The organism is Dysgonomonas termitidis (assembly GCF_054657735.1).
In genome coordinates, this window is the sequence record NZ_BAAHYD010000002.1 from 3,915,232 (window position 1) to 4,114,651 (window position 199,420).

A 199,420-nucleotide genomic window follows, 5' to 3' on the forward strand; every position below is an offset into this window, starting at 1 on the left:
AAGAGGATATTTGTAAGTAGCGCAGAACTGCTGTATATTAAAATCATATACCATACCCACCCCGAAACCTTCGGCCACCTGAAAAAAGTAAGCGAGCGAATCATATACCTGAGAGATAAATTCCCGTTCGGGAAACTCGTCCCTGATACGCTTTTTCAATTTAACACTATCATTCTTATGGTATAAGATGACTGCAAAAGCCTTTTCCCCATCGCGTCCCGCGCGCCCTGCTTCCTGAAAGTATTCTTCCACCGAATTGGGCAGGTCGGTATGCACTACCAGCCGCACATCGGGCTTATCTATTCCCATACCGAAGGCATTGGTACAAACAATAATGCGCTTTTCGTTATTCTTCCAGCGGCCCTGCTTCCGTGATTTATCCTCACTGCTCAGTCCGGCATGATAAAAATCGGCGGAAAAACCTTGTTGTATAAGGAAATCCGACATCTCCTTCGTCTTCTGACGGCTGCGCACATAGATGATGGTGGAACCCTTTATTTTCTCAAGCAAACGGATAATTTCCTCCGGCTTATTTTCCGTATTACGCACTATATAGGCCAGATTCTTACGCTCAAAGCTTTTCCTGAAGACATTCTTTTCACGGAAGTGCAATTGTTCCTGGATATCATCTATCACCTCCGGGGTAGCTGTCGCAGTGAGAGCCAGAACAGGCACATCGGGCAGATGTTCCCGAATGGCTGCTATCTTGAGATAGGACGGACGGAAATCATAGCCCCACTGGGATATGCAATGCGATTCGTCAACAACCAGCAGACAAACATTCATATCGCGAAGTTTACTCAGGAATAGTTGGGTAGCCAGTCGTTCGGGTGATACATAAAGGAATTTATAATCACCGAAGATGGCGTTTTCAAGCGTAGTGATAATCTCCTGCCGGGTCATCCCCGAATATACGGCCAATGATTTTATATTTCTCTGACGCAGGTTATCCACCTGATCTTTCATCAGAGCGATAAGCGGAGTGACAACAAGACAAAGACCTTCCATTGCCATCGCAGGCACCTGAAAGGTCAGTGATTTTCCTCCGCCTGTGGGCATCAGCCCCAGCGTATCTTTTCCCTGGCTGACGGAATGAATAATATCTTCCTGTAAAGGGCGAAACTCGCCGTAACCCCAATACTGTTTAAGTATTTTGTGATAGAGACCCATTCTTCGATGTGCCAATTAACTAATATGCCAATGTGCCAATATCGGATTGTTTTCAATTGGCATATTGGCACATTGGTCAATCAGTATATTAATTTTTCATCGGACGTACTTCTATCTTAATATCGGTACCATCCAAGGCTTTACCTATTTTCTCCTGATCGAATTCCGACATATGATACGGATAAAGCACTTTCGGCATCACCTTTTTAGCCGCATCCACAAACATGTCATCCGTCATTGTATATGGCAGGTTCTTAGGCATGAAAGCAATATCGATGGTACCTTTCAGTTTATCCATCTCCGGAATATTTTCGGTATCCCCGGCGACATATACTTTTTTATCGCCAAATGTAAAGATATAACCATTGCCCCGTCCTTTAGGATGGTATGCTTCTCCGTCAGGCTTCTTATTTACAGCATTATAAGCCGGAACGACATCGATAGCTATTCCGTTCCATTCGGTCTTATCTCCATTATTTACCACATTACCATATCCAAGTATTTCGTTGCATACCTTCGATACTATATAGTGCGTATCTACCTTTTTAACTGCGTTGATAGCTGCTGTATCGAGGTGATCGCCATGCTCGTGCGTCAGGATAATCAGATCGGCCTTAGGCAATCTCGAATAATCCGCGACTTGAGAATAAGGGTCTACCTGAATAACCTTTCCTGCAAATTCAAACATAACCGAACCATGACCTACCAGTGTTACTTTCAGCGGGCCTTTGCTCGTTTCGTAGCTGTCAGCTTTTATATACTCCGCCTGTTCCATACTCAACGTATCCGTAGCTTTATCTCCGGCATTTGCCGTACCGGCCTTGTTACCGCAGGCAACGAAGGAAAATAAAGCGATTGTTAATGATAATACTAAAGATCTCTTCATATTCTTGTCATTTAGTGTGAATCTGAAAGCTGCCCTGTATCTATATCCTTGACATAGAGCTGAATATTCGTCTTTCCGTTGTGCGTATTTTCCTCGAGTGTATAGCAGATATCAAACGGCCTGCCGCTTTTTACTATCTCACTATTGGAACTTTGCCGGAAAGCGATACCATTCACCGGAATTGTAGTCGTTTTATCTGTCATTTCCAGTTTCAGGTGTACATTATCTTTTCCCACGGGTTTACTCGTACCATAATCCTGTACATCCCATGTGACAAATATAGGATTCAGGTTCTCCGGCCCAAAAGGCGCGAAACCGGCCAAATCACTTATAAATTTCGGCGTAATCTCTTTGAATGAAAGTTCCGCATCTATACAAATCTGGGGACGCATCATTTCAGGCGCTATCATTTCAAGCGATAAAGCCTCGAAACGGCGCTGGAATTCAGCCAGATTCTCTTCTTTCAATGATAAACCCGCGGCATAAGTATGTCCTCCGAAATTTTCCAGAATATCTTTACAGGCTTCTATGGCCTTGTAAACATCAAAGCCCATTACCGAACGGGCAGACCCGGTGATCAGTCCCTGGGATTTGGTCAGCACCACCGCAGGGCGCAAATACTTCTCGGTAAGGCGCGACGCTACAATACCGATAACGCCTTTATGCCAGGTTTCATCATAGATCACCAGACTTTTCTTTTTCGACATATCTACCGTTCCGTCGATAAACTGTATCGCTTCGTCTGTTATCCGCTTATCCAGCTCGCGACGGTCGTCGTTATAATGGTCTATATTGGCGCTCTTCTCCCGTGCATCTTCTATCGTATTGGCCAGCAGCAGGTCCACGGCCTCTTTACCTTTCATCATCCGCCCCGAAGCATTGATACGGGGACCTATCTTGAAAATAATATCATTCACGGTAATACCCTTGTAGGTAAGCCCGCAAATCTCAATTATCCCTTTCAGACCCAGACTGGGATTGGAATTAATCTGCTTTAAACCGAAATATGTCAATACCCGGTTTTCACCTGTGATGGGAACAATATCCGAAGCTACACTGACAGCCACCAGATCGAGCAAATCTGTCAGTTCCGAAAAATCTATCTTATTATTCTGAGCCAATGCCTGCACCAACTTAAAACCTACCCCGCATCCTGAAAGATGCTCATACGGGTAAGTGGAATCCGTACGTTTGGCATCGATAACAGCAACCGCATCGGGAAGTATCTCATCCGGCATATGGTGGTCACCGATTATGAAGTCAATCCCTTTGCTTTTGGCATAGGCCACTTTTTCAATGGCTTTAATGCCACAATCGAGAGCGATAATGAGTTTTACGCCCGTCTCTTCGGCGTAGTCTATCCCTTGTTCCGATATCCCGTACCCTTCATCGTAACGGTCGGGGATATAATAATCGAGATTAGTTGTGAATTTCCGCAGAAATTTATACACAAGCGCGACGGCAGTCGTTCCGTCCACATCATAGTCACCGTATATCAATATACGCTGCTTTTGTCCCAACGCTTTTTCAATTCTCTTGATAGCTTTGTCCATATCGGGCAAAAGGAAAGGATCGTGTAAATCTTTCAGGTTTGGATGAAAGAATTTATATGCATCTTCGGAAGATGATATTCCTCTCTGGATCAAGAGCTGACAAAGAACAGGGCTAATGCCTAATTTCTTAGCAAGATCATCTCTCTGCTCTTTTTGCTGGGTTGTTAGGGCTTCGTAATTCCATTTGTAAATCATTTTATATCGTTTTTTCTTTCTTCTGTCTCAACGAGGCCAATTAACATATTTCAAACATACACAAATGTTAATATGCACTGAATATCAGCCACGTATAGCATCACCACAAGCAGTAAGGGTAGTTTGCTATCAATTTGTAAAGATAATATATATATGTGAAAACGCTGTTAGTGATTCTTATTTTTATTTTTTATTTTATTATAATAATCTATAAAGAAGATGGGCTTATAGTCCGGTTCTATTACTTTTATAATAGATTTCTGATAAATAAAAAAGTCCCGTTTCCAGGACCTTATATTTAATAACACTAAAATACAACTACTTTATATTACTCGCCTTCAAACCTTTAATGACAGCCGAAGTAAAGCCTGCATGCTCCATCTCATTCAATCCTTTTATAGTGATTCCTCCGGCAGTAGTCACTTTATCTATTTCCGCTTCGGGATGATTGCCATTTGCCTCGAGCAGATCGATTGCACCCCGGAGTGTTTGCAGAACGGCATCTTTAGCCTGATCCGGATATACTCCCATTTCAATACCTCCTTCCATAGCTGCCCTGATATACCTGAATGCAAAGGCTATACCGCACGAGGTAAGCGAGGTAATTGCCGGAATAAGTTTCTCTTCCACAAATTCAACCTTACCAAGTTGGGAAAAGATGCGGAATACTTGCTCGCGTTGTTCCTTATCCGCATTCTGTGAAGCAATGTATGTCATGCTCTGGCGCACGGCTATAGCGGTATTAGGCACAACACGGAATACAGGTTGATGCGGACTAGTCCATTCCTGTAGCTGGGCCAATGTAACAACGGCCGCAACAGATACAATCAACTGCTTAGGATTCTCCAATAAGGCCTTATGCGTCTTCAGCACTTCTTCTACCATCCACGGCTTAACAGCAATAATAAGAATATCTGCGGTAGACAGCGAGGAATAATCGGCCACTACTACATTAATGTCTTCACTTACTTCCCTCAACCGGGGAACATTCTTTCCTTTGTGGTCGATAACAGTTATATCCTGAGGTTGTGCACTTCCGTTTACAGCCAAACCGCAAGCGATGGCCCCACCCATATTTCCTGCTCCTAGAATAGTTATTTTCATATGATGATTCTGTTTTTAAAAGATGTATGGAAACCCGCATGGCAAAACTATCCTGTATTTTGGTGAATTACAATTCATGCTCGTTTTCATATTAATTACTGTTTTGATAAAAACAAAGGTAGCAATTTTTACATTTTTCCGAGTACTTTCTCCAAATACGCTTTCAATATACTTGCATGATTATATAGCGGTTCCCGGGAAGCATATAACAGCGTAACAATATTATGCGATTCTATTATTTTTATAAAATCCTTTACTTCATCCGACCCATCCAATTCTTTTTGATACATAGTCACAAAATCATTCCACCGGTTTTTTATGTCCTCATGAAACCATTTGCGTAAATTAGGAGACGGAGTGACTTCTTTTGCCCATAAGTCATATTTCAGATGGTCTTTCCTCATCCCTCTGGGCCACAGGCGATCAACCAATACACGAAAACCATCATCACCTTCAGGATCTTCATAAACCCTTTTCAATTTTATCTCTGTCATATGCTGTGAAGTTCTAATATTATAATTCATTAATTTTAGAACAACAGAATATCTTTTTTGTTTGGTCATGGCTATCCAGATGTAATTCCCGCGCTCAATTCATCTTATAATGTTTCTTTTTTTTCTAATAAATAAACGAATAGCAGATAATTATTACATTTTCCTTATTTTTGTGCAAACTTTAGTTTATGATAGAAAGACTTTTGAAGAAAAAAGATATATCGGCAATACTCAATGAGCCCACAGAAACAAAAGGTGGGCTTAAAAGAAGCCTTTCGGCAACAAACCTCGTTACTCTGGGGATTGGAGCAATCGTGGGAACCGGAATTTTCGTTATCACCGGACAAGCTGCCGCCATGTATGCCGGACCTGCACTGACGATCTCTTTCGTCATTTCGGCTCTCGGCTGCATTATGGCAGGACTGTGTTATGCCGAATTTGCTGCTATGATACCGGTATCGGGCGGTGTATATTCATACAGCTATACCACAATGGGTGAGATTCTGGCCTGGTGTAGGCTGGATATTGATTCTTGAATATCTTTTCGCCTGCTCGAGTGTCGCAGTCGGATGGTCGGGCTACATGCTGAGTTTACTCGACGGATGGGGTATAAATTTCCCTGATCGGATAGCCGGTGCCACATTCGACCATCTGAAAGACGGAAGCTGGGTATGGACTGGGCGCATCATCAATTTTCCCGCCGTCTTTATCGTATCCATAGTATCTGCGTTTCTGATCGGAGGCATCAAACAGTCGGCATTCGTTAACAATATCATCGTTGTCATCAAAGTTAGCGTAATCCTCTTATTCATCGGATTCGGCCTCTCATATATAGACACTGGCAACTGGACTCCATATATACCCGAAAATACCGGAGGTTATGGAAATTTCGGATGGACGGGTATTCTCAGAGGTGCAGCAGTGGTATTCTATGCTTATCTGGGATTCGACGCGCTCTCTACCGCAGCAGGAGAGGCTAAAAATCCACAGAAGGATATGCCAAAGGGTATTTTGTTCTCACTGCTTATATGCGCGCTGCTGTATATAGCTGTAACCACAGTATTGACAGGAATAGTCAATTATAAAGACTTGAATGTAGACGCACCGATAGCGCTTGCTATAGACCGTACCGGCGAAAGTTTAGCATGGTTAAGCCCCCTCATTAAACTGGGAGCGATTGCAGGGCTTAGTTCGGTAATTTTGGTAATGATGTTAGGACAATCACGTATATACTATTCTATTTCTAAAGACGGGTTATTGCCGAAGGTGTTTTCGAAAGTAAACGATAAACATGGAGTTCCCCACAACGCGACTATTTTTGCCAGCATTGTTACAGCGTTGATAGCCGGACTCTTTCCTCTCCATGTTCTCAGTGAACTTGTATCGATAGGTACCCTGATGGCCTTTACCATTGTCTGTATTTCCATTGTCATACTGCGCAAAACACAGCCCGACCTCAAGCGTCCGTTCAAAACACCTCTTGTACCATTTATTCCCTTGACCGGAGCTGCGATCTGTATCGTACAAATGCTATCTCTGCCATGGAGCACATGGGAACGGCTTATCGGCTGGACCTTGATAGGCTTCCTTATCTATTTTACATATGGGATAAAACATAGTAAACTGAATAGTATTAATAAGAAGTAGTAGATTTATTCTTTCATTCTTATACAACAATAAGAAATTAAATTACTGATTTACATAAAAATAAGTAAAAAGCCCAATTACATATAAATGAGAAAGCCCGGACATGTAATCTGTCCGGGCTTTTCTATTATTCAAAATGAAATCACTTTAATTCTTTGATCTTTACATTCTTAAACCATACTTCATCACCATGATCCTGCAAGAGGATATTACCTTCGGCAGCATTTCCAAAGTTAGGCCAATCACGGTATTTACTGTAATTAACCAAAGCCTTCCACATGTCATTATTACGTTCATACTCCAGAATTTTCACACCATTCAGCCAGTGCTCCACCTTATTATCCTTTACCACAACCACGGCTGTATTAAAGTCCTTCTTATTGAAAGGCTTATTCTCCGGAGCCGGAATTAGGTCGTAAAGAGAGCCCAGTTTGCGGTTTCCTCTTACACCCAGTTTAGCATCAGGATGCTTATCATCATCAAGAATCTGGAATTCGCAGCCGATGGCAGATCCTTCTCCTTTGTTCAGATCCGGATTCACAAAATATTTGACCCCGCTATTGGCACCTTCGGTAATTTTAAAATCAACGCTTAGTATGAAGTTTTTATATTTACGTGTAGTAACGATATCTCCACCGTTAGTGGATTCTCCACCTCCACTTTTCAATACTTTCAATATACCATTGTCTATTACCCAACCTTTTTGCGGGAAGTTACTGATCTTAGCTCCTCGCCAGCCGTTTGTGGTTTTTCCGTCCCACAAAAGTGCCCAGCCTTCTTTCGCTTCTTTAGGCGAAATTGTATTTACGATACAATTGACCTGAGGTGCGTCATTAGCATCCGAAGTCTTGTATTTTTCTACATCCGTAGTACAAATGCGGATGTCTTTCCAACTCACGGTTTTTCCTTCCTGAGCTTTATCTCCTATGGCATGAACCTGCAATGCAATGAATCCCTCGAGCGTCATATCATCCCAGATATTAGCGCAAGCTATACCGTTTACCCATGTACGGATAGAACTACCGATGGCCTCTATTCTCGCTTTATTCCATTGACCGTTCTTAAACGCTGTACGTGCCGACGGATTTACAGTCATCGGGTATAGCCAGTTGCGGCGCGCTTCATCATAAATACCTCCTGTCCACGCACGCGCGGCAGGATCTATTTCGAACTGGTAGCCGTGTACCCGTCCATTCTGATAATCTTTAAGGCTCAAACTACGAAATTGCACACCGGAATTCAACCCGTCATCCACTTTAAAATCGAATTCGAGGATAAAATCACCATAATTCTTTTCTGTAGCTAAAAAAGTATTGGGAGTATTCATCTTCGAGATACCGACAATAGTACCATCCACAACTTTATATTCGGCTTTCCCGTTGAGCTTTTTCCAACCTTTCAGATTTTTGCCGTTAAATAACGGTTCCCATTTTTCCTGTGCGGATATTGCTGCTGTAAACAAAAGAAGGATGGCTAATAATATATTCTTATTCATCTTGATTTAATATAGTTGACAAGTTACGAGTTACAAGTTGCTGACGTACAAACGGTGTGAAGCGACTCATAACCCATAACTTATAATTCATAATTTACAATTTATAAAAATCTTCCCAGCCTTTACGTGGAGGGATGCCGGTAAGCATCGCGTTGGCAAAGGCATTGTTTGTTATCTGCTTGGTACGGCTGTCGAAATGGAACTTCGTATTCAAACGCTGTGCCATCACCCCGAGAGAGAATACCTGACTCAGCGGACCATGTATTTCGAAAGGAGAACGGGTCTTCTCAACTCCAGTACAAGCCAGCAAGAAGTTAGCAAAATGGTTTGAAGGGCTTTTTGGAACTTCCGGAAGTTTCGACGCCATATCTTTAGCTTTCGATTCAGGGATAATAGAAAGCGTACTACCGTGAGATGCGCCTTTAAAGGTCAATTCTTTACTGTAAATAATCTTACCGGGATTAATCGTCGTTTTCTTTATTTCGCCCGCTCCGGAAGCCGGAATATTAGGGTCCAAAGCCGATTCCCCGTATCCCTCCGGTATTGGAGGAAGGTTATTCACCCCATCATACCACATAATGTCGCAAGGCGGCATTTCTCCTCTCGGACCAAATTTAAACTGAATCGTAGAGTCCGTAGGGAAGAAATAATCGTTATGTCCGGTCAGTTTTATAGGATTGATCTCGTAAGGTAATCCTAAATCGAGGAACTCATGTACCGTATCAAGAATATGTGCGCCCCAGTCTCCCAGTGCTCCCATACCGAAATCGTACCAGGAACGCCACTCTCCGTTATGATATTTATCACTGTATTCATGATATGGTACAGCACAGTGCCATGTCATCCAGTCCAATGTACTTGGAATAGGTTGCGCTTCGGGATATTTATATATATTCACGTCCCACCCATGCCATCTGCGCGGATTATTCATATGGGCAACTACGGAGGTTACATCTTTGATAATCCCTGCATCCTGCCAGGCTTTGAATTGGAAATAATTAGCCTCGGAGTGCCCCTGATTACCTACTTGTGTTACGACATTCGGGTATTTACGGGCTGCCTGCATCATTAATTCGGCCTCAAGGAATGTGCGTGCCATAGGTTTTTCGACATATACGTGCTTTCCATGCGCCATAGCCATCATCGTAACCGGAAAATGCGCGAAATCAGGTATAGCTATAGCAACAGCTTCAAACTCATTGCCTATTTTATCAAACATTACCCTGAAATCCTTAAACTGTTTGGCCTTCGGATATTTAGCTATTACTTTCTGGGTCTGTTTTGCTCCCATATCCACATCACAGAGAGCTACGACATTGACAAGTCCCGTTTTTTCGAAATCCCCAATAATCTGTTCGCCCCTGTTACCAATACCTATATAGGCAATATTAACCTTTCTGTTCGCCCCTACAACCCGGTTGTAGCTCTCGGCATTCATTGTACCAATGCCACCAACAGCCAGCCCGGCTGAGGCTACTGCGGCTCTTTTCAAAAAATTTCTGCGTGTTACCATGATTTAGTATTTTGAGTTTAAATTAGAGTTAAAATCGCATTATAATCTGAGTATATACACCTGTTATCCTGAGATATAGCAAAAAGCACCATATCCCTTATGTTTATTTCAGCTTGCACAGAATAAGCGTCATCCGGATGAATGGTATATACGAATTACTTAAATTAATAGGTTCTGTTGAAAAAACTTCAACAAAATAACTAATATATAACTTAATTTCAAAATATGTGTGCGAACACACACCGTCGTAAATAACATATAAAAAACTGAATAAAAGCGCATTAAATATAAAAGTTAATATCCCTGAATCAAAACATGTTTTAAAACATGTTTTATATTATTCAAAACGATTGTTTTACAAAAACAATGCATCTTTATAAAATAAAAAAATGGTTTTATTGATAACATGAAATAAATATAATCATTTTGATACGATATAGATAATTTATATTTCAAAAAGTATTATTTTTGGAAACAATATATACAATAAAATATGAAACATCAGTTATTCCGAAAAAAAGATATAACGTCCTTATTACAGGATTCTCTTCAGGAGAAAGGCGGATTGAAAAGAACCCTGACTACCGGACACCTTGTAGCTCTGGGCATAGGAGCAATTATCGGGACAGGTATTTTTGTCCTCACGGGAACAGCTGCCGCTAATTATGCAGGGCCAGCCCTTACCATATCTTTTATTATTTCTGCTTTGGGTTGCGCTATGGCCGGACTGTGCTACGCTGAATTTGCCTCAATGATTCCTGTTGCCGGCAGCGCATATTCGTACAGTTATTCTACATTGGGCGAATTCTTCGCGTGGTTTATAGGCTGGGATCTGATTTTGGAATATCTGTTCACAGCAGGAACTGTAGCTGTGGGCTGGTCAGGATATTTCGTCAGCTTCCTCGATGATTTCGGGGTACACATACCCCGGAATCTGCGAATGGCACCCTTCGATCACACGAGTACCGATGGATGGTTTGCGACGGGTAGCATAATTAACTTCCCTGCGATGTTCATTGTTGCCGTCATGTCGGTATTGCTCATAAGAGGCATAAGTCAGTCCGCTACATTAAACAATATCATAGTTGTGGTAAAGGTAGTAGTGATCCTGCTTTTCATTGGTTTCGGATTATCATATATAGATACCGGCAACTGGTCACCGTACATTCCTCAAAACACAGGCGAATTCGGACATTTCGGCTGGAGTGGTATTTTCCGCGGGGCGGCCGTCATATTTTTCGCATATATCGGATTCGATGCCGTATCTACGACTGCACAGGAAGCAAAGAATCCACAGAAGGATATGCCGAAGGGTATATTGATTTCCCTGCTCGTCTGTACAATCCTGTATATCACTGTAACTGCCGTTTTAACAGGAATAGCACATTACTCCGAACTAAGTGTCCCTGCTCCTATTGCATTGGCAATAGATAAGGCAGGCAATGACCTGCATTGGTTGCGGTTACCTGTAAAGATAGGCGCAATAGCCGGCTTAAGTTCCGTAATCCTGGTAATGATGCTTGCCCAGTCACGCATCTTCTATACAATATCCAGAGACGGGCTGTTGCCGAAATTCTTCTCTAAAGTACACACAAGATTCAATACACCTCATAATTCCACCATTGTAACAAGTGTAGCTGTAGGCCTTATTGCAGGTTTACTGCCAATCAATATACTGGGAGAATTAGTCTCTATCGGAACATTGATGGCGTTTACGCTTGTATGTATTTCCATTGTGATACTGCGCAAAACCCGTCCGGATGTTAACCGGCCTTTTAAAACGCCGTGGGTACCCTTAGTTCCGGTACTGGGAGCCTTGATCTGCCTGTCTCAAATGGTAGCATTGCCTTTGGATACATGGCTGAGGCTAATCGTATGGATGCTTCTAGGCTTTGTTATCTACTTTGCTTATGGAATAAAGCACAGTAAGCTGAATAAACCCAAAACTTAATCAAAACTTCAAATTGGCTGCCAGAACTAAATGACGAGTATATTGTTAAAAAAGGAGGCACCAATTATTTACCAGAAAGAAAATGAAGCTTACATACATCTACCATAGCGGATATGCTATTGAAGCAAAAGACTTTACAGTTATTATAGACTATTATAAAGACTCTGATGACAATCTCCGCGAAGGCATCGTACATAAGAAGCTCCTTAAAAATAAAGGCAGGCTTTATGTACTATCCACCCATTCACATGCCGACCATTTCAATTCCGATATACTGAAATGGAAAGCCCTGAAGAAAGACATCACGTACATCTTCTCGAAAGACATCCTGGACAGCCGGATGGCTGGCGAAGAAGACGCCATATACCTCGACAAATTGGACGTATATAAAGACCATAACATCATTATCCGCGCATTCGGCTCCACCGACTTAGGAGTGTCGTATCTCATTCATATTAAAGATAAGACCATATTCCATGCCGGAGACCTTAACAACTGGCACTGGAATGAAGAGTCTACCGAAGAAGAGATACGGGAAGCCGAAACCTTCTATCGGAATGAACTGGACCTGCTTGCCGCCAATGTAAAGCATATCGATATGGCGATGTTCCCTGTCGACCCACGCCTGGGTAAAGACTATATGAAAGGGGCGGAACAATTTATAGATGCAATACAAACAACCAGTATCGCCCCCATGCATTTTGGCGAAGCGTACGATAAGGCCTCAGCTTTTGCCCCTTATGCGGCAGCAAAGGGAAGTAAGGCCATCCGGTGGCAACAACGGGGCGAGAATATCGAATTCTGAACGAATAAAGCTAAGTATTCAGTTAGCAGTAAACAGTAAACAGTCAGCAGTTAACAACTCGTATCTCGTATCTTGTCTACTCGTAACTATATCAAAAAAGTTACAAAAGTTACACTTTTCCCACTATTTTTTATCTGTTCCTTTTTTCCCTCTCTGTAAGTTCCCCGAGGGGAAACAACGTTCGGCGGAGCCAATTTAGGGGGCTTCTTCAATACTTCAAAGAACTATCAGCTAACAGCTAAAGGCTATCGGCTTAATATATAGATAAACTTTTTCATAAAGATTTAATTTCGGGTTTGTCCTGTTTATAATCCGATAATATGTCATTAAATTCCATCTATTGCTTATTTTTGTAGCTCACCATCAAAACAAGACCATTATGGAAATGAAAGGAAGATTCGACCATTTCAACATCAATGTGACCGACCTCGACAAGAGCATAGCTTTCTACCATAAAGCGCTCGGGCTAAAAGAAATAAAGCGCAAGGAAGCCGGAGACGGTTCATTCATACTTGTATATCTGGGAGACGGCTTCAGCCCGTTCTCGCTCGAACTGACATGGCTTAGAGACCATCCTCAACCATACGAACTGGGAGACAACGAAAGCCACCTGTGCATCCGCGTAGAAGGGGATTACGACCAGGTGCGGGAATTCCACCGCGAAATGGGATGCGTCTGCTACGAAAATCATAATATGGGGCTGTACTTCATCAATGACCCTGATGATTACTGGATCGAAATATTGCCTGTTATCATCTGATGATCAGAGTCCCACGCTTTCCCTTAAGAAATCGATCGAATCGAATATATCCTCTTTAGTTGCGGTTCGGTTGATTTCTATTTTACCCACATCCGACAGGAAAGTGAAATTCACCGTGTCCGACTCGTTCTTCTTGTCGTGCTTCATATATTCGTATAGCTGCTCATAATGATCGCAGTCGAAAAAGAATCCCTCATAGTTATCCTTTATAAAGTAAACGGTCTTGTATAGCTTATCCTTAGGAAAACCGCAATATTTCTGCGATAAGTATAGTTCGCAAACAACCCCCCACGCTACGGCATAACCGTGCTGCGCAGGCCTGCCAACTTCATATGAAAGGCTTTCGAATGCATGGCCGATGGTATGTCCCAGATTCAGCGCCTTACGGATGCCTTTTTCGAAAGGATCTGCTTCAACAATACGCTCCTTTACGGCAACCGAATCGACAACTAATTGTTTCAGTTTATCATAATCTATTTCTTCGGTATCGAAAGACAAAGTTGCCTTCCACTCTTTATCACTGTCTATAAGCCCGTGCTTAACCATTTCGGCGTAACCAGACAGGAAATTCTGATGGTCGAGGCTACGGAAAAACACGGAGTCGATTAAAACCGTCTCGGCCGGGGCAAAAGCTCCTATTTCATTTTTCAATCCGTTGAAGTTGATTCCGGTCTTTCCTCCTACTGCCGCATCCACAGCTCCCAGCAGGGTGGTAGGTATATTAATGCACTTTATCCCGCGTTTGAAACTTGCCGCTGCGAATCCGCCTATATCGGTGAGCATACCTCCTCCCAGATTGATAAGCAGGGAGTGGCGTGTTGCTCCGTTCTCCGAAAGATACTTCCATATCGACGACAAGGACTCGATATTCTTATTATTGTCTCCTGCCTTTATTATTATCTTGCCTGCCCGCGTTACCTGCTCATTATCCTTCACCAGCGGATAGCATAATTTTTCCGTGTTTTCGTCTGTCAGGATAAACAGCTTATCAAAAGCCAGCTGGCTAAGGATATGTGATAAATCTTTATTGAGGTTGTTTGATTTTATAACTTTCTGCATTGTTTTTATATTGTTAAAAGGTAACAAAGGTTACACATTTTTCTGCTTTATTCTAATATTTCAATTTTAGGAATTGACTATATTTTCTATTTTTTGAAGCAACTCTTTACCTATATTTGAAATAATGAAATTCATTTCCTCTTCTGTGAGTAATTCATCATAAGAATACACTCGTCTATATTTCATATAATCAACCATATATGTATTCTCTAAAAAAGAAAAAATCACTTGTCCTGACTTAAATGATGTAGTCATATATGGTTTTATTAAATCTCTAAAGGCTGATTCAATAATAATAACATCACCAATCGCTATATATTTACCCTCTCCTTTTTTCTTATAAATATTATCTAAACATTTCAAAATATTATTACCACTGTATGTCCCATTGCTTATAGATATTGTATACGAAAAGGACATAAATAGATTATTATATTTCGATATTTTCTTATCGTAATTATTACAAAATATTTCGATGACATTTTTATAAATATATTCTAAAGATTCTTCTGACTTATTTAAAACCTTATCATCTTTTTTACCCAATCCCTTCTTCAACAGACTCAATTGCTTTTCCCAATCATCTTGATCCTCTATCTCTTCTCCCTTTGCAGCCTTTACTGATAAGTCCAAACTCCAGGCCGACTGCTGCATGATATAATTGACAAAAGCCCGCAAATCACCTGCATCCGCCTGTTGCAACGCACGCAAATATTCCTTTTTCTCAGCCGTTTTTATAATTATAGGAGGTAAATCATTCTTGTACAATACATAATTAACCAGTAGGCGGGCAACACGGCCATTACCATCATCGAAAGGATGAATACGGATATAACGGTAATGTAGTATAGCAGCCAACTCCACGGTGCTGAACTCTTTTTTATCCGCTTCTTCATTATACCATTTTACCAAATCGCCAATCAGCATTGGTGTTTCCTGTGGTGAAGCATATTCAAATATTTCGCCGTTCGACTGAATAACGCTATTCGGATATTTTTTATATTCGCCTACCTGTATTTCCCTCCGTGTAGACTGTCCGTCCTGTGTTACGGCATCTTTCCAGAAGTCGCGCACGAGGATGGTTTGGTTCAGATCTTTTATAAACTTCTCTGTTAGCGGCTTATCTTTCTCCGCAGCTTCCGATTTTATCATCATCAGGGCAACATCATGCGCTTTCATTTCTTCCAACTCACGTAATTCATGATTGCCTTTGGTCTGGTCGAATAGTAACAACAACTCAGTTTCCCCATAGGTAAGAGTATTGCCTTCAAGGTGGTTGGAATTGTAATTAAACTCCAATCGAAACTTTTTTTCAAGTTTTTTCTTACAATCTTCATTGAAAGGTTGTAAACTCCTGTATTCCGAAATAAGTCTCTCTAACTGGTTATTCATAATCTGACCTTATTTTGTGTCTTTTATATTTTTCTGAAAAAGGTAACAAATGTTACACATTTATATTCTTTCTCCCTATGTATTTAACAGTAGACTCTCTAAATCCCGTATTAAATTAATCTTCATTCACGATATACTGTTAAAAAGTAACAGATGTAACACATTTTCGATACTTTATCATCCTGTTACCTTTCTTATCCGGAAGTATTCTTCCATCCTGATATATAGATAAAATATCATATAAAATATGCATTCTCACCAAACTTATATCCCCTAAGTAATTCATCTGTTTTCATAGCCCTCTTACCTGGGAATTGTATTTCTGTAATACTGATGTATCCGTCGGGACAAGCAACATGAAGATATGACTTATTATCGGTCCGAACATTGCCTGCCGGAGATTGCCCCTCGCTTTTTACCTTTTCAGATACAAATATTTTTACCGTCTGCACTTCTTTTCCTTCCTCGTGCAGCTCCGTCCATGCGGCAGGATAAGGTGATAATCCCCGTATAAGGTTATATATTTCATCCACAGGCTTATTCCAATCTATCCGGCAAGTCTCTTTGAATATCTTCGGGGCTGCTTTCAGTTCCTTTCCGTCTACAAATAACTGCTCCTGTGCCACTGCATCCGCTTTATCTTCGAGTATCAGGTCTACGGTACGGCGAACAAGTTCCGCGCCAATATGCATCAATTCGTCATGAATCTTTCCGACATTGTCTTTTTCGCCTATTTCCAGTTTTTCGCTAAGGATTATTTTACCTGTATCTATTTCATGGGTGAGGAAGAAGGTAGTAACACCGGTTTCCTCTTCCCCGTTGATAATCGCCCAGTTGATAGGCGCGGCACCCCGGTATTGCGGAAGTAGCGAGCCATGCAGGTTGAAAGTGCCCAGACGCGGCATATCCCAGACTACTTCGGGTAGCATGCGGAAAGCAACCACAATTTGCAGATCGGCGTTCCATGCTTTCAGATCGTTCAGAAAAACTTCATCTTTCAGTTTTTCAGGCTGAAGCAAAGGTAAATTATGCTCAAGGGCATATTTCTTTACCGCCGAATATTGTATCTTGTGTCCCCTTCCTCCCGGCTTATCGGGCATAGTGATTACACCCACTACATTATATCCGTTTTCCACAAGCGCCCGCAGGCTCTCCACTGCAAAATCGGGAGTACCCATGAAAACGATTCGTAAGTCTTTCTTATTCATCTGTGATTTTGATTTCTTCACAACAAAAGTAGCTAAAAAACAAATCTCCCCCAAAGGTGCGAGAACACAAAGTTATCCTTTGCGCTTAGTATCTTAGCGGTAGTGATTTATATTTTTCTTTTGTCCTTGAGTCGCCGGATAGGATTAAATGTGAATTAATAGTTGAATCAATTAGTTCGATTCTTATCTACTACGCGTAATCAGAGATTGCTTGTGTTCCTTTTTTCCTAAGCAAAAAAAGGAACCAAAAATGCTTTGACGCCCGTTTTAAAGGCTGGCGCATATTTGAATTAAGGGCTTTGCCCTACTATCGCGTCAGCCCTTGCGCATTAGTTCCGCAGGCGGGGTACCCAATCCGTTGCAGACGGCGTAGAATCAAACGGGGCGGTAGCCCGTTTGTTCGATTCAGCCGGCAAACAGGTTTTGGCTCCCTCTCCCTTTGGAGAGGGCGGGGGGTGAGGTCGAATGGAGCGCTAGCTTTTTGGTTCGTTTTGGGCAATGCCAAAATGAACATTCAGACGGAACGAAGTGTAGTCAATAAAAAATTGAACGTTAAAACCCAACGACTGATTCGCATTACTAAATAAATAACTCCAATGCAAAGGGAATAGATTATTGTCTTCGCTTTTTTTATTACTTTTGCACCGTACAAGTCAAAAGAAAATATTTAATGTTGCATTTAAAATGATAACCAACATTCGTGATTATGCTTTGACTGGCAACAAACAGGTCCGAGACCTTGATATTATTAAGTAAAGTAATCGATGAGCGAACTGGAAAAAGAAATTCATAAAAGACGTACATTTGCCATTATCAGTCACCCTGATGCAGGAAAGACAACCCTTACCGAAAAATTATTATTATTCGGGGGTGCTATCCATGTAGCGGGTGCCGTAAAATCAAACAAAATAAAGAAAACCGCCACTTCGGACTGGATGGAGATAGAGAAACAACGTGGTATCTCCGTTGCTACCTCAGTTATGGGATTTGAATACGACGGTTATAAAATAAATATCCTGGATACCCCTGGCCACCAGGATTTTGCAGAAGACACTTATCGCACCCTTACTGCGGTTGACAGTGTTATTATTGTGGTAGACTCGGCTAAAGGAGTGGAAGCGCAGACCCGTAAACTTATGGAGGTCTGCCGTATGCGCCATACTCCCGTAATGATATTTGTCAACAAGATGGACAGGGAGGGACGAGACCCTTTCGAACTGCTAGATGAACTGGAGGAAGAACTGAAAATTGGCGTACGCCCCCTAAGCTGGCCAATAGATAGCGGACAACGATTCAAAGGTGTTTATAATATCTATCAGGAAAAATTAGACCTGTATACTCCCAGCAAGCAGACTGTAACCGAATCGATCGGATTCAAAGATATAAACAGTCCAGACCTGGAAAAGCATATCGGAGACCCCTTAGCTGCCAAACTAAGGGAAGACATAGAATTAATAGACGGTGTATATCCCGAACTGGATATAAATACATATCTGAAAGGTCAGATAGCCCCTGTGTTTTTCGGTTCGGCTTTAAATAATTTCGGGGTAAAAGAATTACTGGATTGCTTTGTAAAAATAGCACCGTCTCCCCGTCCTGTAGAAGCTATTGAGCGCGAGGTAAATCCGGAAGAAAATACTTTCACCGGATTCATATTCAAGATACATGCAAACATGGACCCAAATCACCGATCGTGTATTGCATTCGTCAAAATCTGCTCAGGTAAGTTTGAAAGAAATGTAAACTATAAGCATGTCCGGCTGAACAGGCAGCTGAAATTCTCCTCTCCCACGGCTTTTATGGCTCAGAAAAAAGAAACCGTGGATGAGGCATATGCAGGAGATATAATAGGGCTCCCCGATACAGGTAACTTCAAAATCGGCGACACACTCACTTCGGGTGAAGACCTTCATTTCAAAGGCTTGCCAAGTTTCTCTCCTGAAATGTTCAAATACATTGAGAATGCCGACCCGATGAAAGCAAAACAATTGCAGAAAGGCATCGATCAGCTGATGGACGAAGGGGTTGCACAACTATTTACCAATCAATTTAACGGAAGAAAGATCATAGGTACGGTCGGACAACTTCAATTCGAAGTAATTCAATACCGCCTGTTGCACGAATATGGAGCTCAATGTCGTTGGGATTCGATCAACTTATATAAAGCATGTTGGATAGAAAGTGAAAACAAACCGCAATTAGATGACTTTAAAAAACGCAAAGCGCAATTCATGGCTGTAGACAAAGAAGGACGGGATGTATTCCTGGCCGACTCTAACTATGTGCTGATGATGGCCCAGCAGGATTTTAAAGACATAAAGTTCCATTTCACGTCGGAATTTTAAGAATAAACAGGTCTGCAACCTCACTTTCTTTTATTTAAAAGATATGACAAAAATAAAAATGGTTATAAATGCAGAGTACAGACAATTAGAAGATTTTATAGAAGGTCTTCCTCTTGCGTTCCTGCAATCCGGGGAAGTTATTTATTCGGGTCGTAATATAATCAAGACTTTTGATGTAGAAGGGGTGAAACTGAACGTAAAGTCTTTCAAGAAGCCACTTTTTATAAATCAGATAGCATATTCGACTATCAGGCAATCAAAGGCAAAGCGCTCCTATTTGTATGCATTCATGTTAAAAAAGCGAGGATTCCACACACCAGACCCGGTATCTTATATGGAACTTAAACAATATAATTTGCTAAAATACAGTTTATATATATCAGTACATGAAGAGTTCGATGGTATGATGCGTGAATTGCAACACGGAGATATAAAAGGACGGGAAGAGTTATTAAGACAATTTGCTTTATATACAGCCCAATTACACGAAAAGCAGGTATTACATTTAGACTATTCTTCCGGAAATATCCTCTATAAGAAGAATGGAAATACTTATACATTCTATTTGGTGGACCTGAACAGGATGAAATTTGATAAACCAATAAATCTTGATGCCGCATGCTTCAATTTCAGACGCCTATGGGGAAGTGATGAAATGATAAGCTTCATTGTAAAAGAATACGCCAAAGCCCGAAACTTTAATGAAGCAACCTGCTTAAGGAAAACATTTGAATATCGTAAAAAATTTTGGGATACCTATACTAGGCAACACCCCGGAACAATACCATACCTTGGTTAAAAAAAATGCCTGATATTATGAGAATTGGATTCGACGCCAAGCGAGCGGTTTCTAACTTTACCGGATTAGGAAATTACAGTAGATTCGTAATTTCTAATCTGATGGAATATTACCCTGACAATATTTACAAGCTGTTCATACCTAAACTACATGATGAGAGTAAAATTAACGATACGCACCAAGATGAAACTGTTTATTCATTAAAGCATACTCATAAACCATTCTGGCGTACGATGGGCATTGTCAAAGATATTGAGAGAGAACATATAGATATATATCACGGGCTAAGCAATGAACTGCCATTCCGGATAAACAGAACCGGAGTTAAAAGTATTGTCACCATACACGATCTCATATTTCTGAGATACCCAGAGTTCTATTCGCTAGTCGACAGAACAATTTACAACGTAAAGGCCAAATACGCATGTAAAGTGGCTGAAAAGGTTGTCGCTGTCAGCGAATGCACGAAAAGAGATATTATTAAATTCTATGATATAGACCCTTCCAAAATAGAAGTTGTATATCAAGGCTGCTTTCCTGTCTTTAAAGAGCATGCCGACGATATGAAAAAGGAAGAAGTGAAAGTCAGATACAATCTTCCTTCCAACTTCATACTTTCTATTGGCAGCATAGAGGAACGTAAAAATATTTTATTGATTGTAAAAGCGCTAGAAGATGTGCCTGATATTCATTTTGTTGCTATAGGCAAACAGAAAGAGTACGCTCAAACGGTTCTGAATTATGCGGCGGAGCATGGACTATCAGACCGTGTGCATCTTATAAGCAACGTGCCTTTAACAGACCTTCCGGCGATATTGCAATCGGCCCGGATATTCATATATCCATCTCTATACGAAGGCTTTGGAATACCAATAATAGAAGCTCAAAGTTCGGGGGTACCTGTAATCGGTGCCATAGGATCGTGTCTGGAAGAGGCGGGCGGACCACATTCGGTATATATAGATCCCTGTAATAAAGACGAGTTGGCATATCAAATCAACAGGTTACTGAATGATGAGCCGGCTTGTAAAAAAATGATAGCGGACGGTCTGGAATATGTAAAAAGATTCTCGGATAAGAATTGTACAGCCTCATTGATGGAAGTTTACAAAAAGCTATATACCCAACCACAATAGAGCTGATAACCGGAATGAAAACACGAAAATCAAAAGTCGCCGTTGTAATTTCCCGAGATGGTAAAGAAATAAATAGCGGTGCGGAATTACATGCCCGTTATCTGGCTGAACACCTGAATGAAATATTTGATATAACTGTACTCACTCCCTGCGAGAACGATGACAACCACATAAATAGCTCCTATTACCTAAAGGAGAGGATTTAATTAACGATGTAAATATCTTCAGATTTGAATCTGAACCAAAAGACAGGACAAACGAGAATAAATGGTTTTATTATCTGAATAGGAATAGTTATTATAAAAAGGCCGGACTTACATTATCCAATTTCCTCACACTTACTGTAGTACAATAAGAATATTAAGCAGACGTTCAATAATTGGATTGAATTACAAGGCACTTACAGCCCTGCCTTAGTAAAGTATATAGAGGAGAATAAAGATCGATACGACGCCTTCATCTTTTTTCTGTATTACCAGTATACTACCTATTCCGGCATCGGAAGCGTCGCTGAAAAAAGTATTCTTATTCCGATTGCTCATGATGATGCAGCTCTTCACCTGAACAGTTTCAGCAAGACATTCTCGTCCCCGGCGTTCATTATGTACAACTCAGTATCAGAAAAAGACTGGGTGGAAGCGGCGCACCCTGTTTCCCAAAATGTAAGATCAGACATTGCCGGTGCCGGGTGTGACAAGCCTTATTTCGAGCCTTTAATTCCCGAAGAACGTCCTGATATCGATTCTCCTTATTTTGTTTACTTCGGACGGATACATGAAGATAAGGGATGTAAGACATTGATCGAATATTTCAAGCATTTCAAGCAGAAGTCAAGCAATAAAGTCAAGCTTGTTCTTATCGGAAAGAATTTCATGAATGAAGTCGACACATCAGATGATATTATATATACAGGCTTCATCAGCGATCAGAAAAAATCATTCTATCTTCAAAACAGCATAGGACTCATTATCCCATCTCCTTACGAGAGCCTTTCGATGGTCACTTTGGAAGCGATGATTGAAGGTAAACCCGTATTAGTTAATGGCTATTGTGATATGCTGAAAAAACACATTGAACTCAGCCATGCCGGCTATGCCTATTTCAATAAAGAAGAATTCTGTGATTCTTTGAACAAGCTATTTACCATGACCGAAAAAGAAAAGGCAATAATGTCTAAAAATGGTATTGCCTATATCGAAGCTAATTATAACTGGAAAGTGATAATAGACAAATATAAGTATGTAATTGAAAATATCACCAAGCCTTAAGCACTAGTCCTATAAATATTTGCTCAGTCCGTTTTTACAATAGATGATTTTTTGGGCTATCGCCTCCTCCAAAATTGCAATATTTACAGGTTCTTTGTCCCTGCTGCTGAACGAATGCTCAATATGGTATTCAACACCTCCGAATTTAATAAACTGGCGTTTTTTTCCCAGATTTATTAACCGGACAGCCACTTCGCTATCTTCGCGTCCCCACCCTGTCATATCTTCGTTATAACCGTTAACAGCATAGAGATCCTCACGCCAAAAGGCCATGTTACAACCTTTTACATAATAAGGATCATCCATCCTGTAACGAAACCGGTAATGATTTCTTAAAAATTTTATTCTCAACCCATTGAAATGATTACTTATACCACCGGAAAAGAGTGAAACATCTATTTTCTTTTCTGTCAGCATCTTGGCGCCCAACTCTTTTTCCACTCTCACCCGGCTCCCCGACACAAAACAATCTTTACGGCAAAAGCTAAGGTGATCTTTTACAAAATGTCTTTCCAATACTATATCCCCGTCAATCTGAATAATATAATCTCCCGAAGCCTTCGCTATCGCTTTATTCCTTATTGCAGCAAGCCGGAAACCGGTGTCCTCGTGCCAAACATGTATAAGCGGGCATGGAAATGTTCTGCGTACGCGGTTTATTAAATCAGTGGTATCCTGCTTCGACCCATCATCCGCGACAATAACTTCGTTGGGCAACACTACCTGATTGGCTATGCTCTTTAAACAGATAGCCAAAGCCTCCGGCCAATTATAAGTAGAGACTATTATCGTTGAAGTTGGATAATTTTTCATAGTTTCTTATTTTTTGCGATATCTAATCCCGAGAAATTAAATATCCGGTCCAATCTAAATATATAGATATAAAATCTCCTGGATTTAAGGAATTTATTCACATCTTTTATTGTAACCCTCTTTACTCCTTTATTTTTAAAATTAGGGAAACGATACATCTCTTTTAAGAAACAGCCTTTAACTATAATTTGCTGAACCCAATTCAGATCTAGCATTTCAATAACATCTGCAACAACATATTTCCCCTCTGTATACTTTAAACCCATAGAATCGGCCTTAGGCGTAACTTTGTTAAGATGCTGCCTGAAATTATTAAGAAATTCTTCATATCGCACAACATTCCCTTGTATACAAATCTTGTTCCAAAAAAACCAGTCACCACAATATCTAAAATCCATGAAATGCTTATCCACACAGCATAAAGCAGACTTTCTGAACAAAGCCATACTTGCATTATATATACTGTTTTTCACAGACATATAATTTTGTATAAAAAATTGTCCTTCAAACTTATGGACAATATTGCCATTCATCTTCCGCGACCATTGTATCGGCAAAACAACACCTTTTTCATCAACCAGCCGTGACAAACAAAAAGCAATTGTGCAACGTTCATCTTTATCTAAAAACAGCGTCATCTTCTCCAAGAAAGTCAAATCGGCATAGTCGTCACTCTCTGCAATCCATATATATTTTCCTCGAGCCAATTCAAAGCCTTTTTTCCATTGTTTAAAAGTTGAACCTGAATTTTTTTCATTTATTACAACATGGCTTACTTGGGGCAATGTTTCGTAAGCCCTGATTATCTCTAAACTATTATCTGTCGAACAATCGTCAAGAATAATTAATTCAAAATCCTGAAATGTCTGATTAACTATACTATCTATGCGTACCTTAAGATAAGATTCATGATTATAGTTTGGAAGGATTACGCTTACTTTCGGAATTTTATGTTCCATATTACAACCGGATTATTCAGACGGGAGAGAAAGTATTTTCTTATAAATATCCAATCGCACTCTAGCCAGTTGCGCAGCATCGGGGCGCACATCTAATTTCCGTTTTGCATTCCGGCGAAGTTCATTACAAAGAGTATTGCTCCCTGATAACCTCAGAACAGCATCAACAAAAGACTCACTTTCATCAGCAATAAGGCAGTCTTTACCATCTTCCAACCCGATACCTTCTACACCTATAGCAGTGCTGATAAATGGCGTCCCTTTATTTACAGCATCCATTATTTTTATACGAATGCCGCTTCCTATACGTAATGGGACGACCATAACCGCTCCCTCGAAGGCTAAAGATAAATTTTCGACAAATCCATCAAACATCAGATTTTCATATTTGGCAGAATATTCTTTTTTCAATTTTGAATTCCATTTACCAATTATATGAAATTCCATATCCGGCCGGGCTTTTCTTATATTTTCCCAACAGTTATTTAAAAACCAGTAAACCGCATCAAAATTAGGATAATGGTCGCTGCCTCCAAGAAACACCAGTTTGTTCTTAAAACAATATGATTCCGGCATCTCTGTTTTTTCTATATCGACAATAACGGGAGAAGATTCAATTAAGATATCTTTCCTCAATTCCGTTTTCAGCTTTTCTTTATCCTCATTAGTTAAGGTCACTACTGCATCATAAGCATTCAGGTTTGCAATTTCAAATTTCTTTATTGTGTTATATAAAAAATAATCCTTGGGAATACGGGTTTCCATCAGGTTCAGTTCCTGTAAGGCCCTTACAAAACGAAGTTCGTGATGGATGAAGACTTTCTTCAAATTCTCCGGTAAGATATTCACCAGATCTATCAATTCAAAGAAATCAATCTGAATCAAATCAAATTTATCGGAATGGACAACATTGTACACAAAATTTATAAAACCCTCATTTAGTTTCGATTTATTATTCAATATAGTGTATCTACGAAGCAATTCCGAAGACTTATACTTATTAAGCCTGCGATCAAGTTTTCGGGTCACAGATGCTTTCAGCTTTGACAAAAGCCTTACAGAAAAAGCCCCCCCATTTTCATTATCATATTCTTTATCCGAATGGTAAAAATAAAACCGTACATTATTCCATCTCGACATCAAAACCGCCATCGACTCGGCATCTTTCTCTGTAACAGGAACTATCAGGGAAATTTCCGCATAACTCCTTATCCTGTCAATCATTTGAAAAAAAACATTATTCCCTCCTGAATTAATCGGGTAAGGTATGGCCGGCATTGTCATCAACAATTTCATCATAACTCCTGCAATTATGGTTTTTTACCTTTCAATTTATTTATGAATTTACCCAAACGTATATAACGCCGATATTTTCGTTTTTCTTTTTCCAATTCAATTACATGGTCGAAAGTTGCACGTATGGTCTTAGGAATAAGTTCATCGATCACTTTATTCCGTTCTTCACACATCAGTCCGTAATATTTCGGATCGTTGCTGATTCCCGTCATATCGAATATTACAATATCCATATCGAGAAAAACAGATTTTTCGTCCCCAAGCATTGTTTGCATAAAGAATTTCCAGTCAGACACAATCTTATATTTTATATCATACAACCCGTATTTATCAAACAAGCTCCGCCTTATAAATGTGGCCTGATGCTGCATGGTATCTACATAGAGATCGAATAGGGTGACATCCCTGTTGCCATGATTACGCCATCTGAATATTCCCGTATCAGCAGCGCATATCTGTACTCCCCTTAATAAAGGGACAGAGTATTCTTTATTTTCGAAAATTTTCCTCAATACTTCATCGTCGGCATAGATGTCACCAGAATTAAGAAAATGGCAAAATTCCCCTTTAGCCCGGATAATACCCTTATTCATAGCCTCGTAAATACCTTTATCCGGCTCACTGACCCAACAAGTTATCTTATCGGAGTAAATTTCTAAAATTTGCTTGCTGCTATCGGTAGAGCCTCCGTCTATAACGATATATTCATAGTCGATATAGCTCTGCTTTATAACACTGCGTATGGTTTTCTCTAAACCTGTACCATTATTATAATTAATAGTAATGACTGATACCCTCATCTGCGATCTTCTTTCTGTCTTTGTTTTTCTTCTTCATTTTACTGAAGAATGACTTCTTTTTTACAATCTCCTGAATATATATAAATGAATAGTAATTTGGTATTTTTATTAACTCATTATATTTATTAAGCAAAAGGATTTCGGCATATTCTGAAAACAGATGTTTCAGGACAGGCAATTTATCCAGCGAAAATCTATTTTGTTTAGAAGTAATATGTATCGGATATACTGGTTTAAAATTACTAAAATGGAAAAACACCAATGGATATTTCTCATTAATATAATACTTTCCATCTCGCTCCGAAATTGTCCTTTCATGAAAATTCCAGTAAGCAAAGTTATATCCCGGATTCTTAGAAACCTGTACATCTTCATAAAAAACAGGCACATAGGTCATTGGTAACTGATCAACAAATATCCCCTTCTCTGTACGGTCAAAACACTGGGTAGCAAGTTTATTCGACCACCACTTTAACATTTTCATTGTCTCAGGTGTAGGACACACTGCCAAAAAGCCCAGATTATAAACACCATAGTTTAGGAAAATAGCTTCATCCGGCACTTTTCCGTCGTCAGCTATCGGACTAAGGATATGAGGTGTTAATAATATACTTTTTCCGGCCAGTTCTTCTTCAATCGATCCCAAATTATCAAAAACCTTTATATCCGGATCGAAATATATTACAATCTCTGCATCGGGATAATTATTAAGAAAATATTGAAAATAGTATGGCTTAACAGATGTGTTCAACTCAATAATATTATAATTATCCGTCATCCACTTGAAATTTGGTATTTCCAGCTTTTCTACTTCTAATATTTCGGCGGGAGCATAATAGTCATAATCAATCTGTTTACTCCGCCTATCACACAAGCCGATGAAGAATGTATATTCGGGACTATATTTCTTTAACGAATCTCCTAAAGCTTTTGCCTGAGACAGATAATTATTAGAACAAACTGTAAATGCGATCTTCATTTTTTGGATTAATTAGTAAACGACAAAAGTAAACTAAAAATTATTTTTACTCACTCATACCTTGCAATCCATTCAACCTTCTACCTGAAGATAATGGAACATTTTGTAAACACCTTCAAAGCATTTATTTACTGAAAGATATTTATTTTCAAAAGATAATTCTTTTAGATTTTCCGGCAATTTGGTAATTATTTCATCCTTTCCGTCCGGAACGAACACCAGTAATCCTGAGTAAAATTCAGTCCGTTCTATTTCCCTGTCGAAAGGGAAAAAGCTGATCTGCTTCATATCGTCACTTACCTCTACGATATGATTTCGAAGATAAATATCCGGATAAATAAATGTATAGTGAGAATAATAACGTTTCATGTATGTCTATCTCCCTTTTTTTGAAAAATCAAGATTTCTTTCTCTATTTACGGATTTCTGCTTACCTGATCTCCCTGACATATCCAGCTTATTTTTGCAGACCTGTAGCAGTAGCAATTTCCGGTTTATCTGCAGGTTTTGCCAAAGATGATGTAGCAGATACTTCTTCCGATACGGGCTTATTGTCAGTTATTGAATCTAAATAAGAAATATTATATAATATAACATCCGACGATATACCTTTTATTTTATTTTCTACATGCACATAACCGGATATATTCTTTAAAAGACTATCTGCCAATTGCGGCTTGGCAAATATATAACGTCTGTTCTCAGCTATTGGCACAATTGTCTTTACCAATGTATCTTTATACGTAAAGAAGACTGCGGCTTCTGCTTTTTGCAATGAGCTTACCCCTTGCACATCAAATCTTAATAAGAATTTGGGTAAATCGATTGTTTTTATCTTATTAGAGTCTATATCAAACGACATGGTAGGCGTTTGCTCATTCAGGAAAGAGAGGGGCGGTACCAGATAATTTGAATAATTACGTCCTAAAACATTCATCCGGACCGATGTCATCGCGTTACTTGCAGCTCTAAGGCGGGAAGCGACCGAGTCATTTATCGTATTATAAATTTCTATATTATCCGAATACCATAATAAAGAAGAATCAAGTTCTGCCTGTGTTATATTATGCTTCTGGAGTATTCCGTTCAATAAGGCATCTTTCTTCTCATCGGCACTGAAATCCGAACCACTCCTATATATGGCCTGCGCCAGTTGCATATCGAAAAGAACATCTGTCATTTTATCCTCATGCATCACATAACGGGGCCTTCTCCCGCACGAGCTGAGAAGTATCACTATAGCCAGAATGAAATAAAAGACTGTACGTTGTTGCATAATCAGGCTTTATCTTTTTTTCTCCAAAGATACCGATAATGTCTTGCGATAAAAAATAAGAAGGATAAAAATACCTACTGTAATAGCAGAATCCGCAATATTAAATATTGGGCTGAAAAATATAAAGTTCTCACCGCCCCATACCGGGAGCCATGATGGGAATGTGCCATTTATGAGCGGAAAGTAAAGCATATCTACCACATTACCGTGAAGCCAGCTGGAATAGCCTTCTCCCAGCGAAACAAACGAGGCAACATGTCCCTGATAGCTGGCAGAGAATATTTCTCCATAAAATATGCTGTCGATAATATTACCGAATGCCCCGGCCAGGATAAGGGCGATACAAGCTATGTAACCGCCTTTGTAACCTTGCTTAACCAATCTGTACAGATAATAACCTATAAAGAAAATGGCCACAATACGGAATAATGAGAGGAACAATTTACCTCCCAGTTTCCAGCCAAAAGCCATACCGGGATTCTCTACAAAATAAATCTTGAACCAACTGGAAATCTCAATAGACTCGTATAGAGACATATGAGTTTTTACCCAGATTTTGGACACCTGGTCTATTACAATAACCAATACAATAACCAATATTGCTATCAGTCCCCGGTTTTTATTATCCATACAATTAATATGCTAATTCCGTAAAGAAAACGAAGAAAAAACAGAAATATCGTTACATCTATTTTTTCTTCCCTTTCATCTACTACTTATTTGTTCTTATTATTTTACTCCGCTATTTTTAGCCTCAATGCTTAAAGTAGCATGAGGTACAGCACGTAAACGTTCTTTCGGTATCAGCTTGCCTGTTTCGCGGCAGATACCGTATGTTTTATTTTCGATACGGATAAGTGCCGACTGCAAGTTTTGGATAAACTTCATCTGGCGTTGGGCCAAACGTCCGGCTTCTTCCTTCGATAGCGTAGATGCTCCTTCTTCCAACACTTTAAATGTAGGAGAAGTATCAGTTACGTCATTTCCGTCGGCATTAGTTATAGCCGCTCTTAATTCATCGTATTCTTTCTTAGCTTTATTTAGCTTTTCGAGGATAATATCACGGAATTCGTTTAATTCCTCGTCTGTGTATCTTGTTTTTTCTGCCATAACTTTACGTTTTAAAAGTTAAACATCCTGTTTTTAATTTTATTAAAGATAATCCTTTTATCTGACTTTATCTACAGACACCTGTAAAATATAATCATCCATGTCTATTTCCTGGCCGTTTTTCACATCAGCAAGCTCTATGCTATCAGCAAGTACCTGCGACGCAATATACGCTTTATATTCTGACACCGTGCTCCTTATCTGCTCATTATCAGATATTATTATGTTTATCCGGTCTGTTATATCAAAACCGCTCGATTTACGAATATTTTGTATACGGTTTACCAATTCACGGGCAATACCCTCTTTTCGTAAATCCTCGGTTACGGTTACGTCCAACGCCACTGTCAACTTCCCTGCACCAGCGACCAGCCAGCCGGGTATATCTTCCGATATTATTTCTACATCAGCCAGTTCTATCGTTGCTGTCTGCCCTTCCACATCGAAAGTATAGCTGCCTTCTTTTTCAAACGCGGCAATTGCATCCTGCGGCATATTCTGTACCTCAACAGCCAGTTGCTTCATTATCTTACCATAACGAGGCCCCAGTTTCTTGAAATCCGGTCTTACTTTCTTCACAAAAATACCTTCCGAACCGCCAACATATTTAAGCTCTTTTACATTCACCTCATTCAATATAAGGTCGCGCACGGCTTCTATATCCTGTTCCTGTTTATCGTTGAGGATAGGTATCATTATCTGCATAAGCGGCTGGCGTACCTTCACACTTTCTTTGCGGCGAAGAGCCAATACTGCCGATGATATATCCTGCGCTATCTGCATACGTTCTTCCAAGGTTTTATCCACAACAGAAGCGTCATAAGCCGGATAATCCGACAAATGCACCGATGGCGCTTTTTCCTTTCCTGTCACTGATACCAGATCGCAGAACAGTTTATCCGAGTAAAACGGAGAAATAGGAGCCATCAGTTTTGAAACTGTTTCAAGACATGTATATAACGTCTGGTAAGCGGACAATTTATCTTTTGTCATTTCGCCACCCCAGAAACGTTTCCTGTTCAGACGAACATACCAGTTACTCAGGTTATCGTTCACAAAATCAGAGATCGCACGTCCGGCCTTTGTTGGCTCATATGTTTCGTAATACTCATCCACATCTTTTACAAGTGTGTTCAGCAGAGAAATTATCCAACGGTCTATCTCCGGTCTTTCGCTTACAGGTATCAGCTTTTCGCTAAAAGTGAAACCATCTACGTTGGCATATAATGCAAAGAACGAATAAGTATTATATAATGTTCCGAAAAATTTACGGCGTACTTCTTCTACCCCTTCTATATCGAACTTCAGGTTATCCCAAGGCGAAGCATTGGTTATCATATACCAGCGTAACGGATCGGAACCATATTTTTCGATTGTAGAGAACGGATCGACTCCGTTTCCACGGCTTTTAGACATTTTATTACCATTCTTATCCAGTACAAGCCCATTGGAAACAACATTATTGAATGATATGCTGTCCTTTACCATTGTAGATATGGCATGCAGTGTGAAGAACCATCCACGAGTCTGGTCAACCCCTTCTGCTATGAAGTCGGCAGGATAAACCTTCGAGAACTCCTCTTCACTTATATTCGGATAAAACACCTGTGCAAAGGGCATAGCGCCCGAATCGAACCATACGTCTATAAGATCAGCCTCACGTTTCATCGGTTTGCCTGACTCCGAAACCAATACTATATTATCCACATATGGACGGTGCAGGTCTATCTTCTCATAATTAGCCTTGTCCAGATTTCCTATTTCAAAACCCTTCCAGGGGATTTCTTTCATAAATCCTGCATCGACAGCCTTTTGCATTTCTGCATAAAGTTCCTTTATCGAGCCTATACATTTCTCCTCTTTGCCATCCTCTGTCCTCCATATAGGCAACGGCGTACCCCAATAACGGCTGCGGCTCAGATTCCAGTCCTGAAGATTTTCCAGCCACTTACCAAAACGGCCTGTACCCGTAGACTGAGGCTTCCAGTTGATAGTTTCATTCAGCTCCATTAAGCGTTCGCGACTGGCCGTAGTACGTATAAACCAGCTATCCAGCGGATAGTATAATACAGGTTTGTCCGTACGCCAGCAGTGCGGATAATTATGCACCTGGCGCTCTATCTTAAAGGCCTGATTAGCCAGCTTGAGCATTACACTAAGGTCTATATCGAGCGTATTGGCATCGGCAGGCAATGTATCGTCATATTCATTCTTCACATAACGACCCGCGTATTCTTTATATAAATCTACATTTACATTCGTTTTCAGATATTCAGGATCGATGTCTTCAAGACGGAAGTATTTACCTGTAAGGTCTACCATCGGTCGCTGGTTGCCATCTTTATCCAACAGCAACATGGCCGGTACGCCATTTTCTTTGGCAACCCTGGCGTCATCCGCACCAAAAGTAGGGGCTATGTGCACGATACCGGTACCATCATCTGTAGTTACAAAATCTCCGGTCAGTACACGGAATGCACCATTGCCCGGGTTCATCCACGGTATCAACTGCTCATACTCCATGCCTACAAGACCGGCCCCTTTCCACTCTCCCGCTATCTTATACGGTATCAGTTTATCTCCCTGCTTATAGTCTTCCAAAGCGATATCTCTTGCCTTCTCATTGAACATACTGAACATAAGCGATTTTGCAAGCACAGCAGTCATTTTATTGCCCGTATACGGATTGTAACTCTGAACAGCGACATAAGTGATATCCGGTCCTACTGCCAAAGCCGTATTCGAAGGCAATGTCCACGGAGTAGTAGTCCATGCGAGGAAATAAGCATCACCAAACTGAGACATCTCCGCTTTTGGCGACTTGATCTTAAACTGAGCTACACAAGTGGTATCCTTTACATCCCGGTATGCTCCGGGCTGGTTCAATTCATGTGTGCTGAGCCCTGTACCCGCAGCGGGAGAATAAGGCTGTATAGTATATCCTTTATAAAGGTATCCTTTCTTATATAATTCGTTCAGCAGGTACCAAAGCGTTTCTATATAACGGCTGTCGTATGTTACATAAGGGTCGTTCATATCTACCCAATATCCCATAATACGAGTCAGGTTTTCCCACTCTCCGGTGTATTTCATCACTTCCTTGCGGCAAGCGTTGTTATACTCTTCTACCGATATTTTTTTACCGATATCTTCTTTGGTTATCCCTAATTTCTTCTCTACAGAAAGTTCCACAGGTAAGCCATGCGTATCCCATCCGGCCTTACGGTTCACCAGAAAGCCTTTCATAGTCTTGTACCTGCAGAAAATATCTTTTACTGCACGTGCCATTACATGGTGAATACCGGGCATTCCGTTTGCCGATGGAGGTCCTTCGTAAAAAACAAACGACGGGGCCCCAGCGCGTACATCCAGACTTTGTTGGAATATGTTCTCCTTATCCCACTTTTCCAATATCTCTTTGTTGATATCGGACAAGTTAAACCGATTGTATTCTGAAAACTGCTTACTCATAGTGTGTATAAAACATACATTAAAAAAATTGAGGGCAAAGATAGTAAAAAGTTATGAGTTATAAATTATGTGTTATATGTTACAATATATAATTGTGATTTATTTAGAAAGAGAAGCCTGGTTCCCATAAATCAGGAACAAATTAGAAAGTAACATCTGCTCTAAAAAAATGAGTTTGTGGATAAACGGTTATGGGGATGGAAAACAGAAAAAGCCATAACAATGGGTTTTAACAGCATTTTAACTTCTGGTACCAGAAATAGAATATCAAGCCATACACACAATGTTTCATTCTGCTACTTAAATACCACTAAATGTTATCAATATTGGGTTATAAAAAATCAACAATATTTTAACATTTAAATTATAATACCTATCTTTGGCCAGTGGTTCAGAATATTATATAAACACAAATATGCAAGATTTTTTTAAAAACAGGGTGACTAAATTCTGGAAATCTTTTTCGGAAGAAGAATACCAAATTAGGGAAATGATGGATAACAAAGTTGAGGGAGAGACTCTCCTTAATTTTGTAGACAGTGTTTTACAAATTGCTTTCAATAAAGTTTATTTCGAAATGGGGATGAACAATGAGGGTAAATATGAACTTATATTAACGCCTGAAGGAGACCGCACCCGGCTGATGCTGTTACATTACTGGCTCCAACAAGCACCGCAACATCTACTAAAATACTGGAATTTTTATTCGACAAAGCCAGCTCATGGAGAACCGGGTGCCATAATAGAAATGTTCGATATTAGAATCGGAGAAGACGATATAACCGTCTATCCGGAGATAGACAGCGATAAAAGTAAAATAAACATCGAATTGTACAGCCCCAAACTTATGGAGCTGGATGAGAACAACCGTTATTCAATGTTCTTTATTTATCTCGACCAGTTTATAGGAGAACTCTATACGATGGAATATATCGGTTATATTCATTTTGTACAGGAAAAACAAAAGAAAAGGACTTCGGCTATCGCCGCCCTGAAATCATTTATAGACAGAGCCATTTCAGAATACGGCTGGCCAAAGTTCGATAATCCATGCGAAATATACAGCGGATACAGGATGGAACCGAACCAGGATGAAGGATGGAAATTGCGCGAAGATATATTTTCAGGTTATACATCATGCACACCCCTGTTAGACGACTATTATAACGGAGAAAATAAACGGTTTGACGAAGCTAAAGAAAACGGGGTCATTTTCGGTTTCCTTTTCTTCGAAAACATAAACATCCCCAGAGAAAATGTTGTTAATTTCAGAGGAGAAATAGAAGATAAAATTGCCGCAACAGTTATCCCATGTGGTATAGCTAACAGTCTGGGTGGCGCTACAGGCTTTCATTTTTCATATATTGACTTTATCATATACGATTATGAAACTTTCATCCCCATAGTAAAAGAGATAGTATTCAAACACAAGCTTGAAGGAGCCGGATTCTCCAACTTCACAATCGGTGCCGAACCCGTTATATTTAATGAATAAAAAAAGTATTCTGTCAACCAATAATTCAAAGCATTTTTACCGGATTAAATTATCGATACTTATAAAAGCACCAGGTTATTATTTCAGAACAATAAAAAATAAGAAAAGACAAAAAGCGTTGAGTTTGTTATCTTTTAGTTAAAATACGCCTTATCTGCTTAAATATTCAGACGTTTATTCGGGTTCAAAATTTTTTATTCTGCTTTTTAAAACAAAATCATTACTTTTGCGGTTCAATTAGAAAAAAATAACTTTCTGGATAGAAAATAATTTAATTCATTCTGATAATACAAGATAAGCCTTAATATATGCAAAAAAATTTAGTAATTGTTGAGTCTCCTGCCAAAGCCAAGACCATAGAAAAGTTTCTGGGCAAAGATTTTAAAGTGATGTCCAGTTACGGACACATCAGAGACCTGAAAAAGAAGGACTTGGGAATAGATTTGGAGAACGGCTATACACCACTGTATGAAGTTCCGAGTGACAAGAAAAAAGTGGTAGACGAGCTAAAAAAGGCTGCCAAAGAAGCCGATACTGTATGGCTGGCTTCCGATGAAGACCGGGAGGGAGAAGCCATATCCTGGCATCTGTTCAAAACATTGAAACTTGATGAGAAGAAAACAAAAAGAATCGCATTTCACGAAATAACAAAGGATGCGATACTCCATGCAATAGAAAATCCCCGCCAGATAGATATTAATCTTGTGGACGCACAACAAGCACGCCGGGTACTCGACCGTATTGTCGGTTTTGAATTATCGCCCGTGCTTTGGCGTAAAGTTAAACCTGCCCTATCTGCAGGACGGGTACAATCTGTAGCAGTAAGGCTCATCGTAGAACGTGAACGTGAGATCCAGGCGTTCCAGACCGAAGCGTCTTACCGTGTCACAGCTGTTTTCATTAAGAAAGAAAACGGTGTTGAAACTGAAATAAAGACAGAATTAAGCAAACGCCTGAAAACAAAGGAAGAAGCGCTTGACTTTCTTGAGAAACTAAAAGAAGCCAGTTTTAAAGTAGAAGACGTGGAAACAAAACCGATGAAAAAATCACCGGCAGCGCCGTTTACTACATCCACATTACAACAGGAAGCTTCCCGCAAACTGGGATTCCCGGTATCGCTGACCATGATGATAGCCCAGAAGCTATACGAATCGGGAAAGATCACCTATATGCGTACCGACTCGGTAAACCTATCGGGACTGGCTATCAATACTGCAAGAAATGAAATAGAATCCGTTTACGGAAAACAATACTCGAAAGTACGCCAGTTCTCTACCAAGAGCAAAGGAGCGCAAGAGGCCCATGAGGCCATTCGCCCGACATATATGTCAGAGCATACAGTATCCGGTACGGCTCAGGAAAAGAAACTATACGATCTTATTTGGAAACGTACCATCGCTTCTCAAATGGCAGACGCGGAATTAGAAAAGACGACTATAACAATAGGCATATCCAACAATAAAGAACTGAAGTTTACGGCTGTCGGTGAAGTTATCAAATTCGATGGATTCCTGCATGTATATCTTGAAGGAACAGACGATGAAAACATTGACAGCGAAAGTAGCCTGTTACCTCCGGTAAAACCACAAGAGGCAATGGATATGAAGGAAAGTATCGCTATGGAACGTTTCACACAACGTCCCAGCCGTTATAGTGAAGCTTCACTGGTCCGTAAATTGGAAGAACTGGGCATAGGTCGCCCATCTACCTACGCTCCGACTATTTCCACAATCCAGAACCGTGAATATGTAGAGAAATCAAATATAGAGGGTACAGAACGCCGGTACAATATACTGTCTCTGAAAAAAAATAAAATAACAGATTCCGAAAAAACCGAAATAACAGGAACCGATAAAGGAAAACTGATCCCAACCGATACAGGGATGGTGGTCAATGACTTCTTAACAGAATACTTCCCTGACATACTGGATTATAATTTTACTGCCAATGTGGAAAAAGAATTTGACCAGGTAGCCGAAGGAGAAGAAAACTGGACTAAGCTGATAGATAAGTTTTACAAGGTATTTCATCCGGTCGTGGAATCGGCAACCAATATGCAAACCGACCATAAAATAGGAGAACGCATACTGGGTATCGATCCTAAATCAGGCCGTCAGGTTTCTGTAAAGATCGGAAGATTCGGGCCTATGGCGCAGATTGGAGTTCAGGAAGATACGGACAAACCTCTTTTTGCAGGTCTGCAAAAGACTCAGTCAATTGCCACCATTACTCTTGAAGAAGCCTTGAAATTATTCGAACTACCCCGTTCAATAGGTGAGTTTGAAGGTAAAGATGTCAGTGTGGGCACAGGCCGCTTCGGACCGTATATTAAGCATGACGGCAAGTTTATATCGCTGCCTAAAGGATACGATCCTTTTAGCGTAGACATAAACATGGCTATTCCCCTCATTACCGACAAACGGCAAAAAGATGCAGAAAAGGTTATCAAAACATTTACCGAAGATGCCGATCTACAGATATTAAATGGTCGTTATGGCCCTTATATAGCATACAAGAAAAATAACTTCAAAATACCGAAAGGCACCGCGCCTGAAAGTCTCGATTTTGAAGCATCGATGAAGATAGTAAACTCTACAGAAGAAAAAGCAGCCAAGACTAAAGGAAAAGGGAAAAAGAAATAAGAGATTGCATCCTATTCAAATTGTTTGAATAATTTTGAATAATATTGTATTGAATGAATAAGATTTTAGAAAAGATATTCGGATACAGAGGATATAGAATTATAATACCCCTGATAGATTTGGCCGTTATTTACGGCTCATATATCTTAGCTTTTTATCTTTTCAAAGATACTCTTGATAATTTTACACTTAACTATAATGCTTTTAAAGCAAGTATTCCTTTTATCATTGTCAGTTATCTTATTCTAAGCCATATATTTGAGCTTGACAAGCCTAAGGACTTTACTTTTTTCGGGGTTGGCTACACGGTCGTTCTGGTTGTAGGTTCGCTCCTGTTTACAACAATGGCTATCAGCTTCTTTATCCGGGAATTTGCATTCCCCCGGAGTATCCTTCTAGCCGGAACCATCTTTCAGCTCGTAGTTATAACCTTCTGGCATTTATTCGCGAGCCGCATGTATTTCCGGGTAAACAAAGGGAAATCGGTGCTGGTTATCGGTTATGAAAAGTCTCAGGCTCTGGCTTACAAGCTACTGGAATCGAAAGGAATGTGGTCGCAGATCAAGCATGTTTGCTCCCCCACATATTCTAAAGTATATGAACTTATTGACGAATGCGACATTACGTTTATTACTGAAGACGTCGAAGAATCGTTGAAGCAGGAAATAATACTTTACTGTGTCGAAAACGATCATACGGTCTTATACCAGCCAAAAAATCTGGAAATACTCCAGTTTAATGCCAACTTCCTGCAAATAGACGATTCCCCCGTATTAGATGTAAGGGAATTCGGTCTTTCACAAGGAAGTGAAACAACCAAAAGAATCATCGATGTTCTTTTAGGGAGTATAGCACTCGTTATATTTTTCATTCCGTTTGTATTTGTTTATCTGTCCTTAAAAATAGGAGGTGGCTCAGCTTTTTATATACAGGAAAGAATAACCCGTGACAATAAGGTATTTAGAATATACAAATTCAGGACAATGGTTGAGAATGCCGAAGCCATTTCCGGCCCTGTACTAGCTCAGGATGTGGATAAACGCATCACCAGACTGGGACATATACTGAGAGCGACACGCCTGGATGAGATCCCTCAGATATTCAATATTCTCATTGGAGATATGAGTATTGTCGGGCCACGTCCCGAACGTCCATTTTTCGTTAAACAGTTTTGTGAAGAAATGCCAGAATACGGTTTACGCCACAGGGTAAAAGCCGGGCTGACAGGATTAGCGCAGGTACAAGGTAAATACAATACTTCGGTAAGGGATAAACTAAAATATGACCTGCTGTATATCAATGGCTATTCTCTGGCTCTGGATGTAAAGCTAATCATGCAGACATTGAATATACTACTCCGCAGTAACAGCACGGAAGGTGTTAAGAGTGTCGAAGAACTTGGTGACGAAATAGAGCGTCTTACCAGACGCTGAATAAATATTCTTATGACTGATTTTCAACAACTGATAATAAGCCGGCGCAGTACCCGTAAATTCACGGAAGAACCGATTAGCCCGGAACAGGTGGAGATAATAATGAAAGCCGCATTGATGTCCCCCGCCTCCAAGAGTGCTAATCCCTGGCAATTCCTTTTGGTGGAAGATAAGGAAATGCTGGATAAATTGTCGTACTGTAAAAAATCGGGCAGCAGGCTGATTGCCGGATGCGCCTTGGCTATTGTGGTGCTGGCCGACCCTCTTACCAGTGATGTCTGGATAGAGGATTCGTCCATAGCATCCATTATGATACAGCTACAGGCCGAAGATTTGGGCTTGGGCAGTTGCTGGATACAGGTCCGTGAACGATACACGATGAGTGATACCCCATCGGATGAATATATCAGAGAACTATTCGATATCCCGATGCAACTCCAGGTCTTATCTGTAATAGCAATAGGACACAAAGCCCAGGAACGACCGCCTTTCGATGAAGAAAAGCTGCAATGGGAAAAGATACATATCGGTAAATTTAATATAGACCAATTAGCCGAATAATATTATGGCAACAAGTTCGAATAAAGCGTCCAACGACCGTCTGTCTTACGGAATAACCATCCTCATTTTCGGGGTATTATTCTTATTGGACAAATTAGGGTTTCTCAGGCAGATACCTTACGGACAAAAACTTATCAGTGTCGGTGTATTCTTCCTTATAGGAGGAATCGTATTCCTGATAACACAACCCAAAAAGATCCTTGGCTGGATATTCCTCGGAATAGGTATCCTTCTTAATGCCGACTTGTTCTTCGGCTGGCTAAGTAATTATTCCAACCTGATAGTCCCATTAGGCCTTATTATTGCAGGAGTAGCAATGGTACTGACCGCAAAGAAGAACTGATGAAAGTTGTATTCATAGGTGCCGGAAATGTAGCTACCCATCTTGCTACAGAACTGTATAGAAAATCCTTTGATATTATACAGGTATATAGCCGCACTCTGGAGTCTGCATCTGCTTTAGCTGAGCGAGTAAATGCGATTCCTGTCTCCGATATAGCTTCGGTAATCAACGATGCCGACCTGTATATCTTTTCGGTGAAAGATTCGGTACTGGACAGTATGGCTTCTCAATTACCAAAAAACGATGGCATATGGATACATACCGCGGGAAGCGTACCTTTAGATATATTCAGCAAATACACAGGCAGCTATGGAGTAATCTACCCATTCCAGACATTCAGTAAAGACAGGATCGTAGACTGGCCTGATATTCCTGTTTTCATAGAAGCATCCGATGCCTGTACTCTGAATACATTGCAAGCTATTGCCAGTCAACTATCCGATAAAGTATCAGAACTATCGTCCGAAGACAGGAAATATATACACCTGACAGGGGTATTTGCCTGTAACTTCACGAATCATATGTACACTCTGTCCGAATTGTTCCTGAAAAAAATAAATCTTCCTTTTGACGTAGCTCTGCCTCTGATAGATGAAACCGCATCGAAGGTACATTCATTAACTCCCGGTGAAGCACAAACCGGCCCCGCTATCCGTTACGACAAGAATATCATTGATAAGCACATGGAAATGATCGAGGACAAGAAAATAAAGGAAATATATAGGCTAATAAGCGAAAACATTCACAGAATGAACTGACAGACAAACAATTGCTACCAGCCGAAAGCTTCCTCACTCATCCATTTACCATGTACTTTCATTACCTGCTCGATTATATCGCGGGCAACTCCATGCCCTCCTTTGAAATGTGAAATATACCGGGCTATACTTCTTATTTCATGTGCGGCATCTGCCGGGGCAACAGGTAATCCTACCGACTGCATTACATGATAATCTGGTATATCGTCTCCTGCATACATAATCTCTTCCGGCTTATAACCTGTCTTCTGTATATAGTCGTTAAAGTCATGTATTTTAATCTTCGACTTCATATAGATATATTTTATCCCCAGGCGCGAGAAACGCAGCCTTACAGCCTCCGTATCGCCTCCTGTAATGATCGCTACGCCATATCCATGTTTTACGGCAAGATTTATGGCATACCCGTCTTTTATGTTCACCATACGCATCGGCTCACCCTCAGGAGACAAGGGAATGGAATCGGGAGATAAAACCCCGTCTACATCAAATATAAATGCCTTGATCTTACTAAGGTCATAATTTACAGTACTCATATGTATATATTTTTAACTCTTAATTCGGAGCTCTGGAATACAGATATGCAGCTATCGCGATAAATACCAGATTGGGAATCCACACAGCAAGCCACGCAGGCATAGTCCCCGATACGGCAAATGACGAACTGACCGTCTGGAACATAATGTATGATACACTAAGCCCCAACCCGATACCGATATTAAGCCCCATACCACCTTTCACTTTACGGGCCGACAAAGAAGCCCCGATAATAGTGAGGATAAACGCGGAAAATACAGAAGCAAAACGTTTGTGAAATTCAATCTCGAACTGAGTGATACTCACCTCGCCCACCGTCGCAATACCTTTATCTTTTTGCCGCTGTATATATTTATATAACGCGGGAGTGGTCATTTGCTCGAAATCGTTTACAGATATCAGAAAATCGCTGGGCACAACATTCAAGGTCGTATCTATTTTATCCCCGTTGCTGATTATCTCTTTCATGCCTTCCAGTTCCCGTATCTTATAATTATACAGTTCCCAGTGATACGCGCTGTCGTATTTTATACGTTGGGCTGTCAGACGTGATTTAAGTTCCTTATCTTCAATTTTGTCGAGAGACAGGTTATATCCTTCCTTCGTCTTATTATCGAACCGCTCTATATATAAAATAACACCTTTATCCACCTGAAGCTGAATCCCTGAAGCGTATTCCACACTCTTATCCCTGACGTACTTGTTCTGAAACTTGATACGGGTTACATTGGCAGGAGGGATTATAAAACTACTGAGAACAAATGAAAAGACCGCAATTATTCCCGCCGATATCATATATGGCTTCATCAGCCGTTTAAAACTCATCCCATTCGATAACATGGCGATAATCTCGGAATTATCCGCCAGTTTGGATGTGAAAAATATAACGGCTATAAATACAAACAGGGCACTGAAGAGGTTCGTATAATAGGGCACAAAGTTGACGTAGTAATCAAATATTATCGCTGTCAACGGAGCCTTTTTATCCAGAAATTTATCCAGTTTCTCATTTATATCGAATACGACAGCAATGGATATAATAAGAACAATGGAGAATATATAAGTCCCCAGGAACTTCTTAATAATATATTTGTCGAGTATCGAAAGTATTTTCATTTTCAGCTACTTCGCCCTCCGGGCAGTTACAAGTTACAACCAGACAAGTTATTCTTAATTCTTTAAATTTTCCTGCTCACTTTTTCTACCATTTCTTTCTTCCATCCGGAGAAATCCCCTGCTATAATATGCTCACGGGCTTCTTTAACCAGTTGCAGATAGAAAGCCAGATTGTGTATAGAAGCTATCTGTAATCCTAATATTTCATTCGTAATAAACAGATGACGAAGATATGCTTTTGTATATAAAGTATCAACAAATGATGCCCCATTTTCTTCGATCGGAGAAAAATCGTTTGCCCACTTCCTGTTACGCATATTCATTATACCATTACGGGTAAACAGTTGCCCGTTGCGTCCGTTACGGGTAGGCATGATACAATCGAACATATCCACACCCCGCTCTATGGCTTCCAGAATATTGGCCGGCGTGCCTACTCCCATCAGGTAACGGGGTTTACCGGCCGGAAGTATTTCGTTTACCACCTCAATCATCTCATACATTTTTTCGGTAGGTTCACCTACAGCCAGTCCTCCGATCGCATTCCCGTCCGCACCTTTCGATGCTACATTCTCTGCGGCTCTGCGGCGTAAGTCAGGATAAACACACCCCTGCACAATAGGAAATAAGGCCTGCTTATACCCGTATTCGCATTCTGTGCCGTTAAACTGAGTAAAGCATCTATCGAGCCATCGTTCGGTCAAATCAAGGGATTTCTTTGCATATGTATAATCGGCATCTCCCGGCGTACATTCATCGAAAGCCATAATGATATCCGCGCCTATCACCCTCTGAATATCCATAACGGATTCCGGTGTAAAAAAGTGCTTCGAACCATCTATATGAGACCGGAATATAGCGCCTTCTTCGGTCAATTTCCTGTTTTCGGCTAAAGAAAACACCTGAAATCCTCCACTGTCGGTCAGTATCGGCTTGTCCCAGCTATTGAATTTATGCAAACCGCCCGCTTGTTTAAGTATTTCCAATCCCGGACGCAGATACAGATGATACGTATTCCCCAGAATTATCTGCGCTTCGATATCATTCTTCAGTTCGGTCATATGTACGGCTTTCACCGCTCCCTGAGTACCCACCGGCATAAAAACAGGGGTCTCTATCTGTCCGTGATCGGTTGTTATAAGTCCTGCTCTGGCTTTGGTTTGCCCGTCAGTATATTGAAGTTTAAAATCCATTTATTTTAGTTACAAGTTACAGAGTCTATACAGACCATGCAAACCGGACTTGCTTCATTTCCAAATTTGCTAATTTTCGAATTCTCAAATTGACATCAGATTTGAGTGGTCCTTGATTGTTCAGCATCATCTGCGTCCCCTTTTGCTACCAGGTCTTTTAGCTGAACCACAACAATCGATGTCTTATTTTTCTTTATCACCGTAAACTGATAATCCTCTGCTTCCAGTTTATCGTGCGTATTAGGAATACGGCCGAATTTATCGATGAGATATCCGGCAAGGGTATCGTACTGCTTATCTCTGTCTATCGGGTGCGGCAACTCATCGTTGATGTCGGATATGGCAGCCGTAGCTATTACCGAATAGATATTTTTTCCTGTTTGTTCTACAAACGGAATTTCGTTATCGTATTCATCCTGTATTTCACCGACAAGTTCCTCGAGTATATCCTCCATAGTGATAACGCCCTCTACTCCGCCATATTCGTTCAGTACCATCGCAATTTGCTGATGCTTTACCTGAAACTCTTTCAAAAGCTGGCCGATACGTTTTGTCTCGGGAGTAAATGAAACAGGGCGTATGATAGAACGGATATTCACATTCCCGCTGCTAATGCGCATCTTTTTCAATATATCTTTCAGATGGACTACCCCGATAGTGTTGTCTATATTATCCTCGTAACACGGAATACGGGAATATCCTTCCTCTATTACAAATTCCAATGTCTTTTCATCGTAATCGTTCACGTCTATAGATACCACCTGCGTACGCGGAACCATTATCTGGCGCGCGGTACGTTCCGAGAAATCAAATGCATTCTGGATAATATCAAATTCTGTACTGTCTACCTTCCCGCTTTCCTTTGCCTGATCTACCAGATAGCGCAACTCGTCGCTGCTATACACTTCCTGTTCCGAAACGGTATGCAGTCCAACCATCTTGAGTACAAGATTGGCAATGCCATTCAGTAACCAGATGAACGGACGGCAAATCCAATAGAAACCATGCAGAGGATATGCAACGGCAAGCGTTGTCTGTTCTGAACGCTGGATAGCCAATGATTTAGGAGCTAACTCTCCTAATACGATATGCAATATAGTGATTATAATAAATGCTGTAATCAGCGATACTGTAGACAACACAGACGGGGCAAGTTCAATATTGAACAGTCCGATTATTTCTTTGATTATCTTGGATACCACAGGCTCGCCTATCCAACCTAAAGCAAGGCTGGCAATGGTAATACCAAACTGGGTAGCAGCCAGATAGGAATCGAGATGTGTTACTATTTTTTTTGAAAGAGCGGCTGCACGACTGCCTGCCTGAGCTTTCAATTCAAGTTGAGAAGACCTAACTTTTACGATTGCGAATTCCGCCGCAACAAAAAAACCATTAAGAAATACGAATAAAAGAGTAATTAAAATCGATATGAAAATGTCCATATTCTAATATGAATGATAATAATGCAAAGATAATATAATTGTGTATTCGTTTAACAAAAAACAAATTAAACAACGATGAAAATATAAATAAATATTAAATAGAAGGCTTTACATTTATTGACTATATACCGTTAAAATGTAACGAAAGTAACAGAAAATCAATTATAAATCAAATCACTGGCTGAAATAAAATTCACAGGAATGAGGTATATGTAATTTTAACGTTCAATTCTTTTCAACTACGCGCAATCAAAGATTGCCTGTGTTCCTTTTGGGCAATGCCAAAAGGAAGGACAAGTCCGACAGGGCGTGGCAGCAATAAGTTAAAAGCTTTCGAAAACAAATAAGGAGGGGAATTATGCTGGAAAAGAATTGAACATTAAAATCCAACTACCTATTTGCATAATATATTATCAGGCTATAACTTATAATGACAGTCCTACTTACCAAAGTTACAAATAGGCGCGCGACCCTATTTCCCTTTATTGCTGTTAAATAAATCTTTTTTGAAAAACAGGACGCGTATAAGCCAAAGCACAAAAAAAGTAACACATACGATGGCGATAGTTGCCCCCGAACGCAAAATTATACTCAACGAAATAGGCTGGATATCCCACAGGGCCAATACGGTAAGGGTGGCTCCCGTAAGAATTATAACAGCAGATAATATACCGATAAAAATTTTCATAAATATTTACTGTTAAAAGGTTTATTCTTTCGCAAAGATAGAAAAGTATGGAATAGATATTTTTTATCTTTTCATAATTTTGATTAAAAAGCAAACAGATCACAGACCGGTATTTTAGTCTTCGGCAAAGTTATCTACAAGCACTTCCCTGTAAACATCCAGTATATTCGATTTGGAAATAAATCCGAGATAGACATCGTTTTCATCTACCACAGGCAGATTCCATGCCTTGGTTTCATCAAATTGTTTCATTATCCTTTCCATTGTCATACCCACTACAATAATTGCAGGCGGAGAAGTCATAACGCGCGAAATCCTGAAGCGGTTATATAGTTCGGGACGGAACATTATATTCCTTATATTGTCTATCAGCACGATACCCAAAAAACGATTTCGGTCGTCTACCACAGGAAACACATTACGTGACGAACTCGATATCACTTTTACCATCTCACCCAATGTCATATCCGGGTTTACAGTTTGAAAGTTAGTCTCTATCAACCGATTGATATTCATCAGAGTCAATACGGCTTTATCTTTATGGTGAGTAAGCAGCTCTCCCTTTTTGGCCAGACGCATCGAATAAATACTGTGAGGCTCGAATATCTTGATAAAAGCATAAGAACAGATCGATACTATCATTAGCGGTAAGAGCAGTTCATATCCACCGGTCAACTCTGCAATCAGGAATGTCCCTGTCAATGGCGCATGCATCACTCCGGCCATCACCCCGGCCATCCCCATCAAAGCAAAATTTTCTTCCGGCAATAAAGGCAGATACTGACTGAATTCAGAGTGGTTAGCCGCGTATGCAAATATAAATCCGGCAATACAACCGAGGAACAATGACGGAGCGAATATCCCCCCTGTACCTCCGGCACCATTTGTCGCGCTGGAAGCGAACACCTTCATCAATAGAACCCCGCCCAGGAAAAGAATTACTGTCCAGCGGAAATCTTTAAACTGGAAAAACAAACTATTGTCGAGCAACGTTCCATACTCCCTGCTGCCGTTGATCAATGCATTTATTGTATCATAACCTTCACCATAAAGCGGAGGCATCAGAAATATAAGAATACTCAGTACAGTTGCCCCGAGACCGTATTTTTGCCAATAGGTAAGTTTCCGGAATATATCCTCTATCCAGTTCATCGCACGGGTAAAATAGAGAGACACCACACCACAAAAAATACCGAGCAGGATAACCATAGGTATCCGCTCCAGAATAAATACATCGGTATATGCATAGCTGAACATAGCCTTGGTACCCATCGTCAGATACGACAGTGTAGCGGCGGTCACAGACGTTACCAAAAGCGGCAATACGGTAAAAGTAGTAAGGTCGAGCAATAAAACCTCGACTACAAACACCAGTCCGGCAATAGGAGCCTTGAAAATACCCGCGATGGCACCTGCTGCGCCGCAACCGATAAGCAGCATCAGATATTTTTGCTCCACCTTGAATACTCGTCCGAGATTGGACCCGATAGCCGACCCGGTCAGTACAATAGGAGCCTCCGCTCCTACCGATCCCCCGAATCCGATAGTAATGGAACTGGCTATAATAGATGTGTAAACATTATGAAGTTTGATAAAACTCTTGCGTTGCGAGATGGCATACAATATTTTTGTTACCCCGTGACTAATATCATCCCGTACAATATATTTTACGAAGAGCCCGGCGATAAGGATACCTACAGCAGGAGTTATCAGATATATGTAATTGGCTCCTTCGGTGAGAAACTGAGATGTAAGGAAGTGTTGTATCAGGTGTATCAGGCTTTTCAGAATATATGCCGCCAAAGCCGTAAATATCCCGATAAGGAAGCTTACGAATATGACCAATTGTTTTTCCTTGACATTCTTGGCTTTCCAGACAAGGAGGTTATTGTATATTTTATCAAACTTCATTTTTTAATTATTGAATCCCAAAAGTATAAAAAATAAGTCATACTAATAAATATTTATTCAAATCGATAGTGTTAAGAATCCACCTTTTCCTGCCTGTATTTAGCTGTATTCCTGCTTTTGGGATACTTACAGGATGTATCTCAAATAAGAATGACCGGATTTTTGCCTTTTATGCTCAAAATATACAGGCAATTGAATCACGCTGAATCTATATTTGCAACATAAACTAAATACACCATGAAACAAGACATTGCGATCACACCAAAGAAACGTATCAGTTCCATAGATGCCCTAAGGGGCTTCTCCCTGATGGGTATAATGCTGCTGCACAGTATGGAGCATTTCGACCTCACATATACACCTATACTTGATTCTCCATTCTGGCAATGGACAGATACAGCCGTAAACAGTATTATCCATTTTTTGTTTCAGGGAAAATCATACGCTATATTTTCCCTTTTGTTCGGTTTAAGCTTCTTTATGCAAATGGATTCACAGGCTGAGAAAGGTAATGACTTCCGTCTTAGATTCGCATGGAGGCTGGTAATATTATTTGCACTGGGTTATATCAACGGGTTGATATATATGGGCGAATTCTTCGTTATATACGCTACATTGGGACTGATACTCATCCCTCTATACAAAGTACCTGCAAAGTGGCTGGCAGGCATCGCGTTCCTCTTGTTTCTACAAATACCGCAGGTTATACAATTCATTTCTCTGATGAGTAATAATGTACCCAATACTCCCGATGCATTTAATATCCGCATGAACGGACTATTCGAAAAAAGTGCTGATATGTTTATCAATGGTTCTTTCCGGGATATGATAAAATTCAATGCAGTGGAAGGGCAAACAGCAAAGATGATGTGGTTTATAGATGTTTACCGCTATCTCCAACTTGCAGGGCTGTTTATTGTCGGTCTGCTGATTGGCCGTTACGGAATCCATAAGAGCGAAGAGAAAATGATAAAATATAGCAAAAAGGTACTACCCTATGCTTTCCTGTGGTTTGCATTCTTTTATGCTATAATATTGCTCCTGCCGCTTTTCGGAGTTAAAGATTATGCTCTGGCTGTAGGGAAAGGCCTGTTCACGACATATGCAAATCTGGGTATGATGACAATTTATATCTGCGGCTTTACTTTGCTCTACTATAAAACGGTTGCGGGTAAAAATGTATTAGAAAGATTGGCTCCTGTCGGACGTATGAGTGTTACCAATTACATGATGCAGTCTCTCTTGGGAGTCTTTATATTCTACGGTTTCGGGCTGAATATGGCCGTATCATGCAGTTTCCTTCAATGCGCTCTGGCCGGATTAGCAGTCTGTGCATTCCAGATATTTTATAGCAACTGGTGGATAAAACGTTTCTATTATGGTCCGGTAGAATGGATATGGAGAATTCTGACATGGCTTAAACCCGTACCTTTAAAGAGAAAAGGATAATTACTTGTCATTCTCAACGGAGTGAAGAATGCCGTCTTATTTGACAAGATTCTTCACTCCGTTCAGAAACAACGTTCGGCAGAGCGAAGCGGAGCCAATGACAAAAGGTATCAAAAAATGATACCTTTTCTGTATTTCATGAAAAACTTACTTCTTCACATAGTCCACAATCCAGTCACCGACTTCAGATGTAGAATGTTTTTCTCCGTCTTTAGAAGCTATATCCTCAGTAACAACACCCGCATCCATCGAAGCGGCCACAGCCTGACGGATAAGCGCGCCTTCTTCATGCAAATCGAAAGCATATTCAAACATCAGCGCCGCCGATAATATCGTTGCCAGCGGGTTAGCTATATTCTTACCTGCTGCCTGCGGATACGACCCGTGTATAGGCTCGAATACAGATGTATGGATACCGATGGACGCCGATGGCAGCATACCCAGCGAGCCTGTAATAACAGAAGCCTCGTCGGTAAGAATATCTCCGAAAAGGTTTTCGGTTACAAGTACATCGAAGCGTTTCGGCCATTGGATAATCTGCATAGCAGCATTGTCCACAAACATATATTCGGTTTCCACATCCGGATATTGTTTTTCTATCTCTTGCGCAACCTGTCTCCACAAGCGGGAAGTACAAAGCACATTCGCCTTGTCTACTACAGTCACCTTCTTGCGGCGCATACGGGCATATTTGTAAGAAAGGTGGAGAATGCGCTCTACCTCCTCACGCGTATATACACATGTATCGTATGCAGTATCCCCATCTTCGCTACGGCCTTGCGGACGTCCGAAATAAAGTCCTCCGGTAAGTTCGCGGATACACATAAAATCAGCTCCGTCTACTAAGTCGGCGCGCAACGGAGATTTGTGTATCAAAGACGGAAAAGTAGAAACCGGACGGATATTTGCATATAATCCCAGTTTCTTGCGCATAGCCAGTAGCCCTTGTTCGGGACGTACTTTGGCCGATGGGTTATTGTCATATTTAGGATCGCCTATAGCTCCGAAGAGTACGGCATCGGACGACATACACAACTCATGCGTTCCATCCGGATAAGGATTGCCAACCTGATCGATAGCGGTTGCACCCACTACCCCATATTCATAACTAAGCTCATGCCCGAATTTTTCACAAATGGCTTCTGTCACTCTCAAAGCCTGCCCGATAATTTCGGGTCCGATCCCGTCGCCGGGAAGTACTGCGATGTTTAATTTCATTAATATTCTTTTTTTATACTATTTGCCATATCAATAGCTTTCTTTATACAAATATCCATATTGTAATATTGCCATTCGCCAAATCGGCCAAGGGTATATATCCCAATTTTGTCTAAGTATTCCCTAATAATATTCATTGATGAGGAATAATTTTCATCAAAAACAATATAAGCCATATCTGAATTGTTATGATCCAGAGGCTCTATTAAAAAATCATCTGTCCTCCCTGATTGAATCATTTCTTCTACAAGATGCGATCCTATAACTTCAGATATTGCATACCCGTTGGACGGTCTGAAAACGAGCCAATATGAATATAACGATGAAATAAGTATTTGCTATCAGGGAGATATGTCCAAGTCTTATCTGTATCTTTAGTCTTCCATAAGACGTTTGATATTCCATTTACTTTTAATTTTTTAGCTGCTTCCTGAACATCTATAGGCACATTGGATATAGTTGCAATAAATCTATTTATTGGAGTCGTATTTATTATAATATCATATATCTTATCATTGTTAATATGCCACTTTTTTGAGATTTGATTATAGTTAACCGATTCGATTTCGTAGTTATAATGAATTATAATATCTTTTGCTAAAGCATCAATAAAAGTATTTTGATTATTCGATTTTGGATAATAAAATTCAAAGTGAGCCATATTATCCTCTGATTTGTTTATTAACCCTCTGAAAAACGATTCTTGATTTGGTACTGGCAATTTATCTTCAACCCAGGAATAGTCCATTTCTTCAGGCAACCTATTCCAAATTTTTTTGTTGTATGGTATAAAATATTCATAGGCCAACGTATCCCCAAATTTTTTCAAAAACCAATCTTTCAGATTATCATACGTTCCATTATCAATTGCTTTAAAAAAATCTACAGTTATTCTTTGTGCCAGATCTTTATCATTTTCAAATATCTGCCGTATTGAAAATTCAATGGGATAATCTATTTCATAATTATGAAATTTTATTCTGGATTTGCGCTTTATTCTATTCCATTCCGTAATCGGAAGGATATTGTCAAATACAAAATCTAAAACATCTTTATGTTTTGAATTGAAGCAATGACCGCCTATTGTGTGATAAGCAATACCGTTTACGTCCCTTGTTCGAGCAATTCCTCCATGTATACTCGCTTTTTCTAAGATTTCGACATCATATTGATTATTTAACAGCCTGGCAATGCTTAAGCCGCTTATTCCGGCTCCTAATATCCCGATTTTCATGATAAACTAAATTCTTTTATTATTTTCTGAAGTTCTATAATTCTTTTTGATGTATAATGTTTTTCCAAGACTTCGCCATAAAGCTTTAAATCGACAGGGGTTGCCAGATATTTATTCATTGTATCTTTGAATAATTGATAGTTATCGATATGGCGGGAAATTTTCCCCATTTCAAAAAATCTGCATTCTTCTGTATCAGGATATCTGGCTATTATATGGCATTGTTTTGAAATTAGTTCCAGAAACTTCGGTGTTACGGGATTAAATCCATTCGTACTCCTGCTATTATCCATGCCGGGGGTAGAGTAGAGCGCGATTTTCGATTTACCGAGTATCTCCATATAATCGGCTCTGCTATTGGCTTCTCCAATTTTACCTGTTTTTGTGGAGTAATATGCATAGTCTCCCTTATTGGAATTTTTTTGATAAACAAATTCAACATTCGGATTTTCCTTTAAATAGGTTTCTAAGAATTCCATTAAAATAGGATTTGTCCTTCCTAATGCTATAACATCATACTTTTTTTCAATATATTCAGAACTGATTTTATATCTGTCTGAAAGACTGAGAGGAATACATTTGACATTTAACAAACATTTTCTCTCTTTTAAAAAATTGTAGGCCTCAAAGCTGGAGACTAAAACTAAGGGACATTTTTTGAATTTGGTATAAAAATATGCTAATTTATCTTCATCTACGAAAAAATCAATTATATACGGAATCGAAATATTCCGTGCGCATGGATAAACAGGAAAATAATCAAATATATTCATAAGGAAAAAAAAAGCATTATCGGAAGATTTTCTTTTTCGTGAGTATAAGTTGTCTATTTTACATAATATATCATATAGCTTACCTTTCCCTTTGGGAATTTTAGAATACAAATTTTTGTCATCAAGAGACAATGGAATTTGCAAGTTATTGTATATATCTTCTTCCCATTCATACACAATATGCCATGAAGGATGATAAATGTATCTTCTTTTTGTAATAAGTCTCATAACATTTTTTTTTACAAAGATATATTTATTTCATTTACATATCCTCTATCATGTTCAACATCTTCTCTGTAGCTTTTACAGCCGCCTCTGTCTGGTCGGCGTCAAGTCCCCTGGTCTTGAAACTCTTCCCGTTAAACTCCCAGGTAATTACAGTTTGCACCAATGCGTCGGTGCGTCCTCCCGGCGGAATATATACCGCATAGTTAGTCAACGTAGGAGTCGGCTTATTCAGACGTGAATATATCTTCCACAATGCTTTTGAGAAGGCATGATACTGTCCGTCTCCGGGTGCAGTCCATTCATGCTCCTGTCCGTCGATTTCGATACGTACAGTAGCAGTCGGGCGCAAACCTTTGGTGAGAAGGAATGCAAAGGAAAGGATTTTTATCCGTTTTTCCTTCTCATTGTTCTTCAATACATCAGAAATAATGTATGGCAAGTCGTCCTGTGTTATGATTTCTTTCTTATCACCCAATTCGATAACACGGTTGGTTACCTTCATCATATCCTCCTCATCGAGCTCTATACCCAAAGCCTCAATATTTTTACGGATATTGGACTTACCTGACAGCTTACCCAATGCATACTCCCGTACACGTCCGAAGCGTTCCGGAAACAGGTCATTATAATAAAGGTTATTCTTATTGTCGCCATCGGCATGTATCCCGGCACATTGTGTAAACACATTATCCCCGACAATCGGCTGGTTAGCTGCGATATTTATTCCCGAATAACTTTCCACTACACGGCTTACCTTATTCAGTTTATCTTCTTTTATAGAAGTTTCCAGTTTCAACTGGTCATGGAATACGGCAATCACACTGGATAAAGATGCATTTCCCGCACGTTCACCCAGTCCGTTCATCGTCACATGCACACCTTTTACTCCCACTTCGGCCGCTACCATTGTATTAGCTACCGCAAGGTCATAATCGTTATGGGCATGAAAATCGAAATGCAGATTCGGATAACGGTTTATCATCCGGCGGCAACAACGCCATACACTATGGGGATTAAGAACACCCAAGGTATCGGGAAGCATAAACCGCCTGATAGGTAAATCTTTCATTCCGTCCATCATAAAGTACACATAATCTTCGGAATTCATTATCCCGTTCGACCAGTCTTCCAGATAAACATTTACGGTTATACCCATCTTCTCTGCAAGCTCGACTTCGTATCTGATATCCTCCAGATGTTGTTCCGGAGTCTTTCTCAATTGCTCGGTTACGTGTTTGTACGATCCCTTTGTCAAGAGATTGATAGTCCGGCAACCTGCGTCTTTAATCCAGTTGATAGACGCGCCCTTATCTATAAAGCCGAGTATTTCAATCTTATCGATATGCCCGGTTGCTTTTGCCCATAAAGCAATCTTCTTTACAGTTTCAAATTCTCCATTCGAAACCCGTGCTGAGGCTACTTCAATACGGTTAACCCCCAGATCGACAAGAAGCAAATGTGCTATACTCATCTTCTCCTGAGCCGAAAACGAGACGGTAGACGTCTGTTCCCCATCTCTCAGGGTAGTATCCATTATTTCTATCATAACTGTAATATGCCAATGTGAATAATGTGCCAATGTGCCAATGAATTTTGAAAATATTGGCACATCGGCATATTATTTAATTAGAACATTGATTGTTCCTCATATTCCTCTGTCATCTCTTTTTTAGAGAGCAGATAATCTATATCATCCAGTCCTTTCAGCAAACATTCCTTTTTATAAGGATTGATCTCAAAACTTTCCGATTTTCCGGTCGCATTATTTGTTATTGCCTGCTTCTCCAGATCAATAGTCAAAGTGGCTTTTGGATCAGTATTTACACTCGCGAATATTTCTGCCAGAAACTCAGGTGTAACCACTACGGGAAGTACACCATTATTCAATGAGTTATTCCTGAAAATATCGGCAAAAAAGCTCGATACTACTGCTCTGAAACCATATCCGGCGACTGCCCATGCAGCGTGTTCACGGCTGGAACCACTACCGAAGTTTTTTCCGGCAACAAGGATTTGCCCGCTATAAGTAGGATTGTTAAGTACGAAATCGGTTTTCGGACTTCCGTCTTTGTTATAACGCCAGTCTGCAAACAGATTATTTCCGAATCCCTCTTTGTCTGTCGCTTTCAGAAAGCGTGCAGGGATAATCTGGTCAGTGTCCACATTTTCGATAGGTAGTGGAACGTATGTCGATGTAAGTGTTTGAAATTTTTCCATTTTTTCTTTTATTCAAGTGAATGTTATACAAAGTTTTTTCCTCCTTGTCATTCTGAACGGAGTGAAGAATCTCTTTTAATTAACAAGAGATACTTCGTTACACTCAGTATGACAAAAAAGAGTAAAATCAGATTGAACGAGGATCTGTTATTTTACCAGTAATAGCAGCCGCTGCCGCTACTAATGGCCCTGCAAGGATAGTACGTGCACCCGGTCCCTGACGGCCTTCGAAGTTGCGGTTCGATGTAGATACGGCATATTTGCCTGCCGGAACTTTATCATCATTCATAGCAAGACACGCAGAACAGCCCGGTTGACGAAGGACAAAACCTGCATCTGTAAGTATTTTGTCCAGTCCTTCGGCTTTAATCTGGTCGGCAACTTTATGGCTGCCCGGTACAAGCCACGCGATAACATTGCCGGCTTTCTGCTTGCCTTTCACAAAATTGGCGAAAGTACGGAAATCTTCAATGCGTCCATTTGTACAGCTTCCGAGAAATACGTAATCGATAGACTTGCCTTCCACCTTCTCTCCCGGTTTGAATCCCATATAATCCATTGATTTCTGGAAAGAGATACGGCCGGCTTCATCGATCTCGTCAAGAGTAGGTATTGTACCGTCGATAGCCATTCCCATACCCGGATTTGTTCCGTAAGTGATCATCGGTTTAATATCGGCTGCGTCGTAAGTCAGTTCTTTATCAAATTTTGCACCTTCGTCAGTCTTCAATGTTTTCCAGTATGCCAACGCCTTGTCCCAATCCTCACCTTTCGGCGCAAATTCGCGACCTTCCACATAAGCAAAAGTTGTTTCGTCCGGAGCAACAAGACCGCCACGGGCTCCCATCTCTATACTCAGATTACAAAGGGTCATGCGTTCTTCCATCGACATATTGCGGATAGCTTCACCTGCATATTCAACAAAATAGCCTGTAGCGCCACCTGTTGTCAGTTTCGAAATCATGTAAAGAGCTAAGTCTTTTGCAGTAACGCCTTCGCCCAGTTTCCCATTGAATGTGATACGCATTGTTTTAGGACGAGTCTGCAATACACACTGTGAAGCCAATACCATTTCCACTTCGCTGGTTCCTATACCGAAGGCGATAGCACCGAAAGCGCCGTGAGTAGATGTGTGGCTATCTCCACAAACGATAGTCATACCCGGTTGAGTAAATCCGTTTTCAGGACCGATGATGTGTACAACTCCGTTTTTCTGGTGCCCCAAAGGATAATACATATCTATACCGAATTCCTTTGCATTTTTAGAAAGCGTATCCAACTGGTTCTTAGATACAGGATCTTTTACCGGTTTATCCTGATCAATAGTCGGCGTATTATGGTCGGCTGTTATAGTTGTTTTATCTGGACGAAACACAGACAATCCTCTTGCACGCAATCCATTGAAAGCCTGAGGACTTGTCACTTCGTGGCAGAAATGGCGGTCGATGTATAGCTGAGTAGGCCCGTTGTCTACAGAAGATACGACGTGCGCATCCCAGATTTTGTCGAATAAAGTTTTCATATTTTCTATTGAATCTATTATGTTGATTATTTTACGAACTTGTTTACTGCATTGATAAAGGCTTCTACAGAGGCTACCACAATATCTGTATTTGCCGAGAAACCGTAATAATTCTGTCCTTCATGCGATACCTGCATATGCACTTTGCCCGTGTCGTCACTACCTTTATTGATCGCCTGAATAAGGAATTCTTCTATCACCATCTGGCGTTTGATAATTTCTTTTACCGCTTTGATAGCTGCATCTACCGGGCCGTTTCCTGTTGCCGATGCCTGGAATTTTTCTCCGGCGATATCCAGTCCGACCACACCGATACATTTTACGCCTTTCCCTGATGTGGTTTGCATGAAGTCCAGCTTAATACGGTGCATTTTATCGGTCTCTTTTCCGGCCAAAATCAATAGGTCCTCATCCGTTATATCTTTTTTCCGGTCGGCCAGATCCAGGAAGCGCTGGTACAGTTCTGCTAACTGATCATCATCTACTTCTATACCCAGCAAATTTAATCTGTTTTTCAGTGCTGCACGTCCGCTGCGAGCAGTCAGTACGATTGCATTATCATCGATACCGACATCCTTAGGGTCTATAATCTCATATGTGGAAAGATGCTTCAACACTCCATCCTGATGGATACCCGACGAATGGGCAAAAGCATTACGCCCAACGATCGCCTTATTCGGCTGCACAGGCATATTCATCAGATTAGAGATAAGACGGCTTACAGGATATATCTTCTGTGTATTGATATTTGTTCCGATGTTCAGTTCTTTATGGCTTCTGATAGCCATCACAACTTCTTCAAGTGATGTATTTCCGGCACGTTCTCCGATACCATTGATTGTCACCTCTACCTGGCGCGCCCCGTTAAGCACCCCCATTATGGAATTGGCTGTCGCCATACCTAAATCCTGATGGCAGTGTGTGGACAGAATTGCATTTTTCATATCCACATGATCTATCAGGTATTTGATTTTTGCCCCATATTCAGTAGGCAGACAATAACCTGTTGTATCAGGAATATTGACAACTGTCGCCCCGGCATTTACTACCGCCTGCACGACCCTTGCCAAATAGGCATTATCGGTACGCCCCGCATCTTCGGCATAAAACTCCACATCTTCTACAAAGCGTTTCGCATATTTTACACATGCTGCTGCACGTTCAAGTATATCGTCCTGAGTAGAGTTGAATTTATATTTAATATGGTATTCCGATGTACCTATACCTGTATGTATCCGTTTTTTCTTAGCATACTTCAATGCTTCGGCTGCTACTTCAATATCCTTTTCCACGGCACGTGTAAGAGCACATATAGTAGGCCAGGTTACGGCTTTAGATATTTCCACTACCGAATTGAAATCACCTGGGCTGGATACGGGAAATCCGGCTTCGATAACATCAACACCGAGCGACTCGAGAGCTCTGGCTACTTCGATTTTCTCGATAGTATTCAACTGGCAACCCGGTACTTGCTCTCCATCTCTCAATGTGGTGTCAAAAATAAATAACTTGTCCATAACTTTTCTAATTGATTTAGTATACTGTTTGTTTTACATAAAAAAAGCCTTTCTCATCTACTGAAGAGTGAGAAAGGCCCTGTTTTTTCTTTATATTTTTTCTACATAGCAATGCTCACCCTAAATTTCTCCAGAGGATAATGAGTGAACTAATAATAATATTACTATGCATCAACATAAGTTTCATTTTTCGATTGACAAAGTTATTCCATTTTTTCGGAAATACAAATAAAAAGATTCCTTTTTTGATATTTTGTGACATTTATACATTACATCTCTATCAAAAATATTGTCTTATCTTTGTACTGATAATTAATTCTATTTTTCATAATAATGACTACTCCATTTAAAAACTATCTCAACAAACACAACTATATCCGCTTCGATCTCAAAGCCGTACTATTCGACATGGACGGGGTTCTTTACGATTCCATGAAATGGCATGCCAAATCGTGGAAGGAGACAATGGATGAATTCGATATCCCCAGTACCCCCGAAGAATTTTATCTGTATGAAGGCATGGTCGGCAGTAAAACCATCAATCACCTGATGAACAGGGAGAAAGGGAGGGATGCCACTAAACAGGAAACAGATACCATATATAAACGCAAAACGGAACTCTTCACAAAATACAACGATGGCGCTCTTATTCCTTTTGCCTACGGCTTCGTTAAGAAAGTAAACGAAGACGGACTTACACCTGTCCTTGTCACCGGATCGGGGCAGCCTACACTTATCAATAAGCTGGAATACAACTTTCCCGGACTATTTGCCAAAGACAAGATGGTAACTGCCTTCGACGTTAAGCATGGTAAGCCTCATCCTGAGCCCTACCTGATGGGATTGAAAAAAGGTGACGCATTAACCCCGGACCAAGCCATAGTCATTGAAAATGCACCCCGCGGCGTGGAAGCGGCTGTTGCTGCCGGAATTTTCACGATTGCCGTCAATACGGGGCCAATGCCCGACAAAGTATTGGTTGAGGCCGGAGCCAATATAGTATTGCCTTCGATGGAGGCTCTATATAATAATTGGCCTGCATATTACAGGATATTGAAAGAAGGCTGATCCGCTACTTATAAAGCTGGGCAAAAGACCAATGAGTGTGTATAATTTCCCACTGGCCCGATGAATCTGATTTATAGACCTCCGTGCAGTGCATCCTGAACACCTGGCCGTCTCTATGAGCTTCATAATCATATGCCAAGACGGCAGTATTTGCTGATACCTGTACAACCGGATCGATCATTTTATACAAGTCGATTTTGATCTTTCCCCTGATGGTGTTATAATATTCTTCGAGAGCCTTCTTTCCTTCGAGTTTATTCTCGAAAGCCGGGTCGAAATAAACAACATCATCAGAAGATAACTCAATAAACCCGTCAGGGTTTCCATCGTTCCACAGTTCTAATGCATGTTTTTCCAAAGCTATGATTGTAGCTTTAATATCCTCTTTGTCAGAGGAAACACTTGTGCATCCAGCCATAAGAGATAAAATTAATATGTATATAAAATGTTTCATACTTAATAGTCACTGTAACTACCTGATCTAATTGTCTGCCAATTTAGTAAATATTTGAGAAACAGCTACAATTACATCTTATCTTTTAGTTTAAGCACCCCAATATACAAAGCATTATAAATTGCATATCATAAACATAAAGCAATTCCGCAAAGGTGTTGCTTTTTTATTGCTCACCCTGCGCAGAATAAGGTATCGACAGACGCTTATTATCAATAAATACAGTAAGCAGGTATTCATTGTCCGATATATAGTCAACCGCCGTCTGCTTTTCTATAATCTTACGGTTCAGCCTGTACTTCGACAGGAAGCCTCTATCCTGTCCTATCTGATACAACAATTGCTTCCGCAGTTTCTTATCCATCATATTCGTCCAGAAGCCCTGCGGCCTGCGGGTAAAATTATTATAGTAGTCTGTCCGTAAACATTCGAGCAAGTCAATATCTTTCGATAACAGGAAACTGTGCAGATAGCGGAATAAGTCCTCCAGCTGATAGCCGCGGTGAGGCAGATTCCGCGCCTTGTAGTATTGCCCTATTTCGTCGAATAATTCAAAGTAACGTCCCGGATAATAAGTCCCGAACAATTCATTCATCGTATGGGGAAACCGTCCGCTGTTCCAGAACTTCTCCAATGCGTGTTCCGCTTCATGTACACGATCGAGTTCCTGACTGGAGATATCCGCGTTGCACTCTATTTCGTAAGGAGCCTGCTCATCGTATTTGTAGCCATATTGCCCGGCCTGTTTCCTCAGGTTGGTTCCCCGCAGCATTTTCAGAAAGCCGAGTTGTACCTCCTTTGCCCCCAATGAAAATACATCATTGAACGATTTTATAAAACGCCCCAATGTTTCATAGGGCAGTCCGGCTATCAGGTCGAGATGCAGGTCTATTTTACCTCCATTCATTATTTTCTTTACGTTGCCAGCCAACAGCTGAAAATCCTGCCTGCGCCTTACAGCAACATTCGTAGGCTCATATGTGGACTGGATACCTATTTCGAAACGGAAGAAATCTTTTGACAGGTTCGTATTCAGATAATCAATCGTTTCGTCCCTGAGTAGATCGGCATATACCTCAAACTGGCAACTAAGATTCGGACGGTAGTTCTTAATAAGGAAATCAAACACAGTATGTGTATGCTCCTTATTCAGATTGAAAGTACGGTCGAGAAACTTGATTTGTTTAGCGCCGTTATCTATCATATACCCCAGATTCTCCAATATATATCCTTTAGGATAATAGCGTACACCTTTCTCAAGCGATGACAGGCAATACTGGCACTGATAAGGGCATCCGCGGGAGGTTTCGAAATACACAAGCCGGTTTTTCATATCGTCCCTGTCCTCTTCCAGCATGTATGGCGAAGGTAAAGACGCAAGTTTTTCCAGATCGGCCTGCACAATTACTTTGCTGATATATTCGCGGGATGACACCCCCTTTATCTCAACGGCATATCCTTTCTCAATAACAGCTAATAATTCACCCAGAACAAACTCTCCCTCACCTCCTATTACATAGTCGATATTCCAGTTGCGGAGAAAAAAGTCCGGCTCATACATCACCTCCGGCCCTCCAAGAATAATAGTTAGGTCCGGCTTCCCTGCTTTCAGTAGCGAAATCAATTCTCTTGTCTGTTCTACATTCCAGATATATACACTTATACCTATCACATCACAGCCACTGTCAAGTAATTCTCCGGCTACCTTCTCCACTTGCTCTTTGATGGTATATTCTTTAAACGAAATGTCAAAGCGGTCTTTGTTAGCCACATAAAGCCAACGAAGAGCCAATGAAGTATGGATATACTTAGCATTAAAAGTAGTGAGAATCGTTTTCATCTGACAAAGGTAAGAGTTTTTTCAGTGAACAGTCAACAGTCATCAGTTAACAATATACTCTCGCAAAGACGCAAAAGGTAACAAAGGTAACAGATATATCAGTTAACAGTTAGCAGTTAGCAGTAAACAGTAAACAGTAAACAGTCATCAACCCGTAACTTGTAACTGTTAAAAGGTAACAAAGGTAACACTTATTTCAGTTAACAGTAAACAGTCAGCAGTTAACAACCCGTATCTTGTCTACTCGTAACTTGTCTACTCGTAACTTGTAACTGCCCGTAGGGCGCAGTAACTCGTAACTATATCAAAAAAGTTACAAAAGTTACACTTTTCCCACTATTTTTTATCTGTTCCTTTTTCCCTCTCTGTAAGTCCCCCGAGGGGAAACAACGTTCGGCGGAGCCAATTTAGGGGGCTCCTTCAATACTTCAAAGAACTGTCAGCCAAAGGCTACCGGCTAAATACATAGATAAATATTTTCCTCAAAAAAACAAAAAACCGGTACTTTATTCAGTACCGGCCTAATGTTATATTGAATGTGAGATCCGTTATTATCCTACCTCTACTACGAGGAATTTGGTCAGGCTCCAGAATCTCTTGTAATCCGTCACTTTAATAACCACTTTACCGCTTGCATCTTTATCCAGGGTATAGCTGTCTTTCGGATGGTCCGACAAAAGCTTAGCTTTCTTGTCATATACAGGAATACTCTGAGTATCACGTATATCCACCTTTATAAATTTGCTTTTCTCGATACCTTCGTTCAGTATCTTGTTTGACGCAAGGAATCCACCTGTAACGACTTTAGCTTCCTTCAGTTCTTTGGATGTACCGAACATATAATAAGCAGTATTTAATTCCTTATCCTGCTCTTTGATCTTAGAGGCCTGTTCAGCAGTCTGCGTAGATAAGTTATCCACATTTTCTGTCAATGACTTCACATCTGTCTGCAACGAAGCGATCTGGGCATCGCGTGTAGCAAGGGACGACTGCAGCTCGGATATTGTATTTGCCCTTTCGGTCAGCTCCGCATTCAGACGTTCGATTGTAGACTTCAGGCCGGCCATCTGTCCCGAATTACCCTTCAGACGTTGATTCAACTTATCTATATCTGCTTTATTCTTTTTCAGGATTTCATTTATCATTTCAAAATTGTCCCTGACACGGGTTTTAGTGTCGTTCGACATTTCACCTTTCGATTTGGATTCTATAGTCAGATATTTTTCGGCTTCCCTTATCTGTCTGAAATTTTCCTCCACATCGTTTATCAGGCTGTTCATTTCAGCCAGTTCAGTATTCCCCTGAGCACTAACCTGCAACAAGGAGTCCCGTTGGGCTTGTAAAGCCTTATATTCATCCGAATTTTTTACGTTACATGACGCTAAAGCTAATAAGCAAAAGCATCCTACAAATAATTTTTTCATATACAAATATTTAACTTGTTAGTTTTATTATCGAATTTATTCATCCATTTTTACCAGACAGGACTATAACAAACTCACCACGTGGTTCGTTCACCGAAAAGTGAGATATTAGTTCCGTCAATGTTCCACGGCATGTCTCTTCATATACCTTCGATATCTCGCGGCAAGTAGCGGCATACCTGTCTTCTCCCATGTATTCGGCCAATTGGGCCAGTGTTTTTAATACCCTGTGGGGAGACTCGTAAAACACGATAGTGCGGGTTTCCTCTGCCAGGATTTTCAATCGGGTCATACGCCCTTTCTTCTGGGGCAGAAACCCCTCGAAACAGAATCTGTCGCACGGGATACCCGACGATACCAGTGCAGGAACAAAAGCCGTGGCACCCGGCAAACATTCCACATCAATACCGGCTTTCACACATTCCCTCACAACCAGAAACCCCGGATCGGATATACCGGGCGTGCCCGCATCGGATACCAAGGCAATATCTTCTCCTGCATTGAGCCTGTTGACTATATGTGAAACAGCTTTATGTTCGTTGAATTTATGATAAGACTGCATTTTGTTCTGTATATCGAAATGCTTTAAGAGGATACCTGTAGTACGTGTATCTTCAGCCAGTATAAGCGCAGCGTCCTTCAGTAGTCGCACTGCCCTGAACGTCATATCCTCAAGATTACCTACGGGCGTAGGTATGATGTATAACTTTCCCATTTCCTTTCTTTCTATGCAAACTTACACGCTGCAAATATACGAAAAAAATAACCTACCATGTATAAAACGTGAATTATGTGCATTTGTTATGAGCCTGTCTAAATTTTATTCGTTCAGATTTTCAGAACTATTTTTAGAATGATTTTTTCTTTTTTGAAGTGCGAATAGCGGGCTATTCAAGCTGAAAAAAGGGGAAAATCGGATAAAAAGAGACTGAAAATGAACGAAAATAGTATTATAATAAAGTATTCATATAAAATTGAAACAGGCTCTAAGTACTTTCGATAATACATTTTTCCTCAATGGAAATACCAAAAAGGGCGAAATCATATTTCACGGGATCGGCAGCGTCCAGCAACCTGAGATTAGCGGTCAGCTCCAATGCAGCCTGCCAATCCGGCTTATCACGATACAGTAACCCCAGCTTGCGGGCTGTGCGTTCCACATGCAGATCGAGCGGGCAAATCAAATCTTTGGGCTTTACTTTGTTCCATAATCCGAAGTCTACCCCATTATTATCGCTGCGGATCATCCAGCGCAGGTACATATTGAGACGCTTACACGCCGACTTACGGGCAGGCGAAGGTATGTGCTTGCGGGTACGCCGGGGAGCATCGGGATGTAAGAAAAAATAGGTTTCGAAATGGTTGAGCGCGGCTTCAACGGTCATATTTTCATCCGGAAAGAATGCATCCTCAAAGCTATTATATACAGAATAATGCCGCTTCATAAAATGGATACAATATAACAGGTCGGTATCATTGAATGTACGGTGCTTAAACCCCAATACTTTTTTCAGGTCGGAATCTTTATGTTGCATAATAAATTCATAGGGGCTGTTATCCATTCGCTGAGCCAGCTCCCTGCATTTATTTATGATCGTTTTACGTTGTCCCCAGGCAAATATGGATGCAAAGAATCCCATAATCTCCTTATCCTGTTTCGATGCGAAGCCATGAGGGATGCAAACAGGGTCGTTAGCTATAAATCCGGGAGTATTGTATTGCGCTGCTTTCTTATCCAGGAACCCTTTTAAATCAAGTATATGTGTATCTTCCACTTATTCTTTCCATTAAAATCAAGAGTGCAAAGATACGTTTTTTCAGAAATATCGCATATTTTTGAAAATAATCGTATTCAGATGCTCATTCACATAAACAATAAAAAAATAACAATCTACACCCTTATACAGTTAAAATAATCGCTCAAAAAAGCTGTTCATTCATCCAATAATAATTAATTTTGAACCAAAAATTAAAAAAACATGCTACTAAACATTATCCCTGCAGATACGCTCCAAAATGCAGAATTATCGGTATCTGCCATAGACAATTTCCTTGACAAGATTTTCGACCATGCCGTGACTTTAGGTTTGAAACTTATTGCTGCCGCAATTGTGTTTATCATCGGACGATGGGTGATTAAATGGCTGAGAAAATTCATCGACCGCTTTCTGGAAAGACGCCAGATTGAAGCTACTGTAAAAAGTTTTCTTGACAGCCTGGCTAATATTACGCTACAGCTCGTCCTGTTCTTATCGATAGTGAATATACTGGGACTTTCGATGACGTCTTTTGCCGCTATTCTTGCTGCCGCAGGTTTAGCTGTGGGTATGGCCATGAAAGACAACTTATCTAACTTTGCCGGAGGAGTCATGCTTCTGATAAACAAACCATTCAAACTGGGGGACCGGATTGTAACCCAAGGCATGGATGGTTCGGTACAAGCCATCGGTATTCTATATACAATACTTCTGACGGGAGACAACCGCACCATATATATACCGAACGGCCCTTTATCCACAGGAACTATAACCAACTATTCGAGCCAAAAGGAAAGGCGTATAGACATTACATTTACGCTGGGCTATGGTGCAGATGTAGATAATGTAAAATCTATCCTCCAATCTGTTATCAAAAATAATCCTTCTATAAAGGATACCCCCGAACCGTTCATTGGCGTTACAATGCTGAACAATGGGACATTGGATGTTACAATACGGGTATGGGCAGATAGTGGAGATTATGCTTCGATAAACGTAGACCTGAACGAAAAAGTGTACGCGGCATTCCGCGAAAATAATATTTTCGGACCAGCGGTCACAAGCATCAAAATGCTTAAAGATTAAAAAATATTAAAACTCCTCTTTATATCTATAAATAGCATATAGACATTTTCTATTCAAGAAGAAAAAAAGTAGTTTTGTACCAAGTAAGGAATGTCTATATATTATATAATAAATCAATAATTTTTAAAAAGCTATGAAAAGGCAAAAATTAAAGCTATTATTTTCATTAATTGCTCTGGTTGCGATTTTAGGAACATCTTGTAGCAAAAAGACAATGACCCCGTTAGCAAATTCTCTGTTCACAACTAACCCTTCTCCACTCGAATTAGTGGGCACAAAAGTACCGGTGACAATCAACGGACGTTTCCCTGCCAAATGGTTCGAAAAAAGCACATCAGTAGTTGTTACCCCTGTATTGAAATACAGCGGAGGCGAAGCCCTTGGCACTTCTTACTCTTATCAGGGCGAAAAAGTTGCAGGAAACGGTACTGTTGTTAATTTCGAAAGTGGGAGCGCTATCACCCTGCGGTCAGAATTTGACTACACTCCGGCAATGAAGAAATCGGAATTATTCTTAAGATTCGACTTCTCCAGAAACGGAAAAACCGTAGCAGGCTTCCCTGATGTAAAAATAGCTGACGGCGTAGTTTCTACTCAGGCGCTTGCCAGTGCTGCGACTACCACTCCGGCTGTAGCACCCGATGCTTTCCAGCGTATCATCAAAGAGGCATATGATGCGGATATCATGTTCCTTATCCAACAAGCTGAATTGCGTTCAAGCGAGCTGAACTCTACAAATCTTGCCGCATGGAAAGACCTGGTAAAAGAAGCTGATTCTAATGACCGGAAAAACATAAATGTAGAAGTATCTGCTTATGCTTCTCCCGACGGTGGTTATGAGCTGAATGAAAAACTTGCTGAAAAACGTGAGAAAAATACAACAGACTATCTTACCAAAGATTTCAAAAAGAAGAATATAGATACAGAAATCAATGCCAAATATACCGCTCAGGACTGGGAAGGTTTCCAAAAACTGGTTCAGGCATCAAGCCTTCAGGATAAAGATATCGTATTGAGAGTTCTTTCCATGTATCCTGACACTGAAACAAGGGAAAAAGAAATCAAAAACATCTCGGCAGTATATTCCGGATTAGCAGAAACAATCCTTCCTAAACTTCGTCGTTCACGCCTGATTGCAAATATCGAAGTTATCGGTAAGACAGATGAAGAACTGAAGAACGCAGCAAATTCCGACCTTACAGGCCTTTCAGTAGAGGAACTGTTATATGCTGCAAATCTGAACGGAACTTCTAAAGAGAAGATCTATACTTATGTTACTCAGAAATTCCCTAACGACTACCGCGGATGGAATAACTTAGGTGCATACTACTATACAACCGGTCAGACAAGCAAAGCTGTACAGGCATTCAACAAAGCGGCACAGGTATCGGCAAAAGCTCCTGAAGCTAATATGAACCAGGCTTTACTTTCTCTTGCTGATGGTAACACCGCTAAAGCAGAACAACTGCTGGGTAGCGCTTCCGGTGCTAATACACTGGGTGAAGCACTTGGTTTATTATACATACAGAAAGGTGATTACAACAGAGCTGTACAGGCATTCGGCGATGCTAAAACAAACAATGCCGCTCTGGCACAGGTATTAACCAAGAACTACAACAAAGCTCAACAGACATTGGATGCTGTAGCAAATAAAGATGCTACAACATATTACCTGTCGGCTATCGTAGCGGCCAGAACAAATAATACATCAGGTGTTGTTGGTAACCTGCGCTCAGCATTAGACAAAGGATTTTCAACTTCTGAAGTTCTTAACGATATAGAGTTCGCTAAATTCCTTACAAATTCCGATGTAAAAAATCTGTTGATAAGATAAACATTAACAGGCTTTTGAAATATGAAAAAAGCAGCAGGACTTTTCCTGCTGCTATTTTTTTGTTCATAACCGGGATTATAGAAGTAATTGCCTTGCCCTACAAATAAAAAAGCCGGAGTATTATTATTCTCCGGCTTTCAAGATTATCTCGAATATCTCAGACTATTATTTTACTTCCCACACATCTTTAGTCATCAGGTAATCCCTTAACTTGCGCACAGGGTTCTTCGCCTGCACATCTTTGATCTGATCTGCCACACCCTGATCATATGTAGGCCCTTCTACATCGCGGATAACACCTAAAGCCAAAGGCAGTCCGTTTTCAGGAGACATCAGGCCTAATTTCATATGCAAAGTATCATCCAGCATTGTAGCGTCGTGAACAAGAACATCATCTATTGTAAATCCGTTTTGTCCTATAATCACATCTTTTATCTGCCATCCGTCCATAACAAGACCTTTGTCTTTATTGGCTCCGAACAACATTTTCTCTCCGTGCTTAAGCAATATTGTACGTTCGGCCCTCCATGCTTTATCTACAATATTGTCATGGATAGCATCGTTAAATATCACGCAATTCTGGAGGATTTCCACAACGGACGTACCTTTATGCCGTGCCGCATGCGTCAAAATCTCGGTAGTATTTGCCAGATCGACGTCGATACAACGGGCGAAAAAGGTTCCGCGAGCGCCTAAGGCCAGCTCAACAGGATGGAACGGATCTTCGACTGTACCATACGGAGAAGATTTTGAAACAAATCCCCTGTCGGATGTCGGGGAAAATTGCCCTTTCGTTAACCCGTATATTTTATTGTTCAATAACAGAATATTTATATCCACATTACGGCGAACCGCGTGAATAAAATGGTTACCGCCGATTGCCAGGCAATCGCCGTCGCCTGTAGCCAGCCATACAGATAATTCAGGTTTTGCAGTCTTCACTCCTGTAGCCACGGCAGCCCCACGTCCATGAATAGTATGGAAACCATATGTATTCATATAATAAGGCAGACGTGAAGAACAACCGATACCTGAAACCACAGCCGTCATATGCGGCAGTATATCCAGTTCGGCCATTGCTTTATATAAACAGTTGAGAAGAGCATGGTCTCCGCACCCCGGACACCAGCGTACATACTGATCGCTTTTATAATCTTTGGCCTGATGAGATGAGGCCATTTTCACATTTACATCCATAGTTTTACTCTCCTAATTTCTTGGTGAATGCTTCTATCAGGTCGGATACAGCAAAAGGCTGCCCTTCAACCTTATTGTAACGGGATATTTGCAATCCCTCTATTTTTTCCTGCAAATAGCCGGCAAACTGGCCATTATTTTGTTCTGCAACAATAATTTTCTTAAACTTATTAAGTACTGCAGCTGTATTTTTCGGCAACGGGCTAATAAAACGGAAATGAGCCAAAGCTACTTTCTGCCCGGCGTCATTCATTTTCTCCACAGCTTCGCGCAGGTGTCCGTATGTACCGCCCCAGCCCACAACGAGCAAGTCGGCATCTTCTCCACCGATTAATTCCAACTGCGGGATAAAATCAGCAATCTTATTAACTTTAGTCTGACGCACGTTCACCATTTTCTGGTGATTAGCCGCATCTGTAGATATGGCTCCCGTGGTATAATCTTTTTCGAGCCCTCCTATACGGTGTGTATAACCTTCAAGACCAGCCTCGGCCCAATAACGTACCATTGTTTCATCGTCACGTAATGCGCTGCGCCATTCATTGCCCTTATATTGGCTTACATCATGCGGCACTATAGACGGATACTTATCCAAATCAGGTATACGCCATGCGGATGAACCATTGGCTATATAACCGTCGGTAAGTAATATAACCGGAGTTATATGCTCCAATGCAATTTTAGATGCCCAGTATGCCATATCGAAACAGTCTGTCGGGCTGGCAGCCGCCATAACAACAATTGGGCTTTCGCCATTACGTCCATACAGAGCCTGGCGAAGGTCGGTTTGTTCTGTTTTGGTCGGCAAACCTGTCGACGGGCCTCCGCGCTGAACATCCACAACAACAAGAGGCAATTCTGCCATTACGGCAAGACCTATAGCCTCTCCCTTCAGCGCCAGACCGGGACCAGAAGTTGAGGTAGCGGCAAGGCTTCCGGCAAAACTTGCCCCGATAGCCGTACACACTCCTGCTATTTCATCTTCGACCTGAATGGCCTTAACTCCTAACTGTTTAAATTTAACGAGCTCATGCAATATGTCAGTAGCGGGTGTAATCGGATATGAGCCTAAGAAAAGCGGCTTACCTGAATTTTCTGAAGCGGCAATCAGCCCGTAAGCAGTAGCTGTATTACCATTTACATCCAGATAATAACCCTTATCCACATTTACGGTTTCTACGCGGTATGATGATATGGTAGTATCGGTATTCTGTCCATAATTGAATCCATCGGCCAATACTTTCAGATTTGCTTCCACCAATACGGGTTTCTTTGCAAATTTAGCCGATAGCATATGGTTAGCAACATCGAGAGGCCGGTTAAACAACCAGCAAACCAAACCCAGGGCAAACATATTTTTACTACGGATACGCGATTTCATATCCATTTCCATTCCTTCCAGACTACTTTTAGTCAATGAAGTAACAGGAACTGAGATTATTTGCTGAGTGGTAAGTCCCAACTCTACAAAAGGATCTTCTGTAGCAAACTGTGCCTTCTCCATATCTCTTTTCGAGAAAGAATCCGTATCAATAATAATAACAGAATCTCTTTTCAGAAAATTGGCATTTACTTTCAATGCTGCCGGATTCATCGCAACTAATACGTCTGCCTTATCTCCGGAATTATAAATCTGATTGCCTAAATGTACCTGAAATCCGGAAACACCGGAAAGTGTACCTTGAGGGGCTCTGATTTCTGCCGGAAAATCGGGAAAAGTGGAGATTTGATTCCCAAAGATTGCCGAAAGGTTTGAAAAGATGGTTCCGGTTAACTGCATGCCATCCCCCGAATCACCTGAAAAACGTATGACTATGTCCTTTACGTCCTTAATTTTTACTGTGTTTTGCATTACTAATTCTATAAATAACAGATAGTATATTAAATCATGAACAAAGGAAAAAAGTATTCATGAATAAACAAACTAATTTAGATAAAAAAATGCCAAAATAACACTTTTTACTTCGGTCTATACTGTTTCGTTAAAAAGAACTCAAGCATTTTTCTGCAATTATGTATTTAGTATGTATCTTTTAATTTAAAAAGCATGGATCAAAGAAGAATTACGTATGGAGAAGAATTATCAGATAAATATTCCACCAAAACATCGTTAAAACCTATCTATATCAAATAGATTATTTTGATACAGCACCTTTCTTTATAGATAAATATAGAAATTCAGAAAAAGTATAGATATATTTGGGTTCACTTTAAACAAATCCAACATGATATATGCTATTATTTTAATAATCTTCGGATTAACATCTTTTTTATTCAACAAATATCCCGTTATAAAAAAAATGGCTTTATGGTTGGCCTGCATTGCTCCACTAATTATTATCTGGGGAGTCGTAGGCATCGTAATACTAAGTACAATACGATACAGTGTTATCCAGGACAATGCCGCTTACTGGTTCTCTCTTATCTGCGGCAGTGTAATAGAAATACTAATTGGTTTATTACTTATTTACCGATATTTGAGAATAAGCAAATACGCGGATTCTGATAAAAAGCTTTTCCAATATCAGAATATCCTGGGAATAGTTGCAGTGCTGACAGGCATTGTAACAATCATTGTTATTTGAAGCTGCTGTTCCTCTATTCCGTCTCCGGATAATTCTTTCTATTTAAATTTAGGACAATAGATCTTGAATTTTATCATAATTATTCCGAACTTCATACCAATAAATTTAAGATACAAAGATGAAATATCGCATAGAAAAAGATACGATGGGGGAAGTAAAAGTCCCTGCTGACAAATACTGGGGAGCACAAACTGAACGCTCAAGAAATAACTTCAAAATAGGGCCGGAAGCGTCTATGCCCAAAGAGATAATCTATGCATTTGCCTACCTGAAAAAAGCAGCGGCATATGCCAACGCCGATCTGGGGGTTTTGGAGGTTTCGAAAAGGGACCTGATAGCCCTAGTATGTGATGAGATATTAGGAGGTAAACTCGATGACCAGTTTCCACTCGTAATATGGCAAACCGGGTCCGGTACACAATCGAATATGAATGTCAACGAAGTTATATCCAACCGGGCATTGGTATTAAGTGGCGGTAAACTCGGAGAAAAGAGTCCGATCCATCCGAATGACGATGTAAACAAATCACAGTCTTCAAATGATACCTACCCTACCGCATTACATATTGCCGCATATAAAAAGATTATAGAGCAAACGATACCTAAAGCTCAGGAACTACAGACGGCTTTAAGCAGTAAGGCTAATGATTTTAAAGACATTGTAAAAATAGGCCGGACACATCTGCAAGATGCAACACCACTAACCTTAGGACAGGAGTTTTCCGGTTATGCAGCTCAATTACAATATGCTATCGATGCAACTAAAGCTACATTGAAGCATTTATCCCAGCTTGCACTGGGAGGGACAGCTGTAGGTACTGGCTTGAATACACCTGACGGATATGACGTGAAGGTAGCAGAATACATTGCCCAATTTACAGGTTTACCTTTTATTACCGCCCCTAATAAGTTTGAAGCGCTGGCCTCGCACGATGCCATTGTCGGCACCCATGGGGCCTTGAATCAAATGGCGGTGGCACTATTCAAAATAGCGCAGGATATTCGTCTGCTGGGTTCAGGGCCACGTTCTGGTATCGGAGAACTGATATTACCCGAAAATGAACCGGGATCGTCAATTATGCCGGGAAAAGTAAACCCTACTCAAAACGAAGCCATCACAATGGTTTGCGTACAGGTTATGGGGAATAATACAACAATCTCCATTGCAGGATCACAGGGTAATTACGAGCTAAATGTTTTCAAACCGGTTATCGCAACTAATTTTCTGCAATCAGCCCAATTACTAGGTGATGCTTGTAAATCGTTCAATGACCATTGTGTTGCAGGCATAGAGCCTAACCACAAACGAATAAAGGAATTGGTAGATAATTCTCTGATGCTTGTTACCGCACTTAATACACATATTGGTTATGAAAAAGCTGCTGCAATAGCAAAAGCCGCGCATAAAAACGGAACAACATTAAAAGAAGAGGCTATTAAATCAGGATTCCTTACGGCCGAAGAGTTTGACAAATGGGTTCGTCCGGAGGATATGGTTGGAAGCCTGAAACTGAACTAAACGATAAATAGAATACGACTTAAATAATAAATCTCTCCAAAGTTAATCGGAGAGATTTGTTATCCGTGCGCATGAAGGGACTCGAACCCCCACGACCGTAGGTCACTGCCACCTGAAGACAGCGCGGCTACCAATTACGCCACATGCGCCTTTATCCGAGCGAAAAACGGGGCTCGAACCCGCGACCCCAACCTTGGGAAGGTTGTGCTCTACCAACTGAGCTACTTTCGCAATTGGTGGTGTAAAATTAATATATTTTTTTAGAATTAATCAAAGCTTTGACTGTTATTTCAAAATAATTGATGTTTTTTTTCAATCAGGGCAAAGCTGTAAGCCGTAAACAAAAAAGGCTGGCCGTTATAGCCAACCCTTACACGTACACACGATGAGATTCGAACTCACACGTCCTTGCGGACACTACCCCCTCAAAGTAGCATGTCTACCAATTCCACCACGTGTGTATGAATATCCTAAACAAAAAATGTGACCTTTGTCACACTCGAGCGAAAGACGAAGCCCAAACCACTAGTTACTATATCACTGGCAATAAACACCTTACAAATAAATTCAAAGAATGAAGACTGATTCTGTGTCTTTCCTTCATCTCTAATTACCTAACAGATGTCCGCCGCCAACCTGCTTTTCTTTCCGGATTCAAAATTAGTCTCTTTTTTTTAATTACACAAATCTTTAATACCATAAATATCATCATTTTTTAGTGGACCATATCCTTATAATCAAAGGCTATGATTACAAATTAACGATAATATCGCCGGATCTTTCTTCCGGAATTACCTTTAATAATCGAATTGTCCCCTTCTCAACTTTACATTCTACAGTAGTATTATATGGAGCATGCAATTTGAAATGGACATCCCATTCCTTAGGCCATGCAGGCAACAGATAGATTTTTTCCCTATCGGTCTGCAAAAGCATTTCCTGTAAAGCGATCATACCCGAACCACCCCAGTTATGGTCGGGAGTCCAGTCAAACCCCGGCCCCCAGAAAACAGGAAAACGGGTCCCGGCACTTCGCAATTTCTTTACGACCAGATCTTTCGACTCGGCAACCAGGCCAAGACGCGCGGCCCAGATAGCATCTTGTTTCCAACCCACATGACTTCTGAATTTCTGAACATCAGGATCATATCTCCATGTATTGCGGGCTATCTCCAGATTCTCTTTGCCAACGCCATATATTCCCCAGGGGAACACAGGATACAACTGGGGAGTTTCCGTATTATTTACCCGCTCCCAAAGCCAGGCCGGAGCGATTGTTTCATGCCCGCCCGTATGCCGTGTCTTTATTTCAGGTATCCTCGACAGGAAAGCCGTGAAATATTCCCGTTTGATACTGTCTGCCCCAAACGATCCGGACTTTAATAAATCCCTAGTGACGACTTTCAACGCTGCAATGGTAGATGACGCATTATAAGCCATTTTATAAGTTTCGCATGCCGACCCTGGATATAAAACGAGCTTATCCTGTTCATCAAAGACCTTTCGCCCTCTTTGCCGGGCCAGATATTGATAATGTTCATTAAAAAAACGGAGGGTGCTTTCAATTAATGGAAGATATTCTTTGATATCCCCGCCTGTATATTGCTCATGTTCCAGTATCATATAGCAGAATTCCAAAGCTGTATCCCACTGATACTCAAGCCATGCATTATATTCCATCCCCTTATCATAATCGTCAGGGCGTTTCCACCCGTACTCACTCGGATTTGGTAAACCGAAGTTCTCTATCTGCTCGGTAAAGCAAGCTCCTTCATGCCCCCAATAGACCTTACTCCTCAACTCTGCGGCAGGCAATAGCCGGTTATAAAAGTCAAACTGGGATCTCATCATATCAAAATCACCGCTCCTGAGCATCGGGAAATAGACCAGACGCTGATTCTGTGCGGTATGTGTTCCCCCACCCCACTTCCTGAAATCGGGAGTAAAACGATAAAGGGTATCTGTGTACTGAGGATCGTATGTAAACAATCCACCGTTAAATTTTGTAGGATAATCCCCGTATGCATTGCATCCCAGCATATAGCGGAACAACTGATAGTTACGGGCAATCTCTTTCGCCTTTCCATCATTATCCGAAGCGATATGAATAAAGCTGCGGTTCCAGAAATCAGCCCACCATTTTTTATTCTCTTTCCGGTCCGAAACAACTGGTTTTTCCAATCCGGACTTCCATGCCGCAATATCCGGCGTTTGGGCTGTATGAAGTTTTATCCTTATACTGCAATTCTTCAGGAGCTTTTCGCTTTCCAGTCTCCATGCCCGGAAATCGGTATTTACATAAACACCTTCCGATATACCGGATGCTTTAAAACCCTTCGCTTCCATATATCCCCCAAATACAAGATTATGGAGCGGGTTGTTTATCAGGGACTTTACCTCATTTAATCCCTGCTGTGCTACGGCGACGTCGAATACGGTTTTTCCCTGATTCTGATGGTAAAACAAAACCTTATTCCCTTCGAACCTGACTTCATCCTTTTTCGTTACCAGATCTTTCGGAGCAGCCCATTTATATGAATTCTGGTTACTTTCGTCTTTCCGTAACAATCTGTCCTGATAACGCCAGTTTTCATAGCAGGCCTCGATTTTCAAGCCCTGATTATTCGAGATATCGACATTTATAACCGGATTGAACACATCCACCCAAATATGGACTTTTGACGTAATATTTCCGTCACTGCCTTTTATATATACACATCCTTCTTCCGGATTCAATTCCTGACTGAACTCATTACCAAATGGATTGGGTGTGAGTTTCAAGCGGACACGTCCGGGTTTAAGCAGCGTGTTATTTTCGTCGAATGTTCCGCTACGCGACATGTAAAATAATATGTCTCCATTTTCTACCCAGACATTCAATCCTATATCGCCACCGCCACAGGGCATGCTTTCAGCCGAATTTTCACTCTGGGTATTCCACTTCACACTGTAGCCGGAAATTGTCTGCCCCGATACAGTACAGACCTGAAACAAGACAGATAATAGCAATATAAAAGAGCGGGTACACATAGCTTACTTCTTTTTCAGGGAGTCGACATATTCTTTGTATATAGCCTTCCAATTATAATTATTCTGATATAAATACAATTCTATCCGGGTTTTATGTATTTTGAAAATGGCTGAAATCTCCCTCATGCTTTTGTAATCCACAGCCTCTTCCCTTGCCTGCTTCAAATGATTGAGTATGTACTCATCCATTTCTTTTGGCATATCAGGCAGTATTTCCCGGTATGCCTTCATCGTAAAATCGACTTTGCCGATAGTGTATTTATCCAGAATAGCTTCCACCTGCTCCTCTGTGAGATCTTTCCTGAGCCCTGTCATCAACGCCTCATGTACCGTCTTGGGGATTGTGGAATCAACTATCAGTTGGCGGTCATCGGCTGACAGCTTCTCTCCGGTTTTCGGATTTATGCCTTCCGGAACCATCGTATAAGAATGGCTGTCGTGCCAAGTCTTTACGGCCGTCAGGTGTGTCGATATTACATCTGCCAGACGGGCTTCTTTTCCTTTATCGTTCAGTTCTAAGGAAGTAACCCAATCTGTCGATTTCTTTAGAATTTCAGTATCCGCCTGAGCAGATACATATGTAAAAACGAATACAAATAATAAAGATATAACTAACTTTTTCATCATATAACTTATTTAATATCATCCCAGTTATCTGTCCTGAATGAAGATAAAGGCAAGCCTTCGGTACTGAATAAATCTCCAATAACAAAATCCTTAAAGCCATAACGCACAGCGAGCGGTTTGCCGACTTTATCTGACGAAACTTCTATCTTGCTGCGTTTGATCTCTGCCTTTGCCGGATAAAACACCCGGTCTTCGCCCGCTATCTCAAAGTTTTTAAGTTCTTTTCCGTAGGCTGTAAGCCACATAGGGGCATTGTCGAACGACAAAACAGCCTTGCCTTCTTCTACTACCATCTCTCTAAATGTCGGGCTTTCATATGCAAAACCTGTCATCCCGTAAGTCTTAGCCAGAGCCATCATTGCCAGGCGTTCACCTCCGGCTTCTTTATTGCGGGGGTGGATACAGTTCTCTTCGCCTATATCCATCAGAACTGCCATCCCCGAATTTGGTATTACCTGAGCAGATTTATATTGAGCTTCGCGTAAAAAGGCCGCGTTAAAATCCCCGTGCTTTTCGGGAGGATTATTATATGGCGCTATCTGGCAATAATAGAACGGAAATTCTCCCTGCCCCCATATTTTCCGCATTTCCTTTACAAAAGTCTGGAAAAGAAGGGGATATTGCGCTGCCCGGTCGTAATTAGATTCTCCCTGATACATTATCGCTCCTTTGATAGTATAACCTTTTACCGGATGTATCATGCCATTGTACAGAGTCGTAGGAGTCCGGTTCTTCTCCTTTACATCATCGATACTATCCGGCAGTTTCACTTCCTTAAATTCACGGCTGAGAATATCGCGGCTCATCCAGCTTTCGATCCACGACCCTCCCCATGAAGAAAGGATAAGCCCGACCGGAATATCCAGTGTTTCGTTTATCAGGCGCCCGAAGTAATAAGCGGTGGCACTGAATTCCTTTACTGTTTCGGGGGTAGCTTCCTGCCATTCTCCGATAAAATTATCCTGTGGCTCCAGTTCGGATGTACGTTTAACTGTAATAATGCGCATATTCTTATTCTTCGACTTGAAAATAGCTTTATTCCCTCCCTCTACCGGCTGATTTTTAAAGCCTTTCATCGGCATTTCCATATTAGACTGGCCTAAGCATAGCCAGACCTCGCCAATCAATATATTCTCAAGAGTAATTTTATCTTTCCCATCCGAAACAGTAATCGTATATGTATCATTACCTGCGGTTGGAGTAGGTATTTGCAGAATCCATCTACCTGCATTATCTGTCTTGGCCGAATATTTCCGGTCAGTCCATGACGGATCTGCTTCTATCGACTTCCCTTTTTCCGACCAGCCCCACATATTGATATTTGAGTTTTGTTGTAATAACATGTTATCGCCAAAGATGGATGGCAATTTCAACTGCGCCTGAACTGACATGCTTAATATCAACATCAGAGATAATAGCAAAGAGAGTTTTTTCATGTTTATATTTATATTAGTTTTTTAGTTTATAATGACATTGATATTAATATTAATTAACTATATATAGTTAAAAAGTAACAAAAGTAACAGATATACCAGTAATCAGTAAACAGTAAACAACTCGTATTTTGTATCTCGTATCTTGTCAACTCGTAACTTGTAATTGCCCGAAGGGCGAAATAACCCGTTACTATTTCAAAAAAGTTACAAAAGTTACACTTTTTCCACTATTTTTTATCTGTCCCTTTTTTCCCTCTCGGTAAGTTCCCCCTTGGGGGCTCGTTCATCCTTTCAAAGAGCTATCAGCTAACAGCCAAAGGCTATCCGCTAATAACATAGATAAAGTTTTCAACTTCTGATGAGCATCATTTATCAATTTATAATCTCTAAATGTCAATTGTTTCCCTTTTCAATTATAACATTTCCAATAAGACCGCTTCCGGCAAGGGTTTTATCCCTTCTCCTGTGATGGGTTCCGTTCGTCCATATCTTCTTGTTGTCATCAGGTTCCGCATTGTAATATTCATCGCCTAAGATACGGTTTGCCCATGTATTTACAACTTCGATCTCAATTGTATTTTCCCCATTTTTTACAGCACCGGAAATATCCAGCCTATATGGTTTCGTCCAGATGATACCACAGGACTTGCCATTGATTTTTACCTCCGCAAGATTTGCAATTTCATCAAATGCGATATCGAATTTATCTCTGTCGGCAACATTCAGGTTAAAGGTACTTCTATAAATAGCCGTACCTGAATAATAGCGGATACTGTCATTTTTATGCCTGCTCCAATCTGTCAGCGTTTCAAACATTACGGGATTTGTCGGGCCTCTCTTTTCTTTATCAAATGATACACTCCATGTACCTGCTAACGGAATTGTATCGGTTATTTTCCGAATACTTCCTTTTCCGCCTGTTGCGGATGTTGGCGTTTGCAACACGATAAAGCAAGATTCGTTCGGCTCTAATGCCAAATCTATATTTGTTCTTCCGTCCACAACAGACCAGCTGGCATTTGTATCTGTCTTTCCGGTGACAGGATTCCACAATTCAGGAATACGCCCCGATGAACGGAGGCTAACCTCCAGGTCCCGCTTCTTATCCTGCTGGTTGGAAACGAAATAGACATCAGCCTTATCTGATTGGCGATGAGTGTAGGCAATACCCCTGGCATAACCCTTTATTCCTTTCTCCATCGCTGCAAAATCACGTCCGACACCAATATCTTCAAAAGTTTCTTTGACATAAGGCAGCTTTACAAAACTGGCCGAAGCCCATTCTATTTTTTCTCCCTCCTCTTTAAAATCTAACGTTTCAACAGGTAAACCCCCTATCATTATCTTGGCCCCTTGCGCGGAAAACTCTTTCAATTTCCGGGCCACAGCCTTCGACATCCTGTATTCCGGCTGCATAGGATGTTTACCGGGGATTACCAATACGGCGTAACTCATACCGTCAGGAAGGACAATCCGTCCGTCCTCTACCTTCATTCTGTTCAACAGCACATCGGCATTAAAGCTGTCATACTGATAGCCTCTGAGGCAGTTGACCCAATCTTCGGAAGTTGTTATATTTGCGGAATGATTTACTCCGGCAGGCATTTCCCGGGCAGGCGTGCCCACATTCGCCATGCGCCTTTTCTCCCATTCCAGTTTTTTTTCACCAAACAGCCCCGGCAAAAACGGAACAAGCCTGTCCGGTAAGATAGAACGCCTAGGCAATTCCTCCCCTGTGAATACGGCAATATCGGCGACAGGTTTTCCATATTGCAATAAGGCCTGGCAGCGCTGTGCATAATCTACCCATGCCCTGCCAGGTTTCCACCAGGTCTGGTCGCGCTGAAAATACAGCCCGATGCCATCGAGTGTCATACCCGGCTTACGATCCTGCCAGGGATTCAGCGCGTACACATGGTAGCTCAGACGGTTTACTCCCAAAGCATAATGCCTGTCTTGCAGGGTTTTCAGCATCGCGGGATGTTCGTCGAACATCAGCCTTAACTGTGTGAATGCCTCTGCCTGTACAATATTTTTCCCGTAGATGTGCGCGCCTGAAATGGCGTCCGACACATCATTAGGCTTATCGTGGGTAGGACTTTGCAACCAATATTCATTCATCGGAATATCAGTGTTTTTATAGTGCATCATACCATCGCTGACCATAGTTGGCGATACATTCTCGGCGCTGAATTCACAGCCTTTCGCATTGGCTTCTTCTTTCAGTACGGCATAGAACTTATCTACAACCAACTCTGCTATAGTTTGGCGCACATCATACAAAATACGTTCCGACATATCAGCGCTTCCGACAGGAAATCCGGCCATTACCGGTAAATAATCATATATATCGTATCCCCTGCGACTCTTAAACTCATCCCGAAACAACGGAGACCAGTTCTGACTACCACATTCCCAACTATCTACATGAAAGACTTTCAATACACGGGATGCAATCTCCGGCCCGGCCACTTCATAAGCCTTTCCAAACCATGAATTGAATTGCAGGCGGATAGCTTCGGGATTGAATTTATCACACTCCAATCCGATTCCACCTCCTCCGGTGGCATTGGTGTGTCCCGTCGACGTATGGCCTAAACGCAGGATTGTCCATTTTCCTTCCGGAGCCTTCCAGTTCAATTTACCGTCTGTGCCTAGATATGAAGAAATATCTGTCATTTTTTTCATATCTATACATTGGTTATCCGGTATCTGCGAAGCAGTAGTACGGGCGCTGACACGCCACGCGTCTCCCGTTTTACCTTCGTACTGATGTATGCGGGCTTCGGAAGACATCCAGATGCTTTTAAGTTTCAGATTTTGCTTCCATTTAGCCGCATCCAGATCTTCGGCTCCCGGCTCCGTTCCACTCAGATTATATTGCAGGCGGAAATATTTTGCAGTGGTGCCTGGTATAGAATGAGTCATAGGGAAATCATCGTTCTGCCATCCCTGGCGGGGAGGTTCTAATTGAACGATCTTCCTATAGTTTCTCCCGTCATTACTGGCTTCTATGGTGAGCCTTTGCGGCTGGAAACTACGCGAAGGCCCCGTAAGCTGTATGGTACGACAGGTAAACGGTCTTTCAAATTCGAGCTGAATCCAGCAAGGATCATCGCTTCGTAAAAGCTCCTTATTATCTTTTTTCACCAAAAACTGAGGATCTATATCCGCGATGCTGCTTGTTACTCTCGGTTTTACCGTTTCTGTCGAAATCCCCTCTCCGTCAGGTGTAGGAAATGCATAGACAGCAATGTCTTTATAATATCCTTTATAGCTTTCGGGTTGCGGCAAGGTTCCATTAAATTGCTTTCCACCCTGTATATCCAGTTGCGACCAAACGACTTTTTGCATAGAAAGTTCCGGTGTAATCCAGGGGCCGCCGGCCAAAGCAAATCCATCGCAAATATGGAAGGCTATTTTCATTCCTATCCTGTCCGCTTCTTTGAAAGCGAAGTCTACCATCTCCCACCATAGGGGGCTTAACTGCTCCACAACCGGTGTCAGATAAGGTTTTTCGGGAATTCCTCTGATTGGCATCAGATATGCCCCTTCCAACCCGATTTCTTTCATCGCTTCCAAATCGGCCGTAATGCTCTTTTTGTTTACTGCCCCATTCATCCAGTACCAGAATGTCCACGATTTCGTTTCAGCGGAAGGCTTCTCCCACAATTGCCTCAGGTTTTGAGAAAAGCAATCGCCCAAGAATAGAAATGATATGATGATAAATAAGAATATCTTTTTCATTTAATACTTATTTTGTCTCAAAAGACAGGTAAATACTTCCTTTCTGCAATCCGGTTACCCATTGGGCCTGAGAAGAAGGGCCGACCAAATCGGTGGCATTCACCTTATTGCGTACAGCCGGGATAACTTTCAATATAGAAATACCACTATTTGGGAAAGTATATAATAATACATCGCGCCCGTCTCTCGGACTATAAACTCCGAGATAATTATCATCATCAGTATTCTTCAGATTAATTATACCTTCCGAAGTATTAAATGTTGCCCATTTCCAATTACTGAAATATCCCTTAAATTCAGGATACAGGAACGATTCTCCCGGAATAGGGTCGTTGTAATCATTTTCCCAAAGACCGAATGTAGCACCATGCAGACGATTCTGCCATACACGATAAGGCCCGTTACCGAGCCACTTTTTAGACACGACCCGATCTTCCGGATAATCGAACATGATACCCATCAATTCTACAACGCCTTCATATCGGTAAGTATAATCGAGTCGGATAGTTCCATCCGGCTTAATAATCCAGCGGGCCCGACACATATTTCCGAAGTAGTCGGCAACAACCTCGATACTATCTCCTAAAGTTTTATAATTGAAGTTTGTCAACCTGCTTACTCCCGAAATATCTTCATAGATACGCTCTTTACTACGTGCCGAATTATCATCATGGTTGTAATATACATCCATCGAACGGTCGCCACGCCGGAATGCTACAAAACGAGGGCCGTTAGCGAATGAAATAAGCTTGTTGTTCTTCTTCACAGAAGCTAATGTTCCGCTTTTCTTATCGAAAGCAAGAATCATATTTCCGGTCGTTACAAGCAGGTTTTCACCTTCTTCCTTAACTGAAACAGACACATTGCCCTTAGGTAAGGAATAAAAATCTTCTGCTTTCTTCCATGTCCAGTCCCATGTCCAGAGCTCTTCTCCCTGCGGGCCGTAAGCTGTCAGATACAATACATCCGCATCTTTCCAATTGGATGGAAGGCCTATATTTAATGTCCCTGTTGCATGATGTGCAAGGTCGAAGCCTTTCACCTCTCCCGACTTCACGACAGACGCTTTATCGTCTTTGAAGCTTTTCAACATCCATGTAAAACGGCAGTCTTTCAGATTAGTAAAGTCATATCTGTTTTCTACTGTAAACGAACCGCTGAAATCTTCACCCGGTTTTGTATTCATTATCTGCACAGGCGACCATACCTGCTTTACTGTATAGAAGCTACCTTCCTTTTCGTGGTGAGGGCCAAGTATTCCATCAGCCCCATAATTGCCTGCATTGTCAATCCTTTCGTTCTGGTCGGTACGTATAACCCCTTCATCGGCAAACATCCAGATAAAACCTCCGGCTGTGCGGGGATGCTTACGCATCATTTCCCAGTAATCCCAAAGGCCTGCTCCTGCGCCTCCGTCATAAAGTGCATGTAGAAATTCAGTCGGCATAAATATCTCTGGCTTTCGCATATATTCCTGGCTTTCGCCATAAGAACGGTAATGCATGGTTTCGAATCCGTTGAAATTCTTCTGGGGATGCAGGACTACACGTTTCTGAGGATCGAGAGGGCCATATTCTTTGACAAGTTCATGGTTGTGCCCCCCCTCATTTCCGTTAGACCACCACGTTACGCACGGATGGTTGACATCACGTTTTATCATCTCATGTACGAGCTTTGTACCTGCGCCCGTATCATAGCTATAATGCCAGCCACCGAGTTCGACCATGACATACAAGCCCAGTTCATCACAGGCGTCCAGAAAATCAGGATCTGACGGATAGTGCGAAAGCCGGACGGCATTCATATTCATCTCCTTTATTATTTTCACGTCATCGTAGTTTGCCTGACGGCTGAGCGTACGCCCTGTTTCAGGACGGAAACTGTGACGGTTTACTCCACGGATATTTACTTTCTGTCCGTTTATATATATTCCGTCGCTTTCGCGTATTTCAATAGTACGGAAGCCAAAACGCTCTTTTGTCCGGTGCAACACTTTACCATCCTGCACTAATGAAAAGTTTACATAATACAGATCAGGCGTTTCGGGTGTCCAGTTTTTAATATTTTCAAATTTCCCTCTTATTACCGCTTTGTCCGTTCCTTGCGACACAGTAGTTTCAAGCGGCCGGCCTATAGATTTACCATTGACATCTGTAAGTTCGGCAACTACTTTCGTATTGTTTCCCATTCCCAAACCAAGAAAAATATCGGCATAGAAACTGCCGTCGGCTTTAGCATCGATTGCTGTACGGTCAATAGACTGAGCCGGAAGAGCTTCTACAAAAACCGGACGGAAAATCCCTCCGAAATTCCAGTAATCGCCGCGTCTTTCAGCCATATTTACACTCGAATTGGCTGACTCTTTACTAACAGTCACTTCCAATACATTTTCAGTATCACCAAAGAATATGCGATCCGAAACATCACTTTTAAAACGGTAAAATGCACCCTGATGCAAATGCCCGCAACGACGGTCGTTAATCTTTGCTTCGCAATCGGTCATTACTCCATCAAAAACGATGCGGATAACCCGTCCTTCCCATTCTTTCGGAAGTTTAAACTTGTATTTATACAACCCCTGCTCTTTTGCTATCCCCGGAGGATTGGCCTTTCCATAAAACGGCATACCATATTGATAAGTCCCGAATCCCTGCAACTCCCAGCACGAGGGAACCGGAATAGATGTCCACTTCCCGCTGTTATTGCCTTCTGTACAAAAGAACTCCCAATCTACGGCATCATCAAAGCCCGTTCCCGACAGGTATTGTATTCCTGTTTCAGCATTTGCTCCGGAATTGTTTCGTTGCGAAAAGCTATTTTGCGAAATTAAGAAACTCAAAATCAATAATAGGTATAAGACTTTTTTCATATTCAGAGAGATTGTTTTTTATCGTAATGGTTCTATAGTGAAATCCAGCGTATAAGGCCTTTTTTCTATTGTATATTTTTTCAGTACACCCGGCCCGCAACTACTGTTACCCAGTCCCAGCATTATAGCATCGAGCGATAAAACGACTTCCTTACGAGGTTTCAAAAGGTAAGCATGAGAAGCCATATCAAGATCCCCGGCTGTGAAATGTAAAGCTGAGCCTGACATACGTTCAGATGTACAGGTAAAGCGAATACCTTTCCCCGCCTTATTTGTAAGTTGTATCCATTTAATATTCTCTTTATTCCCCGTTTCCTGTGGCACCGGATAAGGTACATATTGCTCTGTTACAGTAGATGCATAGATTCCTACCGGACAACTTTCTTTTCTGTCCGAATAATTCTCATATGGCCCGTGTCCATACCATTTCATATTTTCCAAATTCTGATTCAAAGACATTACCACTCCAAGACGGGGCAATTCGGGCAATGTGCCCGATGGCGTAAATGTATTACTGACATCTATCCTTCCGTCACCCCATATCGTATATATAACTTCATGTACAAACCATCCTGCTTTCGCATGGCTTTCTGCAATAGTTTTAATCTTTACAAATTGCTCGCTTTCTCCTGTTATACCGGCAAATTTCAGTGTTCGTTTTAAACTGTCGAGACCCTGATCCTTCCAATCTTTCGCCAGCCAGTTACCAAACCCCTTGTCATTATCCACAGGAGCACGATAGCCCTGGAATATAAGAGGAGATACGATCATTTCATTATTATCGTATTTCAAAGATGAAAGGATTCCCTCTTTCAGATCGAAAACCATAGAGAAAGTTTTTCCATCCATCTCAATCACACCGTTTTCTTTTACAATGGACTTAAAAGCTACGTTACTACGATTTTCCGCTTTATCTTGCCTGAGACCTAAATTTAATTGTTCGAATCCGATTTCATAACCTCTATCAGCCCATAACCGGCCTTCTTTCAAATGAAAACTTATTCTCAACCAATAGTCTGTATCCGGCTTGACGCTTATCTTTTTGAAAGGGACAGAAATCTCTCCGGTCATACCGGCGGGAATATCTATACCGGTAAAAACTCCTTGCTGTAAAGTATCTCCACCAGCAATTATTTTCCAACGTATTTCATAGTCGTTCAGATTAATGAAGTGGTTCCGGTTTGTTACGGATATAACATTTTTATCACCCCTTGAAAACTCTGCTTTTATCGGCTGATACACTTTTTTCACCTCATAATATTTAGGAGTAACTTCTCTTTCTGCAAATACAATTCCATTGAAACAGAATGCTTTCAGATTAGGCTTATCTCCGAAATCTCCCCCATAGGCCATAAAACGAATCCCATTTTCATCAGTCTTATAAAGTCCCTGATCTACCCAATCCCAGATGAAACCGCCAAGCATCCTCCTGTTCGAATATATCTCATCCCAGTATTCCTTGAAGTTTCCCAGCGCATTGCCCATCGCATGGGCATATTCGCTGGTAAGGACAGGACGGTTGTCGATAGTATCCCTTGCTATATTTAACAAACGTTCCCAACGTGCGTTTTCAGCCCGTTCTTTATCGTCTCCTTCTGCGATATTCGGGTTCAGATATTCATCCTGTACACGCGGATAAAAACGGCTGATAATATCCACGGTCTCAGGGTCAAGATTACCCTGAGCCCCTTCGTAATGAATGAAACGTGTCGGGTCAAAATCTTTCAGCCATGCAGAGATAGCGGCAAAATTAGGGCCGTATCCGGATTCATTACCCATCGACCAGCAGATTATCGACGGATGATTTTTATCTCTTTCTGCCATACGTATAGCCCTGTCCATAAAAGCTGCGTGCCATGCAGGATCACTGGCCAGTTTTCCCCGCAGGCCGTGCTCCTCTATATCGGCCTCATCCATTACATACAAGCCGTATTGGTCGCACAGTTCATACCATTGGGAATTGTTGGGATAATGTGCTGTACGGACAGCATTGATATTTGCCTGTTTCATCAGCTTAATATCCTGCACCATCCTTTCGTAAGAAATGGAACGGCCGGTTTCCGGATCATGCTCATGGCGGTTGACACCCCGGAGCCTTACCGGATTGCCGTTAACCAACACCTGCCCATCTTTAACTTCAACGCTGCGGAAACCAACTTTGCAGGATATTACCTCTACAACCTGCTTTTTATCATCAACAAGGCTGAGAACCAATGTATAGAGATTTGGTGTTTCGACAGTCCATTTCAAAGGATTAGAAACAGCCGCTTCCATCCATGCAAATTTGGCCGGGCCTCTCTGCGGCGTCCTGTCATTCAAAACAGCGGCTTTATTATCGGCATTGAGTACAGGAAGGGCATCTTGCTGAAGCTGTGTGCCAAACACCGGACTATTATCAGCATCGTACAGTTGTGCTTCAAGATTCCAACCTTCCAGCTTATCGCCATTGTACGATTTAATTTCCGGTTTTATCTGCAAGCTCGAATCTTTATAATCTTTATCTAATATTGTGCGAACTGCAAAATCTGAAATTCTTACATCGGCAGTCGAATAAAGGAATACTTCGCGATGTATGCCACTGGTACGCCACATATCCTGATCCTCGAGATAGCTGCCATCACACCAGCGATAAACCTCTACTGCCAATTGATTCGTCCCGGCCTTTACATAATCGGTAATATCGAACTCCGCCGGCTCCATGCTTCCCTGACTATATCCTACTTTCACCCCATTTATCCAGATATAAAATGCACTCTGAACCCCTGCAAAATGAATGAATGTTCTCCTATCCTTCCAATTGGAAGGTAACGTGAAAGAATGACGATACGAACCTACCGGATTACGCTCCCTGAATGATGTATATTCTGCTTTCGGCTCACCGGTTACCCGTGGAGGATCTATTTTGAAAGGGTAACCTGCACTGACGTATATCGGTGTGCCATATCCCTGCATCTCCCAGTTGGAAGGAACAGGAATAGTTTTCCATGATTTATCGTTAAAATTCGTCTTGTAAAAATCTATCGGCCGTTCTTCCGGACGGGGAACCCAGTAAAACCGCCAGTCTCCGTTAAGAGATAAGAACCAAGGGGATTTTTTCCTGTCTGCTGACAACGCCTGCTTACTATCTGCATAAGGGATGAATGTTGCCCGGGCAGGTTCCCGGTTTATTTCAAGTACGGACAAGTTTTCCCAGTCCGGCTTATCAAATTGGGTAAAAGCGGATTGAACAAATAGCGTCAGAAATAATAAGGTCAATATATTTTTCATCTTACTGCATATCTAAAGCATCAAACCAAAGTCCGTCCAGATTATCCCCGCTTATAACCACCCTGTAATGTCCCGCATTGATATAAGCTCCGGTAGTAGTGCTAACCATACGCCATTTTTCAGGAGCGGAAGGAAACTGTATTTTATCTTCACGCATCACCCTGTCGTCAGAAGCCAGAATCCGGATATTCGCAATAACCGGAATTTTACCGGTATTCATATATTTAAAACGTAAAGCATATATTCCGGCTAATCCGGGTGAAATAGTCCATGTTATAGTATGCCTACCTTTACCTTCGGCTTTTACACCGTCTTTTTGGCGGTGATTTACGGCCGACCATCCGGCGCTAACTTCCGACATTTCAGCTTCATAAGTTATTTCGGGGCGGAGATTCGGTTCCTCTATCCAATTTATCCGGGGAACAGCGATAATATAATTGTTCCCTTTGATATTTATCTGCTGATCTTTTTTATATGCCTTTTTTACAAAACCCGTATCTACTTCGGTATAAATATCAGCATCATCTGTGAGTTTGAATGATACATTTTTTGCTTTAGTATCAGATTTTATCCATTCTGCCCCATATAAAACAGGTGGAAGACTTGTGAAACCGTTACCTGTATCGAGCCATGAACTATGTTTACCACCTTTCACATCTGTAATCAGTCCCGGTGATGGAGGTGCGGCCTTCACTGCATTATCTTTAGACGCAATGGCAATAGCAGATATTACAGCTTGCCCAGCCGTCAATCGAGGGAAAGAGATTTCCAGTATACCGCTTTTAGCATAACCTTTCACTGTTTTCTTCAAAACCTTATCGTGTCCGGCTTCCCACCAGATGTCAAGGTCTTTCAATACAGTTTCACCACTTACTGCGACATCGAATATGCGGTAGCCTTCGCAATCCATGCTGCGGTCTGTTCCCCACCATGGCTCTATGAAATAAAGTTCGACTAAATATTCGCCGTCGGGCAGAGGGAATTCGTATTTTAATTTATCACGCCCATAGCGGAATGTCTGGAATAGCTCCCAGTCTTTTGTGCCCGCAATGGGGTCTTTGGTACGGCGTTGCGATGCCAGAAAATTTGGAAGATTACCAAAATCATCTGTCCATGAGAGTGAACCCCAGGAATTACCTTTTTTCTTGTGTACATCTGCCATCCACAGATTCCCGTTTTCGTCTGTAAAATCAGGGCCTCCGCAATTTACACGATAAATATAGGTATAATCATTTTCTGGTAAAGTCTGATTCTTAACGTCTTTGTATAACTTACCGAAAGACGGCGACTCCGGCAAATTTTCCATTACAATATAGTCCTCGGCTACGGCGTTGCCATTTACATAACCTACGGCATACAGCACATTGTAACGGATATCCACTCCATCCCATTGGAAATGAGTTCCAATACCATTTCTTGTACGTTTGCCCAATGATAGGGATTTTACATCATTGAAAAGCTCCACTTCATCGCAATTGGAGAAAACCCTGATGCCATCTTTCTTTCCCGGTTCAGTCCAACGGTGATTCCATGTATGTGATACCAGATAAACCATCGGCGCTTCTTCTTTCGGAACATAATTAGAGCGATACATATAATACACATCTAAAGGTTCTTCCCAGGGAGTAACCAACCCTTTATAATTGAATGGCCCGATGCGGTCTATATCGCGGAAACCTTCTTCGTTTTGTACTCGTCCCGGATTATCATGTGAACTGTATATCCATTGGAATTGCCCGCAAACACTATCCCTTGCCTGCTCGGCCAATCTTATTTTCATCTCCATAAGTAAAGACATACGGTCTTCGCTGATAGCTCCTTTCTGGTCATAATCACCTTCCGTATGCAGATCGATACTTCTCCATGCGCCGTACTCCCCGTTAAGCAACTGGTCTTTCTTGCTTAGTTCCCGATTATAGATATATGGGTTGCCACCATACGTTCCAGACCAGTTCTGAACTACATTCCAGTCTGTACCTGTGCCTCCGTTACAGGTGGTAACCAAACGTTGGGAAGGAGAAGTAGGGTCCATCTCACGGATTATCTCCATACATTCTCGGGCAAAATCTTCCGGCAATGTACTCTCATTCTGTAATCCCCAAAGAACTACTGAAGGACAGGAACGCCGCTCTTTTACCCATTCCCTCAGATTAGCCTTGAATGTTTTCCTGAATTCGGGAGTATCGTACCAAACATGGGCAGACAATTGCGTCCAAAGCAAAGTTCCGGACTTATCCCACATTTGTTGATAAATCAGATTATGAGGCTGATGCGCATCACGGAAAGCATTGAATCCGGCTGCTTTCATCTGGCTGACACGCGACCATATCTGTTCTTCGCTGAAAGCATGGCTCTGCCCCAGCATGTGCTCATATTCACAAACACCATTCAGAAAAACAGGCTTCCCATTCAGGAAGAAACGGTGATCGCCATCGGTACGGTATACCGGCCATGAAATCCAACGGAAGCCATAATCTGTGGTCTCCTCGTCTATAACTTTCCCGTTTTCCTTTATCATCGTTATCAATTTATACAAATAAGGATTTTCGGTATCCCACAAAACAGGATCTGTAACGTCCTTACTTTTCTGATTGATAACTCTTATTTCATTTGCTTTCAATATTATCTTGTCCGCAACACGTTCTACCTGTATGCCATCTTTGTTTACCAGCTTCTGTATTACTTCCAGTTCACGGTCTTTATTACTGTAATTCTTCAACTCCGTATTTACATTCATCGTAAATACATTTTTACCATCAACCACCTTTGGCTCGTTATTCCAGATGTGCACACCAAATGGTTCTATCCTCGCCGTGTTAGTTACAACCAATGTTACCGGACGAAAAATTCCCATAGGCTGTGACCCTTCTGAAAATCCCCATTCGGAAGAACAACCTCCACATATCCATGGAGAATCTGAAATCATTGGCGGATGATCGGCCTGCACAGCTAAAATATTAGGCTGGTCGAACTTTACTGCATCTGTTATATCAATGGTAAAAGTAGTACGGCCACCTGAATGAAACCCGACCTTCTCCCCATTGACATAAACAGTTGCATAGGTGCCGACACCCTCAAAGAAGAGGAAGTATCGTTTACCGGCACCTTCATCACTAATCCCAAACAATCTACGATACCATGAAAATCCATGCTTGTTGCCGTGTTTCAGACGGCGAATACCTTCATATTTGTCCCAATTGTGTGGGACATCGACCTTTTCCCAATTAATATCATTGTAGCTCATATACTGGAACCCGGTATGAGCCTCTTTATTCGTATCGTCTGCCGTTGTCAGCCAGTTATCATTGAGTGAAATCTCTTTTCTGAATGTCGTTTTATCCGGCTTGGGGAAACGGATAAGACTTCGTCCCATATCTTTGGACGTGGCCACAGCTATTCCCCGCTGATCGTCTTCGTTCACCGCACAATAGAAGTGATATACGACACCATTCCATTTCATAACATAAGACTTGTGAGCAAACAGATTGTCATATTTTTCCGTCGGGATAATCAAATCATCACCATCCCAATCCGTCCAATTCACCAGATCGTAAGAGCATGCGAATGTATTAAACGCTTTATAAGGTCTGTCTTTGCGGAAAGCGCTGAAATAGAACATTACATATATATCTCCGATTTTCTGGATGACTCCATCACCAGTGATACCTTCTTCGTGGTTTACAATCGGATTACCCTCATAACGTTTCCAATCGACCATATTGTCGGATAAAGCAACGCCGATACGCTCTGCCTTCACGTTATTATCCGGATTTACCCCTCCAGCATTGTAATACATGATGAAAGGATAGCCCAGTGTTTTATTCCTATCCCAGATAACTGACGATTTATATTGCGTAATATTCTCCCACCAGCCCCTATCTTCATCCAGTGGTGATAATCTGGGCATATCGAAACTTTGCCATTCATGTGCTTTGGTTATATCGCCGGAAGTATATGCTACTCCTTCTTTCAGAACGCCGCGCTCATAACCTCTGGTATCGCTGCCGAAATATGACATCCAGTATTTATTACCGAATTTCTGAGCCTTATAGCTTCCGCCCCACTCATGGTCGATCAAAGCCACATATCCGGCACGCTGGTTTTCGTCCCAACGCCCGCTTCCGGCTTCCGGAAAAGACAGAATTCGTCCCAATATATCCCAATGAAGCAGATCCTCGCTTTCGGCAAGCCATGTTTCATAACCCCGGCCATCTGTGCCCGATTTACCATTATAGATAAGGTAAGACATATACCATTTCCCGTTTTCACGAAAAACAGTAGGACAATCTATCTTATGCTTATTATCTGACGGGGCAAGTACTAATCCGTATTTAAACGGAGTCTTTACTTCCTCATATATCTTCTTCATAATATCTTTCGGCACAGTAACCTGTGCCGAAAGACAACCTGCAAAAGAAATAAGTAATATTATAATTACTCGAAATACACTCATATTCATCTATTTACAAACCCTACCATTAATAGAATATCCAATCTATCCGGCTCGAAGGATCATTCGCGCCCAAACCGGCATTGCGGGGATTTATTTTTTGTTCCGCTCCGGTAAAGCCTAATACCATTAATGCGCCTTTACCCAGATTCAACGTATGTTTTCCTGCCGGGAAAGTATATGTGTGGACATTCACCGTTGCCCGTCCCGGAATATCTATTGCGTTGGCAATCTGCACATCTCCCTGCCCGTAAGCATTTGCACTGGCATCGGTTTCCAGAGTCGGGGCCTTTGCATATTCTTTACGTTCGGTATTCAGATAGCCCACCAAAAGATTGACGCCTTCTTTACATTCAAAAGAGATGATAGTGCCTTCCGCAGCCTGCTTGTCCTGGCTGAAACGGAATGGGTGCATATTTTTCAATTCTTCAGACAATTCACCTATTACAAAGTCCTTATCGGAGAATACCTTCTCTCCTTTTTTCATCGGATAGCTCACCGGATTTCCGTCAACTGTAATATTCACCGGATTTAATATCTCTATCGTTTGCTTATTATCGGCTCCGTGCTTCTTTAAAAATTCTATATTCCTTTTGAGGTTTACCAGTTCCGCTTCATAATGAGGCAACAACTCTTCCCATGTTTTATTATTTCCATCATCACCGCCTGTTGGAATCCGGCGCTGGGCTGTTTGCATGCTGTTTGCATACAGGTAGGTATCTTTTGTAAGATTAACTAGTTGCTGATAATATTCCAGACTTTTTTCGACAAGAGGAATCGCTTTATCCAAATCTGTAATATCGCCCGAATGGGTGTATCTGAGAATAAGCATGGCTGCTTTTACTTTCTCAGAGAAAAAGTTCGCAAACGCCTGATAACAGTAAACGTCATTTTTCAAACGGTTAAATTCATCTTTATTTTCAGATACCTTAGGCGTAGCTTTGTCGATCGCTTCCACAGCAGCATTGCCATGCGCAACAGCTTCACCGATCAACTGCGGAGGGGTTTCCCCTACATGCGGCTGATTGTTCCACTCTTTATTCATATACTCGATAAGCAATTCACCCTCCGGCCCGCAAGACTCATGGAATCCGGGATATACCTTCCATTTGGCCGGATTTACAAGCTGGCTAAGGAACATTCCAAGCAAAAGAGTCTGCCTGTTACCTTCCGTGATACCGAACTTGCGTAATAACTTAGGCGCTATTTCCCCCGTTTGCTCATAGGCTTCGAGAATATTTCGCCCTTCTTCTCCACAACCGTACATATCGCCAAGTTGCTTAGTCCAGTATTTTATTTCATCATTTCTGTCACGGTTTACATTCCATGCATAACGAGCCCACGCTTTGTACCAGATCCAGTCTCGATCCATTTCGCGCAAACGCGGCTCCGTTTTATCTGCCGTATAAGGCCAGTCCCAGTACGATGCCTGCGGATACAGATGCAGAGCATTTGCACCATGAATATTATGCATAGCATGAACTGTTTTTTGTATAAAGTCCGGCGAACCATAGCGGAATGGCTCCAGATTAGCTAAAATATGTACATTGGATATATGAACCGACCCCAGACTGCTCAAATCGGTATGGATCTTCGACCAGGGACCTCGGGGCTCATAAGTTGTAAGAGATTCACCATTGTATTTATGCATTGTATAGAGGTTCTTGTATAAAGGTAGAGCAGCATCCATTACCATTTTACAATCCGTATCATGCGCTCTTAGCACCAACGGAGGTTCTTTTGTAATATTCAATGCTTTCAATCCATCCTGCACTCCGGGTATGATCGTTTTTGTAAACCACTCCACATCATCTTCATAGGTATCCATGGCTTCTCCGAGACAAACCAGTAATCCTACATTCGGATATTTTTCAATGAAGGCAGCCACCGATTTTCTTGTATAATCCGAAACAAGCGGGGTAATAGGACGGCTTCTGTCCTGTGTTTTTATTCCGTGGTGTTCAGCAAAAGGTTTCGATACCAGAATGTTGTAAAACATCTGGATAACCCAAATCCCCCTTTTATCGGCTTCTTCCGTCAGAAAAGAGAACATCTCTTCATTCTTTTTGAATGTCACATCATCTACTTCTACAGCATAAGGATAATCCTTCAGCCTTACCAACGAAGCAAACGGATGTCCGTTCCAGAGATAGAGCGAATTCATCTTATTGGCGGCAAGCATATCCAGATATTCTATCCACAAGGCTTTATCATAGAACCAAGGGAAAGTCTCTTCTGTATAGGGATATTCATAAACAGTCCTGCCCGGCAGATAATATGGTTTCTGCACACCGATGCAGGCTCCACGCAATACCATTTCAGGCTGGTCTGTCAGATTGATATCCGAAGGAATTTTCCGGACATCTTTTATCCGGCTTATAAGTTCCATGCAACCATACATCGCACCGGACGCATCATTACCTATAATACGAATGGATTTACCTTCTGTACTTATAGAATAGCCTTCTTTAGCTAATGTATCGGCTGCGCTTTCTTCTACATAAATTGTATAATCTTCCGCTTTATTATTTTCTCCGGATGCAGCAACTATTACTTCATAATTTTCCGCTTCAAGAGTTGATTTTAATTTATCAACTCCGTATAGAATCCTGTTCGATGATCCTTGTGGAGAAACAATTACAACTTTTTCTTTTGAGCAGGATATTATCAGAAAAAAGAACGATAATAAAGCTAACAGATGTTTGATTTTCATTTTATCAGGCTATTTTTATTCGGTTTTTAAATCCGCTGGAATTATTCAATATGGAATGTTAAACCCAAACTATACTATTCTGTACTGTGCTGACAAAGATATATTTTTAACATGAGATGAAAAAAGCCGTGAACATGCTATAAAACATGTTCAAGACTTTTAAGTGTACTTTTTACAGTTTTCAGCAATTGTAAACCCGTCTAAATAGTCGGCTCAAAGGCTTTTAAAACCTTCCGTTTATTATATATTCCTCACCGGTATCAATCATTACTCTATATCTGTTAGCTGCGATTTGTTCAATATCCCCAATATTTATTTTAGGCTTCCCCGATGAAGTAAAATAGAGATACCCCTCTCCTTCTGTAGCAGAAACCTTAATCTGTTTCTTATCCATATATACTTTTATATCTCCTTTCGGTGTAGGTACAGAACCCTCCATCCATTTAAGGTCACCTAATACCGGGCTGATACTGAATTCTTTATAGCCTTCTTTTTCTGGTTTCACCCCAAGGTAATATTTGCCCAACAAATATATTGGACTGGCTCCCCATGCATGACAAAGGCTTTTTCCAAACGGACGCCCATACATGGCCAAATGCTCTGTACCGGTTTCATCGGGATTATACTTTTCCCAGAAAGAAGTCGCGCCCAAGTTGAGCATACCGCCCCAATAGTCACGGATTTCTTTCAGCACATGGTTGTACTCTCCCAGCTTACATAAGGCTTCCAGCTCATAGAAACGCATATATGGCGTTGTTATCTTCAATGCATTAGTATTTAACAGGACATTGTCTTTCACTGCTTTTGTTTTCTCCGCATCCAGATAATCGAATAATACGGCAAACATGTTGGTAAAAGGAGTTACCTGCTCACTCATTACCCCATTCTCGCGATTATGGATAAAAGCATTTTTATTTGCCGACCAAAAGGAAGTGAACAGTTTCGATTTTAGGTCTGATGCCAACGATGCATATCGTGCTTCATGCTCAGTATCTCCCATTATATCTGCACACAACGCCATTGTTTCCAGGCTTCGGCAAAACAGTAATTGCTCGAAACTGACCTCACCACTTTTACTCATCTTAAAATCTGCCCAGTCGATGAATACCCAGTCCCCGGCTAAGCCTTCCATCATACCGTTACTGTTTCGGCGGGATAAACAGAAATCCATCAGGGATTGCATACGCGGATAGAATTGCTTTACAAACTCCCGGTCGCCCGTATATTGCAAATAATCATATACACCTATAAACCAGTAGAATGTATAGTCCATTATCGTATTTACATGGCTCGTAACAGGGTCTTTCCCTCTAAGGTTCAGCATAGTACGTGTAACCGAATGGGAATCGAAAAACAGATAGTAATTCATCAGGTAACTCTGATAAGCATCACCGCTCCATATCCAACGGTCGCGTTTAATGCCATCAATAAAAAACTCCCTCGAGGTAAGGTGCATCGTATAGGCAGAAATATCCCAGATGCGGTTTATCAACTCATCGTTACATCTGAACTGCCCCCTGTAATCCAGAGGCAGATACTCATACAACATCGACACGGAAGAGTAAGACAAGTCTCCATCTGTTTCGACATATATGTAACGATAAGCTTTTGAATCTTCCAAAGTAAAATCATTCGCGGATGGATTATCTATATCGATCCGGTCTAATGTTTCGCAATGGGTTGTCGATAAAGCTTCTTCGGGTGATTCCCCGTAATATATATTCAGACGGCCTTTTCCCTTCAGCTGATGGAATTTCACATATCCGAAAGTCTCTTTTCCAAAATCAATGAGTTCTCCCGCCCCTTTCTTTTCAGTTCCGGCAGCAGTCATTGGTGTTACTGCCAGTTTGAACTCAGACGGAGGAGTATCAGGTGAATTGAAATTCCATCGCCCGGCTTGCAGGTATGCTGTACCTGAAGAGGTATCGGAGGCTTTACCCGACTCGTCTATCCATTCTTTATCTTCGAAAGTTACTTTCCAACTCTCATCCGAACCAAAGGATTGTCCTTTCACATATATGGCCGGAACATGAGCCTGATTATGTACTTTAATATTCAGGCTATGTTTTCCTGCCGGAATGGTTATCTTATTACAGGCAGGAAGTATTTTTCCATCCAGTTTTATATTATACTTACCTTCTGCATATATTTCAACTTCCTCAGCCACAGGCAAGACTAATTTTGTAGAAAATTCTACCGCGACATAGTGGCTATCCATCTTCCAGAACGGAGGAAAGAAACCATCCCTTTCCGTACGGCGATTCTGCGTTTCATTACCGAGCCATATTTCAAAATCTCCCGGATAGTATATCCATGTGGCATCCTGAGCTGATAGAGGAAACGTACTCAAAACAAAAAACAATACAGTTAATATTCTCTTCATAGTATATTACTTTATATTCTTAATCCATGTATATTCCGGCTTCAGTCCTGCCTTTTGTCTGATTGAGTCGGAGACCATCGGGCCATTGTTTTCCCACGTATTGCCGGGACCGTTTGCATTTTGCAGGAACTTTTCGGCAGGGCACCAGTTATCTTTTACCGTGATAAACGAACTCCCTTCATCAGTATATAGGTAGAACCAATGATTGGGATCATGCACATAAGAAGGCGTATATATATCTTTCACCACGTTTTCGGTAATAAAAGATTTAGGCTGTACCGACAGTGTATATATTCCGGCAACATCATACATATGTTTTCCGTAATGATGAATATAATTGGCATGCACCATATTATTCCGCATACAGTTCACCGTTTTTGTCCATCCCCAACCCAGGCTTATACCTGTGTAGGCTACTTCACTGATTTCGTTATGCTCAATATTAATGTCTTGTACAAAACCTGCCAGAATGCCCACGCATCCCCAGTCTTCGTTTGTCACATCCGTGATATAATTGTTGGAAACAGAAATATGAGAGCAGATTTCGCGCTGGTCAACAGGGTCGTAAGGCAGATGCGTCTCCATACCGGTTTCCGAAAAACGGCCGATCTGCATGCCGTTTCCGGCAATATCCCTGAATAACGAGCCTTTTATTCCGGATTTCTGCACTCTATCGATAAGGTCGATTCCGCATGAACCGAGATGTTCGAAGCGGCACTGGTCAAATTCAATATTCAGAGCCGATTGCACCATTACTGCTGCCGGAGGGCGACCTACCCAACCCTGATTTTCAATTCCCTTATTAAAGTTACCGGGAACTCCCGGAGGCCTCAATTTATAAGCGTCCAGCAGATACATTCCGGCCTGCAACGGTACATGTCCCATCTGTGAAGGACGTACCCAGGTCGTATAGTTAAATCCGATATTCTTAAAACGGATATGCTCCACCGGACGATCCGGCGTCCCTGTTATTTCCATAAGGGATTCCAATACCGGAACAATTGCTTCGGCTGTCGGCATATTCTCTCCCTGACGGGGCATATAATATATCTTGTCCGTCTTCGTATCGTGATACCATTCTCCGGCTTCATCCAACAATTCAAGGGCATTCGTAAAATAGAATGCAGAATTCAGGCCTTCTTTAATCATCGGTTGCGGCCACGGATGCTCAAATTGAATACGTGCTTCCGGATTATGAAAACGGACTCCTGCCGAATCTCCCTGGACAATAATGGATTTAACCCGAAGATTAGCGATTGCCCACATCTGGTGGATAACGAGTTCAAGATTCTCCGATTTAGTCAGTCCTTTTACAGCAGAAGCCGGAATCCAGAAAATTTCATTCATTTTATCATTGCTTCTTATCCGGTCCATTTGTTCAAAATCGGATACATTCCGCGCTCTTACAGCCTTCTTTCCATTAATCCATAGCTGGCGGAATATCAGCCTGTTTCCATTAAAGGTGGGCACATCAGCTACCCAGTATTTGCCTTGCTTTTTCCAACTTTCAATCCGTATGCCACCGCTAAGAACCACATTATCACCTTCAGCCGCTTCTATTATGGTCGGACTGCTTTCCGTTCCCGAATCTTCAGGACGAATAAATACAGGTTCGTACAGGTTGTATGTACCTCCGGCCATACGGATACGCACAGGTTCGTCGTTTCCCGCTTTTAATAACCTCCGGTATTCCCTTGCCTCTCTTATTGCTCCATGCAAAGAGGCTTTCGGTTCAGATTGTGTACCGGGGTTCCGGTCGTTTCCCTGCGGGGAAACATATATCTCTACTGAAAAAACCGATAACGAGATAAAGAATAGAATCACAATATAAATTAATCTCATGGAATTTTATTTTTTGAAGTGTATTGACCAGATTTAATATTTACATTAATTAACTATATATAGTTAAAAGGTAACAGAAGTAACAGTTTTTAGCTATTAGCTGATAGCTTTTAGCCGTTCGCTTTTGAGAACTATTATACCCTGTCATGCTGAGTGGAGCGAAGCATCTCCTTCAAAAAGTAACAAAAGTAACAATGAAATCAGTTAGCAGTTAGCAGTTAACAGTCATCAACTCGTATCTCGTATCCCGTTTACTTGTAACTATTTTCAAAAAGGTTACAAAGGTAACAGTCTTTTTAGCCTTTGTGCCCTTTGTGATTCCCATCGTGTACTTAGTGGTTGAAAACTCTTTACCCCAAGGGACACAAAGATTTACACAAAGAACACTATTTGCAGTAAACAGTCATCAGTCAACAACTTGTATCTCGTATCTTGTCTACTTGTAACTATTCCCAAAAAGGTTACAAAGGTTACAACATCTTCACTCATTTGCAAATCAACTTTTGGCTCCACCGATTTTCAATTCAAAGAGCTATAAGCTAATGGCTCACAGCTAATAGCTTATTACATAGATAAAGTTTCGAGCTATTGATTCACCTGAAATACAGATTTCAGATACCGTGCATTTGCCCCGTAGTTTTTCTTTACATTGTGGACATCCTTTGCATCGCGCGAACGTTCAACAACAAGCCAACCGCTCCACCCCATTTTGTCCAAAGTAGCTTTTACTTCTTTCATATCCAGTGCCGGGTCATTTTCGATCCAGTAACCATCGGTATTAGAGGCATGTATCTGAACAATACGGTCTTTTCCCAAGGTTTTCAGGTCGCTTATAATATTTCCTCCTCTTTTCAGGATAGAAGAGAAATTGACATAGCTACGGATCGAAGGAGAACTGATTTTATCTATCAATTTCGCTTCTTCCTTAGCCGGCAATGTCGTTTCTATACCGATGACAACACCTGCTGCCTCCGCTTTTTTAGCAACAACTTTCAGCCGTCCCAATACAACCGGGTACAGTTCGGGTTCTTTCACCAAATCGCTTTGGTTACCCATTGGCAGAAATGCGACTTTCACCCCGAGAGCCTTCATAGTTGCTATACATTCGTCTATCAGGTCTTCATAGTTCTCACGCTTGGCAAAAGATTGCCCGTAAAAAGCGGACACAGCGATGGAACTAAGTTCTATTCCTAATCGATTGCATTCCGAAATAAATAATTCCTGAAAATGTTTATCGGTAAATTTATTATCAAATGACACACGTTTGCCCAGTCCGCCCATATCCAGTTCAAGTCCGTCTGCGCCAAGCTCTTCGGCCAGTTCCATCGCTCCGACTTTCTGACGCTTGAGCATCATCCAGTCACAAACAGAAACCTTGTAACGATGATTATTTACGACCTGTATTTCTTTCGTCTCTTTTAAAGACGGCCATTTCATGTTTTCTATTTTCGATAATACCAATTTATCCGGATCTACAACTACATGCTTAATAGCTTTCCGCCTCCATGTATAAACGATGTGAACCAAGCCGTCTTTAGTCTGTATAACAGAAGGATAAGAATACTGGCTAATCGGCGAATCTTCTACCACTAATGCCGCATACCATGTTTTCCCATCTTCCGATATAGCTACATTAAGAGGGGTGCGGGCTCCTTTTCCCCGTTTAAGCGTATCGTGAGGCAAGACATGATTATAGACCAATAACTGGCGGCCGTCCCGCAAGGTTACGGCATCTGTACCCGAATTATTATTCGGCAACATTGTTCCGGCAACAGGCGTCCATGTTTTTCCATTGTCCGAAGACCATGATTCTCCGATAGTTCTTTCCTGCGTACGGCAAAGAATCTGTAATCTTCCATCTTTATAAGTCAATATGGACGGTTGTATCGTATGAAGCTCTTTTCCTTCATTGATGGGGCCTATCATCTTCCATGTTTTACCAAAATCTTTTGTAGCTTCGAAATGAACTTTCCAGCCATCCCCCTCGGTACTCGACGGGCACAGTAATGTCCCGTCTTTCAGCAAAACAGGTTTATTTTTCACCGGGCCTAAAAATCCTTTAGGAAGATCACGTGAAGCCGACCATGTAACGCCTCCGTCGTCAGAAGTGATCACTTTTCCGACCCACCCTGCCACATTAGGGCCAACTTTATAATAAAGTTGTAATTCTCCGTCCGGCACCTGATATAATACGGGATTCCATGTGGCATAACGGAGTGTATCATTTATAATCCCATCAGCTACATTCTGCGGTTCTGTCCATTTATTATTGATATAGCGGCTTACCCAGATACAAACATCGGGATTACGCTCTTTTGTTCCGCCAAACCAGGAAGCAATAAGATGACCTTCTTTGGTTTCCGCTATTGTAGAGGCATGGCTTTCAGGGAATGAAGGCTTTTCACAAATAAATTCATCTGTAAGAATACCTTCTCTGAAACGGTTTTGAGCTTCTCCGTATTTACAAACAAATGTATAGTCACCCGATCCGATTTCAAGATTTATGCGATTTTCTTCAACCCGGACATATTTAAGTCCTTCAACCTCTTTTACAGGTTTTCCGCTTTCGGCAATATCTTCTACTGACGTCGCCGGCAATAATATATTCGCCCTGCTGTTTGCCGGGATGGAAATCTTCCATGTGAAAATTCCATCTTTAAGAGTCCAGTCACTATTTACCCAACCATATGGTGTTTTATGAGACGCTTTTGTGTAGGTAAGGTCTTCGGTTGGATTTGGCTTCATCCACAGCCACTTAAATCCCCCCCTTATCTTGTGAGACTTTATTCCGGCCAAATCTTCATACATCCATGCCAGAAGGTCTCCTAAGAGCATCACATGATTATGAGAATTCATCTTAGGGCTTGCAGTATCACCGTTCCAGAGTTCCCAGATCGTAGTCGCTCCCCGTTCTATCATATATCCCCAACTAGGGTAATCTTTCTGAGTAGCAATAGTATAAGCAACATCTGCACATCCCCGTTTTGTGAGTTCACGCATCAGCCACTGAGTACCGATAACACCTGTACTGATATGCAGTTTATCTGTAACTGTAATACGGTTTATCAGATTTTGGAAAACTCTCTCCTCATTATCTTTATCTACCATACCGAAAGCCAGAGGTAACAGGTTCGATGTTACCGTATAATTGCCATATTGTCCTGTTTCCGCATTATAGAATTTCCGGTTGAATCCTGCTCTTACATTTTCTGCAAGCGTTACATATTCGGCGACATCACTTTCATTGCCCGATATAACTGCAAATTCCTGTAACAATTGCAACAACTTATAAGTATATGCTGTAGCTATCAGCTGTCCGTCCGTCTTACGGGCAGGGTCCAGAGAATGGATTAGTTCTTTTGATTCAGGAGGAACGCACCAGTCTCCGTATTTATCTTTGGTCATTATATAGTCTGCATTCAGGTAATTATCCTTCATATGCATAAACCATTTTTTCATATATGGATAATGCTTCTTTATCGGTTCGGTGTTGCCGTATTGTTTATGGATCATGTCGGCGACAAACAGATATGTACCCGGCCATGTCATATTATCACTATAATACGTCATATAGTACGGAGGCGCAATATCCGACAGCTTTCCTTCCGGCGTTTGGGAATCCCTTATATCATCCAGCCATTTTATATAAAACCGTTCGTTGTCATAAACGAAACTTTCCCCGATACAACCAATAGTATGGTCGCCGAGCCACGGCTGCCTTTCGTCGCGTTGCGGACAATCGAGGGGGATACTCTTGTAATTACTGTTGATTCCCCACCATGCATTGTTATATATTTGATTCAGAATATTATTTGATGTCTCGAATGAACCGGCTGCAGCCATATCGTCATATACGACTTTCCCTTCAAAATCACTTATTGCCGGAGTTCCCGGATAACCCGTCACTTCTACGAAACGGAACCCGTGCGTAACAAAACGGGGTTCCCATTTCTCCGTACCTTCTCCTTTCATTGTGTACACATCGGTAGCTCTTGCGCTACGGAGATTTACTGTTTTCAGGCGGCCGCCGTTTTCCAGTGTTTCGGCAAAACGCAGGGTAATTTTATCTCCTTTCTTCCCTTTTGCCTGCAAACTAAGCCAGCCTACCATATTCTGCCCCATATCGATAACGAACGTATCTTTTGCTAAAACCATAACAGCCTTTGGCGTCAATACTTTCATCACCTTCATATTTTCCTGCATCTGCGCAGTAATTACACCTCCCGGGGCTTTTACCAGTTCGGCTTTCAGCCATTTGCGGTCATTATATCCGGCTGTGTTCCATGCTCCCAGCTCCTTATTCGCATCATATTCTTCTCCGTCAAAATCATTATTTGAACGGATAGGGCCATCGGAAGTAACCTTCCATGTATCGTCACTGATGATGGTTTGTTTTGTTCCGTCATTATATTCTATTTCTATCTGGAGAAGCATTTTCGGATAGCCGAAAGTCTTTATTTTATGAGGTTTATAATTCTGACGCATATTGTAGAAACGCCCATTACCCAAGATAGTCGCAATCGCATTTTTCCCTTGTTTAATATAAGACGTCACATCAAAGGTATTGTACAAAACAGTTTTGAAATAGTCTGTTTGTCCCGGTGCTAAAGCCTGATCCCCGATCTTCTCACCATTGATATATAGCTCATAAAATCCTAATCCTGAAATATATGCCTTCGCTGATTTAACCTGCTTCTGGCTGGCAAACTCTTTACGAAAATAACGTGCAGATAAACGGGAATGCACCGTCTCACTATCCCAGGGGAATATCCTGTCCAGCCCAATCCACTTCGCAGACCAGTCGGAATCAGTTAATAAACCCACACTGAATTTAGCCGGAGAACTCCATGCTGTTTCACCTTTATTTGTATAAACTTTTACTTTCCAATATATCTGGCTACGGCTTGTCAGGCCTTTACCCGTATAAGGGACAAGAGTAGATGCGGCATTTTCAATTTTTCCTGAATTCCATAAATCTGCATCTGTTTCATTGAGCTTATCCAATGAAGAGGCAGCAAGTATCCGGTACGCCTTTTGCTCTACATTTCGTTCTTTCGATTCTATCATCCACCCCAGACGAGGTGTTGCCGTACCAATTCCTTCAGGATTATTTAGCATTTCGCACCTGAGTTCCTTCACATCCACCGAAAACACCAGCAGGGAACAAAATAAGGCGGAGAATATAAGTATTGTTTTTTTCATGGATTTTTTAATTTGAAAATTCAAGAATGCTGTCAACTGATTATTGTTGACTGTTAACCGTCATCAAGTTTTCTTCTACATAAGATGTATCGGCATCCGTAATAATCAGGACCCTGTCATTACCGGCCCTGTATTCTGAATCGTGAGCAAAAACCTGTCTGCCATTACCGAATTCTCCGATATATTCCACAGAACCATTTACTGGACTGTACCACCATGCCTTTTTCTTAGCTCCCGATATTTTTGTCATATCTATCTCCACTTTGCGGTTCGTATAATTATAGACAAGAATATAATCGTTACCACGGGTGGCAATCACCCTTTCGTATTGCAATCCGTTTGCTCCCACGATTACCGACTGGTCGGGTATCCTCTCAAAAAAAGGAAACGCCAGTATCAGGTTTTTCAGGTACTTCATTTCACGACAACCCGGATCGTTTACAGCTTCCCACCATGGCTTTTCAGCACCGAATGAAGGCTGATATCCCGGACGAAGCATCTGCATCGTAGAATTATGCCCGTAAGTATGTCCGAATGAGCCTGCAAATACAGACCAATAAGCATAACGGCGAACATCTTCTGCCTGCCAGCGACGTTCATTCACATCGTGAAGCCCATGGGGAATATCTTCATAAGAAGGCTCACCATCGATTACCGGTTTCAAAGGAGAAACAGCAAGACTCCGCCCGGCAAAACGCCAGTTGTCTTCTTCTGTATTCTCTTCGATAGGATAATCTCCATCGCCATTACGCTGATTATATCTGCGATGGCCTGATTGGAACATATTGAAATCGAGCCATGGCTCATTGTTAAACCAAGTGCTGGATATCGTCCTGCCACGCGGATGGAATGTCATCAAATGATCCGGGTCCATTCCTCTTATCGTTGTTGCCAAAGCCTGCCAGACTTCCGGCTCTACATCTCCGCGGATATCGCCACCAATCAGCCAGACTATATTCGGGTATTTTTTATAACGTTCCGCTAAGAACTTACCATACTTCCTGGCATCCTCAACTGTCATCTGCTTCTGTTGCACAGGCGTTCCCCAGACACAAACTATCCCGATATAGATACCGCTCTGCCGGGCACGTTCCACGATGTAGTCCACATGCTGCCAATAGTTATATTCGCCTCGCTTATCTATATTCCTGAAGTCGAACCCATCAGGTAAAGCCCAGTCACCATATGCATTTATGGCAGAAACAGTATGCAGCACAGATATTTGCACCACATTGTAACCATTATTTTTAGTGGCATTCATAAAATAGTCCACCTCTTCCCTATTCGACCGTGATGGCAAAAGCCAGGCCGTTTCGCCAAGCCAAAAGAAAGGAGTGCCGTTCTCATGTTGTAAGTAACGCTTATTGTCGCTTACTTTCAGCTTACCGTTATCCCAGGGCATATCCGGTTTCTTCGACTTATTCTGGGCTGTCGATGACAAAGTGATTAGTAACAATAAGAATATCAGTATTGTATATTTTTTCATGATACAGGTCTATTTCTTCGTTTTGTTTTCTGATTTTTCATGTTCGATAGCAGCCCATATAAAAGGAGCCACAGATTTAGGGTCATTCAGGATTACCGGTTCACCGATATAATATTCGAAAGACCCGTCACGGTATGTCTTCTCTCCTCCCAGACCGGCAACAGCACAGCAATTGGTGATAGAATAAGTACCATCGTCTTCTTTCTTCACGAATTCTTTTATCAATCCGCTAAAACCTTTATCGGCAGCAACTTTATAATCAGGACTGATATATCCCTTATTTATAGCCGAATAGAGGAAAGTAACAAACATAGCCGAACCTGATGATTCAAGATAATTTCCCTCGCGGTCTCCCATATTGGTTACCTGATACCATACTCCGGTCTTATCATCCTGCCACCTCACAATCCCTTCTGCCATTTTTTCTATAATAGCGATCACATCCGGGCGACCTGCATGATCCTGAGGAAGAAAATCCAAGACATCGACAAGCGCCATTCCATACCAACCTATGCTCCTCGACCAGAAGTTAGGAGAGCGCCCGGTGGTTTTGTCCGCCCACCTTTGTTCGCGACTTTCATCCCAGCCATGGTAGAATAAACCTGTTTCGGGATCGTAACTGTTTTTATCCATCAGACGAATCTGATTCATAATATCGTCGTATATCTCAGGATGATTGAAATCTCTTGCATATTCCGCTAAAAACGGAGAAGCCATATATAAACCATCGAGCCACATCTGATGCGGATAAATCTGTTTGTGCCAGAATCCGCCTTCCGATGTTCGGGGCTGCTTTTCCATCTGAACAACTAATGTATCTATCGCTGTTTTGTAGCGGACATCTCCGGTTGCTTTATAGAGACGGAATAATATCTTACCGGGATTGACATTGTCGATATTATATTTATCCATCCTGTATGTCTTTATTTGTCCGTCCTGCGTGATCAGGCTGTCGGCATAACCTTTGGCATAATTGTAATAGGCGCTGTCCTGTGTGTAATCGAACATATCCAGCATGGCTTTAGCTACACATCCGTGAGTATATCCCCAGCGTGGTGATTTCGCTTTTTCGATCATCCATGCCTCAGGAAAACGCATCATTTCCGACTTGGCTATTTTAACCGACCATCTGTTGTCCTGTTCTTGTTTTTTATCCCGATTACAACCAATAAACAGCAGAACTGCAAAGATTGTGAGAACAAAATATTTCATTGTCGTTTATATATTAGGTTACTATTTAGCTCCTTTGAGAGTATACGTCTTTCCCTTTTCTGTTGAAAGGTCATACAGGCGTGTTGCCTTATCGAGATCTAATGGAGTAGCATGTAATGTCGCCTCATCAGAGATTAATGCAGGTTTCACTTTGGGAGTTTCAAACAGGATATTGGCATTCTCTCCTTTTGCCTTTTTCAGCCCTGTACCTTTAAGCACAGAAGCAATACGGATACGGCAGTTTCCTCCATAACGGGACGTAATTTTCAGATTGCTCACTTTGCCGTCTTTCCAATCCATGTCGATGACAAACCCGCCTCTGGCCACCAATCCTTTTATACTACCGTCTTTCCATACATCAGGCAGCGCCGGCAAAAAGTATATGAATCCATCGTGGCTTTGCATCAGCATTTCCGCGATACCTGCCGTACAACCGAAGTTGCCATCTATCTGGAACGGAGGATGAGCATCGAACATATTGCTGTATGTACCTCCTTTTTTCTTCTCATTAGTTACCAGATCTAACTGGTTTCTCAATAGCGTATAGGCATGATTTCCATCCAATAAGCGCGCCCATAGACAAACTTTCCAACCCATAGACCAACCCGTAGAAGGGTCTCCCCGATAGGTCAAAGAATTTTTGGCCGCCTCAAATAACTGAGGTGTATGAATAGGCGATATTTGATTACCCGGATAAAGTCCGTAAAGATGAGATACATGGCGGTGCTTATCGTCCGGTGAATCCCAGTCATACAGCCATTCCTGAAGCTGATTGTGTCGTCCGATCTGCATCGGCGGCAATTTCTCACGCTTCATTTTCAATGTATCCGCAAATGATTTATCTATACCTAACAATTCGGATGCTTTGATTACATTGGAGAATAAATCGAATACCAACTGGTTGTCCATCGTGCACCCCGCCGTAATCGTTGCTTTCCCATTACTTCCGGCATGCGTATTTTCAGGGGAATTGGATGGCGAAACAACCAGCCAGCCATGCTCCGGTTCTTCTATCAGGAAATCGTTAAAAAACATAGCGGCACCTTTCATCACCGGATATACCGACCTCAGATAATCCAGATCGCCCGTATATTCGTACCTGTACCACAAATGCTGGCTTACCCATGCACCTCCTGCCGGCCACATTCCCGAAGCAGCCCTGTCGACAGGCCCGGTAATACGCCATATATCGGTATTATGATGAATTACCCAACCTCTGGCATTGTACATCAGTTTTGCCGTATGCGCGCCCGTTTCGGCAACCTCACGAACCATTTGCAGCATCGGTTCATGCATTTCGGACAAATTGGTAACTTCCGCCGGCCAATAGTTCATTTCCACATTGATGTTACAAGTGTATTTACTGTCCCATGACGGAAGGTAACGGTCGTTCCATATTCCCTGAAGATTTGCAGGTTGCGTACCCGGCAGGGAAGATGAAATCAGCAGATAGCGTCCGAACTGGAAATAGAGAGCCGCCAGTTCAGGGTCAAATGTCTTCGCGAAGTCCCTGATACGTATATCCGTCGGTTTCTGAGATTCTGCAGTTTTCCCCAGATCAAGAGACATACGGTTCATATATTGCTGAAAGAACGCGGTATGTTCACTTTTTGCTTTCTCGTAATCATTCGAAAAAGCTGTCTCCATATATTTCTTACATTTGGCTGTCTTATCTCCGGTTATGTCTTTATAGTTGACGAAATTGGTAGCAATAGTCACGTAAAGAATAACTTCATCTGCATTCTCCACAGATATGATATGATCCGAAACCGTATATTTCCCTCCTTCTACTTTCGGCTTCACTCTTGTTTCAAGCTGTACTTTTCCGCTCTGCTTTTCATGTGCAGGGGTAATACCCGTCAATACAAGCTGGTTGTCTTCGATGAATCTCTCCACTTTTTCCTGAGGGGTGGTCAGAAAAGCATTGCAGGTGATACTTGCCGGTTTATCAGCTGTCAGTCTTACAATTATAGCCTGATCGGTGAAAGACGTGAAGATCTCACGCCTGTAAGTTACGTCGCCCACCTTATATGAGACACTGGCAACAGCATCGCTTATATTCAGATCGCGATAGAAAGCGGTATACCGGTTATGCCCCGGAAAAGAGATAAAGAGGTCACCCATCGTCTGATAAGGCATCCCGTGATTTGTAGGCGACATTATTTTGGCCGTAGCCAAATCCTGAGCTTCTACATATTTTCCTTCAAAGATAAGGTTACGGACTTTCTCCAGGACTCCGTCTTCCAGCTTATGGGCATTACTATTGGGCGAACCGGCCCAAACGGTCTCTTCATTAAGCTGCAATTGCTCGACAGAGGGATTCCCGAAAACCATAGCTCCCAGCCTGCCGTTACCTAACGGCAAAGCCTCGTTCCAATCTAAAGCCGGTTTATCATACCAGAACTTCATGCCTTGCTGGGCATTAGCTACCAGAGCCAGACTTATAAACAATGACAATATTATTCTTTTCAACATCAATATCTTATTAATCAATTACACCAACGTTTTTCAATACTTCCAGCAGAGCCTCTTTTCCTTTGATTGCATTTGCCGGCAGTTTCTCACCATTTTCACCAAATGCGTGCATCTGCAGTTCTTTCTCAATAGTTACCTTAGATTCATCTGCCATATCATGATTTAAGCCTAAATGCTTAGCAATAAAGCGATACATAGCCGTACGTTTCGAAGGGCCATAATCATGTCCTTCGGTTGGAAAATGCACATTCTCTATATTATCTTCTGCTCCGTAGAATCCATAGATTTTTTTAAGGTATGGCAATTCCAGTCCGAGAACAGAACTCGACCAGTCTTTCCCGTCAGTCAATGCCAATTGCGGTTTCGGAGCGAACATAGCGGCAATCTCGGCATTATTGGTACGTCCCCCGCAAAGATGAGCAGGCATACCGCTCTCACAAGGGCATCCGCCAACAAAATGAGAGGACAGCATAACAACCGGAATACTGACTGTTATACGGTCGTCGATAGCCGACATCATCATCGTCATACTACCCCCGCCAGAGCCGCCGGTTATACCCACTCTGGAAGTATCTGCCTCTTTCAGAGCTAATAAGTAATCAAGGATTCTGATTGCATTGATGGTTTGTATCGTATTGGCCGCGCTCAGGCGATGCAATGTTCCATCGAACTGAAGAAGGCTTTCTCCCCACGCAAACAAATCCCAACTTACCGATATGGCACCCATACGGGCTTGTATAGCACAACGCATTTGCTGGTCTTCACGGTAGCGGCCGTTTCCAAAATGCCCGTTGGGGTTGAGTATCACCGGACATTTACCTTTTATCTTTGCAGGTTTATAGATTGAGCCGCACACATAAATTCCGGGAAGGGTTTCTATGGCAAAGTTTTCAACTGTGTAGCCATCGTATTTTCTTTTCGGTGTCAGAATAATTTTCGACTCAGGCTTCACTGGCATCGGAGACACTCTTAAGGCTTTGGGTAAACAAGCCTTTAATTCAGCCTTGCGTTTTTCCCACGATTCTTTGTCAGAATAAAGGGTTTCGAGATAATCCAGAAACTTCTTGCCTTCCGCCTCGGTTGTGCGGGCATATTCAAACTCCTTTACCTTATATTTGCCATTATCCATGACAAACTTGTAATCGAAAGGAGCCAATACGGCAATGAGGGATTCCTCCGCGCTCCACGGTTTTATTCTCCAGTCGGCATATTTGAGTATCTTGCCGTCTATCATCCTGGCATCGTACTTTATCTTTATGCCGAACCGGGTTTCAATGTCATGCAACACATCTATCAGCGGCCGCGAATAGGCACTATCCGCCGTTTGTGTATTTTGAGCATAAGCGCAAACGACAGACAGAATACATAATATAAGTATATAATACCCTTTTTTCATATCTCCCAAATACTATTGCATTACAATATTCGCCGACTTATTCAGTCCTGCACCCTTATCGACAGGCATAGCCAATCGCTCCAAATAGTTATTCTTCAAAATGATATTATCAGTCAGACCTCCATCCAGTTTTATGAAAGACCGGCTACCGGTTTCAGGAAAACATCCCTGAATAAACATATCCCTCACATCAGTTACTTCCAGTACAGGTTTATCCTGCAATGGTTTAGGATTGTAAATATTATTGATACGCAGGTTGGAAGACTCGCTTATTTTGAATGCAGCGCCAATTTCAGTCTCAACTCTGACATTATCCAGCGTTATATTCTCCGCCTTGTTTATTTCAAAACCGGTTTTGGCTTCTATATTAATATCAGAGAATGTAATGCCTGATATAGGGGCTTCTTCTATTCCCAAAACAGTACAGGCCATGTTCACATCCGAACCTGTAAGACCCGATATATGGATATTACGGAAAATCGGCGTCCGCTCTGATAAAGGTTCAGCCGGAACATTTGAATAGAACAGGTTCAGTGTTATAGCCTCCCCCGGAATATTTTTCATTACAATATTGCTCACCCGTATTTCCTCGACAATACCGCCACGGCCTCTGGTTGATTTCATGCGAATACCCCTATCCGTACCATCGAATACACAGTTAGAGATAGTCACTTTACGCACATCGCCCGACATTTCGCTCCCTATAACAACACCTCCATGTCCTGCAAGCATGACACAGTTTGTTATTGTTATATTTTCGCAAGGAGTAGCATACCGGCGTCCCTGCAAATCGCGTCCCGACTTTAATGTGATGCAATCATCCCCTACCGTTATATGGCAATTGGCGATTATCACATTCCGGCATGACGACGGGTTGATACCGTCTGTATTCGGCGCGTCCGGATTGTTTATAGTAACTCCGAGAACGCTTACATTTTCGCAAAATTCGGGGTTGATAGTCCAGAACGGGGAATTTATAATTGTTACTCCTTCCACCTTAAAACCCTTGCATTTATAAGGTTGCATCAATGGCGGACGAAAAAAACGTTTATCCAATGTGCGCTTCCAGTCCGAATTTTCTTCAACTGTAAAACCGGGATTTTCTTTCTCCCACATTTGCCGGTACCCTTCCAGTTCTTTCCTAAAGGTTTCGTCTTTATGCGCGCCTTCGATAGCAAATGTTCCGTACCACCACTTTTTCCCGTTTCCGTCGATGGTGCCTTCTCCTTTGATAGCAATATTTTCCTGTTCGTATGCGTAAAACAAAGGGCAGAAACTCTTCATCACCACACCTTCATAACGCATTTCTACAAAAGGAATATACTCCGACATATCATCGGTGAACTTAATCGTCGCACCTGCTTCTATGTCGATAGTTATATTACTTTTCAATACAATAGGCCCTGTAAGATATATACCTGCAGGGAAAAACAATGTACCTCCGCCGTTTTGGGAAAGCTTGTCTATCGCCTTCCTAATAACAGCAGTGTTGGACACTTTACCATCTGCCTTAGCCCCAAAGCTTCGCATATTAATAGTTTCAGCTTTGGAGGCTATGGACAGAATAAAAACAATGGTAAACAGTAATATTTTTTTCATTCGTAAATGTTCTCTATTTTAACAGATTATCCAACTTAGCGACAGCAGACTTAACCTTCTCCTTTTCAGGGTCTTTAAATAAATTAAAAGGCTGAGCCAGAAAATCGCTGCAAATACCTTTCAGTGCCAATGCAGTCTTGATACCTTTGATATAGCTCGACCCGAAACGGCCTATGCCATATAACTCCTTGCTGACAGCCATCATCTTGTCCTGCAATTCAATAGTCTTATCTACATTCTTTTCTGCTGCTGAATTATACACATCTACAAATATCCGTGGGTAAACATTCGCACCCCCCGAAACACCTCCGTGTGCACCGAGCAATACCACAGAAGCCATCATTTCTTCAGGGCCTACGAATAACCCGAATTCGGGATGGTCTCTGAACAATGTCAGTAATTTACAGAAATATACGCCATTGGCAGAACTATCTTTCAATCCGATTATATTTTTATGTTTAGATAAAGCCAAAACCGTATCGGGATCTATCATCGTTTTGGTATGCGAAGGCATGTTATACAAATACAATGGAAGCGGGCATTTATCAGCTAACAACTCATAATATTCAATCAACTCGGGCTGTCCCAGGGCAAAATAATAAGGAGGCGCAGCAACCAGAGCAGCAGCCTTATATTCAGCAGCAAATTCTGCCAGTTTTATACTTTCATACACCGAAGTATCTGTTATGCCGACAAGTACAGGCACGCGTCCATTCACAGCCAGGCAAGTATGTTTGATGAGTTCTTTCTTAATATTGATACTAAGGTGCTGGGCCTCGCCGGTAGTTCCTAAAATAAAGATACCGCTTACTCCTCCCGATATAAGATGCTCTACCAGATTATTTACACCTTTCACATCCAGCGTGTCGGTATCTGTTAACGGAGTTATCATGGGAGGGACAATTCCCTTCAGTTGGAAAATTGGATTATTTGAGTTCATTATATTTTCAATTTATTTTATAGAATAAATATTTAATCATCTGTTTTATTTATAGCTGTAGGCTTCAATATCGTCAATTGCAAAATAATCGCAATAAGGACAACTATGGCTAAAAGGGCAAAGTCACGCCCCATATTTCCGGCATCGGCCGATTTTCCAAGAACATTCGTTATCACTGCTCCGGCTGAAATTCCGGCTAAATTCAATAATCCATAACCTGTTGCCCTGTAACGAGGGGAGACAAACTGACAAAGGATCGGCATATTGTTTACATCAAACATACCAAAACCAAAGCCAAAGAAAATGGCTCCGGCAACAATAATAACCAGGCTATTACCGAAAGCCAGTAACAAAAGAGCAGGTAATGTGAGAACTAAACCGATAACTCCCGTATAAATGCGCCCTTTTATATTTCGCTGTACCCATTTATCCGATAAATACCCACCGATAAGCACGCCAACCAACGAAGCCATAGCAATGGTAATCGTAGCCATTGGCCCTACATGTTCCATATCAATATTCAGACTGGTGGAGAATAGTGTCGGCAGCCAGTTTTTGGTTGCCCAACCCGGCAAACTCGGGGCTGAAAAGTAGAATAATATAACCCAGAAAGAGATATTACCAAACAGTATTCCCAAGCCTTTAAGCATAGCGGAAAATTCTTTCTTAACAGATTTCTTTTCTTCCGTCTCAATTGTATATGCCTTATGTTCTTTCAAAAATAATATAAGTACAATACAATATATAATACCTACCAATCCGAATGTATGGAATGTCATCTGCCACGAGAAACTACCGGCCACAACAGCACCAAAGCCGCCCAATGCCTGTCCTAAGTAAACTCCCGTAGTATGGAAACCAACAGCAAGCGAACGGGTTTTCCCCTGATGATAATCAGCAATAAGCGATAATCCCGCAGGAATATAAAAGGCTTCGCTTATCCCCATAACCGCACGCAAAATATACAATTGATCAAACGAAGTTGCGTATCCCATCAGTAAGGTAACGGCTGACCATGTAAATAAACTCCCTACAATAAGCCATTTACGGTTCAGACGGTCGGCAATAATGCCCGATAACGGGCTCATAAAAGCATATATCCATAAGAATATGGCCATTAAACGCCCAAAATTAGCTGCCGATACCAATTCCGAAATATCTTCCATCATAGCAGGACGCATAGTAGAAAGCATCTGCCTGTCCATATAGTTCAGCAGGGCAACAAACCATAACATCGCTACGACCAGCCAGGGGTACATCTTTTTGCCTTTCATGAGAATATTTCCTGTGGTTTATCCTATTTATATAAGGGGCCGTATGCTTCACAGGCTCTGTAATCGGAACCTTCTGCATCCGAGCCGAATGCAGCCCATGATGATGGACGGAATATTTTATCCTCGTCCACATTATGCATGCATACAGGAATTGAAAGCATAGAGGCTAATGATATCAGGTCGCCACCAATGTGGCCATAGCTTATAGCGCCATGATTAGCACCCCAATAATTCATTACTGAATATACATCTTTAAAATGACCTTTTCCGGTAAGCCGGGGAATAAAGAATGTGCTCGGCCATGTCTTATCCGTGCGTTTATCTATTTTGTCGAATACTTCCTGCGGGAAAGTAGCTGTCACCCCTTCCGCGATCTGCAATACAGGCCCGATACCTTTCACAAGATTAATCCTGCACATAGTAACAGGCATTCCGGGTTCGGTCAGAAATTTAGAAGAATAGCCTCCTCCCCTGAAGTATTCGAGCGAAGCAGGATACCATTTGGTAGCACCCAGCATCTTATCTACTTCTTCCTGATTTATCTTCCAGAAAGGTTTCATTACAGGCTTTCCATCTTCGCTTTGACGACCTGTACCATCCAAGGTACAAGAACCCGAGTTAATTAGGTGAATTGCGCCATCAGCCAATACGCCTTCCGGCTTCCAGCCTGTAACCCGTTGGATAGATGCCGGACTCCAGTATGTTCTGACATCGGCAAATATCTGCGCTGTATTCGTCAGTAATTTACCAAATAACATACTTATACCATTCAAATGGTCATCTTCCGTAGCAAAAGCGAATGGCTCACGTATTCCATTCCAGTCGAAAGAAGAATTAAGGATTGCCTCCGAAAAATCTCCGTTCGGTAAAAAGTCCGTCCACTGACGCTGTCCCTGAAATCCTCCGGCAATGGCATTATGCCCCATCGCTTCTTCGGAATAGCCTGTTTTATGAAGTTTATCATTACCTATCATCAGGTCTCTCATAATCAGAGTCATTTTGACAACAAATTCCCAGTCCTTATCTTTTTGTTGACGGGAACGCTTCAAATGTTCAGGATTATAATCATCACCTTCATTTACAGCACAATTTTTTATAGTCCATTCCAAGGCCTTTTTATACTCGTCTTTGTCATATATTTCGAGTTGTATACGGCGGAGAATCTCCGAAGAGTCTACAAACTCGGAACGCAAGCCTAAATATTCCTGTAAAAATTCAGGATTAACGATAGAACCCGCTATCCCCATAGATACACTTCCGATTGCCAGATAAGACTTGCCGCGCATAATAGCGACAGCCAATCCGGCTTTAGCGAAACGTAATAACTTTTCCTGTACGTCTTCCGGAATAGACATATCGCCTAAATCCTGTACATCATGCCCGTAAATACCAAACGTAGGTAAGCCTTTCTGATTATGCGCTGCCAGCGCAGCTGCAAGATAAACAGCACCCGGACGTTCTGTCCCGTTAAATCCCCAGATCGCTTTCGGGATAAGCGGGTCCATATCGATAGTTTCGGAACCATAACACCAGCATGGAGTTACCGACAAAGTCAGCCCTACATTATTCCTTTTGAACTTTTCGGCACAGTTAGCCGCTTCTTTTACACCGCCAATACAGGTATCTGCAATAATACATTCAACCCGGCTTCCATCGGGATAACGAAGATTTTCTGCATAGAATCCGGCTACATTCTTAGCCATATTCATGGTTGTTTCTTCCAACGATTCTCTTATACCTTTCCTGCGTCCGTCAATAATCGGACGTATGCCAATTTTGGGATACTCATTATTCTTCATGATATTATATTTTTTTAAATCCACTAAGTTGAGGATTGTTTTGTCTGTAGAAAGAGGCGTGGTTCTTCTTTCACGAAGAACCATTCCAGTTATATTAAATGCTAATTTATTCGCTTTTTTTCTCACCAAATTCGGTTTGTTGCAATTCAACCTCATTCAGCGTCTTTCGTTTTTCGTCTTCCGACATTTGCCGTTTATATGTACCGGAATAAATCGAGCTTTGATTTACCTGCGGTTTTTCCGAATATACCAGCCGGCGCTTAGGAGCAATACTTTCAAATTCTATCCAGGCGGGAGTCGGGGCATGCTCACCTTCGAATAAGACACGGGCATGAACTTTAATCTTTCCCGGATTCAGTGTGGAACGAATAAGGACGGGAGCAGAGCCAAACTCTACGGCTCGCGGATTTGCTCCGATTATTTCATCTCCGATTATTTCACCCTCTCCTGTCACTGTAAACAATATCTGCTCTTTTGCCAGTCTTCTCACATTTCCCTCATCATCTGTGACTTCACAAATTACAGGAATAAAATCCGATGCATTTGCAATTAAAGCCTGTCCTTCATTATCAAGGGAAAGCCTCAATTTAGAGGATCTTCTCGACGGCATTTTCTTTGTACTGCAAACCACCTTACCATCAATCAGGCCTTCTACAACAAACGTGACTTTCTGCCATTGCTTTTCTACATATGGATAAATCCTCATTTTATTGAAATCATACACATTCTTAAATGTAACAGGAGGATTAGGCATACCATATTGCCGGCGTACCACCTTTTGTACTAAGGTATCTGTCCCATACATTATTAGCCTTACCTCGTCACAGTTAGTAAATACCGTAACATCTGGACTTGAAAATGGAGATATTTCATGCGCAATAAAGACCATCGGCCCTGTCTCCGAAAACGGGTGCTTTAACAAAGCGCTTACCTGGCTCTTAAACATATAATATGAATATTTCGGCTGGCGGAAAGCATCCATTATACCACCCCAATACGGATCGGGATGATAGCCTCTCTGATGATCGAAAGGATGCCAGAGTGCCCCTCCGATAAACTGCCTGCCTTCGGGATACATCTCATCATATGCTATTGCCAGTTGAAGAGCCTGCGTAAGAAGCGGGCCTTCACCCCAGCTTCTTGATGCTCTGTTATTTGTATTATGAGCATACCAATCATCAACATTCTCTCCAAATTCGCGGGTAAAAATGCATTGCTCAAAATTGCCAGCATCTTTTGGCCAGCCATACACCACCTCATAATTATCTGCAACACCTGCCGAATGATGGTCGGCCACGCAGGCTGCACCCGGATATTCAGTTTGCGTAATCTCCCTTGCTTTCAAAGAAAACTCCAATGGGAAACGGGTCTCATTTAAGATAGGTTCCCACATCAAGACGGATGTATGATTCCTGTCGCGACGAATCATATTACGTATATCGTCATAAACCAGTCCGGCAAATTTGGGGTCTTTATTCCAGTACTGCCAACCGGGAGTTGCTACGATAACAAACATTCCCAATTCGTCACACGCGTCCATAAACGAAGGGTCCTGTGGATAATGGGCAACCCTGATTATACGGCAACCTGCATCCCTGAGTTTTTTCGCATCTTTCCAATGCTGACTGTTAGGCATCGCATTGCCGACATAAGCAAAATCCTGATGCCGGTTTCCACCGATTAACCGGTCAGATAACTCACCGTTAAGCCAAAAACCATCTTTTCCTCTGAATTCGGTTTTCCGTATGCCAATCCGTGTTATTCCTCCATCGAGGGAAGTACCGTCAGATGCTAAAACACGGGTGGCAACTTTATATAGTGAAGGACTGTCGGGGTACCAAAGAACAGGATTGTCAACAACAACCTTCTGAGTTATCTGTTTTCCTTCTCCTTTTCGTAATGTTACTTTGGCAGACAGCTTTTTTATAATTTTACCGGAAGGGTCTATCAGTTGATTCTCTACAGTTACGGACTGATTGGATGCTAAAGCATTTGCGATATCAGTATAAATTACAACCTCCGCTCTCTTCTTTGTTATCTCACCATATTGGACAAAAACTCCGCCTCCGGCTATTTTATCCGCTTTATTCGGGTCTGTAATATGCACTTTAGATGTAGCAATCATCCATACATCGCGGTATATACCTCCATGATATGTAAAATCGAGGGTTGTTTGTTTTTTTCCGGGAGGATAATCCTTATCGTCAGAATTATCGACAAAGACCGCAATAATACATTTATCGCCCGGCTTTACGCCATACTGAGTCAGTTCGATACTAAAAGGCAAATATCCACCCAGATGCTCTTCTACTTTTTTACCATTGAGGTAAACTATGGATTTTCCCATTGCAGCCTCAAAGTATATATTAATCAGTTTCCCCTCCAAGGAATTATCTATTGTAAAATGCTTACGATACCATGCTGCTCCCTGGTAATTACGGCTTCCACTGGCCTCGGAAGGCATCAACTGTACCGTATGCGGTGTGGATACCACATCCCACCGACTATCATCAAAGTCTGCCTTTTCGGCTCCGGATATTTCACCTCTAAAAAACCTCCAGCCAACATTAAAGTCATAAACTTCCCGTCCGGACTTCTCCAATGAATAGAATCCGGCAACAGAAAAATCCGGTTGATAGTTTCCCGCTGATATATTCGTATTAAAAATTAAACTGGTAAATAAAATTAAGATATATGCACGTATCATGGTAAGGACACTTTAATATCGAGGTTGAGATTAAACAATGGAGGTTCTTCTTACAAAGAACCTCTTAATATCAGTTGCGTAGGAATATAAACCTGAACTTTTTGCCTTGTTTTTATATATTCAGCCGCAATTTTACCCATCTGCTTAAAATTTGTGGAAATAACGCTTATTCCATTTTCAATAACCTCCAGCATAGGAGCATCGTTCATTGTCACCAAGCCGACATCTCTACCTAACTCATAATTCTGCAGGCGACATGTTTTAACAATCTGAATCATATCTATGTGGCGAACGGCAATATAAGCGGTACCGGGAACAATATCAAATGAATTCAGATCCCGCGTAATAATATTATAAGCAAAATTATTATCCATACAAAACTGTTCAAAATAAGGAATACAACTCTTGGGATGCTCAGACTTGGCATTAAATACCAGGCAAATCTCTTTATATTTACTGAATTTATCCAGACCTGATGTCAGACAATCATATAAAGTCGTATCAAAGCCCTGGCATACATATGAGAACTTATCTTTCTTGAACTTTCCTAAGTCTACCAGCAACACTTTTGTATTATCCAAACGATCAAGGACTTCCGAATAAACATCATTCTGAAGATTGGTAATAAGATAAAGGTCGTATCGCCCAACACTATCCTGAATTATATTATTGAACGAACGTTTATTATAATGATGGAAATACAAATCCAACCTATAATTCAGTGGAAGATTCGCTGTCAGCTCTTTATAGAAATTTTCCTTATAAGGACCAAATATATCAAGCAGCACAAAAATATTATTCACTGTGTTAGAGACAAAATATCCCCGTGTCGGGGCAGATTCGATTATCCCTTTTTCCTTCAGATCCTGAAACGCTTTATATACAGTATCACGGGCCAGATTATACTTTGCACTTATTTTATTTATAGAGGGAAGTGTATCGCCTTCCTTGAATTCCCCATTCGAAATAGCTGTCCGAATAGCATCTGACAACTGGCGAACCTTGCTTTTATTTTGATCAAATTCTAATATCATGAATCAATTTTCGTTAAATATGTTCAATATTATACCGGATAATAACTATCCTGTTCTATCCTGATATCACAAAGAAAAGCATTTTTTTGTAATAGTCCAATTTTTAAGCAATATGTTATTAAACATTTATTATTTTTTATTGTATCACCATTTTTTTGATACTTTTGCCACAATCATAACAGTACAGTACAGTACAATAAATATATTTAAAACGTTTAATGATGACTTATGACAAAAACAATGAAATCTTAAAACCATAGGACAGAATATGTTAGTACACTCTTAATATTCTATATACCATCAACTTAGTTAAAATAAATTAAACATTTAACATTTATGAAAAACACTTTTAGGTATTTAATTAGATGCAAAACCGCCAATCCAAAAAAACAGGTGCATGCAAAAAAACTGATTTTTATGCTTTTATGTTGTTTCGCTTTCACAGCACAAATATATGCCCAGCAACAGATCAAAGTATCGGGGGTAGTTAGCGATGAAAGCGGAGAGCCTATAATCGGGGCTAGTGTAACGATACTGAACACTACAACGGGAACTCTGACCGATATTGACGGGAAATTCACATTGAATGTTCCGTCAAATGTGACCTTAAAAATCTCTTATATAGGCTTCACTCCTCAGGAAATTCCTGTAAGCGGGAAAACAACTATCAATGTTGTTTTAAAAGAGGATTCGAAGCTTTTGGATGAAGTTGTAGTTGTGGGATACGGAACACAAAGAGTTAAAGACCTGACAGGAGCAGCGACACCTGTACAGATGGAGGATATTGAGAACTTGCCGGGTTCCAATCTCCTCGATGCTTTATCCGGACAAGTAGTTGGGCTAAATATAACTAAAAGTGATGGACGCCCGGGATCTACAAGCGGGAAAGTTACAATAAGGAGGCCTGCTCCTATACTCTCCGGTGGTACCGGTAACGGACAGCCTCTAATCGTAATCGACGACGTGATACAGGTAAATTATGAGGGAGATCCGGATATGGCAGCGTTCTATGCGTTGGACTATTCCGAAATAGAAAGTATGACAGTACTGAAAGACGCTTCGGCAGCTATATATGGAGCAAGAGCTTCTAATGGTGTTATCCTTATAAAGACAAAAAGAGGAGCAATAGGCTCGCCACAAATATCCTACTCTGCAAAACTGGACTTCTCCGACGCTGTTAGTCACGTAAAAATGATGAATGCCTACGATGTGGGTATACTCACCAATAGAATGTTCAGACAAACTTTTGCCAATGGAGGAAAAGATTATACCGGATTTTCTTATTCAGAGGACGAACTGAATAAAATGAAGTCAATGAACTATGACTGGCTGGGTGAAGCTTGGGATTCATCATTTTCTCACCGGCATTCTTTGAATGTAAGTGGGGGTTCAGAAAAGGCCACTTATTTTGCAGGACTCTCTTATCAGGACCAGGGTACGAACCTTGGTAGCTTACAGGATTATAACAAATGGACTTTCAGAACGGGCACCGAAATCAAGGTTGCCAGCGGATTGAAAATCTCAGCCAGTGTGGCAGGATTTACAAACGAAAAAATAAGCGGCAACGATAATCCGGGTATTAGTGATAGCTCATGGGGAAGACGTGCGGGATCGGACGGTGACTATGTAATACTACGACATATGCCAAAACACATCCCGATGTCTGTCAATCTGGAAACAGAGCCAGGCATTTCAAAAAACTATTGGATATCACCTTATATAGGGCCACATGCTGTAAACAATGCTGCAAATATAAATTCTCTAAGTGCATGGAATTATTTTGCAAATCAGGAGTCCGGGTCTAAAAAAATAAATAAAGAAAACGGCTATAGTGCTAACTTTTCGTTATCTTACGATATACCGTTTATAAAAGGGCTTTCAGTAAAAGGCACTTATGCCTTAAACTATAACAATACATTCGGTGAAGAAATTCAATCATATTATACACTCGCACGCGCTCAGAATACAAACAAAGAAGGGCTGCATTTGATAGATAATTCTACGAAAGGTTCCCTTATTTGGGACCTAAAGGAATATCGTAATAGTGCCAACCCGGCCAGGATTGTATATAAAAAGGCAACCAGTAGAGGAGAACAAATGAACTTTATGATTAATTACGACCGTACATTCGGCGAACATAATGTTTCGGCTGTCGGTGTAATAGAGCGTGCAGAGAGTGAAGGTTCTGATGAAAGTCTGACTTACCAAAATCCATGGAAAAATTATAATGGAACTTCTATCACAGCAGGCGAACTACTTACTGATAAAAGCGCTACTTATTTAAAAAAATATGAAAGCGGTACATTGTCTTATATAGGCAGGGTCAACTACAAATACGGGAACCGTTATCTGGCCCAATTCCTGATCAGAAGCGACGCATCCACTAAATTCGCACCGGAAAACTACTGGGGAACATTCCCTTCCGGGTCTGTAGGTTGGGTTGTTTCGGAGGAAAACTTCTTCAAAAAGAGCAAGGTTGCAAATATTTTCGATTATCTCAAATTACGCTACAGCCTGGGGCTAACAGGGAAAGATAATGTAAATGCATGGTCATGGCTTACATACTACGCCTTTGAAAACGGTACCGGTTTCGGTTCTCAAGGGGGTGAACTGGTTAGTGGTCTGGGTCCTTCAGGAACAGCAAACCGCAATATCAGATGGGACAAAACTGTTAAAACAAACTATGGTATCGATCTGAATATTCTCGATAATAGGCTGGCTCTAACAACAGATTATTTTTATGATAAGACAAGTGATTTGATTATGCTTCCGATGACCAGCTCATATCCTATATATATAGGGGCTAGTGTTCCCCCTGTGAACTATGGAAAATCAGATAGCTGGGGATGGGAATTTACACTAAGATGGAATGATAAGATCAATCAAAGTTTGCTACCAAAATGGGGACCGATCAAATATGGTATTGGAGTGGATTATGGCATATCTTGGTATAAAATGGTACTAGGTACAGATCCTGTCTTTAACCATCCTGCCGTAGTGAATAATAATCAAAATGCCACAGGTTACAGATCACCCGATAACACTTATGGAATGAAGGTCTGGAGGGGGACTTCGTCTGGAGATGGAATACTACGTACAGACGAAGATGTACAGCGTTACTGGCAATATCTCAAGGATCTGGCAGTAACCTCTAAAAACGATCCGAACGCAGAACCAACATATTTCGGAACAGGAATAGGTAAAGACGCTCCTAAAAATATATACAAAGGTATGCTTGCCTACCAGGATATGGCCGGAAGCGCTAATGCTGAAACCGGAATTATCGAAGGGCCGAATGGATCTATTTCAAGTACGGACGGGGAAGATTTCGCAAAGCTTGCTAATAACAGGACACACAATATAAATACAAGATTCAGTCTTCAATGGGGTGACTTTAGTTGGTCTGCACAATTGGCAACCTCTTGGGGTGGATTTGCAGCAATAGATTACGGTGAAAGCCAAATCATAGATGAAAGTAGAATGATATGGGCACAACCAATATTTGCGAATGACATGTATGATCCTGTGGATAATCCGAATGGAAAATATCCAAGCATGGCAGTAAATAATGCATGGAATGTACACTCCGATTTTTGGTCAGTTTCTACCTTCCGTTGCTATGTCAGGAATATGTCATTTGCATACTCTCTGCCAAGAAATATTTTAAAACCAACAGGAATTGACAGAGTTCAACTGGCCCTTACTGGCAACAACTTGTGGGACTTTTATAATCCTTATCCAAAGAAATACCGTAATATGTATGATAGCGCAACTAGAGCAACTTATCCTACTTTGCGAACATGGACATTAAGCTTGAATCTCACATTTTAAAAATCCGACAGATTTAAGAATGAAAAATAAAATACATTCGCATTTATGAAAACAAACAAAATATTAATCACAACGTTGATATGCCTGCTGTTATTATCTGCATGCAGTGATGAATTTCTAACAAAAAAAGATAATAGTAACAACTTCTCTTCAAATTTTGTATTTGACAATCCGGAGCAGGCCAATGCTATATTCGCTTTCTTTTACAAAGGATGTCTGAGTTCCTATAAAAGTCCGATGTATGGTTCCGACCCATTAATGAGGCACAATAACCAAGCTTCCTTTGGTGGTAATGGTGATGGAGGAAAGAATTATGCATTGACAGAAGAAATAGCAATTCCTGATCTTAACGATAAAAGGATCAACATAAAGGCAGCAATTAATGATATATCCCGTGGAAACTTCATTGGCGGCGATCATTATTGGAATGCCGGGTTGAGCAACAGGGATAAACCGAGATCGACTTTATATGCAAGAGTCTATCAGTTAAATCAATTTATAACAGATATAGATGCTACGGGGCGTAATGCTTATAACGATGACACCTACTGGAATAGACTGCAAGGTCAGGCTATCTTTTTACGAGCCTGGTTATATTTCGACGCATTACGCTTATGGGGTGGAGTCCCTTTTTATGCCACAGAAACTGAAATAGCGGATGTCAACGACCGATCTCCACGCCTGACTGTAGACGAGACTGTTGAAAAGATTTGTTCAGACTTCAATCGTGCTGCAAGTTTATTACCTGACAAATGGGAAAATGGGACAGCCGATTATGGAAGATTTACACGTGTTGCTGCCTTGGCAATGATAAGCAGGGTACGTTTATATGCAGCCAGTCCGGTTTTCAATGCCAGTTGGGACACAGGGATCAAGCGTTGGGATGAAGCATTAAAGGCTTCTTTAACGGCCAAAGAGGAGGCAGACAAAGCTGGTTACGGAACATCTGTAAATTCTATTAAAAGCTGGGACGAAATGTATTATGCATACAACGGTGGAACCTTTAATCCAGAGGCACTTATAGTAATTCCTACTGCGAATAATGAGCTGACAGGAACCAGTGGACTTTTGACAAATGTTTGGGAAAAAGAAATTCGGCCGGCATTTCTGGATGGTGATGGCATTGGGGTTCCTGCTCCAAAACAGATGATAGATCTATTCCCTATGGCAGACGGAAAGCGTCCTGTTACTGGGAACAATTATAATCAGAACGAGTTTTACGTGAACAGGGATCCGCGTTTCTATCGCACATTTATCTTCTCTGGCTGTGCGTGGGAAAGTTCTGCCGGAGCAAAGGTACTTTGGTTATACGGTTACAGAACAGGAAATGATGCTTATAATTATACAGATGGCTCAACTACCAATCAGATATATGGAAAAAGTAAAGCCCTTATATGGAAAATGTCTAACCCTAAAGCATCAAATGATCGTCCGGATTTAGGAGGAGCAGATATTCTGGAATACCGTTATGGCGAATTACTACTGAATATTGCAGAATGCTATGCAGCAAAAGGAGACATAGGTTCATGTACAAGCTATTTAAATATGATAAGAAACAGGGTCGGAGCCGGAACCGTACCATCTATCGGCGATAAATATCAGGCACTAGAAGCTGTTTTGTATGAGCGTCGCATCGAATTGGCCTACGAAGGCAAGCGGGCTTGGGATACCAGACGTTGGTTGTTATATGAAGGAGGAGCTGGATTCCATATTGAGAACAGTGGTACGGCCAGTGTTGCTGCCGCTCATGGACAAGGATGGAAAATATATGACGGTAAAAATGGCAGAGCAAGCTATACGTCCGCATCTAATGTATGCACGAAATTAGGTCTTACTCCTATTAGTGGGATGAAACATGTTGCCGAAATCTGGGGAAAGGATATCACCACAATACAAAGTGGAGATCCATTATCTGGTAACACAGAAAAAGCCGCTATTGAAGCCAATCCAATTAAGAGAGATGATTCAGAGGCAGTCAGAGCTGCCAAACTACAACAACTAAAAACGTTCTATGAAAATAATCTCTCTACTGTAAATTTATCGGGTGACATAAATCTTAAATACGGAATGGATTATGTAGCCGACTATCCAAATGCTGGTATCATGTTTAGAGGCTGGTACTACATTTATCCGATACATTACAATATATACATTATTGAGAATGCTAATACTTGGATCACACAGAATGCAGGTTGGAATATTTCGAATGGATCACCAGGATTAGTCCAAGATGGCACCTATATCTATTGTACTCCGGAATAAAAATAATTAATACCCGGAAAAGTCTTCTGTCATTTCGTACAGAAGGCTTTTCATTAAGAACAAAAAAGATTATATAAACTTATATATTTTAAGACAATTAAGTTCTCTCAGTAAAGAAAAGCTGTAGTTTAAAACAAAAAAATCATGAAAAAAAAATTAGTCTTTGCAAGCACAGCCTTTTGCTTACTTGCATTTAATGCTCAGGTATTTGCCCAATACCCCAAAATCACATCGGAAGTAGCCGCACAATCATCCCAATTACTCAAAAAAGCGGAGGAAGCTTCTAATGCTGCCTGGGAAAAAGCATTGCCTATTATAGAGAAGGAAGCAAAAGAAGGCAAACCCTATATTCCGTGGGCAGCCCGCCCGACAGACCTTCCTCAGGCTGAGATACCTGCGTTTCCCGGAGCCGAAGGAGGTGGAGCATATAGCTTTGGAGGCCGCGGAGGTAAAGTGATCGTGGTAACCAGTCTCGAAGATAGCGGTCCCGGGACCCTTCGTGAGGCCTGCGAACAAGGTGGTACCCGTATCGTTGTCTTCAATGTGGCCGGTATAATCCGTTTAAAGTCACCATTGATCGTACGCGCTCCGTATATTACAATTGCCGGACAAACAGCTCCGGGCGACGGCATTTGCGTGGCAGGTGAATCCCTGTGGGTCAATACTCATGATGTAGTCGTACGGCATATGCGTTTTCGCCGTGGTGAAACATGGGTAGGACGCCGTGATGATGCATTCGGAGGAAATCCGGTTGGAAATATTATGATCGACCACTGTTCTACCAGCTGGGGACTGGATGAGAATATTTCATTCTACCGCCACATGTTCAACCCGGGGGACGGTTCCAAAGAACTAAAACTGCCAACCGTAAATGTCACAATACAGAATACAATTTCAGCTCAGGCTCTGGACACATACAATCACGCATTCGGCAGCACGCTGGGAGGTGAAAACTGCACATTTATGCGTAACCTGTGGGCCAATAATGCCGGAAGGAATCCATCGGTAGGCTGGAATGGAATTTTCAACTTTGTCAACAATGTTATTTATAACTGGGTACACCGCTCTATGGACGGTGGAGATTACACTGCCCTGTTCAATGTAATAAACAACTATTACAAGCCGGGGCCTCTTACACCGAAAAGCTCGCCTGTCGGCCACCGCATACTTAAACCCGAATCGGGCCGCAGCAAATTAGGTTACTATGTATTCGGCCGTGTATATGCAAACGGTAACATTGTGGAAGGCTATCCTGAGATAACAAAGGATAACTGGGCCGGGGGAATTCAGGTTCAGGAGCAGGGAAATACCGACGGATATACTGCAAATATGAGGTGGGACAAACCATTCCCGATAGAAAATCCATTCCCTATCATGACTGCACAGGAGGCCTATAACTTTGTACTGGAAAATGCAGGAGCGACATTCCCTAAACGTGATATCATCGACCAGCGTGTACTGGAACAGGTAAAAACAGGAAAAGTATATTACGCAGAAGGGTTGAATCCGGATGATTTCTATCAGTTTGAACATCGCCGCCTGCCAAAAGATTCATATAAGCAAGGAATTATAACGGACATCAAACAGGTCGGAGGTTATCCCGAATATAAAGGCAATCCATACAAAGACAGTGACGGCGACGGTATCCCTGACGAGTGGGAAAAGAAATACGGCCTGAATCCGAATGACCCAAGCGATGCCGTAAAGGATATGAACGGAGACGGATATACTAATATTGAAAAATTTATCAACGGAATTGATCCTGCAAAAAAAACAGATTGGACCAAACCTGAAAATAATTACGATACGCTCGCAAAGAGAAAAAGTTTATTATAATTTAAGACACCGGATTGATGGTACATAATAAATTACAGATATATTTATGTACCGTCAATCTTTTCAATACTCAAAATACTTTTATGAAACAGACATTTTCTATTCTGCTATTTCTGTTCATCGCCATATCTCTGTTTTCTCAGAATAAGGAAGAAGAATACAACAAAGTTCTGCAACAAAGAGCTGATAAAATCGTAAAAACCCTGGGCATACGAAATCAGGAAATTTACGACAAGGTTACGGATATTATTACTAATCAATACAAAGGATTGGGAGCTATCCACGATAATTCCGAGGCACTGATAAAAACCGCAAAAAGCGACATTTCAGATAAAGAACAACGTGAGACTACCATCAAAAACATAGAAAATGAAACCGACGCCAAGTTGTATAAACAGCATTGCGCATACATAGGGGCATTATCGACTTATCTGACCAATGACCAGATCGAAAAGGTTAAAGACGGTATGACATACGGAGTTGTAAAGGTCACCTACGATTCGTATCTCGATATGATTCCAAGCCTCAAGCAAGAGGAAAAAGATCAATTGTACACATGGCTGGTTGAAGCAAGAGAGTATGCAATGAGCGCCTCTTCTTCCAACAAAAAACATGAATGGTTTGGTAAATATAAAGGCCGATTCAATAATTATTTATCACAAAGAGGATATAACATCCAAAAAGAACGCGAAAACTGGAACAAACGTATTGAAGAGCAGAAAAACAAATGATATTCAGTCATTAAACTATATCGAATATCTTAAAACATGAAAAAATCATATTTCATAATACTTCTTCTTATTTTGGGCGGATATACTTCCGCTCAGAATAAGAAAGCGGAAAAACCTGTTCCTCCTTTAGAACTGAAAGATGGCAGGCTTTCTTACACTCCTGACAGCTTAGGAAACAGGATTCCTGATTTCTCCTATGCCGGATATATGGCCGGAGAAATACCTATCCCCTGCCCTGCGGCTACTATAATCATTCCTCATACGGATGGAGATGCCACAAAGATTATACAAAATGCCATTGATTACATTGGAAATAAAGAAACAGACAAGACCGGGATCAGAGGGGTAATTCTCCTCCAACCCGGAGCATACCATATATCAGGAAACCTGAATATCTCGCGTTCAGGAACAATTCTCCGCGGAGCCGGAATGGGCGATAAAGGAACAAGCCTCATAGCCACCGGAAAAGACCGGAGAACCCTCATTCAAATCGAAGGGCAAAAAGACCTGATAAAAGACGCTGCAATAGAAATAACGGACAATTATGTACCGGTAAATTCATTGACACTAAACATCGCAACAGGACATAACCTGAAAACAGGAGATAAAATATTTATCCATCGCCCATCTACTACCGAATGGATAAACAAATTAGGAACAAACCACTTCGGAGGGGGAATAACCGCCCTCGGATGGAAAGCAGGAGAACAGGACTTATATTGGGACAGGACTATTATTTCCGTCGCAGGCAATAGAATAACGATAGATGCCCCGCTCACCACTGCTTTAGACAAAAAATACGGAGGCGGCTTTGTAATACCTTATACATGGAACGGACGTATAAATAATGTCGGAATAGAAAACCTATCATGCATATCCGAATATGATAAGAATAACATGAAAGATGAAGCTCATTCATGGGTAGCTATTTCGATGGAAAATATATGCGATGCATGGATACGAAATATTACATTCCGCCATTTTGCAGGTTCTGCCGTTACCGTGCAGGAAACAGCAAAAAGAATAACAGTTGAAAATTGCAAATCGTTTGTCCCTGTTTCCGAAATCGGAGGGCAACGTCGTTATACATTCTTTACTTCCGGCCAGCAGTGTCTTTTCCAACGATTGTATTCGGAGCAGGGATACCATGACTTTGCTGTAGGATTCTGTGCTCCGGGACCCAATGCTTTTGTGCAGTGCGAATCGGAATTACCATACAGTTTCAGTGGCCCTGTGGACAGTTGGGCCTCCGGCGTATTATTCGATATAGTGAATGTAAACGGCAACGCACTGAGTTACAAAAACAGGATGCATGAAGCACAGGGAACCGGATGGAACGCGGCAAACAGCGTATTCTGGCAATGCTCGGCATCCCTTGTTGAGTGCTTTGCACCACCGACTGCTCAAAACTGGGCATTTGGCACCTGGGCTGAATTTTCCGGTGATGGATACTGGAATGAAAGCAATAATCATATAAATCCCCGTAGCCTGTATTACAAACAGTTGGAAGAAAGACTCGGCGAGTCGTATCAGGACAGGGCCAATCTTCTACCTGTAAGCTCGGAAGCTTCGAGTTCTCCATCTGTGGCAGTAGCGACAGAGCTTACCAAACAGGCTTATCAGGCTCCTGTCACACTAAGCGAATGGATCGATAGCGTAGTAGCAAAACAGAAATTTCCGGCGGATGATAAAGCCGTAATATTTACTTTCAAAGAAAATATTTCAGAAAAAAAACTACCGGTTTACCCTCTGGCCATTACAAATGGCTGGTTAACGAGAAATAATAGTGTCCAAACCGGATACAAGCATAATATCCAGTGGTGGAACGGAACAGTCCAACCGGCATATCTGGCCAAATCGGCCAGTCCCCATATTACACGCTTTGTGCCCGGGCGAACAGGTACAGGGCTGACCGACAACCTTGATTCCGTCGCTTCATGGATGCAAAAGAACAATATTATCGCTATCGACCATAATTATGGTTTATGGTACGACCGCCGTCGCGACGATCATGAGCGGGTACGCCGTATAAACGGGGAGGTATGGCCGCCATTCTATGAGCAGCCTTTTGCCCGCAGCGGACAAGGCATGGCTTATGACGGGCTGAGCAAATATGACATCACAAAATATAATGACTGGTATTGGTCGCGGCTGCATCGCTTTGCTCAGATCGCCGATAATGACGGATTGATACTCATGCATCAGAATTATTTCCAGCATAATATTATCGAAGCCGGAGCCCACTGGGTTGACAGCCCATGGCGTCCTGCCAATAATATTAACAATACAGGCTTTCCCGAACCTGCGCCATATGCGGGAGATAAACGTATTTTTCTGGCTGAGCAGTTTTACGATATCAGCCATCCTGTAAGACGTGAACTTCATCGCGCATATATACGGCAATGCCTCAACAATTTCAGAGGGACAAACAGCATAATACAGTTGATAAGCGAAGAGTACACAGGACCTCTCCATTTCGTCCAGTTCTGGCTCGATGTCATTGCCGGGTGGGAAGCCGAAACAGGAGAAAAGCAACTGATTGCCCTTAGTACAACAAAAGATGTACAGGATGCCATCCTTGCCGACCCTGTACGTTCCAAAATCGTAGACATCATAGACATACGTTACTGGTTTTACCGTAACGACGGCTCTACATATGCACCCGAAGGCGGTCTGAATCTTGCACCCCGTCAGCATGCAAGACTGGTGAAACCGGGAGGTAGCGATTTTAACTCGGCATATCGGGCCATCAGCGAATATAGGCAAAAATTTCCGGACAAAGCGGTTACCTTTTATTCCAGCACTTATCCGCAACAAGCATGGGCGGTATTTATGGCTCAAGGCTCTCTGGCCTGCCTGCCTAAGATAAGCGACGGCAGATTCCTCAAAGACGCATCGGCTATGAGCATTATTCCCGAAATGAATACAGAAGGACAATATGTACTGGGAAATCCAGCAGTAGGATATATCATATATTCCGATAATAAAACCATCTCTATCGACCTGAGCGGCACTAAGAACAGTTATGACCTTTATCAGATCGATGCCAAAACAGGAGAAATAAGTAAGGACAGACAACAAATAAAAGGCGGAAGTGCAGTCAGTATTCAGAAGAAAGAGACAGTGCTTTGGCTTGTAAAAAAATAAATCACCCTATTATGAAGAAAAGTATCTTATTCTTGTTCGCATTAATAGCATTTATATCCTGTGATACAAACAAAAATAAAGAACAAAAGGAAGCAGAGGTATATATGTTCACTTCTTTCCGCGAACCTGCTACTGACGGATTAAAATTATTATACAGTTACAACGGATATAAATGGGACAGCATACCCGGCATATTCCTCAAACCGGAAGCCAGAGTTCAGAAATTGATGCGTGACCCAAGCATTGCCACAGGGCCAGACGGTACATTTCATCTGGTATGGACTTGCAGTTGGAAAGGCGATCCGGCATTTGGCTATGCTTCATCAAAAGACCTGATAAACTGGTCGGAACAGCGACATATCCCCATTATGGCATTCGATACGACCACTGTAAATGTATGGGCGCCCGAACTATTTTACGATGACGTAAACAATGACTTCATTATTGTCTGGGCTTCCACCATTCCATTCAAATTTGAAAAAGGAATAGAAGACGAAGATAACAACCACCGCTTGTACTATACCCGTACAAAAGACTTTAAGGATTTCTCAAAAGCTGAGATACTCTATGACCCTGGATATAGTTCAATCGATGCGGTAATAGTAAAACGTGATTCAGCCGATTATGTATTGGTATTCAAAGATAACACACGTCCTGAAAGAAATATGCGTGTAGCTTTTGGAAAAACAGCCATTGGACCTTACGGCAACCAATCGGAGAAATTCACGGAGAACTTTACGGAAGGGCCTTCTGTTGTCAAGGCCGGAGACGAATGGCTGATTTATTTCGATGCTTACAGGAAAAAATCATATGACGCTGTCTCCACAAAAGACTTTAAAACATTTACAGATATCAATGGTAAAATATCCGTACCCACAGGCCATAAACACGGCACTATATTCAAAGCGCCGGAAAGAGTATTAAAAGCCCTATTGGATAAATAAATATGAAAAGAATTCCAGTCATATTATTGTTTTTAATATTCTCCTTACTTATAAACGCGCAGCTACCTGCATTTCCGGGAGCTGAAGGCTGGGGAATGTATGCTACAGGAGGAAGAGGCGGTATCGTCTTAACTGTAACCAATCTGAACGACTCCGGCGAAGGCAGTTTCCGTGAGGCTGTAATGAATCCGAATCCCCGGATTGTCATATTCAAAATATCCGGAACCATCGGATTAAAATCGGAACTTATAATAAAAGATCCATTCCTGACAATTGCCGGGCAAACAGCTCCCGGTGATGGTATCTGCCTGAAGAATTTCCCTCTGCGGATTCAGAATACTCATAACATCATTATCAGAAGTATCAGGGTCCGCCCGGGAATCGAATCAGGATTAATCGGTTCCGAAATTGATGCTATCGAAATCAGGGAATCCGAAAATATTATAGTCGACCACAGTTCTTTCAGCTGGTCGAATGACGAAGGGATAAACAATTGGCACAAAAGTGGTCACATCACATTCCAATGGTGTATTATGAGCGAGCCGCTCAACCGGTCTGTACACGAAAAGGGAGCGCATGGATTTGCTTCCACCCTCGGTGGATATAAATCGTCCTTCCATCATAACATACTGGCTAATGCTGTTGCCCGCAACCCCAGCATTGGAGGGAATGACAGCCACCATACTGTACTGCTGGATATCCGCAACTGTGTAATATCTAATTGGGGGCACCGTTCATGTGACGGGAAACCATTATCCGTAAACATTATAAATAATTACTATAAACCGGGGCCGGCAACAAAAGACGATGTAAAGCGACGCATTGCCCGTATAGACAGGACCGATCATATGGGATTCGGTAGTTTGTGGCATATCGAAGGGAATTATGTGGAAGGCTATCCTGATATTTCCGCCAATAATTGGGACGGAGGGATTGATTTCGAAGCTAATACTTCGATAGAAAAAAACAGGCAGGCTGAAGCGTTTAAGGTAGCTGGCGTGACAACCCAGTCTGCTACCGAAGCCTATAAGTCTGTATTAGCAAATGCCGGCTGTACAAACAGGGATAGTCAGGAAGAAAGAATCATAAAGCAAATAGAAACCGGAAAGTATCTCTATACCAAAGACGGAATTGTAGATAATATAGAACAAGTGGGGGGATATCCGATCTTAAAAACCGGAACCATATTAAAAGATTCGGACGGGGACGGCATGCCCGATGAATGGGAAATAGCACAGGGATTAAACCCGCATAACGCGAAAGACGCGTCTCTCGTTTTTCAAAATGGCTATACCAATATAGAGAACTATATCAATAGCCTGATTCCCGATCCATATAAAAAATAAACACCTATAATATAATTTATTAAGATGATTAAAAGATTCAAAGTCGCATTAGCCTTAGTTGCAATAACCCTGGCCGCGTCAGCACAAGACGGTGTGCATTATACAGGGAAAACATTGTCTAATGTAGATTACCATCACGGACAACTAAGCCCCGCAGTAGGGACACATAACATACAAACATTCCGTGCCAACAGAGAATATCCCCAAAAAGCGGAAGGACTGGGCTGGACATACAACCATGCTCCTATGCTCGCCTATTGGAACGGTACATTTTATCTGGAGTATCTGAACGCTCCGGTAGGTGAGCATGTGCCCCCGACAAGAACAATGATACAAACATCGAAGGATGGTTATAACTGGACTACCCCTGTAACTCTTTTCCCTGAGTATAAAGTGCCTGATGGATATACTAAACCCGATTACCCGGGCGTAGCAAAAGACCTGTATGCGATCACACATCAGCGTGTAGGTTTTTTCACGGCAAAAAACGGACGTCTTTTGACCATCAGCTATTATGGTGTTGCGCTGGATATGAAGGATGACCCCAACGATGGAAATGGTATCGGGCGTGTTATCCGCGAAATAAAGAAAGACGGGTCATTCGGACCTATCCACTTTATCCGTTACAATCACGCATTCAATGAAAAGAATACAGATTTTCCATTTTATAAGAAGAGTAAAGATAAAGGATTTGTCGAGGCATGCGACGAACTTCTTTCCAATCCCCTGTACATGATACAATGGATAGAAGAGGCCGACAGGAACGACCCTATTATACCTAAAATACAGGCATATAAGGCATTCAGTTATTACAGGCTGGATGACGGGCGCATCGTCGGATTATGGAAACACGCGCTTACAACCATCAGTAATGATGGAGGGAAGACATGGCCCGAACCGGCACAACGTGCTCCGGGCTTTGTTAACAGTAATGCAAAAATCTGGGGGCAAAGAACTTCGGATCAGAAATTCGCGACAGTTTATAATCCGTCCGAATTCCGTTGGCCACTGGCTGTTTCTACAAGTATGGACGGATTGGAATATACCGATCTGTATCTTGTACACGGAGACATCACTCCTATGCGATACGGAGGAAATTATAAATCGAGAGGCCCTCAATACGTAAGGGGCATACAGGAGAACAACGGCACTCCTCCGGATGGTAATATGTGGGTTACCTACAGCATGAATAAAGAAGATATGTGGGTTGCCAAAGTACCTGTGCCTGTTACCAATATGGCGACAAGCCACGCCGACGAGGTATTCGACAACATGCCTGAAGGAAAAGAACTCGATGTATGGAACATATACAGTCCGCTATGGGCACCTGTAAAAATAGAAAAGCGTAATGATGGTAAACGCTGGCTTTCTCTTAAGGATCGGGATTTATTCGATTATGCAAAAGCAGAGAGAGTAGTCCCCGAATCACAGACATTAGATGCTTCTTTTGCTGTACTGCCAATGCAAAACGATAGAGGAAATCTTCAAATAGAATTTCAGAATGCGAAAGGAGAAGCCTGTACACGTATAATCTTCGACAATGACGGCCTGATGAAACTGAAAACAGGAGCCAGATACAATACATTGACTCCGTATGAAGCCAATCAGGTATATAATATACAGGTATCACTGAATACAACAACCCGCAGCCTGACGATGAAAATCAACGACAAGAATATTCCGGCCCGCTTATTCTTCAACCCTGTCAAATCAATAACAAGAGTTGTATTCCGCACCGGAGATCTGCCGTTAGACCCTACACCGAACACACCTGCCGACAGGTTTACCGATCTGCCGAACTCCGGTGAAGATGAGCCGGAAGCAGCGTATTACATCTCTTATCTGAAAACGTCGAACCCGACTAAAACGGCTGTAATATTAGACGCTGGTAACTTCAAATCCTATGTAGATTACTTCAATACGATGGAAGATGAAAATATCGTACAGGCTATTCCTAATTCTCAGTCGTGGGACTGGATGAAAGCTAATATTCCATTATTCGAATGTCCGCAAAAGAATTTTGAAGAGATGTATTATTACAGATGGTGGTCGTTCCGAAAACATATCAAAGAAACCCCTGTTGGGTACGGAATAACTGAATTTTTGGTAAACAGGTCTTACGCTGATAAGTACAACCTGATTGCATGCGCGATAGGTCATCATGTATATGAAAGCCGCTGGCTCCATGACCAGAAATATACCAACCAATATATCCATGTCTGGTTCAGAGGCAACGAAGGAAAGCCGATGAATAAACTCCGTAAGTTCAGTAGCTGGACAGCCAATGCTTTATACAACAAGTATCTGGTAGATGGCGACAAAAACTATTTGCTGGATATGTATCCCGACCTTGAGAATGAATATTCGCAGTGGGAAGGCGACCACAGGTTACCCAGCGGGCTATACTGGCAGGGTGATGTACAGGATGGCATGGAAGAAACAATCAGTGGCGGCCGCCGTAAACAATATGCCCGCCCTACCATCAACTCTTATATGTATGGCAATGCCATTGCATTGGCCGAAATAGCAAAAATGAAAGGAGATGAAGCTGCTGTAAAAAAATATGAAGAAAAAGCTGCTGAAATAAAGAATCTTATTCAAACTCAGTTGTGGAATACGGATAGTGTTTTCTTTGAAACATTAAGGGCCCCCGGAGAATTTGCCCAGGCACGTGAAGCAATCGGTTACATACCATGGTATTTCAATTTGCCGGACGAGAAAAATGGATATGCCCAGGCCTGGAAGCAAGTAACCGAACCGAAAGGATTCCTTGCTCCTTACGGGCTGACAACTGCCGAGCGCCGCCACCCTCTCTTCCGTACTCACGGATGTTGCAACTGCGAGTGGGATGGAGCCATCTGGCCTTTTGCCACTTCCCAAACCCTAACAGCTATGGCCAATGTTTTGAACAACTATAAGCAAGATGTGGTAAACGACAGCATCTACTTCCGCCATATGGAACTATATGTAGAAAGCCAGCATCACAGAGGCCGTCCATATATCGGCGAATATCAGGATGAAGTGACAGGTTACTGGTTGAAAGGGGACCAGGAGCGCAGCCGTTATTACAACCATTCTACATTTAATGACCTTATTATATCGGGACTTGTAGGGTTACGCCCGCGGGCAGACCAGATGCTGGAAGTCAATCCGCTCCTCCCTGATGGCAAATGGGATTGGTTTTGTCTGGACAATGTGCCTTATCATGGCAAGACCATCACGATTGTCTGGGACAAAACAGGAGAAAAATATAAGCGTGGAAAAGGATTTTATGTAATGGTAAACGGAAAGGTCGTTGCCAGAGCGGATAATCTTACGAAACTGACTTATAAAATGCAATAATAAGGATTTCAAGATTTCAGGTCTCAAGATTTCAAGATTTTTATGGCACACAAATAACTCCATGAAGGCTTGTACTTTTGAAATCTTGAGACCTGAAATTTTGAAATATTGAAATATCATATATATGAAAAGACTGACTGTAAACATAGTAGCCTTACTCATTTGTTTAAATATTTTTTCAATCGGCATTTCAAACCTCACCGTAGAGATGCAGCAGGCACCTTTGGCTATAGATACCGATAGCCCGCGGTTCGGGTGGCTGCTGACATCAGATGAAAAGGGTGACTGCCAGACTGCATATCAGATTACAGTAATGAACGGCAGTAATAAAGTATGGGATTCGGGAAGGGTGAAATCGAACCAGAGCCAACTGGTTCCCTATAAAGGCAAAAAACCGGAAAGCAATACCCGCTATATATGGAATGTAAAAGTGTGGGATAAGAACGGGAAGATGACAGAAAGTGAATCTTCATTTTTCGAAACAGCCCCTGCATTTTCTTCATCTGAAATACAATGGATAGGCGCTATCAGCCGAGCCAAAGCAAACTTACCGATCGGCCGCCGCGATCTTCACGGGCCTTCTTTCAAAAAGCCTGAATACAAGGAAGTGTATGACAAGATAGATACGTTGGCTTTACGAAGTATCAGTCTGCGGAAGACTTTCAATTCATATAAAAAAGTAGAAAGAGCCATCGTTCATGTATCAGGGCTTGGACATTACAATCTTTATCTGAATGGTAAACGTGTGAGCAAAGATATATTCACCCCTGTATGGAGCGATTATGACAGAACGGTTTATTATAATACCTATCAGGTAGATTCACTTTTGCTTTCCGGTGAAAATGCTATCGGCGTCACACTAGGCAATGGTTTTTATAATGCGGTAGGCAACCGCTACCGTAAATTGTGGATATCGTTCGGTCCTCCTACCCTGTTCCTGAAAATGCATGTATATTACAGTGACGGTTCGGAAGATATAATTTTATCTGACGAAACATGGAAATATTCGTTAAGCCCCATCACTTTCAACGATATATATGGCGGTGAGGACTATGATGCCCGGGTGGAACAAAAAGGGTGGAACAAACCGGGATTCGATGACAGGACATGGAAACCGGTGGTTTTGCAGGAAGCTCCTAAAGGCACATTAAGAGCGCAACAAGTCACCAATGTCCGCAGTATGAAAGAATATAGTGCGGTAAAAATGACCAGAATAGATTCAAGCTATGTACTGGATATGGGGCAAAATCTTTCGGGTTATCCGTCGATCAAAGTAAAAGGAAAGGCCGGACAAACGGTAAAATTAACAGTCGGCGAACTATTGAATGAAGAAACAGGCCTTGTTTCCCAAAAGCAATCGGGTGGTCCCTATACCTATTACTACACGCTGAAAGGAGATGGTGAAGAAAGCTGGCATCCTGAGTTCTCCTACTATGGATACCAATATATACAGGTAGACGGGGCAAATATACTGTCTTACAGTAACGATAAACCGACCGTCACCGACATAAAGTCCCATTTTATTTACAATTCGGTCGAAGAAAACGGCTATTTCCAATCATCGAATGAGATATTCAACAAGGCTCATGTTCTGATAAAAAACGCGGTAAAGAGTAATATGCAGGCTGTGTTCACTGACTGTCCGCATCGTGAAAAACTAGGCTGGCTGGAAGAAACCCATCTAAACGGCCCCGGACTGCTTTACAACTGGAACCTCACCCAAATGTTCAACAAGGTGATGCAGGATATGGAAGACGGGCAGCAACCGAACGGGCTGATACCAAATATTGTACCCGAGTATGTAGTATTCGGCGACGGCCTGGAAGTATTCCGCGATTCTCCAGAATGGGGAGGCGCTTCTGTTATCATGCCGTGGATGTATTATCGATTTTACGGGGACAAAAGCATACTTAGCAAGTATTATAATGTGATGAAACGTTACGTGGATTATCTGACGTCCATGTCGGCAAATCAGATTGTTTCCCACGGACTTGGCGACTGGTACGATTATGGCGAGCACCGCGCAGGATTCTCTAAAAACAGCCCTGTAGAGGTTTCCGCGACAGCACATTATTTCTATGTCACTCATTTGTTTACTGAAATAGCAAAGCTAACAGGAAACAGCTCTGATGAAAAGAGATACGGTTCCCTGGCAAATGAGATAAGAAATGCTTTCAATAACAGATTCTTCAACAAGGATACTAAACAATATGGTTCGGGCAGCCAGTTTTGTAATGCCGTAGCCATATTTATGGATCTGGTAGAGCCGGCACATAAGCAGGCTGTAATGGACAATCTGAAAAAAGATATTGCTCAAAGAGGAAACCGCCTGACTACGGGTGATGTAGGTAATCGTTACCTGTTTCAGGCTTTGGCTCTGAATGGTGAAAACGAACTGATGTACCTTATGAACAATCATTATGATGCTCCCGGATATGGCTTCCAGATAAAATACGGAGTGACCACACTGACCGAACAATGGGACCCACGCAAAGGCGCGTCATGGAACCACTTTATGATGGGACAGATAGATGAATGGTTTTTCCGCAGTCTGGCAGGGATAGAACCGGCAGCACCGGGCTTTCAGGAATTTACCGTACAACCTCAGCCTGTCGGCGATCTGACATGGGTAAAAGCAGGGCATAAAACCCTTTATGGCGATATTAAAGTGGAATGGCAACGGAAGGACAGTAAGTTTTACCTGACTGTGCTCGTTCCTGTAAATACCAGGGCTACCGTAGTTTTACCCGACGGAAAGACACAATCGGTAGGTTCGGGCGAATATAAATTTGATTGCAGCATATAAGTTATGTTAATCAGAAATTGAAAACTTTATCTATGTTATTAGCTGATAGTTCTTTGAAAGAATGAACGAGCCCTTTCAATCCCCAAAAGGCAGGGCTGTTAAGTTCTACGTTTTATTCTGTTATTCTCTGCTATCATCCTGAGTGAAACGAAGGATCTTTTTCGATTTAGGAGATGTTTCACTTCGTTCAACATGACACAGAGGGTATAAGAATGCAGAACTTAACAGCCTTGCCCGAAGGGGGACTTACAGAGAGGGAAAAAAGTAACAGATAAAAAATAGTAGGAAATGTGTCAAGTTTGTCAAGTTTTATACATAAGCTATTGGCTAACAGCTATTAGCTAATAGCTAAAAAGGTGTTACCTTTTAACAGTTACGAGTTACTTCGCCCTACGGGTAGTTACAAGTTACGAGTAGACAAGATACGAGATACGAGTTGTTAACTGATGACTGCTAACTGCTAACTGTTCACTGATATATCTGTTACCTTTGTTACCTTTTAACAATATATAGTTAATAAATATAAAAAACATAAGACAAAAACAGTAAAAAAAGTGTCAGATATGTCAGGTTTTAACTAAACGTAGTTAATAAACGTGAACAAGGCGATAAGTGATGAGTTAGACTTTGCATCTTTGCGAGAGAAACTTTTTAAGGAAGAGATGCTTCGTTCCGCTCAACATGACAGAATATGAAGGTTCTCAAAAAGCTAACGGCTAAAAGCTATCAGCTAATAGCTAAAAAACTGTTACTTCTGTTACTTTTTAAAGTCAATATATGTAAAAATACAATACAGAATGAAATTTAAAAGTTTATCCTTATTTTTTCTATCCCTTTTTTTCGCAGCAACAACATCAGGTCAGACAAAAGGACTTACTAACACGACCAAAAGCCCCTATGCAAAGATGCATAGCGTAGATCTGAGCGATGTAGTTTGGACAAAAGGCTTCTGGGCCGAACGGTTCGATGTATGTAAAGACACCATGCTTTACAATATGTGGCGTATATTCGACAACCCCGAACTCAGTCATGCTTACCGCAATTTTGAAGTTGCCGCCGGCCTGAAAGAAGGTGAACACAAAGACCCTCCTTTTTTCGATGGCGATATGTATAAATGGCTTGAGGGCGCCGCCGCCGTTTACGCCATTACCAAAGACCCGAAGCTGGATGAGTTGATGGATCGTTTTATCGAAACAATCCGGCTCTCACAGCGTGAAGACGGATACATCCATACTGCCACGATCGTCGCTCACAAAAATAATCCCGGAGTAAAAAAAGGATTTGAGGAAAGGCTTCATTTCGAAACATATAATATGGGACATCTGATGACAGCCGGTTGTGTACATTACAGGGCTACAGGCAAAAGATCGCTATTGGATTTGGCTGTAAAGACTACAGAATTCCTTTATAGTTTCTATAAAACAGCAACTAACGAACTGGCAAGAAGCGCCATCTGCCCGTCTCATTACATGGGAGTAGTAGAGATGTACCGGACAACCGGAAACCCGAAGTATCTGGAATTATCAAAAAGCCTTATAGACATTCGGGGGATGGTAGAAAACGGAACAGATGATAATCAGGACAGGATTCCCTTCCGCGAGCAAAGAGTAGCTATGGGACATGCCGTCCGCGCCAACTACCTGTATGCAGGTGTAGCCGATGTATATCTTGAAACCGGAGATAAAACGCTTTTGGATTGCCTGCACCCGATCTGGGACGATGTTACTTACCGGAAGATGTATATAACAGGCGGCTGCGGTGCTTTATATGATGGTACCTCTCCCGACGGAACAGCTTACGAGCCGGACAGCATACAGAAAGTACATCAATCGTATGGACGGGCGTATCAGTTGCCGCAAGAGACAGCGCACAATGAGACCTGTGCCAATATAGGCAATATGCTGTGGAATTTCAGGATGCTCCAACTTTCTGCCGATTCCAAGTATGCCGATATTATGGAGCAGACATACTACAATAGTATCCTGTCAGGCATCAGCCTTGATGGTAAGAAGTATTTCTATACAAACGCATTAAGCCGCACTCATGAATTTCCTTACCAAATGCGCTGGGGTAATTTCAGACAGGAATATATCAGCTGTTTCTGCTGCCCGCCTAACACTGTGCGCACCATAGCGGAAGCTAACAGCTATGCATACACGACTTCCGGTAAAGGTGTTTATTGTAATCTTTATGGTAGCAATATTTTAAGAACCAAGGGAGCCGATGGTTCTGACATTCATATTACGCAAACGACGGATTACCCGTGGGATGGAAATATTAGCATGAAAATAGAAAAGGCTCCGGAAAAACCTTACTCCATATTCCTGCGTATCCCTGAATGGTGCGAGAATGCTTCCATAAAGGTAAATGGTAAAGCTACGGATATACTAGTGATTCCGGGAAGCTATGCAGAGGTAAACGGCACATGGAAGAATGGTGACATTATAGAACTGGATATGCCATTCGAAGCCAGATTGGTAGAATCGAATCCGATGGTTGAGGAGAACCGCAACCAAATAGCTGTAATGTATGGCCCGCTGGTTTACTGTATGGAAGGGAACGACCTGCCGGAAGGGGTATCAATACATGACATCCTCATTCCTACGAATATAAGATTAACGCCAAAAGTTATCAGTATAGATAACAGTAAGGTAGTAACGCTGACAGGAAAAGCCCGTATGCTCACTGACAACAAATGGGATGGCAAATTGTATCGTAAGGTTAATAATTCGGCCAAAGATGTTGATATAAGCCTTATTCCGTATTATGCGTGGAACAACCGGGGAAATTACGATATGTCGGTGTGGTTAAGAGCTGTTAGGTAGTTACAATCCCTAAGGCAGTTACGAGTTACAAGTAGATTGACGCACTGAGAGCGTAAAACGACTTGTAACTCGTAACCAAATCAATCCACGACCTTATATCCTTTCCATCCGTAATATGCACAGAAAACAAAGCAGATAAGCGGAATGATATAAGCTATCTGATAGATCTGTTCATTATGGTGCATGATATAAGCCGTAAGTTGTGGCAGGCAGGCATTTCCTACTATGGCCATTACAAGGAAGGCCGAGCCGCTCTTCGTATTCTTCCCCAGGCCTTCGAGAGCCAGCGAAAACTGGGTAGGATACATAATCGACATGAAGAACGAAACGCCAAGCATAGCGTATAGGCCGGCCATTCCGCCAAATATCATAATCACCGCGCATAAGGCAATATTGGTCAGCGCATATACCACAAGCATATTCTGCGGTTTGAACTTTACCATCAGCATGGTCCCTACCCAGCGCCCAAGCAGGAAAGCCAGCATATAAAGCCCGAAGAATGTTGTTGCTGTACCTTCGGCCATTCCTGCATAAGTACAGCAATAGACCAGGAACAGACTATTGATAGCCGTCTGTCCTCCATTATAAAAGAATTGGGCAATTACTCCCCAACGGAGATGAGATCGTTTCAGCACTTTAAAGTCGATAAGCTTATCATCATTCTTTTGTCCTTCTTCATGATCTCCTTCTTTGATTTTAGGAAGATGGGAAAAGACAAATACAACAGCTATCACGATCAGTACACCGGCCAGAATGAGATAGGGAAGCTTCATCGCATCCGTCTCGAACTGAATATAACCTTCCCACCCGCCGGTATAATCGGCAGGAATAGTCTCACGGCTGTATTCTTGTCCGCTAAGTACAAGTTTACTCAGGAACATAGCCGCAATAAAAGCACCTAATCCGTTGAAGGACTGGGCAAGGTTCAGCCTCCTGGGCGCCGTCTTCGGGTCCCCCAAAACCGTAACATAAGGATTAGCCGCCGTCTCAAGGAAACACATTCCCGTAGCGATAATAAAGAATATACCTAAGTATGCCCAATACTCCCTGATGATCGAAGCAGGGAAGAACAGAAGCCCACCCATTGCGGCCAGACACAAGCCGAATATAATGCCGGCCTTGTAGCTGTATTTCTTCATAAACATTGCTATAGGGATTGGGAATATGAAATAAGCCAGCCAATAGGCTGTCTCTGTAAATGATGCTTCAAAAGTATTGAGTTCGCAGGTCTTCATCAACTGACGTATCATTGTCGGCAAAAGATTACTGCTGATAGCCCAGATAAAGAAAAGGCTGAAGATAAGCGCAAGTGCTATTGTATAGGTATTCTTCTTATTGTTGTTCATGGCTGTTATATGACGTTTTCCTGGTTTGTTCCGGATAATATATCTATTCGGACATGTTTTTGATATAAGGAAGGTCTATCAGGCTTTTAAAGCGATAGAATCTCTCTGCGTTTTCTCCTAAAAACATGGCCTTTTCTTCATCGGCCAGACTCTTTGACTTTAATACAAAGTCATAGGACATACGGTAGGTAATAGCCGTTATAGTGCGTGGATAATCCGAGCCCCACATCAGTTTGTCCATTCCTACCAGCCCGGCTGCTTCCTGTATGGCTTTTATGGCACCGGTAAAGGGATAAAACTCATCATTAAACAACCAGGTGATCCCTCCCGATTCTATCATTACGTTCTTATTCCGCGCCAGCTTTATCTGTTCCTGCCACCCTTCACGGGTCACCATCCCAAAATGGCCAATTGCTATTCTCAGATCAGGACATGCTGCTATTACTTCCTTCATTTCCCCGACCTGTTCCGCTCCGTCTGCCAGATCAATAGACAGGAGGATATCGTTCTTTTCCATTAGCCTGAATATCTCCATCATCGGGTCTGATGTTAAATAAAGCCTGCCTTCGGGTAAGAAAAAGCGGTGAGCCGGAACTTTGAGGGCTTTAAAACCGTGTCCTATCAGTTTTTTCGCATGCTTTATATAATTAGGCCGCCTTACATCAAACATCCCGCAACACATAAATCTATCGGGATATTTCTCTCCTACCTCCGACAGATAAGCGTTTTGCAGGCCATCTATATATTCCTGAGTAATAACGGCGGCAGAGACCTGTGCGTAATTCATATTCGCAAGAAATATTTCTGCCGTGTTCCTTCCATCTACCATAAACGGGGGAATCATCTGACGAATCTCTCCCATAAAAATAGACTGTCCACCTTCCAATGCCTTTATCTTCTGCCCATTTACTTCCGTATCCTGACTTAACCAAAGGTGCGCATGAGCATCTATTATCTTGAAATCCATAGATCTTCTTTTTTAAAATTCAATGAGTATTCTGAATACCTTACCCGGATTTTCAGCCCATCCAGCCAGTGCTTTCTGTGCCTCTTCCGGTCTATATATTGCTGTTATAAGCTCATCTTTCGGACATGTGCCGCGTTTCATATATTCAATCACTGCCCGAAAATCTTCAGGCATAGCATTCCTTGAACCTCTGATATCCAGTTCCTTTTGCACAAAATATTTTGTTTCAAAAGCTATTTCAGTTTTAGCGTATCCTATACAGACAACCCGCCCTGTGAAAGCGACCTCATTTATGGCAGTCTGATAAGTCACCGGAGCGCCAACAGCCTCTATAACAACATCTGGGCCCGAGCCGTTGGTAATCTCATATAAACGGGAATGGACATCTTCAGTCTTTGAATTTATTGTATTAACTGCCCCTAAGCGTTTAGCCAAGGCCAGTTTCTCGTCATCCATATCCATCGCGATAACTCTTGCTCCCCTCAAAACGGCACGGACAATCGCTCCTACCCCAATCATACCGCACCCTATAACCAATACATTATCTATGTCTGTTATTGCTGCACGGGCAACAGCATGAAAGCCGACACTCATAGGCTCAACCAAAGCGAAATCACGGGGATTCATATCTTTATCTACTATCACCTTCTGCCAGGGTACAGCTATATATTCACACATGGCCCCGTCGCGCTGTACACCAAAAGTCTCATTATGCTGGCAGGCATTAGGACAGCCATTTCGGCAAGAAGGACAATATCCACAATTGGTATAAGGATTTACCGTACAAGACATACCTTTTTTAATAGATTCAGGCACATTAACCGATATATCTTCCACAACAGCGCCTATCTCATGACCGGGAATCACAGGTAACCTCACCATTGGATTCTTCCCCAGATAAGTATTGAGGTCAGAACCACAAAAGCCTACATATTTGATTTTGACAAGGACTTCCCCTTGTTTTAATTCAGGTTTGTCTTTTTCCAATACAGCAACCTTTTGACTTTCTATTATAGTAACTGCTTTCATTTTTACCTTTTGGCTATTAGATTTTATTACGATTATTTCAGATTTTATATTTTTCAACCAGGTAAACATCAACTGTTCAGCCAAGTATCCCGGAAACGGGACTTTAGTATGGAGCGTACTTCTTTCAGTAACTCTTCATTCAATGACAGTTCAGCCCACCTGATATTTTGAAGTATTGCTTCGGAACGGGATGTACTGAACAAGGTAGTTGCAATCCGGGGATTGGAAACCGAATAACTAATGGCTAACTGCTCTATAGAGGTATCTTTCCCCTTACAATATTCCATAGCCTTATTGCATAAATCTTTCAAGGGATTTGGTGCAGGGTGCCATTCCGGGGCGCCTCTTTCGGTGAGCAGCCCCATAGAAAAAGGGGACGCGTTGATTACACCGATTCCTTTTTCTTCAAAGAAGTCGAGATAATCAAGCAGTTCATCATCATTGAGACAATAATGACAGAATGACAATACACTATCTACTGTTCCAAGAGGCACATTGTCAATTACATATTTCAGATGCTTAAGGGTAAGATTGGTTAATCCTACATTCTTTACAATGCCTTCCTCTCTCATTTCTACCAATGCAGGAAGAGTTTCTGCACAGATCATTTCCAGATCGGAGAATTCGATATCATGAATATTAATAAGATCCACATAATCGACATGGAGGCGTTCCATACTTTCGTATACACTTAATCTTGCTTTCTTAGCCGAATAGTCCCAATAGTTTAGCCCGTCTTTTCCATATCTTCCTACTTTTGTAGAAAGATAATATTCGCTTCTGTCTATATTTTTTAAGGCTTTTCCCAGTATAATCTCAGCTTTTAAATGGCCATAATAAGGAGACGCATCAATAAAATTAATACCGTTTTCTATTGCTGTATATACGGCTTCAATCCCCTCTTTTTCCTTTACAGGATGAAAGACTCCCCCCAATGAGGAAGCGCCAAAACTCAAATTGGACACTTTCATTCCTGTTTTACCAATTTCTCTATATTCCACGATACGGATTTATTTAAGGTTTATGTACCCAAAAATATAGCTTTGTAAATTTCATTTAATCAATTTATAGTGAAAACAGAACGCAAACCTTTGCGTAACTCGAAGCTATTTTGTATTTTCAGGAATTAATTGTTTCGCATGGATAAAAAACGCCCTATATCATTAAGAGATCTGGCTTCAGAACTAGGAGTTTCTATTTCCACGGTTTCGAGAGCACTTAAAAATAGCCCTGAAATCAGCATGGAAATGAAAGAGAAAATAAAAAAACTCGCAAAGAAAAGGAACTACCGGCCTAATCCCTTTGCTATGAGCTTACTAAAGAATGCACCGCGCATAATCGGTATAATAGTTCCCGATATAGTAACCCATTACTATTCATCCATCATTAGCGGCATAAATGATGTTGCCAGAAAAAATGAGTATTCAATAATCATTACTTCTTCCTACGAAAATTATAAACTCGAAATGCAATGTCTCGAAGATCTCATTAATATAAGGGTAGAAGGTATTATAGTATGTCTCTCTCAGGAAACTACAGACTACTCTCATTTCGAGGCCCTATATGACCAGAATATACCCCTTGTGTTTTTTGACCGGGTTTGCCTGATCAGAAAGTTTTCTTCAGTTATAACAGATAACGAAGATTCGGCATTTCATGCCGTCAGCCACCTTATCGAAACGGGTTCGAAACGCATAGGTTTTATTGGAGGAGCCAATCATCTGGAAATTGTAAAGCAACGGAAGCATGGTTATCTGCAAGCCCTTAGGAATTACAGAATACCAATAGAAAAGGAACTTGTCTATTGTAAAAAAATCGGCTACGAATCGGGATATGATGGGGCACATGCTTTATTATCATTGCCTGAGCCTCCTGATGCAATACTAGGAATGACAGACAGCCTGGCTTTTGGAGCCATGAAAGCCATCAGGGAACATAATTTACGCATTCCTGAAGATATCTCTCTGATTGGTTATACAGACGAGGTCCATTCTAATTATGTAGAACCTCCACTCACAGCTGTTACGCATCAAACCTACAAAATGGGCGAAACCGCTTGCAAATTACTACTGAAACACATAAAAGGGAATAATAAAGTTGAACAGATCACAATTCCCTGTATTCTATCCGTCCGGGCTTCATCTATAAAGCATCAGAAAAAGGAGTAAAGCATTGTATTTCAATCTGCCTATAAGGCTCATTCTATAACGACATTGTTCTATAGCACTTTGCTTCCTTATTCCATATTCGTTATTTTACCGGTAACATTATTCAAATCTTTTTTTACCGGATTTATATTTGCTTATATTCTTATCCCTATACTCTTTTGGTGTACAACCATATTTTTGAGAAAATAGCCTAAAGAAAGTCGCCCTGTTTGTAAATCCGGATTTATAGACGATCTCATCTATTGTCATTTGACTATTTAGAAGATACTTGTGGGCTATATGCATTCGGGATTCTTTTATCATTTCGGAAGGACTGTCACAATCTATTTCGCCTAATTTTCGATACATATGCCGAGGACTTATGTTCAACTCGGCAGCTATGAATTGGCTCGATAACTTTGGGTTATGAATATTTTGATTTATAACACTTAATATATTCTGTATAAATTCGATATTCCCTTTATGCGTTAGTTTCCCTTTATTTAACACAAATGCGCTCATTGGCGAGTCCAGATAATCTTTTAGGGCTTCGTCCTGCGAAAGTAAAGATTTTACAGATGTTTTCAGATAATTTGGATCAAATGGCTTGGCTATATACATCTGAGCCCCTGTAGATAATCCTCTTATCTGCTCTTCGGTAGAATGTTTGGCTGAAATAAGTATCATCGGGATGTGTGCCGTCCTCTTATTGGCTTTTATTTTTTCAGTTAAGGAAATACCATCTATCTGAGGCATCATTATGTCGCTGATAATAATATCAGGAGATACTTCAAGCAATAAGCCCTCGACTATTGTAGAATTATTGACAGGAATAACATTGTATTCATTTTTAAAAATTTCGCATATCAACCATAATATTTCAGAATCGTCATCAATTACAAGGATTGTCATTTTAGTTTGATCTAATTGATTTTGATCAGGGTGTATTATAGCGTCATATTCTATGACAGGCTTCATTTCATGTAAAATATTTCCAATCTTACTTGTTTCCGCATGCTGGGTTATCTCTTTTTGAGGAATCCGTACAGTAAAACGGGTATTTTCATTTACAGTGCTTTCAACATCAATAGTACCATCAAGTAATTTTACCATATTATAGGAGATAGCCAATCCTAATCCATTTCTGGAACTGCCTTTTATTTTGTCCTGGTTCTCAAAATTATCCAATATCATGTACCGGTCAAAAACACGGCTTAAATCCTGGTCTTTGATTCCTTTTCCGGTATTGGTGATAACAATACATAGTTCTTCATTTTCTTCAAATATATCTAAAGATATAGTCCCGTTTTGATTAGTATATTTGAATGCATTGGAAATCAGATTTGTAACAATTGTATATAAAAAGTTCTTATCCGAGTTCCAATAAAGGCTGCGAGGTATATTACGTTTGAAAATAATCTTTTTGGATTCGGAGAAGTTACAAAAAGACTCGCTCAGGTCTTTTATGAGAGTAGATACATCTATATTTTCGATGACGGGAGAACTATTATCTGTTTCTATCCGACGGAATTCTATCAGATTCTGAATGAGGTCGTTCATCCGTTCTGCATTTCGCTGAATCAGTAATATATTTTTCTTAATATAATTATCCGTTCCCAGATAAGTTAAAATATTATTACATGGCCCATAAATAAGGGTCAGTGGCGTACAAAACTCATGCGCTATATTTGTAAAAAAGCGTAGTTTAGATTCATAAACTTCTTCCTGGTGTTGTTGCTGAAGCTTTCTTATAGCATTTTTCTTCTTTCTCTCGTTACGTACATATATTTCTTTTATTATGTATATAATACAGATCAAGATTAGGACAGTATATGCCAGATAGGCCCACCAGGACATATACCAGGGAGGAGAAATTTTGATAATCAGGGAATATTCGGGACTTTCTATTCCCGTAAGTTTATTTTTATATTTCACATGTAATATATACTCACCGGGAGGTATACTCGTAAAAGAAGCATAATTAGATGCTCCGTTATCTATCCACTGTTTACTCAACCCTTCTAGTTGGTAGTAATAATTATAGTCATATCCGTTGATATAATCTAATGCAGTAAATGACAAGGAAAAGAAATTCTGATTATGAGAGAGCCTTAATACATTTGAACCCTCTTCGTCCATAATATAGTCGTACAGATTCCCTTTACTACCATATATCATTAAGTCCCCAAAATAAATAGGAGGTAGAAAATCCTGCTGTTGAATATTTGTTTCGGATACAACCACAAAGCCATTGATTCCCCCAAAATACAGATTATTGGTCTTACTGTCTTTGAATGCTGCGCCATCACTAAATTCTACGATCTGTATTCCATTATGTTTATTATACAAGTGGAAGGTCTCTTTGTTGATATTAAAACGTACAATACCTTGATTCGTACTTAACCACAGGTTGTCCCGGGCGTCAGTTAATATTGTATGAATGGTATTATTAGGCAGTCCATCTTTCTGATTAAAAAGCTTACGTTCTCCACTGGCTGTTTCTCTCAGTAAACCATAACTGGTTCCAAACCAAAGATTATTGTTTAGGTCGGAATTGATAGCATAGATATCATTTATAGTTTGATTTTCGCACAAATCATAAAAATTCTCATTGTTCAATTGAAGATTTTCGGGTTCGAAGTAAAAAGCTCCGTATCCCCTATTCCCAAACCATAATGTAGAATTTACAGAATCATTATAAATTGTAAAAAAATAATTACAGAAACTAGTACCGTCATTTATCATTATTCTGTTTGCCGATTCAACATAAGGGGTATTCCCTGCCCATTTTAGTCGTGCTTTGACAATACCGGTACCGACCGTAGCAATCCACAAGGTAGAATCATTCAGTTCGCATATTCCGTGTATGAATTTCACATCCTCTCCGTCGGCGATAAAATCCAGTCTCTTTATTTCATCACGGTCATATGAGTAATAATTTAGCCCGAGTTCAGTTCCTATCCACAGAATATTATGTCTACTTTTTTCAAAAGCATAAATTGAATTATCTGTCAGCCGGCTATTTGAAGTTGTGATATATTCCGTTTTGTGAGAGGAGAAATCTTTATCAACTTCAAACTTGTTTATTTTGGCTATTCCATCGCCTTTGGTTCCAATCCACAGATCCCTGTTATAATCCATAAAAAGTGCACGTACAGGCTTATCTATTCTGGGAATAAAATTCGAAAGAGGATAGGAACGCATTATATATATATTATTTGACAGCATATATACACCATGCCCGTCTGTTCCAATCCATATAACATCCTGATACCTGCCTTTTACCAAGCAAAAGATCCCGGACTTTATCCCGATATCTTCTATTTTATATTTATTTACACTATCGCTGATGTTTTCTAATTTCAAGACACCGTTTGTTTTAAACCCAATGAAAAAATCATCGTGCAACTTTATGATGGAAGAAATAATACCCCTGCTTTTTATTTCTTTTTCCAGCTTCGATATATAATATTTTTTCTTAGAGACAAAGTTATATTCATACAAAGTATATGTTTCATCTACGAAATAAATAATATCCGGGGTTTCCTTTTCATGGAAGCAATAGATTAACCCGGGGGCATGTTCAAATGGGTCCTGTTTTATCAACAAAACCTCCCCGGTGTTTTTTCTATTGATTGTCAGACTTATATTCTTACCATCCCGCATAAAAATATGCATGATGTCTTCTGAAGTAATAGTGAATCCGATAATTTGATTGTATACTAACCCTGATACCGTAATTTTCTTAAATGAGTCAGAATCCTGATGATAATAATAAATGCAACTATTCTCATTGATAATATATACAATATTATGCTTATCCTTTTCGATAAAATAAAGACCTTTGAATTGGTTGTATGCCGATAGCTGCCAATTTCTTTTATTGAGTTTGTTCAGTCCATAATTTGTATGTATCCATAAAATATTATCTTCTGTTTCGAGAATACTTTCAATCAGATTACCCGACAAATTAATTTTATCTCCAGTAGGTTTATATACCTGCACATTTTTTCCATTGTATAAGTTTAAACCATCGCAAGTTCCGAGCCACATATAGCCGTCTTTATCTTGTTGCATAGAAAGTATTGCACTATTCGACAAACCATCCCTGTTTGTTATTTGTTGTATATTATTAGCTGATAATCCCGATATACATACCCAAAGGCTAATAATAAAACAAATATTTCTCATGCTTATTTCTCTTGTCTCAGACATTATCAAATATGTATTTATTTGTGACAAATATAAGCAAATAGACTCCGAACAACAATATACACAGTATGAAATAAAAAAGTTAAAAAGTATAATTATGCGACAATATTGTAATGAAATAAGACTTCGCAATGGATTCAATGATTAGAATTATATGAGAGATACTTAAGGTCTGTATATTTGCCTTTGATAAATTAATACCCTAAAAAATATCTCTATATCTTTATTTAATATGTTATCGAAAAACAGAATAGGATTTAGAATCCCGACAGCTAAAATTATTACAATAATAAATGCGGTTTTTCCTTCTAATAATTTGGAAGTTATCTCTGTTTTATTAGAGAGAGAGAGAGAGAGAGAGAGAGAGAGAGAGAGAGAGAGAGAGAGAGAGAGAGAGAGAGAGAGAGAGAGAGAGAGAGAGAGAGAGAGAGAGAGAGAGAGAGAGAGATTAAATATAATAAAAAAAAGGGATTTAGTAAAAAATATTTACTATTTTCTTACACCTATAAAGAGAGGGTCTCTTATGCTTGATTGTCAGGTATAAGGGGCCTTCTTTTTTTAATTAAACCTCAATTAACTAACCATTTAAAATTTAGTCTATGTAAAATAATCATGAGAAATTTTAATAAGAAAAAAGAAAAAGAGATTTTCTAATAATAAATGTTGATCGCATTGCAATCATTCTTACTTCCGATTAAATAAAAAAATAGCGGAAGATAAAACATTTTACAAATACGAAGATCCCTAACTCTTAGTCAAAAAAAATAAAAAACAAATCTAAGAACCATTCTATGATTAAAAAGCAGCACAAAACAATTTTTACTTGCATTTTGAGCGGATTCTTACTAATGAATTCGTCTCTACACATATATGCAGGAGAAAACAATTTGAATGAGACTCAGCAGTCTGTTACAAAGACTGTTTCCGGGACCGTGAAAGATCAAGGTGGAGAGCCATTGATTGGAGCAACTATAGTTGTTAAAGGAACTACAAAAGGAGTTACGACCGATATTGACGGGAATTATACCATTACATGTTCTGATAAAGACTACCTGGTAATTTCTTATATGGGATTCGTAGCACAGGAAGTTCTTGTCGGGAATAAGACCAATATATCTGTTGTATTATTGGAAGACTCTAAAGTTTTAGACGAAATTATTGTAATCGGATATGGAACAACTACCCGGAAGAGCGTTGTCGGAGCCGTAGATCAAGTAAAGTCGAAAATGCTGGAAGACAGGCCTACATCCAATATGGCTCAGGCGCTTCAGGGAGCTTCTCCCAGTTTGATTATACAGCAGAAAAGTATGGATCCAAACAACAATAGTATGAATATAAACATAAGAGGACTTTCTACAATGAATGACAATGCCCCTCTTATTGTTATCGATGGGCTGGTCTCGGACGACGCCAGTTTAAACAAACTTAATCCAAATGATATAGAAAGTGTATCTGTATTGAAAGATGCCGGAACCGCGGCAATATATGGCTCCCGGTCTTCCAATGGAGTTATCCTGATAACAACTAAAACGGGAAAGAAGAATCAACGCCCGTTAGTCCGGTTAAATGGGCAGGTAGGGGCTCAAGATCCTAAAATCCTATTCAGGCCTGTTTCCGGCTATCAGAATGCAACATTGAAAAACTTATCTTTGACTAATACCGGCCAGGCTCCGCAATATTCACCTCAACAGATTCAGGATCTATATGCTCACCAGAATGAGGAATATTGGTATTATGATAAGATTATACAAACGGCACTTCAACAATCTTATAATGTTAGTGTATCGGGAGGTAATGATAATACCACTTACATGTTTTCCGGCGGATATTTTGATCAGGAAAGCAACTACAAAGGTCCCGGCTATGGTGTGGCACGTTATAATTTACGTTCCAGCATCATAACAGAATATGGCCGGTTCAAATTGACTTCTATTCTGGGCTATACCCGTGATGATGGTAAAAAAAGTGTAGATGGCAATGCTATCATTAATTCATCTCGTATACCTACCTACTATTGGAATAGACTACAAGATGAAAATGGAAGATATTTGGTAAATGATCTGCTTACCGATCAAAATCCTTTGGCCGGTCTGAAAGAAAGCGGATATGAAAAAGGAAATACTGACTATATCAATGTTAATCTTGGATTAGAAGTAAAGATAATCGATGGTCTTAAACTCAAAGGTATTTTAGGAGCTGATATTTTCGATTATCACAGATTTATCAGAAGAAAAGCTGTTCCGATGTATATGAGCGGCGCTGATGAACCAATAGCATATATGAATCCGGATGGAGGTACAGAAGATTACAATGAAAATAAACGTTTGATGAATTATCAGCTGTTAGCCGATTATCAGAAAACCTTTAATCAAAATCACAACCTTTCGGTTTTATTCGGAGCTTCCAATGAATCTTATACGTTCAAAAGTAATGAGATCAAACATCAGAAAACAAATGATCTCGGAGTAAGCATCGATCCTGAAAAAATAACAGGAAGCACATCTTTAGGCAGGGAGAAGAGAAGTATTACGTCCATCTTAGGCCGTTTATCTTACAATTTCATGGATAAATATTATGCTGAATTCAGCTTCAGGGAAGATGGTTCTTCCATGTTTGCAAAGGATAATCGCTGGGGATTCTTTCCCTCAGGCTCGTTAGGATGGAGAATTTCGGAAGAAAAGTTTATGGATTCTTATAAAAAAGAAGTCGGAGACCTGAAAATCCGTTCTTCATACGGGATACTAGGTAACCAGCGTGTTTCTTCGTATCAGACAATCACTACTTATGATAATTATCAGAATACATATGTGTTTAATGGCAAACCTGTCGTAGGAGCCGGATTCAATTATGGGAATGTGGATATGCAATGGGAAACATCTCATAATTTCAATATTGGTTTCGATGCCGGCTTCTTCCAAGGAGCTTTAAATGCAACATTTGATTATTTTCACAAAACCACAAAAGATATTTTGCTAAATCCTGAAATTCCTACTGTATTTGGCGGTGGTCTGAAAAATTACAACATGGGTGAAATGAAAAATCAGGGATGGGAACTTGTTCTCAACTATCGTTTAGATACTAAGGATTTTAAACACTCTTTTTCTGGTAATATCGGAGATTCATGGAATAAGGTCACTAAATTCATTGGAAATGAGCAGATCAGTACATCCGATGAAATTTCACGTTTGATCAGGATCGGTCTTCCGTTCAATGTCTATTATGGATATAAAGTCGACGGATACTTCAAGTCGATGGATGAAATTTCATCTTCAGCCCTTCCCGTAGGAGTCTCGGCTTCTGACCTGCGCCCGGGAGATGCCAAGTATATCGATCGTAACGGAGATGGCGTCATTGATGCAAAAGACCGTTATGTCTTAGGTAATGCCTTTCCTCGTTATACATTTGGATTCACTTATGACCTAACATGGAAAGATTTTGATTTCAGTATGTTCTGGCAAGGAGTAGGCAAACGGGATATGATGGTGCGTGGTGAGTTAGTGGAACCTTTTCACAGCAATTATTCTTATACAATATACCAACATCAGCTAAATTATTGGTCTCCGACCAACACCAGCGCCGACTGGCCTCGTTTGGCAGCTATAGGCTCTACTTCTAATAAAAATAACTATGGCATGGGTTCTGAAATCAATCTGGCAGACGGAAAATACTTGCGTTTGAAAAATATTCAGATAGGATATACTTTGCCTAAAAGCTTAACTCGTAAGATAGGTTTGGAAAAAGTGCGTACATATATCAATGGACAGAACCTATTAACCTTTAGCAAAAATTCATGGATCGATCCGGAATCATCGGAATTTAACTCTAACATGTCTGGTTCGGCCAATAGTGCCCGGAATTATCCGACTCTGAGATATTACGGTTTTGGTTTTGACATAGAATTTTAAACAAACAGATAATATATGAAAGTAAATAAATTCAAATATATAATTTTATCTTGTATTGGTTCATTTCTCCTGTTTTCATGCAACAGTCTGGATCAAGAGCCTACAGATAAATACACAGATGCAACATTCTGGCAATCGGCCGAGAATGCTGAATCAATTGTCAATATGGCTTACAGCCAGATGTATGGCGCAGGCAAATTATGGAATGATGAAGGCCTTTCTGATAATGTGATTGAAGGGCGGGATAATAATGATGGCCGCATGATCCGTAATGGTTTGGCTGATCCATCGTTAGGCCGCTTCGCAAGTGAGTGGAAATGGGCTTATGAAGGGATTAAAACCTCTCATAAATATCTGGAAAATGTAGATAAGGTTCCCAAAATGAGTGCATCCTTAAAAGAACAGAGGAAAGCTGAAATACGTTTTATCCGGGCTTTTATATATTTCCGGTTAGTGAATTTTTATGGCGACGTTCCTTTCTTTACATCGGATATCTCATTATCAGATGCAAGTACAATAAGCCGTACATCTAAAGCTACTGTATTAAAGTTCATCCATGACGAATTAGACGATATAGTACAATATCTCCCAGCCCGTAATTCAAGTTTTTCGGCAGAAAACAATGGACGCATCACAAAAGGAGCTGCTTTAGCATTTCAGGCTCGGGCGTATCTATATGAAAGCAATTGGGCGAAAGTGGAAGAATGTACAAACAAGCTAATCAATGAACAAGCAACCTATGGTACATACGGCTTGTTCAAAAACTACGAGAATCTGTTCCATACTGAAAATAAATATAATGAAGAGGTTATTCTTGACTATGGATATACAACATCTTATCGTATTTGGAGCGAAATGTATTCAAGAGTACCAATGTCGGTAGGGGCTTTTCTTAATAGTTGCGCACCAACTCAGGAATTGGTAGACGATTATCTTACTGTAAAAGGATTATCAATTGATAAGGATGCGAGTTACAAGGAAAATGAGCCTTACAAAGATCGTGATCCCCGGCTGACCTATACTATTGTATATGACGGATATAAATGGACAAAACCTGATGGAACCGTTGTTACAATAGAAACAAAATCAGGAGCAAATTCAGCGGATGCCTGGCAAGGAACCAACTCGAACCGCTCTATTACAGGATATTATATTCGCAAATATTTCGATCCGGAATCAACCAACTCCGAATCAAGCTATAATCAACATAATAACATTATTATGTTCCGTTATGCCGATGTATTATTAATGTATGCGGAAGCAATGTTTGAACAAAACAAAATGAGTCAGACTGTTTGGAACGAAACAATTAAACCGATCCGTACCCGTGCAGGATTTTCCGGCGATGCGTTAAACTACCCGTCAGCTCTCTCTACTGATGAAATGAGAGAATTGATTCATCGCGAACGTCGCTGTGAGTTAGCTCTCGAAGGACTTAGATATTATGATATTGTCCGTTGGAAAGAAGGGACAAAATATTTGAACGGGGTTGTTCGCGGTGCAAAATTTGCAAATAATAATACAGCCTATATCACTCTCGATACGCGTAAGTTTAATGAAAACAAAGATTATCTGTGGTCTGTGCCCCGTTCGCAAATTCAGCTGAATCCGAACTTAAAGCCAAACAATCCGGGATATGCTAACTAAAAATCATAAATCAAATACAAAGAAAATAATTATGAAAACAATACTAAATAAGATATTAATTCTGATCCTATTTGTGATTGGCTTCACTGCCTGCAAAAGTGATGATATGAATTTTTCAGATGCAAAAGTGACTGCTGTTAATACTTTATATGAACCATCTGATGACAAAGCGATAAATTTAACTCCTACCGGATCTTTATATTTTTCATGGGAACCTGCTGCTGTTGAAGATGGAGGTTCACCCCTATACGAAGTATTATTTGACAAAGTAGACGGAAATTTCTCTAATCCGATATATGTGGCAACCTCTGATCAGAATGGATATTCTAATGGAGCATCCGTTACACATAAAATACTCAGTAAAGTCGCCGGATATGCAGGTGCTGAACCGGGTGAAACAGCAACTGTAAAATGGACTGTAAGATCTTCCCGTGGAATTAATCAGGCGGTTTCTCCTGCTTCCCGGGAATTGACTCTCACCCGTTTTGTAGGGTTTGCAGAATTGCCCGATCAGGTATTTATTACGGGTAGCGGTTCTGAAGCGGGGGATGATATTGCAAATGCGATGCAAATGACAAGAACAGCGCAAGGTGAATATGAAATATATATAAAACTTATTCCGGGAGGAACATATAAGTTTGTGGATGCAAAAGCGGGAACACCTCGTGAGTTCTATATAGAAAACAATATGATAAAAGAAGGAGCCGAAAGTACTTCAAATACTTTAAATGGAGTATTTCGAATTTCTCTCGACTTTAATACTGCATCGCCAGCCTCACCTATTGAAATTACAAATGTTGGATTCTGGTTCTGTCCAAGTAATAAAAGTGAATGGAATCTGGCATACGCAGGAGAGGGTATATGGAAAGGCTCCGGGCCTGTTAACTTTAAGCAAGAGTCATGGGGACGCGATCAACGCTATAAATTTAGAGTTACCACAAAAGACTCTTCAGGAACTACAATCATGGAAGACTGGGGTCCTAAAAACATGAATGAAGACGGCACTCCATCGGGGGCAGCTAGCTACTATGAAATTAAGACGTATATAACTTCATCATTGAACGATCCTCAATGGAATCCTAAATGGAAATTTGCAAGTGAGTTTGACGGAGCCAATGTAAACCTTACGGTTAAAATGTCCGGAGAACAATATACACACGAAGTTTCGAAATAAGAATTAATAGATTATCCCAAAAATTTCTAATTTTATAAGATATAAGTTTTTGGGATAATCTTAACAATGTAAAATATCTATGAAAAAAATAATATATACAATTCTGTCATTCGGTTTGTTCTTTCTGCAATCGTGTGGAGACATAGATGATGAGTATACATACGAAGAGTGGACAGAAGTAAACTGGTCTGCGGTAGCCGACAGTACTACAAATTCCTTAATAGACAGGTTCTGGAATACATCCGGTAATTATTTCAATTATGGAAATGATGGAACCACCATAGATTTTCATTATTGGCCCAATGCCCATGCAATGGATGTTCTGATCGATGCTTATCAAAGGACTAATGATACAAAATATAGTGCATATTTTGATAAATGGCATGCCGGCATTAAAGTGAAAAATGGTAATACATATAAGAATGATTATGTCGATGATATGGAATGGAATGCATTGACAATGTTAAGAATATATGATATTACTAAGGATGTAAAATATCTTGATACGGCTAAAGAACTTTGGGGCTGGATAAAAGACGCGTGGACCGAAGATGCCGGGGGAGGCATAACCTGGTGCACCAACCCCAACGTGCTGTTTACGAAAAATGCCTGTTCTAATGGTCCCGCAGCAATTATTGGTGCGAGAATGTACAATATAACAAATGACCAGTCTGATTTGGAATGGGCAAAAAAAATATATGAATGGGAGAAAAATACATTGGTGAACAGAGCTACAGGTGCAATTAGCGATCATATTGTATGTGAAACAAATGAAGTAAAAGGTGTCGCATTGACATATAATCAAGGCACTTATGTCGGAGCTGCTGTAGAATTGTTCGGCATTACAGGAGATAGAACATACCTCAATGAAGCTCAAAAAGTTACTAATTATACCATTTCCAGTCTTATAAACACAAGTAATAATATATTGAGAGATGAAGGCAATGGAGATAACGGTCTCTTCAAAGGTATATTTATCCGTTACTTTTTGGAATTGATCAAAGTAAATGAATTACCCGATTCATACCGCAATAAATATATCACGTTTTTCAATAATAATGCAAATGTGCTTTGGTCCTCCGGTGTTTACAAAGAAGACTTACTATTTGGGCCGGCCTGGGATACTGCTCCTGTAGGGATAACCCAGCTTACATCGCAGGCTAGCGGATGTATGATGATAGAAGCAAAAGCAGCGTATGAGAGATGGGAAACTTCTCAAAAACAATAACGTTCTGAAAATAACCTATGACAGAGAGTTTGTCTTAAAAGCAAATTCTCTGTCTTTACTCTTTAATATCCACTTTAAAACATGAAGAACCTAAATCAATTTATTCTATTCTGCTTATCAATCCTCTTTATTGCCTGCTCGGAAACAAGTCCTAAATATCTGACGAACTATGTTAACCCTTTTATCGGAACAACAACCTTATGGGATAGTATCGATCTTGGATATACACCTACCCGCAGAGCCTGGGGAGCAGAAGCGTATCCCGGAGCATCCGTACCAAACTCTATGGTACAAGTTACACCTGTAACCATGTGGAGAAGCGGTTCGGGTTATCAGTATGAAGACTCTGTAATTCATGCTTTTACTCATACGAGTAAAGGACATTGGAATTTATGTTATGTTCCGTTTATTGGCGTAAGAGGCGAAATCTCTCCTAAAAATTATGCTTCTTCATATAGCCATAAAAATGAATCCGCCAGTCCCGGATACTATCAGGTATATCTCGAAAAATATGATATAAATGCCGAAGTAACATCTACTCTGCGATGCGCATATCATAAATATACATATAAAGATGGAGGAGATAAAAAAATATTAGCCGATTTATCCCGGTCGAACGAACGTGTGAGAGACTGGAAAATAGAGCAGGTCGGAGATAATGCTTTTTCCGGTTATCAGAAGACAGGGCCTACCTTCTATTTTTATGCGGTCACAAATCATAATATCAAGAATATAGAATCTATAAAAGAGGACGATGCTGAAGTCAATCTTATAAATTTTATAAATAATAAGAATATTGATACTCCTTTGGAAATGAAAGTAGGTTTTTCCTATGTGAGTATTGAAAACGCAAAGATGAATCTTGAGTCGGAAATGTTGGCAAAAGATTTTCAGCAAGTACGAAACGAAGCTACAAATACGTGGGAAAATCTACTAACCAAAATTCAGGTCTCAGGAGGAACTGAGGACCAAAAAGAGACCTTTTATTCAACTTTTTACAGAGCATTCTTATGGCCTATATTACTGAGCGATGTAAATGGGGAATTTATTGATGCCAACGGGAAAAGAGTGAACAAAGGGTTCCGCTACTACAGCGACCCGTCTTTTTGGGATGATTACCGGAATAAACTAATCTTGCTAGGCATGATATCCCCTGACGTAGCTACGGATGTTATTAAATCAATAACGGACCGTGGCGAAATAAAAGGATTTATGCCTACATTCTTTCATGGAGATCATGCCTCTACGTTTATTACAGGCAGTTATCTGAGGGGACTTCGTGATTTTGATGTACAGAAAGCATATAAATTATTATTGAATAATGCCTATCTGGAAGGAAATGGCGGAAGGCCTCATATAAAAGAATACATAGAGAGAGGCTGGATATCTGAACAAGACATAAAAGATCCTAAATTGGAAACTGTAGCCAAAGCTGCGGTAACTAAAACTCAGGAATACTCATATGATGATTATGCAACGGCTTTGTTAGCCAAAGAGCTGGGCGATCAGGAAAACTACCGGAATTTGATAAAAAGAGCAGAGAGTTATAAGCATTTGTTCGATCCATCGACACAATTGATGCGTGGACGGCTAGACAACGGGGAATGGCTGACACCATTCGACCCGGAACGGCCTTTTTACGAATATATGTATCGTGAAGCAAATGGTTGGCAATCGACTTTTTTTGCACCTCATGATCCCAAAGGTTTTATTGCTTTATATCCGAACGAAGATGCTTTTGAAAAAAAACTAGATTCCCTGTTCTCTATTCCGTGGAAAAACTATGAAGCTCATAACATGACTGTATTTATCGGACAGTATTGTCATGGCAACCAGCCGGACCATAGTTCTCCATACTTATACTATTTTATCAACAAGCAAGAAAAAGCTCAAAAAATCCTAAATAAGATATTGAATGAATTTTATCGCATGGGACCTGAAAGATTAGCTTATGCAGGAATGGATGACGCCGGAGAAATGTCATCCTGGTATGTGCTTAATGCTATAGGTTTATATACTTATTCCCCTGCCGATCCGGAATATATTATAACAGTCCCTTTATTTAATAAAGTTGTATTTAATCTGAATGGAAATAATTTTACAATAATCAAAAAAGGTAAAGGAGATAAGATTAAACAGATTGTTTACGGAAATAAAAGCATAGATAATTACTTCATTCCGCACGACCTGCTGAAACAAGGAAAAGAACTGGTTATAACAACCAGTGAATAACCTTTTACATTACCACATTACAATTTTGACATCCAACATATTATAAACCGGCAGGCATAAATCTGCCGGTTTTTGGCATATAAAATCCGGAGTTTTAATATTTTGAAAATAAAAAAGTTATTTTTGAACAAAATTTAAGCAGGTTCTTATCATAGAACCTGCTTAAATTTTAGCTAAAAAGTTATTATGTACTCTAATAATTCTTAGCAACTTAGATCAATTCGTGGTTTTAGCTATTTCGAGTGCTTTGGTCGTGATATAATATTTTGTCAGCATATTCGGTACTTCCCACTCCGGTAGTTTGCCTTCTTCCAGGTATTTCAGATAGTTGGCGGCAACTTGTCCGAAATGCGCCTCGTGTCCGACTTTATAAGAGTCTGGGATGATGACTTCAGATTTGTCATCGCTATGCTTAAAGCTTATCCCCGGATACTTCTGCTGCAAGGCAGGGAGGTATTTATCCAATGCTGCCTTAAGTTCTGAATATTCCTTATCTTTGGCAGGTTCAATATACAAAGTCGGTTTGTAACCTTGTTCCTGACCTTGCAGTATAATAAGGTTGCAGAGCGTTCCTCTCATAATGGAATAATGCGTATCTCCGGTTCCGTCAGGCGCCTGAAAATTCCAAATCACACTGATTTTGGCATGGATATCATTTATCGTATAATTAAATGCCCCGTTCGATAATACATATAAAGAATCTCCCTTTACATCTTTTTGCAGGTATGCCGGATACTCATCCAGTGCAGTAGCCTTTTTGAACTGTTCCCGGGAAAGTACGGTAGGCCATTGCCTCGACTGGTAAATATTTACCTTGCCCCGGTCTATAATCTGGTCGGGGAAACATTCCCATTGCACAAGGTCGACGAGATGTGTCGTAACATCCACAATCCCGTTGCCTTCCTGCTCCACGTCGAAAAACCATGCCGGCCTCTTCAGTACGCTTCCTGCTACATCCTTGTAAAAATGATGTACGCTCTCTTTTACTATGGCCGGCTCTTCTGCCGAACCTTTCTGAATAGTCCCGAATACGTCCGGCACCATTGAAAATTCTTTTTGCAGGATAGTCGTTATTTCAAAACGCTCGGTCATCACATCGTAGAGCAATACCCCTTTCTGCTCTGCCAATTTAAATGCATCTTCCAATATTTTGAAATTACCGACATTGATTGCCATTGGCTTGTCAGCCAGAACATTCAATCCTGATTCAACAGATCTGAATATATATTCTGTTTTTTTCTTGTTATTGCCTGCAAGCACAACTACATTCCCCGGTTTTTGTTCCAGCATTTTTTCAAGAAAATCATTACCCAGATATACATTCTTTTTCCAATGGGTAGGTTCTTCGCCCCGTGTATTGAATCCTTCTATTTTAGACAGGTATTCGTTTACTTCATCCCCCTCGGGAGCGAATACAAAAAAATCGTTATTGATTTGCGGATTATCAGTCTTTTGCAGCAAGGCGGCATGGAAGTGCCCCGGAGCCAGTATGATAAGCGTCACCTTATCGGATTTCCCTGCATCTTTTGCGCATGCGGCAAACAAAAGACCGATTAGCAGTATGATATAATATCTTTTCATAGATATATGTTTTATAAGTGAATTTTATCTGATTTCGAATCCTGCACGCTGAGACCGGGCTATCATACTATTGGCTTTGTCATCGTTTCTGAAACGTTCTCTGATAGGGTCCCAGTAAAGTTTGCGTTGCAGTTTCATAGCTATATGCTGAAGCAGGCACGCTGTACAGGAGCGGTGCGCCACTTCTGCCGGAGCTATCGGTTGTGTCCTGTTTTTTACAGCTTCGAGCCAATTGCCATGGTGATCTTTACTTTCAGGCGCCCTCCAGTCTCCAACACCGAGAGGCGACAATATTTTAGGGTCACTTGCATCTATTGTTTTAGCTTTTTGGGTCGGTGAAGTAGGATCACTCGATGTGATCTGCTGTTCGCCGCGGCTGACGAATATCCAGCCTTTTGTTCCTTTAAACAGAATACCATTAGGCTTGTCGGTATTGTTCTCGGTAAGGCCGTAAACTTTGACTCCGTTTGGATACAAAAGTTCTGTTTCGAAATTCCCGTGTACATCCCAAAGTCCTGAAGTAGGGAATGTGGCCTTTCCGCTTATCTCCACCGGCCCCGAATGTTCCAGGTTCATTGCCCAGTGTACGATATCGAAATGATGCGTACCCCAGCCTGTAATCATTCCTGCGCCGAATTGTTCGCATCGCAGCCAGCCTGGCCTTCCATAACCTGACGACGGGTGAACTCGGTCTTCTGTATAATATACATATGGCGTAGGTCCTATCCACAGATCGTAATTCAGCTGCTTCGGCACGGGCATTTCGATTATCTTGCCACCTGCAGGATCTCCCGGTAAACGGACTTCGCACGAAACCAGATCCCCGATTCTTCCGTTGCGTACAAATTCTACGGCATCACGGAATTGCTTCCATGAACGCTGCTGGCTTCCTATCTGAAAGATACGCCCTGTTCTGTTTACTGCGTCGCTCATCAGACGGCCTTCCTCTATAGTAAGGGATGCCGGTTTTTGCAGATATACATCTTTGCCTGCATATACGGCATCTATAGCCTGTTTGGCATGCCAGTGGTCGGGGGTACTGATTACGACTGCATCAATATCCTTATTGTTGAGCATATCCAGGTAATTCTCGTAGGTGGCCACACCGTCGTATGTCTTACCTGTCTTTTTCGAATAATAATTATTTATCAATGTTTTGCCCTGTTCCAGCCTCACACTGTCGACATCACAAGCCGCCATTACTTTAGCGAAATCATATTTCCAGATGCCGGGCAGATCGTGTCCGCGTGATATACGCCCTATGCCTATGGCACCCACATTTATTTTATTGCTCGGTGCATCTTTACCCAATACGCTTGCAGGAATGATGGTGGGTATGATGAAAGAACTTGCCCCCAGGGCAGCCGCTCTCTTTATAAAGTCTCGTCTGGATGTTGTCATATCGTGTTTGTTTATAGTTGTTTTTACTTGCTCATCGTTATTGATATGCGTGGAGGATTCGCGAAGTCCTGCCAGTATTGTTCAGCCTTTTGTGCTGTCATTTCACCGCTGTATACTACAATCCTGTATTGTAATGTGTAGTCTTTTCCCGGCATCAGCGACCAGTCTTTGTTCTTGGCCGGATTGAAGTTCATGTATACATCCTTATCCCTCTCTGGCCATACGCGGATAGGCTCGGGAAAATTGAAGTTGGTAGGATAACTCAGGAATAGTATTCCCGATTGGTTTCCTCCGGCTTTACCATTGCAAAACATCCAGCGGGCAATAGTATTGTCGGCGTCTTTTCTGGTTTTTCCCTCCGATGTAAGGATGGTACTTGTAGAAGTATTCCATTCCGGAGTGGCACGTATGCTGAAGCCTGCATAACGGTACGCATTGATAATAAAAGGAGAATCAGAGGCGCAATTCATTGTAGAACTGAAATCCCATAGCCATACTTTCCGGCTTTGCTCGTCTTTTACATCCCATAGTTTAATAGAGAATGTTTCGTTCATAGCTACTTTTTCATATCCGGGTTTGAATACGACATGTTCCTGTATTCCTTTGAGTCCACCATATACGGCACCTTCATTCAGTGAATTGAATGCCTTGAACCTGACAGTTCCCTGCCCGTCGGCCAGATTCCAGAAATCCACGGATTTCCCTTCGAATGTCACGCGTGTCCACGGGTTCCATATGCCATAGTGGTGGTAATGGTCACGAGGCTGGATATTGGTCAGCACCTCGCCTGTAGGCGACCAAAGGGGGTGGATGAAACCGCTTCGGCGGAATTCGTATTTCGCCCCTTTTGGCGGTAATTTTACCCCATAATGGTATTCCATCACTTTATCATTGCCGGAAGATATCAGTATGGCGTCTTCCGTATTCTTAATGTTTATTGCTTTGTCAAAATTTGCAGCTTTGCCGTTTTCAATTACATACTTGCGTTTACTTTTCGCTTTGGTATGCGACGACATTATCCATGATAATATCCTGCCGTTTTGTGACTGTTCGATCTGGAACCTGACAGGAGTTTTGTCCTTATTTATCAACTCGTAGACTACCAGATTGGAGTCGGCCTCCAACGTTATTGCATCGAGGCATATATTAACAGGAGTTTCTAATCTGTCTGAGGAGCCGGCGTCCACTACGATTGTTGCTATTTCTTTCCCGCTTATATAATTAATAGAGAAGAGGAAAAAGGAAGCGATAATAATCAGTTTTTTCATAATTGGAGAGTATCAAAATTTTGCGGTTAATATAATCTTATTTACAATAACAAATATCTAAATTAAAATAAATCCGTTCAAATACTAAATTCGCAAATGCTTGTACGATAATTGCATTAACAATAGTGCAGAATGACAATATAGACTAATCGTAAATAAGTTTAAAAGATGGGAATTCCGACCTTAAATTAACAGATATAATGCGAGTTACCAAAAAATATTTAATTTTTTTGCAAACACTCAAAGTATTCTTATATTTACAATAACAAACCTACATATTACTGATATTTTATAAATCTACAGAGGACACTTGCTACTAGCAAAATATTTATCTTAATTTTTCTCTGACAAACGAAGCTAATATAGAACTTCCCACAAAGGGATAAAGAATTCCTGATTTTTAAGCTAAGAATCTTAAATACTTTAATGATCATGAAAAGTACAGTTAAAATAATGCACGAACAACTCGGGTTCGTTTCCGGTTCACCAGTTAAAATAAAATGGTGTGATTATGACTATTTCAAGTATCCCTGGCACTTCCATAGCGAATACGAAATAGTATATGTCATTAAAAGCACAGGAACCCGCTTTGTAGGGAACAATATAGAATCTTTCTCAGACGGCGATCTGGTTCTTTACGGTAGTCACCTGCCACATATGTACCGGAACGATGAAAAATATTATGATGGGAATCCCGAATTGCGGGTTCATGCAATTACCATACAATTCTCAAAGGATTTCTTCGATCATGCTATCCGGTATTACCCTGAATTCCAGAAAATAAAGGGGATGCTGGATATGGCTAAGAAAGGCATTTATTTCGAAAAGAGAGAAAATGATATGATCCGTAAACGGATTAAAAGATTGCTGAATATGTCAGGACTGGAGAGACTACTCGAATGTGTAAAGATACTGTCCCTTATGAGCAGAACGACATATAAACGTGAACTTAGCAGCGATAGTATAGATCCCGATCCTATTCTGGTGGCAGAGTCCCGTATAACAAAAGTATTAAGCAAGTTGAACAGGGATTATCACAAACCTATAATCTTATCGGAAATCTCCGATGTATCCGGTATGAATAAGAGCGCATTCTGTCGCTACTTCAAAGAGAAAACGGGAAAGTCGATGATGCTGTATATAAATGAACTGCGTATAAAATATGCCTGTAATCTGCTATTGGGCGGTGATATGTCTATTTCGCAGATATGCTATGAATGCGGATATAATAATATTTCGAATTTTAACAGGCACTTCAAAAAAATTACGGGCTTTACACCATCTGAGTATATAGAAGAGTTTAAGAGAGATATGCGTCCGGTAATTATTGAAGAGTAACCGGAACACAAATAATATCAAATCCCTCTTCCTGATTCAAACACAGGAAGAGGGATCTACTTAATAAGCATCATCAGTTTGCAGCGACAATGATGTTATTAACAAGGAATCTAAGGAACCTGCTTACTTTTCTCAATCCCCATTTCTAAACCACATATTTCGGCCAGACCTTTCATCCTTCCCACAAGCGGATATCCCGGATTTGCCTTGCGGCTAAAGTCATCCAGTATCCTTAACCCATGGTCGGGGCGGAATGGCATCCGTATATCTTTGCGTCCTTCTTGTATTCTTCTTTTTTGTTCCTCAAGCAGTGCTTTTACAACTTCGTACATATCTATAGAACCTTCGAGATGTCCGGATTCGTAAAAACTTTTGTTTCCAAGTCTCCGGGTATTTCTCAGATGTACAAAATGTATTCTGGAGCCTAACTCTTTTATGAATTTCAGCATGTCGTTGTCTTCTCTCGCAGACAGTGAGCCTGTACAGAATGTGATACCATTCATTACGGAATCATATTGTCCTGTTATCCATTTGAAATCTTCCAGTGTACTGGCTATGCGGGGCAAACCCAACAATGGAAACGGCGGATCGTCAGGATGAATACACATGTTGACCCCGTATTCCTCGGCAATTGGCATAATATCAGATAAGAATGCAGACAGGTTTTTCCGTAGCTGCTCAGGGCTTATATATTTATATTGCTCCAGATAACTTAGAAACAATTGCTTGTAATCTTCAACATCACTTACTGTACCGTTGATAAATCCTTGTGTAACAACAATTATATTATGAGCCAGCGTTTCTTTTTCTTCATCGCTCATATTTGCAGCCAGTGCCCCCGCCTTTTCTCTTACGTCCTCCGGATAGTCTTTGGCAGCCATCGGGCGCCTGAGCACATATATATCGAAGGCGGCAAAAACACAATAGTCGAACAGCATAGATTCGGCACCGTTTTTATCTTTGTAATGGAGATCGGTACGTGCCCAGTCCAATACCGGCATAAAGTTGTAGCAAACAGTGTCGATACCACATTCGCCCAGATTGCGAAGAGATTCTTTATAATTATCTATCAACCTGCCCCTGCCGGCCGAGCATGTCTTTATTCCCTCCAAAACAGGAAGGCTTTCTACCACGCTCCAACGCATACCGTACGATTCGATCTCATTTTTGACTTTCATAATTTCCTCTTTTGTCCAGATTTCACCATTTGGAATGTGATGAAGTGAGGTCACTATGCCTTCTATTCCTATCTGTTTCAGGTCGGATAGCGTTACCGAATCGTTTGCTCCAAACCAGCGCCATGTCTTTTCTAATGCCATTTTCCTAACTAATATTTATTGTCTGTATGAATTTTATTTCTGATGCATATTATGCAGGTTTTCTTTGCCTAATGCTTCGCCCAGTGCATTCAGCATGCCATATCCGAACCGGTTGTTATGATAACGAATGAAAATAGTAAAAGGAATCTTATTCCATTTCACCTTATCACCCTGAAGTACAATAATTTTCTCCGAATATTCGGAATATTTTACTGCCTTCAGGATGACCAGGGACCTGATAACGGCCTTTCAAATAGCCTCGCCTAATACTTAGCTCATTAATTGTTATTCTACAGGAATATTATTTTCTGCACCCGGATATCCGATATTCTGGTTGATACGCCCCATAGTGTTGGCTGTAATAGCTTTGTGCGGAACAGGCCAGAGGACATGATAGGGCTTCATGACAAATGCATTGGTTGAATAAAAATATTGTTCCCTGTAAAAATTATTCTTTTCCATTATTCTGTCATAATACCAGTTTTTTGTACTGAAATCTTTCAGGTTATACCCGTCCTTACCCAACTGCGCCATGATGAAAGCTATACGTGTAAGCTCAGTTTTCCGGTGTTCCTCAATAAATAATTCACGCGCACGCTCATCCAATATATCATCCAGAGTGACTGACGTCAAAGTAGGTGCTTTGGCTCTCGACCGGATCTCGTTCACATCTTTTGTTGCCAATGGTATATTGTTCAGCCAATAATAGGCTTCGGCTCTCATCAGATAGGTTTCGGCCAGGCGGAATACATACTGGTCGGTGAATCCGCCCGAAGGGGTCTTACCTTTGTTGATGTCATCTTTATATATCAGCACTTTGACTCTTGGGAAAGAGTAATAGCATCGCATGGTGTCGGTAACAAATGCTCTCTGTACCGGTTTTCCGAACCATGTGGCGCTACCGCTCTTGGACGGAGGCCTGTTGTACTTCAACGTATTGATATCGTACCAGTTATTATTGTTGCGGCGCATATCATTTCCATAGTTTTTCCATATTTCGTACTGGTGATAATTGCTGGGACGTATTTTTGAAATTCCACGTCCTAGTTCAGCCACTTGTTCATATCCGTCATATGGCCCCGTATCGAAGGTTGTCCCCTGCTTGCCGTCCGGTGTTTTTACCGCTGCGCCGTTACTCCAGTATGGTACATAATTGCGCATGCGTTGCGAACCGTTACCCTGTACATTCCCAAGCAGGCCGTATCGTTCCTGCAATACAAAGATTGCCTCTTTGTTTGCAGCATCACTGATATTCACTTCGCCGAAAAGGTCGTTGAATACATCGAGGCTTGCATTGCTTGCATTTTTGCCGAACCGTGTTTTCATCAGTGATAAACCATTATCGTTTATACAACGCGTAGCAGCATCGACTGCATTCTGGAATTCACCTACCGACAGGTATAGCTTCGTGAGCAAGTGTTCGCCGGCCGCCCTGTTAACGGCTCCCCGTGTAACATCTTTTGGCAGCCATTTTACGGCAAATTCCATATCCGCTTTCATCTGGTGGAGTATTTTCGCCCGCGATACGGAGTTAAAGTCTATCTTGGGTTCGGCAACCTCTTCAATAATCAGCGGAACATCGCCCCACTGATGTGTCAGCAGATAGTACCAGTATGCCCTGTGAAAATACGCTTCGGACAGAAGGGCATTCTTATCCTGCTCGGATATACCTTCTACCGTCTCTACCCTGCTGACAATGGTATTGGCGTATTTGATACCGTTCCAGCAGTACTCCCAGTAGCGCATATATGCCGAAATATCGCTTTCGGGAGTCAACTGTATTTCCAGATTGTGTATTTCTTTTGTTTCGGGCGAACCCATTACAGACATATCCGAATATGCATATTCAAATACCAGTGGATTCAAGTTGCTGAAAGCATCACCGAACCATTCCCATTTTATCTGTTTACGGCATGTGTTGAGGCCGGCTTCCAATCCTTCTTTTGTATTATATGTATTTTCGGGAGCATAGAAAGACAATGGATGCGGTTCGAGGTCTACACATGATACCATAGTGATAAGACCGATCGCTATGATAGAACTCTTTACTATATTTAAAGTATTCATTTTGCTTACTTGTTTAATAATTGTTCTTTTTATAATGTGATGTCTATACCAAGAGTAAATATGCGCGGAGAAGTTCCTATATTTTCGGGATCATAATACTTCCAGTCTGTTACAACGAAAGCATTATCTACATTGACGCTTACTTTCAGATTTTCGATCGAGAATTTCTTAAGAAGTTTTTTCGGGAAAATATATCCTAAAGACGCATTTTGCAAACGGACATAGTCTCTTTTTTTCCATATCCTCACACTAGGGTTGGAACTGTTCGATCCAAGGCGCGCATATTCGTTCGAAGGATTGTCCGGTGTCCAGTATTCGGTCCATATAGAATTGAACCGGTCATAATAGCGCCCGTCAAAGTTACGGGGCATGCTGTCTTCACCCCAGTAGTTGAATTCGCCCCTTAGCACAAATGAGAGGTTGATACAATTGAGGAAAGTGAAATCGTTTCGCAGCGACATATTGTAACGTGGTATCCGCGAGCCCATGAATAGCTTGTCTCTCTCATCCAGTATACCATCTTCATTTACATCCAGAATCCTCGGGTCGCCGGGCTGTTTTCCGTATTTCCTCGCCTCTTCTTCCTCGCCGAGCTGCCACATGCCGATCATCTTGTAATCCCTCAGCGTGTATATGCCATGCCCTATATACCAGCCATTTGTCAGGTCGTCACTTTCACGCCGGCCTGTTACATTCCCGTTATTGTCAAGCACATCTATCATATCACCATACAAGTGTTTTATTTCATTATCGTTGGCACTGTAGATGAACGTTGTCGTCCAATATACTTTTTTAGGCATGTTCAGGTTTACGCTATTTAAGGTTAGTTCTATCCCTTTATTGTTTACCTGTCCAAGATTGGATATTACGGTTTTATATCCTGTTATGTCAGGTAATGCCCTGTCCAAAACGAGGTCTGTCGTTTTGTTGGAATAAAGATCTACAGTCCCACTAAGGCGGCCATTGAACAATCCGAAATCGAGACCTAAGTTGAAAGCCTGCGTTCTCTCCCACTTCAGGGTCTTATTTGCCATGTTGTCTGTCCAGAGACCCGATACGGTCTGTCCTCCAATGATCTGGTCGGTGAGATTCAATTTCGAAAGAGCCGCATAACGTCCGATATCCCTGTTCCCGTTTTCACCCCACGAGAAGCGGAGTTTCAGATTGTCCAACACCCTGTTCTTGATAAAACTCTCTTCCGATAACCTCCAGGCTGCGGCAAAAGCAGGATATGTACCATGTGGATTCCTCACCCCGAATGCCGAGAATCCGTCGCGACGTACCGATGCCGTAAAGAGATATTTGTCCATCAGCCCGTAGTTGACCCTCCCCAGTAGAGTTGTTCCTGTCTGTACCTGGTCATTTGCCCCCGTATTTGGCAGTACACCTCCATCAAGATTATGGTAACCCAGATTTCCATTCGGTTTGAATTCCTGGTTTGACGCTGTTGTTGTCCAGAACTCATACTTCTCCGAACCTGCCACAAAAGTAAGGTCGATATTATGTATTTTATTAAAAGTATAATTCCATTTCAATATATTATCAATCAGCCATTCATAGTCGGAGTATTCTTCCCTTGTTGTTTTTCCTCCTTTTGGTGTGGAAGGTATAATCTCGGAAGTGTAATCATAGCTTTTTCTCCAGCCATAACGGTTTGTAAAATTGGTTCTGAATGTGATACCATATGGTAATGTAAGCAATCCATACACAGTCGCATTCAGCGTATGGGACCTATGGAGTTTATCATTATTATAAGTTGCCAGTAAAGGATTGGATGACCGCCCGTCATTGTAAGGGAAATTATTCAGAGTACCGTCATCATTATATGCCATCAGGTAAGGACTCATTGTATCGGCTTGACCGGTGTCGGCGACTATGCCTTTATTTGCCCTGTCGGAAAACTGTGCATTTACACCTAACTTGAGCCATTTCTGAATTTCCGTATCGAGATTGACACGTGCCCTGGTAGCCTGAAATTCTTCGCCTTCCTTAAAGCCTTCGTTATCAGTCCTGCCTACCGAAACATAATAATTACTCCTGGTTGTACTGCCCGATATGGAAGCATTATAGTCCTGACGGAATCCGGTGCGGTATACAACATCTCTCCAGTCGGTAGTGCGGCCTGCCTTATAGTTAGCAATTTCGTCAGGGATGAAACTTAGGCGGGTAAGCCATGTTTCGGTATAGTCACCTGAAAATCCGCCTTCGTAAGCAGCCCATTCCTCCATGGTTACACCTGATGGTAAATTATAGGGACTGTCATAGTAGCCCAGTGGCTTCTTATCTTTATCGGGAGCGAAATAGTCGTTCGTTTTGAAATAGTCGGCTCGGCGATTCAGATATTGTTCCGGAGTCGGCATATCCGGCATTGAGCGCGAAGTGGTAGTACCAAACTTTGTACTTATATTTATTATCGGTTTTTCACTGGCTCCTCTTTTGGTGGTAATCATTATAGCCCCTGCCGAAGCTTTTGATCCGAAAATAGCAGCGGAACTGGCATCCTTCAATACATCTATACTTTCTATATCATTAGGATTGATATCGGATATGTTTCCATAGAAAATATTCCCATCCAAGACAACAAGAGGGGAAGTAGATGCCTTGAGAGATGCCGGTCCCCTGATCTGCATGGAACCTCCTCCTGCAGCGGTATTGTCTACTGTGACCCTGAGACCGGCAATACTACCTTTGAGATAGTCTACGAAGTTGGTCGCTACTTTTGTCTCCATCACTTCCTTGCCTATATGCGAAACAGAGCCTGTGAGGTCTTTCTTCTTTACAGTACCATATCCTACTACTACAACCTCTTCGAGCTGTTCGGATGTTTCGAACAATACTACGCTTAACGGTTTAGATTTATCGGTTACCGTAACTTCTTCGTTCTGATATCCCAAAAATCTGAATGTAAGAATCGTCTCGGATTCGCTCATTTGTATTTTGAAGTTTCCGTCAATATCAGTCATCGTACCTTTGGTTGTCCCCTTTATAGTAACGATAGCTCCAGCGATAGGAGTACCACTGTTATCACTTACACTTCCCGTTGCTAATCCTGCCGATTGTTGGGAATACATAAAACTTGCTCCCGCAAAGAGCAGCATACTAAGTACTAATATACATTTAACCTTCAGGTTAGATATGATATTTTTTATAAATAGCCGTGTGTCTAACATAAGATTTTAGATTAAAAGTGTTGATTTATTATATTCTATAAGTTATTTACCACTTGGAAAACTATACACCACTAAAAGAACTGAAGCCTCCGTCGACAGGAATCACCGCACCTGTAATAAAGCTGGCTTCGTCAGAACATAGGAATTTTACAATGCCGTTCAGCTCCGTAATATCACCAAATCGTTTCATCGGCGTATGGGCCAATACCCGCAGGCTACGCCCAGTGTACGATCCGTCGGGATTTATTAATACTCCCCGGTTTTGGTCTCCGATGAAGAACCCGGGAGCAATGGCATTTACCCTTATTTTATCACTATATTTCAGCGACATTTCCATAGCCATCCATTGGGTGAAAATATTTATCGCTGTTTTAGCCATAGAGTATCCAGGTACACGGGTGATGGCCGAGTAGGTGGCCATCGATGAAATATTGATGATACTTCCGTATTCCTGTTCGGCCATAGCCTTGCCAAACACCAGACAAGGATAGACCGAACCATACATATTAAGGTCTATAACCCGGTTGAGATCGGAAATCTTCATATCAAAGATACTCTGTTCTTCATCCAGCGTAGCTCCCGGTAAATTTCCGCCGGCGGCATTGACCAGAATATCTATTTTACCCCATTTTTTCATTATCTTGTCTTTTACCCCATTAAGACTTTCAATATCCAATACGTTGCAGGTGTATCCCGAGATATCGCCCAAACTCTTCAATTCATCTACACGTTTGTCTATATTTTCCTGGCGGATGTCAAGCACTATGACTTTAACACCATCTTCCACCAAGCTTTTAGATATATTTCCACCTAAGACGCCGCCACCTCCGGTTACGATTGCGACCTTTCCGTTCAATTTGCTCATAAATTCTTATTATTTATTGTAATTCAGCTGTAATACCCTGTTGATTCTTAGTTTTTAGAATTAGAATAATAGATGTGCCTTTCATGTAAATTATTACATGAGATTTTCGGTGTTTTGTAAATAAGCAAAACCAATTCCGGGGTGTTTCGATTATTGCTTAATTAGTTGTTTCCGGTTGTTTTATTTTCTACCGGATTTCACAGGAGTATCGGGGGCGTTTTCTTGTGTATTCCTGTAATGTAAAGGTATAGCTTGATGGAATTGTTATCAAACTAATAATTTGCAATTATTGATATTATATTTGCAGGTTAGTTTGTGCCGTAATAGTTCGGGTAACCGCGTCTTGCAAAGCCGTACGCGAGTTCTTACCTTTGAGGAAAAAACCTATGGAAACGAACGATTATGTGCGAGGAGTGGCGTTGAGCGAAGCCGAAGGCTTTGCCTTGATAGAAAGTTTTTATACAAGTAGACGGGGAGCCGAAGCGTGGTATAGAGGCTTGGGCATGTCCAAGCACACATTCTATAAGTGGAAGCACCGCTACGACGCCATTCACGCAGAGGGAGCACCGTCGGAGCCGGCAGCAGAACCGGAGCCCTGCCGCCTGGTACCTGTCAGGATAGTAGATACGCCCTCCGGCGAAGTTGTCCGGGGTATAGAGGTGCGCTACCCGAACGGGGTGGTACTGGCCCTTCCGGCTGAGCCGGGCATCGGAATAGGCCAGCTGGCCGAACTGCTAAAACTTAAAGTCTGATGTTCAGCCTGGGAGAAACGGATAAGTATTACGTAATAGTTCGGGGAATTGCGTCCATAGATCCAGGTGCCAGCAGCCTCGGGCTTATCCATACAAAATAGACAGAGCCGTCCGGTCACATGACCGTCCGGCTCTACTTTATTCGTGTGGCAGACGGCGAACATCGCCGCCCTTGAGGGATTTATATTAATGTTGGCCCGTCGGCAGCCAGGCTCCGGGCAGCAACAGATGCAGGTCTTCCGTTTTGGTATCAGGTAACCGGTTCAGGACATCCGTAAGCCAGGCTTCGGGATTCACGCCATGCAGCCTGCATGTACCCAGCAGGGAGTAAATGATAGCGGCATGGTAAGCAGCCTGATGGCTGCCGCAGAACATATAGTTTTTCCTGCCTACGGCCAGGCCTCTAAGGCCATTCTCGGCACCGATATTGGATATCTGATATCTTCCGTCGATGACATAGCGCACCAGGCGGGGATAAATATTGTAGGTATAAGCGATTGCCTTTCCAATGAGGGACTGCGGCAATACCTTCGGATACTCATCCAGCAGCCAGCGCTCGAAAGCCTTGAGGATGGGATAGGCTTTGGCCTTACGCTCCACAGCAATTTGATCGGGAACATGACAGGTTTCCCTGAACTGCCTCTCCAACCGGTAAAGCAACTGTATTTGATCCATGGCAAAGGATGACCGGGCGGGGTCATTTTTGAGGGCTTGCTCAAATCGTCTGCGGGCATGGTCCCAGCAGCCCAGCAACAAGACATCCTTCTTGTTCTCATATATCCCGTAGGCGGCGTATGCGTCGCTTTGGACGGCTCCCTTAAAGTTTTTCAGCAGTTCTATCACCACTTTCTGCCCTCTCGAGCCGTGGTCGTAATGGAAGAAAAGCTTCCGCTCTTCCGGCGCCTTGACGATCCAGTGGTAGCCTTTACGGGTTGCACCGGGCTTGTCCCTGTCCACTACCGGTATGAAGGTTTCATCCATCTGGATGTAATCCGATGCCAGCACCTGTTTCCTGAGTTCGAGGTATAAGAGTTCCAGCAGGCAGGCTGAACCGGCATTCCAGCCGTTAACGGTAGAAGCGGCCAGTTTTATGCCTTGCCGGCTGAAGATGTCGATCTGACGGTAATAGGGAAGGTGATCCTGGTATTTGCTTACCTGCAGGTGTGCCAGCAGCGACGCTCCTGCGTTACTCTTTGGCAGCGGCAGGGACGGAAGTTCCGCTATAACCACGCCCTGATGGCCGGCCAAGGCATATTTCTTGCGGATAATCCTGCGCACATACAATGTTCCCGGTGTATATTCCAGTATCTCTGTCACTTCCTGACCGATGCAGGTACTTCCTGCGGGTATCGGATCGGGTTCTATGATTTCTTCTTTACGTTCCAATCCGGCTGGCAGTTCCTGGCGTACCGGTTTAGAGGAATTTTCCTTTCTGGCCTCACGTTCGTAAGTAATGGTTTGACGCAACTCTTCAACCAGCGCCTTTTCTTCTTCCGGCAGGCTGTCAACACCCTCGAAGGCCAGGCTCAGCTGGTTGGGATCTTCCTTTACATAGCGTTCAGACGAACGTCCGAACATGGCCCGGCGAAGATAAAGGAGTTCGTCGGTAAGTTTGCTTAGTTTGGATTCCAGGGAAATGTTCCTCGACTCCAACTCCTGTATAACAAGCTTGGATTCGGCTAATAATTCTTCCAGTTCCCGTATCTTTTCCATGTATGAAAGATACACATTTTTTACCGGATATACAAGCGTTAATCCTTTTATTTATAAGGTTTCGACGGGTTTTTCGTATCTTTTTTTGTACACTACTTTTTCCAGGCTGATACCGTCGGTCATCATCACCAGTTCAACCCACTTTAAGCGGTAACAACCTGTCTTTTCATCATAATGAGGGCGGCTGAACTGTCCTTTCTCCAGCCTCTTGTGATAGATAACGTAACCCCCGCTTTCCCAATGTAGCAATTTCAGCGTTCGCCGGCTGCGACTAAGAAAGATAAAAACTTCGCCGCTGGCCGGGTCATGCCGCATAACAGAGGCGACGATTCCCGACAGCGTGTCAAAGCCTTTGCGCATGTCGCAGGCACTCGAATATAAGTAATACTTATCCGTTTCTCCCAGGCTGAACATCAGACTTTGAGTTTTAGCAGTTCGGCCAGCTGGCCCATTCCGATGCCCGGCTCAGCCGGAAGGGCCAGTACCACCCCGTTCGGGTAGCGCACCTCTATACCCCGGACAACTTCGCCGGAGGGCGTATCTACTATCCTGACAGGGACCAGGCGGCAGGGCTCCGGTTCTGCTGCCGGCTCCGACGGTGCTCCCTCTGCGTGAATGGCGTCGTAGCGGTGCTTCCACTTATAGAATGTGTGCTTGGACATGCCCAAGCCTCTATACCACGCTTCGGCTCCCCGTCTACTTGTATAAAAACTTTCTATCAAGGCAAAGCCTTCGGCTTCGCTCAACGCCACTCCTCGCACATAATCGTTCGTTTCCATAGGTTTTTTCCTCAAAGGTAAGAACTCGCGTACGGCTTTGCAAGACGCGGTTACCCGAACTATTACTTTCCTGCTACCAAGGGTGTGCCGCCGCTACCCTAAGGGTGGCAGGGCACTCCCCGCCAAACCGGCCCCCTTTATATGGGGACGGCAAAGGTATCAATTCGAGCGGAAGAGCTCCGTCTTTAATCCATCAATAAGACACGCACCTGACGCTCAGGCCGAATGGTCGGTCCCAACCGCCGGCGCCCCAAGTAACCCGCCGTGAGTCTGTGTCCTGTGTGATGTTTGTTGCCTGGTCAGGGGAGGTCCCCGCTGGGGCTGCCCAGACTCCTCCAGAGTAGTAGCTACTTGCCTGTTTTATCAGTTCACCGGAGGAGCCATCGCGATAGTATGCGTTAGGCCAAAAATTGCGGGTTAAGTCCGTGGTGGCGGTGTTGTTCCAGTATTGGATGTCATCCGTACCATTAGCATCCGTAAAGCTCGCGCCTGGGTCATTATACAGGGTCCATGTGGAGATGGATCCAACCGGGTTTATGTATGGTAAGACCCAGTCGCGGGCCAAGAGCAAGCCGGCTGTCGCTGGATGATCTGAAATGAATTTGCAAACGTCCCCCAAATAACTGGCTTTGAGTGTATTCGATTGGAGCGTCAGGCGACGGTCGCCTTCTCCGCTGGCTGAGTTATCAATTTGGGTAGACGTGGTAAACGGGATCGAGGTGTAGGAGCCGTCAGTATACATTGTAGCATAGGCCGTCACAGCCGCATTCATTTCTCCGGTGCCAGCGCTATAGGTGTTAGTGATTTCTCCCGATTTCACTTTGTAATACTTACCGGTTGTAAGGTCTGGTATATACAGGTAAGTGTCATTGTCGAAAGCTCCAACTGCACCACCAGCTATGCCAATCAGAGAGCCCCATTTGAAATATAATCCCTGGTATTTCTGCTTGTCCGTTCCCGATTCCTCAAAGGTCAGCGCGCCCACAACGCCTCCCGGAGTGTCCGGCTTGAAGTAGACATTAGACCTTGCCCACACAGTCTTTATAGGAACATTGATATTCGTTCCGTACAGGTCGGCATCTATATCCCCGAAGCTAACGGCCGCGCCTATCTTCACATTGCCGTCAGATTTGAACTCCAGGTTCAGCACATACTGGCGGCCTATCTCAAAGGTGACGCCCAGGGTTCCGATCCCGTTTAAGTCCGCAAACTGGACGGTGACAGGCGTTTGCGGCGCGCCGTTCAATGTATAGTTGACCAGCAGGGCAAATTCACCGGTAGGGTCAGTATCGGACAGGTCTCCCTCCGTAGTCTGCGGCAGCACAAACATACCCTGCTCGGCACTGGTGACAAGCTGGCTGGTGGCGGCGACAGATACGCCCGATGCGGGCAGGACATAAGGGTAATCAATCAGGTCGCCGGGATTCTCCCACAAGGTGACATAATCAGTGGTAGCAGTAATTGAAGCCGGAGCGTTGTAAGACCAGTCGGTCAGCTCCGTCCCTGTGGTTTCACTGACAGGTATACCGTCGCTCGCGCCTGTATTCGACGGGCCATTACCTTTCAGGTTCAGCTCTCCTGTGGAATACACATTCTTCAACTCCAGGCCGGTGATCGTCACAGCAGCGGACACCTCGCTCTTGGCCGCAACCAGTATACGCGACAAGGCGTGGCGGAACTGCAGCTTCACAGGGCTTTCGTAGCCTGCCTTCAAAACCTTGCCGTAGGCTACCAGCAGGTCCTCCTGCGCAGTGGCTCCTGTGGAAGCAGGTACAGGTACGCTATAACCGATGACCTGGCTGGTCGGATCATCCCCGGCGGCACCCAGGCCCGGGTTGACATGCCGGCTGCCGGAGGGCGAGTAAGCAAAAAATTCTACATAATTATTGCCTGTAACCGTCGGATAGAACACCTCCGGCGCATAGGTCCAGCCGGTAACGCCCTCGTTACGGTAAACGGTGGTACCCGTCAACAGTTGCTTGTCAACACCCGGGGTTCCGTCGTCACGGATGGCATTGACCACAAAACTATGGATGTAGTCACCGCCCGTTGTGGTCGCCTTAAGGCCTCCGGTACCGCCCTGGGCACGGAAGGAGATAGCACGGCCGGAACCCCCGGGGGAGTCCTGGGACTCATCCTGCGAACAACCGGTCAGCACCAGCAATCCGGTTAAAAACAATCCCGTTACATACGGGGATAAAAATCTAATCTTTCTTTTCATACTTTTCTTTTTTCATCTCTTTTTTCATCTCTTTTTTCATCCTTTTTTCATCTTTTTTCCAGATCCCTTATTGAAAACTCCCGGTCTGCAAATAAAGCGGCCAGCCCGGTGAGTTGCTTTAAGCGCAGTATTTCATCCATGTCCATCCCGATATGTTTCGATATCCATGTGCCGGATTTTCCTATGGAGATCAGTTCCCTTACGATTTCCGACATCAGGCTTATGTCATGGGTGCCCCTGGCCCGGTTATGGCGTACGGTTGAAGCCATCCTTTCACTTAATTCCCGCCTGGACTCACGTATATAAGTCACAGGAAGCCTGCCCTGTGTACTTTGGGATATCTTACGTGATTTGCGCTCAGCCTTCCTGCGGTGAAACCCGTCCACGATCCGGATGATATCCTTTTCCGGACTGCCGACAACAGGCATGGTATAGCCGTCTTCCTCGATGGAGGTAACCAGCAGGGCCATTTCCGGCGGGGCAACACTGTTCGGGTTATAGTCGTTGCCTTCTATGTTTTCCGACCTTTCCCATGCGACGAAGTCTACCGGATGGTGTTTCATCGGGCTCACCTCATGTAACATCGAGCGGACATAATTAAGGGTGTCTATTTTTTCATCCGTATCTTTCATGTCTTTTATATACCGGCATACAGATGCAGTCATTTGTTGAAAAACATGATTTTCTTCGTTTTGATTTTTCATAGCATTTCTTCGTATTTCCGGATCAATTCCTGTTGCCTTAATATCTGCTTCTTTGTCATCGAGAAAGACAGGGTCCTGCACGTAATATCATTTTTAAGGATAGCCATGCACATACGTTTCCAGGAGAGGAAATCCGTTTTGTTATCCAGGCCGAGCAATGCATCCGGTATGGTTTTGAAACGCACGACATATTTGTCGCCCTTTCCCCGTTTGCTATACTGCCGGGTATTGACGATCATATCCGGGTCCAGTTCGAAGATGTCTTCCTCGCTAACAGGAGAACCGGTACTGTTCCAGTAACGGGTAAACTTTATGAATTTGGCCGTATATATCCTGCGGGTTTCTCCGGGAAGTGTTCTCAGCAGGAACTTACAGTAGCTTTTCCATGTATGTCCCTGAGGAAGGCTTATCCTCCCGGCTCCCGTTGCTTTGGTCCCGCAATAGATATTCCCGAAGTTGGCTCCGCTGACACGGTCTACTACTCTTACCCATGTTTCGGGCTCCAATACGTTGAAAAGGTTTAGCCCCGCCTTTTGCTCATCCCCGTAAGGCTCGCATATCCGCATCCCGGACAAAGGTACTCCCGCCATATAAAACAAATCGTAGATACTGTTATAGGGCTTGCGGTACCTGCCGTTGTATGTCCAGATATCCTCCGTGCGCCAGTCACAGATAGGGTAAAAGTTATAGGTATTGTCCGATATCCGGGTTGAGTAGCTTTTATCCTTATAGGAAAGCTTATCCTTCCGGGAGACGGCATGATAACGGTTCAGGCTTTCGTCGGCCCGGATACCTATCAGGCAGGCGGTCTTTTTATCCCCGTGCTGCCGGGCATACCAATCGCCGAACAGAGGAGTGAACTCTTCGAAAGTCATATTCTCCCTGTAAAAATCAAAGGGATGATTATCCTTATTGATAATGAAGCCATGTTCCGGCATCGGGCGTACCCATTTATCTTTTTTGGCAGGGTCCCAGAAGATCCAGAATGGCTCGTACATGGAAACCGCATTGGTAGTCGTCATCGGAAGGCACACCCAATAGGGTTCGATAAGGTCAAGGTTATCGAGGTACATCCGCTCTATAAAACGGGCGGTTCTTTTATAGGAAGCCTCCACATCCATATACAGCACACCGATTTTACGCTTTATCCCGTGCCGGCGCATATAGTCGAGGACAATATGGAACATCACCCCGCTGTCTTTGCCTCCCGAGAAAGCCAGGTATATATTCTCAAATTCCGAGAATATATATCCGGTACGCTCCAGGGTGACCTCATAAACATTCTTTTCACAGCCGCTCATATGATCTTTGCCATTTTAAAATACTTCGTCCATTCCTTATCTACAGAGAAGCCCATTTCTTCAAGGATAGGCCGGTCGGAATTGTCGGCAACGAAAGTAACGGGCGTCCCTTTCTCTACATCCATCAAGGCCCGTTCGATCAATATCCGTAACAAGTCCTTATCCTGCCAGGTAAAGTCGTTGCACAAACGGTCGTTGACAATGGAAATGAATCCGGTAACCATATTCTTCCCTTTGACGGAAATATACCAAAGGTGGTCTTCCGTGTTTTTGAAAGGGTAGCCTCCGTTCAGGCGGATAACTTCCGGGTTCATCACAAAAGGAGCGATCAGTTCATACAGGGTAATAGTTCGGGGAATTGCGTCCATAGATCCAGGTGCCAGCAGCCTCGGGCTTATCCATACAAAATAGACAGAGCCGTCCGGTCACATGACCGTCCGGCTCTACTTTATTCGTGTGGCAGACGGCGAACATCGCCGCCCTTGAGGGATTTATATTAATGTTGGCCCGTCGGCAGCCAGGCTCCGGGCAGCAACAGATGCAGGTCTTCCGTTTTGGTATCAGGTAACCGGTTCAGGACATCCGTAAGCCAGGCTTCGGGATTCACGCCATGCAGCCTGCATGTACCCAGCAGGGAGTAAATGATAGCGGCATGGTAAGCAGCCTGATGGCTGCCGCAGAACATATAGTTTTTCCTGCCTACGGCCAGGCCTCTAAGGCCATTCTCGGCACCGATATTGGATATCTGATATCTTCCGTCGATGACATAGCGCACCAGGCGGGGATAAATATTGTAGGTATAAGCGATTGCCTTTCCAATGAGGGACTGCGGCAATACCTTCGGATACTCATCCAGCAGCCAGCGCTCGAAAGCCTTGAGGATGGGATAGGCTTTGGCCTTACGCTCCACAGCAATTTGTCCGGGAACAAGACAGGTTTCCCTGAACTGCCTCTCCAGCCGGTAAAGCAGCTGTATTTGATCCATGGCAAAGGATGCACGCACAGGGTCATTCTTTAATGCCGACTCAAACCGTCTGCGGGCATGGTCCCAGCAGCCCAGCAACAAGACATCCTTCTTGTTCTCATATATCCCGTAGGCGGCGTATGCGTCGCTTTGGACGGCTCCCTTAAAATTTCTCAGCAGTTCTATCACCACTTTCTGCCCTCTCGAGCCGTGGTCGTAATGGAAGAAAAGCTTCCGCTCTTCCGGCGCCTTGACGATCCAGTGGTAGCCTTTACGGGTTGCACCGGGCTTGTCCCTGTCCACTACCGGTATGAAGGTTTCATCCATCTGGATGTAATCCGATGCCAGCACCTGTTTCCTGAGTTCGAGGTATAAGAGTTCCAGCAGGCAGGCTGAACCGGCATTCCAGCCGTTAACGGTAGAAGCGGCCAGTTTTATGCCTTGCCGGCTGAAGATGTCGATCTGACGGTAATAGGGAAGGTGATCCTGGTATTTGCTTACCTGCAGGTGTGCCAGCAGCGACGCTCCTGCGTTACTCTTTGGCAGCGGCAGGGACGGAAGTTCCGCTATAACCACGCCCTGATGGCCGGCCAAGGCATATTTCTTGCGGATAATCCTGCGCACATACAATGTTCCCGGTGTATATTCCAGTATCTCTGTCACTTCCTGACCGATGCAGGTACTTCCTGCGGGTATCGGATCGGGTTCTATGATTTCTTCTTTACGTTCCAATCCGGCTGGCAGTTCCTGGCGTACCGGTTTAGAGGAATTTTCCTTTCTGGCCTCACGTTCGTAAGTAATGGTTTGACGCAACTCTTCAACCAGCGCCTTTTCTTCTTCCGGCAGGCTGTCAACACCCTCGAAGGCCAGGCTCAGCTGGTTGGGATCTTCCTTTACATAGCGTTCAGACGAACGTCCGAACATGGCCCGGCGAAGATAAAGGAGTTCGTCGGTAAGTTTGCTTAGTTTGGACAGTAGATGTTCTCTTTCCATTTCCAACGCCCTCTGTTCTTCCATCAGCTGATGGTTGAGTTTCAGTACCTGACGTAATTGTTCTTCCAAATCTTCTTTTGATTCCATGTATGAAAGATACACATTTTTTACCGGATATACAAGCGTTAATCCTTTTATTTATAAGGTTTCGACGGGTTTTTCGTATCTTTTTTTGTACACTACTTTTTCCAGGCTGATGCCGTCGGTCATCATCACCAGTTCAACCCACTTTAAGCGGTAACAACCTGTCTTTTCATCATAATGAGGGCGGCTGAACTGTCCTTTCTCCAGCCTCTTGTGATAGATAACGTAACCCCCGCTTTCCCAATGTAGCAATTTCAGCGTTCGCCGGCTGCGACTAAGAAAGATAAAAACTTCGCCGCTGGCCGGGTCATGCCGCATAACAGAGGCGACGATTCCCGACAGCGTGTCAAAGCCTTTGCGCATGTCGCAGGCACTCGAATATAAGTAATACTTATCCGTTTCTCCCAGGCTGAACATCAGACTTTAAGTTTTAGCAGTTCGGCCAGCTGGCCTATTCCGATGCCCGGCTCAGCCGGAAGGGCCAGTACCACCCCGTTCGGGTAGCGAACCTCTATACCCCGGACAACTTCGCTGGAGGGCGTATCTACTATCCAGACAGGGACCAGGCGGCAGGGCTCCGGTTCTGCTGCCGGCTCCGACGGTGCTCCCTCTGCGTGAATGGCGTCGTAGCGGTGCTTCCACTTATAGAATGTGTGCTTGGACATGCCCAAGCCTCTATACCACGCTTCGGCTCCCCGTCTACTTGTATAAAAACTTTCTATCAAGGCAAAGCCTTCGGCTTCGCTCAACGCCACTCCTCGCACATAATCGTTCGTTTCCATAGGTTTTTTCCTCAAAGGTAAGAACTCGCGTACGGCTTTGCAAGACGCGGTTACCCGAACTATTACCATACAGGCGTTTATCCGTACCCCAGACCTTTTCTATTCGGCAGGTTTGTATATCGATTTCTGTCAGGTTATTCATCGGTTTGCTTTTCAGGTGACACTTACGGTTCTTCCATGTTCCTTACAGGCAGTACACCGGGCCGGATAGTACAACCGGACGTGACTGTTTTATTTACGTATTTCATCATTTTCAGTGCAGGCCGAAAGCCATGTTTTATTTTCATTCTGTTTCGATTGGTTATTGTTATAAAAAAGTGGGTTGTCCGGACTTCTCACAAGCGTGGACAACCCGTCATGAAGACAAATAATATGTAATAGTTCGGGGAATTGCGTCCATAGATCCAGGTGCCAGCAGCCTCGGGCTTATCCATACAAAATAGACAGAGCCGTCCGGTCACATGACCGTCCGGCTCTACTTTATTCGTGTGGCAGACGGCGAACATCGCCGCCCTTGAGGGATTTATATTAATGTTGGCCCGTCGGCAGCCAGGCTCCGGGCAGCAACAGATGCAGGTCTTCCGTTTTGGTATCAGGTAACCGGTTCAGGACATCCGTAAGCCAGGCTTCGGGATTCACGCCATGCAGCCTGCATGTACCCAGCAGGGAGTAAATGATAGCGGCATGGTAAGCAGCCTGATGGCTGCCGCAGAACATATAGTTTTTCCTGCCTACGGCCAGGCCTCTAAGGCCATTCTCGGCACCGATATTGGATATCTGATATCTTCCGTCGATGACATAGCGCACCAGGCGGGGATAAATATTGTAGGTATAAGCGATTGCCTTTCCAATGAGGGACTGCGGCAATACCTTCGGATACTCATCCAGCAGCCAGCGCTCGAAAGCCTTGAGGATGGGATAGGCTTTGGCCTTACGCTCCACAGCAATTTGATCGGGAACATGACAGGTTTCCCTGAACTGCCTCTCCAACCGGTAAAGCAACTGTATTTGATCCATGGCAAAGGATGACCGGGCGGGGTCATTTTTGAGGGCTTGCTCAAATCGTCTGCGGGCATGGTCCCAGCAGCCCAGCAACAAGACATCCTTCTTGTTCTCATATATCCCGTAGGCGGCGTATGCGTCGCTTTGGACGGCTCCCTTAAAGTTTTTCAGCAGTTCTATCACCACTTTCTGCCCTCTCGAGCCGTGGTCGTAATGGAAGAAAAGCTTCCGCTCTTCCGGCGCCTTGACGATCCAGTGGTAGCCTTTACGGGTTGCACCGGGCTTGTCCCTGTCCACTACCGGTATGAAGGTTTCATCCATCTGGATGTAATCCGATGCCAGCACCTGTTTCCTGAGTTCGAGGTATAAGAGTTCCAGCAGGCAGGCTGAACCGGCATTCCAGCCGTTAACGGTAGAAGCGGCCAGTTTTATGCCTTGCCGGCTGAAGATGTCGATCTGACGGTAATAGGGAAGGTGATCCTGGTATTTGCTTACCTGCAGGTGTGCCAGCAGCGACGCTCCTGCGTTACTCTTTGGCAGCGGCAGGGACGGAAGTTCCGCTATAACCACGCCCTGATGGCCGGCCAAGGCATATTTCTTGCGGATAATCCTGCGCACATACAATGTTCCCGGTGTATATTCCAGTATCTCTGTCACTTCCTGACCGATGCAGGTACTTCCTGCGGGTATCGGATCGGGTTCTATGATTTCTTCTTTACGTTCCAATCCGGCTGGCAGTTCCTGGCGTACCGGTTTAGAGGAATTTTCCTTTCTGGCCTCACGTTCGTAAGTAATGGTTTGACGCAACTCTTCAACCAGCGCCTTTTCTTCTTCCGGCAGGCTGTCAACACCCTCGAAGGCCAGGCTCAGCTGGTTGGGATCTTCCTTTACATAGCGTTCAGACGAACGTCCGAACATGGCCCGGCGAAGATAAAGGAGTTCGTCGGTAAGTTTGCTTAGTTTGGATTCCAGGGAAATGTTCCTCGACTCCAACTCCTGTATAACAAGCTTGGATTCGGCTAATAATTCTTCCAGTTCCCGTATCTTTTCCATGTATGAAAGATACACATTTTTTACCGGATATACAAGCGTTAATCCTTTTATTTATAAGGTTTCGACGGGTTTTTCGTATCTTTTTTTGTACACTACTTTTTCCAGGCTGATACCGTCGGTCATCATCACCAGTTCAACCCACTTTAAGCGGTAACAACCTGTCTTTTCATCATAATGAGGGCGGCTGAACTGTCCTTTCTCCAGCCTCTTGTGATAGATAACGTAACCCCCGCTTTCCCAATGTAGCAATTTCAGCGTTCGCCGGCTGCGACTAAGAAAGATAAAAACTTCGCCGCTGGCCGGGTCATGCCGCATAACAGAGGCGACGATTCCCGACAGCGTGTCAAAGCCTTTGCGCATGTCGCAGGCACTCGAATATAAGTAATACTTATCCGTTTCTCCCAGGCTGAACATCAGACTTTGAGTTTTAGCAGTTCGGCCAGCTGGCCCATTCCGATGCCCGGCTCAGCCGGAAGGGCCAGTACCACCCCGTTCGGGTAGCGCACCTCTATACCCCGGACAACTTCGCCGGAGGGCGTATCTACTATCCTGACAGGGACCAGGCGGCAGGGCTCCGGTTCTGCTGCCGGCTCCGACGGTGCTCCCTCTGCGTGAATGGCGTCGTAGCGGTGCTTCCACTTATAGAATGTGTGCTTGGACATGCCCAAGCCTCTATACCACGCTTCGGCTCCCCGTCTACTTGTATAAAAACTTTCTATCAAGGCAAAGCCTTCGGCTTCGCTCAACGCCACTCCTCGCACATAATCGTTCGTTTCCATAGGTTTTTTCCTCAAAGGTAAGAACTCGCGTACGGCTTTGCAAGACGCGGTTACCCGAACTATTACAATAATATATCCCTCCGGTTTTAAGGAGGGAAAGACAACTAATCGTATCGTTTCATTATTATGGATATCCTGCTTCTTGTTTTATCCGGTCTTCCGTTTTCCCTGCGCTATCTTTATCCTGTTGCCGGTACCGTAACGCGCTTATCCGCTACGGTAGGGCCATCCTTTTAACCGTCCGGCGCCACGCGGTCCTTTGCGGGTCATCACGCGCTGACCCTCAAAGCGTGCGCCGTCCTCGATCTCCAGTTCTGCGGTCTCCAGGTCGCCGAGCAAAATCCCGCCTTTGCGCAGGAAGGTATGCCCGGTGATACCGGCATTGCCGTCCAGTAAACCGTATATATCCAGGAAGGCAGCCGAGATATTCCCGCGTACCTCTCCGCCGGGGCCGATGACCACGGCCTTTGTGCTGCAGATATCCCCGAGGACGGCCCCGTCGATGCGCAGGTCTTCACTGAGTTTTACCTCACCGGTGAAAACAGTACCGTTAGCCACTATGCTCGGAGCCTGAGCCTGCGGCCCGGTCCTCACATTCCTTCCCCTGTTCTTTATCTTTTTCACAACTGTTCCCATCTTTTATTCCGTTTTTTAGTTTTTTTATTTAATCAATTACGGTTTACATGCCCGGGCCGCACAACAATTCATTTACTGTTCATGGTTTTGCCTTCCAGCCGCGTTTTACTTATTCGCGGGTGGATAAACCCACAGCAGGCGTATTCCGGTAATAATCAATATCATTTTTATCGCACCAGGCAGTAAATTTTCCAAATAGCTCCTCCAGTTCCTTCTTGCTAAGACGCATATGCCCGGCAGAACCCTGAACCGATATCCATATACTTTCCGTATGCCAGCTACGTTTTTCGACATAGACCGAGTCACTCAGGCGCAGGGTCATCGGCCTGTCTTCCTTTAACAGGACGAAATCCCGTAAAGCGGACAGGAGCCTGAACAGGCCGGGCGCGTCACTTTCAGCTATGGTCATATTACTTCCGGACGAACCGCTGTTTTTATTTTTACCGGAGGATAAAGTAAAGCGGCTGTCGGCATCGTCCCGGACTGCGGATAATACGATCCCACCCTTTTTATAGACCGTCTGAACAGGTACTTGCGCGCTTATCCCGGTCGTATAAATAAATAAGGCAGCCAGAAATATCTGTTTCATTATCATTTCTTCCTTGTCAGCGTTACCGGCATATCCTCTTCTCCAGCCATATGCAGGGTGCCTCTTAAGAGGTTTCCCTTGATATACATTCCGCCTATCTCAAGGATCAGCGGCGGACGGAGGTCGTAAATCAATGTCAGCGTCCCGTTTTTGATCGTCCACTGGAAAGTCAGGTTACAGGCGGGTTTAGCATTTGAAGCGGAACCGGCATAATATTGCTTGTCGGAGCCTGTACCGTTGTCTATGAAATACAGTTCGCTGGTCACGGGCCGGTCGTCGAAACTGAAGCCCAGATCTCCCACCCATTCACTGCCCATCAATTCGTCATAGATCTCTTCGTCTTTCTGACAGGAAGACAAACCAACGGTTAACACACACAATGCAACTAATTGCATAAAATGTTTCATCATTTTCATTTCACTATTTTTCATTTTACTATTTTTTAATAATCATATAAAGCTACCTTCTCCGCCAGCAAATCCCGGAAGGCTGACCGCTTCACGGTCAGGGGGCATGACCTCTATACTCCTCCAGCCCGGATACTGCGCTGCCGCCCGCCGCAAGGCAGCCATATAGCAGTCGTTAGGCGTGCTGCCTTCCACGGTTATATCCGCGGTACGGCCCTGCGGCAGGTGCAGCCGGAAGGATTTGCAGACGATGCTGTCTTTCGTTTTTTCTTTTTCCATCCCTTTTTCCATCTCCTTACATTTCACGTTCTTTTATGTCCTTATTTACCGTTCCGTCATCTTATATGTTAAGACACTCCGGCTTCCATCCGTACCCCGGGCACGTAATTCCAGTGTAGCCGGCAGCCCGGAGGGTAATACCCGGACCGATATGCCATAGAGGTATCCGCGTACCGGCAGCGGGAAATTCGGGCCTGCGACATATTCCCTGTCGGTTCCGTCTATCGAGGTCAGTATCCGCAGACGCGGGGGCTGTGCGGATTCATAGACATAGGTGATGCCCTGGTAGGTTCCTGCCGTCACAGGGTCCAAGGCTGCCTGCGGATAAGCGATCAGCTCCGGAGTACCGAATGTTAAAGGGTTGCCCGGTGCGTAGAGCGTACAGGGCGCGGTATTTTCCACAATAAAGGCATTGTCCGCGCCGGCTGCCGGATTCTCCAGGGTGATGCGCAGCTTGGCGCAGGCCCGTGTCAGGGTGATACCGGCCGGGCTGGCGGCGGATGTACCGCCCAGGTTGATATTTGCCGCCTGCCCGTACATGGGCAGCCCGGAGCTGAGCATCACAGCAGTGGTCAGCGGCCCCTGCGGGGTGGCCAGCGCCTTTATATCATTTACAGAAAGTATCGCGTTCAAAGAGGCTATATCATTGCAGTTGGCCACCACATAGATATCCCGGAACGCAACCGTAGCGGGATCCAGCGGCAGGCTGACCAGCGTGCAGTCAGCGCCGGAAGGCGTGAATCCCGTATGGATAAAGCGGTTTAACACGGTGTTACCCCCGGGGGCCGCCAGGAAGACGCTCAGGTCTTTTACCGCGTATTCCGCAGGCAGGTCGTCCGGGTCGGCCGCCGCCTTCAGGCCCGGCGCAGGCCTCAGTACAAGGGAGGCCTCCCGGGGAGTTTCCTGAAAGGGCTCCCCGTCGTTGTGGCAGGCGGTCAGCAGGAAAAGCGCCAGGGTGAATGCCATGTATATGTTACCGGTTTTCATTGTTCTTGGTTTTGTTATTCTACATTTCTGACACAGCGCGAGACGGTCGATGAGAAGCTATAGCGCTCGAAGCGCTGGTAGAGCACCTTATCATAATTGGCCGGATCGGCGTAATCCAGGTAACCGCTATACCAGTAGCCTTTGACCTGGTGTACCACTTCCATCGGGTACCAGTCTTCGATGCCCTGGAACGGCGGCGCCGGATAAGGCCATCCGCCCGGAAACTGCCGGCGTGTAACGACAATGTCGCCGGGGGTGAAAAAGTCATCGATGATCCCCAGCTTTTCGCTTCCGAAACTATCCCCTCCCTGCGTAGCGGTCAACACGTATTTGGACATATCCGTCCCGGTTAATTTTCCCAGCAGGTCCTGTGCCTGCCTGCGCAAAGGCACGGAATAAAAGGGCAGGCCGGAATTAATGCCGAGCCAGGTATTGGATTGCCATATCCTGTAAGTCTGGTCGAACAGCGCAAGGAACGACATCATCTCGCAGGAATTGATCAGCCGCCAGCCGGGGCCGTATTTTTTCTCACAGTAATACGCAGGCTGCCCCCTGATGATATTCGGGCCCTGTACATTGGGGTCCCACCAGTTGACCTGGTCGCCGTAAGCGCCCATTAATCCCTGTTGCAGGAATTCATTGGCCGAGCGTATCTCTATCTTCCCGCAGGAGGTAGGCACGATCACACTCGAATCGGTCGGTATCACCGGCGGGATGGCGATGCCCTGCCCGTCCTGGAAGATATACACGTAATCGTCTTTCTTCCACGGCTCCACACAGGTCTTTAAGGTGATGCTTCCCCCGGGGCTGATATAGGCGTTTATCCGGTAGTGGTAATTGCGTATGACACAGCTGTCCGACAGGGAAGGCACGGTACGCCGCTGGGCGGCCAGCCCGGCCCTGGCCTTGTCCGTGAGGATGGGAAAGGCCCGGTTGTTGATATGCAGCCCGGTGAAGCCGGCATTCCCGCTTTTGTTCAGCAGCTCGGGGATATAGAAAGGCCCCACAGCCCCGATCGAGTCCCCGGTATAATCCAGGCCTGCCAGGTCCCCGGCAGGGGAAGTCCCCGCCTGCCCGCTGTAATACGTGTCTGCCGCGGGAACCGAAAAAGCCAGCGCCACGTTTTGCAATTGTACCGAGGAGATCCTGCTGGCAGCCGGCAGGTCGCTGCCCGGCTCTTTCTTATAGAATACGACCTCCACTTTGGCTAAAGACCGTACCAGCTCTACTTCAGGTGTCGGTAAGGCCAGGGGTTCGGGGGAAGCTTCGCTACCGCCCTGCAATACGCTGACCGCTTTGTAATATGCCGACATCAGGAAGCGTCCCGGGGCGGAAGAATTGTCCGGCTTAAAACCCGGATCATAGGTCAACCGGCTGAAACGCGGATCACGCTGCAACTGCGACACACTGGTCACCGAGGCCAGCGCCTGGCTGAAGCCTGCATAGGCCGATTCGTTGGCAAAGAAATAAAAATCGTAGGTTCCCGGCCTGAACTTTATCCCGCGGCTCCGGCTTGCGAAACCGGCGGGAAAATCCGGCAGGCCATTGTAAACGGTATTGCCGCCTGCATCGAAAACCATCATCCGTACTTCGCTCACCCGGTCTTCCCCGCCCGCGTCTTCATTGATGCTCCCCGAAGAGGCTTTTACCGACAGGTAGATATAAGACTGGCCCGCATCGGGGTTCTGCGGGTCTTCTTCACGGCAGCCCGTTAGCAGCAGTAGCCATACGCAAAGCCGGATATATAGGAGCGTCCTGGATTCCATCGTTTTCATAAGTCGGTCGTATAGCTGTGTACCAGCCAGTTATTCACCCAAATTTCCGTAATCATATAGGTCCCGCACCGGCACTGGTCTTTGGCCGTGAAACGGATCGTGAAATCATGGTCGCAGGCCAGGTTCACTTCCGGGTTTTTCAGCAGCAGCGTTCCCAGCAGGTCGCCGCGGTACAGTTCGCTGTTATCCGCCCTGTTGCGTATGACCAGCGAAGTGTTGCAGCCTGTGGCCAGTTTCAGTATGGTCAGCCGTGCTTCCAGCAGGCTGCCGGTAAAGGCCGCCTGTGAACCGTAGGTTATCAGGTCATCGGGGGCTATGCTGCCGTCGGTATGCATCGCCCCGTTGGCCGATTCTATAAATACTTCATAATCGCCGGTAGGAGGAAGGCCTTCGGCCTGTACGGTCAGCCGGTTGGTGATTTCCTGCATATTGATTGCTACGGATTCAAAGACAGACCCGTATTCAGCCGGGTCGGGCAGGAAGACCACGGGGCTTTCCCCGTAATAGATGCGTTTGCCCTCCAGGCTGGCGGCCAGCCCGCCGGAACGCTTGAGGCGGAACAGCAGGCCGCTTTTTTCATCCGCCGGGCTGCGTTCGAATGCATCCGCGTCGAGCCCGGCCCAGGCCGTCACGCTGTACAGCCCGTTTTCCGCCTCCAGCCTGACGGTATAGTCTGCCGTCAGGACGCTATCGCCCCTCTGGCGGTCTGATACCGGCTTGCCCTGGCGGTCGAAGACGCGTAATTCCAGAGAGGATAAGCGCGGATATACCGTATCGGTATGGCACGGGGTTTTGCTGTACAGCCGCACATCGATCCCCTGCGGGCAGTCGTCCGTCTGCTCATAAACACAACCGCTGATACCGGACAGTATAAAGGCGCCCAGCAGGAGGTATCTTCGTTTCCTCCTGCCTGCCGACCCTTGCTTTGCCATCGTTTTGCGCATGCCTTTGCTGTTTGTATGGTTAATTACAGGTCTACGTCATAGGTATGTATCGTCCACATCAGCACCCTGATATCGACGGACATATAGGTGTCGGTCGAACTGAGCGGCTCGGTCGGGTCGACCGGGTTTTCCGGTTCCGGGCCGGTCGGTTTCGGATCCGGGTTATACGGGACATCCGGTCCGGACGGGATCAGCGGGTTCCAGTTCACACCGATGCGTTTGAACGAATTGATATTGACATGGTAGATATTATTCCTTATCACAGGCGAGTTGACCGGACGGGTGATGTTATCCGGGTTCAGCCAGATGTAATACAGCACTTTTCCGCCCGTATAGGTGGAAACAGGCTGGTTCTGTATGCCGGTCGTGTAATCCTGCGCTTTTTGGATGCTGGAATAAATCCGTCCGTCGGAGCCGCCAACATAGAAGGTGCCGCCTGTCAGTGCGCCTCCATCCCTGATCTGGGACGGGTCGGGCGTAAAGGTAGCCCGCACCAGTATATAGGCCGTATTGCCTTTCCGGTACTGGCTGCTCGATTCGTCGGTGCCGCGCTGATGGGTATTCTCCAGCAGGAACTTGCCCGGGAAGGTGATATGGCTACCGTCCGCCGGCTTTACAGGTACGATATCCGTCAGGTTCTGCAGGTCGGTGTAATCGTAGTAATTGGCCGCGGTGGACGTATAATCGACTCCCACCCCGGGCATATAATCAGATCCCCATGTCCTGGTGCTGCCGTCGGCATTGGCCTGCGGGAACAGGTAGACCGCTTTGGCCCCCTGGGCAACCGAATAGGTGATATTGGATACCGTACCGAGTTTGATCCCGTCCGTATTTATGACATCCGCTGACGCCGATGTGGTAATAATCGCACGCGATGGGATGCGGGTAACGTCCAGGGCGATCATATTTTTGCCGCTGGCGGTAACCTCCTCCGCGCTGATGCCGTCCTGTATGGTAAAGGTATTACTTTTTCCGCTCAGGGTCAGCAGGTCGGCATAGATGGTCAGCCCTTCGGGGGTGGTCACACTGGTACTCCGGTCTATCCGCGCCAGGGAAGACAGCGGCAGGCCGGATGACAGTGTATAGAGGTAATCGTCACCGGGGATTGCCGTCAGCAGGGGCCCGGGACTGTTCAGGATAACAACCAGACGCTTATCGCCGGGAATCGTCTTAAAAGGTGTGGTAAGCTTTATCGCGTCACTCCCGTCGGCATTGCCTCCGAACAGGAAGTCACTTTGCCCGAAACGCCGCGCATCCAGCAGCGTGGCCCCGTCGGAAGAGATCAGGTACAGGTCCAGCGTGGCGAGCTCCGTTACTCCGGAATACTGCCCTACGGCATTGTAGTCCGGGTCATCGGCCGCCTTGGTCGACCGGCTCTGCGGCAGCGACAACGACAGACCCATATAGGTCGTACCGCGGGGGACGGTTTCTTCTTTTGTGCTTTCTTCATCCGAACTGCAGGCCGTGAATCCTGTCAGCAGGAACAGCGCTGTTAAAAAACTCCATAGCTTCCGTTTCATAATTTTAAGGGTTAATTGTTCGTATATATATTATTTATCTCTGCTTATCTCTTTGCTTTATCCCCTGCCACCGCAGGCACCGTATAGCTGATCCGGTACGCACACACGCGCAGGGACGGGTAAACCTCCCGCAGCAGGTAAGCGTAGGGCTTGCCACCGTTATAGGCTTTCAGCCGGGCTTTACGGGCGGATATGTCCGTAAGGTCGAGTATCTGCAGGACACCGGCTTTCTCTTCTTCGCCCAGGGCGTCGCTGTCTGTTACCGCGGCGCGCAGCCCTTCCCAGTTCTCTCCTTTCGAGCGCACGCTGAAGCAGCCGGCATCGAAGCCATAGGCCGCAACCATATAGTCACGCAGGGCTGCCGCGCGTTGTTCGGACAAGCTTATGTTATGGTTTAACGCTCCCTCGGGGGAGGCATAGGCCTCCAGGGTGATGCTTTCTATCCTGGAGCCCGGTATGTCCAGGACGGTCCCGACCGAACGCGCTATTTTGGCCAGCTCCTGCCGGTTATCCCCGTATTCCGGATAGACCACATAGCGGTCGAGGGGAAACAGGATGCAGGCGCTGCCGATTTCATGCCGGTACTCGATTTCGGGGCATGGAACGGTTACGGTATCGTACTGTATGACAGGAGGGTTTATTATTGGGGGTACAGCCGGAACAGGGTATGTCTCAGGCGTACCGTGCCGCCTGGTTGTACTGCCCAGGGTGTAGGAAACCGACAGGCCGGCCCTGGTCGGGCCCCGGTAATGCTTCTGACCGGATTCCAGTTTCTGTCCGCAGGTGCGGCAACCCTCCGGGCCTGTTCCACCGGCGGTGTATTTTGTATAGTCCACATACGCGTATCCGGCGCCGAGGGTAGCCTCCAGCGCCCAACGCCGGGAGAGGTTCCAACGGTACCCGACAGAGAGGCCTGCTCCGGTAAGCCAGCCCTGGTAACGGTAATCGTCGATGATCCCGGCGGTATTGAACTGGGCGCCATGAACGTGCAGGCCGGCAAAGAAGCCCCGGAACGACTCTTTCGTCCAGTAGCGTAATTCAGGCTGGAAGAGCAGCAGCTTCAACTTTTTACCGCCTGTAAAAGTCCAGGGATTGTAGGTCAGGGGAAGATCCAGGGTTAGTTTCCTGTCCAGGCGGAACTCGCCGGCGAGGTTCAGGCTGCCGGTAGCGTCGTACAGCAGGTTCGTCTTAAGGACAGCCGACGGTACACGGACGGTATCCGGTATGTCCTGGGCCTGTACGGTACCTGTGGCCGGGATGCAAAGCAGGATAGGCAGCACCGCCGCAAATATTTTGTCCTTATAATTTCTTTTGTTCTGCATATATCCGTTATTTGTTTACCAGTGCATTTTCTTTTTCTTTACGCGGGCAGTCCGGCAGTGAAACGGGAGGGTGACGCATACTCAATTTACAGGCGGACTCGCCGTTCAGGTCAATAAATTTTGATCCCTGTAAACCACCGGGCTGCATTCCAGCCCGCTGCCCATCCGGCACTGGCCCTCGAAGCGGGCGCCGGGTTCGATCTCCACAGATCCCGCTATCAGGTCGCCCTTCAGCATACAGCCTTTGCGCAGGCAGGCGCTCCCGCCGGCCGTGACAGTACCCAGCACGCAGCCATGGATATCCACTGTCGCGGCGATGATATTGCCGTCTACATTCCCCCCGGGGCCCACCGTAACAGCCTTCTCACTGTAAATGCTGCCTTCCACACGCCCGTCGATGTGCAGGTCTTCACTCAGGTGCAGGTCGCCGCTGAGAACAGCCCCCGACGACAGCAGGCTCGGGTCGCCGGCTACCGGCTGCTCCCGTTTTTTTTTCTTTCCGTACAGTTCCATCGCTTTATTCCATTTTTGTGTTTCTTCATCCTGGCCGGGTGAACCGCTACGCAGGCCGCGCAACAGCTCCAGATAACGGCTGTCCTTATCCAGGGGGTTCAGGCTGCGCAGCAGCAGGTCATATCCCCCGCACACGATACCCGTCTCCAGCGATATCTCATTCGCGCCGACACCGGACAGCTTCAGACCCGCTTTACGCAGGCCCTCCACATCGCTCACTACGCAGGCAAGGTAATCGGCATAGCCCTCCTCGCTGACGCGGAAAGCCGTCTCCATATTACACAGGCTCAGCACGATGCAGGCCGAGCGCTCAAAGCACATCAACGTACCGCCCAGGCGGTACAGGTAAACCATGCCTGTGTTTCCGGCTTCACGGGCAAGTATCGCTTCCAGGCCGGGTACGGACGATTCGTCCGCCATATCCTTTTTTAATCGTAGTGCATACATCGTTGTCCTTCTTTTAGTGTGTGTAATGAACCGGAGGCCGGAGCCTGAACCCGGCTGTTACCGGCTCCGGGGCGGCAACTGCGGCGCCAGGTACTGCTCGACGGCCTGCGCCGAGGCATCCTTGAGCAGTACATGCTTAAAGGCATCCAGCAGGTAGAGGGCCGGCAGGGCTTTCAGGTCGTATAGCTTCTTGCCGAACAGGGCCTGCCCCTTGTCATAGCTAATAATCCACGAGGGAGGCATCTCCCCGGCGTGCTTCTTCCATAAGTCCAGGTCGGAATCGGGATAGACGGCCAGTATGTCCAGCCGCCCGGATAGCAGCAGGCTGTTGATGACCTCCGACGAGGCCAGCGAAGCGGTCGTCTCCTTACAGGCGGGGCAATCCGGGTTGTAGAAAAACAGGAGCGTGTACTCTTTAGGCAGGCTGTACAGCCTGCCCGTTTGCCCACCCGCAAGGGTATAGGTGATATCCGTTGCCTTGTCGCCGACACGGTTCTTGAGCAGCATCTCCAGCTCGAAGGCCGCCCGCTGCCTGTCCGCTTCCGTGCTAAGGCTGTCGGCCAGGATATAACGGATAACCGGTATATAGGAGTCCTCATTGCGCACCGGGGAATTCGGGTCATACAGGTAATTTTTGTACAGTTTCAGGAAATGGCGGTACACCGTGCCGGTAGTATCCTCTTTGACCGTCCTGTCCAGCATGGCCGGGACCGATGCCTCCACCGCCGCCCGGTCCGCATGGGAAAAGACGTCCAGGTAATCGGCAAAGGCCTGTTCGGTGATCGCCGGCAAATGCACATACGCCGTATCGCTGAAATCAAAGTTATCCCAGTAATGGGCAATGAGGTAGCCGGCACGCTCCGCAGGACGGCTAAGCTCCACGGGTATAACAGGC

Annotated in this window: 141 protein-coding genes, 3 tRNA genes and 2 pseudogenes (1 of these 146 cut by a window edge); 41 read left to right on the top strand and 105 right to left on the bottom strand. The window is 42.6% G+C overall.

Annotated features, from left to right (window positions below; genetic code table 11):
• The 5 genes from ACYQ3L_RS20350 to ACYQ3L_RS20370 all read right to left on the bottom strand — a co-directional run.
• On the bottom strand, nt 1–1,170 hold the 5' portion of the coding sequence (locus ACYQ3L_RS20350; RefSeq protein WP_379999879.1) for a RecQ family ATP-dependent DNA helicase. The gene continues 738 nt to the left of window position 1, outside the view; 1,170 of the gene's 1,908 nt are visible here — the first part of the coding sequence; its start codon is at nt 1,168–1,170; its stop codon lies beyond the left edge, outside the window.
• A gap of 88 nt (nt 1,171–1,258) precedes the next feature.
• A complete protein-coding gene (locus tag ACYQ3L_RS20355; protein ID WP_379999877.1) occupies nt 1,259–2,056 on the bottom strand; it encodes an MBL fold metallo-hydrolase in 798 nt (265 codons plus the stop codon).
• Between the two features lie 11 nt (nt 2,057–2,067).
• Nucleotides 2,068–3,804, bottom strand: coding sequence for a single-stranded-DNA-specific exonuclease RecJ (gene recJ / locus ACYQ3L_RS20360; RefSeq protein ID WP_379999874.1), 1,737 nt, complete (start codon nt 3,802–3,804; stop codon nt 2,068–2,070).
• Nucleotides 3,805–4,122: 318 nt separating this feature from the next.
• Nucleotides 4,123–4,908, bottom strand: coding sequence for a pyrroline-5-carboxylate reductase (gene proC / locus ACYQ3L_RS20365; RefSeq protein WP_379999872.1), 786 nt, complete (start codon nt 4,906–4,908; stop codon nt 4,123–4,125).
• A 128-nt stretch (nt 4,909–5,036) separates the two neighbouring features.
• Nucleotides 5,037–5,402 carry a DUF488 domain-containing protein gene (locus ACYQ3L_RS20370; protein WP_379999870.1) on the bottom strand — a complete coding sequence of 122 codons (366 nt, stop codon included), beginning with the start codon at nt 5,400–5,402 and terminating at the stop codon, nt 5,037–5,039.
• Nucleotides 5,403–5,590: 188 nt separating this feature from the next.
• Here ACYQ3L_RS20370 and ACYQ3L_RS20375 point away from each other — a divergent pair.
• Nucleotides 5,591–6,914: pseudogene (locus ACYQ3L_RS20375) on the top strand (amino acid permease); the annotation flags it as partial.
• A gap of 15 nt (nt 6,915–6,929) precedes the next feature.
• Nucleotides 6,930–7,049 (top strand): amino acid permease C-terminal domain-containing protein, encoded by a 120-nt coding sequence (locus ACYQ3L_RS20380; protein ID WP_459952473.1) that lies wholly within the window; start codon nt 6,930–6,932, stop codon nt 7,047–7,049.
• Between the two features lie 142 nt (nt 7,050–7,191).
• Here the strand turns inward: ACYQ3L_RS20380 and ACYQ3L_RS20385 are convergent, their stop codons facing one another.
• Together ACYQ3L_RS20385 and ACYQ3L_RS20390 are read right to left on the bottom strand one after the other, a co-directional pair.
• Nucleotides 7,192–8,544, bottom strand: a complete 1,353-nt coding sequence (locus ACYQ3L_RS20385; protein WP_379999868.1) for a 3-keto-disaccharide hydrolase — start codon at nt 8,542–8,544, stop codon at nt 7,192–7,194.
• Between the two features lie 94 nt (nt 8,545–8,638).
• Nucleotides 8,639–10,057: a Gfo/Idh/MocA family oxidoreductase gene (locus ACYQ3L_RS20390; RefSeq protein WP_379999866.1), complete on the bottom strand. Its 1,419-nt coding sequence runs from the start codon at nt 10,055–10,057 to the stop codon at nt 8,639–8,641.
• A gap of 493 nt (nt 10,058–10,550) precedes the next feature.
• Between ACYQ3L_RS20390 and ACYQ3L_RS20395 the strand changes: the two genes are divergently transcribed.
• From ACYQ3L_RS20395 to ACYQ3L_RS20405, 3 genes are all read left to right on the top strand, one after another.
• Nucleotides 10,551–12,008: an amino acid permease gene (locus ACYQ3L_RS20395; RefSeq protein WP_379999864.1), complete on the top strand. Its 1,458-nt coding sequence runs from the start codon at nt 10,551–10,553 to the stop codon at nt 12,006–12,008.
• Between the two features lie 82 nt (nt 12,009–12,090).
• Nucleotides 12,091–12,813 carry an MBL fold metallo-hydrolase gene (locus ACYQ3L_RS20400; RefSeq protein WP_379999862.1) on the top strand — a complete coding sequence of 241 codons (723 nt, stop codon included), beginning with the start codon at nt 12,091–12,093 and terminating at the stop codon, nt 12,811–12,813.
• A gap of 379 nt (nt 12,814–13,192) precedes the next feature.
• On the top strand, nt 13,193–13,573 hold the full coding sequence (locus tag ACYQ3L_RS20405) for a VOC family protein (protein WP_379999860.1): 381 nt from the start codon (nt 13,193–13,195) through the stop codon (nt 13,571–13,573).
• Between the two features lie 3 nt (nt 13,574–13,576).
• Here the strand turns inward: ACYQ3L_RS20405 and aroB are convergent, their stop codons facing one another.
• The 3 genes from aroB to fmt all read right to left on the bottom strand — a co-directional run bounded on the left by aroB (nt 13,577) and on the right by fmt (nt 17,232).
• Nucleotides 13,577–14,632: a 3-dehydroquinate synthase gene (gene aroB, locus ACYQ3L_RS20410; RefSeq protein ID WP_379999858.1), complete on the bottom strand. Its 1,056-nt coding sequence runs from the start codon at nt 14,630–14,632 to the stop codon at nt 13,577–13,579.
• 66 nt (nt 14,633–14,698) lie between these two features.
• A complete protein-coding gene (locus ACYQ3L_RS20415) occupies nt 14,699–16,024 on the bottom strand; it encodes a Fic family protein (RefSeq protein ID WP_379999856.1) in 1,326 nt (441 codons plus the stop codon).
• Between the two features lie 236 nt (nt 16,025–16,260).
• Complete coding sequence (gene fmt / locus ACYQ3L_RS20420; RefSeq protein WP_379999854.1) at nt 16,261–17,232, bottom strand: methionyl-tRNA formyltransferase; 972 nt, start codon at nt 17,230–17,232, stop codon at nt 16,261–16,263.
• 764 nt (nt 17,233–17,996) lie between these two features.
• Between fmt and ACYQ3L_RS20425 the strand changes: the two genes are divergently transcribed.
• Genes ACYQ3L_RS20425 through ACYQ3L_RS20440 form a run of 4 tightly spaced genes read left to right on the top strand, consistent with a single transcriptional unit; the run spans nt 17,997 to nt 21,718 of the window.
• Entirely contained in the window at nt 17,997–19,577 is a 1,581-nt protein-coding gene (locus tag ACYQ3L_RS20425; RefSeq protein ID WP_379999851.1) for a peptide chain release factor 3, read from the top strand.
• Nucleotides 19,578–19,620: 43 nt separating this feature from the next.
• The gene (locus ACYQ3L_RS20430) at nt 19,621–20,376 is read left to right on the top strand and encodes a lipopolysaccharide kinase InaA family protein (protein ID WP_379999848.1); all 756 of its coding nucleotides are present in this window, start codon (nt 19,621–19,623) and stop codon (nt 20,374–20,376) included.
• 17 nt (nt 20,377–20,393) lie between these two features.
• A complete protein-coding gene (locus ACYQ3L_RS20435; protein WP_379999846.1) occupies nt 20,394–21,512 on the top strand; it encodes a glycosyltransferase family 4 protein in 1,119 nt (372 codons plus the stop codon).
• Nucleotides 21,513–21,526: 14 nt separating this feature from the next.
• Nucleotides 21,527–21,718 (top strand): hypothetical protein, encoded by a 192-nt coding sequence (locus ACYQ3L_RS20440; protein ID WP_379999844.1) that lies wholly within the window; start codon nt 21,527–21,529, stop codon nt 21,716–21,718.
• Between the two features lie 207 nt (nt 21,719–21,925).
• On the opposite strand, the gene ACYQ3L_RS20445 is transcribed toward ACYQ3L_RS20440, so the two are convergent.
• A complete protein-coding gene (locus ACYQ3L_RS20445; protein ID WP_379999841.1) occupies nt 21,926–22,054 on the bottom strand; it encodes a hypothetical protein in 129 nt (42 codons plus the stop codon).
• Between the two features lie 60 nt (nt 22,055–22,114).
• On the opposite strand from ACYQ3L_RS20445, the gene ACYQ3L_RS20450 reads away from it, so the two are divergent.
• Nucleotides 22,115–22,780 carry a glycosyltransferase family 4 protein gene (locus ACYQ3L_RS20450; protein ID WP_379999839.1) on the top strand — a complete coding sequence of 222 codons (666 nt, stop codon included), beginning with the start codon at nt 22,115–22,117 and terminating at the stop codon, nt 22,778–22,780.
• A 9-nt stretch (nt 22,781–22,789) separates the two neighbouring features.
• Here ACYQ3L_RS20450 and ACYQ3L_RS20455 read toward each other — a convergent pair whose 3' ends face one another.
• From ACYQ3L_RS20455 to ileS, 10 genes are all read right to left on the bottom strand, one after another.
• The gene (locus ACYQ3L_RS20455; protein WP_379999837.1) at nt 22,790–23,593 is read right to left on the bottom strand and encodes a glycosyltransferase family 2 protein; all 804 of its coding nucleotides are present in this window, start codon (nt 23,591–23,593) and stop codon (nt 22,790–22,792) included.
• Nucleotides 23,590–24,552: a glycosyltransferase family 2 protein gene (locus tag ACYQ3L_RS20460; protein WP_379999835.1), complete on the bottom strand. Its 963-nt coding sequence runs from the start codon at nt 24,550–24,552 to the stop codon at nt 23,590–23,592. Before ACYQ3L_RS20460 ends, ACYQ3L_RS20455 begins: the two co-directional genes overlap by 4 nt.
• 12 nt (nt 24,553–24,564) lie before the next feature.
• Complete coding sequence (locus ACYQ3L_RS20465) at nt 24,565–25,851, bottom strand: glycosyltransferase (RefSeq protein WP_379999832.1); 1,287 nt, start codon at nt 25,849–25,851, stop codon at nt 24,565–24,567.
• A gap of 11 nt (nt 25,852–25,862) precedes the next feature.
• Complete coding sequence (locus ACYQ3L_RS20470; RefSeq protein ID WP_379999830.1) at nt 25,863–26,648, bottom strand: glycosyltransferase family 2 protein; 786 nt, start codon at nt 26,646–26,648, stop codon at nt 25,863–25,865.
• Nucleotides 26,623–27,627, bottom strand: coding sequence for a glycosyltransferase family protein (locus ACYQ3L_RS20475; protein ID WP_379999828.1), 1,005 nt, complete (start codon nt 27,625–27,627; stop codon nt 26,623–26,625). The genes ACYQ3L_RS20470 and ACYQ3L_RS20475 overlap by 26 nt, the downstream gene beginning before the upstream one ends.
• A gap of 72 nt (nt 27,628–27,699) precedes the next feature.
• Nucleotides 27,700–27,996 carry a hypothetical protein gene (locus ACYQ3L_RS20480; protein WP_379999826.1) on the bottom strand — a complete coding sequence of 99 codons (297 nt, stop codon included), beginning with the start codon at nt 27,994–27,996 and terminating at the stop codon, nt 27,700–27,702.
• Between the two features lie 88 nt (nt 27,997–28,084).
• A complete protein-coding gene (locus ACYQ3L_RS20485; protein ID WP_379999824.1) occupies nt 28,085–28,903 on the bottom strand; it encodes a DUF4296 domain-containing protein in 819 nt (272 codons plus the stop codon).
• Nucleotides 28,904–28,912: 9 nt separating this feature from the next.
• Nucleotides 28,913–29,533: a lipoprotein signal peptidase gene (locus ACYQ3L_RS20490; protein WP_379999822.1), complete on the bottom strand. Its 621-nt coding sequence runs from the start codon at nt 29,531–29,533 to the stop codon at nt 28,913–28,915.
• Between the two features lie 99 nt (nt 29,534–29,632).
• Nucleotides 29,633–30,013, bottom strand: a complete 381-nt coding sequence (locus ACYQ3L_RS20495; RefSeq protein ID WP_291110144.1) for a TraR/DksA family transcriptional regulator — start codon at nt 30,011–30,013, stop codon at nt 29,633–29,635.
• A 57-nt stretch (nt 30,014–30,070) separates the two neighbouring features.
• Entirely contained in the window at nt 30,071–33,484 is a 3,414-nt protein-coding gene (gene ileS, locus ACYQ3L_RS20500; protein WP_379999819.1) for an isoleucine--tRNA ligase, read from the bottom strand.
• A gap of 415 nt (nt 33,485–33,899) precedes the next feature.
• Between ileS and ACYQ3L_RS20505 the strand changes: the two genes are divergently transcribed.
• The 6 genes from ACYQ3L_RS20505 to ACYQ3L_RS20530 all read left to right on the top strand — a co-directional run bounded on the left by ACYQ3L_RS20505 (nt 33,900) and on the right by ACYQ3L_RS20530 (nt 40,716).
• Nucleotides 33,900–34,979 carry a hypothetical protein gene (locus ACYQ3L_RS20505; RefSeq protein ID WP_379999817.1) on the top strand — a complete coding sequence of 360 codons (1,080 nt, stop codon included), beginning with the start codon at nt 33,900–33,902 and terminating at the stop codon, nt 34,977–34,979.
• A 308-nt stretch (nt 34,980–35,287) separates the two neighbouring features.
• Nucleotides 35,288–37,621, top strand: coding sequence for a type I DNA topoisomerase (topA, locus tag ACYQ3L_RS20510; protein WP_379999815.1), 2,334 nt, complete (start codon nt 35,288–35,290; stop codon nt 37,619–37,621).
• Between the two features lie 53 nt (nt 37,622–37,674).
• Nucleotides 37,675–39,054, top strand: a complete 1,380-nt coding sequence (locus tag ACYQ3L_RS20515; RefSeq protein WP_379999813.1) for a sugar transferase — start codon at nt 37,675–37,677, stop codon at nt 39,052–39,054.
• 12 nt (nt 39,055–39,066) lie between these two features.
• On the top strand, nt 39,067–39,615 hold the full coding sequence (locus ACYQ3L_RS20520; RefSeq protein WP_379999811.1) for a nitroreductase family protein: 549 nt from the start codon (nt 39,067–39,069) through the stop codon (nt 39,613–39,615).
• Between the two features lie 4 nt (nt 39,616–39,619).
• Nucleotides 39,620–39,958 (top strand): LiaF transmembrane domain-containing protein, encoded by a 339-nt coding sequence (locus ACYQ3L_RS20525; RefSeq protein WP_379999809.1) that lies wholly within the window; start codon nt 39,620–39,622, stop codon nt 39,956–39,958.
• Nucleotides 39,958–40,716 (top strand): Rossmann-like and DUF2520 domain-containing protein, encoded by a 759-nt coding sequence (locus ACYQ3L_RS20530; RefSeq protein WP_379999807.1) that lies wholly within the window; start codon nt 39,958–39,960, stop codon nt 40,714–40,716. The genes ACYQ3L_RS20525 and ACYQ3L_RS20530 overlap by 1 nt, the downstream gene beginning before the upstream one ends.
• A 14-nt stretch (nt 40,717–40,730) precedes the next feature.
• Here ACYQ3L_RS20530 and ACYQ3L_RS20535 read toward each other — a convergent pair whose 3' ends face one another.
• The 6 genes from ACYQ3L_RS20535 to ACYQ3L_RS20560 all read right to left on the bottom strand — a co-directional run bounded on the left by ACYQ3L_RS20535 (nt 40,731) and on the right by ACYQ3L_RS20560 (nt 47,603).
• The gene (locus ACYQ3L_RS20535; protein ID WP_379999805.1) at nt 40,731–41,252 is read right to left on the bottom strand and encodes a KdsC family phosphatase; all 522 of its coding nucleotides are present in this window, start codon (nt 41,250–41,252) and stop codon (nt 40,731–40,733) included.
• Between the two features lie 19 nt (nt 41,253–41,271).
• Nucleotides 41,272–42,369 carry an LptF/LptG family permease gene (locus ACYQ3L_RS20540; protein ID WP_379999803.1) on the bottom strand — a complete coding sequence of 366 codons (1,098 nt, stop codon included), beginning with the start codon at nt 42,367–42,369 and terminating at the stop codon, nt 41,272–41,274.
• A gap of 62 nt (nt 42,370–42,431) precedes the next feature.
• Nucleotides 42,432–43,562, bottom strand: coding sequence for a tRNA guanosine(34) transglycosylase Tgt (gene tgt / locus ACYQ3L_RS20545; RefSeq protein WP_379999801.1), 1,131 nt, complete (start codon nt 43,560–43,562; stop codon nt 42,432–42,434).
• A 95-nt stretch (nt 43,563–43,657) separates the two neighbouring features.
• Nucleotides 43,658–45,004, bottom strand: coding sequence for a hemolysin family protein (locus tag ACYQ3L_RS20550; protein WP_379999799.1), 1,347 nt, complete (start codon nt 45,002–45,004; stop codon nt 43,658–43,660).
• Between the two features lie 472 nt (nt 45,005–45,476).
• Nucleotides 45,477–45,692 carry a hypothetical protein gene (locus ACYQ3L_RS20555; protein WP_006797659.1) on the bottom strand — a complete coding sequence of 72 codons (216 nt, stop codon included), beginning with the start codon at nt 45,690–45,692 and terminating at the stop codon, nt 45,477–45,479.
• Nucleotides 45,693–45,806: 114 nt separating this feature from the next.
• A complete protein-coding gene (locus ACYQ3L_RS20560; RefSeq protein ID WP_379999796.1) occupies nt 45,807–47,603 on the bottom strand; it encodes a chloride channel protein in 1,797 nt (598 codons plus the stop codon).
• A gap of 237 nt (nt 47,604–47,840) precedes the next feature.
• Between ACYQ3L_RS20560 and ACYQ3L_RS20565 the strand changes: the two genes are divergently transcribed.
• Nucleotides 47,841–49,052, top strand: coding sequence for a DUF418 domain-containing protein (locus ACYQ3L_RS20565; RefSeq protein WP_379999794.1), 1,212 nt, complete (start codon nt 47,841–47,843; stop codon nt 49,050–49,052).
• A gap of 147 nt (nt 49,053–49,199) precedes the next feature.
• On the opposite strand, the gene leuB is transcribed toward ACYQ3L_RS20565, so the two are convergent.
• From leuB to ACYQ3L_RS20605, 8 genes are all read right to left on the bottom strand, one after another.
• On the bottom strand, nt 49,200–50,270 hold the full coding sequence (gene leuB / locus ACYQ3L_RS20570) for a 3-isopropylmalate dehydrogenase (RefSeq protein ID WP_291108647.1): 1,071 nt from the start codon (nt 50,268–50,270) through the stop codon (nt 49,200–49,202).
• Nucleotides 50,270–50,509 carry a hypothetical protein gene (locus tag ACYQ3L_RS20575; protein ID WP_379999792.1) on the bottom strand — a complete coding sequence of 80 codons (240 nt, stop codon included), beginning with the start codon at nt 50,507–50,509 and terminating at the stop codon, nt 50,270–50,272. The genes leuB and ACYQ3L_RS20575 overlap by 1 nt, the downstream gene beginning before the upstream one ends.
• A gap of 20 nt (nt 50,510–50,529) precedes the next feature.
• Nucleotides 50,530–51,504 carry a protoporphyrinogen/coproporphyrinogen oxidase gene (locus ACYQ3L_RS20580; RefSeq protein ID WP_379999790.1) on the bottom strand — a complete coding sequence of 325 codons (975 nt, stop codon included), beginning with the start codon at nt 51,502–51,504 and terminating at the stop codon, nt 50,530–50,532.
• The gene (locus ACYQ3L_RS20585; protein ID WP_379999788.1) at nt 51,501–52,505 is read right to left on the bottom strand and encodes a glycosyltransferase family 1 protein; all 1,005 of its coding nucleotides are present in this window, start codon (nt 52,503–52,505) and stop codon (nt 51,501–51,503) included. The genes ACYQ3L_RS20580 and ACYQ3L_RS20585 overlap by 4 nt, the downstream gene beginning before the upstream one ends.
• Before the next feature lie 34 nt (nt 52,506–52,539).
• Nucleotides 52,540–54,051 carry an alpha-isopropylmalate synthase regulatory domain-containing protein gene (locus ACYQ3L_RS20590; RefSeq protein ID WP_380000101.1) on the bottom strand — a complete coding sequence of 504 codons (1,512 nt, stop codon included), beginning with the start codon at nt 54,049–54,051 and terminating at the stop codon, nt 52,540–52,542.
• Nucleotides 54,052–54,131: 80 nt separating this feature from the next.
• Nucleotides 54,132–54,722, bottom strand: a complete 591-nt coding sequence (leuD, locus tag ACYQ3L_RS20595) for a 3-isopropylmalate dehydratase small subunit (protein WP_379999786.1) — start codon at nt 54,720–54,722, stop codon at nt 54,132–54,134.
• A gap of 127 nt (nt 54,723–54,849) precedes the next feature.
• Nucleotides 54,850–56,244: a 3-isopropylmalate dehydratase large subunit gene (gene leuC, locus ACYQ3L_RS20600; protein ID WP_379999784.1), complete on the bottom strand. Its 1,395-nt coding sequence runs from the start codon at nt 56,242–56,244 to the stop codon at nt 54,850–54,852.
• 26 nt (nt 56,245–56,270) lie between these two features.
• On the bottom strand, nt 56,271–57,761 hold the full coding sequence (locus ACYQ3L_RS20605; protein WP_379999781.1) for a 2-isopropylmalate synthase: 1,491 nt from the start codon (nt 57,759–57,761) through the stop codon (nt 56,271–56,273).
• 333 nt (nt 57,762–58,094) lie between these two features.
• On the opposite strand from ACYQ3L_RS20605, the gene ACYQ3L_RS20610 reads away from it, so the two are divergent.
• Entirely contained in the window at nt 58,095–58,829 is a 735-nt protein-coding gene (locus tag ACYQ3L_RS20610; protein WP_379999779.1) for an inorganic diphosphatase, read from the top strand.
• 4 nt (nt 58,830–58,833) lie between these two features.
• On the opposite strand, the gene ACYQ3L_RS20615 is transcribed toward ACYQ3L_RS20610, so the two are convergent.
• The 5 genes from ACYQ3L_RS20615 to ACYQ3L_RS20635 all read right to left on the bottom strand — a co-directional run bounded on the left by ACYQ3L_RS20615 (nt 58,834) and on the right by ACYQ3L_RS20635 (nt 64,322).
• Nucleotides 58,834–59,247, bottom strand: a complete 414-nt coding sequence (locus tag ACYQ3L_RS20615) for a YybH family protein (RefSeq protein ID WP_379999776.1) — start codon at nt 59,245–59,247, stop codon at nt 58,834–58,836.
• A 202-nt stretch (nt 59,248–59,449) separates the two neighbouring features.
• Nucleotides 59,450–61,123 (bottom strand): B12-binding domain-containing radical SAM protein, encoded by a 1,674-nt coding sequence (locus tag ACYQ3L_RS20620; protein ID WP_379999774.1) that lies wholly within the window; start codon nt 61,121–61,123, stop codon nt 59,450–59,452.
• 551 nt (nt 61,124–61,674) lie between these two features.
• The gene (locus tag ACYQ3L_RS20625; RefSeq protein ID WP_379999772.1) at nt 61,675–62,547 is read right to left on the bottom strand and encodes a Cbp1 family collagen-binding glycoprotein adhesin; all 873 of its coding nucleotides are present in this window, start codon (nt 62,545–62,547) and stop codon (nt 61,675–61,677) included.
• 40 nt (nt 62,548–62,587) lie between these two features.
• Nucleotides 62,588–63,262, bottom strand: coding sequence for a 16S rRNA (cytidine(1402)-2'-O)-methyltransferase (gene rsmI / locus ACYQ3L_RS20630; RefSeq protein WP_379999770.1), 675 nt, complete (start codon nt 63,260–63,262; stop codon nt 62,588–62,590).
• Nucleotides 63,263–63,533: 271 nt separating this feature from the next.
• The gene (locus ACYQ3L_RS20635) at nt 63,534–64,322 is read right to left on the bottom strand and encodes a TIGR02757 family protein (RefSeq protein ID WP_379999768.1); all 789 of its coding nucleotides are present in this window, start codon (nt 64,320–64,322) and stop codon (nt 63,534–63,536) included.
• Nucleotides 64,323–64,526: 204 nt separating this feature from the next.
• On the opposite strand from ACYQ3L_RS20635, the gene ACYQ3L_RS20640 reads away from it, so the two are divergent.
• Both ACYQ3L_RS20640 and ACYQ3L_RS20645 read left to right on the top strand, forming a co-directional pair.
• The gene (locus ACYQ3L_RS20640) at nt 64,527–65,390 is read left to right on the top strand and encodes a mechanosensitive ion channel family protein (RefSeq protein WP_379999766.1); all 864 of its coding nucleotides are present in this window, start codon (nt 64,527–64,529) and stop codon (nt 65,388–65,390) included.
• A gap of 133 nt (nt 65,391–65,523) precedes the next feature.
• Entirely contained in the window at nt 65,524–67,224 is a 1,701-nt protein-coding gene (locus ACYQ3L_RS20645) for a tetratricopeptide repeat protein (RefSeq protein WP_379999763.1), read from the top strand.
• Between the two features lie 165 nt (nt 67,225–67,389).
• Here the strand turns inward: ACYQ3L_RS20645 and ACYQ3L_RS20650 are convergent, their stop codons facing one another.
• A complete protein-coding gene (locus tag ACYQ3L_RS20650; RefSeq protein ID WP_379999761.1) occupies nt 67,390–68,421 on the bottom strand; it encodes a 2-oxoacid:ferredoxin oxidoreductase subunit beta in 1,032 nt (343 codons plus the stop codon).
• A 4-nt stretch (nt 68,422–68,425) separates the two neighbouring features.
• A complete protein-coding gene (locus ACYQ3L_RS20655) occupies nt 68,426–70,273 on the bottom strand; it encodes a 2-oxoacid:acceptor oxidoreductase subunit alpha (RefSeq protein ID WP_379999759.1) in 1,848 nt (615 codons plus the stop codon).
• 448 nt (nt 70,274–70,721) lie between these two features.
• On the opposite strand from ACYQ3L_RS20655, the gene ACYQ3L_RS20660 reads away from it, so the two are divergent.
• Both ACYQ3L_RS20660 and fumC read left to right on the top strand, forming a co-directional pair.
• Complete coding sequence (locus ACYQ3L_RS20660; protein ID WP_379999757.1) at nt 70,722–71,006, top strand: hypothetical protein; 285 nt, start codon at nt 70,722–70,724, stop codon at nt 71,004–71,006.
• A 118-nt stretch (nt 71,007–71,124) separates the two neighbouring features.
• Complete coding sequence (gene fumC, locus ACYQ3L_RS20665) at nt 71,125–72,525, top strand: class II fumarate hydratase (protein WP_379999755.1); 1,401 nt, start codon at nt 71,125–71,127, stop codon at nt 72,523–72,525.
• Between the two features lie 66 nt (nt 72,526–72,591).
• On the opposite strand, the gene ACYQ3L_RS20670 is transcribed toward fumC, so the two are convergent.
• The 25 genes and pseudogenes from ACYQ3L_RS20670 to ACYQ3L_RS20790 all read right to left on the bottom strand — a co-directional run bounded on the left by ACYQ3L_RS20670 (nt 72,592) and on the right by ACYQ3L_RS20790 (nt 120,013).
• A tRNA-Leu gene (locus tag ACYQ3L_RS20670) sits at nt 72,592–72,674 on the bottom strand.
• A gap of 9 nt (nt 72,675–72,683) precedes the next feature.
• Nucleotides 72,684–72,756: transfer RNA gene (locus ACYQ3L_RS20675), tRNA-Gly, on the bottom strand.
• A 146-nt stretch (nt 72,757–72,902) separates the two neighbouring features.
• Nucleotides 72,903–72,986: transfer RNA gene (locus tag ACYQ3L_RS20680), tRNA-Leu, on the bottom strand.
• 289 nt (nt 72,987–73,275) lie between these two features.
• Nucleotides 73,276–75,555, bottom strand: a complete 2,280-nt coding sequence (locus ACYQ3L_RS20685) for a DUF5703 domain-containing protein (RefSeq protein ID WP_379999753.1) — start codon at nt 75,553–75,555, stop codon at nt 73,276–73,278.
• A 3-nt stretch (nt 75,556–75,558) separates the two neighbouring features.
• Complete coding sequence (locus tag ACYQ3L_RS20690) at nt 75,559–76,182, bottom strand: DUF3826 domain-containing protein (protein ID WP_379999751.1); 624 nt, start codon at nt 76,180–76,182, stop codon at nt 75,559–75,561.
• 5 nt (nt 76,183–76,187) lie between these two features.
• Nucleotides 76,188–77,618 carry a sialate O-acetylesterase gene (locus ACYQ3L_RS20695; RefSeq protein ID WP_379999749.1) on the bottom strand — a complete coding sequence of 477 codons (1,431 nt, stop codon included), beginning with the start codon at nt 77,616–77,618 and terminating at the stop codon, nt 76,188–76,190.
• Nucleotides 77,619–78,011: 393 nt separating this feature from the next.
• Nucleotides 78,012–81,365 (bottom strand): glycosyl hydrolase, encoded by a 3,354-nt coding sequence (locus ACYQ3L_RS20700; RefSeq protein ID WP_379999747.1) that lies wholly within the window; start codon nt 81,363–81,365, stop codon nt 78,012–78,014.
• Nucleotides 81,366–81,372: 7 nt separating this feature from the next.
• Nucleotides 81,373–84,234: a glycoside hydrolase family 2 TIM barrel-domain containing protein gene (locus tag ACYQ3L_RS20705; RefSeq protein WP_379999745.1), complete on the bottom strand. Its 2,862-nt coding sequence runs from the start codon at nt 84,232–84,234 to the stop codon at nt 81,373–81,375.
• An 18-nt stretch (nt 84,235–84,252) separates the two neighbouring features.
• A complete protein-coding gene (gene lacZ / locus ACYQ3L_RS20710; RefSeq protein WP_379999743.1) occupies nt 84,253–87,501 on the bottom strand; it encodes a beta-galactosidase, LacZ type in 3,249 nt (1,082 codons plus the stop codon).
• A 1-nt stretch (nt 87,502) separates the two neighbouring features.
• On the bottom strand, nt 87,503–91,954 hold the full coding sequence (locus tag ACYQ3L_RS20715; protein ID WP_379999741.1) for a beta-d-glucuronidase/beta-L-arabinofuranosidase: 4,452 nt from the start codon (nt 91,952–91,954) through the stop codon (nt 87,503–87,505).
• 25 nt (nt 91,955–91,979) lie between these two features.
• Nucleotides 91,980–94,664: an alpha-d-galacturonidase gene (locus ACYQ3L_RS20720; RefSeq protein WP_379999739.1), complete on the bottom strand. Its 2,685-nt coding sequence runs from the start codon at nt 94,662–94,664 to the stop codon at nt 91,980–91,982.
• Between the two features lie 223 nt (nt 94,665–94,887).
• Entirely contained in the window at nt 94,888–97,047 is a 2,160-nt protein-coding gene (locus ACYQ3L_RS20725) for an alpha-L-rhamnosidase-related protein (RefSeq protein ID WP_379999737.1), read from the bottom strand.
• A gap of 6 nt (nt 97,048–97,053) precedes the next feature.
• Nucleotides 97,054–98,889, bottom strand: coding sequence for a right-handed parallel beta-helix repeat-containing protein (locus ACYQ3L_RS20730; RefSeq protein ID WP_379999735.1), 1,836 nt, complete (start codon nt 98,887–98,889; stop codon nt 97,054–97,056).
• 585 nt (nt 98,890–99,474) lie between these two features.
• Nucleotides 99,475–100,326 carry a sugar phosphate isomerase/epimerase family protein gene (locus ACYQ3L_RS20735; protein WP_459952474.1) on the bottom strand — a complete coding sequence of 284 codons (852 nt, stop codon included), beginning with the start codon at nt 100,324–100,326 and terminating at the stop codon, nt 99,475–99,477.
• A 21-nt stretch (nt 100,327–100,347) separates the two neighbouring features.
• Nucleotides 100,348–104,091 (bottom strand): annotated as a pseudogene (locus ACYQ3L_RS20740) (family 78 glycoside hydrolase catalytic domain); the annotation flags it as partial.
• Nucleotides 104,092–104,131: 40 nt separating this feature from the next.
• Nucleotides 104,132–105,577 (bottom strand): glycoside hydrolase family 140 protein, encoded by a 1,446-nt coding sequence (locus tag ACYQ3L_RS20745; protein ID WP_379999733.1) that lies wholly within the window; start codon nt 105,575–105,577, stop codon nt 104,132–104,134.
• Between the two features lie 9 nt (nt 105,578–105,586).
• Nucleotides 105,587–106,789: a glycoside hydrolase family 88/105 protein gene (locus ACYQ3L_RS20750; protein WP_379999731.1), complete on the bottom strand. Its 1,203-nt coding sequence runs from the start codon at nt 106,787–106,789 to the stop codon at nt 105,587–105,589.
• Between the two features lie 21 nt (nt 106,790–106,810).
• Nucleotides 106,811–109,267, bottom strand: a complete 2,457-nt coding sequence (locus ACYQ3L_RS20755; RefSeq protein WP_380000099.1) for a glycoside hydrolase family 95 protein — start codon at nt 109,265–109,267, stop codon at nt 106,811–106,813.
• 7 nt (nt 109,268–109,274) lie between these two features.
• Nucleotides 109,275–110,660, bottom strand: coding sequence for an alpha/beta hydrolase family protein (locus tag ACYQ3L_RS20760; protein WP_379999729.1), 1,386 nt, complete (start codon nt 110,658–110,660; stop codon nt 109,275–109,277).
• 12 nt (nt 110,661–110,672) lie between these two features.
• The gene (locus tag ACYQ3L_RS20765) at nt 110,673–112,259 is read right to left on the bottom strand and encodes a glycoside hydrolase family 28 protein (RefSeq protein ID WP_379999725.1); all 1,587 of its coding nucleotides are present in this window, start codon (nt 112,257–112,259) and stop codon (nt 110,673–110,675) included.
• A gap of 13 nt (nt 112,260–112,272) precedes the next feature.
• Nucleotides 112,273–113,199, bottom strand: coding sequence for a dihydrodipicolinate synthase family protein (locus tag ACYQ3L_RS20770; RefSeq protein WP_379999723.1), 927 nt, complete (start codon nt 113,197–113,199; stop codon nt 112,273–112,275).
• A 32-nt stretch (nt 113,200–113,231) separates the two neighbouring features.
• Nucleotides 113,232–114,473, bottom strand: coding sequence for an MFS transporter (locus ACYQ3L_RS20775; RefSeq protein WP_379999721.1), 1,242 nt, complete (start codon nt 114,471–114,473; stop codon nt 113,232–113,234).
• 23 nt (nt 114,474–114,496) lie between these two features.
• Nucleotides 114,497–116,272: an L-fucose isomerase gene (locus tag ACYQ3L_RS20780; protein WP_379999719.1), complete on the bottom strand. Its 1,776-nt coding sequence runs from the start codon at nt 116,270–116,272 to the stop codon at nt 114,497–114,499.
• Between the two features lie 106 nt (nt 116,273–116,378).
• Nucleotides 116,379–118,979 (bottom strand): glycoside hydrolase family 2 protein, encoded by a 2,601-nt coding sequence (locus ACYQ3L_RS20785; protein WP_379999717.1) that lies wholly within the window; start codon nt 118,977–118,979, stop codon nt 116,379–116,381.
• Nucleotides 118,980–119,029: 50 nt separating this feature from the next.
• Nucleotides 119,030–120,013 (bottom strand): GntR family transcriptional regulator, encoded by a 984-nt coding sequence (locus ACYQ3L_RS20790; protein WP_379999715.1) that lies wholly within the window; start codon nt 120,011–120,013, stop codon nt 119,030–119,032.
• Between the two features lie 417 nt (nt 120,014–120,430).
• On the opposite strand from ACYQ3L_RS20790, the gene ACYQ3L_RS20795 reads away from it, so the two are divergent.
• From ACYQ3L_RS20795 to ACYQ3L_RS20840, 10 genes are all read left to right on the top strand, one after another.
• Nucleotides 120,431–123,844, top strand: coding sequence for a SusC/RagA family TonB-linked outer membrane protein (locus ACYQ3L_RS20795; protein WP_379999713.1), 3,414 nt, complete (start codon nt 120,431–120,433; stop codon nt 123,842–123,844).
• A 45-nt stretch (nt 123,845–123,889) separates the two neighbouring features.
• Nucleotides 123,890–126,106, top strand: a complete 2,217-nt coding sequence (locus tag ACYQ3L_RS20800) for a RagB/SusD family nutrient uptake outer membrane protein (protein ID WP_379999711.1) — start codon at nt 123,890–123,892, stop codon at nt 126,104–126,106.
• Nucleotides 126,107–126,250: 144 nt separating this feature from the next.
• Nucleotides 126,251–127,942, top strand: coding sequence for a polysaccharide lyase (locus ACYQ3L_RS20805; protein WP_379999709.1), 1,692 nt, complete (start codon nt 126,251–126,253; stop codon nt 127,940–127,942).
• A gap of 83 nt (nt 127,943–128,025) precedes the next feature.
• Nucleotides 128,026–128,673 (top strand): DUF3826 domain-containing protein, encoded by a 648-nt coding sequence (locus ACYQ3L_RS20810; protein WP_379999707.1) that lies wholly within the window; start codon nt 128,026–128,028, stop codon nt 128,671–128,673.
• A gap of 36 nt (nt 128,674–128,709) precedes the next feature.
• A complete protein-coding gene (locus ACYQ3L_RS20815) occupies nt 128,710–131,820 on the top strand; it encodes a DUF6298 domain-containing protein (RefSeq protein ID WP_379999704.1) in 3,111 nt (1,036 codons plus the stop codon).
• Between the two features lie 11 nt (nt 131,821–131,831).
• Nucleotides 131,832–132,764: a glycoside hydrolase family 43 protein gene (locus ACYQ3L_RS20820; RefSeq protein ID WP_379999702.1), complete on the top strand. Its 933-nt coding sequence runs from the start codon at nt 131,832–131,834 to the stop codon at nt 132,762–132,764.
• Nucleotides 132,765–132,766: 2 nt separating this feature from the next.
• A complete protein-coding gene (locus tag ACYQ3L_RS20825) occupies nt 132,767–134,110 on the top strand; it encodes a pectate lyase (RefSeq protein ID WP_379999700.1) in 1,344 nt (447 codons plus the stop codon).
• A gap of 24 nt (nt 134,111–134,134) precedes the next feature.
• Nucleotides 134,135–137,452, top strand: a complete 3,318-nt coding sequence (locus ACYQ3L_RS20830; protein ID WP_379999698.1) for an MGH1-like glycoside hydrolase domain-containing protein — start codon at nt 134,135–134,137, stop codon at nt 137,450–137,452.
• A 124-nt stretch (nt 137,453–137,576) separates the two neighbouring features.
• The gene (locus ACYQ3L_RS20835) at nt 137,577–140,258 is read left to right on the top strand and encodes a glycoside hydrolase family 78 protein (RefSeq protein ID WP_379999696.1); all 2,682 of its coding nucleotides are present in this window, start codon (nt 137,577–137,579) and stop codon (nt 140,256–140,258) included.
• 797 nt (nt 140,259–141,055) lie between these two features.
• Nucleotides 141,056–143,083: an aceric acid hydrolase gene (locus ACYQ3L_RS20840; RefSeq protein WP_379999694.1), complete on the top strand. Its 2,028-nt coding sequence runs from the start codon at nt 141,056–141,058 to the stop codon at nt 143,081–143,083.
• Between the two features lie 80 nt (nt 143,084–143,163).
• Here ACYQ3L_RS20840 and fucP read toward each other — a convergent pair whose 3' ends face one another.
• From fucP to ACYQ3L_RS20860, 4 genes are all read right to left on the bottom strand, one after another.
• Nucleotides 143,164–144,429 carry an L-fucose:H+ symporter permease gene (gene fucP, locus ACYQ3L_RS20845; protein ID WP_379999692.1) on the bottom strand — a complete coding sequence of 422 codons (1,266 nt, stop codon included), beginning with the start codon at nt 144,427–144,429 and terminating at the stop codon, nt 143,164–143,166.
• A 43-nt stretch (nt 144,430–144,472) separates the two neighbouring features.
• Entirely contained in the window at nt 144,473–145,396 is a 924-nt protein-coding gene (locus ACYQ3L_RS20850) for an amidohydrolase family protein (protein WP_379999690.1), read from the bottom strand.
• Nucleotides 145,397–145,408: 12 nt separating this feature from the next.
• The gene (locus tag ACYQ3L_RS20855) at nt 145,409–146,425 is read right to left on the bottom strand and encodes a zinc-binding alcohol dehydrogenase family protein (RefSeq protein ID WP_379999688.1); all 1,017 of its coding nucleotides are present in this window, start codon (nt 146,423–146,425) and stop codon (nt 145,409–145,411) included.
• A 68-nt stretch (nt 146,426–146,493) separates the two neighbouring features.
• Nucleotides 146,494–147,426: an aldo/keto reductase gene (locus tag ACYQ3L_RS20860; protein ID WP_379999686.1), complete on the bottom strand. Its 933-nt coding sequence runs from the start codon at nt 147,424–147,426 to the stop codon at nt 146,494–146,496.
• A gap of 138 nt (nt 147,427–147,564) precedes the next feature.
• Between ACYQ3L_RS20860 and ACYQ3L_RS20865 the strand changes: the two genes are divergently transcribed.
• On the top strand, nt 147,565–148,593 hold the full coding sequence (locus ACYQ3L_RS20865) for a LacI family DNA-binding transcriptional regulator (protein ID WP_379999684.1): 1,029 nt from the start codon (nt 147,565–147,567) through the stop codon (nt 148,591–148,593).
• A gap of 99 nt (nt 148,594–148,692) precedes the next feature.
• On the opposite strand, the gene ACYQ3L_RS20870 is transcribed toward ACYQ3L_RS20865, so the two are convergent.
• Nucleotides 148,693–152,763 carry a hybrid sensor histidine kinase/response regulator transcription factor gene (locus ACYQ3L_RS20870; protein WP_379999682.1) on the bottom strand — a complete coding sequence of 1,357 codons (4,071 nt, stop codon included), beginning with the start codon at nt 152,761–152,763 and terminating at the stop codon, nt 148,693–148,695.
• Nucleotides 152,764–153,016: 253 nt separating this feature from the next.
• Here ACYQ3L_RS20870 and ACYQ3L_RS20875 point away from each other — a divergent pair, with 253 nt between their 5' ends.
• From ACYQ3L_RS20875 to ACYQ3L_RS20900, 6 genes are all read left to right on the top strand, one after another.
• The gene (locus ACYQ3L_RS20875; RefSeq protein WP_459952455.1) at nt 153,017–153,328 is read left to right on the top strand and encodes a hypothetical protein; all 312 of its coding nucleotides are present in this window, start codon (nt 153,017–153,019) and stop codon (nt 153,326–153,328) included.
• Between the two features lie 247 nt (nt 153,329–153,575).
• Nucleotides 153,576–156,689, top strand: a complete 3,114-nt coding sequence (locus tag ACYQ3L_RS20880; RefSeq protein ID WP_379999678.1) for a SusC/RagA family TonB-linked outer membrane protein — start codon at nt 153,576–153,578, stop codon at nt 156,687–156,689.
• 15 nt (nt 156,690–156,704) lie between these two features.
• Nucleotides 156,705–158,336: a RagB/SusD family nutrient uptake outer membrane protein gene (locus ACYQ3L_RS20885; RefSeq protein ID WP_379999676.1), complete on the top strand. Its 1,632-nt coding sequence runs from the start codon at nt 156,705–156,707 to the stop codon at nt 158,334–158,336.
• Nucleotides 158,337–158,367: 31 nt separating this feature from the next.
• Nucleotides 158,368–159,510, top strand: coding sequence for a SusE domain-containing protein (locus tag ACYQ3L_RS20890; protein WP_379999674.1), 1,143 nt, complete (start codon nt 158,368–158,370; stop codon nt 159,508–159,510).
• 79 nt (nt 159,511–159,589) lie between these two features.
• A complete protein-coding gene (locus ACYQ3L_RS20895) occupies nt 159,590–160,738 on the top strand; it encodes a glycoside hydrolase family 76 protein (protein ID WP_379999672.1) in 1,149 nt (382 codons plus the stop codon).
• 81 nt (nt 160,739–160,819) lie between these two features.
• On the top strand, nt 160,820–162,970 hold the full coding sequence (locus ACYQ3L_RS20900; RefSeq protein ID WP_379999670.1) for a GH92 family glycosyl hydrolase: 2,151 nt from the start codon (nt 160,820–160,822) through the stop codon (nt 162,968–162,970).
• 216 nt (nt 162,971–163,186) lie between these two features.
• Here the strand turns inward: ACYQ3L_RS20900 and ACYQ3L_RS20905 are convergent, their stop codons facing one another.
• From ACYQ3L_RS20905 to ACYQ3L_RS20915, 3 genes are read right to left on the bottom strand one after another with little or no spacing between them, the layout of a single operon-like run.
• On the bottom strand, nt 163,187–164,551 hold the full coding sequence (locus ACYQ3L_RS20905; protein WP_379999668.1) for a putative oxidoreductase C-terminal domain-containing protein: 1,365 nt from the start codon (nt 164,549–164,551) through the stop codon (nt 163,187–163,189).
• 24 nt (nt 164,552–164,575) lie between these two features.
• A complete protein-coding gene (locus ACYQ3L_RS20910) occupies nt 164,576–165,952 on the bottom strand; it encodes a Gfo/Idh/MocA family protein (RefSeq protein WP_379999666.1) in 1,377 nt (458 codons plus the stop codon).
• Between the two features lie 23 nt (nt 165,953–165,975).
• Nucleotides 165,976–167,220 (bottom strand): DUF6807 domain-containing protein, encoded by a 1,245-nt coding sequence (locus ACYQ3L_RS20915; RefSeq protein WP_379999664.1) that lies wholly within the window; start codon nt 167,218–167,220, stop codon nt 165,976–165,978.
• A gap of 432 nt (nt 167,221–167,652) precedes the next feature.
• On the opposite strand from ACYQ3L_RS20915, the gene ACYQ3L_RS20920 reads away from it, so the two are divergent.
• The gene (locus ACYQ3L_RS20920) at nt 167,653–168,558 is read left to right on the top strand and encodes an AraC family transcriptional regulator (protein ID WP_379999662.1); all 906 of its coding nucleotides are present in this window, start codon (nt 167,653–167,655) and stop codon (nt 168,556–168,558) included.
• 110 nt (nt 168,559–168,668) lie between these two features.
• Here the strand turns inward: ACYQ3L_RS20920 and uxuA are convergent, their stop codons facing one another.
• The 5 genes from uxuA to ACYQ3L_RS20945 all read right to left on the bottom strand — a co-directional run bounded on the left by uxuA (nt 168,669) and on the right by ACYQ3L_RS20945 (nt 175,979).
• Complete coding sequence (uxuA, locus tag ACYQ3L_RS20925) at nt 168,669–169,877, bottom strand: mannonate dehydratase (RefSeq protein WP_379999660.1); 1,209 nt, start codon at nt 169,875–169,877, stop codon at nt 168,669–168,671.
• A 33-nt stretch (nt 169,878–169,910) separates the two neighbouring features.
• Nucleotides 169,911–170,039, bottom strand: a complete 129-nt coding sequence (locus tag ACYQ3L_RS20930) for a hypothetical protein (RefSeq protein WP_379999658.1) — start codon at nt 170,037–170,039, stop codon at nt 169,911–169,913.
• A 123-nt stretch (nt 170,040–170,162) separates the two neighbouring features.
• On the bottom strand, nt 170,163–171,944 hold the full coding sequence (locus tag ACYQ3L_RS20935; protein WP_379999656.1) for a RagB/SusD family nutrient uptake outer membrane protein: 1,782 nt from the start codon (nt 171,942–171,944) through the stop codon (nt 170,163–170,165).
• A 29-nt stretch (nt 171,945–171,973) separates the two neighbouring features.
• The gene (locus ACYQ3L_RS20940; protein WP_379999654.1) at nt 171,974–175,114 is read right to left on the bottom strand and encodes a SusC/RagA family TonB-linked outer membrane protein; all 3,141 of its coding nucleotides are present in this window, start codon (nt 175,112–175,114) and stop codon (nt 171,974–171,976) included.
• Between the two features lie 61 nt (nt 175,115–175,175).
• Nucleotides 175,176–175,979 (bottom strand): SDR family oxidoreductase, encoded by an 804-nt coding sequence (locus tag ACYQ3L_RS20945; protein ID WP_379999652.1) that lies wholly within the window; start codon nt 175,977–175,979, stop codon nt 175,176–175,178.
• Nucleotides 175,980–176,365: 386 nt separating this feature from the next.
• Here ACYQ3L_RS20945 and tnpA (ACYQ3L_RS20950) point away from each other — a divergent pair, with 386 nt between their 5' ends.
• The gene (gene tnpA, locus ACYQ3L_RS20950) at nt 176,366–176,731 is read left to right on the top strand and encodes an IS66 family insertion sequence element accessory protein TnpA (RefSeq protein ID WP_459952456.1); all 366 of its coding nucleotides are present in this window, start codon (nt 176,366–176,368) and stop codon (nt 176,729–176,731) included.
• A 186-nt stretch (nt 176,732–176,917) separates the two neighbouring features.
• Here the strand turns inward: tnpA (ACYQ3L_RS20950) and tnpC (ACYQ3L_RS20955) are convergent, their stop codons facing one another.
• The 25 genes from tnpC (ACYQ3L_RS20955) to ACYQ3L_RS21075 form a co-directional block, all read right to left on the bottom strand.
• A complete protein-coding gene (gene tnpC, locus ACYQ3L_RS20955; protein WP_459952232.1) occupies nt 176,918–178,444 on the bottom strand; it encodes an IS66 family transposase in 1,527 nt (508 codons plus the stop codon).
• Between the two features lie 51 nt (nt 178,445–178,495).
• On the bottom strand, nt 178,496–178,858 hold the full coding sequence (gene tnpB / locus ACYQ3L_RS20960) for an IS66 family insertion sequence element accessory protein TnpB (protein WP_459952231.1): 363 nt from the start codon (nt 178,856–178,858) through the stop codon (nt 178,496–178,498).
• Nucleotides 178,858–179,223, bottom strand: coding sequence for an IS66 family insertion sequence element accessory protein TnpA (tnpA, locus tag ACYQ3L_RS20965; RefSeq protein WP_459952230.1), 366 nt, complete (start codon nt 179,221–179,223; stop codon nt 178,858–178,860). The genes tnpB (ACYQ3L_RS20960) and tnpA (ACYQ3L_RS20965) overlap by 1 nt, the downstream gene beginning before the upstream one ends.
• A 193-nt stretch (nt 179,224–179,416) precedes the next feature.
• Nucleotides 179,417–181,444 (bottom strand): fimbrillin family protein, encoded by a 2,028-nt coding sequence (locus ACYQ3L_RS20970; RefSeq protein ID WP_379994407.1) that lies wholly within the window; start codon nt 181,442–181,444, stop codon nt 179,417–179,419.
• A 47-nt stretch (nt 181,445–181,491) separates the two neighbouring features.
• A complete protein-coding gene (locus ACYQ3L_RS20975) occupies nt 181,492–182,007 on the bottom strand; it encodes a ParB N-terminal domain-containing protein (protein WP_459952475.1) in 516 nt (171 codons plus the stop codon).
• A 137-nt stretch (nt 182,008–182,144) separates the two neighbouring features.
• Complete coding sequence (locus tag ACYQ3L_RS20980; protein WP_459952457.1) at nt 182,145–183,449, bottom strand: DUF3440 domain-containing protein; 1,305 nt, start codon at nt 183,447–183,449, stop codon at nt 182,145–182,147.
• Entirely contained in the window at nt 183,446–183,817 is a 372-nt protein-coding gene (locus tag ACYQ3L_RS20985; protein ID WP_459952458.1) for a phospholipase D-like domain-containing protein, read from the bottom strand. The genes ACYQ3L_RS20980 and ACYQ3L_RS20985 overlap by 4 nt, the downstream gene beginning before the upstream one ends.
• A gap of 128 nt (nt 183,818–183,945) precedes the next feature.
• Complete coding sequence (tnpC, locus tag ACYQ3L_RS20990) at nt 183,946–185,493, bottom strand: IS66 family transposase (RefSeq protein ID WP_459952459.1); 1,548 nt, start codon at nt 185,491–185,493, stop codon at nt 183,946–183,948.
• Nucleotides 185,494–185,544: 51 nt separating this feature from the next.
• Nucleotides 185,545–185,907, bottom strand: a complete 363-nt coding sequence (gene tnpB / locus ACYQ3L_RS20995; RefSeq protein WP_459952231.1) for an IS66 family insertion sequence element accessory protein TnpB — start codon at nt 185,905–185,907, stop codon at nt 185,545–185,547.
• Complete coding sequence (gene tnpA, locus ACYQ3L_RS21000; RefSeq protein ID WP_459952460.1) at nt 185,907–186,272, bottom strand: IS66 family insertion sequence element accessory protein TnpA; 366 nt, start codon at nt 186,270–186,272, stop codon at nt 185,907–185,909. The genes tnpB (ACYQ3L_RS20995) and tnpA (ACYQ3L_RS21000) overlap by 1 nt, the downstream gene beginning before the upstream one ends.
• A 164-nt stretch (nt 186,273–186,436) precedes the next feature.
• Complete coding sequence (locus ACYQ3L_RS21005; RefSeq protein ID WP_459952307.1) at nt 186,437–186,559, bottom strand: hypothetical protein; 123 nt, start codon at nt 186,557–186,559, stop codon at nt 186,437–186,439.
• Nucleotides 186,560–186,800: 241 nt separating this feature from the next.
• Nucleotides 186,801–188,327 (bottom strand): IS66 family transposase, encoded by a 1,527-nt coding sequence (tnpC, locus tag ACYQ3L_RS21010; RefSeq protein ID WP_459952232.1) that lies wholly within the window; start codon nt 188,325–188,327, stop codon nt 186,801–186,803.
• A gap of 51 nt (nt 188,328–188,378) precedes the next feature.
• Complete coding sequence (tnpB, locus tag ACYQ3L_RS21015; protein ID WP_459952231.1) at nt 188,379–188,741, bottom strand: IS66 family insertion sequence element accessory protein TnpB; 363 nt, start codon at nt 188,739–188,741, stop codon at nt 188,379–188,381.
• Nucleotides 188,741–189,106: an IS66 family insertion sequence element accessory protein TnpA gene (gene tnpA, locus ACYQ3L_RS21020; RefSeq protein WP_459952230.1), complete on the bottom strand. Its 366-nt coding sequence runs from the start codon at nt 189,104–189,106 to the stop codon at nt 188,741–188,743. Before tnpA (ACYQ3L_RS21020) ends, tnpB (ACYQ3L_RS21015) begins: the two co-directional genes overlap by 1 nt.
• 207 nt (nt 189,107–189,313) lie before the next feature.
• Nucleotides 189,314–189,742 carry a bactofilin family protein gene (locus tag ACYQ3L_RS21025; RefSeq protein WP_459952343.1) on the bottom strand — a complete coding sequence of 143 codons (429 nt, stop codon included), beginning with the start codon at nt 189,740–189,742 and terminating at the stop codon, nt 189,314–189,316.
• 109 nt (nt 189,743–189,851) lie between these two features.
• Nucleotides 189,852–190,331, bottom strand: a complete 480-nt coding sequence (locus tag ACYQ3L_RS21030; RefSeq protein WP_459952461.1) for a hypothetical protein — start codon at nt 190,329–190,331, stop codon at nt 189,852–189,854.
• 2 nt (nt 190,332–190,333) lie between these two features.
• Nucleotides 190,334–190,762, bottom strand: a complete 429-nt coding sequence (locus tag ACYQ3L_RS21035; protein WP_459952342.1) for a hypothetical protein — start codon at nt 190,760–190,762, stop codon at nt 190,334–190,336.
• An 18-nt stretch (nt 190,763–190,780) separates the two neighbouring features.
• Nucleotides 190,781–191,029 (bottom strand): hypothetical protein, encoded by a 249-nt coding sequence (locus tag ACYQ3L_RS21040; protein ID WP_459952341.1) that lies wholly within the window; start codon nt 191,027–191,029, stop codon nt 190,781–190,783.
• A 33-nt stretch (nt 191,030–191,062) separates the two neighbouring features.
• A complete protein-coding gene (locus ACYQ3L_RS21045; protein ID WP_459952340.1) occupies nt 191,063–191,680 on the bottom strand; it encodes a hypothetical protein in 618 nt (205 codons plus the stop codon).
• Between the two features lie 338 nt (nt 191,681–192,018).
• The gene (locus ACYQ3L_RS21050) at nt 192,019–193,779 is read right to left on the bottom strand and encodes a hypothetical protein (protein WP_459952339.1); all 1,761 of its coding nucleotides are present in this window, start codon (nt 193,777–193,779) and stop codon (nt 192,019–192,021) included.
• Complete coding sequence (locus tag ACYQ3L_RS21055) at nt 193,776–194,723, bottom strand: FimB/Mfa2 family fimbrial subunit (RefSeq protein ID WP_459952462.1); 948 nt, start codon at nt 194,721–194,723, stop codon at nt 193,776–193,778. Before ACYQ3L_RS21055 ends, ACYQ3L_RS21050 begins: the two co-directional genes overlap by 4 nt.
• Nucleotides 194,724–194,746: 23 nt before the next feature.
• Nucleotides 194,747–196,243 (bottom strand): Mfa1 family fimbria major subunit, encoded by a 1,497-nt coding sequence (locus ACYQ3L_RS21060; RefSeq protein WP_459952337.1) that lies wholly within the window; start codon nt 196,241–196,243, stop codon nt 194,747–194,749.
• A gap of 44 nt (nt 196,244–196,287) precedes the next feature.
• Nucleotides 196,288–197,565, bottom strand: coding sequence for a DUF3575 domain-containing protein (locus tag ACYQ3L_RS21065; RefSeq protein WP_459952336.1), 1,278 nt, complete (start codon nt 197,563–197,565; stop codon nt 196,288–196,290).
• Between the two features lie 105 nt (nt 197,566–197,670).
• A complete protein-coding gene (locus ACYQ3L_RS21070) occupies nt 197,671–198,525 on the bottom strand; it encodes a bactofilin family protein (protein WP_459952335.1) in 855 nt (284 codons plus the stop codon).
• A 57-nt stretch (nt 198,526–198,582) separates the two neighbouring features.
• On the bottom strand, nt 198,583–199,420 hold an 838-nt coding region (locus tag ACYQ3L_RS21075; RefSeq protein ID WP_459952463.1), incomplete at its 5' end, for a DUF5106 domain-containing protein.

Coding starts and splice junctions, on each gene's coding strand:
- ACYQ3L_RS20355 (WP_379999877.1), bottom strand. CDS start 2,056: ATGAAGAGATCTTTAGTATTATCATTAACAATCGCTTTATTTTCCTTC.
- recJ (WP_379999874.1), bottom strand. CDS start 3,804: ATGATTTACAAATGGAATTACGAAGCCCTAACAACCCAGCAAAAAGAG.
- proC (WP_379999872.1), bottom strand. CDS start 4,908: ATGAAAATAACTATTCTAGGAGCAGGAAATATGGGTGGGGCCATCGCT.
- ACYQ3L_RS20370 (WP_379999870.1), bottom strand. CDS start 5,402: ATGACAGAGATAAAATTGAAAAGGGTTTATGAAGATCCTGAAGGTGAT.
- ACYQ3L_RS20380 (WP_459952473.1), top strand. CDS start 6,930: ATGCTATCTCTGCCATGGAGCACATGGGAACGGCTTATCGGCTGGACC.
- ACYQ3L_RS20385 (WP_379999868.1), bottom strand. CDS start 8,544: ATGAATAAGAATATATTATTAGCCATCCTTCTTTTGTTTACAGCAGCA.
- ACYQ3L_RS20390 (WP_379999866.1), bottom strand. CDS start 10,057: ATGGTAACACGCAGAAATTTTTTGAAAAGAGCCGCAGTAGCCTCAGCC.
- ACYQ3L_RS20395 (WP_379999864.1), top strand. CDS start 10,551: ATGAAACATCAGTTATTCCGAAAAAAAGATATAACGTCCTTATTACAG.
- ACYQ3L_RS20400 (WP_379999862.1), top strand. CDS start 12,091: ATGAAGCTTACATACATCTACCATAGCGGATATGCTATTGAAGCAAAA.
- ACYQ3L_RS20405 (WP_379999860.1), top strand. CDS start 13,193: ATGGAAATGAAAGGAAGATTCGACCATTTCAACATCAATGTGACCGAC.
- aroB (WP_379999858.1), bottom strand. CDS start 14,632: ATGCAGAAAGTTATAAAATCAAACAACCTCAATAAAGATTTATCACAT.
- ACYQ3L_RS20415 (WP_379999856.1), bottom strand. CDS start 16,024: ATGAATAACCAGTTAGAGAGACTTATTTCGGAATACAGGAGTTTACAA.
- fmt (WP_379999854.1), bottom strand. CDS start 17,232: ATGAATAAGAAAGACTTACGAATCGTTTTCATGGGTACTCCCGATTTT.
- ACYQ3L_RS20425 (WP_379999851.1), top strand. CDS start 17,997: ATGAGCGAACTGGAAAAAGAAATTCATAAAAGACGTACATTTGCCATT.
- ACYQ3L_RS20430 (WP_379999848.1), top strand. CDS start 19,621: ATGACAAAAATAAAAATGGTTATAAATGCAGAGTACAGACAATTAGAA.
- ACYQ3L_RS20435 (WP_379999846.1), top strand. CDS start 20,394: ATGAGAATTGGATTCGACGCCAAGCGAGCGGTTTCTAACTTTACCGGA.
- ACYQ3L_RS20440 (WP_379999844.1), top strand. CDS start 21,527: ATGAAAACACGAAAATCAAAAGTCGCCGTTGTAATTTCCCGAGATGGT.
- ACYQ3L_RS20445 (WP_379999841.1), bottom strand. CDS start 22,054: ATGAGCAATCGGAATAAGAATACTTTTTTCAGCGACGCTTCCGATGCC.
- ACYQ3L_RS20450 (WP_379999839.1), top strand. CDS start 22,115: ATGTACAACTCAGTATCAGAAAAAGACTGGGTGGAAGCGGCGCACCCT.
- ACYQ3L_RS20455 (WP_379999837.1), bottom strand. CDS start 23,593: ATGAAAAATTATCCAACTTCAACGATAATAGTCTCTACTTATAATTGG.
- ACYQ3L_RS20460 (WP_379999835.1), bottom strand. CDS start 24,552: ATGGAACATAAAATTCCGAAAGTAAGCGTAATCCTTCCAAACTATAAT.
- ACYQ3L_RS20465 (WP_379999832.1), bottom strand. CDS start 25,851: ATGATGAAATTGTTGATGACAATGCCGGCCATACCTTACCCGATTAAT.
- ACYQ3L_RS20470 (WP_379999830.1), bottom strand. CDS start 26,648: ATGAGGGTATCAGTCATTACTATTAATTATAATAATGGTACAGGTTTA.
- ACYQ3L_RS20475 (WP_379999828.1), bottom strand. CDS start 27,627: ATGAAGATCGCATTTACAGTTTGTTCTAATAATTATCTGTCTCAGGCA.
- ACYQ3L_RS20480 (WP_379999826.1), bottom strand. CDS start 27,996: ATGAAACGTTATTATTCTCACTATACATTTATTTATCCGGATATTTAT.
- ACYQ3L_RS20485 (WP_379999824.1), bottom strand. CDS start 28,903: ATGCAACAACGTACAGTCTTTTATTTCATTCTGGCTATAGTGATACTT.
- ACYQ3L_RS20490 (WP_379999822.1), bottom strand. CDS start 29,533: ATGGATAATAAAAACCGGGGACTGATAGCAATATTGGTTATTGTATTG.
- ACYQ3L_RS20495 (WP_291110144.1), bottom strand. CDS start 30,013: ATGGCAGAAAAAACAAGATACACAGACGAGGAATTAAACGAATTCCGT.
- ileS (WP_379999819.1), bottom strand. CDS start 33,484: ATGAGTAAGCAGTTTTCAGAATACAATCGGTTTAACTTGTCCGATATC.
- ACYQ3L_RS20505 (WP_379999817.1), top strand. CDS start 33,900: ATGCAAGATTTTTTTAAAAACAGGGTGACTAAATTCTGGAAATCTTTT.
- topA (WP_379999815.1), top strand. CDS start 35,288: ATGCAAAAAAATTTAGTAATTGTTGAGTCTCCTGCCAAAGCCAAGACC.
- ACYQ3L_RS20515 (WP_379999813.1), top strand. CDS start 37,675: ATGAATAAGATTTTAGAAAAGATATTCGGATACAGAGGATATAGAATT.
- ACYQ3L_RS20520 (WP_379999811.1), top strand. CDS start 39,067: ATGACTGATTTTCAACAACTGATAATAAGCCGGCGCAGTACCCGTAAA.
- ACYQ3L_RS20525 (WP_379999809.1), top strand. CDS start 39,620: ATGGCAACAAGTTCGAATAAAGCGTCCAACGACCGTCTGTCTTACGGA.
- ACYQ3L_RS20530 (WP_379999807.1), top strand. CDS start 39,958: ATGAAAGTTGTATTCATAGGTGCCGGAAATGTAGCTACCCATCTTGCT.
- ACYQ3L_RS20535 (WP_379999805.1), bottom strand. CDS start 41,252: ATGAGTACTGTAAATTATGACCTTAGTAAGATCAAGGCATTTATATTT.
- ACYQ3L_RS20540 (WP_379999803.1), bottom strand. CDS start 42,369: ATGAAAATACTTTCGATACTCGACAAATATATTATTAAGAAGTTCCTG.
- tgt (WP_379999801.1), bottom strand. CDS start 43,562: ATGGATTTTAAACTTCAATATACTGACGGGCAAACCAAAGCCAGAGCA.
- ACYQ3L_RS20550 (WP_379999799.1), bottom strand. CDS start 45,004: ATGGACATTTTCATATCGATTTTAATTACTCTTTTATTCGTATTTCTT.
- ACYQ3L_RS20555 (WP_006797659.1), bottom strand. CDS start 45,692: ATGAAAATTTTTATCGGTATATTATCTGCTGTTATAATTCTTACGGGA.
- ACYQ3L_RS20560 (WP_379999796.1), bottom strand. CDS start 47,603: ATGAAGTTTGATAAAATATACAATAACCTCCTTGTCTGGAAAGCCAAG.
- ACYQ3L_RS20565 (WP_379999794.1), top strand. CDS start 47,841: ATGAAACAAGACATTGCGATCACACCAAAGAAACGTATCAGTTCCATA.
- leuB (WP_291108647.1), bottom strand. CDS start 50,270: ATGAAATTAAACATCGCAGTACTTCCCGGCGACGGGATCGGACCCGAA.
- ACYQ3L_RS20575 (WP_379999792.1), bottom strand. CDS start 50,509: ATGATTCAATCAGGGAGGACAGATGATTTTTTAATAGAGCCTCTGGAT.
- ACYQ3L_RS20580 (WP_379999790.1), bottom strand. CDS start 51,504: ATGAAAATCGGGATATTAGGAGCCGGAATAAGCGGCTTAAGCATTGCC.
- ACYQ3L_RS20585 (WP_379999788.1), bottom strand. CDS start 52,505: ATGAGACTTATTACAAAAAGAAGATACATTTATCATCCTTCATGGCAT.
- ACYQ3L_RS20590 (WP_380000101.1), bottom strand. CDS start 54,051: ATGATAGAAATAATGGATACTACCCTGAGAGATGGGGAACAGACGTCT.
- leuD (WP_379999786.1), bottom strand. CDS start 54,722: ATGGAAAAATTTCAAACACTTACATCGACATACGTTCCACTACCTATC.
- leuC (WP_379999784.1), bottom strand. CDS start 56,244: ATGAAAACTTTATTCGACAAAATCTGGGATGCGCACGTCGTATCTTCT.
- ACYQ3L_RS20605 (WP_379999781.1), bottom strand. CDS start 57,761: ATGGACAAGTTATTTATTTTTGACACCACATTGAGAGATGGAGAGCAA.
- ACYQ3L_RS20610 (WP_379999779.1), top strand. CDS start 58,095: ATGACTACTCCATTTAAAAACTATCTCAACAAACACAACTATATCCGC.
- ACYQ3L_RS20615 (WP_379999776.1), bottom strand. CDS start 59,247: ATGGCTGGATGCACAAGTGTTTCCTCTGACAAAGAGGATATTAAAGCT.
- ACYQ3L_RS20620 (WP_379999774.1), bottom strand. CDS start 61,123: ATGAAAACGATTCTCACTACTTTTAATGCTAAGTATATCCATACTTCA.
- ACYQ3L_RS20625 (WP_379999772.1), bottom strand. CDS start 62,547: ATGAAAAAATTATTTGTAGGATGCTTTTGCTTATTAGCTTTAGCGTCA.
- rsmI (WP_379999770.1), bottom strand. CDS start 63,262: ATGGGAAAGTTATACATCATACCTACGCCCGTAGGTAATCTTGAGGAT.
- ACYQ3L_RS20640 (WP_379999766.1), top strand. CDS start 64,527: ATGCTACTAAACATTATCCCTGCAGATACGCTCCAAAATGCAGAATTA.
- ACYQ3L_RS20645 (WP_379999763.1), top strand. CDS start 65,524: ATGAAAAGGCAAAAATTAAAGCTATTATTTTCATTAATTGCTCTGGTT.
- ACYQ3L_RS20650 (WP_379999761.1), bottom strand. CDS start 68,421: ATGGATGTAAATGTGAAAATGGCCTCATCTCATCAGGCCAAAGATTAT.
- ACYQ3L_RS20655 (WP_379999759.1), bottom strand. CDS start 70,273: ATGCAAAACACAGTAAAAATTAAGGACGTAAAGGACATAGTCATACGT.
- ACYQ3L_RS20660 (WP_379999757.1), top strand. CDS start 70,722: ATGGCTTTATGGTTGGCCTGCATTGCTCCACTAATTATTATCTGGGGA.
- fumC (WP_379999755.1), top strand. CDS start 71,125: ATGAAATATCGCATAGAAAAAGATACGATGGGGGAAGTAAAAGTCCCT.
- ACYQ3L_RS20685 (WP_379999753.1), bottom strand. CDS start 75,555: ATGTGTACCCGCTCTTTTATATTGCTATTATCTGTCTTGTTTCAGGTC.
- ACYQ3L_RS20690 (WP_379999751.1), bottom strand. CDS start 76,182: ATGATGAAAAAGTTAGTTATATCTTTATTATTTGTATTCGTTTTTACA.
- ACYQ3L_RS20695 (WP_379999749.1), bottom strand. CDS start 77,618: ATGAAAAAACTCTCTTTGCTATTATCTCTGATGTTGATATTAAGCATG.
- ACYQ3L_RS20700 (WP_379999747.1), bottom strand. CDS start 81,365: ATGAAAAAGATATTCTTATTTATCATCATATCATTTCTATTCTTGGGC.
- ACYQ3L_RS20705 (WP_379999745.1), bottom strand. CDS start 84,234: ATGAAAAAAGTCTTATACCTATTATTGATTTTGAGTTTCTTAATTTCG.
- lacZ (WP_379999743.1), bottom strand. CDS start 87,501: ATGAAAAATATATTGACCTTATTATTTCTGACGCTATTTGTTCAATCC.
- ACYQ3L_RS20715 (WP_379999741.1), bottom strand. CDS start 91,954: ATGAGTGTATTTCGAGTAATTATAATATTACTTATTTCTTTTGCAGGT.
- ACYQ3L_RS20720 (WP_379999739.1), bottom strand. CDS start 94,664: ATGAAAATCAAACATCTGTTAGCTTTATTATCGTTCTTTTTTCTGATA.
- ACYQ3L_RS20725 (WP_379999737.1), bottom strand. CDS start 97,047: ATGAAGAGAATATTAACTGTATTGTTTTTTGTTTTGAGTACGTTTCCT.
- ACYQ3L_RS20730 (WP_379999735.1), bottom strand. CDS start 98,889: ATGAGATTAATTTATATTGTGATTCTATTCTTTATCTCGTTATCGGTT.
- ACYQ3L_RS20735 (WP_459952474.1), bottom strand. CDS start 100,326: ATGAAATGGCCGTCTTTAAAAGAGACGAAAGAAATACAGGTCGTAAAT.
- ACYQ3L_RS20745 (WP_379999733.1), bottom strand. CDS start 105,577: ATGAAAAAATATACAATACTGATATTCTTATTGTTACTAATCACTTTG.
- ACYQ3L_RS20750 (WP_379999731.1), bottom strand. CDS start 106,789: ATGAAATATTTTGTTCTCACAATCTTTGCAGTTCTGCTGTTTATTGGT.
- ACYQ3L_RS20760 (WP_379999729.1), bottom strand. CDS start 110,660: ATGAAAAAAGGGTATTATATACTTATATTATGTATTCTGTCTGTCGTT.
- ACYQ3L_RS20765 (WP_379999725.1), bottom strand. CDS start 112,259: ATGAAAAAAATATTACTGTTTACCATTGTTTTTATTCTGTCCATAGCC.
- ACYQ3L_RS20770 (WP_379999723.1), bottom strand. CDS start 113,199: ATGAACTCAAATAATCCAATTTTCCAACTGAAGGGAATTGTCCCTCCC.
- ACYQ3L_RS20775 (WP_379999721.1), bottom strand. CDS start 114,473: ATGAAAGGCAAAAAGATGTACCCCTGGCTGGTCGTAGCGATGTTATGG.
- ACYQ3L_RS20780 (WP_379999719.1), bottom strand. CDS start 116,272: ATGAAGAATAATGAGTATCCCAAAATTGGCATACGTCCGATTATTGAC.
- ACYQ3L_RS20785 (WP_379999717.1), bottom strand. CDS start 118,979: ATGATACGTGCATATATCTTAATTTTATTTACCAGTTTAATTTTTAAT.
- ACYQ3L_RS20790 (WP_379999715.1), bottom strand. CDS start 120,013: ATGATATTAGAATTTGATCAAAATAAAAGCAAGGTTCGCCAGTTGTCA.
- ACYQ3L_RS20795 (WP_379999713.1), top strand. CDS start 120,431: ATGCTTTTATGTTGTTTCGCTTTCACAGCACAAATATATGCCCAGCAA.
- ACYQ3L_RS20800 (WP_379999711.1), top strand. CDS start 123,890: ATGAAAACAAACAAAATATTAATCACAACGTTGATATGCCTGCTGTTA.
- ACYQ3L_RS20805 (WP_379999709.1), top strand. CDS start 126,251: ATGAAAAAAAAATTAGTCTTTGCAAGCACAGCCTTTTGCTTACTTGCA.
- ACYQ3L_RS20810 (WP_379999707.1), top strand. CDS start 128,026: ATGAAACAGACATTTTCTATTCTGCTATTTCTGTTCATCGCCATATCT.
- ACYQ3L_RS20815 (WP_379999704.1), top strand. CDS start 128,710: ATGAAAAAATCATATTTCATAATACTTCTTCTTATTTTGGGCGGATAT.
- ACYQ3L_RS20820 (WP_379999702.1), top strand. CDS start 131,832: ATGAAGAAAAGTATCTTATTCTTGTTCGCATTAATAGCATTTATATCC.
- ACYQ3L_RS20825 (WP_379999700.1), top strand. CDS start 132,767: ATGAAAAGAATTCCAGTCATATTATTGTTTTTAATATTCTCCTTACTT.
- ACYQ3L_RS20830 (WP_379999698.1), top strand. CDS start 134,135: ATGATTAAAAGATTCAAAGTCGCATTAGCCTTAGTTGCAATAACCCTG.
- ACYQ3L_RS20835 (WP_379999696.1), top strand. CDS start 137,577: ATGAAAAGACTGACTGTAAACATAGTAGCCTTACTCATTTGTTTAAAT.
- ACYQ3L_RS20840 (WP_379999694.1), top strand. CDS start 141,056: ATGAAATTTAAAAGTTTATCCTTATTTTTTCTATCCCTTTTTTTCGCA.
- fucP (WP_379999692.1), bottom strand. CDS start 144,429: ATGAACAACAATAAGAAGAATACCTATACAATAGCACTTGCGCTTATC.
- ACYQ3L_RS20850 (WP_379999690.1), bottom strand. CDS start 145,396: ATGGATTTCAAGATAATAGATGCTCATGCGCACCTTTGGTTAAGTCAG.
- ACYQ3L_RS20855 (WP_379999688.1), bottom strand. CDS start 146,425: ATGAAAGCAGTTACTATAATAGAAAGTCAAAAGGTTGCTGTATTGGAA.
- ACYQ3L_RS20865 (WP_379999684.1), top strand. CDS start 147,565: ATGGATAAAAAACGCCCTATATCATTAAGAGATCTGGCTTCAGAACTA.
- ACYQ3L_RS20870 (WP_379999682.1), bottom strand. CDS start 152,763: ATGAGAAATATTTGTTTTATTATTAGCCTTTGGGTATGTATATCGGGA.
- ACYQ3L_RS20875 (WP_459952455.1), top strand. CDS start 153,017: ATGTTATCGAAAAACAGAATAGGATTTAGAATCCCGACAGCTAAAATT.
- ACYQ3L_RS20880 (WP_379999678.1), top strand. CDS start 153,576: ATGATTAAAAAGCAGCACAAAACAATTTTTACTTGCATTTTGAGCGGA.
- ACYQ3L_RS20885 (WP_379999676.1), top strand. CDS start 156,705: ATGAAAGTAAATAAATTCAAATATATAATTTTATCTTGTATTGGTTCA.
- ACYQ3L_RS20890 (WP_379999674.1), top strand. CDS start 158,368: ATGAAAACAATACTAAATAAGATATTAATTCTGATCCTATTTGTGATT.
- ACYQ3L_RS20895 (WP_379999672.1), top strand. CDS start 159,590: ATGAAAAAAATAATATATACAATTCTGTCATTCGGTTTGTTCTTTCTG.
- ACYQ3L_RS20900 (WP_379999670.1), top strand. CDS start 160,820: ATGAAGAACCTAAATCAATTTATTCTATTCTGCTTATCAATCCTCTTT.
- ACYQ3L_RS20905 (WP_379999668.1), bottom strand. CDS start 164,551: ATGAAAAGATATTATATCATACTGCTAATCGGTCTTTTGTTTGCCGCA.
- ACYQ3L_RS20910 (WP_379999666.1), bottom strand. CDS start 165,952: ATGACAACATCCAGACGAGACTTTATAAAGAGAGCGGCTGCCCTGGGG.
- ACYQ3L_RS20915 (WP_379999664.1), bottom strand. CDS start 167,220: ATGAAAAAACTGATTATTATCGCTTCCTTTTTCCTCTTCTCTATTAAT.
- ACYQ3L_RS20920 (WP_379999662.1), top strand. CDS start 167,653: ATGAAAAGTACAGTTAAAATAATGCACGAACAACTCGGGTTCGTTTCC.
- uxuA (WP_379999660.1), bottom strand. CDS start 169,877: ATGGCATTAGAAAAGACATGGCGCTGGTTTGGAGCAAACGATTCGGTA.
- ACYQ3L_RS20935 (WP_379999656.1), bottom strand. CDS start 171,944: ATGAATACTTTAAATATAGTAAAGAGTTCTATCATAGCGATCGGTCTT.
- ACYQ3L_RS20940 (WP_379999654.1), bottom strand. CDS start 175,114: ATGTTAGACACACGGCTATTTATAAAAAATATCATATCTAACCTGAAG.
- ACYQ3L_RS20945 (WP_379999652.1), bottom strand. CDS start 175,979: ATGAGCAAATTGAACGGAAAGGTCGCAATCGTAACCGGAGGTGGCGGC.
- tnpA (WP_459952456.1), top strand. CDS start 176,366: ATGGAAACGAACGATTATGTGCGAGGAGTGGCGTTGAGCGAAGCCGAA.
- tnpC (WP_459952232.1), bottom strand. CDS start 178,444: ATGGAAAAGATACGGGAACTGGAAGAATTATTAGCCGAATCCAAGCTT.
- tnpB (WP_459952231.1), bottom strand. CDS start 178,858: ATGTTCAGCCTGGGAGAAACGGATAAGTATTACTTATATTCGAGTGCC.
- tnpA (WP_459952230.1), bottom strand. CDS start 179,223: ATGGAAACGAACGATTATGTGCGAGGAGTGGCGTTGAGCGAAGCCGAA.
- ACYQ3L_RS20970 (WP_379994407.1), bottom strand. CDS start 181,444: ATGAAAAGAAAGATTAGATTTTTATCCCCGTATGTAACGGGATTGTTT.
- ACYQ3L_RS20975 (WP_459952475.1), bottom strand. CDS start 182,007: ATGAAACACCATCCGGTAGACTTCGTCGCATGGGAAAGGTCGGAAAAC.
- ACYQ3L_RS20980 (WP_459952457.1), bottom strand. CDS start 183,449: ATGAGCGGCTGTGAAAAGAATGTTTATGAGGTCACCCTGGAGCGTACC.
- ACYQ3L_RS20985 (WP_459952458.1), bottom strand. CDS start 183,817: ATGGACGCAATTCCCCGAACTATTACCCTGTATGAACTGATCGCTCCT.
- tnpC (WP_459952459.1), bottom strand. CDS start 185,493: ATGGAATCAAAAGAAGATTTGGAAGAACAATTACGTCAGGTACTGAAA.
- tnpB (WP_459952231.1), bottom strand. CDS start 185,907: ATGTTCAGCCTGGGAGAAACGGATAAGTATTACTTATATTCGAGTGCC.
- tnpA (WP_459952460.1), bottom strand. CDS start 186,272: ATGGAAACGAACGATTATGTGCGAGGAGTGGCGTTGAGCGAAGCCGAA.
- ACYQ3L_RS21005 (WP_459952307.1), bottom strand. CDS start 186,559: ATGAAAATAAAACATGGCTTTCGGCCTGCACTGAAAATGATGAAATAC.
- tnpC (WP_459952232.1), bottom strand. CDS start 188,327: ATGGAAAAGATACGGGAACTGGAAGAATTATTAGCCGAATCCAAGCTT.
- tnpB (WP_459952231.1), bottom strand. CDS start 188,741: ATGTTCAGCCTGGGAGAAACGGATAAGTATTACTTATATTCGAGTGCC.
- tnpA (WP_459952230.1), bottom strand. CDS start 189,106: ATGGAAACGAACGATTATGTGCGAGGAGTGGCGTTGAGCGAAGCCGAA.
- ACYQ3L_RS21025 (WP_459952343.1), bottom strand. CDS start 189,742: ATGGGAACAGTTGTGAAAAAGATAAAGAACAGGGGAAGGAATGTGAGG.
- ACYQ3L_RS21030 (WP_459952461.1), bottom strand. CDS start 190,331: ATGAAACAGATATTTCTGGCTGCCTTATTTATTTATACGACCGGGATA.
- ACYQ3L_RS21035 (WP_459952342.1), bottom strand. CDS start 190,762: ATGAAAAATAGTGAAATGAAAATGATGAAACATTTTATGCAATTAGTT.
- ACYQ3L_RS21040 (WP_459952341.1), bottom strand. CDS start 191,029: ATGGAAAAAGGGATGGAAAAAGAAAAAACGAAAGACAGCATCGTCTGC.
- ACYQ3L_RS21050 (WP_459952339.1), bottom strand. CDS start 193,779: ATGAAAACGATGGAATCCAGGACGCTCCTATATATCCGGCTTTGCGTA.
- ACYQ3L_RS21055 (WP_459952462.1), bottom strand. CDS start 194,723: ATGCGCAAAACGATGGCAAAGCAAGGGTCGGCAGGCAGGAGGAAACGA.
- ACYQ3L_RS21060 (WP_459952337.1), bottom strand. CDS start 196,243: ATGAAACGGAAGCTATGGAGTTTTTTAACAGCGCTGTTCCTGCTGACA.
- ACYQ3L_RS21065 (WP_459952336.1), bottom strand. CDS start 197,565: ATGCAGAACAAAAGAAATTATAAGGACAAAATATTTGCGGCGGTGCTG.
- ACYQ3L_RS21070 (WP_459952335.1), bottom strand. CDS start 198,525: ATGTATGCACTACGATTAAAAAAGGATATGGCGGACGAATCGTCCGTA.